Here is a 222,016-nt window from a genome sequence, read left to right as displayed (position 1 = left end):
CAGGCCGGATTCGAACGAGAACTGGCCGTTGACCACCAGCGTCGGGTCGTAGGCGATGCCGGCGGCGCGCAGCGCTTGCCGATAACCGGCATGGCGCCACTGGCAGGCACCGTGCGTGCGCGGGCCCTTGATGTGGCCGATGCGTCGGTGACCCTGGGCCACCAGACGCCCGATCAGCTCCACCACCGCGGTGGTTTCATCCATGCGTACGCCGATGCGGCCGTCCGGGTGCCGCGGCGCGATGCAGGCATATGGAATCTCGTGTTCTTCCAGATAGGACAGCACCACCTCGTCGTCGGTCAGCGGCGGGATCAGCACCACCCCGTCAGGGCGCGAGTTCTCGAACAGAGCAGCCAGGTCGGGCAGGGTACGGCGGCCGGTTCCGACAGGTCCGAGGATCAGGTTGTAGTGCTGTACATGGCAGGCGTCCAGCATGCCGCTCTGGATTTCCATCAGGTAGTTGCGCGAAGGATTGTTGTAGACCAGCGCCAACGCGTACGAGCGCTGGCCAGCCAGGCTGCGCGCCGAAGGGTTGGGCTTGTAGCCCAGCCGTGCCACCGCCGCGAGTACCCGTTCGCGCGTCTGTTCGCGCACGTTGGGCTCGTGGTTGAGCACGCGGGACACGGTCTTGATCGAAACCCCGGCAACGGCGGCGACATCCTCGATTCGACTGCGCATGATGCGATGGATCCTCCTGGAAGGCGGCGTGCACGCGGCGATGGTAGTGCGTGGTGGCCTGGTCGGTGTTGCCGAAGCAGGCGGATGTTGCCACGACGCGAGGGGCGCTGGCACGTCCCGATTCCTTGTCGCGATGCAGCACCCTGGCGCCACTGTAGCGCGCCGTTGGTGCGTCCGGGCCCGTCGTTGCGCGACCCGTGCCGCAACCTGCATGTACACCGATTGACAGCGCCAGGGCAGGCTTATATGACAGCGCTGTCAGGAAGAACGCCACAGCGCCCGCGCCGATGTGCCGGCGCGGTCCCGCACGCCAGGAACTTCATCCACGGAGGTAGAACCCAGTGATCCGCCCCAGCCAGACCCTTCTTGCCAGCTGCCTGCTGGCCGCCCTTGCCTCGCCGGTCGGCGCCGTTCCGGCTGCGGGCGAACGCCTGCAGGACTGGCCGCGCGTACACAGCGCGATCGCCACCGACGCCGCCATCGAACACCGTGTGCAGGCGATCCTCGCGCAGATGACGCTGGCGCAGAAGATCGGGCAGATGACCCAGGCCGAGATCAAGACGATCACCCCCGAGCAGGTACGCCAGTACTACATCGGTTCGGTGCTCAACGGCGGCGGCTCGTGGCCGGGCATGGACAAGCATGCCAGCGTGCAGGACTGGCTGACGCTGGCCGATGCCTACCATGCGGCGTCGCTGGCGACCGATGCGAAGACGCCGGTGCCGGTGATCTGGGGCACCGACGCGGTGCACGGCCACAACAACGTACTGGGCGCCACCCTTTTCCCGCACAACATCGGGCTGGGTGCAGCCGGCGACCCGGAACTGATCGAACGCATCGGCGAAGCGACCGCGCGCTCGGTGCGTGCCACCGGTATCGGCTGGGTGTTCGCGCCCACCCTGGCCGTGGCCCACGACCCACGCTGGGGCCGCACCTATGAAAGCTATTCGTCCGACCCGACGGTGATCCGCCGCTTCGCCCAGGCCTATGTCAAAGGTGCGCAGGGCGCGTTCAAGGAGGACGGCAACGTGGTCACCACCGCCAAGCACTACCTCGGTGACGGCGCTACCGACAACGGCCGTGACCAGGGCGAAGCGCTGGTCGACAAGGCGACGATGATCAACGTTCACGCGCAGGGCTACTACGGCGCACTCGCCGAAGGGGCGCAGACAGTGATGGCCTCGTTCAACAGCTGGAATGACGTGGCCGCAGGCGTTGACTACGGCAAGATGCATGGCAGCAAGGCACTGCTGACCGACGTGCTGAAGCAGAAGATGGGCTTCGATGGCTTCGTCGTCTCCGACTGGAACGGCATCGCCCAGGTGCCCGGCTGCCGCAACGACAGCTGCGCGCAGGCGATCAACGCCGGTATCGACATGGTGATGGTGCCCGACGACTGGAAGGCATTCATCGAGAACACTACGGCGCAGGTGAAGCGCGGCGAGATCCCGATGGCGCGCATCGACGATGCGGTGACGCGCATCCTGCGGGTGAAGCTGCGCGCCGGCCTGTTCGAGCACAAACCGTCGGACAGCCGCTATGCCGGCGATGCCCGCGCCGTGCAGCACCGCGACCTGGCCCGTCGTGCAGTGCGCGAATCGCTGGTGCTGCTGAAGAACGAAGGCCAGGCCCTGCCGCTGCGCCGCGACGCGCGCGTGCTGGTGGTGGGCAAAGGCGCCGACAACATCGGCGACCAGTCCGGTGGCTGGTCGTTGACCTGGCAGGGCACCGAGAACAGGAACGCCGACTTCCCCAACGCCGATTCGCTGCTGGCCGCGTTGCGTGCCGAACTCGGTTCCGACAAGGTCAGTGTCAGTGCCGATGGCCAGGGTATCGACCCGAAGGCCTTCGATGTGGTGCTGGCGGTGATCGGTGAAACGCCCTACGCCGAAACCAACGGTGACATCCTGCCCTCCGATACGGTCAGCCACAGCCGCGCCTACCCGCAGGATCTCGCAACGCTGAAGGCCGCTGCGGCCACCGGCAAGCCGGTGGTGACGGTCTACCTGTCCGGGCGGCCGATGTACACCAACGACCTGCTCAACCTGTCCAGCGCCTTCGTTGCAGCGTGGCTGCCCGGCACCGAAAGCAAGGGCGTGACCGATGTGCTGGTGGCCGGCAAGGATGGCAAGCCCGCGCACGACTTCCGTGGCCGCCTGAGCTTCCCGTGGCCCGGGGTGCCGTGCCCGGCACCGATTGATCGCCCGGATGCGAAGAGGCCTGCGCTGTTCGCGCTTGGCTATGGCCTGAGCTACGCGAAGGGTGGCAAGGTCGCCAGGCTCGATGAAGCTACTCCGGACAGCTGCGGCGAAGTAACCGTGCTGCCGATCTTCAATCGTGCCGACACGCCGCCGTTCGCGCTGCACGTGGCAGCGGGCGGCGCCACCCAGCCGCTGGGCAATGATCTGAATGCCACGCTGCGCTGGCCTGCCACCACGCCGGTGGTGCAGGTGCGTACCGTGCAGGTGAACACCCAGCAGGACGCCAGGGAAGTGACCTGGCTGGCACCGGCGCAGCTGATCGCGCGCAGCACCTCGCGTCGCAATCTGGGCGCGCTGGAACGCAGCAATGGCGCGCTGCAGTTCGACGTGCAGCTGGTGAAGCGCCCGGTCTCGGCGGTGAAGGTGACCATGCAGTGCGGTACCGGCTGCGAGGGTGGCGTGGACATTGCCCCGTTGCTGGGCAAGCTCTCTCCCGGCCAGAAGCAGACGGTGACCGTGCCGTTGGCGTGCTTCGCCAAGCAGGGGGTGGACCTGGGCGCGGTGGAAGCACCGTTCGTGGTGAGCGCGGACAAGCCGTTCGCCGCAGCCTTCACCCAGGTCAAGCTGACCGCCAACACGGCCAATGCCGAGGGCGCGGTGGCCTGCCCGTAAGCCGAAGGTAGCGCCGGGCCATGCCCGGCGTGTCCGTGATCGCGCGCGGGGATGCGCCGCTCCCGAGGCAAAAAAAAGCCCCGCAGTGCGGGGCTTTTCTCTTAGCGCTTCATCGAACCGAAGAACTCGTCGTTGGACTTGGTGTTCTTCATCTTGTCGAGCAGGAACTCCATCGCAGCCATTTCATCCATCGGATGCAGCAGCTTGCGCAGGATCCAGATCTTCTGCAGCAGTTCCGGTTCGATCAGCAGGTCTTCGCGGCGGGTGCCGGAACGGTTGATGTCGATGGCCGGGAACACGCGCTTCTCAGCGATACGGCGGCTCAGGTGCACTTCGCTGTTGCCGGTGCCCTTGAACTCTTCGTAGATCACCTCGTCCATCTTCGAGCCGGTGTCGACCAGCGCGGTGGCGATGATGGTCAGGCTGCCGCCTTCTTCCACGTTGCGCGCGGCACCGAAGAAACGCTTCGGGCGGTGCAGGGCGTTGGCGTCCACGCCACCGGTCAGCACCTTGCCCGAGCTCGGCACCACGTTGTTGTAGGCACGGGCCAGGCGGGTGATCGAGTCGAGCAGGATCACCACGTCCTTCTTGTGCTCGACCAGGCGCTTGGCGCGTTCGATGACCATTTCGGCCACCTGCACGTGGCGCGCGGCCGGCTCGTCGAAGGTCGAGCTGATGACCTCGCCGCGCACGGTGCGCTGCATTTCGGTCACTTCTTCCGGGCGCTCGTCGATCAGCAGCACGATCAGGTGCACGTCCGGGTGGTTGGTGGTGATGGCAGTAGCGACCTGCTGCATCATCATGGTCTTGCCAGCCTTCGGCTGCGACACGATGAGCGAGCGCTGGCCTTTGCCCTGCGGGGCCATCAGGTCGAGGATGCGGCCGGTGATGTCTTCCGACGAACCGTTGCCACGTTCCAGGGTGAAGCGGCGGCGCGGGAACAGGGCGGTCAGGTTCTCGAACAGCACCTTGTTCTTCGACGCTTCGATCGGCTCACCGTTGATGGTGTCGACGATGTTCAGCGCGAAGTAGCGCTCGCCGTCCTTCGGGAAGCGGATGCGGCCGGAGATGTGGTCACCGGTGCGCAGGTTGAAGCGGCGGATCTGGCTGGGCGAGATGTAGGTGTCGTCCGGGCCGGCCAGGTAGCTGGCTTCGGCCGCGCGCAGGAAGCCGAAGCCGTCCGGCAGGATTTCCAGCACGCCATCGGCGGCGACGCCGTCACCGTGGCGGGTCAGCACCTTCAGCAGGGCGAAGATCACATCCTGCTTGCGGGCGCGCGCCACGCCTTCGGAGATCTGCAGCTGCTCGGCGATTTCCAGCAGCTTCTGCGCCGGCATGCGCTTGAGGTCGCTCAGCGAATAGACCGGGAAGCCCTCGGGCACGTTGGCGTGCGGGCGCGGCACGAACGGCTGCTGCTCGCCGCCATCGTTGGGCAGGCCGTCGTCGCGGAAGCGGTTGTTGCGGTCACGGTCGCGGCGGTTGCGGAAGCGGTCGCGGCGGTTGCCCTGACCTTGCCCCTGGCCCTGCTGGCCGTTCTGGTTGTACGGGTTCTGGCCCTGGTTCTGGCCGCCCCCCTGGTGGTTCTGCTGCCGCGGCTGGCCGGATTCGCGACCCTCACCGCTTTCGCCACCGCCACTGCTGGCAGGGGCCTCGGCGGCGGGCGCGCTCGGTGCGGGGGCGGTTGCGGCCGGTGCCGGCGCTTCGGGCGCGGCGGCCAGCGGCAGGGTCGGCTGCGCCGGAGCGGCGCTGGTTTCGGCGGCTGCCGGAGCGGCGGCCTTGCTTACGCGGGGCTTGCGCACGCGCTTTTCGGCGGGCGCATCGGCGCTGCCGGTTTCGGAAGTGTTATCGGACAAGAGCGTTATTCCTCGCTTGAAGGTGCGAGCGCCCGGCTGGGGCGGCGAACGTTGGGAATGGGTCTGGAGGAAACTGCGTCCAGAGGGTGCGGCACGCGAACGCGGCCGGATATGCCGACACTATCATCGGCCTGCGGCGCCGTGCAAGGGCTGCCGGGAACAGCATTCATCATGGGCGCGGGGCGCCCGCCGGCAGCCGTGGTCGGCGGCTGCCGGAGAACAGCAGGATCAGGCCAGGGCCTTGTCCAGCAGGCCGGCCAGCTGGGCCTTGCCCACCGCACCGATCTGCTCGCCAACCTTCTCGCCGTCCTTGAACACGACCAGGTACGGAATCGAACGCACGTGGTACTTGGCAGCCAGCGCACGATTGTGGTCAACGTTGACCTTGGCGATCTTGGCGCGGCCCTGGTAGGCATCGGCCAGCTCGTCCAGCGCCGGGGCGATCATCTTGCACGGGCCACACCACTCGGCCCAGAAATCGACCAGCACCGGTTCCTTGGAATTCAGCACTGCGCTATCAAAGTCGGCGTCGCCGACATGTACAACCTTGTCGCTCATCTTGGTTTCTCGTCTTGGATTGCACCCGGCCATGCCGGAGGTGGGTGAACTGGGCCATGCCCGGTGGCGCGACCCTCGTCGTTGCCTCGCGGCGCACTGCCGCGGTGCGTTCGGCGGGATGCCTGGACGCTCACGGCCGGCAGTGTACCCCTATCGCAGGGCGGGGACAGGCGCCGGCTGGAACCCAGCGTATCGTGATCGCTTCGATGCCTGGTATGTGTCGGATTTCACTGTCTTCCTGTACATGGGGCTGGCAGTGGGCGACACCAGCGGGCCTGGCAGGGCTGTTCAAGTCCGGTGTGGCTGGGTGAAGGGCCCCGTCTCTTGACTTTATGAGACAGGTCATTCCGGTTTGCTGGCCCGAGTGCGTTAAACTGGGGCATTGTGCGGCGCGCGGACCGGGTGGTCCCAGCCTGCCAACCCGCCGCAGGGGCCGCAGTTTGCGACGGTGCCCCTAGACGCTGAAGTGCCAGCCGCCCCACGGGCCGGCGGCCATACCAAGACGGACTCATGAGCGACAAACCGCTGACCGATTTGACCTTTTCCTCCTTTGAGTTGCACCCGGCCCTGCAGGCCGGCCTTGAAGGAGCCGGATTCACCCGTTGCACCCCGATCCAGGCGCTGACCCTGCCCGTCGCGCTGCCCGGTGGTGACGTTGCCGGCCAGGCCCAGACCGGCACCGGCAAGACTCTGGCCTTCCTGGTCGCCGTCGTGAACCGCCTGCTGACGCGTCCGGCCCTGGCCGACCGCAAGCCGGAAGATCCGCGCGCGCTGATCCTCGCCCCGACCCGCGAACTGGCCATCCAGATCCACAAGGATGCAGTGAAGTTCGGTTCCGACCTGGGCCTGCGTTTCGCGCTGGTCTACGGCGGCGTGGATTACGACAAGCAGCGCGAACTGCTGCAGCAGGGCGTGGACGTGATCATCGCCACCCCGGGCCGCCTGATCGACTACGTCAAGCAGCACAAGGTGGTGTCGCTGCACGCCTGCGAGATCTGCGTGCTGGACGAAGCCGACCGCATGTTCGACCTGGGCTTCATCAAGGACATCCGCTTCCTGCTGCGCCGCATGCCGGAGCGCACCACCCGGCAGACGCTGCTGTTCAGTGCCACCCTCAGCCATCGCGTGCTGGAGCTGGCCTACGAGCACATGAACGAGCCGCAGAAGCTGGTGGTCGAAGCCGAGACCATCACTGCCGCGCGCGTGCGCCAGCGCATCTATTTCCCGGCCGACGACGAGAAGATTCCGCTGCTGCTGGGCCTGTTGTCGCGCAGCGAAGGCGCGCGCACCATGGTCTTCGTCAACACCAAGGTGTTCGTCGAACGCGTTGCCCGTTCGCTGGAAAAGGCCGGCTACCGGGTCGGCGTGCTGTCCGGCGACGTGCCGCAGAAGAAGCGCGAGAGCCTGCTCAACCGCTTCCAGAAGGGCCAGCTGGAAATCCTGGTGGCCACCGACGTGGCCGCGCGCGGCCTGCACATCGACGGCATCAAGTACGTCTACAACTACGACCTGCCGTTCGACGCCGAAGACTACGTGCACCGCATCGGCCGTACCGCGCGCCTGGGTGAAGAGGGTGATGCGATCAGCTTCGCCTGCGAGCGCTATGCGATGGGCCTGCCGGACATCGAGGCCTACATCGAGCAGAAGATTCCGTCCGAGCCGGTGACCAAGGAACTGCTGACGCCGCTGCCGCGTCCGGAACGCCCGGCCCCCGCAGCAGGCGAGGAAGGCGAGGATAACGAAAGCGTCGGCCAGATCTTCCGCGAAGCGCGCGAAGCCCGCGCCGCCGAGGAAGAGCGTCGGGGCGGTGGCCGTAGTGGCGGTCGTTCAGGCGGTGGTGGCCGTGGTGGTCGCGACGGTGAGCGCAGCGGCGAGCGCCGTTCGCGTGGCCCGCGCAAGCCGCGCGTCGAAGGCGAACAGGGCGCTGCCGCCCCGGCCGCCGGTGCCGAAGGCGCCGTTGCCCAGGCCCCGCGTCCGCCGCGCCCGCCGCGCGCCGAAGGCGCACCGGAAGGTGCGGTGGACGGCGAGCACAAGCCGCGCAAGCGCCGTCGTCGTCGCCACGGCCGTCCGGTCGAAGGTGCCGAGGGCGTGCAGAGCGCCGCCGGCAATGGCGCCAGCCCGGTCACCCCGGTACAGGTGGTGGCCAAGCCGGTGCGCACGGCTGCTGATACCGGCGATTCGTTCCTGACCCGCATTGGCCGCAAGATCCGCCGGATGCTGTCGGGCAACTGATCGGTACTGCCGATCAGCGGGTAGCACCCGACCGTTGGTCGGGTGGCTTTAAGGGTGTGCCGACCAACGGTCGGCACCCACCAGGCCGGACCGGTGGCACCCACCATCTCCACGCCGTCGCGCCGGTCCTGCATAATCGGGGCATGAGTGTCCTGCGCTTCGACAATGTCAGCAAACAGTACGCCGGTGGCCACGAGGCACTGACCGATGTCAGCTTCGAGGTCGCGCCGGGCGAGATGCTGTTCGTCACCGGCCATTCCGGTGCGGGCAAAAGCACCCTGCTCAAGTTGATCCACCTGGACGAGCGGCCCAGCCGCGGTGCGGTGGTGTTCGACGAGCGTAACCTGCTGAAGGTGCGTGGCGGCGACGTGCCCCGCCACCGTCGCGCGGTGGGTGCGGTCTACCAGGACCATCGCCTGCTGATGGACCGCTCGATCGCCGAGAACGTGGCGTTGCCGCTGATCCTGCGCGGCACCCGCCGTGGCGACATCAACAAGCGCGTGCGCTCGGTGCTGGAGCGGATGGGCCTGGGCCATCGCGAGAAGGCGCTGCCCTCGCAGCTGTCGGCCGGCGAGCAGCAGCGCGTCGGCATCGCCCGCGCCATCGTCGGCGAACCCAAGCTGCTGGTGGCCGATGAGCCGACCGGCAACCTCGACCCGACCCTGGCGGCGGAGATCATGGCCCTGTTCGCCGAGCTGCCCGCGCGCGGCACCAGCGTGCTGGTGGTCAGCCACGACCTGCCGCTGCTGCGCCGCATGCGCAAGCGCGTGCTGATCCTTGACCACGGCCGGCTGGTGGATGACATCTCGCCGCAGGACCTGGCGGAGTAATCGATGGCGAAGAACGAAAACAGCGAAGCCGCCGCCCCCTCGCGCGTGGGCGTCTGGTTCCAGCACCACGTGCACAGCGTGGTGTTCAGCCTGGGCCGCGCCTGCCGCAAGCCGTGGGCGACCCTGCTGACGGTGATGGTCATGGCGCTGGCACTGGCCCTGCCGCTTGGCCTGTCGATCGCGCTGGACAACCTCAAGCAGTTCGCCGGCAGCGTGCAGCAGTCGCGCGACATCAACGTGTTCCTGAAGGGCAACGTCGATGGTCCCGGCGCGCTGCGCCTGGCCGGCCAGCTGCGCGACCGCGACGACGTGGCCGAAGTGAACGTGCGCACGCCCGAGCAGGGCCTGCAGGAACTGCGCGATGCCGGCCTCGGTGAGGCGATCGACGCACTCAACGATAATCCGCTGCCCTCGCTGCTGGTGATCACCCCGGGCCAGGGCAAGGACGACGCACGCCTGGCGCGCGCGCTGGAAAGCCTGCCCGAGGCCGACCTGGTGCAGCACGACGCACTGTGGCGCCAGCGCCTGGATGCCTGGCTGGCGTTCGGCGCACGGCTGGTGCAGGTGCTGTCGGTACTGCTCGGCGTGGGCGCCGCGCTGGTGGTCGGCAACACCGTGCGCCTGGATATCCAGGCGCGTCGCGAAGAGATCGGCGTGCTGCAGCTGCTCGGCGCCAGTGATGGCTTCATTCGCCGCCCGTTCCTGTACCTGGGCGCGTGGTATGGCCTGGGTGCCGGCGCGGTGGCGCTGGCCCTGATTGCTGCGGCCGGCGCCGCCCTGCGCGTGCCGCTGGCCGAACTCTCGCGCAGCTACGGCAGCCCGTTCGTGCTGCATGGCCTGGATCTGCTGCATGGCGGCCTGGTCCTGCTCGGCACGCTGCTGCTGGGCTGGCTGGGGGCATGGCTGGTGACCGGCCACTTCCTCCGCCAGACCCGCCCGACCGACACCTGAGACCGGCATGCAACCGCAAGTGTTGAAGCACCTTGAAGGGCCCGCGACGCGGGTGATGGTGGTCGATGGCTCGAAGCTGGTGCGAAAGCTGATCGCCGACGTCCTGCAGCGTGACCTGCCGGGCGTGGAGGTGATCGGCTGCGACAGCATCGAGGAGGCGCAGCTGGCGCTGGCGCAGGGCCCGGTGGATCTGGTGACCACCTCGCTGACCCTGCGTGATGGTGACGGCCTGGCACTGGCGCGGATGGTGCGCGAAGCCGCTGGCCAGGCCTACGTGCCGGTGATCGTGGTCTCCGGCGATGCCCAGCAGCATCTGGAGCAGCGCCGCTTCACCGAGTACGTCACCGACTATTTCGACAAGGCGCTGGGCCACGAGGCACTGGCCACCTTCGTCCGTGGCTATGTGCAGCCGCAGACCATTCCCGGCGCCACCATCCTCTATATCGAGGACAGCCGCGTGGTGGCCGAGGCCACCAAGCGCATGCTGGAACGCCAGCAGTTGAACGTGCTGCACGTGGTCAGCGCCGAAGAGGCGTTCACCCTGCTTACCGCCGAGTCGCTGGGCCGCAGCCGCCACCGTATCGACCTGGTGCTGACCGATGTCACCCTGAAGGGCGAGCTGAGCGGCCGCGACGTGGTGCAGCGCGTGCGCGTGGACTTCGGTTACGGCAAGCGCCGCCTGCCGGTGCTGGTGATGACCGGCGATGGCAATCCGCACAACCAGACCGGGCTGCTGCAGTCCGGCGCCAACGACCTGGTGCTCAAGCCGATCGAAGAACGGCTGCTGGTCACCAAGGTACTGTTCCAGCTGCGGCTGGCCCGATTGAACGATGGACCCCTGATTCGATGATGGATGAAGTAGCCGGCACCCCGACGATCCAGCTGGAACCGAGTTGGAAGCAGCATGTCGGCGATTACCTGCTGCAGCCGCAGATGCGCGAGCTTTCCAGCTTCCTGCGCCAGCGCAAGGCCGCTGGTGCGGCAGTGTTCCCGCCTGGCCCGCAGATCTTTGCTGCGTTCGACGCCACGCCGTTCGAGCAGGTAAAGGTGGTCATCCTCGGTCAGGACCCGTACCACGGCCGAGGCCAGGCCCATGGCCTGAGCTTCTCGGTGCAGCCGGGCGTACCGGTGCCGCCGTCGCTGCTGAACATCTACAAGGAGATCGAGAGCGATCTCGGCCTCCCGCGCCCTGACCATGGCTGCCTGATTCCGTGGGCGCAGCGTGGCGTGCTGCTGCTCAACGCGGTGCTGACGGTGGAAGAGGGCAAGGCCGGTGCGCACCAGGGCCGTGGCTGGGAAGGCTTCACCGATCACGTGGTGGACGTGCTCAACCGCGAACGCGAAGGCCTGGTGTTCATGCTCTGGGGCGCCTATGCGCAGCAGAAGGGCAAGGTGATCGACACCCGACGCCATCGCGTGCTGAAGTCGCCGCACCCGTCGCCGCTGTCGGCCCACCGAGGCTTCCTCGGCTGCCGGCATTTCTCGATGGCCAACGAGTACCTGCAGCGCCGCGGGCAGGCCCCGATCGACTGGTCGCTTCCACCACGTTCGGCGCTCTGAGCACGGGCGCCCGGCCCGGGCTGAACGTCGGGCAACGTTTCCGGCCCTGAATGGGCCTTCGGGATGGCCTGTTCAGCTCCGCTTGACCCGATTCGGCCGGTTTCCGGTGGGTAATTGCTTGAATTCCAAGGGATTGTGAATCCCGAAAAGCGTGCTCGCCACTGTCATCAAATCGCGCTACGGTAGGGCTCTGTTTGGGACCAGTGTTGCATCAATAGGATGCTGGAACTTTTTCCTCCTTTAGCAGTCCAAATCCCGGACTGCTAAGATGGGTGCCTATGAGCCAGAACACCTCTACTGCCCTTGTGGCAAACAATCTCCCGATTCCCAGTGCGCTCGGTTCGCTGGACGCCTACATCGGTGCCGTGCACCAGATCCCGGTGCTGTCGGTCGATGACGAACAGGACCTGGCCCGTCGCTTCCGCGACGGCAACGATCTGGACGCCGCCCGCGAGCTGGTGCATTCGCACCTGCGCTTCGTGGTGCACGTGGCCCGCGGCTACAACGGCTACGGCCTTGCCCTGGGCGACCTGATCCAGGAAGGCAACATCGGCCTGATGAAGGCGGTCAAGCGCTTCGACCCCGAAATGGGCGTGCGCCTGGTGTCCTTCGCCGTGCACTGGATCCGTGCCGAGATGCACGAGTTCATCCTGAAGAACTGGCGCATCGTCAAGGTCGCTACCACCAAGGCGCAGCGCAAGCTGTTCTTCAACCTGCGCAAGTCGAAGACGCGCCTGGGCTGGATGAACGCGGCTGAAGTCAGCGCAGTGGCCAAGGACCTGAACGTGTCCGAGCGTGAGGTCATGGAAATGGAATCGCGCCTGTCCGGTCGCGATATCGGTTTCGATGCGCCCACCGACGAGGACAACGAACATGCGCCGCCGTCGCCGGCCGCGTTCCTGGTTGCCAACGACGAAGATCCGTCGATGGCCTATGAGCGTGCCGACAGCGAAGACAACCAGATGCAGCTGCTGCGCGAAGGCCTGGCCGAGCTGGATGCCCGTTCGCGCGACATCATCCGCCGCCGCTGGCTGGATGCCGACAGCAAGGTGACGCTGCAGGAGCTGGCCGACGAGTACGGCGTGTCGGCCGAGCGTATCCGCCAGGTGGAAGCGAACGCGCTGAAGAAGATGAAGGCGCTGTTCACCGCGTAAGGCATAGATCTTTGGTTCGGTTCCTGTTTCCGGCCCCCGTTCTGATGAAAAGCCCCGGCGTTGGTCGGGGCTTTTCGTTTGACCGGCATGGCTGTTGGTAATGCGGGCCGCTGATCGGCTGCTTCAGTAGTACCAGCCCATGGCGGGCAGTCATGCGCTTCCGGTAGCCGTTCAATCCCTCGAGAGGTTTATAGCCAAGGGCCTGGTCCAATTCAGAATGGTCCCTCTGGCCTCAGTCCTGGAGTTGGACTCCGATGACTGCCTTCCTGTGCTATGAATGCCAAGCCTTGCTTCAAGGCTCTTTCATGGATTGGAATGATGCGCAGGTTCGGGGGAACTGCAGGCGGTGTGTCGACCCGCCTCGGGGGATTTGAAGATCGAACTCGCAAGCTGGGTGCCATAGGCGTCTGGCTGTGCTGCGTGCTGCTAATGGGCCTTGGCCTGTCACCATCCGCAATCGCCCAGACAACGATCACATACATTCACACTGATGCCCTCGGCTCGGTTGTGGCGGAAAGCGATGCCAACGGCAACGTCATCAAGCGATATGACTACGAGCCCTACGGGGCCGTGGTAGGCGGTCAGGTCACGGATGGACCTGGGTACGCCGGACATGTGAGCGACTCGGCTACAGGGCTGAGCTACATGCAACAGCGCTACATGGATCCACAATTGGGCGTGTTTCTGTCGGTAGACCCAGTCACCGCTCACCAAATGCCAGTTGAGCAGTTCAATCGGTATCGGTACGCGAACGGGAATCCGTACAGGTTCGTCGATGCGGATGGAAGGCAGGCCGCAGAGCGATTCGTTGAGCAGCATCGGAGAGATATTGCTGCCGGAAATGGCGCCGTATACGAGCCGATGAGACCGGCCGCAATCGCCGTTACAGCGGCAATGGCTGCCCCAGTGCTGATCGAAGCTGGCATGGTTGCGATGGCCAATCCAAGTGTCGTATCGGCAGCTACCAGTATCGCTGCTGATATCGCAGGAGTTACAGGTGCCGGTGGAGCAGGTGTTGCGGCATCCAAAGCTCTGAGTGCAGAAGGTCGGGCACTTTTGAATTCCCGGCCTGTTGGAAGTGCACTGAAAGCGGACGCTGGGCACAATTCAGCGACCTTTATGCGAGAGACCGCTGCAGAAGCAGGTGTTCATACTCCATTGACAGGAGGCGACGGCGTGGTTCGCACTCTGACTCAGCTACCCGGTGAACTCAATGGAAAGGCTGGTCGGTTTGAATACATAGTCGACAAGGCTGGCGACTTGACCCATCAAAGATTTGTGGAAGGTGGCAGCATGAACGGAATACCAAACAAGAAGTGAGTGTCTACATGAGAACGTATGACTGTATTCAACCCTATGGGCCCTGGAGTCAGGCCGAGGTGGCGTGGGCACTGGGGCGCCATCTGATTGACTTTGAGGTTGCGAAGCACTGCGCGTCGGAGCAGAAGGGACTGGAAGAGAAGTTCAATCTGAACTCCTTGATTGAAAGACTTGAAGGGGCTTTTCCCGATGAGCGTAATAGCGTAGCTGCGCAGTTGGCGGCATTCGACAAGAACTCAAACGAGGATGAGATTTTCAGAAGATGGCTGGTTGCATTTCTCGCGGACGCTTACGCTAAGCGCGATGAGATTGCTGATCCGCTCGGAGAGGTTGAGAGGATCTACGCTGATTTTGATTACCCGGAGTCTCTGGAGAGCTTTGTCAGGTACATGCCAGCTTCTGATGGGTATGATCCGGCTGCGCACTCACATGAGCAGAATGTTGCGCGGCTCTTCGAGAACTGGAAGCGTTATCTTGACTCGGCGAAGTAGCAGATTCACTCAGCGTAATTTCCTTCGCTTGACGTGCGTCGCTTCTTCCCGAAGCGCACCGTCCCGGCTTCCATGCCGAGGACGGTGAAGACTCCCAGAATCCGTGATCTGGTTCCATGCAGGAAGCTGTGTAGTGGATCTACCAGGTCTCACCCCTCGCGCGCGATCGCGCGCCAACCAATGTCGTTGCGGTGGAACTCGTTGGCCCACGTCACCTTGGCCACGCCGGCATAGGCATTGGCCTGTGCGTCGCGCACGCTGTCGCCCAGTGCGGCCACGCACAGCACGCGGCCACCGGCACTGAGCACTTGGCCCTGCGCGTCCAGCGCGGTGCCGGCATGGAACACCTTGGCGCTGGCCGGCACATCGGCCAGACCGGAAATCACATCACCGGTGATCGGCGATTCCGGGTACGGCTTGGCGGCCAGCACCACGCCCAGCGACGGGCGCGGGTCCCACTGCGCCTCCACCTGGTCCAGACGGCCATCAATAGCCGCTTCCACCAGGTCCACCAGGTCCGACTGCAGGCGCAGCATCACCGGCTGGGTTTCCGGATCGCCGAAGCGCACGTTGAACTCGATCACCTTCGGCGCGCCGCTGGCGTCGATCATCAGGCCAGCATAGAGGAAGCCGGTGAAGGGAATCCCGTCGGCGATCATGCCCTGCACGGTCGGGTTCACCACTTCGCGCATCACGCGGGCATGCACCTCCGGGGTGACCACCGGGGCCGGCGAATAGGCACCCATGCCACCGGTGTTCGGGCCGGTGTCGCCGTCGCCGACGCGCTTGTGGTCCTGCGAGGTGGCCATCGGCAGCGCGTGCACGCCGTCCACCATGGAAATGAAGCTGGCTTCCTCGCCATCGAGGAACTCTTCGATCACCACGCGGGCGCCGGCATCGCCGAACGCGTTGCCCGAGAGCATGTCACGCACGGCGTCCTCGGCTTCGGCCAGGGTCATCGCCACGATCACGCCCTTGCCGGCGGCCAGACCATCGGCCTTGACCACGATCGGTGCGCCCTTCTCGCGGATGTAGGCCAGGGCGGCGTCCACATCGGTGTGCACGGCATAGAACGCGGTGGGGATGTTATGGCGGGCCAGGAAGTCCTTGGCGTAGGCCTTGCTGCCTTCCAGCTGCGCGGCGGCGGCGGTCGGCCCGAAGATGCGCAGGCCGGCGGCACGGAAGCGGTCAACCACGCCGGCCACCAGCGGTACTTCCGGGCCAACCACGGTCAGCGCCACGCCTTCGGCCTGGGCCAGCGCCAGCAGGCCTTCAATGTCAGTCACTTTCACCGCCACGTTGCGGCACTTGTCTTCGCTGGCGGTGCCGGCGTTGCCGGGCGCAACGATCACTTCGGTGACACGGGAGGACTGGGCCAGCTTCCATGCCAGGGCGTGTTCGCGGCCGCCAGAGCCGATGACAAGTACGTTCATCACGAGATTCCAGATTGCGTGGGAAGGGAAGGTCGATGTCCCCGTCGGCGCGCGTTGCTCACTCGCAGCCTTCGCGTCGCAGCGATTCGGGGAAGGAATAGGCCCAGGTCTTCGGGTCCAGGGTAAAGCGGTGTTCCTGCCGGACCTGCTTGCCGCCGCAGGTGGTGCCGGTTTCCTCGATCAGCAGCGGCCAGATGCGCGCGCTGCGATCGCTGTCGTCGAAACGCAGTGCGAAATCGATGCTGAAGCGGCGGGTACGGCAGTCCTCGACGGTCTCCGGGTCGCTGCTGGCCCCCAGGTTGTCGCACTCGTACTGGGCGTCATTGTCGATATGGCTGCGCACACTGCCACTGGCAACCAGGCCCTTGGGGCCTGGCAGGATCAGCGACTGTGAGAGCAGCGAGAAACCCTGCCCGAACCAGCCGTCTTCGACCCGGAAGCCATAGAAGTCACTGCCGGCGCGGATGATGCTGGCGGTGCCGGGCTGGCCACCGCTGCCGAAGCGCTCGCCGGTCAGTTCGCTGGTCACTTCGAAGCCATCGCCCTTCGGGCGCAGCACATAGAAGTCGATCGTGCCCGGGTCGATATGCGCGCCTTCGGACAGTGCGCCGCAGACCGCCAGCAACTGCTGCCAGCTGTCACCGCTCACCACCGGTTGCTCGGCGCAGAGCTGCCAGTCCATCGGACGGGTTTCGCCATCGTCGACCCAGCTGCCGTGCCATTCCCCGGAGAGCCTGGCGTTCTTGCCGTAGCGCTGGATCAGGAAGGCCTGCAGCCGCGCGGTGCGGCTGACCTGCTGTTCTGGCGCGGTGGGTGCCACCGCAGGCGCATCCACCTTCGGCGCCATGCTGGGCTCGGCAGCAGGCTTGCAGCCCGCCAGCATGGCCGCACCCGCGAGGGCGAGCACGGCCAGCGATTTCATTGAAACTGTGGACATCCGTGTCGCTCCAGCATCAGTGGCGGAAGTGGCGCACGCCGGTGAACACCATGGCCAGGCCATGTTCGTCGGCGGCGGCGATCACTTCGGCATCGCGCATCGAACCGCCCGGCTGGATCACCGCCTTGATGCCGGCGGCAGCAGCGGCGTCGATGCCGTCGCGGAACGGGAAGAACGCATCGGAGGCCATCACCGAACCCTCGACCACCAGGTTCGCATCGGCGGCCTTGATGCCGGCGATGCGCGCCGAGTACACGCGGCTCATCTGGCCGGCGCCGACACCGATGGTGCGGTTGTCCTTGGCGTAGACGATCGCGTTGGACTTCACGAACTTGGCCACCTTCCAGGCAAACAGCAGGTCGGTGAACTGCTTGTCGGTCGGCGCCAGCTTGCTGACCACCTTCAGCTCGTCGCGGGTCATGCCGCGGTTGTCCGACGACTGCAGCAGCAGGCCCGAGCCGACGCGCTTGCTGTCGAAGTTGTTCAGGCCATCGCCATGCGGGATGCGCAGCACGCGCACGTTGGCCTTCTTCTGCGCGTATTCCAGCGCGGCCGGCTCGTAGTCCGGGGCGATCAGCACTTCGACGAACTGGCGGTCGAGGATCACCTTGGCGGTGGCGGCGTCCAGCGGCGTGTTGAAGGCGATGATGCCGCCGAAGGCGCTGGTCGGGTCGGTGGCGTAGGCCAGCTCGTAGGCATCGCCGTTGCCGGCACCGACGGCCACGCCGCACGGGTTGGCGTGCTTGACGATCACGCAGGCCGGCGCCTCGAACTGGCGCACGCATTCCCACGCCGCATCGGCGTCGGCCAGGTTGTTGTAGCTCAGTTCCTTGCCCTGCAGCTGCTGGAACGTGGCCAGCGTGCCCGGCACCGGGTACAGGTCGCGGTAGAAGGCGCCGCTCTGGTGCGGGTTCTCGCCGTAGCGCAGGTCCATCACCTTCACGAAGGTGGAGTTCATCTGCGCCGGGTACTCGGCACGGGCCGGCACGGCCGCGTCGGTGGCGGTGACCGCCGACAGATAGTTGCTGATCGCTGCATCGTACTGGGCGACGCGGTTGAACGCGGCCACCGAGAATGCGAAGCGGGTGGCGGCCGTCAGCTGGCCGTCGTGGGCCTCCAGCGAGGCCAGCAGCTCCGCGTACTGCGACGGATCGGTGGCCACTGCCACGCGGGCGAAGTTCTTGGCTGCCGAACGCAGCATGGCCGGGCCGCCGATGTCGATGTTCTCGACCGCATCGGCCAGGGTGCAGTCGGCCTTGGCGGTGACCGACTCGAACGGGTACAGGTTCAGCACCAGCAGGTCGATGGCGCCGATGCCGTGCTCGGCCATCACTGCATCATCCAGGCCGGAACGGCCCAGCAGGCCGCCGTGCACCATCGGGTGCAGGGTCTTGACCCGGCCGTCCATCATTTCCGGGAATCCGGTGACCTCGGCCACGTCCTTCACGGCCAGGCCCGCATCGCGGATCGCCTTGGCGGTGCCGCCGGTGGACAGCAGCTCCACGCCGCGTGCCGCCAGCGCAGTGGCCAGCTCGACCAGACCGGTCTTGTCGGAAACGGAGAGGAGGGCCCGGCGGACGGGCAACAGATCAGCAGTCATGGGACAGAATCGGCAGCGGAGCGGGGCCGATATTGTAGGCGGTGGGGGCCCGTGGCGGGCGCTGGAAGGGGTAATTTGCCGTGGCAATCGGTGTAAGGCCGGGTCGGGCACACCGATCCGGCCCGATCCGGAGTCTGGGCTGCGGACCAGAGCCGGGTTGTCGGAATCTGCCAACGATGGGGTAGGCTGTGCCCGCACTGCCAAGGATCAGCGGGTACGGATCATGTCGATCTATGCATTGAAGGGACGTTTCCAGGACCTGTTGCGTCCAGCCGTACGCGGTCTGTTCCGCATGGGGATCACTGCCAATACGGTGACCGTGGCCGCTGCCGTGGTCTCGCTGCTGGTGGCCGCGGCCGTGTGGTGCTGCGCGCCTGCCCAGCCTCTGCTGTACCTGCTGCTGCCGTTGTGGATGCTGCTGCGCATGGCGCTCAACGCCGTGGACGGCATGCTGGCGCGCGAATTCGGCCAGCAATCGCGGCTGGGCGCCTATCTGAACGAAGTGTGCGATGTGATCGCCGATGCGGCGCTGTACCTGAGCCTGCTCAGCGTACCTGGCGTGCGCCCGGAGGCGCTGTGGCTGCTGGCCTGGACGGCGGCGCTGAGCGAGTACGCCGGCGTGCTGGGGCTGATGGTCGGTGCCAGCCGCCGCTATGACGGCCCGATGGGCAAGAGCGACCGCGCCTTCGTGATCGGCGCGCTGGGCTTGCTGCTGGCCTTCGGCTGGGGCGGTGCACTGACGGTCAGCGGCGTGGCTGCAGCCATGGCAGTGTTGTGCGTGCTGACGATGATCAACCGCGTCCGTCGCGGACTGCGGGAAGCGGCGGTTTCGCCGAATTAATCAAGCAGATACAAAAAGACAATCAGGAGATTGCATGCGTCAGGCGCAGGAACGGGAATTCCACAGCTTCGACCAGGTACCGCTGTTCTACCGGTACTGGGCGGGCACCACCGCAACCCCGGCCACCAAGGCCATCGTGCTGCTGCACCGCGGCCACGAGCACTCCGGCCGGGTCACCCACCTGGTCGATGAGCTGGACCTGCCCGACACCGCCTTCTTCGCCTGGGATGCGCGCGGCAATGGCCGCTCGCCGGGTGCACGTGGCGATGCACCGGGCTTCCCGGCGCTGGTGCGTGATCTGGACAGCTTCATTGCCCACATCGGCGCCGAGCACGGTATCGCGGTGGAAGACATCGTGGTGATCGCGCAGAGCGTGGGGGCGGTGGTTGCCGCGACCTGGGTGCACGATTACGCGCCGCGCCTGCGTGCGCTGGTGATGGCTTCGCCGGCGTTCAAGGTGAAGCTGTACGTGCCGTTCGCACGCCCAGGCCTGGCATTGATGCAGAAGCTGCGCGGCAATTTCTTCGTCAACAGCTACGTCAAGCCGCAGTGGCTGACCCACGACCCGGCACGGGTGGAAAGCTACCGCACCGATCCGCTGATCACCCGCCCGATCTCGGTGCGCGTGTTGCTGGGCCTGTACGAGGCCGCCGACCGCATCGTGGCCGATGCGCAGGCGATCAGCGTGCCGGTGCAGCTGCTGGTGTCCGGCTCCGACTTCGTCGTGCATCGTGGCCCACAGGACCGCTTCTACGAGCGCCTGTCCAGCCCGATCAAGGAGCGCGTGCACCTGCCGGGCTTCTTCCACGACACCCTGGGCGAACGTGATCGCGCGCCGGCACTGGCGCGCATCCGCAGTTTCATCCAGGCGCGCTTCGCCGAACCGCTGCGCGAGTTGTCGCGTCGTGACGCACACCGGCATGGGCCGACCTTCGAGGAATCGGAGATCCTGGCGTGGCCACCGGAACGTAACAGCCTGGCCGACCTGCGCTGGCGCGTGGTGCGTGGCGGCCTGCGTTTCGGCGGCACGTTGTCCGAAGGCATCGCACTGGGCCTGCAGACCGGTTTCGATTCCGGCAGCACGCTGGACTACATCTATCGCGACCAAGCGCGCGGCAAGGGCCCGCTGGGGCGCATGGTCGACCGCAATTACCTGGACGCAATCGGCTGGCGCGGAATCCGCATCCGTGGCCAGCACCTGCAGGAACTGCTGCGCGATGCTGCCCAGCGCCTGCGCGGGCAGGGCACACCGGTGCGCGTGCTGGACGTGGCCGCCGGGCATGGCCGCTATGTGCTGGAAGCGCTGGGCCAGGGCGAACAGCGCGCCGACCGCATCGTGCTGCGTGATTTCAGCGATCTGAACGTGATCCAGGGCCAGGCCTTGATCGAGCGCCTCGGTGCGGCCGACATCGCACGCTTCGAGCAGGGCGATGCGTTCGATCCGGCGCAACTGGCGGCGGTGGACCCGGCGCCGACGCTGGCGGTGGTATCGGGCCTGTACGAACTGTTCCCCGACAACGATGCCGTGCTGCGCTCGCTGAAGGGTATTGCCGCAACGGTGCCGGTGGGCGGCTACCTGGCCTACACAGGCCAGCCCTGGCACCCGCAGCTGGAATTCATCGCGCGCGCGCTGACCAGCCACCGCGGCGGCGCCGCGTGGGTGATGCGCCGCCGTACCCAGCAGGAGATGGATGAGCTGGTGCGCCTGGCCGGGTTCGAGAAGGTGGCGCAGCGCATCGACGACTTCGGCATCTTCACCGTGTCGCTGGCGCGCCGGACCGCGTGATGGCGACGCTTGCTGCAACCCCGCTGGCCGCGGAAGGGCGCCCCTGGCGGCGCGCCCTGCTGTGGCTGGCCCTGCTGGGCCCGTTCTTCTTCGCCAGCTATGGCTTCGCCAACTGGATGGCCGGTCGCCACACCGCGTTGCCGGTGATGGCGTTCGTGTGGGAGGCGCACATTCCGTTCGTGCCGTGGACGATCGTGCCGTACTGGTCGATCGACCTGTTCTATGCGGTCTCGTTCTTTCTGTGCCGACAGCGCCTCGAACTGGACCGGCATGCGCTGCGCCTGCTCAGTGCACAGCTGATCGCGGTGACCTGCTTTCTGCTGTGGCCGCTGCGCTTCAGCTTCGAACGGCCGGAGATCGGCGGCGTGTTCGGTTGGCTGTTCGATGTGCTGCTGGGCTTCGACAAGCCGTTCAACCAGGCGCCATCGCTGCACATCGTGCTGCTGATCGTGCTGTGGGTGAAGTTCGCGCAGTACCTGCACGGCATGTGGCGTTGGGTGCTGCATGTGTGGGCACTGCTGATCGGTGTCTCGGTGCTGACCACGTTCCAGCACCATTTCATCGACATCCCGACCGGGCTGCTGGCCGGCTGGCTGTGCGTGTGGCTGTGGCCGGGGCAGGGCACGCCCCCCTTGCGTGCCTGGCGCACCGCGCGTGATGCCAAACGGTGGCGATTGGCGGCGTTGTACCTGCTGGGGGCAGTGCTGTTGTTGGTGCCGGTGGTGATGCTGCGTGGCGCGGCGTTGTGGCTGCTGTGGCCGGTGGTGTCGCTGCTGCTGGTGGCGCTGGCGTATGCCGGGCTGGGTACGGCGGTGTTCCAGAAGCGCGCCGATGGTCGCCTGACCATGGCGGCGCGCTGGCTGCTGGCGCCGTACCTGGGCGCCGCCTGGATCAACTCGCGGCTGTGGACGCGACGTGCGCCGCAGCCAGTGCCGGTGCTGGATGGCGTGTGGCTGGGCCGGATTCCCTGCACGGCATTGCCGACACCTTTGGTGGGCGTGGTCGATGCCTGCGCCGAGCTGTCCTGCTGCGCGCCGGGTGCGGCGTACGCCGGTGTGCCGATGCTGGACCTGGTGGTGCCGGAACCGGAGCAGCTGCGCGAGGCAGCCGAGGCCATCGCGCGCCTGCGGGCGCAGGGGCCGTTGCTGGTGTGCTGTGCACTGGGCTATTCGCGCAGTGCCGCCAGCGTGGCGACCTGGCTGCTGCGCAGCGGTCGTGCGGCTGATGCCGATGCGGCGGTGGCGATCGTGCGTGCCGCGCGTCCGAGCATCGTGCTGGGCAAGGCGCACCTGCGCGCGATCACCGTTGCCGCCGGAGACCCTGCATGAGCACGACGCCTGACATTGCGACCATGCAGCTGCTGTTGCGGCAGGGGCGTTGGCCGGCAGGCCTGTCGCTGGGGCTGCTGCTGGTCGCATTGCTGCTGCTCGGCACCGAGCCGGGCCTGGCGATGATCGCTGCAGGGTTGCTGCTGGCCAGCATGTTTGCGGGGGTGGCTCAGACATACCACGCGTGGCGGGTGGCGCTGGACGCCAGCCTGCTGCAGCTGCTGCGCGATGAGGGCCTGGACGGCGATGCCGCCGCGCGCCGCACCGATCAGCTGCTGCAGGACAGCGGCCTGCGTCGCGCGTCGCCCGATGCGCCCCTGCGCGGCTGGGACGCGCGCTGGGCCGGCATGCGCCGCCTGCTGTTGCGCCAGTACCTGCTGACCGCGGTGCAGTTCGCACTGCTGGTGCTGGCCGTGTTGTGGCCGCAGACGTGAACGGGAGGGACCAATGTTCGCCGAACTGATTGCCCGCGCCTGCAGTGGTGCGATCCATGTGGTGACTGGCGCCCGCGCGCTGTGGATCGGTTGCGCGCCGTCCAGCGAGCGACGCGTGTATTACGGCAACCATGCCAGCCATGGTGACTTCGTGCTGATCTGGTCGTCGATGCCACCGGCATTGCGGCGGCAGGTGCGCCCGGTTGCTGCTGCCGAGTACTGGCAGCGCGATGGGCTGCGTCGCTACCTGATCGATGCGGTGTTCAACGGCGTGCTGGTCGAGCGCGAGGCCGGTCATCGCCAGCAGGATCCGCTGCAGGCCCTGCGTGACGCGGTGGACGAAGACTGCTCGCTGATCCTGTTTCCGGAAGGCACGCGCAACGTGTGCGATGAGCCGTTGCTGCCGTTCAAGAGCGGCATCTACCATCTGGCCCGGCAACGGCCGGAGCTGGAATTCGTGCCGGTGTGGATCGACAACCTGAAGCGGGTGATGCCGAAGGGCCGGTTCCTGCCGCTGCCCTTGTTGTGCACGGCTACCTTCGGTACGCCGCTGCGACTGCAGGCCGACGAGGACAAGGCCGCCTTCCTGGCCCGCAGCCGGCAGGCGCTGCTGGACCTGGCGCCGAATGGAGGTCGTGCATGAGTTTCGTGTTGGATGTATCTGGCGATCTGGCAACGCAGAGTGTCGGCCAGCAGACCGGCCTGCTGTTCGCCGGTGTCGGCGCGGTGCTGGTGCTGGCCACGCTGGTGGCCGAGACCCTGCGCTGGCGCCAGCGCGGACAGCCCAGTGCGGTCATCGCCAACCTGGTCTCGCGCATCCGCGCCTGGTGGGTGATGGCCATCGTGGTCGGGCTGGCGTTGTTCTTCGGCCGTGCCGGGGTGATCGTGCTGTTCGCGATCATCTCGCTGTTCGCGCTGCGCGAGTTCATCACCCTGGCGCCGACCCGCTCGGGCGACTACTACGCGCTGCTGGCCGCGTTCTACGTCGTCCTGCCGTGGCAGTACTACCTGGTGTGGATCGACTGGTACGGCATGTACACGCTGCTGATTCCGGTCTATGCGTTCCTGTTCCTGCCGATCCTGTCGACCATCGGTGGCGATACCACGCACTACCTGGAGCGGACCGCGAAGGTGCAATGGGGGCTGATGATCTGCGTGTTCTGCATCTCGCATGTGCCGCTGCTGCTGAACCTGCACGTGCCCGGCCATGATCCGTCGCGCAACGTGCTGCTGTTCGCCTTCCTGGTGATCGTGGTGCAGTCCTCGGACGTGCTGCAGTACATCTGGGGCAAGCTGCTGGGCAGGCATCTGATTGCACCGAAGCTGTCGCCGTCGAAAACAGTGGAGGGCTTCGTGGGCGGCGTGCTGAGTGCCAGCGCGCTGGGTGCGGCGCTGTGGTGGGCCACCCCGTTCACGCCGCTGCAGGCGTTCGGCCTGTCGCTGCTGATCAACCTGATGGGGTTCTGGGGCGGCCTGGTGATGTCGGCGATCAAGCGTGATCGTGGCATCAAGGATTGGGGCCACATGATCGAGGGCCATGGTGGCATGCTCGACCGGCTGGATTCGGTGTGTTTCGCCGCGCCCGTGTTCTTCCATGTGGTGCGGTACTACTGGAAGGCGGGCGGGGGTGGCTGATTCCGCCGGGCATCCATCCACGCATGGCGTGGCTCTACTGGAACGGCATTGACCCGCTTCTGTAGCGTCGAGCCATGCTCGACTGCCTTTCACGGGTAGCCCGGCGCAGGAGCAGTCGAGCATGGCTCGACTCTACACATCGGTGCGCTCAGGCGCTGATGCCGTATTCCTTCAGCTTCTTGCGCAGGGTGGCACGGTGGATGCCCAGCATCGCCGCGGCGCGGCTCTGGTTGCCTTCGCAGTGGTTGAGCACTTCCACGAACAGCGGGATCTCCATCTCGCGCAGCACGATCTCGTAGACATCGTCCGCATCGCAGCCATCAAGGTCACGCAGGTAGCGGCGCACGGACTGGGCGACGTGTTCACGCAGCGGTGGCCGGGGAGCGCCACGACTGTTGTCAGGACGAGAAAGGACAGCGTTCAAGGGGGTTCCCGATTCGGTTGGCCCGTGCGCGCGGAGCGCGCGGCCGGACGAGGTGGTGGCGGCCAGTCTAGCGCGAGCGTGCCCGGCCTGCCACGGCTGGTCGCCTCACCCCGGTCAGAGGAAGTCGAAGGTGAATGCGACGGTGGATGCAGCAGGCTCCTGTACCCGGAACGCGACGCGCGCGCTCTGGCTCGGTTCCAGCAGGGCTGTGCCGGGGTTCTCACCCAGGTACTGCGTGGGCGTGAACACGCCGCTGCCGATCACCCGGCCATCGGCATCGGACAGTGACAGGCGCAGGTCTGGCCACGCCTGTGCCCAACGTGCGTCGTTACGGATGCTGGCCTGCACCTGCAGCACGCCGGCCTGCCCGGGCAGCGGCCGGATCTCGCGGCTGGTCATGGTGAAGGCGGTGGGTTCGTGCCAGGCCGGCAGGCTGCAGTGCAGTACGCCGCACAGCGTGCCCAGCCACGCGCGGTTGCCGGCGTCGGCGGCCAGCCGCGCGCGGTCGGCCAGCACGCTCTGCAGTAGCAGCAGCAATGCCAGCCCTCCGACCAGCAGCCAGTGCCAACGGGGTGCTGGCAGCGTGCGTGCGCGCGTGCTGCCCAGGAAGCTGGGGGCATCACTGGCGGCCGCTGCTGCCTGCACCGCGAGCGGCGCCGGTTCGATGGCCGCTGCTTCATCAACGATGACAACGTCATCGTCGTGCCGCATCCCTGTCGCCGAGGGGGGGGCCAGGTCGATGGGCTCGACGGGCATCTGCTCCACAGGTGCTGTGTGCCCGGCTTCGTCGTGCGTGCGCGCATCGGTCGCAGGCGCGGGCTCACCTTCCGGCGCGGTGCGCAGGAAGGTGGCCAGGGGACGGCGCGGTGGGTTCGGCTCGGACATGCTCAGGGCGCGGGCTCGGATCCAGCGGTCATTCAACCACGATCAGGCGCGGCGCACGCCGGTGATGCGCATCCAGTCGCCATCCTGGGTGGCCTGCAGATTGTCGAACCAGGCCGCATAGCGCTGCAGCAGTTCACCTTCCTGGCCATGCAGGATGCCGGACAGGGCGATGCGGCCACCGGCAGCGACGCGCGCGGCCAGCAGTTCGGCCAGCGCATCCAGCGCCGAGGCGAGGATGTTGGCGACCACGATCGGATAGGTCGCGACCGGTTCGTCCTGCGGCAGGTACACGTGCATGCGGGCCTGTTCGCCGTTGCGTTCGGCATTGTCGGCGGTGGCGACCAGGGCCTGCGGATCGTTGTCCACGCCGATGGCTTCAGCGGCGCCCAGCTTCAGCGCGGCCAGTGCGAGGATGCCCGAGCCGCAACCGAAGTCGAGCACGCGCTGGCCCTGCAGCAGGCCATCGACTGCCAACTGGTCCAGCCAGCGCAGGCACAGTGCGGTGGTCGGGTGGGTGCCCGAACCGAACGCCAGGCCCGGGTCCAGCCGCACCACGGCGGCATCGGCGGCCTGTGCGGCATCGGGCAGTTCATGGTTCCACGGCACGATCCAGGTGCGGCTGCCGAAATCCATCGGCTGGAACTGGTCGATCCAGGCGCGTTCCCAGTCTTCATCCTCGACCGCGCGGAAGCTGCCGCTGCTCCAGTCCAGTTCCGGATCGAAGGATTCCAGTGCGGCCAGCAGCAACAGCGCGTTGCTGTCGGCGGGGAACAGCGCGCTCAGCACCAGCGTGTCCCACAGCGGGGTCTCGCCCACGCCCGGTTCGAGAATGGCCTGTTCGTTGCTGGTATCGGCCTCGGCATCGAGCAGGGTCACGGCCAGTGCACCAACGTCCTCCAGCGCGTTTTCATAGCGGGGCTGGGTGGCTTCAGTGCAGCGCAGGGTCAGTTCCAGGAACGGCATGGTGGTGGGGGCAATCGCGGGAAAGGGGGCCATGCTAGACCATCGGGGCGTCTCCGTATTGCCTGAGATGCCGCTCCGAGATGAACGAAGCCCGTTCAGACAGGCCCGTCGGGCCTTGCTAAACTTCGTGCTTTCCTGTCCGCCGCATCGCTACCGCCGCCGATGGCCTTCGCTCCGACCCTGAAAACCTGGTTGCTCGTACTGCCGGCCGTGGCCGTGCTGGGCGTGGCCGGTTATCGGGCCAGCGGCCATGCTGCGACGTCTTCGCTGGCCTCGGCGGATCTGGCGGGCAGGGTGGCGGTCACTGACAGCGCGGCGCCGCTGCCGGTGATGCCGGAGGCGCTTGCGCGCCGCCTGGCGCCCTTCGAGCGTGGCAATGCATTGCCGTCCGGGCTGCCCCTGGATCTACGCGCCGACATTGAAGACGCCACCGACCTGTATGCCTATGCACAGCGGTTGCGTGTGCAGGCGGACGAAGGCAACCACGAGGCGCGCTGGATGCTCAGCCGTGTCTATGACTATTGCGCGCAGTACGCGGTCGATCCGGGTGGCTACCGCCTGGACAACAACGTGCTGGCCGGGCTGGGCCTGACCGCCGCGCCGGCGATGGTGCAGGCGCGCGAACGCGTCGCGCAGCGTTGTGGTGGTTTCGTGCCGGGCGACAAGCTGGGCACGGCCTTGGTGCTGTCCGAACGTCGCAAGGCGGCCGCACAAGGCAATCTGGCTGCAGAGGCTGCGTTGTTCGCCGAGGGAGAGCCGCTGCAGGACAGCCCCGAGTACCGCCGTGACCTGGTTGAACGGGTGCGCACCTCGCGCGATCCGGAGGCCTTCATGGCGATCGCACCGGGCATGGGCGTGCGCGCCTCGGGTGACCGTGCGCTCAACGGGCTGGTGGCGGGCGAGCAGCTCAGTGAACTCGCATGGCGGCTTGCGGCCTGCGAACTCGGTCTACCGTGTGGGGCAGACAGTGTGCTGGTCAACAGTTTTTGTGCGAACGGAGGGATCTGTTCGCAGGATGGTACGCAGGATTTCCGGGATTTCGTGTATGACGCTGCGGTATCGCGGCAGGGCGCTGGGAAGATGAAGGAATGGATCAAGCGATTGGTTGGAAAGAGGAACGAGCAATGAACTACCGCCGATTCCTGCACGGGGCCAAGTTCTGGTTCTGGGTGGCCCTGTTCGTGGCCTACTCGGCCGGCGCGGTTGGCCTGTTGATGATCGATACCTATGAAGATCGCTACCGGCATCTGTCGAAGGTGGAACTGACCACGGTAAAGGCGCAGGAAGACGTGCGCCGTGCCGGTGCCAGCCAGGTGGCCGCGGTCTATCGCGCGCAGAGCGGCATGCCGTTCGCGTCGCTGCCGGCGGGCAGCACCTTCCAGGTGGTGTGGCCGGATGGTTCGACCGAGACCATGGTGATCGTCGACCCGACCTCGCCCAATGGCGTGCGTCCGCTGGCGAACTCGCAGATTCCAGCCGAAGCGGCCGACAAGCGCTGATGCGCCTGCTGTAGAGCCGAGCCCACGCTCGGCTGCTTTTCCAGCAAGCCGAGCGTGGGCTCGGCTCTACAGCAACAGAAAAGGGCGGGGATATCCCCGCCCTTTTCATGTCCAGCACCGGCCGCCGATCAGGTCAGCGCGATCGGCTTGTTCTTGCGTTCGGCCAAGCGCTTTTCCAGGTAGTGGATGTTCTGGCCACCGGCCTGGAACCCCTTGTCGCGCATGATCCGCTGCTGCAGGGCGACGTTGGTCTTGATGCCATCGACCACCATTTCGCTCAGTGCCACGCGCATGCGGGCAATGGCGGTTTCGCGGTCCGGGCCGTGCACGATCAGCTTGCCGATCATCGAGTCGTAGTTCGACGGCACGCGGTAGCCACTGTAGATGTGGGTGTCCACGCGCACGCCGGGGCCGCCCGGCGGATGGAAGCCGGTGATGGTGCCCGGGCTCGGCACGAAGGTTTCTGCATCTTCGGCGTTGATGCGGCATTCGATGGCATGGCCGGTCAGCACCACGTCACTCTGCTTGATCGACAGCTTCTGGCCGGCGGCGATCTTCAGCTGCTCGGCCACCAGGTCGATGCCGGTGACCATTTCGGTGACCGGATGCTCCACCTGGATGCGGGTGTTCATTTCGATGAAGTAGAAGCGGCCGTCCTCGTACAGGAACTCGAACGTGCCGGCGCCACGGTAGCCGATACGCACGCAGGCTTCGGTGCACACCTTGCCGATCTGCTCGCGCTGCTCGGCGGTGATGCCCGGCGCCGGCGCTTCTTCCACCACCTTCTGGTGGCGGCGCTGCATCGAGCAGTCGCGCTCACCCAGGTGGATGGCGTTGCCCTGGCCGTCGGCCAGCACCTGGATCTCCACGTGGCGCGGATTCTCCAGGAACTTCTCCATGTAGACCTCGCCATTGCCGAACGCGGCCTTGGCCTCGCTCTTGGTGGTTTCGATCGAGGTCTTCAGCGAGGCTTCGGCGTGCACCACGCGCATGCCGCGGCCACCGCCGCCACCGGCTGCCTTGATGATGACCGGGTAGCCGATCTCACGGGCGATCTTGGTGTTGGCGACGATGTCCTCGCCCAGCGGGCCGCCCGAGCCGGGCACGCACGGCACGCCGGCGGACTTCATCGCGCGGATGGCTTCGACCTTGTCACCCATCATGCGGATGGTGTCGGCCTTGGGGCCGATGAAAATGAAGCCGGACTCTTCCACGCGTTCGGCGAAGTCGGCGTTCTCCGACAGGAAACCGTAGCCCGGGTGGATGGCCTGGGCGTCGGTGACTTCCGCCGCAGCGATCAGTGCCGGGATGTTGAGGTAGCTCTGCGGCGACGGCGCCGGGCCGATGCAGACCGACTCGTCGGCCATGGCCACGTGCTTGAGGTTGCGGTCGACCGTGGAGTGCACGGCCACCGTGCGGATGCCGAGGGTGTGGCACGCGCGCAGGATGCGCAGCGCGATTTCCCCTCGGTTGGCGATGACGACTTTGTCGAGCATGGCGTGCCCCTCAGCCGATCACGAACAACGGCTGGTCGAATTCCACCGGCTGGCCGTTCTCGCCGAGGATGGCGACGATGGTGCCGGACTTGTCGGCTTCGATCGGGTTGAACATCTTCATCGCTTCGATGATGGCCAGAGTCTCGCCTTCCTTGACCTGCTGGCCAACGCTGACGAAGGCCGGCTTGTCCGGGGCGGACGACGCGTAGAAGGTGCCGACCATCGGCGAGCGCAGCACGTGGCCTTCCGGCAGCGCCGGGCCCGGCTTGGCGGTGCCGCCGGTGGACGCTTCAGTCGGCGACTGCATCGGCATCGCCTGCGGCGCCGGGGCGGCCGGAGCGGCATACACCGGGGCGGCGACCGGGGCGGCATAGCCGGCCACCGGGGCGCGCGACAGGCGCACCGACTCTTCGCCTTCCTTGATTTCGATTTCAGCCAGGTTCGACTCTTCCAGCAGGTCGATCAGCTTCTTGATTTTGCGGAGATCCATGGTGGCCTCTTTGCTCTTGATGTCAGTGTGGTGGGAAGCGCATCGCGCTCGGGTCAAAGCAGTTCGTAGAACTCGCGCAGCTGCCGTGTGCGGTCGCGCGCGAGGGTGATCAGGCAGCGCATCTGTGCGCCGTTGCGCGCCGTGCCATCGGAATTGAGGGCATAGACGGCGTTGCAGTCGTGGTCGCGCAGCTGCATCCAGGCACGCTGGGCCAGGACCAGCTGCTGCTCGGCATCGCCGCAATAGCTGCAGGTGCCGCCGTTGGCGGGTGTGCGCAGCTGGCGCCGGGCTTGTGCATACACCGCATTGAGTTCGACATCAGCGGCTGCGGCTACGTCCGAGGCGCACAGGTCGCTCTCCATCGTGGTGGTCGGACGTGCGCAGTCGATGCCTTCGTCCTTGCGGTCGAACGCCGTGGCCGCGCCGCAGAGACCGGCCCACGCCAGAACGCCGGCAAGCACGCGCGGCAGCACGTTCACGCGCGGGCCGCCTGCACGCGCAGCAGCGCCGCGTCCATCGCGTAGCGGTAGCTGTCGGCGCCGAAGCCGCAGACCACGCCCACGGCCTTGTCACTGAAGTAGCTGTGCTGGCGGAACGGTTCGCGGGTATGCGGATTGGACAGGTGGATCTCGATGAACGGCACCGCCACCGCCGCCAGCGCATCGCGCAGGGCCACCGAGGTATGGGTGAAGGCGGCGGGGTTGATCAGGATGAAAGCGGTTCCGTCGTCGCGCGCGGCCTGCACGCGGTCCACCAGTACGTGCTCGGCATTGGACTGCAGGCTCTCCATCGCGTGCCCGGCGGCCGAGGCCTGGGCCGCCAGCGCCTGGTCGATGTCGGCCAGCGTGGTGTGGCCGTAGACCTCCGGCTCGCGGGTGCCGAGCAGGTTGAGGTTGGGGCCGTGCAGGACCAGCAGCTTCGCCATGGGATCCGGAAGACGGGAAAGGGCGGCAGTCTGGCGGAACCGGCGGATGCTGTCCAGTTCGGCGAAGTTTGCTGTGTTTCAATCGATTGTTTGAAATCTGCCGAAGCGCTTGCGGCCCTATGCGGGGCGGCGGATCAAGGCGCGCTGAACGCCGTGCGGGCGGGGGATGCGTGCACGTAGGGCGACGATGGCGGCAAGAGCCTTGTCGGGGGAGCCGCGCCACGCGTGGAAGAAGGAAGTTCGGTGCGCAGCAAGCTACGCACCCACCGGAGGGGGCTCAAGGTGCGCAGCAAGCTACGCACCCACCGAAGGGCAGCCCAAGGTGCGCAGCAAGCCACGCACCCACCGGAAAGGCGGGTCAGGTCTCCAGCGGCACCGTCGGCACCACGTTCGGGAACACCTCCTCCAGCGGCTCCCGTTCCCCCGGCTTCGGCGCCGGCCAGTTGTAGGCGTTCACCGGCTGCGCGCGGTTCACCCACAACGCGTAATACAGGTGGTCGGCGCGGCCATCGCCGGTGTTGGGGTGGATCAGGATGGTCAGTCCCAGGCTGTTGAGCTGCAGCCAGGGCACCAGTACCGGCAGCAGGTCGTTGGTGAAGCCGAAATAGAACGACGGGGTGACGTGTGGTCCGCGTGGCTCCAGGTTCCAGTTGCCCAGCTCCACCGGGAAGCGCTCGGCCGCCCAGCGCCGCAGCAGCGCAGCCTTCTCGAAGCTGTCCTCGTCGAAGTAGATATGCGCGTGATAGCTCTTGATGTCGGTGTAGGCGCGTGGGGTCGCGGGTAGCGTGGCCTCGCCGGGACGCACGCTGGCCGGGCGCGGGGTCGGTTCGCTGGCCGTGGCCTGGCCCCAGGGGCTGCGCCCTTCCGGCGCTGGCGGCACGATGGCACGGAAGCCGGAGCGGCCAGGCTCGGTGGTGTTCACCGCGTCGTTGCCGCGCGGTGCTGCGGTGCCGGTCGACGCACTGGCCAGGCCGCCGGCGGCCAGACCCGCCGAAGCGATCAGGCGGCGCCGTGCCGGCGAGAGCAGGTCGGCCCAGTGGGCGTCATCATCGCCGGCGTCGATGAGGGGCTGCGGGTCAGGCGGCATGAAGGGCTCCGTGGCGGCACTGGTGTGGACAACCACGTACGCTCGGGCAGGGCCGCCGGTGGCGTCCAATAAGCAGGGGGCATCACTTCATGCATGGCCGGCTTCGATGCCATTGAGCGCGACCGCACCGCGGGCTAGGGTGCAGGTCTGCCGCCCCGGAGCCCTGCCATGACCTCGCCCGATGCCGACACACAGCACAAGCGCGCGTCTTTCCGCCAACTGCACGCGCAGGGGTGTTTCGTGCTGCCCAACCCGTGGGACGTGGGCAGTGCGCGCTACCTGCAGCGGCAAGGCTTCCTGGCGTTGGCCACCACCAGTGCCGGCTGCGCCTGGAGCGAAGGGCGGCCGGATGGCGCGGTTTCGTTGCCGGCCACGCTGGCGCATCTGCGCCTGATGGCGGCGGCGACCCCGTTGCCGTTGAATGCCGACTTCGGTGATGGTTTCGGCGTCACGCCGCAGGCGGTGGAGGAGGCGGTGGCTGCAGCGATCGACACCGGCATCGCGGCTTTGTCGATCGAGGATGCCAGCGGCGTCGCCGATGCACCGCTGCGTTCGATCGACCAGGCGGTCGAGCGCCTGCGCGCTGCCCGTGCAGCCATCGACCGCGCAGGCGGTGACGTGCTGCTGGTCGGGCGTGCGGAGAACTTCTTCGTCGGCGTGCCGGATCTGCAGGACACCCTGCAGCGCCTGCGGGCCTATGCCGAGGCCGGTGCCGATGTGCTGTATGCGCCTGGCATCAGCACGCGCGAGCAGATCAGCGCGGTGGTTGCCGCTGCAGGGTCAAAACCGGTGAACCTGCTGGTTGGTGGACCGACACCGCTGAGCCTGCAGGACATCGCAGCACTTGGCGTTCGCCGGGTCAGCCTGGGCGGTGCGCTTGCGCGTGCGGCATGGGGTGGGCTGATACAGGCCACACAGCCGATCGTGCAGGAGGGGCGTTTCGATGGGCTGCAGCATGCGGCTTCCGGGGCCGCGTTGAACGCGTTGTTCCGCTAACGGACAGCCGGTAGATCCATGCCATGCGTAGATGGATGCGCCGGAGCGTACCGACGCCCAGCAATCGCGCTACAGCGTTTCCACTCCACCCTTGGGCAGCGTCACGCCAGGCTCCAGCGCTGGCAGCAGTTGCCAGAGCAGCTCAGGGTTGTCTAGCAACCCGGCGCCATCCAGATAGCTCCATTGCGCGGCGCCGACGCGGCGCACGGCGACCATGAACGAGGTGCTGCGGATCGGGGATTCACGTACGCGCAGCAACGAGTAGCGCGGGACGAAGCAGACCTCCTCGTCGCCGGCGGCATAGGTACGGGTCGGTACCCCAGCTTCGTCGCTGATGATGGTGACGCCGGCCTCGTGCAGCGCCTTGACCGTGTCGCGGGTTGATCGGGCGTATACCTCATCACCGCCGGCCAGGCGTTTCAGGCTGGGATGCGTGCGGGCGATGATCAGCTCGGCATCGCCGCGCGCGAACGCGGCCAGCATCCCCTGCACGTCCTGGCGCAGGGCGGCCGATTCGGATGGGGTGAGCTCGCCGGCCACGGCCGTCGGCGCCATCGTGGCCAGCAGCAGGAACAGCAGGAACAGCAGGGGAGCAAGCAGGCGTCGGTGCATCGTCGGGGACCTCCACGGGATGCGGCGCACTATACGGTGAACGCAAAAACAGCGTCCCATCGGTGGCGCTGGTGATCCGGGAATCATTACTTACCATTGGTAGGTAATGATTCCTGGAGATTCACCCATGCACAGTCTCATCGTCACCACCCACCCGGAAATCGGATCGCTCACCCATGCCATCGCCCAGCGCATCGGCGACGCCATCCGGGCCACCGCCGGCAACACCGTAACCCACGCAGACCTCGTCGCCGAAGGCTTCGATCCGCGCTTCAGCCGCGAGGACCAAGCTCTGTTCCGCGGGACCGGCCCGGTTCCGTCCGATGTGGCGGCCGAGCATGCGCGGCTGGATGCCATCGATACGCTGGTGCTGGTCTACCCGCTGTACTGGTGGTCGTTCCCTGCCTTGCTGAAGGGATGGATCGATCGCGTGTTCACCCAGGGCTGGGCGTACCAGGACGGCGCCGATGGCAAGGTGCAGAAGAAGCTGCAGCGCCTGCGCGTGCATCTGGTCGGCGTTGGCGGTGCGGGCGCGGAAATGATCGAACGGCGCGGCTATGGCACGGCGATGAAGACCCAGATCGACATGGGCATCTTCGACTACTGTGGCGCGCGCGTGCTGTCGTCCGAACTGCTGCTCGACGCCGACAGCGGTGCCGCGCAGGCGCATCTGCAGACCGCCGTGGAAATCGGCCGTAAAATCGGTACTCCGATGAGTTGATCACCCTGTTCCGCCGATGCCTGCCAACGCCGCTCCCACGCGCCGCCGATTGACCCGCGAGCAACGCGCCCGCCAGTTGCTGGATGTGGCCTGGGCGCTGGTTGGCGAAGAAGGCACCGACGCGTTGACGCTGGGACGGCTGGCCGAGGCGGCGGGCGTGACCAAGCCGGTGGCCTACGATCACTTCGTGACCCGCAACGGCCTGCTGGCCGCGCTCTACGATGACTATGACGGGCGGCAGACGGTGGTCTTCCACGAGCGTATCGGCCGCGCCCGGGCGCAGCTGGCCGACCGTGCGGCAGCCATCGCCTCCGGCTACATCGACTGCATCCTCAGCCAGGGCAGTGAAGTGCAGGGCATCCTCGCCGCGCTGGTGGGCGCGCCTGAACTGCACGAGGTGCGGCGGCGTTACCAGCAGGACTTCATCGACAACTGCGACGCCTGGCTGGGCCCGTTCGCCAGCGACGGCTCGGTGCCGCTGGCGGGACGCTGGGCGATCCTGGGTGCAGCTGAAACCCTGTCCGAGGGTGTGGCCGCGGGCGCGCTGGACAAGACCGACGCCGAGGCCGAGCTGCAGCGGCTGATCGTGGCGACGGTCAAGCGTCGCTGAGCCGCTCAGGCGTCGGCGGTGCTGTCGGCCAGCGCCGCGAACCCGGCGGCCAGCCGCTCGCGCACAAGGGCATCGCGTGCGTCGCGGCTGTCGGAGCCCAGCACCACCGTGATCAGCCGAACCGGATGCGCACGCCCCTGCACCGGCTGGAAGGCGGTAGCGGCCAGGCAGAAGCCTGCGGCCTGGGTGTAGCCGGTCTTCAAACCATCCACGCCGTCATCGCCAAGCAGGGCGTTCTGGTTGTTGCGGCTGAAGCTGCCGTGCGCGAACGCGCGCTGCGCGGTGACCGCCAGGATCTGCGGATGATCGTTCAACAGGCACGCGGCCAGCACCGCCATGTCGCGCGCGCTGGACGCATGGTGCGGCGTGGTGATGCCGGAGACGCTGGCGAACCAGGTGCTGCGCAGGCCGAGCTGGCGTGCGTGCCGGTTCATGCGCTCCAGGAACGCAGGCTGCGATCCGTCCAGGTGGCGCGCGACCGCCAGCGCCGCGTCATTGCCGGAGACGATCATCAAGCCTTCCAGCAGGCGCGCGAGGGTGACCGTTTCGCCGGGTACCAGGCCCATGCGCGTTTCATCGTCGGCGACCGCATGCACGTCGTCGGCGGCGATGGTGACTTCGTCGCCCCACGAGCGCCCGCGCTCCTCGACACATTCGTAAGCCGCGTAGGCGGTCATCAGCTTGGTCAGCGAGGCCGGTTGCCTGGCGATGTCCGCGTTGTGCTGGTGAATCACTGCGAAGGTTGCCGCATCGAGGGTGATGGACGACAGCGGTGCACGCGCAGGAGCAGGAGACGGCATGGAAACGACGATGGCAGTGGGGCTCTGGAGGATAGTGTGCGGCGGCTGCACGAAGCTGAAATATTGCAACGATATAACGTATCGTCAATGTGGGCCGCCGATGGCCCGACGGGACATCCGATGACTGCACGCATTCCACGCCGCTGGCTTCATTCTTCGTTGCTGCTCGCGGCGGCCGCACTTGGCGGCTGCCAGCCCAATCTGCGCACCGAGGCTGTTTCCTCCGCCGAAGCCGGTCCGCTCAATGTGATCGTGATGATCAACGACGGTGCCGGCTGGGGTACCTGGGACGCAGCGGCCTACTGGCAGTACGGCAGCCGCGAAGGCGCACCCTATGCGGATTTCCCGCTGCGCCTGGCGGTAACCACCTTCCCGTTGAACGCCAGCAGCCAGCCGACCCGCGACAACGTACAGACGCTTGGCTACGACCCGGGCAAGGCCTGGGATGACACGCCGGTTCCCGCGCAGGACCTGCCGTTTACCGGCTACCAGTACCTGGCCGCGGTGGCTACCGACAGTGCGGCGGCGGGCACCGCGTTGTCATCGGGCATCAAGACCTACAACAACGCCATCAACTACAGCAACGATGGCCAGCCGGTCGAGTTCAATACCCTGCGCGCCAAGCGCCTGGGCATGGCGACCGGTGTAGTGACTTCGGTACCGTTCGCGCACGCCACACCCGCAGCATTCGCGGCGCAGAACGAATCGCGCAACAGCTATCACGCCATTGCGCACCAGATGCTGGCGCAGGGCCACCTGGATCTGGTCATGGGCACCGGAGGCCCAGGCTACAGCGTCGACGGCCGCGCCTGCAACGAAGGCACGGACGCCGCAAAGGCAGAGGGCTGCGCGAATCCATGGGAGTGGGTGTCGCAGCAGGATTGGCAGCAGCTGGAAGCGGGCAGCACCATTGCCGGCAACCCGGCGGGACCGTGGCGCCTGATCCGCAGCAAAGAAGCGTTCACCGCACTGGCGCAGGGACGGCTGCCGGCCGACCGGCCGCTGATCGGCGTGCCGCGCGTGGCCAACACACTGCAGCAGGCGCGCCGCCTGCAGGTGCTGGGCAAGGATGCAGCCACGCCTTCGGGAGTGAGAAAGATCGACAGCGTGCCCGATCTGGCGATCATGACCCGCGGCGCGCTGCAGTTCCTGCAGCAGCGCTCGTCCAAGGGGCTGTTCCTGATGGTGGAAGGCGGCGCCACCGACTGGGCCGCGCATACCAGCGCCTGCGGCACCGAATGGCATTACGGCCAGTGCAGCGATCAGCCGCAGTACGGCCGGCTGATCGAAGAGACCGTGGAGTTCAATGACGCGGTGACGGCGGTGGTCGACTGGATCGAGCGCAACGGTGGCTGGGAGCGCAACCTGCTGATCGTCACCACCGACCACGACAACAGCATGCCGATGGGCCCGGATGCGCAGAACGTCGCCTTCGCGCCGGTGCGCAACAACGGCCGCGGCCGCATGCCCGGGATCAGTTTCCGTCCCACCGGCAACCATTCCAATGCACTGGTGCCGTTGTGGGCCAAGGGTGCGGGGTCGGAGCTGCTGGGCCAGCGCGTGCGCGGTGTTGATGCCGGCTACCGTCAGCACGTGCGCTGGAACGACGGCAGTTACATCGACAACACCGACGTGGCTGCGGCGGTGCAGGAGGCGCTGCAGCGTCCACGGTAACGCCCGGTTGCACCCGGGCTGTTGTCGAGGCAGCCTGCGCACATGCAGTCGGATATCCGCATCGACGGTCGTGTCTTCGCCTACGTCTTCCCCTGTGCGTGGGAAGACTACGCGAAGATCGGTTTCTCACGTGATCCGCTCGGACGCATCAGCGCATTGCACCGGCGTTGGTTCGAGTTCTTCGACCTCGACGCCGGTGCACTGGTGGAAGCGGAAAGCGAGCGCGATGCGCGAGATCTGGAGCTGCAGCTGCGTTCGCCGTTCAAGGCGCACCGCGCGCCGGCGCCGATGACGGTCCAGGACAAGGCTGGAGGTCGCACCGAATGGGTACGTGGTGCCAACCAGGCCTTGTCGCGTGCAATTATCGCGTTGGGCGAACAAGGCTATCGCTGCTATCCACTGAAGGCGTGGCTGCGGGCCGCCCTGTGCCTGCACATGGACCAGTTGCACGACTGGGCTGCGGTGCAACTTCCGGAGGAGGAAGGCCTGCGGCTGCCCAGTGGCCCCGGCGAGCGCGCGCTGCGTGACGCCCTCGACGGTTGTCGGGCATTGGATATCGATCCGATCCCGTGGCTGCCTGAACACGTCCAACGCTGGTATGCAGGGTGAGGAGCGTTCAACGGGTTCTCGGCGGCTGAACTGGCGCAGCCGGTTGCTGCCCGCACTGCGGGGCAGGTGTGGAAGGGCTGGCCAGCTGGCGTGCCAGCTCGGTGCTGGCCACATGGCCGTGCAGGAACAACAAGCCGCCGAAGATGTTCATGAGCGTGCCTCCACTTGAGTGGATTGCACGATACGGGCAGCATGGACGGGCAAAAAGCGACATTTCCGCGAGCGTGTCTTGAGAGGAATTCAAGCCTGATGTCCCGCCCACCGCTCCATGCCCTGCAAGGCTTCGTGGCCGCCGCCCGGCTCGGCAACCTGTCGCGCGCGGCGGCGTCGATGAACCTGACCGTCAGCGCGCTCAGCCACCAGATGCGGCAGCTGGAAGAACGGCTCGGGCAGCCGTTGCTGATCCGCCAACCGCGTGGCGTCACCCTCACCCTTGAGGGCCAGCGCCTGCTCGATCAGGTGGGTCCGCATCTGGATGCGATCAACGAAGCCTTCCAACCCTATGCCGCGCGCGCCGAGCACGTGCTGACGATCAGCGCGGTGCCGTCGATGGCTTCGGCCTGGTTAGTGCCGCGGTTGGGGCATTTCGTCGCCGCGCACCCGCAGATCGAGATCAACCTGCAGTCGAGTGAACGCCTGATTGATTTCGAGCGGCAGCGCCAGTTCGACGCCGCGCTGCGGCTGGGCAGCGGGCAGTGGCCGGGCCTGGTGGTGGAGCCGCTGTTCGACGAGTGGCTGCTGCCAATGGCCAGCCCGGCGCTGATCGAACGCATGGGAGGCGTCGACCGCGTGCCGTTGACCCAGTGGCCGCTGCTGGGTGATCCGGACGGGGCATGGGGCGCCTGGTTCGCGTTGAGCGGGCAGAGGCCACCGTCGCGCTTCGTGGCGGTGCTGGATGATTCGGAGGCGCACCATCGCGCCGCTCTGGATGGCGTGGGCGTGGCCCTCGGGCGGGTGACGCGGGCGCGGCTGCTGCTGGATTCGGGCCAGCTGGTCGCACTGTCCAGCCAGCGCCTGAAGACCGACTGGCCGCATTGGCTGGTGTACCCGCAGCGCTCGGCCAGCCATCGTGGCTTCCTCGCGTTCCGCGACTGGCTGCATGCGCAGGCCGCCGAGCACGTGCGGCACATGGCAGACGCGCATCTGTAGCGTCGCGCGGTGCTCGATCTCGCATCTGTAGAGTCGAGCCATGCTCGACTGGTCTTTCGAAGAAGCAGTCGAGCATGGCTCGACTCTACAGTCACCGCACCAGCGTGACCGCCTGCCCGGCACGGGCGAACGCTTCGCCCAGCAAGGGGCCGGTCTTGATCGCCTCTACCTCGTCGAACAGCGCCCGCAGCGCGTCGGCGGGGCGTGAGGCCGGCGCCGCCACGGCCTGCTGGATCGCGGTGAAACGGTCGGCCAGCACGCGATGGCCGGGATGCGCCTGTGCCCAGGCCACCAGCGGCTGGCGCACGCCGGCGGCGGCATCCAGACGCTGCTGATCGAACAGGGTGATGGCCGCCGCCGAGGTCTCCGCCCGCTCGATCGTGGCGTTGCGCAGTTCACGGCTCAGGAACAGGTCATAGGCCGCGCCACGCCCCACCGCGATGCGCAGCCCTTCGCGGTCGAGGTCGGCCACCTGCTGCGCAGGGCTGTCCTCTCGAACCAGATAGGTGCCTTCGATCTCCACGTACGGGGCACTGAAGGCGATGCGGTCGGTGCGTGCCGGATCGATGGCCAGGAAAGCCAGGTCCCAGCCGTCTTCGCCCGCTGCGGCGACCACCGAGGCTGCGGCATCGTGGCAGGTGAAGCGTGCCTGCACCCCCATCCGTTGCGCCAATGCGGTAGCCAGTTCCAGCGAGGGGCCGCGCGGTGAGCGCGCATCGCCCTGTGCCAGCACCGGGTTGCCCAGGTTGATCGCCACGCGCAGGAAACCGTGCGGTGCCAGCGTACTTCGATGGTCGGCCAAGGACATGCAGGACTCCACGGGGCAGGGGAGCCCCAGCATGCCAACAACGGTGTCCGCGTGGCGTGGAATCAGCCGCGCGCGGCGAAGGTGCCGTGGAAGCCCAGTGGCACCGCATACGGCAGCCAGGCCTGTGCCAGCGGGCCGTCATCCACATGGCGCGCATCCAGCACCGCCAGGCCACTGCGCTTGTTGACCGGGTCAAGCAGGGTGCCGATCAGCCAGCCATCATCAGCTTCTCGGCTGCCGGGGCGCGGTACGAACACATGCTCTTCGGCCATGATGTCCGGCCCGTAGTTCCACCGCTGGCGGCGCCCGCGATCGATGTCGAACGCAGCCACGGCGTTGAAGTACGGTGCGGTGGCCGGGCCGTCGATGGTCGGCGCATACAGCCGTGCGCCACGTGTGTTCGTCGAGCGCGGGTCGAACAACGGGAACTCCACCGCGCCGATGCCCAACGTCTCCCAGCGGGCCTGTCCACGACGCACGTCCAGATGCAGCTCGACCAGGCTGGCGCCACTGTTGGCCGCATGTGCACCGTCACCGGCCATCGCTTCCTTCATCGGCGAGCGCGCCTCGTTGATGTCGTCATGGCGTACTGCGCGCAGCACGATGCCGCCATCGCGGGTGAACGCGTCGCCGAAGTGATAGATCGCCGCGAACGGCGCCTCGAACCATTGCGCCTTGTCCGGTGCATCCTTGGCGACCACCGCGATACGCACAGGACGCTGCGGTGCGAACTGCATGCGCTCGAAGAAGCTGCCACCTGCGCCGGTGAAATCGAACGGCATCATCACGAACACCAGGTGCTGGTCGGTCATTGCGAAGGCATGCAGGTAGCCATGCTCGGGTGTTTCGATCACATTGGCGCTGCGCAGCTGGCCGTCCGCACCGATGTGCCAGACCAGCAGGCCATGGCCCCCCATCAGGCTGATCGAGCCGAAGTTCCAGAGGCTGCCGTCGCGGTCGGTCAGCGGGTGCGCCGAGAATGGTAGTGCGGCGAGGTCCGGACGCCAGGTGACAGGACCAAGTGTCTGCAGCGAATCGGGGTCCACTTCGAACGCAGAACCGGATTCGCACAGCGCGAACAGGCGGCCATTGATCAACGTCACCGAGGTGTTGGCCACGTTGGCATCATCGTTGTTGCGTACCGCCAGCGCACCGGGAACGCTGGTGCCGGCAGCCGGATACTGGAAGCGGCCGGCCTTCTGTTCACGGGTGAATTTCGGCGTGGCGACCATGCGCCCGTGATGGGTCAGGCTGCCATCACCATTGAAGCGCCAGCCATGCACCATGCCGTCGCCGTCGAACCAGTGGTCGTAGCGGAAGCCATCGCGCTCGGTCCACGCCGGGCCATTGCGGTACAGCGTACCGGCCAGGCCTGACGGCAGCTTTCCGTGCAGCTGCACGGTGGCCGGGCCGAGGCTTTCGCTGCCGACGCTGCGCCAGCCGAGCAGCCATGGGTGTTCCTGCATGCCCTGCGCGAACCGCGCCGGGTCGCCGGCGAAGGCGGGAGCGCTGCGCAGCGCAGTGGCGCCCAGGGCCAGGCAGGCACTGCTGCTGAGCAGGGTACGAAGGAAGCGGCGACGGTCCATGGTGGCCTCGGGTCTGGATGCGGAATCAGCGCAGGGTGATGTCGATGGCGGTGCCAGCGGCCGGCACGTCGACGCGCGCCTCGTCGAAGGTCGGCTTGCGCATCACCTGCGGGTTGTTGCTGAAGCCGTAGCCTTCCACCGGCATGCCGACCAGGTTGGTGTCGAGCTTGCCGTTGTCGTTCTCGTCGTGGGTGAGCAGCACGGCGTAGTTGCCGGCCGGTATACGCTTGAACGTGAAGTGGGCGCTGTCGCCGCTGGGCGCCGCCTGCTGGGCCTGCACGGGCTTGGCCTTGCCGTCCCAGGCGGCAGCGCTGTCGACCAGCGCAACGCGCAGGGTGCCGGTCTGCACGCGGACGTCGTGCACGGTCACGGCCAGGTCGGCGGCGTGGGCACTGGCGGCCAGGGCCAGTGCAGTCAGGGCGGTGCTGAGCAGGGCGGTGCGGATCATGGCAGTGGCTCCGGAAGTGTGTGTGGCGATGTGGCGCCAGTCTGCGTGGGGCGGTGCACGGGGTTCAGGGCCAGTGGTCATCGATTCGACGTGCCAGAAGTCACTTTCTGCGGCGGACCCATTGCCGCCGGCGTGCGCGCCGGTCAGCATCTGGCCATGCCCAGCCTGTTCCGCCATCTGTTGCGTCCCCTCAGCCTTGCCGGCCTGGTCACCGTGCTGGCGGTGGGCCTGTCGTTCGCTGTACAGCGCAACGGTGCCGGGCTGAGCCTGCTGCTGCTTGCCGTGTTCCTGTTGCTGTTCGTGGTGCACGGCTGGGCGTCGATGCCATCCCGCGTGCGCGCCGTCGCTGCGGTGTTGCAGGCGCTGCTGGCGGTTGCGCTGGTTGCGCTGCAGCCGCGTACTGGTACTGCTCCGGTGCTGCTGGTGGTGCTGGTCGCACAGCTGGCCGAGCACTGGCCGCCGCGCTTCGTGCTGGGCGTTGCGCTGCTGGCCAACCTGGCGGTGTATGCCGCGCTGCGCCACAGCGGCTTCAGCCAGCCGCTGCTGGTGGTGCTGCTCTATGGCGGCTTCCAGGCCTTCGCCGCACTGACCGCCCACTATGCCCGCAGCACGGCGCTGGCCCGCGATGACCTGGCCCGGGTCAACGCTGACCTGCTGGCTACCCGCGCGCTGCTGGCCGACAGCGCACGCGATGCCGAGCGCCTGCGCCTGGCGCGCGAGCTGCACGATGTGGCTGGGCACAAGCTCACCGCGATGCGGCTCAACCTGCGCGCCCTGGCCGCTGACCCTGCGCTGGCCGGTCGCGAGGGACTGGTGCTGGCGGAACGGTTGTCTGGCGAGTTGCTGGCCGACATCCGCCAGGTGGTGCAATCGATGCGCGATGATCGCGGCCTCGATCTGGCCACCGCACTGCATGCGCTGGCCGCACCCTTCCCACGACCGAAGCTGCAGCTGCAGATCGGCGACGGGGTGCGCGTGGCTGACCCGTTGATGGCCGAGACCGTGCTGCGGCTGGTGCAGGAAGCCCTGACCAACGCCGCCCGCCACGGCAATGCAGACACCGTGTGGCTGACGATCAGTGAAGAGGATTCCCAGTTGCGTATCGATATCCGCGATGACGGCCAGCGCGCTGAACGCATCCGCGAGGGCAATGGCATCGCCGGCATGCGCGAGCGCCTGGCGGCCGTACAGGGGCGTTTGGAGCTGGCGCGAACCGCGCAGGGCGGCATGCACTTGACCGCATGGTTGCCGGCATGAGTGGCGCCGCGATCCGCGTTGCCCTGGCCGATGACCAGGCGCTGGTGCGTGCGGGTCTGCGTGCGCTGCTGCAGGGCCTGGGGGTAGACGTGGTGCTGGAGGCCGAAGAGGGCCAGACGCTGCTGGACGCGTTGGCCGCCCAGCGCGTGGATGTAGTGCTCAGTGACATCCGCATGCCCGGGATGGACGGCATCGAGGCACTGCGCCAGCTGCGCGCGCGCGGCGATGCCACGCCGTGGCTGCTGCTGACCACCTTCGATGAAAGTGATCTGCTGCTGCGTGCCAGCGAGGCCGGCGCACAAGGCTTCCTGCTCAAGGACGCCGTGCCCGCAGACCTGCGTGAAGCGATCGAGCGCGTCGCCGCGGGTGAAACCCTGCTGTTGCCGGTCAGCACCGAGCCGGTGCGCGCCCGTTACCGCTTCCACGACGAAGCACCGCCCACCGATACCTTCGGGGAACGCGAAGTGGCGATCCTGCGCCTGCTGGCCGGGGGATACAGCAACAAAGAGATCGCGCGCAGCCTGTTCCTGGCCGAAGGCACGGTGAAGAACTACGTGTCGGCCATACTCGACAAGCTGGGCACCCGCGATCGCACCCGTGCAGTACTGAAGGCGATTACCCTGCGCATCATCTGAGTGGACCGAGCAAGGAGTGCCAGTGAACCCGATCCTGCATGTGGAAATCCCGGCCAGTGACCTGGACCGGGCCATCACGTTCTACCAGCGGTGGCTGCAGGTCGCGGTGGACGAACCTATCGTGCTGCACGACTGCCGGATGGCCTACCTGCCGTTCTCCGATGACGCCGCCGGTGCCAGCATTGCGCTGGTGCACGGCGCGGACTACCGGCCCTCCGAGCAGGGCGCGCGCATCTACATCGGCGTCGATGACCTGGATGCGAGCCTCGACCGTGCGCTGCAGGCCGGGGCCGAGCTGCGCTTCGGCCCGGCTGATGCGGGTGGCTGGCGTGTGGCCGAGATCCGCGACAGTGAAGGCAACCGGATCGCGGTGCAGGCGCGCGCGATTCTGTAGAGCCGAGCCCATGCTCGGCTGCTGTTGGCCCAGCCGCTCCAGCTCAGCCGAGCATGGGCTCGGCTCTACAAGAGCGCGGCGCGCGAGCGCTGCAGCCAATCATTGATGGCCGGGTCCAGTCGCGGGTCGTCCGGCAGCTGCATGCCGAAGCGCTGCTGCAGCACGTCACGCACATCACCCACATCATGCAGCGGGCGCTTGTCCGGCGCCTGCCCGGGGCGGTACTCGGTGTAGTTGCCGCTGCCGATGGTACGGCGCCAGTCCGGTCCGGTCAGTGATGCACGCAGCTGTCCGGGAAAACTGGAATCGGGATGGGTGCACACGTACCAGTTGCCCACCACGTTGTCGATCGGTGCCGGCGCCTGCAGGTCGAACCGATACATCGCCCGCCAGCCATCGTTGGACTCGGCCGACAGCACGAAATCACCCTCGTCGGGCAGGCGTTGCAGCAGATAGCGTTCATGTGGCGTGGCCTGCGGCTGCGGATCATGCAGGCGCAGCGGTACGGTCGGGGTCAGGCTGCCGAATCCGGCATCCACCAGCCAGTCGTCCCCATCCACATGCACGCGCAGCAGCAGATGGGTACGCGCGGTCAGCTCGCCGTCCTGGGCTGCTAGCAGCACGCGCGCACTCAGCGGCTGCGCATCAAAGCCCAATGCCTGCAGCAGCGCCAGCAGGCCACCATTGAGTTCGAAGCAGTAACCACCGCGGCGGTCGTCAAGCAGCTTGCGTTGCACGCTGTCCAGGTCGATCGGCACCGCATCGCGCAGCAGGCAGCTGAGGGTCTCGAAGGGCAGCAGTGCGTTGTGGCGCTGCTGCAGCAGGGTCAGGCCGGCCAGGGTCCGCGGTGGCGGCGCATCCAGCTGCAGGCGTTGCAGGTAGCGGGGGACATCGAGCGTCGTCATGGAGGCACCGGGCGGGGAGGAACGTCCACTGTGCTCCCCCAACCGGGGTTGAGGTCAAGCGCGGCGCCCGTGTCATGCCCCCGTCGCTTGCACCCGGTACAAAGGCCGCGTCCACCCGCGACGGGGGGACCCGGACGAAGAAGGCGCTAAAGTTGCCCTGAATCAGGCCGATACAGGTGCGTCTTTCCGCCTGGAGTCTGTCATGTCGGCCGTTGTCCCCCACCTCCGGTCCCTGCGCACGCGCCTTGCCGCGTTGCACTCGGCGTCCCCCGGCCTGCTGCGCTGGCTGCAGCCGCATCGGCTCAGCGTGGCCAACAAGCTCAAGGCGACCCTGTGGGTCTGTGGCCTGGGCCTGGTCGCGATCGCCGCTGTCTACGCCTGGACCGGCCATGCCAACGCACTGGCTGCGCGCAGCCAGGCCAGCTACCAGCGCGGCAGCGATCTGGCCGCCAGCCTGTCTACGCGGGTGGCCGAAGCGCGTCGCCTGCAGACCCAGTATGCACGCAGTTTCGATGATGCCGACCGCGCGCAGCTGCTGGCCACGCAGAAGGCATTGCAGGCCGATCTGCAGGCGCTGCGCGCGACGCCGATGGATGCTGGCCGGCGCAAGGCCCTGCAGGCGCTGACCGAAGCCGCCGACGCGTTCTCGCAGGGTGTGGCTGCCCTGTTCGAACGTGTCGACGAGATGGGTCGTGGTGATGCCGGCCTCGCCGCGCAGCTGCAGCAGGCCGCCGATACCCTGCAGGTACAGGTGGATGCGCTGCAGCGGCCGCCGCTGGCGTTGTCACTGCAGAAGATGCGAAGGCAGGAGGCACTGCTGCTGCTCGACGGTGACTCCACTCACGCCGACCGCGCCAGCGAGGAGAAGCTGCCGTTCGATCTCGCGCTGGCCGGCCTGCCTACCGATGTGCAGGATGCCTTGCGCGGCGGGATGGAGGGCTATCAGGGCGCCCTGCTGGGTTACACCGCCGCCCGCGTCGGCCTGGACGTGGAGGCGCAGTCGCTGCTGGATACCGCCGCGGGCGTCGCACCGGCGTTGGCCGCCTTCCAGCAGGCGCAGGTGGCGGCGCTGGCCAAGGCGCAGGCGCGCCAGCAGGCCGGCGCGCGCACGATGAGCGTGCTGTTCGCACTGACCCTGCTGCTGGTGGCCGGCGTGCTGATCACCAGCCTGGTGCTGGTGCTGCGTGCGGTGCGCCAGCCGATCCAGGACACCCTGCGTTTCGCCAGCGATATCGCTGACGACCGCCTCGACACCACCCTGCGCGTCTACAACGCCAACGATGAGATCGGCCAGCTGGCCCAGCGCCTGGTCGACATGCAGCAGCGCCTGCGCGCGCGCATCGAGACCGAGCGTGCCGTGGCGCGCGGCAATACCCGCGTGCGCCAGGCCTTGGACAGCGCGCAGACCGGCCTGATGGTGATTGATGCGGAAGGGCAGGTTGCCTACGCCAATCCGGCGCTGCTGGAGCAGCTTGACCTCCGGGTTGAAGATCTGGTGGCGAGCGATGCGGTGCGCCTGCATCCGGCACTGGCCAGCCTGGCCGGCGTGCGCCAGCGCGAGGAGCGCGAGATCGGCCATGCAGGGGTGCGCTACCAGCTGATTGCCAACGCCATCATCGACGAAGGTCAGTTCCTTGGTGTGGCGGTGGAGTGGCGCAGCCGTGCGCTGGAAACCCTGTTGGAAACCGAAGTGGCCGCACTGGTCGACGCCGCCGCACATGGCGACCTGCACGGGCGCATCGCGCTGGAGGGAAAGCAGGGCTTTGTGCGTACGTTGTCGACCAGCATCAATCGCCTGTTGACCACCTTCGAGACCAACCTCGGCGATCTGCAGGCGCTTCTGGCCGCGCTGGCCCGCGGCGACCTCAGCGTGCGCATGGAAGGTGAGCTGCAGGGCGTGTTCGCACGCATGCGCGACGATGCCAACGCCACCGTCGCGCAACTGGGCCGCATCGTCACCCGCATCCAGCACGCCACGTCCAGCCTGGATGCCGGCGTTGGCGAGATCGTTGCCGGTCACCATGACCTGTCGCAGCGTACCGAACAGCAGGCGGCCAACCTGGAAGAGACGGCAGCGTCGATGCACGAGCTGACCCACACAGTCGGTCGTAATGCCGATGCCGCGGGCCGTGCCGACGGGCTGGTCAAGGGCGCGGCGGCAGTGGCCCAGCGCGGTGGCGAGGCCGTTGGCCAGGTGGTCGCGACCATGCAGGGCATCAGCGAGGCCTCGCGACGGATCGGCGACATCACCCAGCTGATCGATGGCATCGCTTTCCAGACCAACATTCTCGCGCTGAATGCTGCGGTGGAAGCCGCGCGCGCGGGCGAGCAGGGCCGCAGCTTCGCTGTGGTGGCCGCAGAAGTGCGCCTGCTGGCACAACGCAGCGCGGAGGCGGCCAAGCAGATCAAGGGTCTGATCGAGGATTCGGTGGCGCGTGTGGGCCAGGGCAACCAGCAGGCCGAACAGGCCGGCACCACGATGGGCGAGATTGTCGGCAGCGTGCAGCAACTGGCGGATCTGCTGGCCGGTATCCGCAGCGCGTCGCAGGACCAGCATGCCGGCATCGCCCAGGTGAACCAGACCATCGTGCAGATGGAAGCCAGTACCCAGCGCAATGCCAGCCTGGTGGAAGAGGCCGGTGCCTCGACGGCGCAGATGCAGGCGCAGGTGCATGCGCTGGCGGAAGCCGTTGGCGCGTTCCGGCTGCAGTCGATGCCACAGGCGCGCGCTGCGGCGGCCTAGCCTGCGGTTCCTTGTCGGCTGGCGGGGAATCAGCCGAGCGTAGGCTCGGCTCTACATCAGCTGCAGGAACACTGTAGAGCCGAGCCCATGCTCGGCTCACGCCAGCGTTCGGAGGCAGGAATCAATACACGTCGCGACGGTAGCGCCCGGTTTCCAGCAGCGTTTCCACAACATCATCGCCCAGCGCAGCGCGCAGCACCTGGTCCACGCCTTCGGCCATGCCCTGCAGCGAACCGCACACGTGGATGACTGCACCACGCTGCATCCAGTCGCGCAGGGCATCGGCCGCCGCACGCAGGTGATCCTGCACGTAACCACCTTCGCCATCGCGCGAGAACGCCAGGTCCACCCGCGCGAGATGGCCATCGGCCTGCCACGCTTCGATCTCATCGGCGAACAGGAAGTCATGCGCGCGCTGGCGTTCGCCGAACAGCAGCCAGTGCCCGTGCTCACCTGCATGCGCGGCTTCGCGCAACAGACTGCGCAGGCCCGCGATGCCGGTGCCATTGCCGATCAGCACCATCGGTGCACCGGCGACGCGGTGGAACCCGGGATTGCGGTGCACGCGGGCGACGATGCTGGCACCGACCGGCGCATGCAGCGACAGCCAGCCCGAACCGAGCCCGGCGCGGCCTGTGTCGTCGTGCACCAGTCGCACCACCAGTTCCACCGCGCCATCCTCGGTGCACGAGGCGATGGAATATTCGCGTCCGGGCAGCATCGGCAGCCCTGCCAGCCACAGGCACGGATCCTGTACCGCCAGCGCAGCATCGGCCTCGGGCAGCTCGCGTTCACTGGCCAGCGCCAGCAGGGTGCGTGGGTGGCCGTCCACCAGCAGCGGCTGTAGCGGATCCAGCCCCTGTGCCTTCAACACCGCGCTGGCATGCCGCGCGTTGTGCCGGGGCGCGATATGCAGGATGTCGCCCGCCTGCCACTGCACCTCGGCCGGTGGCGCAAGACAGATGCGCCAGATCGCACCGCCGATGCTGCCCGGGTTGAGCCGGTCGCGGCCGAGCAGCCGCCACTCATGCATCTGCGTGGCCGCCGGCAGCACGCTGTCATCGGTGGCGATGCCGGTCAGCGCGCCCAGCTGCAGCTGCCATTGGCGCAGCGCCGCGACCGAGGCGGCATCGACTTCGATGCGGTCGAACAACGGGCGCGCGCCGTTGCCGAGCAGCCAGCCATCAACCTGGCGGCCGAAGCCGCAGTAGTGCGGGTACTGTCGATCACCCAGCGCCAGCAGTCCAAACTGCAGGCCTGACAGGTCGAGTGTCTGTGCCATCAGCCTTCGTGCAGCACCTCGCGCCGCATCCGGTGGTTCGCCATCGCCGAAGGTGCTCAGTACCAACAGCGCCTGCGCGGTGCGTGCCAGCTGCACGGCATCAATGCGGGCCAGCGGCAGCACCTGCACCGCATGACCGGACGCCTGCAGCTGCGCGGCTGCGCGCCATGCGAGCTGTTCGCCCAGTCCGCTCTGGCTGGCATGCACCACCAGCCACGGCGTGCCACCGCCATCGGCAGGCGTTGCTGGCAGCGACTGGCGCAGGCCACGCGCGGCGCGCTGGCTGCGTCGGCGGTCCAGGTAGAGCATCCAGCCGGTGATGAAGAACAGGCTCATGCCCAAACTGCTGAGCATCACCACGACACGCCCGGGCACGCCGAAGTAGCTGCCCGAGTGCAGCGCGAACACGCTGGTGGCCAGCTGCGCGCCGACACCCTGGCGTGCATAGGGGCGGGCATCGAGTGTGGCACCCGTGCCCGGGTCGAGCTGCAGCAGATCATGCGCGCGGTCATGCTGGCCACCGCGCTGCGACGGATCACCGGCCATCACGCGTACATTCAGTGCCTGCCCGGGCTTTTCCGGCAGGCGCAGGTCGATGTAGCCGGTGCGCACGCCGGGCAGTGCATACAGCGTGGCTTCGATGCGCTCCAGGTTCAGGGCGGCGCCGGTGGCCACCTTGTGCTTGGTGGCCGGTGCGACGCCCAACAGGGTGTTGGCGGCACTGCGATACCAGTCGAAGGACCACCACAAGCCGGTCAGCGCACTCATCAGGTAGATCAGCAGCACCCACGTGCCGACCACCGAGTGCAGGCTCCACAGGAAGCCACGGCCGCTGCGTTTCCATTCCACCGCCAGCCAGCTGCGCCAGTGCCACCAGCGTCGCGGCCAGCGCAGATAGAGCCCGGACAAGGTGAAGAACAGCAGCGCGATGGCGCAGCTGCCGGTGATCCATTTGCCACGCTCGCCGGCGGCGAGGTGGCGATGCAGGTCCTCGACGAAATCGAAGAACGCCTGCCCGCGCAGGGCGCTGAATCGTTCGCCGCTGTACGGATCGAAGTAGACCCAGTGTTCCTTGCCGCCGGCGAAGCGTGCCACCGAGGGCCGTTGCCCGGTGGCATCCACGCGCAGGCGCTGCAGCGGGCGTTCACTGCCGGCCTGCAGCAGCGGCACCAGTTCGCTCAGTGCAAGTGGAAGCTGGCCATCGGCATGGTGCTCGGCAATCTCGGCGAAGCCGGGATTGGCGGCGCGCAACAGCTCGTCCTCGAAGGACAGTACGGCGCCGCTGAGGCCCATTACGGCCAGTACGGCACCGGCGGTGATGCCCAGCAGCCAGTGCAGTTGGAACAGGACGTTCTTGAACATCGAAGGAGGAGGGCCCGGAAGGCTGCCGCCCGCATCCTGCGCAACAGCAAATGAGAATTAGTCGCGGAATTCTCCGTGGCGGACGGGCTACGGTCAAGGAGGGTTTTGTTGCAGGGCTTTGCAGCCCTGCACCCGCTACAAGCCGGAGCAACGTCAACGTCAAAAGCTGGCTTTCCGTGGGTTGGCGGGGTGGGTCCGGTTGAGGGGGACGCTGCAAGTACGTCCATGTAAGCTCGGTCGCCGCATCCATGCGGCTCACGCCCCCTCAACCGGACCCACCCCGCCTTCGACAGTTTTCCGCGATCTGTCGGAACGGCGTTCTGCTTTGGTGGGTGCCGACCGCTGGTCGGCACGGGGTCTGATTCCGTTCTGAATATCGATATCTGACAGATGTGCCGACCAACGGTCGGCACCCACCAACAGCCGCCGCGGGGATCTGTCGGGGGTGGGGCGGTGTGGGTGGTCAGGACCGTTGGCGCCATGGATAGCGCCATCGAGCCCCCATGGGTGAGGGCGCTTTGCTTGCGAAGCATTGCTTCGCAAGCGCCCGAACGCACAGCCGCCAGCGGCTGGGCCCGACCCCGGAGGGGGGGTTACGGCGTGTCCTGACCACCCACAGTGCCCCGCCATCCCACGGAATGCCCGCTTTGGCTTTGGCTGTTGCCGTTGCATTGAGCAGGGTGCAGGGCTGCAAGCCCTGCAAAGAACACCCTCACTCCACCCAGCCTGCAATCTCACCGTGCTCGAACGGCCCCAGCTTCGCTTTCACCATCCGCCCCTGCGCATCGAACAGCACGCTGTAGGGCAACAGGCCCTGTGCGTTGCCCAGCTGCACGCTTGCGTCGCGTGGCCCCGGGGTCTCGATCACGATCGGGTAATCCACCGGGACACGCTGCAGGAAACCGCGCACGTCTTCCGGGGTATCCAGTGCCAGGCCCAGCACCTGCACACCGCTGTCGCCCTGTGCATGGGCGAAGCGGGCAAGCTCCGGCATTTCTTCCACGCACGGGGCGCACCAGCTGGCCCAGACATTGATCAACAGCGGGCGACCGGCAGCGTGCTGGCGCAGGTCCAGCGGCCGGCCTTCAAGATCGGGCAGCGACAATGCGGGCAGGCTGTCGCCAACCTGCAGGACCGGCGCCGCGGCCGCAACGGCAGGCTCCGCCGGCACGGCCTCAGGCGTCACCGGCGCCGGTGCCAATCGATGCCCGGCCCACAGTCCAAGGCCGGCGGCCAGCACCGCTGTCCACAGCAGCGCTGGCCGTTGCCACTTCATCGTGCGGTGCGCAGCAGCGCTTCCTCGACCACCGCCTGGGTCAGCAGGGTCGGCAGCACGGTCGGCGGTGCGCCCGGACCGTACACCACGTACAGCGGCACGCCCACGGCCTTGTGCTCTTCCAGGAACGTGGTGATCTGTGGATCGACGTTGGTGTAGTCCCCGCGCATGTACACCGCGTTGGTGCGCTTGAGCAGTTCCTTGAACTCTGGCCGCGACAGCACGGCGCGTTCGTTGGCCTTGCAGCTCACGCACCAGTCGGCGGTCATGTTGACGAACACCACGCGGTTGTCGGCGCGCAGACGGTCGAGCAACTGCGGCGAGTACTCGACCACGTTGTCGCTGGCGGCCTGTGCGGCGCGTGCCGGCGGTGCCAGCTGGGTCACGCCCCAGGCCGGTATCAATGCACCGATCGCCAGCAGCACGCCGAGCAGGGTCACTGCACGCGAGCCGGTCCAGCGGTTGCGTTCAAACAGCCACAGGCCGAAGGCCAGCAGCAGCAGGCCACCCAGCACCAGCGCCATGCCGTCCACGCCACGCTGCTTGCCGAGCACCCACAGCAGCCACAGCACGGTGGCATACATCGGGAAGGCCAGCACGTGCTTGAGGGTTTCCATCCATGGGCCCGGCTTGGGCAGGCGGCGCGCCAGCGCCGGCACGAAGCCGATCAGCAGGAACGGCAGCGCCAGGCCCAGGCCGAGGAACAGGAACACGGTCATCGCCTTCAGCGGCGGGGCAATGAACGCGTAGGCGATCGCGCCGCCCATGAACGGGCCGACGCAGGCACTGCCGACTACGCAGGCCAGCGCGCCGGTGAAGAAGTCACCGGCCGGGCCGCTGCGGCTGGCCAGCGACTGGCCCAGGTTGCCGATGCCGCCGCCCAGGGTGAACACGCCGGACAGGCTCAGGCCCACCGCGAACATGATGTAGGCCAGCACCGCGACCACGCCCGGATGCTGCAGCTGGAAGCCGATGCCGACGGCGTTGCCGATCGCGCGCAGGCCGACCATCAGCGCACCGATCACCGCGAACGCGACCAGTACGCCCAACGTGTACCAGAGGGCGTGGCTGCGCGCGCGCTGCGGGCTTTCGCCACTCTGCGCCAGGCTCAGGACCTTCAGCGAGAGGATCGGCAGCACGCACGGCATCAGGTTCAGTACCAGGCCACCGGCCAGGGCCAGCAGCAGCACCCATACGAACGAACGGTCCGGATTCGGCGTGGTCGCCGGCGGGCGCGTGCGCAGCGCGTTGTCACCGCGCGCGTCGGCAGCGAACTCATTACCGTTTTCGGCGCCTGCAACGGCCGGGGTGGTGGCATCCGTATTGGGCACCGTCGGCAGCAGGCGCAGGGGGGCACCGTTGGCGCCTTCGCGTGGCGCCGCAACCAACGGACTGATCACCTCGTTGCGCGGCGGCGACTGTTCGGCGCTGGCGTTGATCTTGCCGGCCGGGATCGACAGCTTCACCCGGCGGGTCATCGGCGGGTAGCAGATGCCATCGGTCTGGCAGCCCTGGAAGGTCACCACCAGTGTGCTGTCGACCGCATCGGCGACGGAGCGGCGCAGCGGCAGCGGCACTTCCACCTGGTTGAAGTAGACCGAGACATCGCCGAAATGCTCGTCGCGATGCGATTGTGCAGCCGGCCAGCGCAGCTTGTCGGCCAGCACGCCGGTGCTGCCTTCCAGCTTCAGCGAGGTGCGGTCGCGATACAGGTAGTAGCCCGGCGCCGGGCTGAAGCGCAGCAGCAGGGTGTTGCCGTCACTGGCGATGGCGTCGAAGCCGAACGCCTGCTCCGAAGGAAGCGGCAGCGCCTGGCTGTTGCTGGCGGCACCCGGCAGGCGCAGGCCGCCGCTGTTGCCGGCACCGGCCAGCGGGTTGTTGAACGGGCTGGCGGCGCCGGTACGCGTGGCCGGCGCCGCGGCCTGTGCGCCGCTACCGGGCAGGGTGACCTGCACCACGCGCTTCTGCGGCGGGTAGCACACACCGGCATCGGCGCAGCCCTGGTAACGCACTTCCAGGCTGATGGTGCCGGCGGCGTCGGTCGGCGTGCCAGGCAGGGTGGCCTGCAGGCGCTCGCGATAGGTTTCGACTTCGCCGAAGAAATCGTCGTGGTGCTTGTCGCCCTTGGGCATCTGCAGCGCGCCGGCATTGAAGGCCGGATCGGCCTTGACGCTGGTGCGGTGGCGATACAGGTAGTAGCCGGGTGCGATCTTGAACTGCAGTTGCACCTGGCCGCGCTCGGGGGCGGTGGCGGTCAGCGCGAACGCCTGGTCCACCGGCAGCAGGTCCTTCTCATCCAGCGCGAACGCTGGCAGCGAGAGCCACAACAGGGCGCACAGGGCGGCGCCACGCGCAAACAGAGTCTTCAATCAGTGTCCTCCCGGGTCTGTGCCCGGATCCAGTCCAGATACGCCGGCAGGCCGGCCCGGGTTTCGACCGCGATGCACTCCGGGAGTTCATACGGATGCAGTTCGACGATCCGGGCAATCGCGTCATCGACGCGGCTTGCGGTGGTCTTCACCAGCAGTTGCAGCTCGGCGTCGGTGGTCACCTCGCCCTGCCAGCGGTAGGTCGACTGTGCGCCATCGAGGCGGGTCACGCACGCGGCCAGGCGCTCGCCGACCAGCGCGTGCGCGATGCGCTCGGCACTGGCCCGGTCCGGGCAGGTGGTCAACAGCAGCAGGACGGGATCGACGGTCGACATGACCGTCGAGTATAGGGCCGCCGCCGGGTCAGAGCCCGGCGGCGGCGATGGACCGCTGCGTTGCGCGGTCAGTTGGCCAGCTGGCAGGTGGCCGGCTTGGCCGAGGTGAACAGGGCCGGGGTCGCCCACTCGGGGTGATCGATGAACGGGTTGCGGTTGCCCTGGAAGCTGTAGACCACGTCATTGCGTGCACGTTCGGCATCATCCGGTGGGTCGGACAGGTGCCAGTCGATCAGCGTGGACAGCAGCCCCATGTAGGCCGGCGAACTGCTGGTCTTGACGATCTTGCTGCGGTCGTCGGTCAGTTCCAGGTCCGGTTCGGACTGGCCGGTGGCCGCATCCTTGCCCCCTTCATAGCGGATGGCCATGTACATCACCGCACGTGCCATGTCGCCCTTGCGATGGCCCCACACCTCGAAGGTGCCGGTGTTGCCGTCCGGCGTGCGTACCCAGTTGGAGTTGCCCGGGTAACCGCCGCTGCCGCCGCCCTGGCCGTTGTTGGCCTCGGTGGCGCGCTCGCCGCAGTTGGCGTCGCACTTGGCGAACGGCTTGTTGCCACGGTCGGCGTTCCACTGTGCATCGGTCAGGTACAGCATGTGGGTGTCGGTGTACGGCGCGTACGGCAGGCCCTTGTCACCGGTGGTGCTGGCAAAGCCCAGCGAGTTCGGCCAGGTGTGTTCGCGGTTGTACTTCAGGCCACTGCCGCTGCCGGCGCGATCGGTCACCTTGGCGTAGCTGCGGTTGCGATACGCGTCGAGGATGCGGTTCGGGTTGTTCGGGTCCTCGTCGGCGATCTCCAGGATGGTCCAGGTGCTGGTGCCCGAGCCGCTGTACGGGTAGGCGGTGTGGCCCTTGATGGTGGCGTGCAGCGAGCAGCGCAGCTGGCTCGGGCTGGAGGTGTTCACCTTGGAGTAGTAGCCGGCCGGCACGCCCGGGTTGCCCGGGTCTGGATTGCCGCCGGTGCTGGCCACGGTGAACGCGATGCGGCTGTCGGCCGCCGGATGCGCGCCCTGCAGGTCGGTGATGCGCGCGGCGCGGATATCGAAGCGGCAGGCCTCACCGGCCACCAGCGCGGTGTTGGTGGATAGCTTCACGCTGCGGCCGCTGGCCGGGAACGTGAGCGGCACGCTGCCGGAGGTACCGCAGCTCAGCGCGAAGGCGCCGCTGGCCAGGTTCACCGTCTCGCTGAACACCACTTCCAGATCGGCCGCGGCCGGGAAGGTGCTGCTGCCCTGTGCCGGAGTGGTGGTGGACACCGACGGCGGCGTGTTCGGGCCCGGGGTGCCGCCGCCGCTGAAGGTCTGGCCGTTGTTGCAGCTGCCGAAGGTCTGCCTGGCCGACTCGGCCCAGGTGAAGTGGGCGTACTGGCTGCCGCTGCCGGTCAGCTGCAGCGAGGTGCCCGGCGCTGTGCTGTTGGTCTCGGCCACCGGAATGTTCTGGCTGGTCATGCCGGCGGCAGGGCCACCGGAGGCGGTGATGGCGCCCTCGTAGCTGAGGAACTGGACCACCTTGCCGCTGGCATCGACCAGGGCGATGCCGTCGTTCGGGCCGTTCTGGAGGCCGTTGGTCGGGTAGCTGACCACGGCCAGGGTGGCGCTGCCGCAACCGGCGGCGGTGCCGGCCGGAACCGGGTTGTTGGCGTAAACCGTGGCGGCAGAAGGGTTGCTGCCGTTGTAGAGGTAGAGGCGGTAGCCGGACAGATCCTCACCGGCGGTGGCTACGACCTCGATCGCTTCGCCGACGTCACCGGCGGCGGTGCTGTCGTCGTAGTGCAGTTCGTTGATGAAGACCTCGGCCTGGGCCGGCGCGGCGGCCAGCGCCAGCAGGCAGGCGGCGGCAAGCGGGGACAGCAATCGCATCGACAACTCCTTGTGATTGGGAATGCGCGGCCGAGCCTAAGGCCGATCCAGTGACACTTTGTCGTAAATGAACGTCAGATATCTGACAGTGGGACATTGGTCACCAAATGTCACCCGTTCCCCCCTTGGCTTGCCGCGTTGCATCCCTATACAGGCGTCCACGCAGGGAAGGAGGTTTCCGGGTCCGGAGAAAAATTTCGGGATCGGCCCTTGAAAGGCCTGTGGAGGTCTCCATCTCTGTCGTGCTCCCGACTTGTCGGGCTTTTTCACGCGCGTTGCTGGCACTCGCCTGGTGTGACTGCTAACATCGCCGGACTTTTTCAGACCAATCAATAACTTAAGAGGTCTCTCATGAGCATCAAGCCGCTGCACGACCGCGTTGTGGTCAAGCCGATCGAAGCCGACGAAATCTCCGCCGGTGGCATCGTCATCCCCGACTCGGCCAAGGAAAAGTCCACCAAGGGTGAAGTTGTGGCCGTCGGCCCGGGCAAGCCGCTGGACAACGGCAACGTGCGCGCGCCGTCGCTGAAGGTTGGCGACAAGGTCATCTACGGCCAGTACGCCGGCAGCTCGTACAAGAGCGAAGGCGTCGAGTACAAGGTCCTGCGCGAAGACGACGTGCTCGCCGTCATCGGCTGAGCCTCGGCGCGACCTGCTTCATCCCCTGATTCCAAACACCCAGCCGCCGGGCATGGCCCGGCGCTACCAATGAGGTAACTGCAATGGCTGCCAAGGATATTCGTTTCGGTGAAGACGCCCGTTCGCGCATGGTGCGCGGCGTCAACGTTCTCGCCAATGCCGTCAAGGCCACCCTGGGCCCGAAGGGCCGCAACGTCGTGCTGGAAAAGAGCTTCGGCGCGCCGACCATCACCAAGGACGGCGTCTCCGTCGCCAAGGAAATCGAACTGGCTGACAAGTTCGAGAACATGGGCGCGCAGATGGTGAAGGAAGTCGCTTCCCGCACCAACGACGACGCCGGCGACGGCACCACCACCGCCACCGTGCTGGCCCAGGCCCTGATCCGCGAAGGCGCCAAGGCTGTGGCCGCCGGCATGAACCCGATGGACCTCAAGCGTGGTATCGACAAGGCCGTCGTGGCCGCCGTTGCCGAACTGAAGACCATCTCCAAGCCGACCGCCGACGACAAGGCGATTGCCCAGGTCGGTACCATCTCGGCCAACTCGGACGAGTCGATCGGCCAGATCATCGCCGACGCGATGAAGGAAGTCGGCAAGGAAGGCGTGATCACCGTTGAAGAAGGCTCGGGCCTGGACAACGAGCTGGACGTGGTCAAGGGCATGCAGTTCGACCGCGGCTACCTGTCCCCGTACTTCATCAACAACCAGCAGTCGCAGACCGCTGACCTGGATGACCCGTTCATCCTGCTGCACGACAAGAAGATCTCCAACGTCCGTGACCTGCTGCCGGTGCTGGAAGGCGTCGCGAAGGCCGGCAAGCCGCTGCTGATCGTGGCCGAAGAAGTCGAAGGCGAAGCGCTGGCCACCCTGGTGGTCAACACCATCCGTGGCATCGTCAAGGTCGTGGCCGTCAAGGCTCCGGGCTTCGGCGACCGTCGCAAGGCGATGCTGGAAGACATGGCCGTGCTGACCGGCGGCACCGTGATCTCCGAAGAAGTTGGCCTGTCGCTGGAAAAGGCCACCATCAAGGACCTGGGCCGCGCCAAGAAGGTGCAGGTTTCCAAGGAAAACACCACCATCATCGATGGCGTGGGTGACAAGGCTGCCGTCGATGCACGCGTCGGCCAGATCAAGACCCAGATCCAGGACACCTCCTCCGATTACGATCGCGAGAAGCTGCAGGAACGCGTGGCCAAGCTGGCCGGCGGCGTTGCCGTGATCAAGGTCGGCGCTTCGACCGAAATCGAAATGAAGGAAAAGAAGGATCGCGTCGACGACGCCCTGCACGCGACCCGTGCAGCCGTTGAAGAAGGCGTGGTCCCGGGCGGCGGCGTTGCCCTGGTCCGTGCGGTCACCGCACTGGCCGGCCTGAAGGGTGCCAACGAAGACCAGAACCACGGCATCCAGATCGCCCTGCGCGCGATGGAAGCCCCGCTGCGCGAAATCGTTGCCAACGCCGGTGAAGAACCGTCGGTCATCATCAACAAGGTCAAGGAAGGCACCGGCAGCTTCGGCTACAACGCCGCCACCGGCGAGTTCGGCGACATGCTGCAGTTCGGCATCCTGGACCCGACCAAGGTGACCCGCTCGGCCCTGCAGAACGCTGCCTCGATCGCTGGCCTGATGATCACCACCGAAGCCATGGTTGCCGAAGCTCCGAAGAAGGACGAGCCGGCCATGGGTGGCGCCGGTGGCATGGGCGGCATGGGTGGCATGGGCGGCATGGACTTCTAAGTCCCCGCTTTCACCCCGTAATGAAAAACCCCGCCGGAAGGCGGGGTTTTTTTGTGGCCGGTCGGAATCAAAATGGATCCACGCCACGCGTGGATGCCGCTGCCAGGTGTAAGTCTACCCGCGGCCCTCGCGCCGCTGCAGCCACAGGTGGGCCGCCAGCAGGGACAGCGCGCCGCCAGCAATCATCCCCTGTACCCACGGCAGCCCCGTGATCGGCGCAAGCAGCAGGCCCCCCGCCATCCCGATCAGACTGGCGCCGGCTGCCACCCGCTGACGTCGCTGCCGATGTTCAGCCTGGCGATGGCGTGCAGCGATGCGCAGACGCCGTGCATCCGGCTGCAACACCGCTTCGGCAATGGCATCGATCTCTGGGCGATTCATCCTGCGTCCTGCTTGGGGTATGTGCCTGCATCCTGGGTCATCATCAGTGCCGCGCGCAACCAGGCCGTGAATGCGGGTACTGCCGCGTTGGATTCGCCGTCCGCACGCGTCACCGCGTAATAGGCGAAGGCCTGCGGCCAGGGCCGGTCGATCACCACCTGCAGTCGGCCATTGGCGAGTTCTTCGGCCGCATGGATGTCGCGCACCAGGGCGATGCCTTGCCCGGCCACCGCCGCGCGGATCAGCAACAGATCGTCATCGAAAGCGGGGCCGCGCTCCAGTCGTTCATCGACAGGCAGATCCAGTGCCTGGAACCACAGCCGCCAGTCGCTGCGGTCGGCGTCCTGCAACAGGGGCAACTGCAGGCAATCCTGTACCGAGCTCAGCGTCGGTATGCTGGCCAACAATGCGGGACTGGCTACCGGCAGCAGCACCGGTGCCATCAGGTGCTCAGCGTGCAGCCCCGGGTAGCGGCCCAGGCCGTGGCGGATGGCGATGTCCACTCCCTCGCGGCGCAGGTCGACCAGCGCTGCGCTCGAGTCCAGCTGCACGTCCACCTGTGGATGCAACGCACTGAACGCGCCCAACCGCGGTGCCAACCATTGTGCGGCGAAGCTCGGTGCGGCGCTGATGCGCAGCGTGCGCCGCGTTTCCCAGCGTTCCAGGGTCTGCAGGCTGTGCGAGATCTGCTCGAAGGCCTGCAGCAGTTCCGGGTATACGCGAGCGCCTGCGGCGCTGAGCACCACGCCATGCCGGGTGCGGTCGAACAGGCTCACGCCCAGCCGCTCCTGCAGCTGCCGTAGCTGCTGGCTGATCGCACCAGGTGTCACCCCCATCGCATCGGCGGCGGCGGTCAGGCTGCCATGGCGGCCGGTTTCAACGAAGGCCCGCAGGCCCAGCAGCGGCAGCACCGCACTCATGTCCATTCTCCTGTAGCCACGTCGGCACGCGCCGCGCTGCGACAGCATATCGAGCGTGCCGCAGGCTGTCGCGCGACTGCCGGTCACGTTGAGCTGCGCTCAACTTCCCATGCAGGAGACATCGTTTCCTTCCCGCGCCAGCGCTTCCTAGACTGGTTGCACGGCTGCTGCAGCGCCCGTTTCCGCATCGCCCGGTCAGTTTCGTTGAGGACCGGTGCGTGCCGTCGCTCCCTGCCGTCCAGGAACCCCATGAACGAGCCTTCGCTGCACCTGTATTCCGACAGTTCTCCCAATGGCTTCAAGGCCACCATCGCACTGGAAGAGCTGGGTCTTCCCTATCGCCTGCACCACGTGCGCATCGTAGATGGCGAACATCGCCATCCCGATTTCCTGCAGCTCAATCCGCATGGGCGCATTCCCGTGCTGGAGGATCGCGCGCGCGGCATCGTTGTCTTCGAATCGGCAGCGATCCTGATGTACCTGGCCGAACAGGGCAATGCGTTGCTGCCTTCCGAACCGGCTGCACGCTGGGAGACACTGACCTGGCTGATGTTCCATGCTGCCAGCGTCGGCCCGATCCTCGGCCAGCGCGTGCATTTCGAGCACTTCGCGCAAGCACCGGACGCTGGGGCGATCGAACGCTACCGCCGCCTGAGCGACGACCTGTTCGCCGTACTCGACCAGCGCCTGCAGGGACGTGAGTGGTTGGCGGGTGATCGCTATTCGATCGCCGATATCGCTCACTTCGGATGGCTGCATATCGCCCGCATCATCGACATCGATTCCTCGCGGCATCGCCATCTGGATGCGTGGTACGCGCGGGTTGCCGCACGCCCTGCGGTACAGCGCGGCGTGCTGCTGCCCGAGCCGGCCACCGGTCCGTAAGGAGGCCATGCTGATGAATGATTCCATTGTGATGCCGGGCGCGTCGGCGCCCGCCTTTGCCACGCATCCTGGCTACCAGCGCATGTTCCGTGCCGATGCACTGACGCTGGGCATCTACCTGCCGTTGCGTTTCTACCAGGGCGACATGAGCGTGCTGCAGGGTCAGGCGCGGTGGGTGGAGCAGATCGATCGCCACGGCTTTGCCGCGGTATGGGTACGGGACGTGCCGCTGTTCGATCCGATGTTCGGTGATGCGGGCCAGCTGTTCGATCCATTCACCTACCTGGCGTGGCTGGCGGCGCGCACGCAGCGCATGGCCCTGGCCACCGGCAGCGTGGTGCTGCCCCTGCGCCACCCGATCGATCTGGCCAAAGCGGCGGCGTCGATCGACCAGCTGTCCGGTGGGCGGCTGGTGATGGGTGTGGCGTCCGGCGATCGACCGCTGGAGTTCCCAGCCTATGGACTGGAACACGCGGCGCGCGGAGAACGTTTCGCCTCCGCAATGAATGAGATGCGCCGTTGGCTGCAGCCGGGTACGGATGGGCGGATGACACACGCCGGCGCCGAGCAGGGCGTGCAGTTGCTGCCGCCCCCAGTCAGTGGTCGCGTCCCGCTGATCGTCACCGGCGGTGCGCGCCAGTCGCTGGAGTGGATCGGCCAGCATGCCGATGGCTGGCTGACCTATCCCGAGGCCACCCACGACGCCGCCGGCCCGCAGCGGCTGGCCGCGAAGATCCGTGCCTGGCGCGCGCTGATTCCGGAAGCGGGCTTCCGTCCGCACATGACCAATGAATGGATCGACCTGGTGGATGACCCGGATCATCCCCGCACGCCGCTGCAAGGGGGCTATACCCTGCGCACCGGCCGCAAGGGCCTGATCGAGCTGCTGCAGGCCTGGCAGCACGCCGGCGTGAATCACGCGGCACTGGGTATCCAGTTCGCCGAACGTCCTGCCGGCGACGTGCTGCAGGAGCTGGCCGAAGAGGTGCTGCCGTTGTTCCCGTCACATCCGGGGCCGGCGCCGCAGGTGATGGACTGGTAGCGCAAGGGCAGGCGGCGGCAGATGCTCAACTGGCTGGCCGGCGCAGCAGATCCGGGCCGCGCCGGCACCGATGTCCACCTGGCCGCCGCGCATTGCATCCGCACCAAGGATCAGCGCCGGCCGACCCTCCAGGCCGATCGCCTTGAACACTGGCAGTTCGCTGATGCGGACCTCCATCGACGGGTGCTGCCAGCCGCCGCCGGTCATGCCGGGCAGGGTGTACAGCCAGGTTGCCTGCCTTCCGCCGCCCAGGCCTTCGGTGCCCTTTTCACGCACCCGCACCCGCGCGTCGCTGCCGTCGGTGCGCAGCCCCAGTGCGCGGGCTGCTTCGGCGTTGAGGACGGTCTGCGCGGCACCGGTGTCGACCACGGCGATGGCGTCCACCGCAGGCGCGCCCAGTGCAAGCGTGATGAAGCCGAACTGGCGCAGGCCGTCAGTGCGGCCGGGCAGCGCATTGGGCTGGCAACCCGGTCCTTCCAGGTTCAATCCACCGGGTGTCCACAGCGCCAGTTGATTGCGGCCGAAATCCCAACGGGTGTCCCAGCGTCCGGTGAGATCGTTGCCGATCAAGCCGTCAATGGCCGGATCATCCTCCTTCGGCAACGACGACAGATCGACCTTCATGGCTTGGGCCTGCAGCTGCCAACTGCCCAGCTGCCAGGACGTGCTGCGTATGCGCTGCAGCCGCGCGGACGCTGCACTGGCCCCTTGGGCCTGTGATACCTCTGCATCCGCATCCTCCAGACCATAGCGTCGCACGACGCGGTCATCGACCAGAGTGGCGCCTGCCGCGCTGTCGACCACGAAGCGCAGCGGTTCGGCACGCCCGTCCAGCGACACGGCCACGGCCGGATGACCGCCCTGCATCCACATCGGCAGGATGTGTTCGGGGGAATCGGAGGCCAGCGCAGGCAGCGGGGCAGCAAGCAGGAAGAATGGGATGAGGCGCAAGGCAAGTCTCCGCAGTGATCATGGGTGACCATTGGCGCGCAGCGGCGTATCGCGGGAATATCGGCGTTGATACCGTCCTGATACAGACCTGCCTGATACTGCCCGCATGACGACTCCCGCCCGTGTCATCGTTGTCGACGACGACGCCAGCATCCGTGATGCCATCGCCGATTGCCTGCTGCTGCACGGCTACCAGGTGCGAGTGGCTGCCGACGCAGCGGCGCTGGATGTGCTGCTGCAGGTCGAACGTCCGGACCTGATCGTGCTCGACTGGATGATGCCCGGTGAGGATGGCCTGTCGGTATGCCGCCGGTTGCAGGCGCGGGCCATCCCGATCCTGATGCTGTCGGCGATGGGCAGCGCACCGGACAGGGTGATCGGCCTGGAGATGGGCGCGGACGACTATCTGGCCAAACCGTTCGATCCGCGCGAGCTGCTGGCGCGGGTACGTGCGCTGCTGCGCCGGCAGGACAAGCTGCGCGCGCAGGTCGCCAGTGAACTGCGCTTTTCTGGTTGGCGGTTGCTGCCGGAACAACGTCGCCTGCTGGCCCCGGATGGCAACGAGCTGGTGCTCAGCCGTGGTGAATTCAGCTTGTTGCTGGCGCTGGCCGAACGCCCCGGGCGGGTGCTGGGGCGCGAGCAGCTGCTGCAGCTGAGCCGTGGCGAGCCCAGTGACAGCGTCGACCGCGCGGTCGACCTGGCGATCAGCCGCCTGCGCCGCAAGCTCGGGCAGGCTTCACCCGGTGCGGAATCGCTGGTGCAGACATCGCGTGGCGAAGGCTATCGCTTCGACGCCGAGGTACAGCTGCTGTGAGCAGCCGGTGGCCGACCGCGCGTTGGATCACGATGCTGGCCCTGGCCAGCCTGCTGCTGGCGACACTGGTCAGCGTGGCCGTGGTTGGCTGGATGCCTCGGCCCGCGCCGCCACCGATGCAGTTGGACCAGGCCGTGCAGGTGCTGCGAGGGGAACAGGCCGCGGCACCACTGGGCCTGCATCTGGCGACGCAGGATGCGCCACCACAGGGCAGTGCCAGTGACTGGCTCACCCAGTTGGCGGCGCTGCAGATGGGTTTGCCGGTGGAGGATGTTCGGCTGGTATGGAGCGGACAGGGAAAGGCGCCTGATGTGCAGGTCATCGAAAGCGGCGCCCTGCTCGACGCCACGGCGCGGGCCGGGGTACTGAAGGCGCAGGCTGCCGTGCTGACCGCGATGCAATGGCCGCCATTTGAACTGGGCATGCGCCAGGCCGATGGCCGATGGCAGGTGGTCGGCAGCGATCACAGTGATCTGGCAGCTTGGCGGCGACAGGTGATACTGGCGCTGCTGGGCGGTGCCGTGTTGTTGGCGCCGCTGGCGGCGTGGGCATCGATCCGGCTGGGGCGCCCATTACGACGCTTGGCCGATGCCAGTGCACGTGTGGACCTGCAGGCCGAAACGCCCCTGCCGGATGATGGCCCTCGCGAGGTACAGATGCTGGCCGCCGCGATCGGCACCGGTCGAGAGCGCCTGCGTGCGCAGGCACAGGACATGACCCATATGCTGGCTGCAGTGGCGCATGACCTGCGCACACCATTGACCGGCCTGCGCCTGCGCGCCGAGTTCGCGCCCACACCACAGGCGGCCCGGATGGTGGCGGACATCGAGCGCATGGACACGATGATCGAGCAGGTGCTCGACTACGCACGCGGTGAACTGCAGCCGTTGCAGATGCGCCCGCTGGATCTGGCCGCGCTGCTGGAGGAGTGCGTGCAGGCAGCGTTGCTGCGCGGTGTAGAGATCTCCATCCAGGGGCCGGACAGTCTGCCCTGGCACGGCGACGCGCTGCTGCTTCGGCGTGCGTTCGACAACCTTATCGACAACGCCGATCGCTATGCCGGGGCGGTGGAGCTGCGGGTTGCCGTGGTTGAGCGAGGGGTCCAGCTGGAGGTGATGGATCGCGGCCCAGGTATCGCCGAGGGCGACCGAGTACGCCTGCTGCAGCCCTTCCAGCGCAGCGAGAGCTCGCGCAGCCGCGCCACGGGTGGGACCGGGCTGGGCTTGGCGGTCGCCGCCAATGTGGCGCGGCGGCATGCGGGCGAACTGCAGCTTCTGCACCGGGAGGGAGGTGGACTGATCGCGCGCGTGCTGCTGGGAAGGCTCCCCTGATATCGGCTGTGGTTTACAGGCTTCGGCTATTTTGCCGTATGATTAGGCGCCTAACAATATCGCGTGCGTGAGATGATCGAAGCCAAGCACCATGCCCTGATGGATGAAGCACAGCGACGCGGCCATGCCAGCACCGCGCAGCTGCGCCTGTGCTTCCAGCTGCTCTCGCTGTCCTCGACAATCGATCGCGACTGCGCCGCCCGGCTGGCACCACACGGGCTCAGTGAGGGTCGCTTCATCGTGCTGTTCCTGTTGCATGGGGCCGGCGGCACGTTGCCGCCCCACGTGCTGGCCGAGCGCGCAGGCGTGACCCGCGCCACCATCAGCGGCCTGTTGGATGGCCTGCAGCGCGAAGGACTGCTGCAGCGTCGCTGCGATGCCGAGGATGGCCGCCGCCTGCAGATCGTATTGACCGCACCGGGAATACGCTTGGCCGAGACCTTGTTCGACCAGCACACGCAGTGGATCGGTGGGCTGTTCAACGGCCTGGATGCTGATGAACAGCAGCAGCTGTCGCAGCTGCTGCACAAGATCTGGCAGCACACGGATGCCGGGCGGGAATCCGCAGCATGAGTACGTCCATTCCTGCGGAACGTCGGCAAGCACTCAACACCGGCCGCGTCGCCGCCAGCCATCTGGCTGAATGCCTGGCGGTGGATTTCGCCGCGCTGCTACAGGTGGTAGCGCCTGCGCTTGCACCGGAAGCGCTGCAACGCATGCAGGATGCTTCAGGCAAGGGCATCACACTGCGCATGGCCTTGGCTGCGCAACTGCTGCGTGAGGCGGGGCAGGGCGATCCCGTGCAATGGCAGGACCATGCGTCCGATACCGTGCGCGGCTGGGCCTGCTACCTGATCGGCAGCGATGCCCGTGCAACGTTGGCAGAGAAGCTGCAGCACATGCGCACGCTAGCCGATGATCCACACTTCGGTGTGCGCGAATGGGCGTGGCTGGCGCTACGCACGGACATCGTTGCCGTGCCAATGCAGGCGCTTGAGAACCTGCAACCGTGGACACAGGAAACATCGCCGTACCTGCGCCGCTTCGCCTGCGAAGCACTGCGTCCGCGCGGTGTCTGGGCCGCGCATATCGCGCTGTTCAAGCAGCACCCTGAACATGCATTGCCGATGCTGGAAGCACTGGCTGACGACCCGGAACGCTACGTGCAGGATTCGGTCGGCAACTGGCTCAATGATGCCGGCAAGACTCAGCCGAAGTGGCTGCGCGAGCTGTGCACGCGTTGGCAGCACGAGCGCCACAGCGACGCCAACGCCTACGTCCGCAAACGCGCACTGCGCTCGCTCCGGTAGTGCCGGCCGCTGGCCGACAACCCCGCAACCTCGTAATCCTCAAGGAAGAACCACCATGTCGCACACCTTCATCGAGCTCTATACCGCCACGCCGGCCTGGACCACACTGCCGCCCGAGCAGCGGAATGCCTTCTTCGCCCGTATTGGCGCCGGCATGCAGCAGTTCGATCCAGCCCGCATCACGCCGCTGGCGATGGGCCGCATTGCCAGGGACGTACCGCACAGCAGCGATGAACAGTTCTATGCGGTCTGGCGCTGCGCGAGCCGCGAGGAGGTCGATGCGCTGGTGGCTGGCATTGCCGCTACCGGCTGGCATGAGTACTTCACCACCACCCATGCGGTAGGCGCGATGGACAGCATGGCCCAGCACCTGGCCGACCTGGCCGCCTTGTAGCGGGGCGGCAGACGCCGGCAGTTCCCGGCCCTCGGCATGGGTGGCACATGCGCCTGTCACCCGGACGCGGTAAACAGGACATTGCCCATGTCCATCCGCAGGGAAGTCGATCATGCAGAGCACGCTCCAGGTCACGCTGTTCGGCCCTCTTGGCGACAGCCCGGCGTTGCAGTTGCCGGGGCTGGAGGGGCCGTCGGTGGCCATCCAGGAATCGGCCCTGCGGCGGTTGGTTTCCGACCTCTACACCGCGCGTTCCCTGCTCAACCCCGAGCAGCTGGACGAGGCCCGGCAGGAACTGGATCGCGTGCTGGAACGCTGGGCCGACATCCATGAGGGTCTGCTGCTGGACGTGGAAGTGCATGGGAAATGAGCGACGTTGCGTGGTTGCCGCCGCGTAGGCCGGGCCGGCGCGCACCTCGCTGAACCGCGTCCCCAGTTGCGGATGAAACAGTTTGCACTGCGCAAAAGCTGTGCTATCAATAGATCCCATGAACGCAGCCCCCACCAGCTTTTACTGGTATTACTTTCCGAAGCCACTGGCGGAGGAAGGACTGCGCTCACCCTGAAGAAAGCTTCAGACGCATTCCCGAAAGCCGCCAGCGAACCTGGCGGCTTTTTTCATGCCGCCACGCTGGGGACCCCCAACGTTCCGGAGATCTCCCGCAATGCCCCCGCACACCGACGACCTGCGTATCCGCACCATCGAACCGCTGACACCGCCTGCCCAGCTGCTGGCGATGCTGCCCTGTGACGATGAAGCCTCCGACACCGTCAGCGCCTCGCGCGCGGCCCTGCACCAGATCCTGCATGGCCGCGACGACCGCCTGGCAGTGGTGGTCGGCCCGTGCTCGATCCACGACCCGAAGGCCGCCATCGAGTACGCCCAGCGCCTGAAGCCGCTGCGTGACGCGCTGGCCGGCGAACTGGAAATCGTCATGCGCGTGTACTTCGAGAAGCCGCGCACCACGGTGGGCTGGAAAGGCCTGATCAACGATCCGGACCTGGATGGCAGCTTCAAGATCGACAAGGGCCTGCGCATCGCACGCGGCCTGCTGCGCGACATCAACAAGCTGGGCCTGCCGGCCGGTGTCGAGTTCCTCGACGTGATTTCGCCGCAGTACATCGCCGACCTGGTGGCATGGGGCGCGATCGGCGCACGCACCACTGAAAGCCAGGTGCATCGCGAGCTGGCCTCGGGGCTGTCGTGCCCGGTCGGTTTCAAGAACGGCACCGATGGCAACGTGAAGATCGCCGCTGACGCAGTGGGTGCGGCGTCCAATCCGCATCACTTCCTGTCGGTCACCAAGCAGGGCGGCACCGCCATCGTGTCGACCACCGGCAACCCGGATTGCCATGTGATCCTGCGCGGTGGCAAGCAGCCGAACTACGACGCAGGCAGTGTTGCCGAGGCCTGCCAGGTGCTGGCCAAGGCCAAGCTGCCGGCGCGCCTGATGATCGACGCCAGCCATGCCAACAGCCTGAAGAACCCGGAGAACCAGCCGAAGGTGATCGACGACATCGCCGTTCAGCTGGAAGACGGCGAACAGCGCATCGTTGGCGTGATGATCGAGAGCCATCTGGTCGGTGGCCGCCAGGAACTGGTGGAAGGCCAGCCGCTGGTCTACGGGCAGAGCATCACCGATGGCTGCATCGACTGGGACACCACCGTGACGGTGCTGGAGCGACTGGCCGCGGCCGTGCGTGCCCGTCGCGACGTAAAGGTGTCCGAAGCCGCTTGAGTGCGGCACGTGTGTGGATGGCGGCCAGCGCCTGCGGGGGGGCGGCCGCGATCAGGGCCGGTCGGAGTTGGAGACCGGCCCATCTGCACCGGCGATGCGCCTGGCGCTGCGCATGAGCGACAGCGCCAGGTACATCGCCGGGGTGGTGAGACCGATGGATGGGGCCTTCATGCAGCGTCGAGCCCGCGAAGCGCGGGGCTTTGTAGAAGATCCGCTCCACGTACGCTCCAGGTCACGTCACAATGCCACTTCCTGTTTGGTGGCCGCAGCCATGAAAGAACTGATCATTCCAGAAGCCGCACAGCGCGATGAGGATTCCATCGAGATGATCCGCGTGTGGATTGCCGAACGGGGATTGCATGCTTCGCTGAACGTTGGCCTGTATGGCGATCGTCCTGGTGTTCGAGAGGAGCATGCGTGGGGACGTATCCTGGCAGACGTTGCCCAGCATGTCGCAGATGCTCTGGTCGTGGATGGCGGGATGGACCGCGGCGCGGCGATCAACGCGATCAAGGATGCATTCGATGAAGAGCTGCGGGCGCCGTCCAGTGGGCGCTCCGGGGGATTCGTGGTCCGCCACTGAGGGACCAGATGGGCGCCGCGGCGCTGGAGACAGCGTCCCAACGCAACACGGCAACAAGCGCTGGGCCACGTCGAGAACGCGAACCTCAATGCACTTCGTCGTGATAGACGAATTTCGGCATTTCCCAGCGGTAGTGGATCGCCAGCAGGCGCAGCGCGAAGCCGCCGCCCAGGCAGCACAGGATCGCGGTGGCGTCGGCCACGCCCCAGTGCAGCAGCAACAGGTAGGCCGCGCCGGTCAGCAGCGCGATGATCGCGTACAGCTCCTTCTGGAAGATCAGCGGCACCTCGTTGCAGAGGATGTCGCGCAGCACGCCGCCGAACGCGCCGGTCAGCATGCCGGCGATCAGCACGATCGGCATCGCATGGCCGGCTTCGCGCGCGATCGAGCAGCCGATCAGGGTGAAGGCGATCAGGCCCAGACCATCGAGTACCAGGAAGGTGCGACGGAAGTGGTGCATCCAGCGCGCCACCCAGGTGGCGATCAGCGCCGCGCATACGGTGAAGCCCAGGTACTCGGGATGCTTCACCCAGCCCAGCGGGTAGTGGCCGAGCAGGATGTCGCGCAGCGAACCGCCACCGAGTGCGGTGACGCAGGCGATCATGACCACGCCGAACAGGTCCATGCGGCGGCGGCCGGCGGACAGCGCGCCGGTCATGGCTTCGGCGGAAATGGCGATCAGGTAGATGATGGACAGCAGCATGGGACAGGCTCCGGGCGCGGTGGGGCCGGCCATGCGCGACTACCGCCACTGCCTGCGCAATGACGGGATGACGATGACCGGTGCCGCTCCCGCTGTCCTTTTGCCTGAGAGTTCAGCGGCATGGGCCGCGTGCCCCTTCGGCGGATCGTCCCGGGCGTGCCCGGTGACCTCTCTCCAGCTCGGCGAGTCGAATGCATGGTTGGTGGGATTCCAGCCCACCGGCCTGAGCGATCATGGGAGCCTGCGCCTTCGGCGGGCGCCAGCGCGGCGCCTCTCTCCTGCATTCGGCCGCCAGTATATCCGCTGCAGTGCAGCACGGCATAATCCGGGCATGGCCCCGTCCCTCCGCCCGTGGTTCCTGTACCTGCTCGAATGCCGGGATGGCAGCTATTACGCCGGCATCAGCACTGATGTGGAGGCGCGTTTCGCCGCCCACCAGGCGGGCAAGGGCGCGCGCTACACCCGGGCCCGGCCGCCGCTGCGCGTGCTGGCCGTGCGCGAATACCCGGACCGGGCCGCCGCCTCGCGGGCCGAGTGGCAACTCAAGCAGCAGTCGCGCGAACGCAAGCTGGCCTGGCTGCAGGCGCCGGATCCTGCGCTTCTGTAGAGCCGAGCCCACGCTCGGCTGTCGTTGCTGCTGCCTGATGGTGAAGCCGAGCATGGGCTCGGCTCTACAGTAGATCCACGCCCTGCGTGGATGGGCGCTTCCAGCCATGCCATGATCGCCCCGCGCCCAGAGCTGGAGACCCGGATGTCCACGATCGCCCTGCTGTTTGCTCTCTCCGCAGCAACGAGCCCTGCCGCCGATCCGGCCACCCTCGCGGCCATCGAAGCCACCTGCCACGACTACGTCGACGGCCAGCTGGAGGCCGACCCGCAGCGCGTCGCCCGCTCCCTGCATCCGGACCTGGCCAAGCGCGCGGTTCTCGGCGATACACCCGACGAACGACTGGGCCTGCGCCGGATGTCGAAGGAAGAACTGGTCTCGTTGACGAAGCAGGGCGCGTTGAAGAACCCGAAGGATCAATGGGACCGCCGCTGCACGGTGCTGGATGTGACCGGCAACGCGGCGTCGGTGCGGCTGGAAACGCCGTGGTTTGTCGACTACTTCCACATGGGACGCTTCGACCAGCGCTGGGTCATCGTCAACGCGTTGTGGTACCCGAAACCGAAGGCGCCGTAGAGCCGAGCCCATGCTCGGCTTCTGCAATCCGCGCGAAGTGCAGCCGAGCATGGCTCGGCGCTACAGGAGCATGCGTGCGCTCCTAGCGCTTCGGTCGCCGGTCGTCCTGGTCATCACCGAAGATGATGCGCGCGCTGCGCTGGTAGCTCCAGTACGCCACGGCCCAGTTCAGCAGCACCACGATGCGGTTGCGGAAGCCGATCAGGAAGAACACGTGCGCGGCCAGCCAGAACCACCACGCCAGCACACCGGACAGCTGCAGCCGGCCCAGATGCACGATCGCAGCCATGCGGCCGATCGTGGCCAGGTTGCCGAAGTCTGCGTACTTGAACGGGCCGGGTTCGGGCTTGCCGTGCAGGCGCGCGCGGATCACCTCGGCCACGTACTTGCCCATCTGCTTGGCCGCGGGCGCCACGCCAGGCACCGGCTTGCCGTTGGCCTGGTTCAATACGGCCAGATCGCCAGCCACGAACAGTTCCGGGTGGCCAGACAGGGTGAGGTCGGGTTGCACCTGCACGCGCCCGGCGCGGTCCAGCGGCACCTCCAGCGTGCGCGCCAGCGGTGAAGCGGCCACACCGGCGGCCCACACCACCGTGCGTGCCGGCACGAACTGATCGCCGAGCCTGAAGCCCTGGCTGTCGATGTCGCTCACCGGAGTGCCGGTCAGCACTTCCACGCCCAGCTTTTCCAGCTGCCGGCGCGCCTTCAGCGAAAGTACTTCCGGGAACGAGGACAGTACGCGCGGACCGGCCTCGACCAGCCTCACCTTTGCGCTGGCCGGGTCGATGTGGCGGAACTCGTTGCGCAGGGTATGGCGCGCGATCTCGGCCAGCGTGCCGGCCAGTTCGACGCCGGTAGGTCCACCGCCAACCACGGCGAAGCTCAACCATGCGGCCTTCTTCGCCGGGTCCGGTTCTGCCTCGGCGCGCTCGAACGCCAGCAGCAGCTTGCGGCGCAGCGCGATGGCATCGTCCAGCGTCTTCAGCCCGGGCACATCATCGGCCCATTGGTCGTTGCCGAAGTAGGCGTGGGTGGCGCCGGTGGCCAGCAGCAGGCTGTCGTAGTCCAGCGTGCTGCCATCGGCCATGCGGATCTGCCGGGCCTGCTTGTCGATGGCCACCACTTCGCCGAGGCGGACTTCCACATTGCGCTGGTGTCCGAGGATGTGGCGCAGCGGTGCGGCGATATCCGGGGCGGACAGGCCGGCGGTGGCCACTTGGTACAGCAGCGGCTGGAAGAGGTGATGGTTGCGGCGGTCGACCAGGGTGATGCGTATGCGCTCGCGGGCCAGGGCACGGGTGGCCCAGAGACCGGCAAAACCGCCGCCGACAACAACCAGGTGGGGAACGCGCTCGCGACTCATCGACTCACTCCAGTGGGGGCATTGGGGGAAGCGCCTGGCATCTTCGCATGATGGCCCCCTGTCACGTCAGCGCCCGCGTGGATCGGCGATACTCGGGTTCAGGCAACGGCCCGTGAGGAGCCCATGAGCGAACCGGAAAAGCGCATCGCCCTGTTGATCGACGCCGACAACGCGCCGGCCTCGAAGATCGACGAGGTCCTGGCCGAAGTCGCCCGCTACGGTGTGGCCAACGTACGCCGCGCCTATGGCAACTGGAAGAGTCCGCGGTTGAAGGGCTGGGAGGCGGTGCTGCACGAGTACGCGATCCGTCCGATCCAGCAGTTTGCCTACAGCAAGGGCAAGAATGCCTCGGACATGGCGATGGTGATCGACGCCATGGATCTGCTGTACGCGCGCAATCTGGATGGTTTCGCCATCGTCTCCAGTGATGCCGATTTCACTCCGATGGTGATGCGCCTGCTGACCGACGGCGTGAAGGTGTATGGCTTCGGCGAGAAGAAGACGCCCGAGCCATTCGTCAACGCGTGCTCGAAGTTCACCTATCTGGAAGCGCTGGGCCAGACCCATGCCAGCGTGCCGGATACCGAACAGGCCTCCAGCGAACAGGCCTCGAACGAGCCGGTGGCCAACGACGATGCCCGCCCGCGCAAGAGCGGTGCGGAAATGCGCAGCGATACGCGGCTGGTGAAGATGCTGCGTCGCGCGGTTTCGGCGGCCGAAGGTGAGGACGGCTGGTCGCACCTGGGCCCGGTTGGCAGCCAGATCGGCAACCAGGCTTCGTTCGATCCGCGCAACTACGGTTACGGCAAGCTCAGTGATCTGCTGGCAGCGATCGGGTTGTTCGAGCTGAAGAAGGACGGCAAGTCGTCCTACGTGCGCGCGTTGCCGAAGAAGAACAGGTAGTGCCGGCCGCTGGCCGGCAACGCCCGGATGCCAGATCCGGCATCCGGCGCGCACACACCCCACCCGATCAGGCGTATCGTTGCCGCTCGCATTGCCAGCAAGGAAAAAACCCGCATGTTGAAGATCTGGGGCCGCCGCAATTCCAGTAACGTCCGCAAGGTGCTGTGGTGCGCCGAGGAGATCGGCCTGCCGTATGAATCCATCGAAGTCGGTGGCAGCCACGGCGGCACGCAGACGCCGGAGTACCAGGCGATGAATCCCAACAGCCTGGTGCCGGTGATCGAAGACCACGGCCTGCCGCTGTGGGAATCGAACGCCATCGTGCGCTACCTGAGCGCCCGCTACGCGCTGGGCACCCTGTACGCCGAAGACCCGATGGAGCGTGCCCAGGCCGAGAAGTGGATGGACTGGAGCACCTCGCGGATGGCGCCGCTGTACACCGATCTGATCTGGGGCATCATGCGCACCGCCCCGGCCGACCGTGACGAATCGCGCATCAATGCCGCCATCGTGCGTGCCGGTGACTACCTGGCGATGGCCGATGCCACGCTGGCCAAACAGCCGTGGCTGTCGGGTGAGAAATTCGCGATGGGTGACATCCCGCTGGGCTCGCTGATCTATGCCTGGTTCGAACTGCCGATCCAGCGCCCGGAACTGCCGCACCTGGCCGACTGGTATGCCCGCCTGCGCGAGCGGCCGGCCTACCAGCGCGGCGTGATGTCGCCGCTGACGTAAGCGGGGCCGGGTCTTTTCCTGGAAAGAGAAGCAGCCGAGCATGGCTCGGCTCTACCGTAGTGCCGAGCCATGCTCGGCAGCACCGACCGGATCAATACAGGTCCGTCGGATCCACATCCAGCGACCAGCGCACCTTGCGTGCTTCCGGCAGCGCATACAGCTGCGGAACCAGCTGCGAAAGCACCCCATGCAACGGCGGCCGCTGCAGTGCCGAAAGCAGCAGCTGCGTGCGCTGGTAGCCGGCACGCCGTGGCATCGGTGCCGGCATCGGCCCGTAGGCCTCCACCACGTTCTGCTCGCCCAGCAGTTGCCGGGCCGCCAGCAGGAACGCATTGGCGTGCTCCACCTGCTGCGCTTCGGCACGCATCAGCGCCAGATGCGCGAACGGGGGGAATCCGGCCGCCTGGCGCTGGTTCAACTCGGCCTGCGCGAACGGGTGGTAGCCACCGCTTACCAGGGTTTCCAGCAGCGGGTGTCCGGGGTGATGGGTCTGCAGCCAGACTTCGCCGGGGTCACGTGCACGTCCGGCGCGGCCGGCTACCTGGATCAGCTGCTGTGCCAGTTTCTCGCTGGCGCGGAAATCGGCCGAGAACAGGCCCTCGTCGATGCCGACCACCACTACCAGGGTCAGCTTCGGCAGGTCGTGGCCCTTGGCCAGGATCTGCGTGCCGACCAGGATGCCGGGCTGGTCGCCCAGTTTCGCCAGCTGTTGTTCCAGGGCATCGCGGCGTGAGGTGGTGCCGCGGTCGATGCGCACCACCGGGAAATCGGCGAAGGCGGCGGTGAGATGTTCTTCCAGGCGCTCGGTGCCGATGCCCTGCGGTTGCAGCGCCAGGCTGCCGCACGCGGGGCATGCCAGCGGTGCCGGTTGCCGCGCGCCACAGTGATGGCACTGCAGGCGACGGCCGCCGCCATGCACGGTCATCGGTGCATCGCAGCGGTTGCACGGTGCGGTCCAGCCGCAGTCGTGGCACAGCAGCACCGGCGCGTAGCCACGGCGGTTCTTGAACACCAGCACCTGCTGGCCGCGCTGCAGGTGCTCGCCGATGCCGGCCAGCACATCAGCCGAGAGGCCATCGTGCAGCGGCCGCTTGCGCACATCGAGGATGCGCACGCGCGGTGGCCGCGCATCACCGGCACGCTGCTTCAGGCGCAGGTGGGTGTAGCGCCCGGCATAGGCGTTGTGCAGGGTTTCCAGCGAAGGGGTGGCACTGCCGAGCAGCACCGGAATGCCCAGTGCCTTGGCGCGCACCAGAGCGAAATCGCGCGCGTGATAGCGGATGCCGTCCTGCTGCTTGTAGCTGCCGTCGTGTTCCTCGTCGATGATCAGCAGCCCGGCCTGCGGCAATGGCGTGAACACCGCCGAGCGGGTGCCGACGATGACCCGTGCCTCGCCACGCGAAGCCGCAGCCCAGACGCGCGCGCGCTCGTTGTCGTTCAACCCCGAATGCAGTGCATGCACGGCGATGCCGAGGCGGCCGCGGAAGCGTGCCAGGGTCTGCGGGGTCAGGCCGATTTCCGGCACCAGCACCAGCGCCTGCCTGCCCTGTGCCAGGCAGTGGATGATGGCCTGCAGGTAGACCTCGGTCTTGCCGCTGCCGGTCACGCCATCCAGCAGGAAGGGTTGGAAGCCTTCGGCAGCGTTGATCGCGGCCACGGCCTCGGCCTGGTCCGGGTTGAGCGTGGGGCCGGGCAGCGGCTGCGCATGCTGCGGTGCCACCGTCATCGCCACGCGCTCGGCCAGCGCACGCTTGGCCAGGCTGCGCGCGGCGGTCCGCCAGTCCTCCATGCGTTCGCCCAGCACGTCCTCGTCCACGACGGCTTCGGCCAGCAGTTCTGCCAACTGTCGCGGGCGGCTGCCGGCGCGCAGCTTCCCGCGCTGGGCATGGCCTTCGGGGGTCAGCTGCCAGCCCCAGTGATGGGTGTCAGGCAGGGTGTCGCCATGGCGCAGTGGGCCGGGCAGGGCGGTGCTGAGTACTTCGCCCAGCGGTGCGTGGGTGTAACGCGCCAGCCATTGCAGGCTCTGCCACAGCTCCCCCTGCAGCAGCGGCTGCGGGTCGCACCAGGCCAACGCCTGGCGCAGTCCCTGGCCGTCGTCGATCTGGCCGTGCCCCACCACCACCCCGACCAGCTCGCGGTTGCCGAACGGCACCTTCAGGCGGCAGCCGACCGCAACCGTAGGGCCATCGCCCTGCGGCGACAGGTAGTCGAACAGGCGGGGCAGGGGGACGGGCAGGGCAACCTGCAGGGTCGGAATCGGTGAAAGCATCGGGCCAGTGTACCGGGCCATGCGCACGCGAATGGCGGGGTGGGAGACGGCGGAGCGGCGCCCGTTGAATCATAAATGTCACCTAAATATCGGTGTCCATTGGAGATTCAGGCTTATCCACATGTTCTGTGGATAACGTTGTGCGTTACCGGTCGACGGGAACGCAGGAGGCCGATGGCGACGAGCTCACGCTTGGGTTGGTCAAAAAATCGCCATACTTAAAAGGAATTCAAAATCAAGGGCTTAAGTGTGAAACATTGCTGAAACAGAGTGAATTCAGCTGCATGCCGCAGTTTCCCGCGCCGGGAGCGTGGTGCTGTGCACAACCTGCAGCACGAAGTATCCGTGGGCGCAAGTCCTACGGGCGTCGATTGCCTGCCGCTATCATTCCCCCAGACCTTTGGAGTGACCGATGACGGCTGTGCCCGCCCCTGTTTCCTCGACCGCGGCCGGCGCGCTGTCGGCGTTCCTGCGTGGCGTCGAGCGCCGCGCCCTGGTGGTGGCTGAGCTGCAGTGCGGCGATGCCGCGCGTGCCGAGCAGACCCTGGTGGCGGTGATGCGTGCCTTTGCCGCGGTCGCCAGTGACCTGCCGATGGCGCAGTGGCCGACCCGCTTCTGGACCCTGCTGGGCCAGCGCCAGGCGCTGCGCGAGCCGGTGGGCGGCCAGTGGGAACCGCCGCTGGCCGCGCTGGGCGAGATGGGACCGTTGCCGCGCATGGCGCTGTTGCTGCGGGTGGGCGGCAGCCTGGATGAAGGTATCGCCATGCGCGTGCTCGACCAGGATGAAGCCGGCTACCAGCACCTGCTGGCCGAGGCCTGCCCGCGTGACGCGCACGGCCAGCCCGATGCCTCGGCCTGGCGCCAGCTGGCCGAACAGGTGCAGTTGCGCATCCGAGACCTGCCCGCCAAACGCCTGCAGCAGCTGCAGCAGCCGGCCGCGCCGGCGGCCAACAATGAAGCCCCGACCTCCGGCTGGCGTGCGCCGCAGCGTGAAGATCGCACGGCTGCCAATGGTAAGCGCCGCCGTTCGAACGCAAAGCCGCGCTGGCGCGGTCCATTGATCCTGCTGGTGACCGTGGTGGTGCTGTTGGCAGCCGCGCTGGGCTGGCGCTATTGGCAGGGCCATTCGTCTGGCAGCGACGCACCGCTGCCGGACGGCGTGGTCGGTGAGGCGGGCCCCGTCACGGTGGAAGCACTGCCGCCAAGCGAGGTCAACGCCACGCCGGACGCGACCCCTGCGCAGGCTACGGACGACGCCACCATGCTGGCCGACCGCGACTATCCGCTGGTGGCCGATGCTGATCTGTATGCGTGGACCGCTGCTGGCGGCCCGCTGCCGGTGGACGAATCACAATCCAAGCCGAGCCGGCCCGAGCCGGCCAGTGCCACGCTGGAAACCGCTGCCGCCGATGAATAAGACCCTGCTCGCCAGCCTGCTGCTGGCCCTGCCGTTGTCGCTGTCCGCCGCGCCGCAGACCTTGAACGTGCCGCTGCCGCCGCCAGTGCCGGGCAGTTCACCGGCGGCTACGGCCCCGGCCACCACAAGCACGACACCCGCCGCGTTCGCCCAGCTTGACGCCCCGCAGCAGCGCCAGCGTCGCGCCGATTACGCGGCCTGGCGCGCCCTGCCGGAGGGCGAGCGCGAGCGGATCCGTCAGGCCGCTGCGCGATTCAATGCACTGCCAGCCGACCAGCAGCAGCGCCTGCGCCAGCAGTTCCAGGCGCAGGACCAGGCGTTCCGCGAAGGCTGGCGGTTGGGCCCGCAGCTGGGGCTGGAGTTCCCCAAGCTGCACGGCCTGTTCGGGTTTGTGCCGCCGCAACAGCGCGAGGCCGCGCTGGCCGTGCTGCGCCAGCTCAGCCCGGCGCAGCTGGCCCAGCTCACCCTGGTCGCGCAGCGCACGCCGCCGCAGGAGCGCGACACGGTTCGCAGCGCGTTCCTCGCGGTGCCGGCCGCCGAGCGCGACACCTGGCTCAAGCGCCAGGCGGGTCAGTAAACAAAGGGGACGGAGGGGATTAAGTCGTATTCGGCACAGTCGGGCTTGAAACGACTTAATCCCCTCCGTCCCCTTTTTCTGTTCGTAACGCGATCGCAACGCGTGATGCCGGGGCCTGCCGGAACCCAGCATTCACGCCATGTCATGGGAATGCGCGCGCGGCGCGCGTAAGATGACCGGCCGCAACCCGGTGCCTGTGCCCTTCGCGCGCAACCGTAGTTCGCGTCAAGCACCTTATGTCTACTGCAACCTCCACGCCGCGCTTCAGCAAGGAAGTCGGCGCCACCGGTCTGCTCGCCCTGCCGCTTGTGCTCGGGCATGTGTCCACCGGTCTGATCTCCTTCGTCGACAATGTGATTGCCGGCCACCACGCCACCGCGACCCTGGCCGCGGTGACCATCGGCACTGCGCTGCTGTGGCTGCCGATGCTGATCCCGATCGGCACCCTGATCTCGCTTACCGCCTCGGTGTCGCAGCTGCATGGCGCCGGCCGCGAGCGCGAGATCGGCCCGCTGTTCCGCCAGGCACTGTGGCTGGCATTGGCCCTGGGCCTGATCATGTTCACCTTCCTCACCGTGGTGCCGCCGCTGCTGCCGGCCTTCGGCATCGCGCCGGACATCGTGCCGGGCGCCACCGCGTTCCTGCATGCGGTGCGCTGGGGTGGCCCGGCGCTGACCCTGTACTTCTGCATGCGCTACCTCAGCGAGGGCATGCACTGGACGCTGCCGACCATGCTGCTCGGTTTCGGCGGCCTGCTGGTGCTGGCGCCGATGGGCTACGTGCTGGCCAACGGCAAGCTGGGTTTCCCGGAAATGGGGGCCGAGGGCCTGGGCATCGCCTCGGCGGTGATGATGTGGCTGCAGGCGATCGCCTTCGCCACCTACCTGTGGTTCACCAAGCGCTTCGCCCACCTGCAGCTGTTCTCGCATTTCGAGGGGCCGCGCTGGAAGGCGATCTGGGATCTGCTGCGCACCGGCCTGCCGATCGGCATCACCGTGCTGATGGAGGGCGGCCTGTTCATCGTCACCGCGCTGCTGATCGGCCGCCTCGGTGCCAATGAAGCAGCCGCGCACCAGATCGCGATCAACGTCGCCCAGCTGTGCTTCATGATCCCGATGGGCGTGGCCGAGGCCACCACCGTGCGGGTCGGCCATGCGGTCGGCCGTGGCGATGGCTTCGGCGTGCGCCGTGCGGCGTGGGCTGGCTACGCGATCATCATGGGCACGCAGACGTTGTCGGCGGCGGTACTGCTGTTCGGCCACGATGCCATCGTCGGTGTCTACACCAACGACCTGGCGGTGGCCGGCCTGGCCTCCACCCTGCTGCTGTACGCGGCCACCTTCCAGTTCCCGGATGGCATCCAGGTACTGTCCGCCGGCGCACTGCGCGGCCTGAAGGACACCCGCGTGCCGATGTTCATCGCCATGTTCGCGTACTGGGGCCTGGGCATGCCGCTCGGCGCCGGGCTCGGCCTGGGGCTGGGCATGGGCCCGCAGGGCATGTGGATCGGCCTGATCGTCGGCCTGACCGCCGCCGCCATCCTGATGGGCTGGCGCCTGCGCCGCAGCAGCCTGCGCATCGGCCAGTCCGTACTGTCCTGATTTGCCCCGCCCGCCGCGATGACCCGTGGCGGGCGATCCCCTGACTTGTGTCCGATGCCGCATCACGCGGCACCGGCTATGCTGGCACCACGGCAAGAAGCCATCCGGAGCGTTCCATGAATCAACCCGTGCCCCCGCTGCCCCCGGCGCGTCGCAACCCCGTCGCCAGTTTCTTCATCGGGCTGTGGGACGTCATGAACTTCACCCGCCGGTTGATCCTCAACCTGGTGTTCTTCGGCCTGCTGTTCCTGCTGCTGGTGATGTTCGTCATCGCCGCCGGCATGGGCGCCGGTGCCAGCAAATCGCTGCAGGACCGCACCACCCTGGTGATCGCGCCGGAAGGCCGCCTGGTCGAGCAGTTCAGCGCTGATCCGGTCAGCCGTGCGCTGGCCAAGGCGGTGGGCGACAACGGTGCCGAAGAGATCCAGCTGCGCGACCTGCTGCGGGTGATCGAGTCGGCCAAGGAAGACAAGAAGATCGAGCGCGTGGTGCTGGAGCTGGACAAGCTGCAGCCGTCGGGCTTCGCCTCGCTGCGTGAAGTGGCCGCCGCACTGCAGGACCTGCGTGCATCCGGCAAGCAGCTGGTGGCTTACAGCGAAAGCATGGGCCAGTCGCAGTACCTGCTGGCCGCACAGGCCGACGAGGTCTACCTGGACCCGATGGGGTCGGTGGTGCTCGAGGGCCTGGGCCGCTACCGCCAGTATTTCCGCACCGGCCTGCAGGACAAGCTGGGTGTGGACGTGCACCTGTTCAAGGTGGGCGAGTACAAGTCCGCGGCCGAGCCGTACGTGCTCGACGCCGCCTCGCCGGCCTCCAAGGAAGCCGACCTGTTCTGGATGAACGACGTGTGGCAGCGCTACCTGGGCGACATCGCCAAGGCGCGTCGCCTGGACCCGGCACAGCTGGCCGCCGGCATCGACACGCTGCCGGAAGGCATCGCCGCTGCCGGTGGTGACCTGGCCAAGTTCGCCCTGCAGCAGAAGCTGGTGACCTCACTGAAGACCCGCGAGGAATTCGAGGATCTGATGATCGAGCGTGGCGTGGCCGACGAAGATGCCGACGGTGGTTTCCGCAACGTCGACTTCGGCACCTACCTGGGCCAGCTCGATGCGCGCCGCAACCCGGTCGACAACCGTCCGCAGGTGGCGGTGGTGGTGGCCGCCGGTGAAATCAGCGGCGGCGATCTCCCGGCCGGCCGCATCGGTGGCGAATCGACCTCGGCGCTGCTGCGTGCCGCGCGTGACGATGAGAACGTGAAGTCCGTGGTGCTGCGTGTCAATTCGCCGGGTGGTGAAGTGTTCGCCTCCGAGCAGATCCGCCGTGAAGTGGTGGCCCTGCAGGCCGCCGGCAAGCCGGTGGTGGTGTCGATGGGCGACCTGGCCGCCTCCGGTGGCTACTGGATCAGCATGAACGCCGATCGCATCTATGCCGATCCGTCGACCATCACCGGTTCGATCGGCATCTTCGGCATGGTGCCGAACTTCAGCCGCGCGCTGGACAAGATCGGCGTGCACACCGATGGTGTCGGCACCACCCGTTTCGCCGGTGCGTTCGATGTCACCCGCCCGATGGAGCCGGCTGTGGGCCAGGTCATCCAGTCGGTGATCAACAAGGGTTACGCCGACTTCACCGGTCGCGTCGCCGACGCCCGCAAGAAGCCGGTCGAGGCCGTCGACGAAGTGGCGCGTGGCCGCGTGTGGAGCGGTGCGCAGGCAAAGGAACGTGGTCTGGTCGATGCCTTCGGTGGCCTGAAGGATGCCGTGGCCGATGCCGCCAGCCGCGCCAAGCTGGGCAAGGCCGATGCCTATCGCGTGCGCTACATCGAGAAGGCGGCAACGCCGTTCGCGCAGTTCGTCAGCGGTTTCGCCGGCAGCCGTGCCGGTGCCTGGATGCTGTCCGACTCGGGCATGGCGCGGATGGTGCTGGCGCGCACGATGCCGGAAGTGGATACGCAGCTGCGCTTTGTCGAGAACGCGGCCCGCGAGAAGGGCAACGGCACGCCGGTGAAGGCGCTGGCGTACTGCTTCTGCGGGTTCTGACCGGAAGCCATCCACGCATGGCGTGGATCTACTGGAAACGCCCGGCCTTGGCCGGGCGTTTCCGTTTGCGGGGTTACTGCGTGGCGTCAGCCTCGGCCTTGCGCTCGCTCGCAGCGGCGTCATCGACGGTTTTCTGCACGCGCTTGGCGCGGTCCAGTGGTTGCTGGATCGCGCGGGCCATGGCCTGCGGTTCCGGCGGCTTCTCCGGGTTTGGTGTGGGCGGGCGCTGGCAGGCGGTCAGCAGCACGGTGGCCAGCAGGGACGTGGACAGGATCAGGATGCGCATGGCGGCACTCCGTGATGGACGTGCGGGCAGTGTCGCATCCTCGGCAGGGGGCGGCCGTGAGCGCGTATCCTTGCCGCATCGAAACACAGCGGGCGCGGCCCCGGAGAGCACATGACCCAGCAACGGTGGCGCCTGGACGGCCAGACCGCCTTGATCACCGGCGCCAGCGCCGGCATCGGCCTTGCCATCGCGCATGAACTGGCTGGCTTCGGCGCCGATCTGATGATCGTCGGCCGTGATATCGACATGCTGGAGACCGCGCGCGACGAACTGCTGGACGTGTATCCGCAGATGCAGGTGCATGCACTGGCTGCCGATGTCTCCGACGACGAGGACCGCCGCCAGATCCTGGACTGGGTGGAGGACCACAGCGATGGCCTGCACATCCTGGTCAACAACGCCGGCGGCAACGTCACCAAGGCGGCCACGGAGTATTCCGAGGATGAATGGCGGAAGATCTTCGAGACCAACCTGTTCTCGGCATTCGAGCTGTCGCGCTACGCGCATCCGTTGCTGGCCCGCCACGCGTCGTCGTCCATCGTCAACGTCGGCAGCGTGTCCGGCCTGACCCATGTGCGCAGCGGCGTGGTCTACGGCATGACCAAGGCGGCGATGCACCAGATGACCCGCAACCTGGCCGTCGAGTGGGCCGAGGATGGCATCCGGGTCAACGCGGTGGCACCGTGGTACATCCGCACACGGCGCACGTCCGGGCCGTTGGCGGACCCGGACTACTACGAGGAAGTGATCAACCGCACGCCGATGCGCCGCATCGGCGAGCCGGAGGAAGTGGCTGCAGCCGTGGGCTTCCTGTGCCTGCCGGCGGCCAGCTATGTCACCGGCGAGTGCATTGCGGTGGATGGTGGGTTCCTGCGCTACGGGTTCTGATCGCTTTGCTGTAGAGCCGAGCCCATGCTCGGCTGCATTCCGCCAACGGCAGCCGAGCATGGCTCGGCTCTACAACGGATCCACCTCATGGGCAGGTGCGGCCATGCCGCCGCTGTCACCCCGGTACCGGGCAGTTGCTGGCTTCCAGCACGTCCTGCAGCCGTTTGCGTTCTCCGCGCGCGGTATCGCGGTTTTCCGGCGCGGCAAAGCGCTCACGGCCGCGGGCATCGCGGAAGCGCTGCTGCCAACCACCGCAGCGCTGCGCTTCGGGAAGCGCTTCGCAGTGGTCGCGCACTACTTCACAGCTGGCGGCATTCACCGGCGTCACTCCGCCAAGGCCCTGTACCGTCATCAGCTCGCAGCGGCCGGGCGCGGCCTCGTACTCGTACAGGTAGCCGCCGCCCTGGCTGTCGGTGCACTGGAAGATCGGAGGAAGCGGCGGCTTCGGTGGACCATCACCTGCGGCGGCGCGGGCCTCGGCATCGCGCCGCAGCGTCGCGCTGTCGAGGATCTGGTCGTCTCCTTCGTGTTCGACCATGCCTGCTTCCATGATCGTGCGTCCTTCATCCGCGCGTCCTGGTTTCGCTGGGGCCGCAGGGGCAACGGCCGCTCCGGCCGGCACCGGCGCGGGTGTTTCGACAGGGGCGGGTGCAGGTTCGGCCGCCACAGGTGCAGCGGCGGCCGGCTGCGAGTTGGCCGGGTCGGGTATGCGCAGCACCTGCTGCTTGCTGCCGGTGGGGCACGGCGTGCGCTGCAGGGTAGGGACGTCACTGCTGCTGGAGGTACAGCGGTAGATCACGCCCTCTTCGGCCAACGCGCTTTCAGGCAGCAGCACCAGAAGCAGCCAGATCACTCGGTTCATGCGCACAGCGTACAGGCTGCGACGGCCTGCTGCGCTCAGCGTTCGCAATCGCGTGACAGGCGCGCATCGATGCCGCGCTGTTCGTTGCTGATGGCGGTGCGTTCACTCTGCAGCGCGCTGTTGTAACGGCGATCCAGCTCCCAGCGGCGGTCACTCAGTCGCGCGCAGACTTCCTGCGGCGGCAACGCATGGCAGCTGTCGCGAACCAGCACGCTGCCGGCCGGAACCTGCACGCCCATGCCGATCGAGGGAGGGCGATAACCCGCGCCTTCGCCGATCGGCGTGCCGATGGCCGGGCGCGGACCCGGGTAGGCCGGGCCCCGATGCCCGTGTGGCAGCCAGACACTGGTCCACAGCGGCACCCAGCGCGGATTGCCTTCGTTGTTGTCGCTGGTATAGCGGCGGCCATCCTCGCTCACGCATTCGTACATCGGCTGCGGCGGCTGGATGTAGACGTGGCGGACTTCGCGCTCGCGGATGACCGGGGTTTCGCTGGGCGGCGGAGGCGTGGCATCACTGCGCACCACCCGTGGAGCGGGATCGCGCGGGCGCTGCAGGTCGCGCACCTGCTGGCGGCCGCTGTTGCAGGGCGTGTCCTGCAGGGCAACGGCGCCGTTGCTGGCAACGCAGCGGTACACCCGCACGTCGGCGGCGGCGGGCGCCGTCCACGGCAGCAGCAGGCACAGGCTGAGGGTGGCGCGCAGCAGGGTCATGGCGGCAGGGTGCGTGATTGTCTGCAGCAGCGCAATCGCCGGCTCAGGAGCGCAGCACGTTGCCGCTGAGCGCGTCGCGGATCGGGGTGGGCTGGGCCAGGCCACCGGTCTGTCCATCGAGGATGCCGTCGAGCAGGCGCAGCAGGCGTGGGTCCAGTTCTTCGCGGCTGCGGGCCGGCGGTTCGCCGGCCAGGTTGGCGCTGGTGGAGACCAGCGGGCCGCCCCAGGCGCGGCAGAGTTCGGCCACCAGCGGGTGCGCGCTGATGCGCACCGCGATGCCGCTGTGCTCGCCGGTGACCCAGGGCTGCGCGCGCGGGCCGGCGGGCAGGATCCAGGTGTTGGCGCCGGGCCAGCTGGCCAGTACCGCGCGCTGGCGGGCGTCGGGCAGCGCCTGCAGGCGCACCCAGCCTTCCAGCTGCGCCAGCTCGGCCGCGACCAGGATCATGCCTTTTTCGATCGGGCGCTGCTTCAGCCGCAGCACCATGTGCACCGCAGCTTCGTGCGAGGGATCACAGCCCAGGCCCCAGACCGCTTCGGTCGGGTAGGCGATCACGCCGCCCGCGCGGAGCGTGGCGACAGCAGAGTCCAGGGTGAGTTCTTTCATGGCGGCGACCGGCCCGGCGTGGGCCTCCATTATCCCCCTGCTGCGTGCAGAAGGGGTGGTCGGCGCGGACGGTAGGTGCGGACCGTTGGTCCGCACACCTTGCCCCTCATCCACGCACGGCGTGGATCTACTTCTTTGCAGCGGCCTTCTTCGCCGGGGCCTTCTTGGCGGCGGCCTTCTTTACTGCTTTCTTGGCCGGGGCCTTCTTGGCAGGCGCTTTCTTTGCAGCGGCCTTCTTCGGCGCGGCTTCCTTCTTCACCGCTGCTTTCTTGGCCGGGGCCTTCTTCGCGGCGGCCTTCTTGGCGCCAAAGCCCTTGCGCACCGGCTTGCCGGTTTCTTCCATCAGCTGCTGCACTTCGGCCAGGGTCAGCGATGCCGGCTCGCGATCCTTGGGGATCTTGCCGTTCATCTTGCCGTCGCTGATGTACGGGCCGAAGCGGCCGTTCAGCACCTGGATGTCGCTGCCTTCGAATTCCTTGATGATCCGGTTGCGCGCGATCTCTTCCTTCTCTTCGATCAGGAACACGGCGCGGGCCAGGTCGATGGTGTACGGGTCGTCTTCCTTCTTCAGCGAGGCATAGGTGCTGCCGCGCTTGGCAAACGGGCCGAAGCGGCCGATGCCGACGCTGACCGGCTCGCCCTTGTCCTCACCCAGCGCGCGCGGCATCAGGAACAGTTCCAGCGCGTCTTCCAGGGAGATGGTGTGCATCGACTGGCCGGGGCGCAGCGAGGCGAACTTGGGCTTCTCCTCGGCATCCTCGGCGGTGCTGCCGATGGCGGCGTACGGCCCGAAGCGACCCAGGCGCACGCTGACCGGCTTGCCGGTCTTCGGGTCGGTGCCGAGCTCGCGCGCGCCACTGGCCTCGGCACGGTCGACCGATTCCTTCTTGTCTTCCACCAGCTCCTTGAACGGCTCCCAGAAACGGGCCATCAGCGGGATCCACTCTTCTTCGCCACGCGAGACGGCATCGAGCTCATCTTCGAGCTTGGCGGTGAAGTCGTAGTCCACGTACCGGGTGAAGTGGCTGGACAGGAACTTGGACACTGCGCGGCCGACGTCGGACGGGCGGAAGCTGCGGCCTTCCATTTCCACGTACTTGCGGAACAGCAGGGTCTGGATGATCGAAGCGTAGGTCGAGGGACGGCCGATGCCGTACTCTTCCAGCGCCTTCACCAGCGCCGCTTCGGTGTAGCGCGGCGGCGGCTGGGTGAAATGCTGTTCGGCCTGGATGCGTTCCAGCGGCACGCGGTCGCCGGGCTTCATCGCCGGCAGCTTGCGGCCTTCGTCCTCGTCCTCGGCGCTCTTGTTGTCCTTGCCTTCCTCGTACACGGCCAGGAAGCCGGGCACCACCACGGTGGTGCCGCTGGCACGGAACACGTGCTCGCTGCCGGCCGACAGGTCGACGCTGACGGTGTTGAGCGTGGCCGGGATCATCTGGCAGGCCACCGCACGCTTCCAGATCAGCTCGTACAGCTTGCGCTCGTCATCGGTCAGGTAGCGCGCGACCTGCGCAGGCGTGCGCAGCGCCGAGGTCGGGCGCACCGCTTCGTGCGCCTCCTGGGCGTTCTTGGACTTGGTCTGGTAGGTGTTCGGCTGGTCCGGCAGCGAGGCGATGCCGTAGTCGCGGGCGATCACATCGCGGATCTCGGCCAGCGCGTCCTGCGACAGGTTCACCGAGTCGGTACGCATGTACGAGATCAGGCCGACGGTGCCTTCGTCGCCAATCGCCACGCCTTCATACAGCTTCTGCGCCACCTGCATGGTCTTGCGGGTGGTGAAGCCGAGCTTGCGTGAGGCTTCCTGCTGCAGGGTGGAGGTGGTGAACGGCGGCGCCGGGCGGCGCTTGCGCTCCTTGCTGGCCACATCGGTGACATGCAGCGAGCCCTGCGCGGCCTGCTGGATGCGCATGCGCGCCGCTTCAGCGGTGTCGCCGTCGGTGATGGTGAACTGCTCGAACTTCTGCCCGTCCAGCTTGATCAGCTTGGCGTTGAAGTGCTGCGACGGGTGTGCGCACTCGGCGGCGATCGACCAGTATTCGCGGGCGATGAAGGCTTCGATCTCTTCCTCGCGCTCGACGATCATGCGCAGCGCCGGGCTCTGCACGCGGCCGGCTGACAGGCCGCGCTGGACCTTGCGCCACAGCACCGGCGACAGGTTGAAGCCGACCAGGTAGTCCAGCGCGCGGCGCGCCTGCTGGGCATCGACCAGGTCGCTGGCGATCGCGCGCGGCTGGCTGATCGCTTCCTTGATGGCGCGCGGGGTGATCTCGGTGAACACCACGCGCTGCATCGGCTTGTCCTTGACCAGCCCGCGTTCCTTCAGGATCTCGGCGATGTGCCAGCTGATCGCCTCACCCTCGCGATCCGGGTCGGTCGCCAGCAGGATGTCGTCGGCGCTCTTGGCGGCCTTGGCAATCGCATCGACATGCTTTTCGTTCTTGTCGATCACGTCGTAGTGCATGGCGAACCCGTTGTCCGGGTCGACCGCGCCTTCCTTCGGGATCAGGTCGCGCACGTGCCCATACGAGGCCAGGACCGTGTAGTCCTTGCCGAGGTATTTGTTGATCGTCTTGGCCTTGGCCGGCGATTCGACGATGAGCAGGTGCTTGGGCATGTCAGGAAAGGTCTGTGGGCGGACCGGGGGAGAGGGGCCGCTAGGGTGGAGCAAACGGCCGCATTAGTGAAGCGGCCACGGGCAAATCCATAAACTGAACGCCCGGTAATGTGCCGGGCGTTCAGGTTTCACCTTATTAGAGGAATCACGCCCGGCCAGCCCATGTCAAGCAGCCAGGCGTGAGGATGGCCGTTCATGAGGCCATCTTGGCGATGAAGCCGACCGCGAACACCAGCAGGACCAGGCCCGCCAGCGACAGCAGGCCGGTCAGCACGAGCACCAGCACGGTCACCGTGCCCAGCTCGCGGCGCTGCAGCTGCGGCTGGTCGGTGTAGGCCCAGCGGTCGACCACCAGGGTGTCGCAGATCATGTCGTGCAGGCCCTGCTTGCGCTCGGTGAAGGCCGCCATCAGGAAACCGATGCCGAGGGTGAAGCTGCTCAGCAGCATGGCCCAGTAGCGGCCAAATGCGCGCGCCTTGGTCAGGCGCTCGCCGTTGCCGCGCACGACCTTGATGCCGACCGCCATCTTGCCCAGCGTGGCGCCGCCCTGCGAGGCGTGGAACCAGGTGTAGTAGGCCATGCCGATGCAGAGGTTGATCAGGGCACTGGCCAGCTGCGCCACGATCTCGATGGCCGATTCGCCACTGCCTACCGCGCCCATGCTGGCGCCGAGGATCGCACCGAGGATGGCACCGATGATGCTGCCGGGGATGACCAGCACGAAGTAGTCGATCATGTAGGCCGCCACACGCTTCCAGAAGCCTGCGTAGACCACTTCACCGCCAACCACCGGCTGTGCGTGGCCACCGCTGCCGGCGGCGGCTGGAGCGCTGTAGGGCGAGCTGCTGAGTGCGCCGGTGCCGGGCAGGGGGGCGCTGCCGTTGTCGATGGCGGCATAGTCGCCACGCAGGTCGAAGCCGCCGCTGCTGGTGGCCGTGCTGGCATCGGCCAGCGTCTGCAGGCCGAGCTCGTCGACCACCTGGCGCAGTGCAGCCCACTGGGCCATGCCCTCGCGCCAGACCAGGGTGTCCAGGTTGAGCTGGCCACGCTGGAAGCGCTGGCGGATCTCCTGGACCGGCAGCGGGCCCTGGCGTTGCTGTCCTTCGGCGTAGTACCACTCAGTCATTGCATGTTCCCTGTTGAATCATCCTTGGAGGTGCTGGCGTGCGCGTGGCTCAGCCGCGGCACGACGGCGGCAGGTACTTGTCGTTGCTTTCGCCACTGCATTCCCAGCGGCCGCTGTCGCGATCGTATTCCAGCCACAGCAGGTCGCCATCGAGGCTCTTGCCGGGCAGCGCCAGGGTGGCTTCGATGCCACAGTGGCCATTGTTGAAGCGACCGATGTTCACCGCCGACAGCCCTGCATGGGCGAAGTCACCCGGGGCCGGGAAGCCGGCGTCGTTGGCACCGGGGCAACGGCCTTCGTCATCGGCGAAATGCTGCACCTGGTCCTTCAACGGCTGCAGTGCGGTCACTGCGCCGGCGACCTTGGCGCGCACGGTGTAGTCGTTGTAGGCAGGCAGCGCGATGGCGGCCAGGATGGCCACGATCGGTACCAGCACCAGCAGCAGGCCGCCGCCGATGATGGCGGTCAGGGCGCAACCGGACAGCTTCTTCTTCGGCGCCGGCAGGGCGGTGGCCGATGCACTGGTGGTGTAGGGGGTGGACGGCGGCAGTACCGGCGGCTGCGGCGGAGGCGGTGCCACCGGTTCCGGTTCGGGCTCGGGTTCCACGGGTGGCGTGGCAGCGTCCAGCGCCGGCACGATCAGGCCGAGTTCGTCGACCACGGTGCGCAACGGCTGCCATTGCGGCAGGCCGTCGCGCCAGACCAGGGTGTCCAGGGAGATCTGGTTGTTGCGGAACAACTCGACCAACTGTTCCGCCGGCAGCGGACCCTGCTGCCGGTTGCCTTCTGCATGGAACCACTCGCTCACGGGGACGCTCCTGAATGCGCTATGCCCCCAAGTGTACGGTCAGTGCAGGGGTTCTGGCTCGTCCATGAACATCTGCGTCTCCATCCAGGCATACGCCGCCTCGGAGCCGGGCTGGTTGAACAGCACCATCAGTACGACCCATTTCAGGTCGTCCAGGTCCAGTTCGTCCTGGTCCAGGGCCATCGCCCGGTCCAGCACCAGCTCGCGCTGGTCGGCGTCGAGGATGCCGTGCTGTTCCAGGTACAGCAGGAAACCACGGCATTCCACGTCCAGCTTGTCCAGCTCGGGGCCGTGGTAGACGCGCACGGGGCCATCGACCCGCGCCTGGGCCACGCTCGGCCGCTGCGCGGCCAGGGCATCGAGCCAGTCGAATGCCTTGTTGATCTCGGTTGGGCTGAAACCGGCCTGGATCAGGCCGTTCTGGAGCGAATCGCGGTCACGGATCAGGTCCGCATCTTCGCTGAAATAGTGTTCAAACAGGTACAGCAGTACATCCAGGATGCTCTCTTTCATTGCCCCTCGGCCTGCGTCGCGCGACGCTGTGGAGGTGAAGAAACTAGGGAGTTCGACAGTAGCGGCCGTGTACGCACACCACGATTCCCGCCAGTTCCATGGCCAGCAGCATGGAGGACACCTGGGGCGCCGTCAATCCACAGCGCGTGATCAGTGAATCCATACTGCTTGGGTTGTGGTCCAGGGCCCGCCACAAGCACTGGTAGTCAGGGTCGTCGGCCCAGCGCGCCGGCAGGAGTACCGGCGGTGCCTGTTCAGTGGGGGTGGCCAACCGTGATTGCAAGCCCGGCAGCTGCTGGCGGAGGGCGGGGGCCAGCAGTTCCAGGACCTCCTCCGGGCGCTCGACCAGTGCAGCACCCTCACGGATCAGCCGATGGCAGCCCGCCGCGCGTGGATTGAGCACCGAGCCGGGCAGGGCGCAGACCTCGCGACCGGCCTCGGCAGCCAGGCGTGCGGTGATCAGGGCGCCGGAGCGCTGGGCGGCCTCGACCACCACCGTCGCCAGTGCCAGCCCGGCCACCAGCCGGTTGCGGGCGGGAAAGTGGCCGGGGCGTGCCGGCGTTCCCGGCACGTACTCGCTGAGCACCGCGCCTTCGGTGGCGATCCGGGCCTGCAGGCGGGCGTGGCTGTCCGGGTAGGCCCGGTCCGGGCCGGTGCCGATGACCGCCACGGTGCAACCACCGGCGTCGAGTGTCGCCTGGTGGGCGGCGGCGTCGATGCCCGCCGCCAGGCCGCTGGTCACCGTCAGTCCGGCTTCGACGAAACAGCCGGCAAAGCGGGCTGCCAGCGCGCGTCCGCCCGGCGTTGGCGAGCGGCTGCCGACCAGCGCCACCGACGGGCGCCAGGCCAGGCTGGGGTCACCGGCGATGAACAGCGCAAGGGGTGGGTTGGGGACATCCAGCAGGGCCGGGGGGAATGCTGGATCGGTGAAGGCCAGCAGGTGCTGGTTGTCGTCTTCCAGCCAGCGCCGTGCCACGGCCGAGGCCCGGGCGTCCGGGCGTTCCAGTGTGGCGCACTGCTCTGGCGTGCAGCCGTGCGCGCGCCAGTTCGCGGCGCCCTGCGCGATCGCGATTTCCGCATTGCCTGCGGCCTCCAGCAGGGCCCGCCGTGGTGCCAGCGCGCCGCCTGCCATCAACAGGCGCAGCAGCGCCTCGTCAGTTGGGTTGGTCATCCCCCCACTATCGAGCGCATACAACAAAGGCGCCCTAGGGCGCCTTCGCATGTGGCTGTCAGACTTTGCCGGAGGTGCCTGCCCGCCAGAGGCCGGCACTACACGCAGTGGCCGGGCCGCCTGGCGATGGTTACTTCGCGTCCGGGTGCAGTGCGTTGAACCCCACGCGTACCGGCTTCACGCCCTGCATCACCAGCGCGTAGCTGACGTTGTCGAAGGTACGGAACACCATGGCGTGCGCGGCGTATTCGTCCGGCAGCGAGACCCGGCCTGCGCCGGTGCTGAGCGAATCGTCCATGCGCGACGAGGTCGGGTACTTCATGCGGTGCGCCACGTGGCGGCCTTGGCGCCACAGCGAGAACACGGTGCCGTTGTCCACGCCCTGCGCGCGGCCTGCCGAGATCGCGATCACATCGCGCGGGCCGGCGGCGGTGAACATGTCGGTGACGGCCAGCACGCGCACGTCGACACCCTCCACACCGGCGGCCGGGACATGGGGGATGAACTGCAGGTCGTACGGCTTGGCCTCGACCGGGACCAGGCGGTCGCCGGCACGCACCTCGCGGCCGCCCTCGTTCTTGTCCAGCACCAGGGTGGACGCCTCGACCTTGCCGCCGGCGACATGGGTGATGGTGCCGGTGGCGACCTGGGCCAGCTCATAGCCAAGCACGCCGCGGCGGTGGTTGGGGGCGTTGTAGGCCCGCCACAGGTTGCCGCTGCCCGGGGTGACGTCGCCGTTGGCGGTCAGGTCCTCGGTCGGCTTGGGCTGGGCGTAGCGCACGGTCGGGCGGACCACGGCCCAGCGCTGCCCCAGCTGGGCGTCGGCCAGGCGCACGTACACCGCGCTGCCGCTGGTGACGCGCAGGCGTTCTTCCTCCAGGCCGGCCACGTAGGGTAGCTGCTCGATGCTGTCGACCACGCTCAGCTGCTTCAGGAACGGCTCGACCTGGGCCAGCGGAATGGCATCGATCGGGGCTTCCTGGCGCGGGCCGGGCTTGGCAGCGACGGTCACCCGGTCCAGATAGGCCAGGCTGAGCACGTCACCGGGATAGATCAGGTGCGGATTGGCGATCTGCGGATTGGCCTGCCAGATCTCCGGCCAGAGCCACGGCTTCTGCAGGAAACGTGCGGCGATATCCCACAACGTATCCCCTTTTCGGACCACATAGGTGTCCGGGTGCCCGCCATTCACTTCCACGGCGGTAGCATAGGCAGCCACGGTCAGCATCGCCGCGGCGACGACCGTACGAAAACGAAGCAACATAGGTGTGAAGCCCTGATTCCCCAACAGGTTCGCGCACTATAGTCCAGAAACCGGGGCGCAAGGCAAGCGTTGGAGCTAGAATCTGCGACGTATGCCGGCGTGCCGGCCCCCTATCCGGAAACAGCCATGGCCCTTCTCCCCATTCTCGAGTTCCCCGATCCGCGCCTGCGTACCAAGGCTGCGTTGATCGAAGCCGCCGAAGTCACCACGCCGGCCTTCCAGGAACTGATCGACAACATGTTCCTGACCATGTACGACGCCCCGGGCATCGGCCTGGCCGCCACCCAGGTGGACGTGCACAAGCGCTTCATGGTCATCGACGTCAGCGAAGAAAAGAATGAACCGCATGTGTTCATCAACCCGGAAATCATCGCCAAGGACGGGGGCCGGGTGTACCAGGAAGGCTGCCTGTCGGTTCCGGGCATCTTCGCCGACGTCACCCGTGCCGACACCATCACCGTGAAGTACCTGGACCGCAACGGCCAGGAACAGCAGCTGGAGGCCGGTGAAGTGCTGGCCACCTGCATCCAGCACGAGATGGACCACCTGGACGGCAAGCTGTTCATCGACTATCTGTCGCCGCTCAAGCGCGAGATGGTGCGCAAGAAGCTGGCCAAGCAGCGCAAGCACGTGGCGTGATCGCCAATCCGGGCCACCCTTCGGGTGGCCCGCGCCTGCGCGGCACGCGCGGGCTGTACGGCGCCGGCCGACGGCGCCGTTTTCTTTCCTGCACGAATCCATCCTGCAAGTGGGGTAGCCATGAGGATTGTCTTTGCCGGTACGCCGGAATTCGCGGTGTCATCGCTGCGCGCGGCTGCGCGCCATCATGAGGTCGTGGCCGTCTACACCCAGCCTGATCGTCCGGCCGGCCGTGGCCGTGGCCTGGCGCCGTCGCCGGTCAAGCTGGAAGCCGTGGCCCGTGGCATCCCGGTCTACCAGCCCGAGTCGTTGAAGGACGAGGCGGCCCAGCAGCAGCTGCGCAACCTGCAGCCGGATCTGATGGTGGTGGTGGCCTATGGCCTGATCCTGCCCAAGGCGGTGCTGGCCATTCCGACCCACGGCTGCTGGAACGTGCATGCCTCGCTGCTGCCGCGCTGGCGCGGTGCCGCGCCGATCCAGCGCGCGATCCAGGCCGGCGACGCGAAGACCGGCGTCTGCCTGATGCAGATGGAGGCCGGCCTGGATACCGGCCCGGTGCTGCTGCATCAGGAACTGCCGATCGCGGCCACCGATACCGGTGGCCAGCTGCATGACAAGCTGGCCGAGCTTGGCGCACAGGTGCTGTCCGACGGCCTGGGCCTGCTGCGTGCCGGCATCAAGCCGATCGCGCGGCCGCAGCCGGAACAGGGCGTGACCTACGCGCACAAGCTGGACAAGGCCGAAGCGAAGCTGGATTGGGCGCAGGACGCCGGCGCGCTGGCGCGTACCGTGCGCGCGTTCAATCCGTGGCCGATCGCCGAGGCGACGCTGGCCGGTGAACGCGTGCGCATCCATGGTGCGGTGGCGCTGGAGGCGGACCACGGCCAGGCACCGGGCACCGTACTGGCGGCCAGCCGCGATGGCATCGACATCGCCTGTGGCCAGGGCGCACTGCGCCTGCGTGTGCTGCAGCGGGAAGGTGGCAAGGCGATTACTGCGGCCGACTACCTCAACGCCCGCCGCGATCTGCGCGTGGGGGCATAAGCGGTGTCCAAGCAGAACGATTTCTCCGTCGCCAAGGCGGCGCCGGGCGCGGCCACGCGCATGCTGGCCGCACGTGTGCTGGCACAGGTGTTCACCCGTGGCCGTTCGCTGAAGGCCGAGCTGGCCTGGGCGCTGCCGAAGCTGGCCGACAGCCGCGACCGCGCGCTGCTGGAAGCCCTGTGTTTCGCCGTCCTGCGTCGCCGCAGCACCTATGACGCGGCGCTGCAATCGTGGATGCAGAAGCCGTTGTCGGCGCGTGATGCCGACCTGCGCACGCTGTTGATGGTCGGGTTCGCCCAGCTGGACGTGCTCGAGCTGCCGGCGCACGCGGCGCTGTCGGCCACGGTCGATGCAGCGCGTGCACTGGGCCGTGAGCGCCAGGCAGGCCTGGTCAATGCGATCCTGCGCCGTGCGCAGCGCGAAGGTTTCCCGGAACAGCCCGCGCGCGATGCCTTCCCGGAATGGCTGGCCGATGCGGTGGAACGCGATTGGCCGGCGCAAGCCGACGCGATCTTCAGCGCCAGCCTGCAACCGGCGCCACTGTGGTTGCGCGCCAACCGCCAGCAGGGCGGCCGTGACAAGGCACTGGCAGCGCTGGCCGAAGCCGGCATTGCCGCGGAAGCCAGTCCGCTCAGCGCCGACGCGTTGCGGCTGGCCTCTCCGGTTGCCGTGAATCAGCTGCCCGGCTTCGCCGAGGGCGCGATCTCGGTGCAGGACCTGTCGGCGCAGTGTGCGGCCGATGCGCTGGCCCCGGCGGCCGGTGCCCGCGTGCTGGACGCCTGCGCGGCACCCGGCGGCAAGTCGGCGCACCTGCTGGAGCGCGACCCCAGCCTGCGCCTGCTGGCGCTGGATATCGACGCGCGCCGTCTGGCCCGCGCACGCGATACCTACACCCGCACCGGCGTGGGCGAACATGCGCAGACCCTGGCTGCCGATGCCAGCGATCCCGGTGCCTGGTGGGATGGCGTGCCGTTCGACGCGATCCTGCTGGATGCGCCGTGTTCGGCGACTGGCGTGATCCGCCGCCAGCCGGATGTGATGTTCCACCGTCGCGCTGAAGACATTGATGCACTGGTCGGCGTGCAGGCGCGCCTGCTGGAAGCCTGCTGGTCGATGCTGCGCCCGGGCGGCGTGCTGCTGTATGCCACCTGTTCGATCCTGCGCGCCGAGAACATCGATCAGGTGCGCGCGTTCCTGAAGTGGCATCCGGATGCCGTGGCGCAGCCACTGGGCGACGCGTTCGGCGTGGATTGCGAAGGGGTGGCACGCCAGCGGCTGCCGGGTGAAAACGATGCTGACGGTTTCTTCTACGCGCGTCTGTTAAAAGCAGCCTGACCCCCGCTGCCGTTTCGAGTCCCATGCTGAAAACCCACGCGTCGCGCCAGACGTGGTTGTTGGTGGTGATGGCCCTGCTGGTGCTGGGGGCCGGCCTGGGCCTCCGTGATCCGTGGCCATCGGATGAGCCACGTTTCGCGCTGGTGGCCAAGCAGATGGTCGACAGCGGTTACTGGTTGTTCCCGCATCGCGGCCCCGAACTGTATTCGGACAAGCCGCCGATGCTGATGTGGTGGCAGGCCGCGCTGTACAGCCTGGTCGGCCACTGGCGGTTTGCGTTCCTGTTGCCCTCGCTGCTGGCCGCGCTGGGTACGCTGTGGTGCGTGGTCGATCTCGGCCGCCGCCTGTGGACGCGGCAGGTGGGGCTGTACGCCGGCTGGGCACTGCTGTTCGCGCTGCACTTCACCTTCCAGGCGAAGAAGGCGCAGATCGATCCGCTGGTGGTGCTGTTCATCACCCTGGCCAACTACGGACTGCTGCGCCATCTGCTGCTGGGCCCGGCCTGGCGATGGTGGTGGATGGGCTGGTTCTTCGCCGGCATCGGGGTGATCACCAAGGGCGTAGGCGTGCTGGCGCTGATGATGATCGTGCCGGCCGCAGTCGCATCCATGCTGCATTGGCCGCGGGTGAGCCTGCACGTGCGTGACCTGCGCTTCTGGCTGGCACCGCTGGCCTTCCTGCTGGCGGTGTCGTTGTGGCTGGCGCCGATGCTGCTGGCCGGCCTGGCCACCGGCTCGGAGCCGTACCGCGCCTACATGGACGACATCCTGTTCCGGCAGACCGCACGGCGCTATACGCAGTCCTGGGACCATCACCAGCCGTGGTGGTACTTCCTGGCGATCATGCCGTCGATGTGGATCCCCGCGTTCCTGCTGCTGCCGTGGGCGCTTCCGGCCTGGTTCCGGCGGCTGCGCCGGCGCGATGCGCGCTACCTGCTGCCGTTGGCCTGGTGGCTGCTGGTCGTGCTGTTCTTCTCGATCCCGCACGGCAAGCGCGACGTCTACATCCTGCCGGCATTGCCGATGTTCTGCCTGGCGTTGGCGCCGTTGCTGCCGGGGCTGCTGAGGCGGTGCGATGTGCAGCGTGTGCTGGGCGCATTCACCGCGTTGCTGGCACTGGCGCTGGGCCTGGTCGGTGCGCTGGCGCTGCTGGGTGATCCGGATTTCGAAGTGCGTCTTACCCATGGCCGCGGGTTGCTTCCCGGTGCCACCGATGCGCTGGCCTGGACGGCGCTGGCGATGGCGGTCTGGTCGGCCTTGAGCCTGTGGGTGTGCGGGCGCCGGCGTCGGCACGTTGCCCTGGTCGCTACCCTTGCCGGGGTCTGGGTGCTGTACAGCCTGGTCGGTTATCCGGTGTTGAACGATTCCAGCTCGGCCCGTGGCCTGATGCGCGAGGTCAGCGCACGCATCGGCCCGCAGGCCGAGCTGGGACTGGTGGCATGGAAAGAGCAGAACCTGCTGATGGCCGATCGTCCTGCGGCCACCTTTGGATTCGAAGCGCGTTGGCATCAACAGCTGCAGGCAGCCGTGCGCTGGCAGCGGCTGGTTCCGCAGCACCGCTGGCTGCTGGTGAACGAGGATGCGATGCAGGCCTGCATTGATCGTGCGCAGGCCGAAATGGCGGGCATTTCCAATCGTCGCCGCTGGTGGCTGGTACCTGCCGACGCGGTCGCCGGCACCTGCCGGCCGTCGGCGGCGGAACTCGAGCACGAGCGCCGCCTGCAGGGGCCCGGCATCACCGATTGAGCGTTCGGGCAACGTGGCTCAGGGGCTGGCCAGGGCGGCGTGATAGCTGGCCAGCGTGGCGTCGGCGAATGTCTGCAGGCCGAACTCCCGCTGTGCATGGCGGCGTGCTGCCCGGCCATGCTCCGGCAGCGCATCGCGCTGTGCGTACAGCGCCTGCACCTGTGCGGCGATGGCGTCGATGTCGCGGGTGGCAACCACCCAGCCATCGACGCCTTGTTCGATGTTTTCCGGCAGGCCCGCGTAATCGCTGACCAGCATCGGCTTGGCGCTGGCCATCATCTCGCGGCAGGCGAAGGAGATCGTCTCGACGTCATGGGACAGCACGAAGCCAGCATCGCCGGCCGCGATCAGTACGCGGGTATCGGCCAGCAGGCCGGTGAAGTGCACCTGCGCGGCCACCTCGCCCAGCGCCTGCACCTGTTCGCGCTGCTGTGCGCTGGGCAGGTGGCCGGCCACGGCCATGTGCACGTGCGGGCGTACCGCATCGGGCAGCCGCGCGATGGCCTGGGCCAGGTCGATCCAGCCCTTGTAATCGTCGGTGCCGGCATTGCTGACCAGCACCAGCGCCTGTGGATCCTGCGTCCATTGCTGGCGCAGCGCGCTGCCGGTGCCGGCCGGCTGTGGCGAGTAGCGCTCCAGGTCCACGCCGTTGCGGACCACGTCGATCGGGCAGCGACGGTATGGGCCCTGTTCCAGCAGGCGCTTGGTGTCGGCCGAGACCGCGATCAGCCGATCGGTGGCCCAGCGTGCGCGCAGCGCATTGCCGAAGGTGTCGGTGGGTTTGCTGTTGTGCTTGGTCAGCACGATCGGCGGGCGGCGCATGCCAAGCAGCCCCTGCATCACGAAGCGGTGGTCGCGCGCACCGTTGACGTGGATCAGGTCGATGCCTTCATCGCGCACCAGCCTGCGCAGCGCACGCTGTTCGGCCAGCTGCCGGGGCAGCGTTGGCAGGCCGCTGCCGAACGCAATCGGCAGTGTGCGGGCAATGCCCTCATCGGCCATGGTCCGCAGCAGGCGGCTGTCGGCCGGCGCGGCGACATGGAGCGTGTGCTGGCCGTGCAACGCACGCGCCAACGAGACGATGTACGTGGTGTGGCCGCCACCGTCGCCGTAGTGGAAGTTGGTGTACAGGATTTTCATGGGGGGTCTTCAGGCAACGCCCGCGCAGTGTGACACAGCGTGGTCACGGCCGGTCCGCGGAAGGCGCCGGGTCGGCCACCGCCTGTCCATTGCCCAGCATCCACAGCATGATGGTCTTCTGCCGCACGTAGTTGGCGCGTACGTAGGCATACACCAGGCCATGCCAGCCATCGCGGAAGCCGCCACGGAACAGGAAGCCGCGCCAGAACCGCCAGGCCGGCGCCAGTACCAGCTTGCCCAGGGTGGCCCGCTTGCCGCGTGCGAACTCGTGCTCGGCCATCATCCGCGCGTATTTCTCGGTCTTGGCCAGCTGCTGCTGCAGGGAGCGGTAGGGGTAGTGGATGAGGTCGCCGCGCAGGGTGCCGACGTTGCCATCGACGCTGGCCGCTTCGTGGATCTCGCGCTTGCCGCGCCAGCCGCCCTGGCGGCGGTCGAACAGCCGCAGCACCCGGTCCGGGTAGGCATTGCCGTGGCGCAGGAACTTCCCGAAATATTCCGAGAGGCGGGCGAAACGGTAGCCGGCGTGGCCGCTGAAACCGCCGTCGCGGGCCTGCTCGATGGCCGTACGCAACTCGGGGCTGATGCGTTCGTCGGCGTCCAGGCACAGCACCCAGTCGTGGCTGGCCTGCTCGACGCAGAACGCCTTCTGGCTGCGGAAACCCTCGAACCGGCGCTGCAGCACGCGGGCACCGGCAGCCTCGGCGATGGCCACGGTGGCATCGGTGGACTGCGAGTCGACCACCACGATCTCATCGCAGAAGGCCAGCGAGGCCAGGCAGTCGCCGATGCGCCCGGCCTCGTTGAACGCGATAATGCACGCCGAGATGCGAGGCCGTTCGATGGGAGCGGTCGTGGAGGACATGATGGCCGGGTACCTGTTGTTTGCGACGGAGCGCTATGCGCTGCCTATTCTCGCCCCGTTGGCGCAGGCCTTGCACGCGTCCGGGCAGGAGGTGGCCGCCTGGTTCGAGGGCGGAGCGGCCGGCAGCAGCCTGCCGGGGGTGCCCAACATTGGCCTGAAGCAGGCCCTGGCGATGCGCCCGCGTGCGGTGTTCAGCGCCGCCAACTGGGTGCCGACCTTCCTTTCCGGGGCCAAGGTGCAGCTGTTTCATGGCTTCAACGTGGAGAAGCGTGACAGTGCCCGCGGCCACTTCAGGGTGCGCGGCATGTTCGACCTGTACTGCACGCAGGGGCCGGCCACCACTGCGCCGTTCCGCGAGATCGCTGCCCTGCAGGGCCATTTCGCGGTGGCAGAGACCGGCTGGCCGAAGCTGGACCCGCTGTTCCGCGATGACGGTGGCGAGAGCGCCGCGTTGCGTGCTCCGGCCGGCGAGCGCCCGGTGATCCTGTTCGGCTCGACCTTCACTGAACGGTTGAGCGCGGCCCCGCACCTGCACGCGCAGATCGCCGCCGATATCGCTGCTGGTGATCACTACTGGCTGCTGACCCTGCACCCGAAGTGCCCGCCGGAACTGTTCGAACGCTACCGCGCGCTGGCCGGTGCCAATGCCCGCTTCATCGAGCCCGAGCAGGTGATGGCCGCGCAGCGCGCCGCCGATGTGCTGGTATCGGATACCTCGTCGATCGTTTCGGAGTTCATTGTCCAGCACAAGCCAGTGGTGACTTTCCGCAACCGCGTGCCCAAGCCGCACATGATCGACTTCGATGATCCTGCGCAGCTGCAGGCGATGCTGCAGCGCGCGCTGCACCCGGACGAGGCGCTGCAGGCGGAAATCGTGCGCTACGCCGATGCCATCCACCCGTACCGCGATGGCCTGTCCAGCGAGCGCGTGATCGCGGCCACCGAGGATTTCCTGTCCGGCGAAATGGGCGCGCTGCGGCGCAAGCCGTTCGGCAGCTGGATGCGCGACCTGCAGATCCGCAAGGACCTGGGCTATTGGGGCCCCTCGCAGCGGTAACCGGGGGGGGATGTAGCGCCGGGCCCATGCTCGGCTGCGGCAAGCCGAGCGTGGGCTCGGCTCTACAGTAGATCCACGCCATGCGTGGATGCGCGGCCGGGATCCGGCCCCGCCGTCACCAGCGCAGCTTGCGCCGCGCGAGTGCTGCGGCCAGCTGCTCCATCACCTGCTGCGCCTGTGCCTGCGGCAGATGGTGCAGGGTCAGCGCCACATCGCCATGCGCGCCGGCGGTATCCAGCTGCAGGCTGCTGGTGCCCAGCAGCCTGTCCAGCGGCGAGCGCTGCAGGCGCAGGCCCTGCACCTTGTCCAGCTCGGCCCAGCGCCACCAGCGCTTCCACCAGCCGCCGCGCACCGCCACATAGTGCTCGTCCAGGTACCAGCCCATGCGCGCCATCTGCCGGTGCGCGACCAGCAGCGCCACCGGCAGCCACGCCAGCACCAGCAGGCCCCATGGGCCCCAGCGCCAGTACGCGGCCGCAGCCAGCAGCGGCACCAGCAGCAGCGCGCCCAGGCACAGCCGCCACCAGCCGCGCTGCGGAATGGACTGCCACTGCGCCGGTGGCCACTGCAACTGTGGCAGCAGGTGCTGCACCAGCTGCTCGCAACGCGTACTTGACGCCAGCGGTGCAAGTTCGCGCAGGGCGCGGTCCTCATCGCGCGCAGGGCCACCGGCGGCGCTGTCGATGCGCAGCTGGCGCAGCCCGAACCAGCGCTGCACCGTACCTTCGCGCAGCGTCCAGGCCTGGATGCGCCGGCGCGCCACGCTGCTGCGGGTGCGGCTGAGCAGGCCAGCCGAAACGGTCAGGCGGCGATCCTGCTCGCTGAGGGTGAAGCCGTGGTAGCGCAGCAGCGTCAGCACCACCGACAACACGCGCAGCGCCAGCCAGCCCAGCAACAGAGCCGCAGCCAGCAGCAGGAACGCGCCGGCCACGCCGGGGTGCAGGTGGCTGGCGTAGCCGAAGGCCTCGCGGCCACCGCGCTGGAGGGCATCGTCCATCACCGGCCGCGGCACGGTCTGGAACAGAACACCGAACGCGGCGATCGCCAGCGCCCAGCCACGGTTGGAGAGCAGGCCCATGCGCACCACGTCCCAGCTCGACAGGCGCAGCAGTACCTGTTCGGTGTCGGCCTCGGTGATCGAGGGGGCGGCGACAACGTCGGCGGCCTGCGGTGCCTGCCCACGCTGGCGCACCAGTCGTTCCAGTGCCAGCGCCTGGTCCAGCTTCAGTACCCGCATTTCGGCTTCCGGACGCACGCCGCCGGCCGATTCCAGGCGCAGCTCGGCCACGCCGAACAGCCGGTGCAACGGATTCTGCCGCACTTCCACGTTGTGGATGCGGGCGAACGGGATCTCGCGGCGGTTGCGCGCCAGCAGACCGCTGCGCACGGTAATCGCATCACTGCCGATACGGTAGCGGTAGCTGAGGTACTGCAGCACAGACACCAGTACCAGTGCGGCAATTGCCGTCAGCGGAATCAGCTGCGCCCACATCGGGTCGCGGTCACCCCGCTGGCCGAACACCAGCAGCGCGACCAGCGGCAGGAAGTAATGGCGCAGCTGCATCAACAGTACGAACAACCATGACCACGGATGCAGGCGGTGGTCCTCGCCACCGGTGGGCAGCGCTGCAGGCAGAGGGGGTGGCAGGCTCACAGGGCGTCGGCGTCCTGGTCGAGCTGATGGGACAGGGTGTCGCGCAGGCGCTCGGCATCCGCCTCGTCCAGGCCGCTGACGGTCACCGCGCTCATGCGGGTGCCGGCCGTGTGCACGATCAACGTGGCCAGCCCGGCGCGGCGTTCCAGTGGCCCGCGGCGCAGGTCCAGGTGCTGCACGCGCGACAGGGGAATGCGCGTTTCCAGCTGCCACATCAGGTCTCGCCGCAGGCCCAGGCCCTGTGCGTCCAGCCGCCAACGGGTGCGGACCAGGCGGCGGTGGCCGAGCCACGCACCACATGCAGCTCCCACCAGCAGCCCAAGGGCTGCGACCCACACGCCACCGGGCAGATCGAAGAACCACCATGCAGCGGCCAGTGGGAGGCCCGGCACAAACAGGCCACCGAAGGCACCTTCCAGTGCGGCCAGCCGCGAGGCGCGGCGCGGCAGCGACTGCCAGGCATCGGTGGGCGGAGCAGTAAGGGGAACGTCGGTCACGCGGGCTCCGTCAGGTGGCAGGGCGGGCGGTGGCGGCCGTGGCCGCACCGCGCAGACGGTAGCAGGTCGGCTGCGTTACTGGGCAGCCTGGATCAGCGCGTCCACATCCAGCAGGTGGCCGGCACGATCGGCCTTGGTGCGCAGGTAGTGTTCGTTCTCGGCGGTGATCTCGCCGGTGACCGGAATGCAGTCCAGCACTTCGATGCCGGCATTGCGCAGGCGCTGCGCCTTGGTCGGGTTGTTGCTGAGCAGGGCCACGCGCGAAATGCCCAGGCCACGCAGCATGGCCACCGCGCTGCCGTAGCGGCGCTCGTCGGCACCGAAGCCCAGCTGTGCGTCGGCGTCGATGGTGTCCAGGCCGTCGTGCTGGTAGCCGTAGGCGCGCATCTTGGCGGCGATGCCGGTGCCACGGCCTTCCTGGTCCAGGTACAGCAGCACGCCGCCGCCCAGTTCCTTCAGCTTGCGCAGGCCGCGCCGCAGCTGGTCGCCGCAGTCGCACTTGAGCGAGCCGAACAGGTCACCGGTCAGGCACGAGGAGTGCACGCGCACCGGTACCACCGCCGACAGGTCCGGTTCGCCGACGATGATCGCGACCTGGTCACGCTGGGCGACGCCGCCACGGAACACCGCGAACGTGGTCATGCCGACATCGCGCAACGGCACCGGTGAACGCGCCACCAGTTCGTAATCATGCGCGGCATGTGCTGCGCCTTCGGCGAGGTCGCACAGGGCCACCTCGGCCGCGCCATCGAAGGTGCGGTCTTCGGCGTCCAGGCGCACCGCCACCATGGCCGGCAGCAACAGGCCAAGGCGGGCCAGTTCCACGGCGCCTGCGTCGAAGGCGTCACCGGCACTCCAGCCGTCCGGCATCGGGCCCGGTTCGCGCAGATAGCCCAGCGAGGGCAGGGCGTCGAAGGCAACACCGGCCAGCGGCAGGCGCGCACCCTGCGGGGCCTCCACGCCAAGCACGCGGGCGCGGGTGGCGGTCAGGAACAGGTAATGCCGCTCGTGGGCGGCATTGGCGAAGGCAGCGAAGCTGCTGGCCGTGGCGCTGTCCAGCGCGATCACCGCCAGGCGCTGGCCCTGGCCATCGTGGAGCAGCACCGGGCGACCGGCACGCAGTTCGGAAACCGCGCGCTCGCAGCGGATCGCGGCCGGATCGCCGAACAGGGAAGAAGCAGCAGGCATGGCAGGACCGGGGGAGGCGGACATCGCAGTCTCTATGGGGGCGCCGGCGTCGTATTCAACGTGGTGCGGCCGCCGGTCGCAGGGGCCGGTGGCCTGAGTGGAGCGGCCGTCAGTGCGGGTGTTCCTCGGTCGCGTAGGGGTCTTCCTCGCCACTGCCCGATGGCCGCAGCGTATAGCGCTTGTAGGTCCACTGGTACTGCGCAGGGTCGCGGCGGGCGATGCGCTCGATGCCTGCATTGAGCGCGGTGGCGGCCACCTGCGGGTCCGGGTCGGCCACGGCGGGGTCGGTCGGTTCGATGTGCAGGGCGAACTCCATGTCCGGCCCGATGCGCTCGCACCAGCCATACAGCACGGTGGCGCCGGTACGCTCGGCCAGCCGGTTGACCAGGGTCATGGTCAGCGCCTGCACGCCGAAGAACGGCACGAACACGCCATCGCCGGCCTTGGGCTGCTGGTCGGGCAGGATGCCGGTGGCACCGCCGTCCTTGAGCACCTTGAACAGCTGGCGCACGGCCGGGCCTTCGGCACGCACCTGCTGTACGTTCTGGCCGCCCCGCACCAGCTGCAGGAAGGCATCGCTGGCCTCGTCCTCCGGTGGCTTGTAGACGATGGCGATCTGCCCGCGCGAGGCCAGCCACTGGTTCAGCAGCTCCCAGTTGCCGAAGTGCGGCGCCGCCACGATTACGCCCTTGCCGCTGGCCAGCGCCGCGTCGTACAGGGCCTCGCCGTGGCGATGCTTCAAGTGCAGGCGCAGGTTGTCGGCCGGCGCTTGGCTCCACAGGCGCAGGGTTTCGATGGCCTGCAGGGCGGTGGAGCGCAGCAGCTCCCGGTGCAGGCGGTCGCGCGCGGCGCCCTCCAGGTCCGGGTAGGCCAGCTCCAGGTTGCGCCGGGTGACGCGGCTCTCACGGGCGTTGAGACTGATCCAGGTCCAGGACAGGGCACGGGCGATTCCCCGCAGCAGCGGCCAGGGCAGGCGGGCGAACAGGGTGGTGGCGCGGTAGACCAGCCGGGCTTTGCGTTGCGGATTCATCGGCGCCAGTTTAGCCAAGGGCGCTGCTATCGTGGCCGGCCGTGTTCATTGGAAGCCCCCGCATGCTCGTCCTGATCCAGCGCGTCAGCCAGGCCGCCGTCCACGTCGAGGGCGAAGCGGTGGGGCAGATCGGCCCCGGCCTGCTGGCGCTGGTCGGCATGGAGCCGGGCGACAGCGAGGCCCAGCTGCAGCGAATGGCCGAGCGCCTGCTGGGCTACCGGGTGTTCGCCGACGAGGCCGGGAAGATGAACCGTTCGCTGCGCGACACCGGCGGCGGCCTGCTGCTGGTCAGCCAGTTCACCCTGGCCGCCGACACCCGGTCGGGCATGCGGCCCAGCTTCACCAGCGCCGCGCCGCCGGCCGAGGCTGAACGCGGGTTCAATCGATTTGTCGAGATCTGTCGTGAAAATCACGCGCCAGGGGTGGAAACGGGCCGATTTGGTGCCCATATGGTCGTCAGCCTGGTCAATGACGGTCCCGTGACCTTCCTTCTCAGGCCCTAAGCCGCCGGGACCACCGCCCGGCAGGCCGGGCCCCGGGCTGGTATAATGCTACGTTCCCTATTTCTCCCTAGCCGGTGGCGCGAGCACTACATGGCCAACGAACGTCCTGCCCAATCCGAAATCAAGCAACTGATCAGCAAGGGCCTGGAACAGGGCTACCTGACCTACGCCGAAGTCAATGACCATCTGCCGGACGACATGGTCGACCCGGAACAGATCGAAGACATCATCGGCATGATCAACGGCATGGGCATCGATGTCCATGAAGTTGCGCCGGATGTGGAAACCCTGCTTCTCAACGACGGCAACACCGGTAACCGCGAAGTCGATGACACCGCGGCCGAAGAAGCCGCCGCCGCACTGAGCGCGCTCGACACCGAAGGTGGCCGTACCACCGACCCGGTGCGCATGTACATGCGCGAAATGGGCACCGTCGAGCTGCTGACCCGCGAAGGCGAAATCGCCATCGCCAAGCGCATCGAGGAAGGCCTTTCGCAGGTCCAGGCGGCCCTGGGCCAGTTCCCGGTCTCGGTCGAGTCGCTGCTGACCGACTACGAAGCCCACAAGGAAGGCAAGAAGCGCCTGGCCGAAGTGATCGTCGGCTTCAACGATCTGACCGATGAAGAGCCGGCACCGCCGGCGGCCGCTGCCGATGACAGCGCCGATGCCGACGCCGAAGGCGACGAGGACGAGGACGACGATGTCGACGGTGGCGATGAAGAAGCCGCACCGACCGGTCCGGATCCGGAGGAAGTCGCCGCGCGCATGCAGGCGCTGAGCGATGCCTTCAACGCCTTCAAGAAGGCCGCGACCAAGGGCGACAAGAAGAACCTGCCGCGCCTGCGCGAAGAGATGTCGGCGGTGTTCGTCACCCTGAAGCTGCCGCTGCCGCTGACCGACGTGCTGACCAAGCAGCTGCGCGACACCATGGCGTCGATCAAGGCCCATGAGCGCCGCGTGCTGAACCTGGCCACCGTCACTGCACGCATGCCGCGCAAGGACTTCATCCGTTCCTGGGAAGGCAACCAGACCAACCTGGAGTGGGTGGAAGACGCACTGAAGCGCAAGCAGAAGTGGTCGTCGGCCCTGCGCGAAGTGAAGGACCAGATCATCGCCGAACAGCAGGCGACGATCGACATCGAGAAGCTGACCCAGCTGGACCTGGAAGAGCTGAAGGAAATCAGCCGTGCCATGGCCTACGGTGAAGCCAAGGCGCGCAAGGCCAAGAAGGAAATGGTCGAGGCCAACCTGCGCCTGGTGATCTCGATCGCCAAGAAGTACACCAACCGCGGCCTGCAGTTCCTGGACCTGATCCAGGAAGGCAACATCGGCCTGATGAAGGCCGTGGACAAGTTCGAGTACCGCCGCGGTTACAAGTTCTCGACCTACGCCACCTGGTGGATCCGCCAGGCGATCACCCGCTCGATTGCCGACCAGGCGCGCACCATCCGTATTCCGGTGCACATGATCGAGACGATCAACAAGTTGAACCGCATTTCCCGCCAGATGCTCCAGCAGTACGGCCGCGAGGCTACGCCGGAGGAGCTGGCCAAGGAAATGGACATGCCGGAAGACAAGATCCGCAAGGTGATGAAGATCGCCAAGGAGCCGATCTCGATGGAAACCCCGATCGGCGACGACGAGGATTCCCATCTGGGCGACTTCATCGAGGACACCAACGTGGAGTCCCCGATCGAGAACACCACCAACATCAACTTGTCTGAAACCGTGCGCGACGTGCTGGCCGGCCTCACCCCGAGGGAAGCCAAGGTGCTGCGCATGCGCTTCGGCATCGACATGAACACCGACCACACGCTGGAAGAAGTCGGCAAGCAGTTCGACGTGACCCGCGAACGCATCCGCCAGATCGAAGCGAAGGCCCTGCGCAAGCTGCGTCACCCGAGCCGCTCGGAGCAGCTGCGCAGCTTCCTGGATATCGATTGACCGGTATCCGCTACATATGAAGCACCCGACAGACCCCGCGCAAGCGGGGTCTGTTTTTTTGCCTGTGGACGTCCGCGTTGCGTACGACGGGATAGGATGCGTGTCCTGTTTTTGTACTGGTCAATGGAATGCCGATGAAACTGCCGATCCTGCTGCTCTCGCTGTCACCGCTGGTTGCCTGGGCGGATACTCCACAACCACCGGCATGCAATGCCGAGAGTTTCTTCAGCAGCCAGTTCGACTATGCCGTGGGTCGCGTGGTCGACGCCGGGCAGGTGCTGCTGCTGGGCGAGGCAGAAGGCTGCCTGGACGAGGAACGGGAGGGGTGCCGCAGTGGCGAGGAGATGGAACCGGGCACCGGCCTGGTGATCGGTGACCGCTGGAACAGCTACTACTGCGTGAAAGCACGTCCGCCGAGCAAGGAAGTGGTGGGCTGGGCGCCGGAGTCGCGCGTGATGAAAACGAGCAACTACTACGAGACCAACCTGACCAGCTGGGTCGCTCATTGGGAACGCAGTGACGGAAATGCCATCGACATCGCAGCCAAGGGGGACGCATTCGAGCTGAGCACGCAGGAGGGCGGCGAGGGGGCGGCACCGCGGTTCCTGGGGCGCGCTGCACCGGAGGAGGACGAAGACGTGCTGCATCTGCGCCAGGGTGACTGCACGACACGTGTACTGCTGCGCGGCGCCGACCTGGTGGTGGCTGACAACGGACAGTGTGGCGAGCGCGAGCGCCGCCTGCGCGGTGAGTACCACAACCGCGCGCCGTTGGATCGGTTGATGCAGCGCCTGGGGCAGTAGTGGCGCGCAGTGGAAACCATTTGCCGGCCTCACTACACTGTGAGGCTGCGCCGGGCCTATAGCTCAACGGTTAGAGCAGGGGACTCATAATCCATCCTCACCCCGTTTCAGGGTGTCGCCGGATCTCTCCATTTCCCTCGGAAATAAGCCTTTTTCCGGCGCATGCCGTGCATCGCTATTTCAGCAGATTGCACCGGGTACCCCGGAATTTCCGTCACGGTTACACAGGAATTACACGTATGGATAGCCAAGAGAGGCAACGGATCGCAGCCGAATGGGAAGTGCTCATAGGCCGCTTCTCCTTGGCGATGGGAGAGGTCGAGTTGAACGTGTCCCAGATGTTGATGCTGATCGGGAGAAGCACGCGGGGACTTCTCAACGAACGGTTGAAGCGGCTTTCCGACAATCTCCAGGATATGGAGCCGTCTCTTGTCGAACCATGCCGGGATTGCATCGAGGAAGTGAAGCGGCTCAAGAAGCACCGCAACGAGATCCTACATTCGGCGCTCAGCATCTACGTGTTTTTCGACGGGATACCGTTGGAAGCAACGGTGAATGCGGAGGAGATCGGCGACAAGGAGCCGTTGCTGGGCTCCAAGATCATCAGTTTTGACGAGCGCCGGTCAGAAATAGATCCGGAGGCGATGAGGACGTTCATCTCCGACGTCCGCACCCTCAATCGCGAAATGACCCACCTGCTCCTGCGTCAGCTTGAATTCAATCCCGGCCCTACTACAGGTCCCGTGGCTAGCGAGCATTAAGCGACGTGCGCGAAGCGCTGCTGCTGGTAGCCGCCGTCTTGCTGCTGGCCGCCTCGATCCGGTCCAACCCATCTACCACTTGGGCGAGTGGGGTATTGCTCTGTTGCACCGCCGCCGTGGTCGCGGCCTGGCCATCCTTGTCCACCACCAGGTCGAACACTGCGCGCGCGAAGTTGTCCGGCAGTGCCTCGATGGTGTCGGCCAGCTCGCCCATGCCGACGCCACCCTTGTCCAGGTCGCCCACCTACATCTGGTCCATCAGGCTCGTCACCTGACGATCGCGTTGACGTAGTCTCGGGCTTGCTCCTATGGCGCCTCGCCACGGGAAAGATATCCACAGGCTTGTCCATGGCCGGCCTGGCTCCGGGAGTACTATGATCCGGCCAACCTCAGTTTGGGTCTGGCAATGCTAGCTGTGTACGTGGACGAAAGCTGCGCGGACGGTAGAAACCGTTACCTGATCCATGGAGCGCTGTTTCTTTGTGGAGAGCAGATTGGTGATCTGCGCGCTGCGATCGAAGCTACGGTCGCAGCTAGCGGCTTGTCAGACGAAGTGAAGTGGAGCGGCATCTCCAGAGCCAAGCGAGCGCGCGAGCTCGCGATCGCTGATCGATATTTTGATGGAACCAATGATCAGGAACTTGCGGCTGGCCGTTGGTTTCAGTCGATGGTGATCGATCAGCATCAGTTGGACGTCCGGGGGTATCACGACGGTGACAGAGACGTTTGCTTCTACAAGTGCTTGTACAACCTTCTTGTAAAGCGCATCGCTCAGTACGCGTTGCCTGATGAAGACGTGCACGTCGTTCTAGATCAGCGCACGACGCTCAGATACGACCTGGAAGATCTCCGGGCAGTGTTGAACAACGCGCTAAAGCGAGACCTCGCTAATCGATCCCCTCACGTTCGCACCGTGATTTACAGAGACTCGCGCACCTGCCGACTACTTCAGCTGTCCGACCTTCTGACTGGTGCTGTTGGCTTCCATCAGAACCGTATGCATTTGGTGCCAACTGCATCTCCGCACAAGCGTGCTGTGGCAGAGCATATTGCCAGGCGGGCCAACATGGAGTCGTTGCAGATCGCCAACAGTTGGTCGCCGCATATGGGCATATGGACGCTTCGGATGGGTGAGCGCCGCAAATAAAAAAAGGCCGAGCGATCTAACGGTTTCCCGTATCCACGTCCGTGGCACTCGGATCTCCGAGGGGTTCGATCGGCTGGGCCTCAGGGGCGAGTGTGGCATGTCCTGGCCCTAATGCAAACGGGCCTCGTTCAGCATTTCTGGGGGCGTTCTCTGCCGGGCATAGCCGCCGCCCACTTGGCTCGTCGGGCTAGGCGACCGTTATCACTGCTGATCCTCCGCATAGATGCCGCCGCTGATCATCGCCGAGCCGACCAGCATGCCCTTCGTGTCGTGGCCGCCGAACGCATACGGCACAGGATTGCCCTGCGCCTGGCAGTTGACGACACCGCTCAAGCCGTAGCTCGGAGCGTTTCCTGCGCTGTCCTTTGGCCTCCAGCTCTTTAGGCTGTGCTGACAGCATGTGATCTACTCCGCCCACCGCCATACCGATGCCCAAGTCACCAGAGGCGCTCCAAGTTGGGTAATAGATCGGTTTATTCCACATGTGTACTACATCGGCCGATTTAGTACTATTCCAGAACCTGACGATGACCCCAACTAGGCGTCTTCGCCGCTCGGACTAAATCCAACTCTGGAATGGGAGCATCCTGTGGAAGCTAAGGCAAAATACAAAGTGGGCGACAAAGTAAAGCTCAATGTTGGCGGACCCGACATGGCTGTGAACGAGGTGCACAGTGGGCTGGACCGTACAAGCTACCGGTGCAAATGGTTCGCCGGAAAGAAGCTTGAAGTGGGCTCCTTTGCGGAAGAGATGCTTGATGCAGTCCCCGGGAATGAGGAGTGAGGATCGATGAGGTGGTTGAGTGGATGCAGTCCGCTCTTGAAGCAGAGGGCTGCCTCTACCAGGACGACGTAGTCGATCATTTGGTCAAAGCAAATTGCGAAGAATTCCTTAAAGAAAACGCCGACGGCAACGTTGTTCTATCAACTTCGTTGCTCACTGGCTTCCGGAGGCGCAATGCGGATTCTGTGGTGTGGGTAAAGCCTGACCGGTACTGGCGGTTGCGAGTTCCAGAGGATGAAGTGGGCCGAGAGGCTAGGGGGTGATCATCTTCTGAGAACTGCTGCCCGGTCACCAGCGTGAGGCATGCGGATACGCAGAACTCTGGTCCATCCAGGAAGGGAGGGAATGAGTTGGCTCTCATGAACTGCAGGGAATGTGGCAAATCAATAAGCGATCAGGCAGCGGTCTGTCCGCACTGCGGGGCACCGGCCTTGGGGCGCAAAGAGCGAAACACCAGGAAGGCGATGTGGACCTTCATCGCGGTGGTGGGGCTGCCGATCGTTTTGTTCTTTGGCTCAGCAGTCATCGCTGGCATCGCGGAGAGCGTCAGCGGTGCAGGCTCTTCTCCGAAGCTACAGCGGTCCTATACCGGTCGGATCCGTGGTGAGGGGATCGAGTATGAGCTGAGCCATGCAGCTTCATCGGCCGGCGGAGAGTGTGAGGGCTGGAGCACCGTCTCCGTGCAGAAGCCTGGCGATCCCTCATCCGGGATGCTGGATCTGATGTGCTGGCGCCAGGTGGGGGACCAGATCGAGGTCAATACGGCCACCGGTCAAGGTCGAAGGAAAGACCCGCAGTCGACCTACGTGGATTGACGATGCCGCCCCTGGATCAGGGGCGGTACCGGTCGCCTCTCGCCGGCATGAGAACGGCTCCGCGACTGCCGGTGTTGTTACGGACACTCTCCGGCTGGTCCGGCGCAGCCCACACACCGCGCAGCGAATTCAGTGATGCCTGCGCCTACCGGCCGACAGCATCGGGGTCGGCGGTGCCTCTCGCTTCTCCAGAACGCAGATGGCGAAGAGCCCAGACACATACTCATCGCATCTGCCGTCCGTCCAGTCAGACCCCATGACTGCGGTCACGGCGCGCTGGCGGATGCTCTCGTTCGTCTCGTCATCCTGAATGTCCACGCCCGGCGCCATGCGGGCGGCATCGATTATCAGGCGGGCCCGGCTCATGCCTGCCACTCCGCGCGAGCGACGTCGTTCACTTCATCACGGCTGATGCCAAGATTATCGACGTGCACGTCCGGGCGCCACCTCGTCGTGGATGCCGCTGGCCAACGGCTGCTGGTAGACGGCTCCATGCGCGCGGCCAGGACGCCGACCTGGCGGTAGCAGCAGGCAGTCTGCGGCGTCGAGTCAGGGCATGTTGGTGGCGCGTTCGTCCAGACGCACCTGAGCCGCAATGAAGAGAGGAGGGGCGGCGATAGTCGCCGCCCCTCCGCTGCCGGCTCACCCCGTGATCAGGGCGCCGGCTGCCAGTGTTGTTACAGACACCGCTGGCTGGTCTGACTCCACTGTTCCGCACATGGGATACGTCGGATCAGCTAGTTCAGCGGTACTCGCACCGCGCCACGCCAATCCAGCCATCGTGCGCCGAAAACGTGCCGTACCTTGTATTTGCGGGAGTCGTTGTTGAATCCCTCCTCCTCGGTGATGCGAGGGCCGTTGTCCTCTTCCAGGTGAGCACGTTCCAAGGTGTCCACCGAATCAGGCGAGGTGAGCAGCCAGAACGCGTCATCAGTCAATCTGGCCTCGACTACCAGTTCCAGCTTAGCTAGCCAAGCTGGGATGAGTGCATTCTCTTCCCCCTGGGAAAGACTACGGGCAGCGGCTGCCAGAAGAACTTCCGCAGCCTGTTCGTGCTCGGGCGCAACAAGGAGGAATCGCGGCGGGAGGTTGAGAGCGCCGCCGCCGATCGCAGTCTGTCTACGGAGCAGCACCCGCGCAGCGCCAAGCGCGTCAGCGCTAATGACAGTAGCTGGCGTGGCTAGGTTCTTGTGATCGGAGTGGAAAAGAGGCTTCCCATCCTGCATCAGCACGCCTGCTCCATCGCTCTCAGAGAACGTGCGATACACCGCATCACCTTCGGCACGCGCTGCAGCCTGACCCATGGCCTGGGTGATCCGGAGAAAGGCGCTCAGGTCGTCGTTGACCAGCGCTTCCCAAGTCAGCTGCACAATGCGTCCGAACTTGCTGACCTTATAGGGAACGGACTTGTCCTCATCCATGCTGCCGAGGGTGTAGTCCGCCCCTTCCGGCACCAGCAGTAGCTCTGGCGCACTGCCGAGTAGAACGCGAGATTGTTCCTTGAAGTCAGGGACCAAGACCCGACGCGTCCACGCCTGGTAGGTCGCAGGCTCCGACTCGTAGCCACCCCTCAGAGCTTTTCCGAGCGTGTTCTCCAGAATCGCGGGGAAGTCAGAGGTGCTCATTGCAGCACGAACGAGTGCTGAGCGGCCACCAGTGGATGCATCGGCCCAGCGGCCACCGCGGCTAACGCAGGCACGCATGATGTCGCTCAGCGACATGCCGCCGATGTCCCTGGCTCCGGCATGAGGATTCTCAATCCGAATACCCGCACGAATCACCAGGGCGTCACTCGCCGCGCCAACAAAATCAGAGCCTGTACCACCAGAGTGCCCCCCAAATGCAACCCGGATTCCATTGCCGTGCCCGCCACCGAGCGGTTCAGATCCGCGTCCCAGCGCAGCGAGCATATCGGCCCGGAACCTATCAATCGACATCCCAGGATCCGCGAGAGCGACTCGGGCTAAGCTCTGGACCTCAGGGTTCAGCGGGAAGCTCCGAGACAAGCCGGCTATCTCGTCATTGCGTGCGCGCTGAGCGGCGAGGAAGTCCGCGTGAGATGCTGGGTTGGGGGCGGCACCTTGTGGTGCGGACTCGGCGGAAGGCTGCTGCGGAGCAGCGGCCGCGCAACCTTCCGGACGCTGGGGCGAGTGAGTTACGGAAGTGCTTCGGGTCATGGTGATGAGTTCCTGTGGCGTTCGCCGATAGGCCAAGTAGTTGGATTCAGAGTGAGCTGCGTAGGAGATTGCCTCGGCGATTTCATCTATGAAGCCGAGGCGCAGTGCCTCGCTAGCATTCATCCACGTCTCTTCCGCGAGCATCTGGATCAATTCCTTTCTACTGATCCCGGATCGGTCGTATGCAGTGAGCATCGCGTCGCGATGCAGGTCTAGCGTCTCGGCCTCCCTTCGCAACTCAGCGGCGTTCCCTGAAGTGCTGGGAATCCAGGGATCGTGGATCATGAAAATCGCATTCTCAGCCGCGACGACCCGCTGGCCGGCCATCGCAATAACACTGGCTGCGGATGCAGCAACGCCGTCGATGTAGACGGTTGGCTTTCTCGGGCGCAGGGCGTTGAAGATTGCCAATGCCGCGTGCACGCTACCGCCCGGTGAGTTGATGCGAACCTCGACCGCATCGCGCGGATCGGAGCGGCGTTGATTCAGCACCAACTGAGCATCTTCGGGTGCAATTTCGCTGTAGAAGGTGAGGTTGATCATCGTGGAAGTAGATTCCCTCGCCGACCACTGACAAAACAATATGAGGGTGTGTCAGTGACCTTGAGCGGTGAGGACTCGATAGAACTGTCGTTGCGATCCAGGCAGCCGGGCGAGCAAGGAAGCGGCATAGAGGCATTCTCGTGGCGTGGCCGGTTCACCTACCGTGGCTGTAGTGCTGCCCCGTGTCCGCATGCGACAGAGAGTCTTTGCCTCCCTGGACAACACACCAGCACGCTCAAATTCGCTTCCGGTAGGAAGTAGGAGCGCCGCTCGCCGTATAAAAGCATCGCGACGCCTACGCAGTGCTGCTCCGCCGACTGTTGCCTCCAGGCATTCGAGTATTTCGTCCTGCAGCTCGGCGGAGGGCGCCACCCCGGCGGCTCGACAAACCCGCAGCCGTGATAGCGCCTCATCAATCCTGTTAACCATGCGATCGGTCTCCGCAACTCAGGCGGGTAGGCTCAGGTTCGTAGCGTCGTGTTTCACGGGAATCAAAGCCATGGGAGGCATAGTCACACGCTCCCCCGCCCCCCATCGTGGGATGCAGTCGGCGGATTTTTTGAACTCCGCAGGTCGATTCAAGTAACAGCTCCGGAAGAGCGGTAGCGCGAACGGAACGGGCCAGGACAGTTCTGCTCTCCCTCAACTCTTTCTTCAAGAAGAAGGTTAGGTAGTAGGAGCGCGCGAACGCACGGGTAGGTGCGGGCAGTGCGGGCGGATGTGCGGCCGCGCTACGCCCGCGATGCGTTGGCGCAGTGGGTGTGTGCGGCGTGTGCGGGCTGTGCGGGCATGTATACGTGTGTGCGCGCCTGCATGTGCGTGTGCGCAGGCACGCGCCCGCATGCGCATGTACGGGGAGTGTCCCGCACAGCCCGCACGCGCCGCACATGCCCGCTGCCGCAAGGGTTCTCTGCATGCGCCGTGCCCGCACACATCCCCGCACAGCCCGCACATGCATGAACGTACAGGGGCGACCGATTAAGTCCGGCTGCGGATACCAAAGGGGGTATCGCCTGGCAAGTGCGTTGTGATGCTCGAAGCATATGGACAGGATAGCTGATCTCCTGGGAGGCTTGTCGGTCAAGCAGCAGGAAAGCAACGTTCTTGCATCAATTAAGTAAGGCGGCAGATCACTATCTACCGAGGAATTGCGCGTCCGATTACCCGCGATGGGTGCCGCCAGGGAGGACCCAACACCGGATTGAGAGCGGCGCCACAGCGCCTGATTGGCTCTCAGGTACTCGGCAGACAGTGGCGCGCTTCTAGCCCTCACGGGGGGGATGGGGGCTGTCATGGGGCGTTTCCTGCGTCCTTAGCGGCCGTTTGGAAGGCTGATATGCAATCCCCTAGCCAATCGGTGAGTGAGCTTGGTCGCTTGGCGTCCACCTTGGGAACTAGCAACATGGAGGGGCCATTGAGGCGCCCTCCATGCCGCCACCGCTTGCGGGCAGTGCTCACACGCCCGCATTTGATTAAGGCAGGCACAAACTGAGCGATGTAGGCAGGGCACTGTCCCTCGGCGGTGGCCCATGTTTGGTAGAAGGCGTACACGTCGACAGACAGTGCCGGCGACCACGGCAAGCCGAGCGAGCCACTCTCCCATGCATCGAGAAATTCCTCGACTGCTGGCGAACCCAAAGGCCTGCCTCTATCTTCGGGCAAGGCTTCCACCTCCTTCCCCAAATCAACGCCCGTCATGCGCCTCGTGTGCTCTAGCGCGAAGCGTAGTCCCCGCTTCTTCCCTAGGCTCATCCGGTCCGCGATTTGCATTGCGCCGGCAAACGCACGAGCTGCCGCCTCCGTACGTTCGACTCGTCGCTCCAGATCCAACGGTAGCGAGAGCGACAATTCGGTTAATCGCAACGACTCTTCCAGGCGGTGCTGGACTTCGCAGGCCAGCGTGTGATTCTTTTGGGATGCTGAGTGGACGAGTCGTTTTGCCAAGCGTGTCGGCAATTCCACGGAAACGCTCATTGCTCCCCCAACCTGGCGCGGAGGCTGTCTATTGAATTCTCTGCAGAGTATGCGAGCGCCCTTGCCGCCCTCGAAAGGCGATCATGCGCCACGGAACCGAGAGCCGACTTGAACTCATCACAGGCCATCTGCCCGGCATGCATTACTTCGAGGACTCCAATCAAGCCGGACAAGCACTGATCGATGTTTGCAAGGTCGATGCTGTCACGGCTGAAGCCGTGCACCCCCCGGGACCAGGCGCTGCCGTCGCTGCCGTCGTATATGTATCCATCGCGGATGCCTGCTAACAGGCGAACCGCTGTGTCTGTGCTCTCTTCCTCATTGCTGGGCGCCAATCTGGACGCCGCGATACTGGCGTTCTTGAGTGCGCTTTCAGCGGCCATTGAGGCCAGGGGCTGGGTGGGCTTGTTTACAGCGGCGCGTGCTGTAGCATTGCTGGCCATAGTCGTGTCGTTCCTGTAAGAGGGTTCGGTATCGATTGCAACGGTCCGGGAGTTCGCGCTCCCGGGCCGTTTTTATTTCTTTTGCCCACGACTGTCGGTCGTCTCAACTACGGCCCCGCCGATGTAGGCATCAAGATCCGTGCGGCGATAGAAGCACTGTCGACCAAGTCTTACGTAGCGAGGGCCGCGTCCATTTGCGCGCATTTTTTCCAATGTGCTTTTGCTGATTCCTAGGTATGCAGCGGCCTCCACACCTTTGAACCGTTCGGGCGGGATTGCAGTAGCGCTTTTCATCTAATCCTCCAGATGGCCCACAATGGGCCATTCGTTGCAATGTCCCACAGTGGGTCATTGCAGTCAAGGCCCATTCTGGGTCACTCTTTGCAAATGGCCGCAACAGACCCCCATTTCAAAATCAGGCTGCCTGAATGGCTTAAGGCGCGATTGGACGAGGCCGCTAAGGAGGCCGGGCGCTCTCTGACCTCAGAAATCGTGCTCCGGCTAAGGCAGAGCGTGGATACGCTCGATGACTTGATGCTGGCGAACCGAACTGCAGAACTGACCCAAGCTGGCCGGGACCTCAGGGATGCTCGAATGCGTCTGGAAGACGCTGAGGACAATCCGGGCGCACCGGACCATCTCAAGGCCGTTCTGCGCTTAGCTGTCGAGGTCGAGGAGGCTAGGTACTTGGCATGCAAAGCGCGCCTTGATGATCTGGCTTCGAGTATCGAAAGGCACTTGGTCGGCAAAGGAAAGATCTCCGCCGATAGCGCCGAGAAGTAGCTGCTATGGCGACCTTCCTCAAACTCACGCGGCCAGCTACGCGGGCCTTGAAGCCCAATCAATCGATCAGTGAGCAAGGGATCACCTTCACCCGCACCGCGAACGGCGACGGGCGGTGGTCGGTCAACGTGATGGTGGCCAGGCGCCGGCATCACCAGGTGGTGGGCCTGGAGTCGGAGGGATACACCCGCACGCAGGCGGAGGACGTGGTGGCCGCGCTCAAGGCCGCCAAGCGCAGTGCGTCCCACGGGGTACAGGGGAGCAAGGGCAACGCCTCGCAGACGGTAGCGCAGGCTGCTGACGACTACCTGGACTATCTGCGCCGGCATGACGGCAAGGACATTGACACCAAGCAGCGGCGGTTCCGCGATCACATTAAGCCCCACCTCGGGCGCCGACCCGTGGCTAGGCTGACCGATGATGATTGGCTCGCCTACGTGGCGACCCGAAAAGGCGAGGGTGCCAGCCCGGGCACGATCAACCGCGAGCGTTCCGCCCTGCTGCACATGCTCAACACCATGCGTCGGCGCAAGCTTCTCGCTGCAGCGCCGCTGCTGGCCCGACAGCGCGAACCCCAAGGAAAGCTGGTCTACCTGACCCCGGAGGAGTCGCAGCGGCTGCTGCTGGCCGCACAGGAGGATCTGTCGCCATTGGCGCACCGGTTCGTGATGGTGACGCTCTACACCGGGCTGCGGCACAGCGCTGCGCTCAACCTGTGCGCCGGCGATGTCGACGTGCAGCGGCGCATCCTGTGGATCGGCAAGGACAAGGCTGGCCGGCGCGAGCAGCCGATGCCGCAAGTGCTGGCCGAATACCTGGCCAAGGTCATCGAAGGTCTCCAGGCCGATGACTTCCTCTTCCCCTCGGCACGCGCGGGCAGCGGCCGGGCGTACCAGATGAATGCCGTGTTCGCGCGATGCGTACGAGCCGCGGGCATCACCAAGCACGTCACCCCGCATACCATGCGGCATACCGCAGCTACCAACGCTGCGCACGCCGGGCTTGATGCGGCCACCATCCAGGCAATGGGCGGCTGGAAGACAAGAGCCATGGCCGAACGGTACACTCACGCGGCTTCGATGCAGGACGCAATGGCGGCCCTACAGCAGCATCTTTCAGGCGACGCGGTTACACCGGAATTACCACGGCCCCCGCGCAAAAGCGCCTGAAACCCTTAAAGGGCCTATAGCTCAACGGTTAGAGCAGGGGACTCATAATCCCTTGGTTCCAGGTTCGAATCCTGGTGGGCCCACCACATTGACGTCCAGCGAAGTCCAGAGACGTCCGCAAAACTCTTGATTTGCTTGATTTAAGCCCTGCGAGGCATCCAGCGCCGTCCAGCGGCATCCACGCGCGCTTGCGCGCGCTGTCCGAAGAACGCCAAAAGGAAGAACCAATGGTGACTGCTGCATCTGCGTACTTGGCGGCGCTCACCGGGCAGGTGGCTTGGAGTGCAGCCGAGCGAGCCGAGACGCCGCTAGTGCAGGTGCTGGAGACCAGCTCGCGGAAGGTTCGGGTGGAGGACCTCAAAGGAGGGTGCCGCGTCTACTGGCTGTTTGTCTCCTAGCGCGGCCTACGCCGTATAGGTGGTCGGACGGGCATGGCGAAACAAGTACGCGTTGCTGCAACCCTTTAGGAACCGTTCTCCAGCCGTTCGCCGCTGCGCTGTCGTCGCGTTTCCCGTGCCGCCCGTAGGAAGCCTCACAACTCGAGGCGGGCATTCGCGAAGCATGCGCCCCGCAAGCAGATGGAGCGGGCCACACGCAGCCTTGTTCGCTTGATCTGGTCACCCTAAGATCGGACCCTGTCCAAGGGGCGGCCCGCGAACCAGTGCACGGTAAATTAGTGGCATGCCCAGATTCGACTGAGGGCTTGTGACGTGGTTAGGCAGGCTTCAAAATTTGTTGATCGCTGAGGAGTTTTTATGGAAAAGAACTTCCCCCCCCCCGAATTTCTGGTCAATGAGATGGGGGAGCTTGTTGAGCAGTTCACTGTCGCCATCATCTCAATTCCCCCTGGAGACAGCCGGAAGCCGCCTGGCGACCACCACGGCACCGGGTGGCTCATCGATATGGATGGTCAGCCTCATATTTGCACATGCGAGCATGTGGCAAACTTTCAGTCCAAAGGTAAGCTTGCCTATAGCTGTTACGGCTCGGAAGGTGGCGTTTCTGTAGAGAGGGATTTTTTACTTAAGCCGCTACCTATGGACTTCGCTATCGCCTCATTGGCTAGCTCGTGGGACGTTGTTGAGCATAAGGGTGTGTGCATTCCGGAAAGCATGATCGCCACCCAGCATTGCCCTGTAGAAGGCGAGTATCTTTACTTCTACGGATTCCCTGGAAGCGACGCTAAGGCCTGCTTTGAACAACATTACATCCAAGGAACTGGAGTGTTCCTACATGAGGTCGAGTTTGTCCAAGATGTCCTTGACGAGGAGTCTAGAGCTGATCCGGCGATGCATATCTGCATGTCACTCAGCCCGACAGAAGCAGTACCACTGACTGCTCAAACGGGGGAACTGCCACTCCCCCATGGAATGAGCGGCTCAGCACTTTGGAATACGCGATACCTCGAAGTCACAAACGCCGGGAATACTTGGAGTCCGGAAGATGCGAGGCTGACGGGCATAGTTTGGGGTGCATCTCAGAAGGCGGGAGTTGTAGTCGCGACGCCAATTGAGCGCTTTAGGAATCTGCTTTTCTGATGAAGCCTGCGCCTGGCCGGAAACCACCAGCGCTGCTGTAGGTGAAGCCTTACTGCGCGATGCGAGAACAGTCGCGCGGGCCAGTCTGAGCGGTTAAGGCTGATAGTTGATCGAATCGCAGCGGTTGAGACGTCCAGTCGTATCCTTCCGGCCATGCTTCCCTCGCACGGCTACCAAGGCTTCCGAACCGCCCCGATTCCCTCTGGCTGGGTCCAGACCGGTGAGCGCTGGGCTCTTTGGTACAACGGCCGGGAGACGGCCAGCGTCACGCCCGATGGCGGGCCTGGTGTCCGGCTTTGGATGGAAGGCCAGAAGATGTGGCAGGTGAAGGAAGTGCGCGCCGCCAACGTTCGACAGTCGAAGCGGTACGCCGAGCGCTGGTGTGCAGTCCGGCTGTATCCCGACCTGCCTCTGCGTGAGGCGGTCGCCCGACTGACCGACAGCACGCCGATCCAGCCGGAGCCGCCGCTGCCCGGCCTGCTGCCAACCCGTGAGCAGCAGCAACAGGCACGGCGCTTGGAAGCAGCGAGCATCGCCGCTGCTGCGCGATTCAATGATGCGCTGGAATCAAGCGGCCGTTGGCGCGCTTGAAGTTAGCTGAGTTAGCCAACCTCCTCATCCCTGTTCAAAGACCTGCTCAGGCGAATCACAGACTCGATATAGGCAGAGGAATCAAAGCCTCGTAACTGATTGCACCTGGCCAATGAGGTGGCTGCTGCGAGCACGCTAAGGTTTGCGCCTGCGCTGGATTCTCTGACCTTCTTTCCCACTGTATGGAGTGCATTTCTCTGATTGGCTCGGTTTCCAACAAACATATCCAGGACTTCGTTATAGTTTTGAGCAATCAGGCAGTTGAGATCATTTTTAGGGCCGCTGGAAATGGAATGGGCGCTAGGGATAGAAATTACACCTGTCGACGACAGTTGGATGTAATTTTGCGGTGATCCGAATCTAAGGCATGCGATAAAGCAATCAAGGAGCGGGATTGTGACGAACGACTTCGGACGCGTTATATAGAACGCATATATCAAAGTGAATGCTCTAATCTGATCGCGAGGGGAGAGTTGAAAGGCTGAAGACATCGCGGTGAAGAAGGAGCCATACTCAATTCTATCGAGCTCTTCGACCTGTTCTTCATTGAGTTGCTTGATGTCAAAGGCCGAAGGGTGTCCAACGATTTCTTCTAAGGTGCTCTTACTCTCTAAGCCAAGTCCGGCACTGCTGAGTAAGTATTTCGTTACCGCATCACGTGATGCGGGGGAAAGGTGGTATTCAAAGTCAAAGAACTTTCGAAGGTACTCCTCCCCATTTACGTGAGCTCCGTAAACAGTTTGCACGGCAGCAGGGAGATTTCCGTGGTCCGTTGCAACTATGAATATTATTCCTGGCACATCAAAGTGGTGTTTGATTCGCTCAAGCGTTTGAATCGCGTAGTCGGGTCGGCAGCGGTCTAGTTCGTCAATGATGAAGAGGATCGGCCGGATCGGACCTGTCGGCTTGCGAGCGGAGACCGCATCTCTAGCCGCCTCAAGGGCAGATCTGAAGGCTGGCTCAGCGTTCATCAATTCTCTTTGCCTCTCCAAGAGGCTTGCCGCAATCTTTTCGGCGCCTTCCACCAACGAGGCATAGCCGGGTACTGTTACCTTGGCTGTAGCACTTAGCGCGGGCAGGATGTACTTGGCGCCCGTAGCCGCTAATTGGGAGCCAACCTTTTCTAATTTATTTCGGAGCGCGCTTTGGGGGTGTTGTTTTTCTGCTCGTTCCTCAATTACGTCAAGAAGCTGCGCAAGAATTGGGGCAAGAGGATCACCGTGATGATCATATTTCCATGTGTCGACTGAAATGGCCTTAATTTTGAACTCATTCTGGATGTGCGCCTTTAGGCGTTGGAGAAAAACCGTCTTGCCACTGCCCCAAGGTGCCTGAAGAGAAATGGTGAGTGCCTGGTCAGCACTCTTCGCAATTAGGTTGGACAGAACTCTGCCGTCATGTGCCCGGTCGAAAATGTCTCCCTTCCAGGGTGAAGCCGGGTCTACAACAGGGGGGGCTTCCTTTCTAATCATTGGAATGTCCTTGCCTCAGATTGACCAGAGTCTATCCATCATCTGCCTTTTCAGACATCGTTCCGATCTAAGTGGACCCGCAACTGGGCGTAGATGCGCGTGCGCAGCGGCTGGATCCCGAGACTGTCCAGTTCTCTTATGTCCAGCGGGAGAGTTTGGCGAGGAATCCTTCCGGCTCGGAAGTCAGGCCATCTTTCTGATGGCATCTGACAGGTGTTCCGGCGACAGGTGAGCATAGCGCCGGGTCATCGCCATAGAGCTGTGTCCAAGCACCTCCGACACCGTATGCAGGGGCACATCCGGCTAATCTGCCGCAGGATTCGCCCCTTGTGGTTGACTGTGGCCGGAGCTTTGCCGATTTCTGCAGCCTTCACTTCCGCCCACACCTGGGCAATCTCCCCCAGTTTCCGACCTGCGATATAGGGTAGAAGCGCCCGAACGTGGGCCTTCGTCTTGGTAGCCGAGCGCAGGCGCGGCACGTGGTCGATCAGCCAGCGCTCGACTGCATCGGCGATCACTCGTTCCGGTTCTCTACCGGCCGCAATGTCCTTGAGCGCAGAGATGTACCTGCGTTCGTACTCTTTCGCGTCTTTGTACGACCAGAGTCGAGAAGTCTTGCGATGCGTTCTTCCGCCGTATCCGACGGTAACTTGATAGTGGCCATTGGCGCGCTTGGTGATAGGCATAGCGTCTTGGCCCTGCACTTATCCAGCCATGCGGCCAGATCTACGGGGTGAATCCTGTCTGACTTCGGGCCTTGGCCCAATCGGCAGGCTGCCAACTCGCCATTGTCGATGGCGCGGCGAAGGGTTCGGGGGTGGCAAGCGCAGTGTTCTGCCGCCTGCGCCAACGTCATCAGCTTGCCGTCCGGATCCATCAGCGCTTCCCTCTGCGCTGGTCAAAGCGCCGTAGACGGGCAAGAGCTTCCTCCATCTGAGGGGACGTCGCCACCAGGGGGGGGCAGCAGTCGATGATGGGCGCGCCCAAGCCTTGGCGCCGTAGATTGCCTGATAGAGGGCAGACTTCTCGTAGAGCTTCTTGCCCATGAATTTGCGTGGATGGAGGTCGTATTCATGCGCCCTCGCATTGAACTGGCTAACTGACACGCCGCAGTAGTGGGCGGCCTCATCCACGGTCAGCCAGTCTTTGCCTGAGAGATCGACACGCATGATCGATAGCTGAGATCTCAGGCCCTCAATTTCTGTGGACAGATTCTGGAGAGTTGGTTGAATCCAGCTGATGTCAATGTCAGCCATGAGTATGCCTATTAGATTCTGGATGTCGGGAGCGCCGCGTCTCAGCCTATGAGTATCGCGCGACCTAAGCTGGCAGAGCCCACTAGGGGTGAAGCTTGGGAGTCTAAGATGACGAATGTGACCTTCTACGTTGGACCGCATCAGGATGACTGGCAGCTGTTCCGTGGGGAGCAGGCCTATCTCGATATTCAATCAGGCGCCAGAGTGGTCTTTGTCTACCTCACGGCTGGCGATGCAGGAGGCGGACCGGTTCCTGGATGGTGGAGTGCACGAGAGCAGGGAGCATTGGAGTCTTGTCGCTTGGCTACTGGACCAAATCCACTGATTTGGGGGGTGAACTGGTTCAATGGCCGACCCATTACTGGATGCGACTGTGGGAATACGACAAGCTACTTCTTGCGGCTACCAGATGGCTCGCTGGATGGGCTGAGAACCAACAGCGCACCAATCAGCGCTATTGATGGCTCGACCAGCTACCTTGGCTGGGAGGATGTCTGCCAAACACTCAAAGCTATATTGGACGAGCACAAGGCGGCTTCAACGAGTGTGAGGCCGTACGTGAACGCTCCGGACTATGACGTTGCATTGAATCCTGAACCCAACACGGATCACACCGCCACCGGCTTCGCGGTGCTGGCTGCCACGCCGACGGGATACAACCGTGCCTGGTGGGTGGGTTATGACATTGGAGAAAGGCCAGAGAATCTTGACTCGCTGGCGGCCGGGCGAAAAAGGGAGCTGCAGCAAGCGTACACAGGCCGAATTCTCAAAGAGACAACCGACGCGGGGTCACCCTATGACGATTGGGCAGGGGCCGGCAGCATCTATGAGGCTTGGATAAAGCGAAGCTACTCCCGCTCTGATTCTGGTGGCTGAGGACGGCTATCCGAGGTCAATGGATTTGGGGGCCTGCGTGTCTCCAGATCCGTTCACAGCCAACCAGATGCCGGAGGCAGGGGGGTGATTAGTGAGTCGATTAGTGAGTCGATTAGTGAGTCTAAAGTAGATAGAAGTAGATTGAATATTAATAAAAGCAATCACTTGTGACTTCTTTTTGGTTGCTGGTGGGCCATCGCGGTCGACAATCCTGTTCGCAGGCACTCATAGCCGGTGCCTGGCCATGTCACCGATTGTCCTGACGGCGGCAGCCGCCATGCGGCTGCCGCGCATGTGGACGTCCTGCTACATGCAACTACTTCGGCATCAACACGGTGTCGATCACGTGGATCACGCCATTGGACTGGCCGACATCGGCAATGCTGATTCCCGCCTTGCCGCCCTTGGTATCGATGACCCACAGCTTGCCATCGTGCAGAGCGACGGTGAGGGGTTCACCTTCAACGGTCTTCAGCATGGCCTTGCCGCCGTGCTTCCTGGCATCGGCCATCAGCTGCGCGGAACTGTAGTTGCCCGGTACCACGTGATAGGTCAGGATTTTGGTCAGTTGTGCCTTGTTTTCAGGCTTCACCAGCGTATCGACGGTACCTGCGGGCAGCTTGCTGAAAGCTGCATTGGTGGGCGCGAAAACGGTGAAGGGGCCGGCTCCATTGAGAGTATCGACCAGGCCCGCCGCCTTGACCGCAGCGACCAAGGTCGTGTGGTCCTTGGAGTTGATGGCGTTCTGGACGATGGTCCTGGTGGGATACATCTCCGCTCCGCCGACCATCACGGTACTGGCGGCGAAGCTCATTGAAGTGGCTGAGACGAGTACGGCGAAGCTTACTGTGGCGGCTATCCGCTGAAGAGCTTTCACGGCGCGTTCCTCTGTGGGATGCCCGCAAGGCGCGGGCATCTCACATACGCGCTGGCGCGGCAGTTGGATGCAGGTGGATGCGCCCGGGGGCTTCCTGGCCTGGAGCGGCGATGCGTTGTAAAAGCCGAGTGAACGTTTGCTTCTGCCGGTTCGCTACGCAGTACGAGCCCGGTGCCCTTCAGCGGCGCGGATGGCGGATGTCTGATGGGCAGATCGAAAGGCGCGCGTTGCTGATGGCCTGGCGGACACCACAGGTGCGGCATGAGAGGACGGTTCCACCGGCAACGTGTTCCATCTCATGCTCGCGCCAGATGCTCGTGGATCCGCACGCGGTGCAGGTGGCGACGATCTGCAGTGCGCGGGCCAGCGTGCCCTGCTCTCCAGCCGTGTAGGTGAGATCGGTGATCTGAAAAATGCCGGTATGACTCATGGGAATGCCGGGATGGTGCCTGTTGACGAACGATAGAGCCAACCAGGTATCAGTCGTGTCGGTGCCGCGTTGATGGATGGTTGAAGTGCAGGCTATTCGTCGTTGCGTCGATTGAGCTCTTCAAGCCGTGCGCGACTGACTGACTGGTGATTGCCGCAGGTTGGGCAGCTGAGCGCCGCCGCACCGTCGAGATCAACAAGGCCATGGTTGGGAATGGCCCTGAACTGCCAGGAGCACTTGATGCAGGAGCAATCGATTCGGGTGACCTGCAGCAGGGTGCCGTCTGCCCGCGTCACTCCCTCGACGCTGATTACGTAGAACTGTCCGATGTCACGCATGAAGATGAACGAGAACCCTGACTTTCCTGGGGCCGCCCATCATGCTGCTTTGCCGGTCGCATGGCACGAAGGGCGCTCGATCGAATTCTGAAGAGTTAAGAATGCACGTCCCGACCTGCACGTGGCGCCGGTGCTAGAGTGCCGGCAGGTGCCTACCCGGCACATATTTCAAGGCAGAATCCATGCCCCTTCGGGCTGTTGTCTACGCAAGTCAGGTTGCCGCGGATCTTTCCGCGGAGCGTTTGGAGTCGCTCGCTGCGGACGCCGCCAGGTTCAACAGGATGGCCGGGGTTACAGGTGTCCTGCTGCACGACGGTGATCGCTTCGTCCAGTACTTCGAAGGACCTGAAGACGGCGTTGCGAGTGTCTACGAGCGTGTGATGCAGTCGACGAGTCACACCGACATTGTTGAGCTGGCGCGAGGTCGCGTGTCTTCGCGGCAGTTTCCCTGTTGGGCGATGCATCGCCTGCCGGCAGATCAACTGCTGGTGGGGAAACTGGCGAGGGCGGATTGGTCGCGCTTCAAGAAGAGCGGGCCAGACGACATCGCCGGGTCGATGTGGGGGATCGACGTGCTGGCCGTTGCATTAGCACCCTATGTTGAAGCTGCGTAGGGGCTGACCTGGTTCCAGAGATGGGAGGGCTGGTGTGTGTGTGGCAGCCGCTCTTGCCATCCCCGTCCGGGAAGTGCCGGAAGCACTTCCCGGATCCTTCACGATCAGCTTTCCAGGAACGCCAGCAGGTCGGCGTTGATCCGGTCGGCATGCGTGGTCGGAATGCCGTGCGGCGCACCTTCGTAGGTGATCAGCGTGCCGTTCTTTACCAGCTTCGCGGAGAGAACACCGGAGTCGGCATACGGCACCACCTGGTCGTCATCGCCATGGATCACCAGCACAGGGATGGAGATGCCCTTCAGGTCTTCGGTGAAGTCGGTCTGGGAGAACGCAACGATGCCATCGTAGTGCGCCTTGGCCGAACCCTGCATGCCCTGCCGCCACCAGTTCCAGATGACCGCATCTGAAGGCTGCGCGCCGGGCCGGTTGTAGCCGTAGAAGGGACCTGCGGGCACGTCGTGGTAGAACTGCGCGCGGTTGGCCGACAGCTGCGCCTGGAAATCGTCGAAGACCTCCTTGGGCGTGCCCTGCGGGTTTGCCGCGGTCTTGACCATCAGCGGCGGCACCGAGCTGATCAGCACCGCTTTGGACACGTTCTTCTCGCCGTGGCGAGCGATGTAGCGGACCACCTGTCCACCGCCGGTGGAATGGCCCACGTGCATCGCGCCGTGGGTACCCAGGTGCTCGACCACCGCCGCAACATCGTCCGCGTAGTGGTCCATGTCGTGGCCGTCCCACACCTGGCTGGAGCGACCATGCCCGCGGCGGTCGTGGGCAACCACGCGATATCCCTTGTTGACGAAGAACAGCATCTGCGCGTCCCAGTCGTCGGCGCTGAGGGGCCAGCCATGATGAAAATGAATGACCTTGGCGTCGCGCGGGCCCCAATCCTTGTAGAAGATTTCGACGCCGTCTTTCGTAGTAACCGTAGCCATTTCCGGGTTCCTCGCAGTTGGGGTTGGGGGCGTCCTGCCTACCGGCAACCTTGCATCGGTGCAGGAGGAAGGACGCTGTCAGTGTGTGTTGCAGAAGTGGCCCCAGGGCGGCATTTCCTTCTATCCTGAGGCGGCCATCACTCCGTCCGAATCCATTCTAGGAAGCGCTGCATCAATTGAAATTGGCGGAGGTGACATTCATGGGTATCGAAACTGACAAGCGGGTCGAAGTGGCCCTGCTGATCTATCCGGATTGCCAGATGGCAGCGATCCATGGCCTGACGGATCTGTTCCGGATTGCAAATGAGTGGGCGGCGTATCCCCACGAAGATGACCGGCGGTGTTCCCTGCGGGTAACGCATTGGCAGCTGGACCCGGTGTCGGCGCAAATGGAATGTTGCTGGGACAGCGATCCAGGCGAGGTGAACGCCCCCGCGTTCGTGATCTCGCCGCCCAGCGTCGCGATGCCCGAGCGGATGTCGGCGATGCCGCGTGAGGCGCAGTGGCTCAAGGAACTCCATGCCGGTGGCGCAATCATGTGCTCGGTCTGCGCAGGGGCGTTCGTGCTCGCCCAGACCGGCCTGCTTGCGCGACGGCGGGTTACCACCCACTGGGCCTTTGCAGGGCTGCTCGCCAGCGCGTATCCGGATGTCCAGGTGACGACCGAGAATGTCGTCATCGATGACGGTGACGTCATTACCTCCGGGGCGATTCTCGCGTGGAATGATCTCGGCCTGCTGATCGTCGATCGCGTCATGGGCCCCAGTGTCATGCTGGCCACGGCCCGCTTCATGCTCAGTGACGGCATCCGGCAGGACCAGCGTCCCTTGCAGGGATTCCTGCCCCGGCTCGATCACGATGATGCCGCCATCCTGGCGACCCAGCATCTGATCCTTGCAGAACCTGGGCTGCGCCACACCGTGGCCGGGCTTGCCCAACGTGCCCATTTGACCGAACGAACATTCATCCGGCGCTTCCAGAAGGCCACGGAACGCAATCCCGCCGACTACATCCGTCAGGCCAGGATGGCCAAGGCCAAGGATGCGCTGCAGCTCGGCGATCTTCCCATCGCACAGGTGGCCTCGCGCCTGGGTTATGACGACGCGGCTTCATTCCGCAAGGCATTCCAGAGCATTGTCGGCATGTCGCCGTCCGCGTATCGCGATCACTTCCGGATCAGGCGGGGCGGGCAACGCTGAGCCACGCCAGTGTTGATGCAATGTGTCCCTTGTCAGTTCCCGGCACTTTCAGGAGGTGGCGCTTGGCATTTCAACTGCCACTACACGTTTCGCACTTGGAAAGTGTCTGGAAAAAGATATTGCGAGCTGGATTGATGAAGCCAAGCGTGCGAACAAGGCTGCTCGCGACGAGATGGAGGCATTTTCAGAGTTCTTTCGGGAACATGGGCCAGAGGGTGTGCTGATAGCGCGAATCTGGATGAAGGCATCTCACACGTACGACGAGAAAATCGGGCAGGCGCGCGAGACCATCCTGTTGTGGAATGAACAGGATGGCGCGTTTTCGGAAGAACTCCTACAGGAGGATCTCAGGATTCCCATAGTGGATCTTCCAAAGCACCTGATTGAGTTGCGCAACAAACTGCTCGATGACGTTGCGTCTGCAACGCACTGGTCAAAACACATGAATCAGCTGCTGAAGGACCTGACACGATAATGGCGGCTCGCCACCCACGCGCTCATTGCTCTTGACAGATCACCCTGCCGGAGTGGACCTTTCCCGCCATGACTATCGATATCGAATCGCTCAGCCTGCGGGAGCTGGGTGCCTTGGTGGTTGCCGCTGAACAGCGCAGGCAGCTCATTTCCAGCCGTCGTCCGGCCAGTGCGGTGCGCCGCATGCTGAAGGCGGCGGCCGCCGAAGCGGGCTATACGCTCGAAGAACTCTTTGGCGATGCGTCCGTCGAAGAACCCGCAACGCCGCGGAAATCCAGCCGCCGCAAAGCCGGCAAGGTCGCTGCCAAATACCGCGACCCGGAATACAAGCGCCTGACCTGGTCCGGCCGCGGGCGCATGCCGCGCTGGCTGGCCGCCAAGGTCCAGAAGGGCCAAAAGGTGACGGATTTCCTGATTCCCGGCCTGGCCCGTCCAACCGCCCGCAAGGGAAGCCCGATCGGCCAGCGCACCGTGTTCAAGAAGGACTGAGGCTCGCAAGGCGACGCCTGCCGCGCCCGTGTCCGCTTCACGCTACCCTGCACATGGGTCCGCACTGGAGGGAGGCACGCAATGGCACATAACGGCAGCACGGCGATGGCGCCGAGGGTCCTGTACGTCGCGGGGGCGGCAGCGGTGCTGATCAGCCTGTTGGCCTGGTCGGTGGAATGGAGTGGGCTGGCCTATGTCTGCCCTTACTGCCGCGTGCAGCGCACCGTCATCGGCGTGCTGGGTCTACTGATGATGTTTGCACGGCCGGGTGGCATCGTCGTGCCGTGGCTTTCGAACGCAATGGGTGGTTTCGCGTTCGTGGTCGCGGCGATGCAGCACTTCAACGGCTGGAAGCGTATCTCCGCCGGTGAATTCAGCTTCAATGCCCAGTGGTACATCGACCCATGGCTGCTGTCCGGCTGCGCGATGCTGATCCTGGTGGCACAGCTGATGCTGGTGCAGGCCGCCTGCCGGCGCCCGGTGCACGCCGCTCTGGAGGCCGCATGATGCGCCCTGTCTGCACGCTGGTCCTGCTCATTGCATTCCACAGCATTCCGGCGCGTGCGGCCGAAGATGCCGGAGCGCCCAAGCGGCCTTCGGTGGAAACCCTGCAGCGCCTGATCGTGGACAAGGCTCCGCAGACGCGGATCGCGACGCCCGACAGCGAGCGCATCACCGCGCGTCGCATCGATATCGTCGATGACCAGGGCGTGATCCGCATGACGTTGTCCGGGAAGACGCCGGCGCCGATCATCGATGGCATCCAGTACAAACGCGCCTTCAACGTGGCCGGCATGGTGCTGTACGACGACAAGGGCAGCGAGCGCGGTGGTTTCGGCACCGCTGATGTCGACGGCGGCATGGCGGTGCTGGCGCTGGATCATCCGGCGATGGATGCGATCGGATGGCGGGTGTCTCCCGATGGCCAGGTGAGCTTCTCGATCAACCAGGCACCGAAGCTGATACGCGAACCCACGCTCGGGAATGCGCTGATTCCCGGTGTGCAGGCACCGACCCGCATCGGCCTGGTGGTCGGCGCCGATGGAACGCCGGCCATTGCATTGAACGACAAGGCGGATCGGCCGCGGCTGCGGCTGACCGTCACGCCGGAAGGCTACGGGGCGATCGAGTTCCTCGATGCGCAGGGCAAGGTGGTCCACACGCTGGCGCCGGAGGCGGAGCTCCGTCGCTAGCGTGGCGAGCCTGCTGGCCGGTACCTATGCGCGGCGTCCCCGGCCGTCGATGCTGTAGCGCCCGGCTCCGGTGCAGGCCAGCAACAGGAACCCACCGGCCAGGCCCAGATTCTTCAGGAACATGATCTGCTGGGTCTGGTCGCCGAAGTTGTGGTGGAAGATGAAGGCGGTGACCAGGCTGAAGCCCACCAGGACGATCGATACCAGCCGGGTCTGGAAGCCGAGCAGGATGCACAGGCCGCTGCCGATCTCGAAGGCGATGGTCGGCCACAGCAGGATGCCGGGCACTCCCATTGCTTCCATGTAGCCCTGGGTACCACTGAGGTCGCCGAGCTTGCCCAGGCCGGAGACCAGGAACAGTGCCATCAACAGGATGCGCGCAAGCAGGAAAGCGAGCGAGTGCGAGGAAGTGCTCACAGTGAAGTCCTTGAGGGTGTCCGACCCCCGCGATCGGAGCCCACAGGCAGTGAAGCCCGTGTATACACGACACGGCTGCCTTCCGGTTTCCCGCGCGGCCGGGGACCTTCGAGTGCCGAAGGAGGCTGCCTCAGTCATCCTTTGGTGATGGCGCGTCTGCGCTTTGCCGGAACACCTGCAGCTGCGCGGCAAACGCACGCTGGTAGGCGGGGCGTTGCGTTGCACGGCCCACATAGGCGACAACCTGCGGGTACTCGTCGAGGAGGCCGCTGCTCTTCAGGCGCAGCAGCACCGAGACCATCATCAGGTCCCCCACGCTGAAGTCGCCATCCAGCCACGCCGCCGTGCCCAACCAGGCCGACAGCTGTGACAGCCGCGTACGCACGCGCTCTTCAAGCATCGGAAGACGCTGTGCATACCAGGGTTGTTCGCGCTCCAGCACCCAGACCATCGAGCGCTCGACGATGGGCGGTTCCACCGTATTCAACGCAGCGAACACCCACATGATCGCGCGCATGCGTGCGTCCGGATCAGCGGGGAGCAGGCCGGCATGCTGTTCGGCCAGGTGCAGGACGATTGCGCCGGATTCGAACAGGACCTGGTCGCCGTCCTGCCAGGTGGGGATCTGCCCGAAGGGGTTGCGCGCCAGGTGGACGGGCTGCTTCAGCTCGGCAAAGCTGAGCAGCTGCACGTCATAGGGCACGGCCAGTTCCTCCAGCGCCCAGCGTACGCGCATGTCACGGGCCAGGCCCTGGCCGCGGTCGGGAGAGGTGGCAAAGGCGGTGAGGATCGGGCACATCGGGGCACTCCTGGAGGCTGAAAGACCCGCCTTTCCTTCTCCGACGAACGACGGGGCGGGAAATCGACAACCTTCCCGGGGCGCCGGGCGATACACTGCCCGCCACCCATCAATCCTGTGCCTCCTCATGTGGCAGCGCCGCACCTCCCTGGCCGAACTGCAGCGGCAACGCGATGTGCTGCAGGCTGAGATGGATGCGGACGCCCTGCGACGGGTCTCACGGCTTCCGCCGGATGATCTCGTGGCAGCGCTGATGCCGCAGGCGCGCCGGCTCCAGGAGCTCAATCAGCTGATCCTGCGGGCTACACCGCCGCGTGAACTGATGAAGCGCCTGAAGGCGCTTGAGCGACAGCTGCTCGAACCCGGTGCACAGAGCGCAGGCGTGCGGAAGGAGCTGGAAGACGAACTGCGCGATCTGCACCTGTACTTCAGCAATCCGCGCCGTCGCCCCTTGACGGCGAAGGTCCTGCTGATCCTGTTGGCCAGCGTTCTGGCCGCCTTGTTCCTGCCGAGGCTGCTTGTGGACCTGCTGGTCGCTCTCTAGGCCGCGCTCACCCCGCCCGATGCAGCTTCCTGTACTGATCCGGCGTGCACTGCGCGTGCCGCTTGAACATCTCGGCGAAGGCGCTGACGCCGGAATAGCCCAGCTCTTCGGCGATCCGGCTGATCGGCCGGCGTGTACACAGCGCCTCGGTGGCGCGCACGAACTTCACCCGCCCACGCCAGTCGCCCAGCGACATGCCCAGTTCGCTGCGTGCCAGGCGCTCCAGCTTGCGCACGCTCATGTGGTGCCGCCGCGCGATCTCGGCAACCGATTCGGCCGCCGACAGGTGTTTCTCCATGTACGCCATCACCTGCTTCAAGGCATCGCTGCTGGCGATCGGCAGGAAACTGGGCAGCACAGCGGCATTGACGATCTGGTCGATCACCACGGCGGCCATGCGCCGCTGGACCGGTGTCTGCGGATCGGTCACGCCCTGTCGTGCCAGTTCATGCAGCAGTTCGCGCAGCAGCGGGCTGACTTCCAGCGCACTGCAACGCGTGGGCAGCCGGCGTGAAAGCGCCGCCGACAGATAGGCCGAGCGGTAGGCCAGCTGCGAGCGGTTGCGCGAATAGTGCGCCATTCCTGGTGGAATCCAGATCGCGTAGTGCGGCGGCGACACCATCCACTCGCCGTCGATCTTCATCTCCATCACCCCCTGCGCGACGAAGTTGAACTGACCCCACGGATGGCTGTGCGTGCCCCAGTCCGTGGGCTCCATCGCGCCCTGCCGGAAGTAGATCGGGCCAGGCAGCTGGCGGAAGGTGGGGATCGGCTCCATCGATTGCCGCAAGCCGGGGTCGGGGTGGCGCATTTTCGGGATGTCCTCAATATACGCCAAGCGTACGCTGGCCATTCCCCCACGTACACCTGCACGCGTGAACTATCTCTTCCCGATCCTCGCCTGCCTTCTGTGGGGCGCGAACACCATCGTGACCAAGCTTGCTTCGGGCTCGGTCGGTCCCATCGATATCGGCTTCTTCCGTTGGCTGGTCGCGGCGGTGGTCCTGCTGCCATTCGCGCTGCCGCGGCTGCGCGGCAATCTGCCGACCGTGCGCGCCAACCTCGGGCGCTTCCTGGTGCTGGGCTGCCTGGGTGGGGTGATGTACCAGTGCCTGGCCTACTATGCGGCGCACTTCACCTCGGCCACCAACATGGGGGTGATCCAGGCGCTGATTCCGTTGATCGCGCTGGCGTTGTCACGCGTGTTCATGGGCCATCCGGTGCGTGGTGCTTCCATTCTTGGCGCGGTGATCTCCACCGCCGGCGTGGTGGCGGTGGTATCGCAGGGCGACCTGGCACGGTTGGCGGCGCAGGGCCTGAACCGCGGAGACGCGATCATGCTGATCGGCGCATTGGCCTTCGCCGCCTACAACGTGCTGATGCAGCGCTGGAAGATTCCGCTGTCGGTGCTGGAGTCGCTGTTCCTGCAGGCCACGGCGGCCTCGCTGATCCTGCTGCCACTGCAGTTGCTGGTCGGTACCGGGGTGAGCAATCTGACCGCCGTCGGTTGCATCGGCTTCGCGGCGGTCTGTGCCTCGATCCTGGCGCCGCTGACCTGGATGACTGGACTTTCACGCCTGGGCGCTGCGCGCGTCTCTGGCTTCTTCAATCTGGTGCCGATCGTGACCGCCGCGCTGGCCGTGCTGCTGCTGGGCGAATCACTCAGTGGCTGGGTCCTGGGCGGTGGCCTGCTGGCGGTGTCCGGCGTGGTGTTCGCCGAGTACGGTGCCAGGCGCGCCGCTGCAGTGCCGGGCGAGCAGCCCGCATAGGGCTTCGGTCATGCGGGGTATGTGTCCCCGCTCAGCGCCTGTTCCACCCGCTGTTCCAGCGCGTCTGCATCATGGCCGCGTTTGCCCTGCAGGCTGAGATACAGCGAAAGCGGGTCAACCACATCGCCGATGCTGGTGAATGCCGGCGGATAGGCCCAGATCTGCAGCCGTGCGCTCTGGGCGCAGTCCGGGCCGGGCATGGGAAGTGCACCCAGCAACCGCCACGCATCGATGTGCAGCGCGCGGGTGCCGCCGATCGCGGGCGGTGACGTGTCAGCAAGCGCATCGAGGCCCGCCGTCGGCGCCGGGTGCCCGGCATCGCGGAGCGCCTCGGCGGTCGGGCCCCAGCAGACATCCACTTCCTTCAGGATGGGGGAACGCAGGAACGGCTGCGCCCTGGCCCAGACCTCGTCGCGGTTGCCGGCCAGCTTCAGGAAGCGCTCGCGGCCACCGGTGGAGCGTTCAACCAGGCCGCGACCAACCAGTTCGGCAGACAGGCGCGACGCAGTCATCGAGGTGTAGCCGGCGGCAGCACTGATCTCGCGCGGCGACCACCAGCGCGACTGGCCGCTCAGCAGCACGTGGATCAGCACGGCCTGCGCCGAAGGCAGCAGCGAGATGGCCTTCTTCTCATGATCAGGGTCGTCGCGGAACTCAATGGCCAGGCTGGGCGCGAACAACTGGGTGTGCGGGACCACGAAGTCGATGTGGTTCTCGACCAGGAAGCGACGCTGGGTCGGCGTGAGATAGGGCGAGACGTACAGCACCAGTGCATTCGCAGCAGAACGCAGGCAGCGTACATCCTGGATCACACGGGTGCTGGATTCGCCGGGCTCGCGGGCCACGGCGAGCATGGCGGGGGTTTCCCCGTACAGCATCAGTCCGGCGAGGTGGTAGCGCGATGCCGTTGCGTGGGGAATGGCATGCAATGAAGCAAGTGGATGCACCGCCGAGGCGAGCCCGGGGAGAATCCTGCGCAGGTACCGCTGCGCGTCAGCGACCAGGTCGGTCAGGCCGGTGCGAACTGCCGTCGTCATCTCGTACTTCCCTTGCGGCGTCACGTCCGGAGGGTCGGAACCCGGCCACATCGCCACATTCAGTGGTGAACCTGGAGACGGGTGTGCAGTGTCGGGGCGCGTGGCGATCCATGCGGTCCTGCTCCTTAGCCGTCATGACATCAAGTGTTGCCGGGAACCTTGGAGATTCCGTCGAAAAACGATGGAGATTGGGTGGAGGTGGTGTGCATCGTGGCCGGCGGACTCCCCTTCCGCCGGCCACGAGCACGGACATGCCCGTCAGAAGCGCTGCGAGTACTTCACGTACACGGTGCGGCCGATATCGAAGCCGCCGTAGTAGGGGAAGGAGCTGGACGGCTTGGAGAACATGATCGGGCCCTGGTGGTTGAACACGTTGTTCGAACCCAGCGCCACGGTACCGTCCCACGGCAGCCTGTAGCTGACCTGGATGTCATGGAAGGCATTGGAGCCCACCTTGCGCAGAGCATCCGGTTCTCCGTAGGCGTAGCGATCGGGCAGCGAGCACGGACGGTTCGGCACGCAGCTTTCGGCCATGCCGGAGTAGTAGCGCACCGTGTACTGCGTGCTGAAGTTGCCAAGCTGCCAGTTCACACCCAGGTTCGAGCGCAGGCGGAAGATGCCCGGCCGACCGATCCGGCCCATCATGATGGTGTCGCCGGCCGAGTTCTGGTTCTCCTCGTCGTACTTGGAGACATAGCTGTTCTGCAGGTCGATGGTGAAGCGGCCGAACGAGAACTCGGGCAGGCGGTAGTGGATGCCCAGATCCCAGCCTTCGGTTTCCATCGAGCCCAGGTTGGCCAGGCCGTAGAACATGCTGGTGATGTGGCCATCGCCAGCGCGCCTGATGCTGCCACAGCGCGAGGAATTGCCCAGCACGTAGCAGTCACGCAGGATGCGGTCGACGCTGTCCTCGATGATCATGTTGGTGATCTTGTAGCTGTACCAGTCGAGGTTGATGTCCAGGCCATCGACCCAGCGCGGGCTCCAGACCACGCCCACGGTCTTGCTCTTGGACTCCTCCGGTCGCAGCTTCGCGTTGGAGCCGGTGGTGAATTCGTCGGGCGTGGCACACGGATAGCTGGCACAGGGCTTCAGGCTCTGGTTCAGCTGCTGGTAGCCCAGCGGGACGCCGGCAGCGTTGCAGGCAGCGTTGCCGTTGACGCTGTTGGTGGCGCCGGTGCCGCAGGGATCGACATAGGTTTCGAAGCTGGTCCCCATTCCACCATACAGGTCGGAGATGCTCGGGGCGCGGAAGCCTTCGGCGAAAGTGCCGCGGATCATCAATTCCTCGATCGGGCGCCAGGCGAAGCTGGCCTTGGAATTGGTGGTGTTGCCGAAATTGCTGTAGTCGGAATAGCGCGTGGCCAGGTTCACGGTCAGTTCCTTGGCGAACGGCAGGTCACGCAGCACCGGCACGTTCACTTCGGCGAAGAACTCATTGAGACTGTACTCACCCGAGGTGGTGGATGCGCCCAGTGCCGTGCTCTGGCGCGACTGGGCAAAGGCGTCGGGCACGAAGCGGCCTTCTTCCTTGCGATACTGGTAACCCAGAGCGACGGACAGGTCACCGGCAGGCAGTTCGATCACTGGCCCGGAGATATTGGCGAAATAGCTGCGGGTCTTGGTGATGCCGGTATCGTTGAACGTCGGGAACAAGAAGCGCTGCAGTTCGGGATCGGAGAGAGAGCCAGCCCCCGCGACACCGTATGGCAGCAAAGGATTCCAGGCCAGGCAGCCCGTGACCGGCGATGCCGCCGTGCCACACCGGGCCACACCGTTGGCATCGAGGTAGGAGGGCCCCAATGCCTGCCGGGAAGCGATCAGGCTCATGTCGCCACGGCCTGTTTTTGTGACTTCATTGCGGTTGAACAGCGCACCGACTTCCCAGTCGTACGTCTTGGCGCCCAGTTCGAAGTAGCCGGACAGGCTTGGTGCAATGCGCAGCGACTTCAGCTTGCTTTCGGTCGTGCGCGGCACTTCCCACAGGCGGCGATTGAACGCGATGCTGTGGTCGAGCGGGTTGAAAACGCTGCCTGCGTCCAGGGGCGTGCCGAACTTGGTCGACTGATACGGGTAGCCCGCGATCTGCTGGTCGGTGGTGCGCTCGTTGTAGCCGATGTCGGCGGCGAACTTGATCTGGTCGGTCAGCGCGTAGTCCGTGCTGAGGAACAGCGAGCGACGCTCGATGCCGGTCTGCAGGTGCATCTGGTCGTTGCCGTTGGCGAACTCGGCCGGCGTGATCGGGTGGTAGTCGTTCGGATTCTTCGGGTCGCCGCCACGGTTGAGCGTCTTGAACACCGCGTCACCGGTGTTGCACTTGTAGAGCGCCGGGTCGCACCACGAACCGTTCTGGCTGATGTTGCTCCAGTCCGCGCCCGGGTAATTGGGGCCGGCGCCGCCGTACCGGGAGAACTCGCGGTCGCGGGCAAATACCGGGTCCGACTTCTGGTATTCCAGTGCGAGGGTGTATCCGCCACGTTCTCCACGGGCGCCGGTCACCAGCGAGAACGTGCTGTCCTTGCCATCGCCCTGGCTGAACTGCCCGTGCTGCATGGACACTTCCAGCCCTTCGTAGTTCTTGCGGGTGATGATGTTGACCACGCCAGCGATCGCATCCGAACCGTACAGTGAGGAGGCGCCGTCCTTCAGGACATCGATGCGTTCCACCGCGCTCATCGGAATCTGGCTGAGATCCTGCAGGCCACTGGTGGTCGCGCCCAGGCGCTTGCCATTGACCAGCACCAGCGTGCGCGTGGCGCCCAGATTGCGGATGTCGACGTAGTAGCCGCCGACATTTTCACCGGACGACAATGCGCGTGCACGGGAGATCGCCGGCGCGCCCGTAGACGTCAGGTTCTGCAACAGGTCGGCGATCGTGGTGAAGCCCTGCTGCTCGATCATCGTGCGGGTGATGGCGATGATCGGCTGCTGCGTTTCGATATCCACGCTGCGGATGGCAGAGCCGGTAACCTGGATGCGATCGAGGTTCTTCGGCGTCTTGTCGCCGTCATCCTGCGCATGCGCGGCCGGTGACCAGGCGGCGGCCAGGGCCGTTCCCACTGCCAGGGAAAGCAGGGTGTACTTGTAATGCATTTGGCTCTCTCCAAATCCAGTTGAATGGGTTTCCGCATTGCTGCGTGGAAACCGATCTGAAACTCCGCCGTGCGGAATCGGAAGGAACCTAACATTCCGTTTACAACTCGATTACGTTATGGACGCGTTATCGTCGCGCGCCGGCTACAGCGTTCATGCACAAGCCATGCACGAAACCGCGACGCGCACCGGGGGTGCTCTGCTTCAGTCTGGCTGCGGGCCGATGACAGACTCCAGGAGACATCCGATGAATACCCCCGGCAAACCAAAACCCACGTGGAAGCAGTGGCATGTGCTGTTGCTGGTGCTTGCCATCGCACTGCTGGTGATGCTGATCATCGTCATAGCGCCCTGGTGAATCGTGGGCATTCTGCTCAGGTGCCGTGAACGTGGAAATGCGATGGGATGAAGGAGTCAGGACGCGTTGAGGGTGGTGATGCACGCATCAATTCGTACTCACCCAGCCGGCACATTCAAACCTCCACAGTGGTCCCGAAGGCAACGCACTCGCGCTGTCATTCTCCATAGACCATCGAGCACACAGGAGCGATTCCATGAGCACCCAGTCCACCATCGAACATCGCCTCAACGACCTGATCGAGATTGCCCGGGACGGAAAGTCGTTCTACGAAGAAGCTGCGACCAAGGTGAAGGATGCCGAACTGTCGGCCCTGTTCACCCGCATTGCCGGCGTCAAGGGCCGCATCGTCGCCGCGTTGAGCAGTTCGGTCGCCGCCAGCGGCGGCAAGCCCGCCGAGCACGGCACCATGGTCGGGTCGATGCAGCAGTTCTACGGCAAGGTGCGCGCTGCATTCGGCGACACCAACTACGGTTACGTGGCCGAGCTGGAAGAGTCCGAAGACCGGCTGCTTGGCGCGTTCAAGGACGTGCTGAAGGACAACGAACTGCCGCCGGCCGTGCGCCAGGAAGTTACCCAGATGCTGCCTGAAGTGCAGGAATGCCACAACGTGATGCGTGCGCGCAAGCACGCGATGAAGGCGGCCTGACGATCATCGGCGGCCTTCTCCCCGGGGCCGCCACGGCCGGGGCAGCGTGGCTGCCCCGGCCAACTTCGAGGTGGCGTGCAGGACTCAGCGTGGCGCATCGGGCGCGATGTCCTGCGGGTGCAGCACCCGCCCCATCAGCTCGCTGAAGATGGGGGCGGCGACTGCTCCGCCACCGTAGCCTCCGCGGCGTGTATCGGGATCGTCCACCACCACGGCGACCGCATAGCGTGGATGTTGCGCCGGTACGACCCCGGCAAACAGGGACATGTAGTGGCGCGCATACCCGCCGGCAGCCGCCTTGCGCGCGGTACCGGTTTTTCCGGCGATGGCATAGCCGTTGATGCGGGCCCGCGTCGCGGTGCCACCCGGCTCGCTGGTAGTGGCAATCATGTCCAGCACCTGGTCGGCCACGTCTGCGGGCATGGCACGGCTCACCACTGTTACGCGGCCATGCTCGAAGGTCGGTTGTACGCGCAGGCCATGGTTGGCCAGCGTCGCGTAGGCATTGGCCAGCTGCAGCGTGGTCATCGATAGCCCGTATCCATAGGCCAGGGTCTGCTTGCCGGTGCCACTCCATGCAGCAGGCGCGGCCAGTACGCCGTTGCGCTCGCCGGGAAATCCGCTCCCCGAGACATGCCCGGCGCCCAGCGCGGCAAACATGGCGTGCAGCTGTTCCCGGCTCAGGCGGTGCGAAATCAACGAGATGCCCACGTTGGAGCTTTTCTTCAGGACCCCGGTGGTATCCAGTACGCCCAGATTCCGATAGTCACGGGTGGTGAAGCGCCCATTGCGGATCCAGCCGGGGTGGGTGTCGAACGTGCTGGCAGACGTGGTCACGCCGGCCTCGAGCGCGGCGGCGACGGTGAAGGGTTTCACCGTGCTGCCGGGCTCGAACACATCGGTCACCGCACGGTTGCGGCGTGCATCCGCGGCGCCGGTGCCGGGCGCATTGCTGTTGTAGGTGGGCCAGTTGACCATCGCCAGGATCTGGCCGGTGCCGACTTCCAGCACCACGATGCTGGCGGCAACCGCGCCGTGGCGTTGTACTGCCGGTCCGAGTCCAGCATGGAGGATGTGCTGCATGCGGCTGTCCAGCGACAGCACGATGTCCTCGCCGGGACGCGCCGGACGGCCGCGGTCGCGCAGCTCGACCGGGCGACCCTTGCGATCGATGATGACGTCACGGTAGCCGGCCTGTCCGCTCAGGCGCGCATCGAACAGGTGCTCAAGGCCTTCAAGGCCACGGCCCTCGATATCAGTGACGCCGACGGTCTGCGCGAATAGTTCCGACTGTGGGTAGAAGCGTTTGAACTCCTGCTGCAGGTGGACCCCGATCGGCGCCTTGGCCTGCAGTGCTTCAAGGCGGGCGGGATCGCCGCGACGGAAGCCAGGCAGGTAGACGAAGCGTCGCTGCCGGCTGCGCGCCAGCACTCTGGTCAACGCCTTCGCGTCAGTATCCAGAACCGTGGCCAGCTGCTCGACTGAACCTGATGCGTCGAAGAAGGCGCGCGGGTCGATCCACAGCGATGCCACGGGAGCCGATCCGGCAATGACGATGCCGTGGCGGTCGTACAGCGTGCCGCGATGCGCGCGCAGTGGATGGTGGCGGAGTATCCGTGCTTCGGCCTGGTGCCGGTAGAAGTGATGATGAACGATCTGGACGTCGGCGGCCCGCGCCAGCAGCAGGCCCGCCAGTATGGCCAGTGCGGCGCAGGTCAGGCGGTAGCGGCGGCGGAAGTCATGGGCACGCGTGCGGCGTGGCGCCATGGTGGGTGTGCGCATGCGATGGAGCATCGAGACAATGGTTACAGCGGTTGCCCGGCGATGTAGGCCAGCAGCGCGGAAGCACGGTCGATGACATTTGCGTGGCTGCGGCCATCGGCAACAGCCATGCAGGCGATTTCCGCATCGCGCAGCGTGGCCAGCCGGTCCTGCAGGGCCGGATAGGGTTCGGCCGTGCGATAGGTCGCGGTGTAGCCTGCATCCAGCAGCGGTTGTACCTGCACGGGGTGGCTGTGGTGCTGGTTGCGCAGGGTGTGGTCGATCCGTGCGACATCGCAGGAGGCGATGGCATTGAACGCGTACTCCCAGGCCACGGCATTCGCCATGCCCTGGTCGATCTGGCTGAGCAGCGCTGCACGTGGCGGCTCGACGGGGAGATTGGGCGATGCCGCCTCTGTGGTGGCTGCCAGCATGGCGAACAGCAACAGGATCAGGGGTAGGTTCAGTCGCATGCGCGCGATTCCGGGTGTTGCGGGAGGGACGGTGCTTCCGCCGCAGACCGGCTGCGGCCCAGCAGCAACACCGCAAGGCTGGCCAGCAGTGCGGCAATGGCCGACGTCCACAGTGCACTGGCAAATCCGTAGCTGTAGATCGCCTGTGCGAAGGCCACGGTGCGCGCATCGGCGAAGGTGCCGGTAGCGATCGCATCGGCCATCGGCAGTACATCGCGCGCGGGAACCACAGCCGACAGTGCGTTGCGGATGCCCAGGCTTAAGGCACTGGACAGCACGGTGAATCCGAGCAGGATGCCGACAAAGCGCGTGGTCGCGCTGATGCCGGAGGCCATGCCGGCCCGCTCGCGCGGTGCCGCGCCGATGATGGCTTTGGAGGTCTCGCCATTGAGGATGCCGCCGCCGGCACCGATCACCACCATTGCGACGAATGCCAGCCACGGCAGGTGCTGCCACGCGGCCAGTCCGGCCACGGCATTGCCCGCGGCCGTGATCGACAGCCCGATCGCCAGCATCGCCGGACTGTTCAGATGGCGACCGAGCCGCCGGCCCACGCTGGGAAACAGCAGCATCGCCGCAGCGAACGGGAGCATGCCGGCACCCGCAGCCAGTACGCCCAGGCCGATGCCGTTCTGCAGGTACTGCGGCAGCATCGACGCCATCACCTGTGCGCTGACCGAATAGCCGACCATGGCAATGAGTGCGCCGACGAAGCGCGGACTGGCCAGCAGCCCGAGATCGACCATGGGATGTGACCGTGCCCGTTCAACGATGACGAAGGCGGCGGCCATGATGATGGCCAGGCCGAGCCCGCTCAGCGCTGGCGCCGATGACCATCCTTTTGCCAGTCCTTCCACCAGGAAGAACACGATGCCGAAGATGGCAACGCTGAAGGTGATGATGCCGGGCGGATCGAGCGGGCGGACCACGCTGTCGGACGACTCGGGTATCCAGCGCAGCGTGCCGTAGCCGAGCAGGCCCAGGAACGGCAGGATCGCGACGAACACCGCGCGCCAGCCCCAGAGCGCGGACAGCAGGCCGCCGATCAGTGGCGAGAGCACCATCATCACGCCCATGGCTGTGCCCCAGAACGCCCATGCAGTGTCTTTGGCGGCCCCCTGGTGGTAGGTGTGGCCGATGATCGACAGCGAGGGCGCCAGCAGGAAAGCAGCACCGATGCCCTGCAGTGCCCGCGCCAGGTAGAGCAGGGTGGCACCGGGCGCCAGTGCACAGAGCAGAGAGGTGATGGCGAACAGGCTGATGCCGATCAGCAGCACCCGGCGGCGGCCGTAGCGGTCGGCGACGGCACCGGCGGGCAGCAGCAGTGAGGTGAAGGACAGGATGTAGGCACTGATCACCCACTCGATATCGGCGAATCCGGCGTGCAGGTCGCGCGCGATGCTGGGCAGTGCGACCGCTACGGCATTGGTCTCCAGCACGGTCATCGTGCAGCCCAGCGAGGCCACCAGCAGGATCGCGTCAGGCAGCGTGTGCCGTGCAGGCGAAGAGGGAGGGGAGGGCGGCACCGGTCACTCGCAGGAAGGGAGGACGGCCATTCCAGCAACGATCGGTGTTTGTTTCATTCTCGGTGTTTTCTGGTTACGTTAGCTTGAACCTAACGAAATGCCGCCCATGGAACGCCGTCACCTGGAGTACTTCGTCACCCTGGCCGAGGAACTGCACTTCGGTCGCGCGGCCCTGCGGCTGGGGATCGCCACTCCCACGCTGAGCGTGCAGATCCAGGACATCGAGCGTCGCCTCGGCACGCGCCTGTTCGACCGCGGCCGGCGCGAAGTGTTGCTGACCTCCGCAGGCGAGGTGTTCCTGGCGGAAGCCCGCGATGTGCTGCGCCGGTTCGAACAGGCCGAAACCCTGGGCCGGCGCGCCGGGCGGGGTGAGATCGGCAAGATCGAGATCGGCTACGTCGGCTCCGCGCTGTATGCCGGTGCGTTGCAGGATCAGCTCAGCCGGTTCCGCAGCCGCTACCCGGGCGTGGACCTGCAGGTGAGCGAATGGCCGATGGGCGAGCTCCCGCAGCTGCTGCAGGAAGGCCGGGTGGATGTGGTGTTCTGCCGGCCTCCGATGGATGTACCCGACAGTTTCGGCGAACACACCCTGGTCGAAGACCAGTTCTGCGTGGCCCTGCCGGAAACCCATCCGCTGGCGCAGGCCCGCGCGCCGGTACAGCCGGCGTCATTGGCCCGGGAAAGCTTCGTCATGCCGGAGCAGCCGGTGGGCGCAATGGAAGTCGGGCGCCGCGGCGGGTTCATTCCACGTATCCGTTCCCAGCCCGGGCATCTGGCGGCGGTGTTGGCCGAGGTGTCGGTCGGCGTTGGTTCGGTGGCGATCGTGCCATCGGTACTGCAACGCACGCTGGTGCTGCCCGGAATGATCTATCTGCCACTGGCCGGCCCCACCATCGTCTCGACCATCGCTGTGCAGTACCGGCGGGCGGAGACCTCGCCTGTGGTGCGACGGCTGATCGAGCAGGTGAAGGAGACGCCGTGCAGGCGCATCGACATGTTGCCCCTGGCCTGAGCGCCGCGCGGCAGGTGGACGATTGCTACACTTGCGCCACCTGCATACGCATTCGATGGACATCATGAACAACGGGAACGGTCCGCAGACAGTTCGCTGAGCCGCAACAACGATGCAGACGTTGTTGCGGTGATCATCCCTGCGATGCACGCGAAGTGGATGGATCACCGCCGGATTCACTCTGGGCGGAGACTCCCCATGTTCAATCGACAGGCCCCGCGTTGGGCCCACCCGCTGCCATCGGCCATTGTGCTGATGGCGCCGTTTGACCTCCTGGCCTCGCTGGCCATGGATATCTATCTTCCTGTGGTGCCGGTGATGCCGCGGGCACTGCAGACATCACCGACGCTGGTGCAGCTGACGTTGAGCATCTACCTGCTGGTGCTCGGCCTGGGCCAGTTGCTGTTCGGCCCGTTGTCCGACCGCATCGGGCGGCGGCCGGTCCTGTTGCTGGGGGCGTTGCTGTTCGCGCTTTCGTCGTTTGCGCTGGCCATGTCCAGCAGCGGCGCAGCATTCCTGGCCTGGCGAACCGTACAGGCGGTGGGGGCGTCGGCGGCATTGGTGGCGACCTTTGCCACCGTCCGTGACGTGTATGCCGATACGCCCGAAGGTGCGTCGCTGTATGGGCTGTTCGCCTCGATGCTGGCCTTCGTGCCGGCGCTGGGACCGATCTTCGGCGCACTGCTGGCAGGCGCGGTTGGCTGGCGCGCGATCTTCGTTCTGCTCGGCGCACTGGGCATGATCGCCGGCATGCGCGCGGTACGGCATTGGCAGGAAACCCGCCCGCGGTGCCATGACACGTCGCGACCGTCGGTACGACGCATCCTCGGCAGCGGGGCGTTCTGGGTCTACACGCTGGGCTTCAGCGCGGGCATGGGCACGTTCTTCGTGTTCTTCTCGGTCGCGCCCCGGCTGCTGGTCGGGCGCATGCAGTACTCGCCGCTGTCGTTCAGCCTTGCCTTCGCCACGGTGGCGCTGGTGATGATCGTCACGGCGCGGATGGCGCACGTGTGCATTGCCCGCTGGAACGTGCGCGGTACCTTCCTGCGCGGCCTGTGGGTGATGGTGGCCGGGGTGCTGCTGATGGCGTTGGCCGCAGCGTGGCCTCCCTCGTTCATCGCGGTGGTGCTGCCCATGTGGGGCATCGCGGTGGGGCTGGTGATGGTGGTTTCGGTGGCCGCAAGCGGCGCGCTGCGTGATTTCGCCGATGCGTCGGGTACGGCGGTGGCTCTGTACTACGCGGTGCAGAGCCTGATTGTGGCAGGCATCGGCACGCTGGTTACCGTGGTGCTGCCCGGCGATACCGTGTGGCCGCTGGTGGCCTATGGCTTGCTGCTGCCACTTGCCAGCCTGGCAGGTACCGCCGTGCTGCGGCATCGCACATAGCGCTGGATGGCGGGCAAAAAAAGGGGCGGCCGCGAGGCCGCCCCAACCCGTCAAGAGAACACGTGTTTAGAAGCGGACGGACCAGCGTGCAGTGGCGCCATGGTCGCGGCTTTCACTGCCGAACTGACCGCTGTAGCCCAGCTCCAGCTGCTGCCGCGGGGTCAGCCACGCCGCCAGGCCCAGCTCGGCCACGACGGCGTTGTCGGCAATCGGAGCACCCTCGACCGCGAACGTGGTGCTGCTGTTGGCGAAGGCGAGGTTGGCCACCTGGCTGCGGTCGCCGGAGGCACGGCGGTAGCCGACACCGCCACGCAGGTGCAACCAGCTGTCCTGCTGGAATGATGCCTTCAGACCCTTGTCGAAACGGAGACCGGCGGTGGCGATGGTGGTGCCGGTGTCGTCCACCTTGCCGTGCAGTGCCGCCGCGCCGCCACGCTCGTTGATCTGCTTCAGGTCCACTTCCACGCGGGCGACCTGAAGGTACGGCTCCAGCCCACCTTCCGCATTGCCGAAACGGTAGCCCGCTTCGATGAAGGCCTGGCGTGTATGTGCGTTGTAGCGCGCGCTCAGGCTGTCGCTGAAGCCTGCGAAGGCAACATCACGCGTGCTCTTCACTTCATTGCGGCTCCATGCCACGCCACCGCGCAGGCCGAACCCGCCCCAGGTGTGGCTGGCGTAGGCGCCGAAGTGCGTGTTGTCGATCTTCGACTTGGCACGACGCTCCTGCTGCTTCACGTCGGTGCGGCCGGTGCCGGCCAGCACGCCGATCTGCCAGCCACCGAACTCGCGGTCGATGCCGACCAGCAGGCCATTGCTGTTGGCTTCCGTGCGGGCGGTGTTGGCGTTGCCATCCAGCTTGCTGTTTCCGCCCAGGGCCTGCACCCAGGCGCCGGTGGCATCACCCGTATCGGATCCCGGTGCGGCCGCACCGGCACGGCGTGACAGTGCGGCGTCGCGCACATGGCGGCTGCCCTCGACCAGGGCCAGCGACGTGGCCGCGTGCAGTTCACCGCTGAGGCCATCAAGCACGCCGCCGACCTGTTGCGGGAACAGTTGGGTCAGCGGCTTGGGCAGGCCCTGGTTGATTGCCAGTCCATCGGCCGCCGCCGCGGCCGCACGCTGGTTCGGCGTGGCGGCGGCACTGGCGAGCGACGCACCACGGGCCACGTCGATGCGGGTGCCATTGGCACCGTAAGCCAGGCTGAACTGCAGGAACGGCGAGAACGCGCTGAAGTCGGTTTTCGCGAACTGGCCGCTGACACCGCCGTCGGCGCGGATGAAATTGAACTGCTCGCCGAGGTAGTAGGTACCCGGCTCCGGCAGTGCGATCAGGGTGCCGCCGAGGGTGGCGGTGCCGGTCACGTGCAGCTGGTCACTGCGCCCGCCCGGAGCAAGTTCGGCAGCATAGACGCCGGTTGCACCCTGTACGTAGTTGCCGTTGATGGTCAGCGTGCCGATCGAATTGCCGGGCGCGATGATGCCGTCGACGTGGGTGCTGCCGAGCGTACCGACACCCTTCAGCAGGCCGTTGGCACCGACCGTGGTGGTGCCGCCGGTCTGCGTGCCGTTGAAGGACACCACGCCACCGTTGACGGTCAGGTTGCTGTCCTTCAGCAGGCCGCTGCTGCTGACCGTGCTCACGCCCCCGGTGGTGTTCAGCGCGGTGGAGACCAGGCTGCCATTGAGCAGGAACTGGCCACCCTGGACCTCGACCGCAGACGTGAGCGTGTTGGCGCCATTCAATTCCAGCGTACCGTCCTGCAGTACCGCGCCGTTGAAAGTGTTGTCACCGCTCAGGCGCAGCCAGCCGATGCCGGACTTGGTCAGCTTGCCGGGGCCACCGATGTCGTTGGTCCAGTCGTCCCAGGCATCGCCTTCCCAGACCTTCAGGCCACCGGCCTTCTGGTTCATCACCACGTTGGTATCCACGCGCAGCGAGCCGTAGCCTTCGATGGCCTTGCGCAGGTCGACCATGCCCCAGCCGTAGATCTCGTCGACGCCCGGTGCGCCAAGATCGCGCGCGGTGGTCAGCAGCACGTCGCGGACCTGGGCGTTGTCCAGATAGGGGAAGCGCTCCATCAGCAGGCCGAGCGCGCCGGTGATGTGTGGCGCCGCCATCGACGTGCCCGTCTTGGTGCCATAGACGTACTGGGTGTTCTCGCTGTCGATGATCAGGCGGACATAGGCGGAAGTGTTCTCGACGCGCCCCTGGATATCACCGGACACGATGGTGCTCAGGATGTCGGTGCCGGGTGCCGAGATGCACCAGTTGGCGGCGACGCCGCAGATGCTGGAACTGCCATCGATCACGTAGTCGGTTTCGCCCGCAGCAGCGTTGGGCCGGCGGACGTTGGCCACGGCCAGCCAGTACGGTTCCAGTTCCGGCTTCCAGCGCGGCATGGCGGCCGTGATTCCGGCGACGGCGCCGCTGCCGTTACCAGCCGACCACACCTGGATGAGGGTGGAGCCGGGAGCATCGCCATCGCTGGCGTAGATGCTGCCATACACGCCGTAGCCGTCACCGATCGCTGCATACTGCGCATCCAGCGCGGCAGCAGTCATGTTGCGGGTAGAGATACCCCAGCTGTGGTTGATGGCGCGCACGCCCTGCGCCTGGATCTGCGCATACATGTCCAAGGTAGCGGCGTCATCGGGATCGGTGCGATATAGCGCGCGCGGACGATAGAAGTTGTCCGGATCCAGGCGCCACTCATAGTAGGTATCACCAAACACACGGGCTGCGGTCAGGTTCGAACCGAATGCTACGCCATGCATGCCTTTGCCATCGCGGTTGGCACCGATGGTACCCAGCACGTGGGTGCCGTGGTCGGCGTAGCTGAAGCCATAGGGCTGGCCTGCCGCGATCAGGCGTGAGGCCAGTGCGGCGGGAACGCCGGGGCCAAGGCCATAGTAGTTGTAGCCTGGCTGCTCGCCACGGGTTTGTTCGCAGGCACCGGTACCGGCCACCACGCCTGGCGTGGCGCAGTCCGCGCCGATGGTGATGCTGGACGTATTGCGCCCCGCAAATTCCTGATGGGCCAGTGCCGAGCCCGAATCGAACAGGGCAAGACGTACGCCCTGGCCGGTCAGTCCACGTGCATAGGCGTAATCGGCCCCCATCGCACCCAGCCCCCAGTCAGCGTTGAATTCATCGCTGCGCCAACTGGCCGCATCCCCGGGGTTGCCGAGAACGGACGAGTTGGCCGCCGCTGGCGTGGTGGCCGTCGGTGCTGCGGACGCGCCGCCGCCTGGTTGCGCCCAGGCCGCCTGCAACTGGCGCTGCTGCTGCCAGGTGTCGAGTGATTCGCTGGCGATGGCGGGCGTGGCAGCCACCAGCAACAGGGAACTGGCCACAGCCAGCGCGAGGCGGCTGTGCAGGAGAGAACGGGAGCGGGACGAACGGCCGTGCAGCGGGTGATTCATCAGACAACTTCCTTGATTGACGGACAACAAGGCCGTTAACCCCGCAGCGCGCCGATCACCCCCAGTGGTGTGAAGGAAATTTAATGAACAGGTTAATGTTCCGTGACGCGCGTGTTCACTCCATCTCCCGGAGACCCCGCTACCGTGGCCCGGCCTGGGGTCACCAGGCCTATCAAGGAGTGATGTCGATGCGTACTTTCAGGAAAATGATCGTGGGTGCCGTGTTCGCCTTGGCCTGCAGCGGTTCGGTTGCTGTGGCCGGGCCGATTCCGCCATGCGATCTTCCCTGTTGGAAGGCTTACCAGGCCTGCTTGTCCGGTGGCGGTGATGCGATGGAATGCCAGTACGAATACGATCGTTGCGTCATGGATCGCTGCGGCGCTGTGTAAGCAGTGGCAATGCAGGACTGATGACGAGCCCCGTCACCGACGGGGCTCTTCTGTTTCAGCGCAGCCCGATTGCAGGCCATGCACGCAGCGGCGAGGATGGGGAATCGCATCGGAGCCGCTGCACATGGCCGTCAAACGTGTCGTCGCCAACATCGCCACGCCTGATCCTGCGCGTGCCGCAGTGTTCTATGGCGAGCTGCTGGGCATGCCGGTGGTGATGGACCACGGCTGGATCGTCACCCACGGCGGCGAGGGCAGCGCGCTGGCGCAGGTCAGCTTTGCCAGTGAAGGGGGTTCCGGCACCGCAGTGCCGGATCTGTCGATCGAAGTGGACAATCTGCAGCAGGTACTGGAGCGCATGCGCGCGGCCGGCATCCCGCTGGAATATGGCCCGGCCGATGAGCCCTGGGGAGTGCGTCGCTTCTTCGTCCGTGACCCGTTCGGGCGGTTGTTGAACATCCTCGCCCATACCTGAGCGACAGACGGTTCGTCAGCGCCGCTTTGCACCGGCCGGTGGCACGCCGAGCATGCGCAGGCAATCGGCCTGCACGGCTTCGATGAACGCATCGGCATCCTGTGCCGGTGTGGCGATCAGGTCGTCGGTAGCGCCGTGCACACCGGCGTAGATCAACGAGGCGGTAACCTGCGGCGCCGGAAGCTGCCACAGACCGGCGGCGTTGCCCGCTTCGAGGATGCCCAGCAGCTGCTGCTGGATTGCATTGCGTTCGGCGTTGCCGCGCTGGTGGTGATGATGGTTGGCGTACACCACGTCGTGCAGTGCATGGGTGCGCACGTAAAGTTCGATGTTGGCGCGGATCCAGGCGCGCAGGCGTGCTACGCCATCGCCGTCGGGGTGCTGCTGCACGGCCTGGTCGACCGCTTCCATGAACTGCCGCGTGTAGCGCTGCGCCAGCGCCTGCAGGATCTCGGTGCGCGAGGCGAAGTAGGTATAGAAGGTGCCCTTGGCCACATCAGCCGCGGCGACGATGTCGCTGATGGTGGTGGCGTCCACTCCCTTTGACAGGAACAGTGCCTGCGCGGCGTCCATCAGTTCTTCCTGGCGGGTTTCCGCAGGCTTGGTGCGAGGCCTGGCGACAGCTGGGGTCTGCATGGTGGGCAAGGTCCGGGTGCGACGGTGGCCATTCTAGCTGTCCCTTGGCATTGACTGACCGTCGGTCATTGACCGACGGTCAGTCAGTGGCTACGATGCGCGCACGTCCTCCCCCGGGATCCACCCATGCAGCGTTTCCAACGTCCGGCCCTGGTGTTGGCCGCCTACCTCGGCACATTCCTCGCCTCGCTGGACATCAGCATCGTCAACGTCGCCCTGCCGACCCTGCAGCAGGCGTTGCACACCGACATGGCCGGCCTGCAATGGGTGATCAATGCCTACGCGATCGCGTTGTCGGCGCTGATGCTGTCGGCGGGGCCGCTTGGGGATCGTTACGGTCATCGGCGGATGTGGCTGCTCAGCGTCGCCACCTTCACGCTGGGGTCCCTGCTGTGCGCTTGTGCCGGCAATCTTGGAACCCTGGTGGCCGGGCGCGCAGTGCAGGGCATCGCGGGCGCATTGTTGATTCCCGCCGCAATGCCGATCCTCAGCCACGCGTTTCCCGACCCGCGCCAGCGTGCACGTGCGATCGGCGGCTGGTCGGCGTTCAGTGCGCTGGCCCTGGTGCTTGGCCCGCTGCTGGGCGGCGTGCTGGTGCAGCGCGCCGGATGGCCCAGCATCTTCCTGATCAACCTGCCGATGGGCCTGCTCGCGCTGGCGCTGGGCGCATGGGGAATTCCCGAGCGGCGGCATCCGCAACACGCCGCACTGGACCCCGCCGGGCAGCTGCTCAGCATCGTCGCGCTGGGTGCGCTGAGTTATGGCCTGATCGCGATCGGCGAGCATGGCCTGCTGTCCCCGGTGACCCTGCTGGCGCTGGGCGTCGCAGCCGCCGGACTGATCCTGTTCGGCATCGTTGAACGCCGGGTGGTACGCCCATTGCTGCCGCTGGACCTGTTTGCCGACCGCCGCTTCGGCATGTTCAACCTGGCATCGTTCGTGCTGGGCTTCACTGCCTATGCCAGCCTGTTCTTCCTGTCGCTGTTCTTCCAGCAGGCGCAGGGCCACAGCGCTGCGCAGGCCGGCTCCCAGCTGGCTCCGCAGTTCCTGTTGATGGGTGTCATCTCGCTGTTGTTCGGTCGTCTGGTCGCCCACCTCGGGCTGCACGCTGCGCTGGTGCTGGGCTACGCCCTGGCCGGGATAGCGCTGTGCTCGATGGCCACGTTCGAACCGGCTACGTCGCGCGCTTTTGCCAGCGCTGTGCTGGTGCTGCTTGGCATTGGCATGGGGCTGGCAGTGCCGGCGACCGGCATGGCGGTCATGGCCAGCGCGCCGGTCGAGCGCGCGGGTATCGCCTCAGCCACGATGAACGCATTACGCCAGGCAGGCATGAGCCTGGGCATCGCGCTGCTGGGCAGCTTGATGGGCCAGCGCGCCGTGCAGCACTTCGCCGTTTCCGCGCAGGCGGCCGGGCAGCGGGGGCTGGTGGCACAGGCGCGCGAACTGATCCTGCAACCGAGCTCGATGCACGCCACGCCGCAGATGCTTGCGTGGTATCGCAGTGCGATGGCCAGTGGTTTCGGCTGGGCGATGGCCGTGGCCGGTGCGCTGGCCCTGCTTGCTGCGCTGGGTCTGTATCGCCAGCGCGCACCGGCCTGACGCGCAGCATTCAGCCCTGCTGGCGTTGCGAGCCCTCTGCCGTGCGTTCGATCTCCTGTGGCTGCTGTTGCTGCTGGCGCGCATTGGCGTGGCGAGCGTGCCCACCCTCACGACCGATCGCGGCCATGTGCTGGCGGTTGCGGCTGATCGCCTCGCCGCCCTTGCGGCCTGCGACACGTGCTTCGGCCGGACTGAATTCATGCGCGTTGCCGGAGGCATGTGCGGCACGCCCGCCCTTGGCAGCGATCGCGCGCTGCTTGTCCTGGTCCATTGATGCAAAGCCCCGGTTGGAGCTGCGGGGGTTCTGCTCAGTCATGTGAAATCTCCTGCAGTGTGGACGCCGCCTTCGTAGACGACGGCCTCCATGCTTGGCCATCGCACGCTAAGTCCAGGTCGCCATCCTCGCGGCCGTCTTCACGCGGCCTGCGCACACGGTTGATGGTGTGGCTGTTCAGGCGGGCGCCGCCTTCGCTGCGGCCAGCGCCATGCCACTGACCACCGCCGCGATCATCTCCACGTCTGCGGTGGGCGCTTCCTGCTTCAACCGTGCCTGCAGCGCTCCATGGGACACGGCGAAGACGATGGCCTGGCCGAGCAGGGCGTGAGTACGCAGCAGTGTTTCGATGTCGGATGGCCCGCTGCCGCGCAGGCACGCAACACAGCCGGCCAGTGCCGCGTGCAACGGCTCGAACAACGTACGGTGTGCACTGGCGAACGCGGCCGTCGGCTGGATCTGTTCGCGTGCCAGCAGCAGCGTGCGCGTGCCGGCATCCGGTGCCGACAGCAACGCGTGGACGAAGGCCCGCATCAACTGCTGCAGCTGCTGCGCCGCCTGGCGCGTGCCGGTGGGTGGCGTGGCTGGCAGTGGCAGGTGTTCGACGATGGCCTGCGCGCAGCGCGCCAGTACGGCGGCATACAGTTCCTGCTTGCCGCCGAAGTGATACGGAATGGCTGACTGGCTGCAGCCGGCCATGTCCACCAACTGGCGGGTGCGCACACCGTCCACGCCGAGTGTGCTGAACAGCTGCAGCCCGGCCTGCAACAGGCGGGCCCGGGTCTGTCCGCTGCGCGTCTCGGCCGCGCGCCGCCGTGCCGGCGTCTGCAGGTGGGCGGTGAACTCAGGCATCGGCCCGCATCAGCCAGGTCGAGTTTTCGTTGAGCGCCGCACCCGCATGCTCGCCGACGATGACCGTCCCGCCGATGTTGGCCATGTGCCGGCCGAACGCACAGTTCGGCTCGAAGGCAAAACACATGCCGGCCTGCAGGGGCAGCTCGCGCCCGACCGTCGGCAGTGGCGTGATGCGTGCATAGCGTGCCGCCTCGGGCAGCACTTCGATGCCCGGTGCGCGACCGAAGCCGACCGGCCCGTAGGGGTTGAGGCTGTGGACCAGCGGGTGCACGTGCCAGCCGCCTGCCTCGAGCAGGGGCGCCTCCATTGCGTCGACGACATCGCCGAAGGTATTGCCCACGCGCAGTGCGGATAGGCCCGCCTCGTAGCTGGCCCGGGCCACGACGGCGGCACGGTGGATGTCCTCGTGCACCTCGCCGATGGCAACGGCGGCCTGGTGCTGGGTTTCCATCAGCCCATACAGCGCGAAGATCTCGGACAGCACCAGGTCGCCGTCGCGCAGGATGCGCGGCGGCTGCGCACGGTACTGCCATGCGGGTGGTCCCCAGCCGACGTACTCGGGGCCCGAGCCGAGCAGTACCTCGGCGGTATAGCCTCCCAGCGAGAAACAGGTAGCGGTCACCGCGGCCACCAGCTCGGCTTCGGAAACGCCCGGGCGGGCCGTGGCGCGCAGTGCCTCGCTCATCGATTCACCGATCCAGGCGGCATGCGCGATCAGTGCCAGTTCCTCCTGGCTCTTCACCGAGGCGCGCTGGAAGAAGGCGCGGTAGACCGGTACGAATTCCGCGGCGGGCACCGCGGCCTGCATGCCCTGCAGAGTGCGTGCGGGCATCGCGCCGTCGAAGTAGAACGGCGGGTACGGTTCCAGGCCCAGCACGCCGATACGTGCCGAATGCAGGCCACACTGCTGCAGCCAGCGGCCAACCTCCTGGCCGGATTTGCCCACCCACAGCTGCTCGGGTGCGATCCACTGCAGGTCGCCTCGCAGGCCGGCCTGCAGGTGGTCGGCGATCATCAGCGAGGCGAAGGTGAACACACGCGGGACCGCGTCACCCAGGAACACCACGATCGAGCCAGGCCGGTCATTGGTGAAGTAGCAATCGGGTGAGAAGCCGGCGGGTGCTGCGGCTTCCCGATCGCCATGCACGACCAGTGCATCCAGCCGTTCGCTGGCCATGATGTCACGGGCAAGGGCCCAGCGGCGGTCACGTTCCGCCAGGGTGAGCGGTGCGGGCGGTGTACGCATGAGGGGTGCTCCAGGGGGAAGGAGCGCGCAGGCTCGATCACGCAGATGAATGAATCAACCGCTTGAATCGACTTTGCATGGGCATTGCTGCGGGAGCAGTGGAAGTCGGCGCCTGCGCAGCGCTGCAGGTGATCGTGGCGTGCTGGCCGCTGTTGATAGGATGAGTGACAACGCCACTCGCCTGGCCACGACAGGGACGTAGAAGATGAACAGGATTGGATTGATCGCCTTGCTGGCGTGTGCCGGCTCCGTCCATGCAGCCAGCCCCCTGTTGTCCGGCAGCTTCGTCCACGTCGGCTATTCGGCCAGCGATGAACAACTGCCGGCCGCGCAGCTGCCGCTGTTCCTGGATGAGCTGCAGGACCTGGGCAACGACACGATCATCCTCGGCCAGACCCGTGCCACCCGGGCCGGCGTGGGTTGTGCCAGCGGCGAGCAGGATTTCGAATGGATTGCCGGCTTCCCCGGCAAGCTTGGCACGGTGCTCGATGCAGCGGCGGCGCGCGGCATGAAGGTCGTGGTCGGCACCACCTACAGCTCGGGGCAGTGCGCCACCTTCTGGCAGGGCCGCAACGCAACGGCAGTCGCGCAGGATGCCGCGCAGTCGCTGGCCCAGCTGGGCCAGCAGTACGGATCGCATCCGGCGTTCGCAGGCTGGTACATCACCGACGAGCCGGCCCAGGTGCCGGCTGAGCGCGCGTCCTTCTACCGCGCGGTCGTGGCTGCGCTCAAGAGCAGCACGCCTTCCCGGCCGGTGATGGTGGCACCTTACCTGGCGTCATCCAGCGTGGATCCGGCCAGCGTGGGCCGGGCTGCTGCACAGTTCCGTACGGCCACCGGCGTGGACGTGCAGATCTGGCAGGACGGTATCGGTGCGGCCTCGCATGCTCGATTGTTCCAGTGGGATCGCGCGGGTCATTCCACCGAGGCGTACTACGAGGCGCTGTCGGCGGCGCTGGGTGCCAGCGGCCTGTGGGCCGACATAGAACTGTTCAACCATGGCAGCCCCTTGTTCCTGGACACCGGCAACGGGCTGTCCGGTGCCTATCGCCCGGCCTCGGTACAGCGCATCAACCAGCAGTTGTGGAGTGCGCGCTCGGCCGGCAAGCGCGTTGCCTGGCTCAACCAGTACCACATGTCCGAGGTCGTCGGTCCCGGCCAGGGCTATGGCGAATCGCCGCGGCTGATGAACACCTATCGCGGGTTGTATGGCCTCGGTGCGTCCTACAGTGTCGATCCGGTGCAGACCACCTACAGCTACAGCGTGGCGCCGGATGCGAACTATCCGGACAGCAGCGGTCACGAGCTGTTCGATCGCCGCGTGGGAGATCCGCGCAATCCGATGGATGCCGGCTGGGTGGGCGTGCACGGCAACGTCAGCATCACCATCGACCTGGGCCAGCGCCGGCGGGTGGACTGGATCGGCCTGCATACGATGACCCGCCCGGCGTGGGGCATCGTCACGCCGACGTCGGTGGAGGTGATGTGCGCTGAGCCGGGAACTGCCGCAACCAGCATCGGCGTGCTGTCGGCACCATTCACCCAGGCCGGGCTGAGCGGTTCGACCGAAGAGGAGTACGTGGTGGGCAATGGAGCGCCGCTGGCCGCGCAGTGCCGCACGCTGGAGCTGCGGTTGGCCAATGGCAGCTGGACCTTCCTCAGCGAGATCGAGATCGCGGCCGAGCAGTAACGACCTCAGTGTTGACGTGCGTCGTGCAGTCGCTGTGCGAACGGCCGCTGCTCAAGCGCCTGCAGTGCGTCGCGCAGCACCTGCTCCAACGGTTGTCCAAGATCGGCATCGAGGCTGCGCGCCGCGCGTGCCGTGGCCTGCCACTGCGCCTGCAGCGCCGGCAGCGCCTGCAGTGCGCGCGGGCTCAATTGCAGGATGCGCTCACGGCTGTCTTCACCGACCGCAGCGTGCAGCCAGCCGTCGCGCACCATTGCTGAAACCGTCTGGCTGAGTGCCGAATGGCTGAGCCCGCAGGCCAGTGCGAGGTCCTTGATGCGGCAGGGGCCTTGCGCCATCAGCGTGCGCAGCACCGGGGTGTAGCGCGGGCGGTAGTCCAGTTTCAGGTCGCGGTAGGCCTGTTCGACCGCCGGGTCGAGCTGGTCGAGCAGGGCCCGCAGCAGCGTTCCCAGGGTGGCGTGTTGGAGATCCATGCTGGCGATGATATATAAGCACTTACATATCATCAACATGGGGTGCGGTCATGGCGGTTTCGTGGATGCTGGGCGCGCTGCTGGCGGCGTCCTGCCCGGTCCAGGACGCGGTGCTGCAGGCGGCGGCCACGGCGATACAGGCGCAGTACCTGGACGTGGCCGAAGGCGCGCGCATTGCCGAGGCAGTGCGCGGCTGGTCCGCCCAGCAGCGCTATGCGGACAGCTGCGCGGACCCGAAGGCGTTCAGCGCACGCCTGAACCAGGATCTGGACGTGTTCGATGGCCACTTCCATGTCGAGCGCGTGGATGCCAGCGCCGGCCAGGACGACTGGCTGATGGCCTGGCGCGCGGATGCACGCAGCAATGGCGCGGGCGTGCGCGAGGTGCGGGTGCTGGAAGGCAACATCGGCTACCTGCGCCTGAGCACCTTCTATCCGCTCGATCTGGCCCGGCCGAAGCTGGCCGCGGCCTTCACCCTGCTGGCCGACACCGATGGGCTGGTGCTCGATCTGCGCCAGAACGGTGGTGGTGATGACGGCAGTGCGGACCTGCTGGTGCGGACCCTGCTGGCGGCGGAGATCACCCAGGTGCAGTCACTGCAACAACGTGGCCAACGCAGTCCGGTACCGTTGCCACCGGCGAGCCTGGGGCTGTACCTGAAGCCGCTGGTGGTGCTGATCGACCGCCGCACCGGCTCGGCCGCCGAATTCGTCGCGTACTCGCTGCAGGCGCAGGGGCGGGCACGTGTCGTTGGGAGTCGAAGTGGCGGCGCGGCACATATGTTCGATGATCCTGTGCTGCTGCCGGAGGGCTATCAGATCAGCATTCCCGACCGGCAGCCGATCAACCTTCGTACCGGAACCAACTGGGAACGTACCGGGGTCACGCCTGATGCGGCAGGCGGTGACGATCCGCTGTTCGTCGCCCGGAAGCTGCTGGCCCGATCGGCATCGCCAAAATGAACGCACAATTGCAACCGCACCCTATCGCAGACGACATGCAGCGTGCCTAGAATCGAAGCATCCCGGTAGTTCCCGGGCGCTTCGAGTGAATGGACTCAATGAAGATTCTGTTGACCGGCAGTTCCGGGCGGATCGGGCGTGCGATCTTCGGCGCGCTGGCGGCGGCCCACGAAGTGGTGGGGCTGGATCGCAGCCCATTTGCCACCACCCGCATCATTGCCGATGTCACCGATCGTCAGGCCGTGACGCGGGCGGTGCAGGGGGTCGATGCGGTGATCCATACCGCCGCCCTGCACGCACCTCATGTCGGCCTGGTGCCGGATGCGGTATTCCAGCAGATCAATGTGGAGGCGACCGCACACCTGTTGCAGGCTGCCCGCGAGGCCGGTGCACGTCGCTTCGTGCTGACCAGCACCACGGCGCTGTATGGCCATGCGGTAGTGGCGGGCGGATGCCGCTGGATCGATGAAGATACCGAGCCGTTGCCGCGCACGATCTACCATCGCAGCAAGCTGCAGGCAGAGGCGTTGGCCGAAGCCGCCGTGGCACCGGGCTTCAGCGTGCGCGTGCTGCGCATGGCCCGCTGCTTCCCCGAGCCACCGGAGCGGATGGCGATGTTCCGCCTGCACCGCGGCATCGACGCGCGCGACGTGGCCAGTGCACATGCCGCGCTGCTGCACGATGAGGGCGCTGCCTTCGCACGCTACATCGCCTGCGCACCGACACCGTTCCTGCGCGAGGATTGCCTGGAACTGGCGACCCAGCCCCGCCGGGTACTGGCCCGCCGCGCCCCGCAGCTGCTGGCCGAGTTCGAGCGCCGCGGCTGGCCGCTGCCGTTGAGCATCGACCGCGTCTACGACAGTGCACTGATGCGCAGCACACTGGGCTGGCAGCCGCGCTTCGGCCCGGACGACGTGCTGCAGCAGTACGCGGCTGGCAGCATCGAGGTGCTGCCTCGGGCGCAGTGGATCAAGGATCGGGTTGCCGAATAGGACGGAACGGGGCGGGTTCCTGACCCGACCCTGAGCAGGTTCAGGAATGTGCAGGCGGAGCGCCTCAACCTCGTTCGCAGGCGGCCGCTAACCCGGTGCGCTTCCAGCGCCGGGCGGGTCCCGGCGGCCGGTGGCCTGCGCGACGGATCGCGCACCTGCGCGGTGCCCTCGCGGTGCCGGTCGTCCTGAACTGCCTTGCGGACCCTTCCATGCCTTCTCCCCGTTCCGCCGCTGCCCGCCGCCCGGGCAGCATCGCCCACAAGCTGATGCTGGGCACCGCTGTGATCGCGCTGCTGTGCTTCGGCCTGACCGCGCTCCTGATCTACCGCCAGGCCAGCGCCAGCCTGATCGATGCCTCGCGCCAGACCATGGCCAGCGAGGCCACCGCCGAAGCCCGCCAGGTCGCGGCCGATCTGGGCACCGCCTTTGCAAGCAACGACGCCATGGTCGAGGCCGTGCTCGCCCAGCGTGCGCGGGGTGACGCGCCTGATCGCGCCAGCCTGGCGGCCGTGCTGGGCGAGCAGCTGCGCAGCCATCCCGAATGGCTGGGCAAGAGCACCATGTGGGAAGCCAACGCCTTCGACGGCAAGGATGCCGAGTTCGCCAATACCGAGATGCACGATGCCAGCGGCCGCTACATGAGCTACTGGGCCTGGCATGACGGCAAGCCGCAGCAGTCGACCATGACCGACTACACCGAAGCCGCTGACGGCTCGGCCGACTGGTACGTGGTGCCCAGCCGCGACAAGCTGCCCAAGGTCAGTGAACCTTATGCCTACGACATCGCCGGCCAGCAGGTGCTGATGAGTACGCTGAGCACTCCGATCATCGAGAACGGCACGTTCCTCGGTGTATTCACCGTCGATTTCTCGCTGGCGGCGCTGCAGAAGCACCTGGCCACGCTGAAGCCGATGGGCGCCGGGCGCGTCGAACTGCTCTCGCCGAACGGCGTGGTGCTGGCCTCGGCGAACGCCGCCGAGATCGGCAAGCCGCGCAACGACGCATTGACCCGCAGCATGCTGGCCGACATCGCCGCCGACCGCCGGTTCGAAGCCTTCACTCCGGATGCGGCAGGCAACGTGCGCGTGTACGTGCCGCTGCGCGTGGGCGATGCGCCGCAGCGCTTCGCGCTGGGCGTGGTGATGCCACACGCGGTGATCGTGGCCGAGGCGCGCCAGCTGCTGTGGTTGACCCTGCTGGTTGGCGTGGTGGCCGCGCTGACACTGAGTGCCGGTGTCTATGTGCTGCTGCGCCGGTTGGCGATCCGCCCACTGGCCGAAGCCGTGCGCGTGGCCGGCGACGTCGCCGCAGGCAAGCTGGACAGCACCCTGCCGGCACGCAGCAACGACGAAGTGGGCCGCCTGCTGGATGCGATGCAGGGCATGCGGGGTCAGCTGCAGTCGGTGATGGCGGCGCAGGCGGAGATGGCGCGTCGCCATGACGCCGGCGAAATCAGCTACCGCATGGACGCCGCGGCGTTCCCGGGCGAATACGGCCGGATGGTGGCCGACAGCAACCAGCTGGTGGCCTCCAGCAACGCCGTCACCCAGCGCCTGGTCGACGTGATGCAGCGTTATGCGGTGGGTGACCTGAGCGTGGACATGGAAGCGCTGCCGGGCGAGAAGGCGGTGTTCACCGCTGCGATGGCCACCACCAAGAGCAACCTGGCGGCGATCAACGATCAGATCCAGCAGCTGGCCGCCGCCGCCGCCGCCGGCGATTTCGCGGTGCGCGGCGACACGCTGCGCTTCGACCACGACTTCCGCCGCATGGTGGAAACCCTCAATACCATGATGCAGGTCAGCGACCACAACCTGGCCGAGCTGTCGACGCTGCTGCGCGCGATCGCCGCAGGCGATCTCAGCGCGCGCATGCAGGGCGACTTCCACGGTGTGTTCGCGGTGATGCGCGACGATGCCAACAGCACCGTGCAGCAGCTGACCCAGATCGTCGGCCAGATCCAGCAGTCGGCGGCCAGCATCCGCCTGGCGGCGGGTGAGATTGCCGCGGGCAACAGTGACCTGTCGCGCCGTACCGAGCAGCAGGCAGCGAACCTGGAAGAGACCGCGGCCTCGATGGAGGAGCTGACCTCCACGGTGCGCCAGAATGCCGATCACGCGCTGCAGGCCAACACCCTGGCCGGCTCCGCAGCGGGTGTGGCCAGCGAAGGCGGGCAGGTGGTCAGCCAGGTGGTGCAGACCATGGAGCAGATCGAGGCCTCGTCGCAGCGCATTGCGGAGATCATTTCGGTGATCGACGGCATCGCGTTCCAGACCAATATCCTGGCGTTGAACGCGGCGGTGGAAGCGGCGCGTGCCGGCGAACAGGGCCGTGGATTCGCCGTGGTCGCCAGCGAAGTGCGCGCGCTGGCCCAGCGCTCGGCGGGCGCGGCGAAGGAGATCAAGGAACTGATCGACGCCTCGGTTGCGCAGGTCGGTGCCGGTGCGCAGCTGGTGCACGGCGCGGGCCGCACCATGCAGGAAATCGTCGGCCAGGTCGGTCGAGTGAACGAGATCATGGCCGAGATCTCGGCGGCCTCCCGCGAGCAGTCGGCGGGTATCGAGCAGGTCAACCAGACCGTGGTGCAGATGGACGAGACCACCCAGCAGAACGCCGCGCTGGTGGAGGAAGCCAGTGCCGCCGCGCGTGCGATGGAAGAACAGGCCGAGCAGCTGGCGGTGGCGGTCTCGCGCTTCCGTCTGCACGCCGAACCGGCAGCCGTGGCACGCCGCGCGGCCTGACCCCGCAAACGAAGACGCCCGGCGGGGGCCGGGCGTCGATTGCATCCTTGCCGCGCATCCGTGCGCAGTTCTGAGGGCTCAGAACATGCCTTCAAACGGGTTCCAGCTGGCGCGTCCTTCCACCTTCTCCAGGTAATAGCTGTAGTTGGTGCTGGAGGCGACCAGCAGGTTCATGGCGATGAACAGCATCCGCCCCACGACGTCCGGAAGGAACATGGAGACGATGGCCAGCACGATGTTGATGCCGATCAGCACCAGTGCCTTGCGCCACATGCCCAGGATCAACAGGTAGATGGCGCCGAAGAACAGCGCAAAGAAGTTCAGGTTGATCTTCAGGCGGTCACCGAAGGACAGCGCCTTCCAGGCCTGCTTGAAGCCGGGATTCTTGGGGGCGCCGTGCTGGCGGAAGAAGTTGAAGCGGAACTGCCACTTCGGGCTGAACTGGGACAGGTCAGTGGTATTCATGGGAAACATCCCTGTTGGAAAACGTTTTCATGATAGGACAAGTCCTATTCAGGATCCAAGCTCCGGCGTCAAAAATGTGACGCCTGCCGTGTTCCACGTGGTGTGGCGGGGCGCCGCTCCGTCACCCATCCGCCTTGTTTTTAGGATAGGGTGCGCAGTTCCGCTGCCGCCCCTGCTGGATCTGGGTGGCAGCGGGATGTCCATGGAGGTTGCATGACCACACCTGCTACACCGGAAAACGCACCGGGACCGGTGCTCCTGCCGACACCTGAAGTGGTGCAGGCACAACAACTGCTCGCACGCCAGCAACTGGCGGTAGCGATGGACCGTGCACGCACGGCCGCTACGCAGAACGCGGCCGCGCTGGAAAGCGAGTAATCCGCAACACCGCCGATCGCGCTGGCGTGCTGCCAGCGCGATCGCGGCGCGCGCCGCCGGTCAGAACCGCGCTGTCATGCTCATGAAGTAGCTGCGCCCGGCCACGAAGTAGTCGGTGGAGCCTTCGGCATACAGCTTCTTGTCGGCGAGGTTGCTGACGCCGCCACGCAGGGTCAGTACCTCGTTGACGTTCCAGGCCGCAGTCAGGTCGTACAACGTGTAGGCCTTGAGGAAGGTCGTCGCCGTGCCGGTCTGCTTGCCGGTGTACTGCGCCGACAGACTGCTGGAAAACACCGTACTGGGCGTCCAGTCCAGCGACGAATAGCCAGAGAATTCCGGGGTATCGATCAGGTTGCGGCCGGTGGTCAGGTTCTTGGCTTCCTTCATCCAGGTCGCCGAGGTGCGCCAGCGCCAGTGCTCGCCGAAGCGGAAATTGAGGTTGCCTTCCATGCCGCTGGTGCGTGCGCGCTGCACGTTGCTCATGCGCGTCCACCAGATGCCGTTGAACTTGCCCAGGGGCGCGTACTCGATCTTGTTCCTGAAGTCGGTATGGAAGTAGGTCAGGCCCGCATCGACCAGGTCGTTGTCGAAGCTGATGCCGATCTCGCGGTTGGTGCTGGTTTCCGGATCCAGGTCCGGGTTGCCGGCCATGTAGCAGCCACCGCGGGTATAACCCAACGGGATCAGCGAGGTGCAGCCTCGGCCGCCGGACTGGGTGGCGGCGGTCGCCGAATTCTCGGTCAGGCTGGGTGCGCGGAAGCCTTTGGAAACGCCACCGCGGATGGTCCATTGCTCGGCCGGGTGCCAGACCAGGTAGGCACGCGGGCTGACGTGGCCGCCGAACTTCTCATGGTGGTCCAGGCGTGCGCCCAGAGTCAGCGCCAGGGTGCGGTGCAGCTTCAGCTCGTCTTCGACGAACAGGGCCCAGGTATCCACTTCCAGATCGGAGCCGCTGACGGCATTGCCGGCATAGTCGATCGGCGCGCGGCCGATGGTGTCGGTGTTGGTCAGCTCCTGACGCTTCCATTGGCCGCCCACGGCGAACTGGTGTTCAACCCCCAGGGTGAAGGGCGTGGTCAGGCTGCCCTCGATGATCGTATCGGTGGCTTCGGAGCGGCCTGTGGCACCGATGTCGTTCTTGTACTCGGTCCAGTACGCACTGATCTTCGAGTTGCCGAAGCTCCACTTGCCGTCGTGGTTGAGCGCCAGCGAACTGCGCTTGAGTTCGCTGGCACCCCAGGCGCCTTCGTCCTGCTTCTCCAGAGAGGCATCGATGAAGGCCTGCTGCACGCCATGGCCGGCTTCCAGCGACAGTTCCTGCGCATCGCTGAGCTTCCACTGCAGCAGCGCGTCGACGTTGCGGTCCTTCTCGCCGGCGTAGGCGTTGCCGTAGACACCGCCGTTGGAGCGGTCCGAGTCGCGGCGCATGCTGTTGGCACCGATGCGCAGGCCGAAGCGCTCGCCGAGCGGGCCGGAGAAGGTCGCACCGATCTGCTGGGTATCACCGCGCTTGCCATCGCCCGGGCGGGTATAGCTGTGCGTGGCGCTGCCGTTCCAGTCATCACCGATGCGCTTGGTGATGATGTTGATCACGCCGCCCATGGCATCGGAGCCGTAAAGCGATGACATCGGTCCGCGCACCACCTCGATGCGTTCGATCTGGTCGGGCGAGATCCAGTTCAGATCCTGGCGGCCGAGGTCGGGGCGGTAGTTGGTCGAGGCCGAGCTGCCCATGCGCTTGCCGTCCACCAGCACCAGCGTGTAATTGGACGGCATGCCGCGCAGCTTGATCTTGGACTGCTCGCCGACCGCACTGAGGCCACCGGTCACGCCCGGCACGCGGCTGAGCAGGGTGGCCAGGTCGTGCACCGGCTGGCGCTCGATGTCCTCGCGGCTGATCACGCTGATACTGGCCGGCGCATCCTTGATCCATTGCTGGTTGCCCGGGGCGGTGACCACCACGGTATCCAGATCCTTGGTGGAGGCATCGGCGCTGGCCTCTGCAGCGGCCAGGCCGGGCAGGGCAAGTAGGCAGGCGGTGGCCAGAGCGCGGGACAGGCGGGTGCGCGGCAGGCGCGCGGAACGGGTACGGAACGGCAGGGACATGACGGCTTCCATCGGAGGAGGGGGACCCGGTGGAAGCAGCAGGCGCGCACGCAGACAGCAGGCAGCCCCCTTCCATGGGTCGTTGGGCGCTGGGTTGGAACCGGCGCAGCTGGGTGGGTCTCGGCCGTGCGGAAGACGGTGACCTGCCTGGTTAATGAAATGATAACCGTTCGCGTTTGTTACGATCCAGTACCTGGGGCGACCAAGTGACATCCGTACCCATGCCCCGGCACTCGCCTGCTGTTTGCTGAATGGGGGTAAATCCCGGCGTAGACCTTCGCACTCGGCTTACATCCGGCGCCCTAGACTGAGCCGCATTTTCGATTCCGCCCCGTTGGAGATCGTGTGGGTTCCGGTAGTGACAGACAGCGACTGCGTGGCGTGAGGCCGACGCAGCCAGGACAAGTGCGGGCGCCGGGAAAGCGCGCCGGGAACCTTGGTGCATGCAGCCCGGCCGGGATGGCCGGCCGTGCCGACTGCGCGGAGTAGGCGGCAATGGGGGTGCAGACCATCCATGCGGAAGCAGATACGTCCCGGCGTGATGCCGGCTGGACGCTGCTGCCGGCCGAATCGCCGTTGCAGATGCCCGAGCAGACCCTGCGCGAAGGCCAACTGAAGGTTCGCCGCCACCGCACCTCGCCGCGTCTGATCGGCCTGCGCCGGTTCTACATCTTCGGCGGCACGCTGGCGATGACCGCCATCGCCACCCGGATGATGTGGCGGGTGCTGTCGGCCAATGGCATCAGCGTGCTCGAAGCCTGCCTGCTGGTCCTGTTTGTCGGCCTGTTTGCCTGGATCGCGCTGTCTTTCGCCAGTGCAGTGGCCGGCTTCCTGACTGCCGTGTTCGACCGGGGTTACCGCCTCGGCATCGACCCGGACAAGCCGCTGCCGGCGGTGCACAGCCGCACCGCGCTGCTGATGCCGACCTACAACGAAGACCCGCGCCGGCTGCTGGCCGGCCTGCAGGCGATCTACGAGTCGGTGGCCGCCACCGGCCAGCTCGACCGGTTCGACTTCTTCGTGCTCAGTGATACCCGCCGCGAAGACATCGCACGGGCCGAGGAGCAGGTGTTCGCCGAACTGCGCGAGCGCGTGACCGATGGCCAGGCGCGGCTGTTCTACCGCCGCCGTGGCGACAACAGCGGGCGCAAGGCCGGCAACATCGCCGACTGGGTCCGTCGCTTCGGCGGCGCCTACCCGCAGATGCTGATCCTCGACGCCGACAGCCTGATGACCGGCGACAGCATCGTGCGCCTGGTCGCGGGCATGGAACACAACGCCGATGTCGGCCTGATCCAGACCCTGCCGTCGGTGATCGGTGGGCGCACCCTGTTCGCGCGCATGCAGCAGTTCGGCGGCCGCGTGTACGGTCCGGTGATCGCCCGCGGCGTGGCCTGGTGGCACGGTGCCGAGAGCAATTACTGGGGGCACAACGCCATCATCCGCACCCGCGCCTTTGCCGATCAGGCCGGGCTGCCGGCGCTGCCGGGGCGCAAGCCGTTCGGTGGCCACGTCCTCAGCCATGACTTCGTCGAAGCGGCGCTGATGCGTCGGGGCGGCTGGGCCGCGCACATGGTGCCGTACCTGGGGGGCAGCTATGAAGAAGGTCCGCCGACGCTGACCGATCTGCTGGTGCGCGACCGCCGCTGGTGCCAGGGCAACCTGCAGCACGGCAAGGTGGTCGGCAGCCGCGGCCTGCACTGGATCAGCCGCATGCACATGCTGATCGGCATCGGTCATTACTTCACCGCGCCGATGTGGGCGATGCTGATGCTGATCGGCATCGCCATCCCGCTGTTCCAGGAAGGCATCGATTTCAACGCCCTGCTGCACCTGTCGCCGAGCGTGTACTGGCGGGCCCAGGACGAGCAGCAGGTGGTGCGCCTGTTCGCGGCGACCATGGCGGTGCTGCTGCTGCCCAAGGTGCTGGGTTACCTGGCGATGCTGCTGGACCCGGTTGACCGCCGCGGGTGCGGTGGCGCCGTGCGCGCGTTCGTCTCGATGCTGGTGGAAACCGTACTGGCGGCGCTGATGGCACCGGTGGTGATGTACGTGCAGTCGCGCGGCGTGGCCGAAGTGCTGTCCGGTCGCGATTCCGGCTGGGATGCACAGCAGCGCGACGATGGCGGCATCTCGTGGTTGGCGCTGATCCGTGGCTACGGTGGCCTGGGGGTGTTCGGTGCCTTCATGGGCTTGCTGGCCTGGGCGGTATCGCCCTCGCTGGCGGCGTGGATGGCGCCGGTGGTGATCGGCATGGTGCTGGCGGTGCCGGTAGTCGCCCTGACGTCTTCGCGCGGCCCGGGCGCCTTCCTGCATCGTCTCGGCCTGCTCGACATTCCCGAGGAGAACATTCCGCCGCCGGTGCTGGTACGTGCTGCGCAGCTGCGCCGGGAAGCCGCCGAACAACCGCCGCTGTACTGATCGTCCCGCGGCAGCGGCATAATGCGGCTCGAACTTGAAGGAGCCGCATCATGCTGCAAACGGTGGAACAGGAAACCGGCGTCTCGCCGCAGTGGTCGGTGATCTGGCTGCACGGCCTCGGCGCCGACGGCCACGACTTCGCACCGATCGTGCCGGAGCTGGTGCGTCCGCATTGGCCGGCGCTGCGCTTCGTGTTCCCGCATGCACCGGTGCGGCCGATCACGATCAACAACGGCGTACCAATGCGTGGCTGGTACGACATCGTCGGCATGGATTTCCGTTCGCGCGCCGACATGGCCGGCGTGCAGGAATCGGTGGTGCAGCTGGATGCGCTGATCGCGCGCGAGATCGAGCGCGGCATCGCACCGGAGAAGATCTTCCTGGCCGGCTTCTCGCAGGGGGGCGCGATCATCCTGACCGCCGCGCTGTCGCGCACCGCGCCACTGGCTGGCCTGATCGCACTGTCCACCTACCTGCCGGAAGCCGAGAGCGCCAAGCGCGTTGACGGAGCGGTGCAGGTGCCGGTGTTCATGGCCCATGGCAGCAGCGACCCGGTGATTCCGCAGGCGGTGGCCGTACACAGCACGCAGGCCCTGCAGGCGATGGGCCTGGAGGTGGAATGGCACAGCTACCCGATGGCCCACCAGGTCTGCGCCGAAGAGATCCAGGCGCTGGGTGACTGGTTGCAGGAACGCCTGGGCGCCGCCTGAGCCATGTCAGCGGCCAGCGCCCCGCCCTGGATGCCGGAACTGTGCCGCCTGCCGCGGCTGGCGGCGATGCTCGGCCTGGCCGAACTGGTGGTGGTGGTGCTGGCCCTGGCCCCGGATGGCAGCCGCCACTGGACCGTGGGCGAACTGCTGTCGGCCAGTGGTTTCGCGCTGTGGCTGGCGCTGGCCGTGACGGCCAGCCTGTGCCTGCTGCGGAACGCGTTGTCGCGGTTGCCACAGGTCCTGGGGGCGGTCTCGGCCATCGCACTGGCAACGCTGATCGCGGTGGTCTGCGCGGGCATCGTGCATGCCCTGTACGCGGTGCTTGGCGACAACTTCGCCCGCGGCATCAGCTTCTGGCGCTTCACGCTGGGCAGCGCCGCGACGACGGCGCTGATCACGGCGTTGGCACTGCGCTACTTCTATGTGAGTGATCGCTGGGCCGCGCAGGTACAGGCCAACGCACGCGCACAGGCCGACGCGCTGCAGGCGCGGATCCGCCCGCATTTCCTGTTCAACAGCATGAACCTGATCGCCAGCCTGCTGCATCGCGACCCGGTGGTGGCCGAGCGGGCGGTGCTGGACCTGTCCGATCTGTTCCGTGCCGCGCTGGGGGCGGGCGAGGGCGATTCCACCCTGCGTGACGAATGCGAGCTGGCCGAGCGCTATCTGTCGATCGAATCACTTCGACTGGGTGAGCGCCTGCAGGTGCGCTGGCAGCGCGACGAGCCACTGCCCTGGGATCTTCCCCTGCCTCGCCTGGTACTGCAGCCGCTGGTGGAGAACGCCGTGCTGCATGGCATCTCGCGGCTGCCCGAGGGTGGCACCATCGAGCTGCAGCTGGCGCGCGAGGGCAATGAGCTGCAGATCCGCGTGCGTAATCCGGCGCCCGATCCGCAGGCCCCCGGGCTGGCCCTGGCGCGCGGTGCCGGCCATGCCCAGCACAGCATCGGCCATCGGCTGGCCTGGCGCTTCGGCAGCGCCGCGCGGATGACGGCTGGCTGGAGCGAGGGCTACTATGCCTGCCAGGTGACAGTGCCGATCCAGTGAGGGAGCGATCGTGAGGGTAGTCATCGCCGATGACGAACCGCTGGCGCGCGAGCGCCTGCGCAGCCTGTTGGCCGCGCAGGACGGCGTGGATGTGGTGGCCGAGGCCGGCAACGGCGAGCAGGCCCTGCACGCGTGCGCGGAGCTGCAGCCGGACCTGGTTCTGCTGGATATCGCCATGCCCGGGCTGGATGGCCTGGAAGCGGCCCGCCACCTGGCCAGCTTCGAGCCACGCCCGGCGGTGGTGTTCTGCACTGCCTACGACGCGCATGCACTGTCGGCCTTCGAAGCGGCAGCGATCGATTACCTGATGAAGCCGGTGCGTGCCGAGCGCCTGGCTGCAGCGATCGCACGCGCACGCACGTTCCTGGCCGGCCGCGACGGCCAGCCGCAGGACCACCGCGGGCAGCAGGCCCGCAGCATGCTGTGCGCGCGCCTGCGCGGCAGCCTGCGCCTGATTCCGCTGGACGACATCCACTACCTGCAGGCCGAAGAGAAGTACGTGGTGGTGCACCACGCACGCGGCGAAGACCTGATCGAGGAGTCGCTGAAGTCGCTGGAAGAAGAGTTCGCCAGTCGCTTCATCCGCATCCATCGCAATTGCCTGGTGGCACGCCACGAACTGGTGGAGCTGCGTCGTGGCACGGGCGGCCAGGTGCAGGCGATGCTGCGGCATGGCAAGCAGCCGCTGGAAGTGAGCCGCCGCTGCGTGGCGACGCTGAAGCAGGAACTGCGGCATCTGTGAGGGTTCCGCGCGGCCTGCGGCCGCGACTGCTTCGAGATCAACAGCAACAGCAACGGCAACAGCAACAGCGGGTCATGGCTCGGTGTTTCTACGTGCGGGGTCGGGCCGGGGTGGGGTGGCGGGACACGCTGCAAGTACATCCCTGTAAGCTCGATGGCGCCATCCATGGCGCCAACGGTCCCGCCACCCCACCCCGGCCCAACCCTCTCGCTTTTCCCGTGTCGGACGGCAAAGGCATTGTTGTTATCGGGTGGGGGGAAGAGGGGTCAGATCCCTTTTCCTGCGGAAAAGGGATCTGACCCCGGAAGCCGACGGCTTCTGCTTCTGCTTCTGCTTTTTTCTTTTTTCTTTTGATCTTCCGTGGCTGACGCACACGGAAGCTGTCAGAGGCCGGTCGGGGTGGGCTGCGCAGGGGCGTGAGCCGCATGGATGCGGCGACCGAGCTTACATGGACGTACTTGCAGCGACCCCTGCGCAGCCCACCCCGACCGGCCAAGCCCAGCTGCTGCTTCAAGCCACGAGGGGCTCCGCCGTTGGCCGTATCCCGCCGATAGGCGCGATAATGACCGGATGGAAACCGTCCGCATCGCCACCCGCAAGAGCCCGCTCGCCCTCTGGCAGAGCGAACACGTCGCCGACCGCCTGCGCCAGGCCCACCCCGGCCTGCATGTGGAACTGGTGCCGATGAGCACCCGCGGCGACGAGGTGCTCGACCGTTCGCTGGCCGCGATCGGTGGCAAGGGCCTGTTCCTGAAGGAACTGGAGCTGGCCATGCTGCGTGGCGAGGCCGACTGCGCCGTGCATTCGCTGAAGGATGTGCCGATGGAACTGGACGCGCCGTTCGCGTTGCCGGCAATGCTGACCCGCCACGATCCCGCCGATGGCTTCGTCTCCAATCTGTACGCCTCGCTGGACGCGCTGCCGATCGGCGCGCGGGTCGGTACCTCGTCGCTGCGTCGTCAGGCCCAACTGCGCGCGCTGCGCCCGGACCTGGAGCTGCTGGACCTGCGCGGCAACGTCAACACCCGCCTGGCCAAGCTCGACAACGGCGGCTACGACGCCATCGTGCTGGCCGTGGCCGGCCTGGAGCGTCTGGGCCTGGGCGGGCGCATCGTCGCGCGCCTGCAGCCGCCGCAGTGGCTGCCGGCCCCGGCGCAGGGCGCGGTGGCAGTGGAGTGCGATGGCGGCAATGCGCGCCTGATGGCGTTGTTTGCCCCGCTTGATGACGCGGCCACGCGTGCCTGCGTGGAGGCGGAGCGGGCGATGAACCGTGCGTTGCATGGCAGCTGCCACGTGCCGGTTGCGGCCATCGCGCAGTGGCAGGGCGACGACCTGCACCTGCAGGGGCTGGTTGGCAGCGCCAGCGATGGCCGTGCGGTGCGTGCCGAGGCGGTGGGCCCGGCCAGTGACCCGGAAGCGCTGGGCCAGCGCGTGGCGAAGATGCTGCTGGATGATGGCGCCGGCGAGCTGCTGAACGTCTGAGCCATCGCAGGTAGTGCCGGCCGTTGGCCGGCAACCTCGTGGCCCAGTTGAATGCAGTTGCCGGCCAGCGGCCGGCACTACCGGAAGAAGAACGGGCGCCCTCGGCGCCCGTTCTGCTTATTTGAACTTGTAGACCACGTTCATCGTGGTCAGCGTATCGGTCTTGCGCTTGTCCTCGGCCACGTCACTGTTGTAACGCGCCTGCCAGCCGGCCTTCAGCGCCAGATGTTCGTTCATGCTCACCGAAACACCGAAGTCGTTCTGGCCGAAGGTGTTGTAGGAACCCGATTCGACCAGCAGGGTGTTGACCAGGTCGGTGTTGTCGGTCAGCGAGTACTTCATGTCGAACAGGCCGCGGCCGATCATGCCGGTGCGGGTGCGGTCGTCCTCGGTGCTGTGGGTGCGGCGCACACCGGGGCCGATCTGCGCGTCGAACGAGAAACGCTCGGTGTTCCACAGGCGAGTGCCGTAACCCAGACCGAACGAGCTCTGGCGGTCGTAGGTGGCGAAGTCATCGCGCTCGGTACGCACCGTGGCCGTCAGCTGGCGGTGCTCGCCCAGTTGCAGCGCGCTGCCGGCACTGCCGGTGTAGCGGTTGGCGGTGGTGTTGTTGCGGCGGCTGGTGGAGCCGTCGTCGCGGGTCTCGATCACCTTGGAGCTGGAACGCAGGCCGGCCAGGTCCATGCTGTGCACCCAGTCGCCATCGGTGTAGCGCAGGCGCAGGCGGCCGTTGAAGCTCTCGGTGCTGCTGTTGCCGCGTGCCGAAGCGAAGCCGAGCTCGCCGCCACTGCCGCTCCACGGCGAGGACATCGCCGCCAGTTCGGAGGCATCCTGCGCATACGCGAGCGGTGCGCACAGCAGCAGGGGGATCAGCAGGGACACGCGCAGGGACATCGGGGCTTCTCCGAAGCGGTTGACAGCCGGTGATGATACTGGAAGCGTGATGGCGGTCCGAATCGATCCAAACGGTTTCTTCAGCAGACGTTGCCGCGATCGCCTATTCAGGGCAGATCGACGCGCAATGCCGGGTCGTTGAAGCGCGAATAGCGCAGGCGCAGCTGGAAGCTGCGGCCATTGCTGCTGCCGCTGCGGACGATCTGCCGCGGCAGGCCCTGCGCGTCCACCCAGTACTCCAGGCGTTCGCCGGGCTGCGCGCCACGCAGGCGGTAGTGACGTGTCTCGACCCCGTCCAGCGACTGGCTGCCCAGGTCTTCGGCCTGCAGATCGGCGGGCAGGGCATCGGCCGGCAGCGGGTTGCGCCATTGCTCGAGCAGGCCCGGTGGGGTCGGCACCTGCCGGATCGCGTCGTCGGCCTGCAGGAACATGGTGTCGCCGATGATCGTCTGCGGACCGGCCGGGGTCTGCACCCGGAAGCGGTCGGGGGCGACGAAGTCCATGGCGCTGCGCACCGGCTGCGGCGCACCCAGCACCTCCAGTTCGGCGTGGAAGCTGCGCAGGGCCGAGAAGCGCTGGCTGGCCTCCAGCACCGCCTGCGCCGGATCCGCTGCCGGCACGGGCGCTTCGGTGCTGGCCGGCGCGGGCGCGCGATCACAGGCGGCCAGCAGCAGGCAGGCCAGCAGGGACAGGGCAGGCAACCGGCGCATCGGGTGTTCCAGAGGGGTGGGGGCGACCACGATAGCCCAAACGTCCCACACAAGACCCGCGACTCGGACATAATCGGGGGTATGGACCGATACGAACGCATCACCGCCCTGCATCGTCTGCTCAAGTCCGCACGCTATCCGGTGACGGTGGCGACCCTGCAGGACAAGCTCGGTTGCTCCCGTGCCACCGTCTACCGCGATCTGGCCTTCCTGCGCGACGCGCTGATGGCACCGATCGAGGGCGACGGCGAGGCCGGCTTCCGTTACCAGGCCGACGAGAGCGACCGCTTCGAGCTGCCCGGCCTGTGGCTGAGCTCGGAGGAACTGCATGCCCTGCTGGCCTCGCAGCACCTGCTGGCGCGGACCGGCGGCGGCGTGCTGTCCTCGGTGCTGGCGCCGCTGCAGCAGCGCATCGAGAGCCTGCTGGCGGCCCAGGCTGGCGTTTCCAGCTGGCCGGTGGACCGCGTGCGGGTGATTCCGCACCGTGGCCGCAAGTTCGATGAAGGCAGCTTCCGCAGCGTGGCTTCAGCGGTGCTGGAGCGCCGCCAGCTGGCGTTCGAGTACCGCGCCCGCTCCACCGACGAGCCGACCAAGCGCACCGTTTCGCCGCAGCGCCTGACCCACTACCGCGACAACTGGTACCTGGATGCCTGGGACCATGACCGCGAGGCGCTGCGCAGCTTTGCCGTGGACCGTATCCACAGGGCGCGGGTGATCGACAGCACCGCCCGTGACGTGGCCGACAGCGAACTGGACGAGCAGCTGGGGGCCAGCTACGGCATCTTCTCCGGCGCGCCGAAGGGCTGGGCGACCATCCTGTTCAGCGCCAAGGCCGCGCGCTGGGTGGCCGACGAGCACTGGCATTCCAAGCAGCAGGGCCGCTTCCTGGCCGACGGCCGCTATGAACTGAAGGTGCCGTACAGTGTCTCGCGCGAGCTGCTGATGGACGTGCTGCACTACGGCTCGGATGCCGAGATCGTCGAACCGGTGATGCTGCGCGAGCAGGCCAAGGCGCTGCTTGAGCTCGCCCTGAGCAACTACGACAACTCCTGACACTCCCCCCGAGAACCCTCCCGCCCATGAAGAAGACCCTGTTGCTGCCCCTGCTCGCCGCTGCGCTGGCCCTGACCGCCTGCGGCACGTCCGGCGAGCCCTCGCAGAAGCTGGTGGTGGCCGCCACGGCCGTGCCGCATGCCGAGATCCTTGAAGTGGTCAAGCCGATCCTCAAGCAGGAAGGCGTGGACCTGGACGTGCGCGTGTTCAACGACTACGTGCAGCCCAACGACCAGCTGGTGCAGAAGCAGGTGGACGCCAACTACTTCCAGACCGAGCCTTACCTGGACGCCTACAACCGCGACCGCAAGACCGATCTGGTGAAGGTGATCGGCGTGCACATCGAGCCGTTTGGTGCGTACTCGCGCAAGATCAAGTCGCTGGCCGAGCTGCGCGAAGGCGCCGACGTGGTGATCCCGAACGATCCGAGCAACAACAGCCGTGCGCTGATCCTGCTGCACAAGGCCGGCGTGATCGAGCTGAAGGATCCGACCAACGCGCTGTCGACCCTGCGTGACATCACCGCCAATCCGAAGAACCTGAAGTTCCGCGAGCTGGACTCGGCGATGCTGCCGCGCGTGCTGGACCAGGTCGACCTGGCCCTGATCAACACCAACTACGCGCTGGACGCCGGTCTCAACCCGACCAAGGATGCACTGGCGATCGAGAGCAAGGACTCGCCGTACGTGAACTTCCTGGTCGCGCGCCCGGACAACAAGGACGACGCCCGCGTGCAGAAGCTGGCCAAGGCCCTGACCAGCCCGCAGGTGAAGGCCTTCATCGAGACCAAGTACAAGGGCGCGGTGCTGCCGGCGTTCTGATTCCCGGCGCCAATGTCCCTGTAGAGCCGAGCCCATGCTCGGCTCTGCTTTTTTGCGGCGCCCCACCAACGGCAGCCGAGCATGGCTCGGCTCTACAAAGTCAGTCGACGTGGAAGGCGAGGGTGGCGGCAACGGCCTGCTGCCATCCTGCATACAGTTTCTCACGCCGGGCCACGTCCATCTGTGGCTCGAAGCGCCGGTCCAGGCCCCATTGCGCGGCGATCTGTTCGCGGCTGGACCAGAACCCCACCGCCAGCCCGGCCAGGTAGGCCGCGCCCAGCGCAGTGGTCTCGGTCAACCGCGGCCGCAGCAGTGGCACCCCAAGGATGTCGGCTTGGAAGCCGGCAAGGAAGTCGTTGCCGATCGCGCCGCCATCGGCGCGCAGTTCGGTCAGCGCGATACCGGCATCGGACTGCATCGCATCGAGCACGTCGCGGGTCTGGTAGGCCATCGCTTCCAGTGCCGCGCGCACGAAGTGCGCCTTGCCGGTGCCACGGGTCAATCCGAACATCGCACCGCGCACATCACTGCGCCAGTAAGGCGCACCCAGGCCGACGAAGGCGGGAACCAGATAGACGCCGCCGCTGTCGGGCACCTGCGCGGCCAGCGCCTGGCTGTCACTGGCGCGCTCGATCATCCGCAGGCCGTCGCGCAGCCACTGCACCACCGAGCCGGCGATGAAGATCGAACCTTCGAGTGCATATTCCACGCGCCCGTCCAGGCCCCAGGCGATGGTGGTCAGCAGGCCGTTGCGCGAACGCACCGCCTGCGTGCCGGTGTGCATCAGCATGAAGCAGCCGGTGCCATAAGTGTTCTTGACCATGCCTGGCTGGAAGCAGGCCTGGCCGAACAGCGCCGCCTGTTGGTCACCAGCGATGCCGGCGATCGGGATCGGGTGGTCGAAGAAGAACTGTGGCCGGGTGTGCGCATACACCGAACTGGAATCGCGCACCTGCGGCAGCATCGCGCGCGGGATGTCGAGCAGGGCCAGCAGGTCGTCATCCCAGTCCAGCGTGTGGATGTTGAACAGCAGCGTGCGCGCCGCGTTGCTGTAGTCAGTCACATGCGCCTGGCCACCGCTGAGGTTCCACACCAGCCAGCTGTCGATGGTACCGAATAGCAGTTCGCCACGCTCGGCGCGCTGCTGCGCACCTTCCACGTGGTCGAGGATCCAGCGCACCTTGGTCGCAGAGAAATAGGCATCGATCAGCAGGCCGGTCCGCTCGCGGATCAGCGCTTCATGCCCGTCGGACTTCAGCCGCTCGCAGATGGCGTGGCTCTGCCGCGACTGCCAGACGATGGCATTGTGGATCGGCTGGCCGGTGGCACGGTCCCAGACCACGGTGGTTTCGCGCTGGTTGGTGATGCCCAGTGCGGCGATGTGGCGCGGGTCGATCTGACCACGGCTGAGCAGTTCGGTCAGCGTGGCATAGACGCTGGTGAGGATCTCGCGTGGGTCATGCTCAACCCAGCCCGGTTGCGGAAAGATCTGCGCGAACTCGCGCTGCGCACTGCCGACGATGTCGCCAGCGCGGTCGAACAGGATCGCGCGCGAACTGGTGGTGCCCTGGTCGATGGCCAGCACGTAGCGGGGCGTCATGCAGCGTCTCCGGTAGAACGGTCAGGGTAACTTACCTTTCTCTCTGTAGAGCCGAGCCATGCTCGGCTGCATTTGCACAGCGCAGCCGAGCATGGCTTGGCTCTACAGGGTGGGTTGCTCCATCCACGCCTGCAGCCGCGCCACCTGCGCCGCATCCAGCCGCAACCCCAGCTTGCTCCGCCGCCACAGCACGTCCTCGGCATCCAGGGCCCATTCGTGCTCACGCAGGAAAGCCACTTCCCGCGCATGCAGGCCCCCGCCAAAGTCCTCACCAAGATCGTTCACACCCTGCAGGCCATGCAGCAGCTCCGCGCTGCGGCTGCCGTAGGCGCCGGCCCAGCGGCGTGCGATTTCCTCGGGCAACCACGGTGCCAGCGCCTGCAGGCGGGAGCGCGCCTGTGCGGCGTCACCCCAGTCGCTGCCCGGCAGCGGGTCTCCACCTGCCGTCCAGGCCGGTCCCATCTGTGGCAGGGCAGGGCGCAGCAGGTTCAGCGCTTCTTCGGCCAGCACCCGGTAGGTGGTCAGCTTGCCGCCCAGCACATGCAGCGCCGGTGCCGGGTAGGACTGCAGCTGAAGTCGGTAGTCGCGGCTCAGCTTCGCCGCACGCGGGTCCGGGTCGGCCAGCAACGGGCGCACGCCGGCGAACTGCCAGGCCACGTCTTGCGCAGTGATCGGCTCGCGCAGATAACGGTTGGCGGCCGCGCACAGGTAGCTCACCTCGGAAGGCAGCACGCTGCAGCGTGCCGGATCGCCGCGGTAGTCGGTGTCGGTAGTGCCGACCAGCAGATGATCGTGGGCGAAGGGCAGCAGGAACACCACGCGGCCATCGGGCTGCTGCAGCAGGCACGCACTGTCGTCGGGCCAGGGACGGCGCAGCACGATGTGGCTGCCTTGTACCAGCCGCAGTGAGGGGCCGCCGCTGCGTGCCTCCATCTGCTCCAGCAGGCCGCCGGCCCATGGACCGGCCGCATTGGCGACGGCGCGCGCGGTCACATGATGCTGTCCATCGGCAGATTCCAGCACGGCCTGCCAATGGCCCTGTACAGGGCGCAGCTCGATGCAGCGGCTGCGCACATGTACCTGCGCGCCACGCTGGGCAGCGTCCAGGGCGTTGAGCAGCACCAGGCGCGCGTCATCGACTTGCGCGTCGGCGTAGCTGAAGGCCTGCCGCAGGTCCGGAGAGAGCCAAGGGCCGAGCGGATCACGCTGAAGGTCCAGGGAGTGCGAGGCGGGAAATGCCGGGCTGCGCCGGCCCAGGTGGTCGTACAACCACAGTCCCGCGCGCAGCATCCAGCGCGGACGCAGGTGGGGTTCCCACGGCAGTACGAAGCGCAATGGGTGGACCAGATGGGGCGCCTGCCGGCGAACCACCTCGCGTTCGCCCAGCGCCTTGCGCACCAGGCCCAGCTCGCCCTGTTCCAGGTAGCGCAGGCCGCCGTGGACCAGTTTGCTGCTGGCACTGGAGGTATGCGCGGCCAGGTCGTGCTGTTCGCACAGCTGCACGCGCAGGCCGCGGCCGCTGGCATCACGGGCGATGCCGGCGCCGTTGATGCCGCCACCGATCACCAGCAGGTCGACGTCGTGCATCGTGCCTCCGCATCCTGTTTATGTAGAGCCGAGCCGCGCCACCATTGACCGTGGGCGCCATTGAACGTAACGCATCGCAATGCGCGCGGAGCCCGCCGCTTGACTCGGGATAGGGGCTTGGCTCGACTCTACATAAAAGCCGCCGAGCATGGGCTCGGCTCTACAGGTGGAACGCGGGTGACAGAAACGACGACGGGCCCCGAAGGGCCCGTCGCGCTACATCAGTGAAGCAGGTGCAGCCTGGATCAGAAGCGGGCGCCGATGCCGAAGCCGACGGTCCACGGATCCATCTTGGCTTCGCCGATCTTCTCGCCGCCCACCTTCACGTCCGGGCGCGAACGCATGTAGCGGGCGTCAGCACGGGCGAACCAGGTGGAGTTGATGTTCATGTCCACACCGACGGTGCCGATCACGCCCTTGGCATCCTTGAAGCGGATGTCGGTGTCAGCGCCGTTGCCCAGCTTCTCGTTGCTGAAGCTCGACTGGTAGTAGCCCACGCCCACGAACGGACGGAACACGTTGTCAGCCTGGCCGAAGTGGTACTGGCCGCTCAGCGCGATCGGCTGCTGCTCGACCGAGCCCAGGCGGGCGTTGTCCGGGCCCTTGAACTTGTTGTCGAACTTGTCGGCAGCGCCCCACAGTTCAACAGCCCAGTTGTCGTTGATGTAGTAGCTGAAGCTGACGGTCGGCGCCGGGCCACCATCGGTCTTCTTCACGCCGGTGATCGGGTCGTTCTTCGGTTCCAGCAGCGAGATGCCGCCAACAACGGCAAAATGCTTGCCCGAAGCGGTGTCGGTGCTGCTGCTGTCCTGGGCGAAAGCGGCCGGCGCGAAGGCGGCGGAGGTCAGCAAGGCGAGACTCAGGATACGGATGGAGCGCATGGGGGTATCTCCTAATGTTTCTTGTTTTGGGCCCCCGGTTGCGGGGCGAGCACACCGTAGTCGCCCCAACATGAATCGAATCCGACGCACGTTAAAAAATAGTTTTCCTTGTTCAGCGACCGGAGCGAAAAGCCTGTTTTCATGGGCTTTTCGGCCTTCGGCGACATTCATGCAGTTGGAGAAGATGTGAGCGAAGCAACGGTGTGCATCGGCCTGCAAGCGCAGGTGAACACGAAGTGCAGGGTGTTGCTGCTGGGTTCGATGCCCGGCGTTGCGTCATTGCAGGAGCAGCGCTACTACGCGCATCCGCGCAATCGCTTCTGGCCTGTGCTGGCCGATATCTGCGGCTTCGACGCGGGTCTGCCCTATGCGCAGCGACTGCAGGCACTACAGGCGGCAGGTATCGGCCTGTGGGATGTGATCGGCCAGTGCGAGCGGCGTGGCAGCCTGGATGCCGACATCGTGCGTGGCACGGAAGTGCCCAATGCGCTGCCGGCATTGATCGCTTCGCTTCCTGAGCTGGAGCTGATCGGCTGCAACGGTGCCGCTTCGCTGAAGGCATTCCAGCGTTGGGTGCTGCCCTGCCTGGAGACTCCGCCAAGGCTGCTGGCACTGCCGTCCACCAGCCCGGCCAACGCGGCCTGGTCGCTGCCGCGGCTGCGCCAGGCCTGGCAGCCGGTAGCCGACGCACTGGCGACATGAAGCGGACATCGTCCGGACAATACGCTACCGACTGGTCGCGGCCGCAACCCATGAGCAACAGCGTGTCCCGGCTGCGTGAGTACTGAAAACACCTGTAACGGTTGGCGCTGGCCCCCGCTGGCCGCACAATAGACGTTTCCCTACACCAGATTGCCGGAGTTATCCCCATGGCCGAAATCAAGGAAGCACTTGTCCCCGATATCGGTGACTACAGCGATATCCCGGTAATCGAGGTGCTTGTCGCCGTCGGCGACACGGTCAAGAAGGACCAGGGCCTGGTGACGCTGGAAAGCGACAAGGCGACCATGGAAGTGCCGTCGTCGGTGGCTGGCGTGGTCAAGGAACTGAAGGTCAAGGTCGGCGACAGCCTGTCCGAAGGCAAGGTCGTGGCGCTGATCGAAGTGGCCGAAGGCGAAGCCGCCAAGCCGGCCGCTGCTGCTCCGGCACCGGCCAAGGCCGCTGCCCCGGCTGCCGCTACCCAGAGCGCGCCGGCTCCGGCCGCTGCTGCACCGGCTGCCCCGGCCGCCAGCGGTGGCGCGGTGGAGGCGCTGGTGCCGGATATCGGCGATTACTCCGGTATCCCGGTCATCGAAGTGCTGGTCGCCGTCGGCGACACGGTCAAGAAGGACCAGGGCCTGGTCACGCTGGAAAGCGACAAGGCCACCATGGAAGTGCCGTCGTCGGTGGCCGGTGTGGTCAAGGAGATCAAGGTCAAGGTTGGCGACAATCTGTCGCAGGGCAATGTGGTCGCCATCATCGAAGCCGAGGGCGCTGCCGCACCGGCGCCGACCAAGGCGGCCGCTGCGGCCGCTCCGGCTGCCGCCGAGACCGCCACCAAGGTCGAGCCGGTCGCTGTGCCGGCGCAGCCGGACAAGCTGGCGGCCCGTGAGATCGCCTCGGCCGGTACCCCGTCCAGCCCGCCGGTGCAGTTCAACGCCGATGGCGTGCTGCCGGCCAAGGTGCCGTATGCCACCCCGGCGGTGCGTGTGTTCGCCCGCGAACTGGGCGTGGACCTGCTGCAGATCAACGGCACCGAGAAGGGGGGCCGCATCACCAAGGGTGACGTGCAGAAGTTCGTCAAGGCCGCACTCAGCGGTGGCGTGCCGGCTGCCGGCGGTGCTGCTGTCGCTGCCGGTGGTGGCCTGAACCTGCTGCCGTGGCCGAAGGTCGACTTCAGCAAGTTCGGCGAGACCGAAGTCCAGCCGCTGTCGCGCATCAAGAAGATCTCGGGTGCGAACCTGGCCCGCAACTGGGCCATGATCCCGCACGTCACCCAGTTCGAGCAGGCTGACATCACCGATCTGGAAGGCCTGCGCGTGGCGCTGAACAAGGAAAACGAGAAGGCCGGCATCAAGCTGACCATGCTCGCCTTCCTGATCAAGGCCAGCGCCGCGGCGCTGAAGAAGTTCCCGGAATTCAACGCCTCGCTCGATGCCAGCGGTGAAAACCTGACCCTGAAGAAGTACTTCCACATCGGCTTTGCCGCCGATACGCCGAACGGCCTGGTGGTGCCGGTCATCCGCGACGTGGACAAGAAGGGCGTGGTGCAGATCGCCCAGGAAACCGGCGAACTGGCCAAGAAGGCGCGCGACGGCAAGCTGGGCCCGGCCGACATGAGCGGCGGCTGCTTCTCGATCAGCTCGCTGGGCGGCATCGGCGGCACCGCATTCACCCCGATCGTCAATGCACCGGAAGTGGCCATCCTCGGCGTGTCCAAGTCGTCCATCCAGCCGGTCTGGAACGGCAAGGAATTCGCACCGAAGCTGATGCTGCCGCTGTCGCTGAGCTACGACCACCGCGTCATCGACGGCGCTCTGGCCGCACGCTTCACCACGTACCTGTCGCAGGTACTGGCCGACATGCGCCGCGTGCTGCTGTAAGGCACCGCTTCGCCCCCACCGTGTGGCCGCAGCCCCTGGCGCGGCCGCGTGAACAGATGCAGTGACAGCCCGCCGGCCATGCCGGGCGGGCACGAGGAAAACCCACCATGGCCACGATTGAAGTCAAGGTTCCCGACATCGGCGATTACAGCGATGTGCCGGTGATTGAAGTGTTGGTCGCCGTTGGCGACACGGTGAAGAAGGATCAGGGTCTGGTGACCCTGGAATCGGACAAGGCCACCCTGGAAGTGCCGTCCTCGGCCGCCGGCGTGGTCAAGGAAATCAAGGTCAAGCTGGGCGACACCCTGTCCGAGGGTGCCGTGGTCGTGGTGCTGGACGCTGAAGGCGCCGCCGAAGCCCCGGCCAAGGCCGCTGCGCCGGCTCCGGCAGCAGCTGCTCCGGCCAGCAAGCCGCCGGTGACCCCGTCGCACCGCGCCCCGGCCGAACCGGCCGCACCGAAGCCGGCGCTGTCCAGCGGCAAGCCGGCCGACATCGAATGCGAGATGGTTGTGCTGGGCTCCGGTCCGGGCGGCTACACGGCGGCGTTCCGCGCCGCAGACGTGGGCCTGGATACGGTGCTGGTCGAGCGCTACGCCAGCCTCGGCGGCGTCTGCCTCAACGTGGGCTGCATTCCGTCCAAGGCACTGCTGCATGCTGCTGCGGTGATCGACGAGGTCGCCCACGCCGGTGATTTCGGCGTCGAGTTCGGCAAGCCGACCATCACCCTGGACAAGCTGCGCCAGTACAAGGAAAAGGTCGTCAACCAGCTGACCAAGGGCTTGGCCGGCATGGCCAAGCAGCGCAAGGTCCGCAACGTGCAGGGCGTCGGCAAGTTCGTTTCCGCCAACGAACTGGAAATCACCGCAGCTGACGGCAGCACCCAGCTGCTGCGCTTCCAGAAGTGCATCATCGCCGCCGGTTCGCAGGCGGTGAAGCTGCCGAACTTCCCGTGGGACGACAAGCGCGTGATGGATTCCACCGACGCGCTGGAGCTGGCCGAAGTGCCGGGCTCGCTGCTGGTCGTCGGTGGCGGCATCATCGGCCTGGAAATGGCCACCGTGTACGGTGCGCTGGGCAGCAAGGTCACCGTGGTCGAGTTCATGGACCAGCTGATGCCGGGCGCCGACAAGGACCTGGTCAAGCCGCTGGCCGACCGCCTGAAGAAGCAGGGCATCGAAGTGCACCTGAAGACCAAGGCCTCGGGCGTCACCGCCGATGCCAAGGGCATCACCGTCACCTTCGAAGCTGCCGAGGAAGGCCAGGCGCCTGCGCTGGCGCAGGGCACCTTCGACCGCGTGCTGGTGGCCGTGGGCCGCTCGCCGAACGGCAGGAAGATCGATGCGGAAAAGGCCGGCGTGCAGGTCACCGACCGCGGCTTCATTCCGGTCGACCGCCAGATGCGCACCAACGTGCCGCACATCTTTGCCATCGGCGACATCGTCGGCAACCCGATGCTGGCCCACAAGGCCACGCACGAAGGCAAGCTGGCCGCCGAAGTGGCTGCCGGCCACAAGAAGGAGTGGGTGGCCCGTGTGATTCCGTCGGTGGCCTACACCAACCCGGAAATCGCCTGGGTCGGCGTGACCGAGACCGAAGCCAAGGCCAAGGGCCTGAAGGTCGGCGTGGCCAAGTTCCCGTGGGCCGCCAGTGGCCGCGCGATCGGCATCGGCCGTACCGAGGGCTTCACCAAGCTGATCTTCGACGAAGAGACCCACCGCATCATCGGTGGTGCCATCGTCGGCGTGCATGCCGGTGACCTGCTGGCCGAGATCGGCCTGGCCATCGAGATGGGTGCGGAAGCCGAAGATATCGGCCACACCATCCACGCGCACCCGACGCTGAGCGAGTCGGTGGCGATGGCCTCGGAAATCTACGACGGCACGATCACCGATCTGTACATGCCGAAGAAGAAGTAAGGCGCCTGCGCCTTCGCGAACGAAAAGCCCTGGCATCTGCCGGGGCTTTTTGTTTCTTCGTTCGACGCCGTTGCGAGCGTTCGGGCCGCTGCGCGGGTGGCAGGCATTTGGACAAATGTCCCCCGTCGCCCGCCTGCGGCGGTCGCCTCCTTCTTTACTTTGTCCAAACGCCTGCCACCCGCGCAGCGGCTCGGCTTGCGGACAGTCGAGAGCCACTGCCTGGGCCGCCTGGACGCCTGATACGCGGAGGGAGAGGGGGCTGGGTGCGAAGTAAAGGAGGAGGTGACGGCCGCAGGCCGGCGCCGGGGGACATTCGCACCCAGCCCCCTCTCCCTCAAGCGCTCGACCCAGCTGCTCTTGCTTCTGCACGCAGGGAAAAACAGCACAAAAAAGCGCGGCCCCGATGTTCCGGAGGCCGCGCCAGGAGAGAGAGCGTGTGGAAGGAGCGGGGGATCAGAACACGAAGCTGACGCCGGCCACCGGGCCCTTGAATTCCTGCTTCAGGCCGATGGTGCCGTCGCTGCCCTTCTTGTCCGCGTCCAGCTTGAACCAGTCATAGCCGGCGAACACGCCGAAGTTCTTCGTGAAGCGGTAATCGACGATGGCGTTGGCGCGGCTCAGGTCGCCCTTGTAGTCGTCGAAGCTGCCCCAGCGCGTGTTGAGGTACTGGCCCTGCAGCGTGATCATCCACTTCTCGGACGGGGTGAAACTCAGCCGCGCACCGACCACCGGCGCCACGCCGTCGGTCTTCTCGTTGAGGAACTGGCCTTCATAGACGGTGCCCAGATCGGCGTAGGCCTTGGTGCTCACCTTGGCGTACTCGGCACCCAGCTGCAGGCCGAGGTCGAAGGTGTCGGTGTCCACCACCGAGTAGTCATAGACCAGGCTGGCGACCTGGTACTTCAGCTCGCCCTTTACGAAGCTGCCCGACGGCACGTTGACGTCACCGAAGGAAATGTCCTGGCCGAGGGTCTCGCGGCGGTCCTTGTCGTACTTGAAGTAGTTGAACAGCAGGCGCTGGCGGTTGCTGATGCGGAACATGCCGTCGATGCGCGGCTCCCACTCCTTGCCACCCAGCTTGAAGTCCTCGGAGAAGCCGATGTCCTGGCCGGCGACGTTGGTCTTGCCGCGGAGGGTATTGTCCGAGTCGATGTTCATCGCACCCAGGCGCAGGGCGAAGCGGTCGTCGCCTTCAGCGGCGTGGGCGGCAGTGGCGAACGAGGCGCCGACGGCGAGCAGGGAGAGGGCGAGCAGGGTGGGTACAGGGCGCATCGAAGAGTCCTTGCAGTGGTTCATCAGAATGAAGACCACTGTGCCGGACGCGCCCGTCCACCATCCGTGAACGTATGGTCCATGGCATGTGTACGGTTCAGCGCTGTCGCGACGATGCAAAAAGATGGCCCCGGAGCCGGGCTTCGGGGCCATCGTGGGACCTGCGGGGCGAAGCGTCGACGAGGTTGCTGCAGGCAGGTCGAAAGATCGGACCGGTGCGTTGGGCGAAAGTTCCGCCGGATGCGACCAAAGTTCAATATTGCGCCGCAGCATCATGCGGACGTCATTGTCCCCCGGGTGGCGCGCAAAAATGTAACCGTTACCGCAACTTGCGGCTTCCAGGGATGAACAGGGAGCGGTTGTCTCGCAAATTGTCCCATTGCTATAATTTGGCGGCTCGATGAGGCCCCCCTGCTGTAGCCGCCTCAGCCCTCCACTTGCAACCACGCGGGACGTCCTGTGCTGAACTCCGTTGATGCGGGTCGGCGACTGATGCTGCGCGCCGCGGTCTACCCGCTGGCCGCGGTGGCTGTCCTGGCCCTGGCCTTCCTGCTGGTAGGTCCGAAGTATGCCCTCGGCGCGCTGGCGTCCGGTGTGGCCATTTCGGCCGGTGGCTGGGTGGCGGCACGGATGGCACTGGGCGGCGGGGCACTGGCCGCAGGATCGGCGATGGCTCGCCTGATCATTGCGATCGTGGCCAAGTGGGTCGTGGTTTTCGGCGTCCTGCTGGTGGGGTTCCTGGTCTTCAAGCTGCCTGCGTTGGCGCTGTTGGCCGGTATCGCCGTCGGCTTGATGTTCCAGGTCCTGGCCATGGCCAGGCGTTGACAGAATTCAATTAACTAAGGTTCCGGACACATGGCGGGCGAGGCTCTAACCCCTACCAGCTACATCCAGCATCACTTGCAGAACCTGACCGCTCCGGTCGGCAAGGGCGAGGGTATGTTCTGGCATATCCACGTCGATACCTTCCTCACCGCGGTCCTGATGGGCCTGGTGATCGTGGTCGCCTTCTGGCTGGGCACCCGCAAGGCCACCGCCGGCGTGCCGGGCAAGTGGCAGGCCTTCGTGGAAATCTGCCTGGAGTTCGTTGACCGCCAGGCCAAGGACACCTACCACGGCAAGAGCAAGCTGGTCACGCCGATCGCCATCACCATCTTCTTCTGGATTCTGCTGATGAATCTGCTGAAGATGATCCCGGCCGATTTCATCGCCAAGCCGCTGGAATGGGTGGGCGTGCACTACTGGAAGCCGGTCCCGACCGCTGACGTCAACGCCACCCTGGGCATGGCCATCAGCGTGTTCTTCCTGATGCTGTTCTTCGCGCTCAAGTCCAAGGGCCTGGGCGGCTTCATCAAGGAATTCCTGACGGCGCCCTTCGGCAAGTGGATGATGCCGTTCAACCTGATTCTCAACATCGTCGAGTGGCTGAGCAAGCCGATCTCGCTGGCGATGCGACTGTTCGGCAACATGTTCGGCGGCGAAATCGTGTTCCTGCTGATCTGGGTGCTGGGTGGTGCCGGTTTCTTCGGTGCCATTGCCGGTGGTGTGTTCGGCCTCGGCTGGATGCTGTTCCACCTGCTGGTGATCCCGCTGCAGGCCTTCATCTTCATGATGCTGTCGATCGTGTACCTGAGCCTGTCGGAAGACGCTCACTGAGTTTCAAGCTTCAACGCGTTTCAACCTTCATCCGTTTCATCACCCTTAGCAACTTAAGTTCCTGGAGATAACCATGTACTTCGCCGTCCTGACCAACTTCGCGCAGATTCAGAGCTCCACCGCCCTTGCCGTCGGCATCATGATCGGCCTGGCCGCGCTGGGCGCCGGTCTGGGTCTGGCCATCATGGCTGGTAAGTTCCTGGAGTCGGCCGCCCGCCAGCCGGAACTGATCCCGGTCCTGCAGGTCCGCATGTTCATCACCGCCGGCCTGATCGACGCCGCGTTCATCATCTCGGTCGCCGTCGGCCTGCTGCTGGCCTTCGCCAACCCGCTGTCGGCTGCCTTCGCTGGCGCCGTCACCAAGGCTCTGGCCGGCTGATACAGCGGTTTGAGACGACCGGGTGCTGATGCACCCGGTTTCGGATGAAGGCCGGATGTGCCGCTTCGGCGGCACGTCCACCCCGAAACCAGCGATCGAGCTAACCATGAATATCAATTTCACCCTTCTTGCGCAGGCGCTCGCCTTCGCTGGTCTGATCTGGATCATCGCGACCAAGATCTGGCCGCCGCTGATGAACGCGATCGAAGAGCGCCAGCAGAAGATTGCTGAAGGCCTCGCTGCTGCCGACCGCAGCCAGAAAGACCTGGCCCAGGCGCAGGAGAAGGTCAACGAAGCGCTGAAGGAAGCACGCACCAAGGCCAACGAGATCATCGATCAGGCCCACGCACGTGCCAATCAGATCGTTGATGCTGCCCGTAACGAAGCGATCACCGAAGCCACCCGTCAGAAGGAACTGGCCCAGGCTGAAATCGACGCCGCCGCCAACCGTGCCCGTGAAGATCTGCGCAAGCAGGTGTCCGCGCTGGCCGTGACCGGTGCCGAAAAGCTGCTCAAGCGCGAAATCGACGCCAACGCCCACAAGGCGCTGCTCGACGAGCTGGCCTCGGAGATCTAAGGATGAGCCAGGCCCTCACGCTTGCCCGCCCGTACGCCCGCGCCGCGTTCGCGACCGCGCGCGACGAAGGTGCGTTCGCGCCGTGGTCGGACGCCCTGGCGTTCTCCGCCCACGTCGCCGCCGATCCGCGCGTGGCGGCCCTGCTCGCCAACCCGGAGCTGGGCCGTGACGACGCCGTCGCCCTGCTGGCGCCGGTGTCCCACGGCGAGACCTACTCGCGCTTCCTGGCCATCCTGGCCGAATCGCATCGTCTGCCGCTGCTGCCGGAAATCTCCGGCATGTTCGACGCCCTGCGCGCCGAAGCCGAGCACGTGGTCAAGGCCACGGTGACCTCGGCTTCCGAGCTGTCGGCCGGAGAGCTGGACGCGATCAAGGTTGCGCTGCGCAAGCGCTTCAACCGCGAGGTCGACGTGACCACCGCGGTCGATGCTTCGCTGATCGGCGGCGCCGTGATCGACGCCGGCGACGTGGTCATCGATGGTTCGCTGAAGGGCAAGCTGGCCCGTCTGCAGACCGCGCTCGCTAACTGAATTCATTTAACGTCCGGCCCCGCTGCCGGCACTAGGACTTGACGATGGCAACCACGCTCAACCCCTCCGAAATCAGCGAACTGATCAAGAACCGCATCGAGAAGGTCAAGCTGGCCGCGGAATCGCGCAACGAAGGCACCGTGACCAGCGTGTCCGACGGCATCGTGCGCATCTTCGGTCTGGCCGACGTGATGCAGGGCGAAATGATCGAACTGCCGAACAACACCTTCGCCCTGGCCCTGAACCTGGAGCGCGACTCGGTCGGCGCCGTGGTCCTGGGTGACTACGAAAACCTGCGCGAAGGCGACGTCGCCAAGACCACCGGCCGCATCCTGGAAGTGCCGGTCGGTCCGGAACTGCTGGGCCGCGTTGTCAACGCGCTCGGCGAGCCGATCGACGGCAAGGGCCCGCTGGGCACCGACCTGACCGCTCCGGTGGAGCGCGTTGCTCCGGGCGTGATCTGGCGCAAGTCGGTCGACCAGCCGGTGCAGACCGGTTACAAGTCGGTCGACTCGATGATCCCGATCGGCCGTGGCCAGCGCGAGCTGATCATCGGTGACCGCCAGACCGGCAAGACCGCGATGGCGATCGATGCGGTGATCAACCAGAAGGGCACCGGCATCAAGTGCGTGTACGTTGCGATCGGCCAGAAGGCTTCGACCATCGCCAACATCGTGCGCAAGCTGGAAGAGAACGGCGCGCTGGCCCACACCATCGTGGTGGCCGCGACCGCTTCCGAATCGGCTGCCATGCAGTACATCAGCGCCTACTCGGGCTGCACCATGGGTGAGTACTTCATGGACCGCGGCGAAGACGCGCTGATCGTGTACGACGATCTGTCCAAGCAGGCCGTTGCCTACCGCCAGATCTCGCTGCTGCTGAAGCGCCCGCCGGGCCGTGAAGCCTACCCGGGTGACGTGTTCTACCTGCACTCCCGCCTGCTCGAGCGCGCTGCCCGCGTGTCCGAGGAATACGTCGAGAAGTTCACCGAAGGCAAGGTCACCGGCAAGACCGGTTCGCTGACCGCGCTGCCGATCATCGAAACCCAGGCCGGCGACGTGTCCGCCTTCGTTCCGACCAACGTGATCTCGATCACCGACGGCCAGATCTTCCTGGAAACCGACCTGTTCAACGCCGGCATCCGCCCGGCCGTGAACGCCGGTATCTCGGTGTCGCGCGTCGGTGGCTCGGCCCAGACCAAGATCATCAAGAAGCTGTCGGGCGGCATCCGTATCTCGCTGGCCCAGTACCGTGAGCTGGCTGCGTTCGCGCAGTTCGCCTCGGACCTGGACGAAGCGACCCGCAAGCAGCTGGAGCGTGGCCAGCGCGTCACCGAGCTGATGAAGCAGAAGCAGTACGCGCCGATGTCGATCGCCAACCAGGCGCTGTCGATCTACGCCGTCAACGAGGGTTACCTCGACGACGTGCCGGTCAACAAGCTGCTGGCGTTCGAAGAAGGCCTGCACGCCCACTTCGCCAACACCCAGGGCGAACTGGTCAGCAAGGTCAACGCCACCGGCGGTTGGGACAACGACATCGAAGGTGCCTTCAAGAAGGGCATCGCCGAGTTCAAGACCACCGGCAGCTGGTAATCCAGCGCTCGTAGAGCGGGGCTCGCCCCGCTCAAACGGTTGAACAACGCGGGGCAACAGCCCCGCGCCACGGGAAACAAGAGATGGCAAGCGGACGCGAAATCAAAACCAAGATCAAGAGCGTGCAGAACACCCGCAAGGTGACGCGCGCCCTGGAAATGGTCTCGGCCTCCAAGATCCGCAAGGCGCAGGATCGGATGAAGACCTCGCGTCCGTACGCGCAGGCGATGAAGCAGGTGATCGGTCACCTGGCCCAGGCCAGCACCGACTACCAGCATCCGTTCCTGGTCGAGCGCGAGCAGGTCAAGCGGGTCGGTTTCATCGTGATCTCCTCCGATCGCGGCCTGGCCGGCGGCCTGAACAACAACCTGTTCCGCAAGATGCTGGGCGAAGCCAAGGCATGGCAGGACAAGGGTGCGGAAGTGGACCTGGTGACCATCGGCCAGAAGGCATCGACCTTCTTCCGCCGCGTGAAGGTCAACATGGTCGGTAGCGTGACCCACATCGGCGATGTGCCGAAGCTGGAATCGCTGATCGGTGTGATCAAGGTCATGCTCGACGCCTTCACCGAAGGCAAGGTCGACCGCGTGTACCTGGTCTACAACCGCTTCGTGAACACCATGACGCAGAAGGCCAGCTTCGATCAGCTGCTGCCGCTGCCGCCGGCTGAGAAGCAGGTCGCTCACCACGACTGGGATTACTTGTACGAACCCGATGCCGCGACCGTGCTGGAGCACGTGATGACGCGTTACATCGAGTCGCTGGTGTACCAGGCGCTGCTGGAAAACGTTGCCTCCGAACATGCTGCACGCATGGTCGCGATGAAGGCGGCGAGCGACAACGCCAACAAGCTGATCGGTGAGCTGCAGCTGGTCTACAACAAGGCACGCCAGGCAGCGATCACCCAGGAAATCTCCGAAATCGTCGGCGGCGCGGCAGCAGTCTGACCGCGTTCGTTCAAAGCACACATTTAGAGGATGCAGCAATGAGTCAGGGCAAGATCGTTCAGATCATCGGCGCGGTCGTCGACGTCGAATTCCCGCGTGAGTCGGTGCCGAAGGTGTACGACGCACTGAAGGTCGACAACACCGAAATCACCCTCGAAGTCCAGCAGCAGCTGGGCGACGGCGTGGTGCGTACCATCGCCCTCGGTTCCACCGACGGCCTGAAGCGCAACCTGGTTGCCACCAACACCGACCGCGGCATCTCCGTGCCGGTCGGCGCTGGCACCCTGGGCCGCATCATGGACGTGCTCGGCCGTCCGATCGACGAAGCCGGCCCGGTGGCCGCCAGCGACAGCTGGGAAATCCACCGTGCGGCCCCGTCGTACGAAGACCAGTCCCCGGCCACCGAACTGCTGGAAACCGGCATCAAGGTCATCGACCTGATGTGCCCGTTCGCCAAGGGCGGCAAGGTCGGCCTGTTCGGCGGCGCCGGCGTCGGCAAGACCGTCAACATGATGGAACTGATCAACAACATCGCCAAGGCGCACAGCGGTCTGTCCGTGTTCGCCGGCGTGGGTGAGCGTACCCGTGAGGGCAACGACTTCTACCACGAAATGAAGGACTCCAACGTCCTGGACAAGGTGGCGATGGTGTACGGCCAGATGAACGAGCCGCCGGGCAATCGTCTGCGCGTCGCCCTGACCGGCCTGACCATGGCCGAGTACTTCCGCGACGAGAAGGACGAAAACGGCAAGGGCAAGGACGTTCTGCTGTTCGTCGACAACATCTACCGCTACACCCTGGCCGGTACCGAAGTGTCGGCACTGCTGGGCCGTATGCCGTCCGCCGTGGGTTACCAGCCGACCCTGGCCGAGGAAATGGGCGTCCTGCAGGAGCGCATCACCTCGACCAAGAACGGTTCGATCACCTCGATCCAGGCCGTCTACGTTCCCGCGGACGACCTGACCGACCCGTCGCCGGCGACCACCTTCGCCCACCTGGACTCGACCGTCACCCTGTCGCGTTCGATCGCCTCGCTGGGTATCTACCCGGCCGTCGATCCGCTGGACTCCACCAGCCGCCAGATGGACCCGCTGGTCATCGGCCACGAGCACTACGACACCGCCCAGCGCGTCCAGCAGACCCTGCAGAAGTACAAGGAACTGAAGGACATCATCGCGATCCTGGGCATGGACGAACTGTCCGAAGAGGACAAGCAGGCCGTGTCGCGCGCCCGTAAGATCGAGCGCTTCTTCAGCCAGCCGTTCCACGTGGCTGAAGTGTTCACCGGTTCGCCGGGCAAGTACGTGCCGCTGAAGGACACCATCCGTGGCTTCAAGGCCATCGTCGATGGCGAGTACGACCACCTGCCGGAGCAGGCGTTCTACATGGTCGGCGGCATCGAAGAAGCGGTCGAAAAGGCCAAGAAGATGGCCGAGAAGGCCTGATCCGGGACGGGCGGGAGCGATCCTGCCCGACCTGACGCCGGCGCCGGGCAACCGCCCGCGCCGGTGGACTCCCACGGTGGCATTGCGCCGCCGCGAACAGCGAAGAGATTTGCATGAGCACGATCCGTTGCGACATCGTCAGCGCCGAGCAGGAAATCTTCCGTGGCGAAGCGACCCTGGTCGTGGCCACCGGTGAGCTGGGCGAACTGGGCATCGCGCCCAAGCACGCGCCGCTGATCACCCGCCTGAAGCCGGGCAAGGTGGTGGTGACCACGCCGAACGGCGAGCAGCTGGATTTCGCCATTTCCGGCGGCATCCTGGAAGTGCAGCCGCAGGTGGTGACCGTGCTGGCCGACACCGCGATCCGCGCGCAGGACATCGACGAAGCCTCGGTCCGCAAGGCCAAGGAAGAAGCCGAGCGCATCCTGGCCAACCGCGGCGAGGCGATGGAAGTGGCTGAAGCCCAGCAGAAGCTGGCCGAAGCCGTCGTCCAGTTGCAGGCCCTGGAACGCCTGCGCAAGAACCTCAAGCACTGAACTGTGCCGAGGTGACACCTCTGCCTGCAAGGCATGGGGGAGTGCAGGAACGCCGGCTGCCATGCCGGCGTTTTTGTTTGTTTTCCGCTGCCGCATGCCCGGAGCAGGCAGCCATCAGACGCTGTCGCGCTACAGCCCGCTGAGTTGTGGCGCGTGGGATTGAGCATGCATCTGGCCGGTGACGATGGTCGTCAATGAATCCGGTCAGCGGTACACGACGTGCCGCAGCAGCACGAATGTCACCAGGGCCAGGCCGCCTTCCACCAGCGGCTTGGCGAGCCACGCGTACTGCAGCCCCAACCCAAGGTCGACCACCGTCACCAGCAGGGTGCTGGTCGCTGTGAGCAGAATCCAAAGCAGGAAGAAGCGCGCGAAGCGCTTCCAGCCCAGGCGCTGTTGGCCGGCGTCAGCAAAGGTATAGCGGCCGTTGAGCCAGAAGCCGAGCAGCATGCCGGCCAAACGGCCGACGATGTTGGCAGGAGCGACCGACAGCCCGAGTGTGGTGCTTCCCACGAACACCAGCCAGTCCAGCAGCAGCTGCACCAGGCCGATGACGATGTATGCGCTACCCTGGCGCAGGAGGGTCATTGCCGAGGTTTCCTGATCACGCTGCGCAAGTCCTGTTCGACGCCAAGCAGACGATGCACGGGTTGCAGCGGTTCGCTGGCTTCATCGAAATTGAGCCAGGACAACAGCATCTGCATGCCCATGATGATGGGCAGGCCGGCGATCATCACGGTACCCGCAGTGGCCGGTACACCACTGTCGGCGGAGAGGCACCACCGCCACCACAGGCCAAATATGCCGCCGCCAGCCAGTAGAACGCTGCCAAGCAGCAGTTCTACGCGGGCCTGCGAGAAGCTGCGTATGCCGTAGCTGTAAAACCGGCGACGCAGTGCAATACGCAGATGCCCCAGCAGGAAAGGGCCAAGGATGCGTAACGGGCTCAGGCTGCTGGTCTCGTTTTCATAGCCGGCGCGCATCGGCACATCGATCACCACAGCACGCACTTGGTTGAGGTGATACAGCAGGTCCGATTCGAAGAAATAGCGCTTTGCGATCCCCTCGAGCTCCAGCCCGTACAGTACTTCACTGCGGATCGCCGTATAGCCGTTGGTCGGATCAGAGATCCGCCAGTATCCGCTGGACAGCTTGGTCATGAACGAAAGCGCCGCATTGCCTGCCAGGCGCACCCAAGGCATGCCGCGCACGAAGCCGACGCGATGGAAACGGTTGCCCTTGGCGTAGTCCGCGTGACCGGACAGAAGTGGGTTGGCAAAGCGGGGAAGCAGACCGGCATCCACCTGCCCGTCGCCATCGAGTTTGACCACCACATGGGCAGATGCCTGCAGCGCGTGGTGGTAGCCGGTCAGCGTGGCACCGCCCACTCCCTGGTTCTGCTCGTGCTGGACCACGATGACGCGCGGATCGGTGCAGTGTGCGCGAATCCAGGCGCCGCTCGCCTCGGGACAAGCATCATCGACGGCGATGATCCGGCCGACTTCCGGTCCGATGCCAGCGATGAACTGCAGGGTATGCGTGCGGACGCGATAGCACGGGATCACCACTGCGATGTGCTGCGAGTCGTCGGGCCGGACCTCTCTGGTGGGGGGGGCGAACAGGTGATGCTCATCGCGATGGCATTCCTGGGGGCGCCGGGAGGCTCAACCATTGGCGGCCACCGGCTTCTTCGCGCAGCTGGGCACCTGCCAGCTCAAGTGCGAGTTTCTGTGAAGGTGTGAGCGTTTCAATGCGGAGGATGACGTGCCTGACCTGCTGTTGCTGCAGCATCGCAAGCCAACGCTTGCCGCTGGGATCCAGCTCGGCGCTGGCCGCGGCCGCCTGCAGGCTGGCCGAGTACCAGCTGACCGTGCGCCCACGGGTACCGAATTCGGCGGAGAACGCGTCACGCGGATCCAGCAGCAGCACGCTGCCCTCATCCTCGCCCGATGCACGGATGGCCGCGGCCAGTGTGCGCTCGGGTGCAAAACGCTGGAACAACGGAGCATCGCGGCCAGCTGCCTTTAGCGTGTCCTTCAACGCCCCGCTACGCAGCATCCAGTATCCGGTGGATTGGAAGCCGACATTGAGCACGCACAGCGCCACCAGCAGTCCAATGAGAGACCGGCGCAAGGGGCCGGCGCCGAGCGACGCCACGGCGACTACGCACAGCAATGCCATGCCAGGATAGGCGTAGCGCAGGTACTGGATCGGCAACAGCGGCAGTGCCAGTGCGGCCAGTGCCACCAGTGCCGCCGCGCGAGTTGGCGGACGCAGCACGGCCAGCAGCCACAGTCCGGCCAAGCCGATCAGGACCACGCCCGCCGCACCATCGTCCGATTCGAAGTAGCGCGATGAATGGAAGGTCAGTGCCCATGGCAGGTCAGGACCGAAGCCGATCCTGTACTTCAGGTCGATGAAGTTCATTGGAGGGAAATAGGGAGACTGGAAGATGCCGTTGAACAGCGGCAGCACCGGATTGCCAGCAATCCACTGCGCGAACACGTAGTTCGCACCACCGACCAGCAGTCCTGCCAGCAGCACCAGGCCGATGCGCGGCAACGACGGCCACGGATGGCGGATCAGGGCCCAGGCCAGGACAGGTAGCGCCATCACCGCACTCATCAACTTCATCGCCAGCAGTCCACCGGCCAGCACCGCCAGCAGCATCCAGTTGGACAAGCGGCCATCACGGGGCGCGGCAGCCAGCGCACTCATCCAGAGCAGCACTGCAGCGGTTGGCAGCTCGGTCTGCATGCCCCCCGCCAGGCCGGCGGTCAGCGGCAGGCTGGCTACCATGGCAACCGCCAGCCAGCGCAGCAGCGCGCTCGCGCCGAGCTGCGCCGCAAGCTGCCAGGCGCCCGTGGCCAGCAGCAACAGCCAGATCGCGTTGACCGGGCCGCGTGCTTCAGCTCCTGCGATTACCTGCGGTACTGCCTGGATGATATCCGTTGCCCAGGGCGCCAGCGCCCAGATCTGGTGCTGGGGAGCCGGTTGATAGACGCCTTGTTCCAGCAACTGCCATGGCAAGCGCAGGTGGTAGGTGAGGTCGTCGTACTGCAGGGTCGGCAACCAGCAGGTGGTACTGGCCAGGCCCACCACCAGCACAGCGAAAGCAGCGCTGCGCGGCGCGTTCGCCACGGACTGTCGCCACTGTGCCACGCCCGCCCGCAACGATGTCCACAGCAGCGAACGGCGCCATATCACCACGGCAAGGCCCACCGGCAGATAGACCCAGCGGAAATGGATCGGGACCAGCAGGGCCCAGCCCAGCACTGCCGAAAGTCCCAACAGGCCAGCCATCGTCTGCAGGGCCAACGAGCGCTGCGCGAACAGCGCCTGACCGATCACGATCGCAACCAGCAGCAGCAAGGCCGTTGCCAGCAGCGGAAATACACTGGTGAACAGGGGGAGCAGAAGTATCCAGAGCATCGCCAGGCAGCTGGCCATGGACCAGCCACGCAGGCGCCGCATCAGCCATGCCAAGGCGCAGGTCAGCAGACCCAGTACGACCAGTTCACGGAAGCGACCTGATGGCAAGCCCCTGAGCAGTGGCGTGATGGCCAGGCCGATGAGCAGCAGGAGTGGGCCCATCCAGGGCAAAAGATCGAGGAATCGCTTCTTCAAGGAATTCTCGGTTCACGTCAGGCAGGGAAGGAGCTCGGCTATCCTATCAGCCAGTCCTCAGATTGCCGCCGCTGCGTGGCCCCTCTCCATGACCCAAGCCTTGCACATCATCATCCTCGCCGCCGGTGCAGGAAAGCGCATGAAGTCGGTGCTGCCGAAGGTACTGCAGCCGATCGCTGGCCAGCCGATGCTGGCGCATGTGATCGACGCCGCCCGCGAGCTGCAGCCGGCCGCGATCCACGTGGTCTACGGCCATGGCGGTGAAGCGGTACGCCAGCACTTCGCCGACCAGCCCGACCTGCAATGGGCTGAACAGGCGCAGCAGCTGGGCACCGGCCATGCGGTGGCCCAGGCGATGCCACAGGTGCCCGACGCCGCACAGGTGCTGGTGTTGTACGGCGACGTGCCACTGATCCGCGCGCAGACCCTGCGCGACCTGCTGGCGCAGCCGGGTCGACTGGCGGTGCTGGTCGCCGATGTCGATGACCCGACCGGTTACGGCCGCGTGCTGCGCGATGCCGAAGGCAAGGTCGGCTCGATTGTCGAACAGAAGGACGCTACCGACGACCAGCTGCGTGTGCGCACGATCAACACCGGCATCATCGCCGCCGAGTCGACCGCGCTGCGGCGCTGGCTGTCGCAGCTGTCCAACAGCAACGCGCAGGGCGAGTACTACCTGACCGACGTGTTCGCCTTTGCCGCGCACGAGTACACTCCGGCCGAGATGGCGCCGGTGGCCGACGCGCAGGAGGCCGAAGGGGCAAACGATCCCTGGCAGCTGTCGCAGCTGGAGCGTGCCTGGCAGCGTCGCGCGATACGGGCCCTGTGCGCGCAGGGTGCGCGCGTGCGCGACCCGGCACGCCTGGATATCCGTGGCACCGTCACCGTGGGCAGCGACGTGCTGATCGATGTCGATGTCGTTCTGGAAGGCAACATCGTGCTCGGTGACGGCGTCACCGTGGGCCCGTTCAACCGGCTGAAGGACGTCAATCTTGGCCCGGGCACCGAAGTGCGCGCGCATTGCGACCTGGAAGGTGTGGTCACCGAAGGTGCTGCGTTGGTGGGGCCGTTCGCACGGCTGCGCCCGGGTACCGTGCTCGCCGATGGCGTGCATGTCGGCAACTTCGTCGAGACCAAGAAGGTCACCCTCGGTGTTGGCAGCAAGGCCAATCACCTGACCTACCTGGGCGACGCGGTGATCGGTAGCAAGGTGAATATCGGTGCCGGCACCATCACCTGCAACTACGATGGCGTGAACAAGTCGACCACCACCATCGGCGACAACGCCTTCATCGGTTCCAACAGCGCATTGGTGGCACCGGTGCTGATCGGTGAGGGCGCCACCATCGCTGCCGGTTCGGTCATCACCCGCAACGCCCCGGATGGCAAGCTGACGCTGGCACGTGCACGACAGGAAACCATCGATGGCTGGAAGCGCCCGCTCAAGAAGTCCTGAGCCACGCATCCCGCACGCCGACGAACTCGGCATGCTGCCGGCAATTGAACAACGTGCCGGTGAGCTGCTGAAGGGACACCAGGCCTACCCGGTATTTGCCGGGCATGGCCTCGACCTGCCGACGCTGCAGGATGGCCTTCAACGTGGCCAGTTGTGGGTGCTGGATGCGGCTGACGGTGGCATCGCGGGCTACCTGCTGGCCGGCGAGCTGTGCGGTGACTTCCATGTGCTGCAGATGGACGTGGATCCCGCGCACGCGCGCCGCGGTCATGGTCGCGTGTTGTTGCGCCATGCGTTGGCACAGGCCAGGGCCGGCGGCTACGCGGCAGCGGTGCTGACCACGTTGTCCGACGTGCCGTGGAATGCGGCCTTCTATGCCAGCGAAGGGTTCGAGGTAGTGCCCGAGGCGCAGTGGAACGATGGTCTGCGCGCGGTGATGGCCGAAGAAGCCGCGCTGGGGTTCCCGATGCACCTGCGGGTGGCGATGCGGCAGGCCTGGTAGGTGCCGACCTTGGTCGGCACATCCACGCATGGCGTGGATCTGCCCGCTCAGCCCACCGGCAACAGAATCGACACGCACAGCCCGCCATCGCCGCGGTTCTGCAACGACACCCGACCACCGTGTGCCTCCACGATTTCGCGGGTCAGCGCCAGCCCCAGCCCGGTGCCATTGCGCTTGGTCGAATAGAACGGCATCAGCGCATTCTGCAGCACCTGCTCGTTCATGCCCTTGCCGCGGTCAAGCACATCCAGGCGCAGCCACTGCGGCAACCGGGTCAGCTGCACCTGTACATCATCGTTCGGCGGCTCTGCTTCGGCGCAGGCTTCGTGCGCGTTCTTCAACAGGTTCAGCAGCGCCTGCCCGAACTGCGCGATGTCGATGCGGCTGCTCAGTTCTTCGTCCGGCTCGCGCTCCATGGTGAACGGGATCTGCTGGCGCAGGCTGGACAGGAAGGGGGCCCAGTGCACGGTCTGCAACTGCGGCTGCGGCAGCTTGGCAAAGCGTGCGTAGCCACGGATGAAGCCTTCCAGGTGACGCGCCCGGTCCTCGATGGTGGTGAAGATCTCGGGCAGCCGGTCAAAGCGCTCACGCTGCACCAGCACGCCGCCGGAATGGGCGAGCGAAGCGATCGGCGCCAGCGAGTTGTTCAGTTCGTGGCTGATCACCCGGATCACCTTCTTCCAGGTCTGTACTTCCTGGCGGCGCAGCTCGGCTGTCAGCAGACGCACCAGCAGCAGGTCGTGCGGGCGCCCGTTGAGCTGGAAGGCGCGGCGCGAGAGGTGGTAGACCTGCTCGTCATCCTCATCGCCGTCTTCGCCTTCCGCATGCACCGCGAACAGGCTGTCACCGCCACGGGCGATGGCATCGCGCAGCTCCACCGGCACCTGCTCCAGCACATCTTCCAGACGCTGGCCTTCCAGCTTCCAGCCGCCATGCAGCAGCTTGCGCGCGGCCAGGTTGGAGAACACCACGCGGGCGATGCCGTCGCCGCCGGATGCGATCAGCAGCATCGCCACCGGCGTGTTCTGCACCATGGTGTCCAGCAGCAGCTCGCGCTGCACCAAGCCCTGCCGCTGCGCACGCAGCACGTCACCCAGTTCGCGGTGCGCCTGCACCAGGTCGCCGAGCTCGTCATTGCCGGGCCAGTGCACACCGAAGTTGTATTCGCCGTCGCGATAGCTGCTGGTGGTGCCCGCCAGGGCCCGCATCAGTGACCGCACCGGGGCGGTCGCCCGGCGCAGGGTCCACCACATCAACGACAGCAGGATCAACGCCGAAACCGTGGTCACCACCCAGCCATGGTCCATCCAGTAGGCCAGCAGCCACGGCAGTGCCGCCGCCAGTGCCAATACCGGCAGCAGGCGCAGGAACAGGCGGAAAGTGAACGAGCGCCGTTTCATTCGCGCGGAATACCGTGGCGGTCCATGCGCCGGTACAGCGCCTGGCGGCTCAGGCCGAGTTCGGCGGCGGCCTGGGCGATGACGCCATGGTTGCGCGCCAGTACATCCTCGATGCGTGCGCGGTCGGGATCATTGCCCGCACTGGGGGCCGGGCGCGGTGTGGCGGGTGCGCGCGGCAGGTTGAGATCGGCCACTTCGATGCGGTTTCCGGTGGCCAGCAGTTCGGCGCGCTGGATCACGTTGCGCAGCTCGCGCACGTTGCCTGGCCACGGGTGCCGCTGCAGGGCCGCGGTGGCAGCACTGGACAGCGCCTTGCCGGCGGTCAGGAAGCGCTCGGCCAGCGGCACGATGTCGCCCGGTCGTTCGGCCAGTGGCGGCAGCACCAGTTCCACCGTATTGAGGCGGTAATAGAGGTCTTCGCGGAAGGTACCGTCGCGGATCATCGCCGGAAGGTCGGCATTGGTCGCGCTGACCACGCGGACCTTGACCTGGCGCTCGCGGTTGGAGCCCAGGCGCTCGAAGCGGCCGGTTTCCAGCACGCGCAGCAGCTTCATCTGCCCGCCCAACGACAGGTTGCCGATCTCATCCAGGAACAGGGTGCCACCATCGGCGGCCTCGAACTTGCCTTCGCGCGCCTTGTTGGCGCCGGTATACGCACCGGCCTCGGCACCGAACAGTTCGGCTTCGATCAGTTCCGAGGGCAGCGCGCCACAGTTGACCGCCACGAACGGACCCTTGGCCACAAGTGAGTTGGCCTGGATGATCTGCGCGATTTTTTCCTTGCCGGCACCGTTCGCGCCGGTGATCAATATCGGCAGTTCCGAGCGTGCGACCTGGCAGGCCAGCGCGATCACGCGCTCGCTGGCGGGGTCGGCGAAGACCGCGCCGCACAGGTCGTACTTCTCTTCCAGCGCGTTGCGCTGGCGCAGTTCACGGCTGCGGCGCCGGTCCAGTTCGCGGCGCGCCTCGGACAGTTCCAGCAGGTTGTTGACCGTGGTCATCAGCTTGCGGTCGTCCCAGGGCTTGGCCAGGTAGTCGGCGGCACCGGCCTTGACCAGGTCCACGGCGCTGCTCAGATGGGTCCACGCCGTGAGCAGGATCACCGGCAGGTCCGGATGGCGCGCGCGGATCTGCGCGAACAGGGCCTCGCCTTCCTCGCCGGAGGTGGTGTCCTCGCTGAAATTCATGTCCTGGATGACCAGGTCGACCGGCTGAGATTCGAGCAGCGCCAGCCCGTCGGCGGGCGACTGCGCCTGCAGGGTGTCGATGTCGTGCAGGGAGAACAGTACGTCCAGCGCGGTACCCACGCTGGCGTTGTCGTCGATGATCAGGATCGCAGGCATCAAACGGTTCTGCAGAAAGGGATGGGCGGCGCCGTTGGAGCCGTTCGTGTCCACGCACCGGGAGAGCCCGGCGCCACCCATCAAGCATAGCCAAACCCGTGGCTGTGCAGGAGCGGCCCCCGCTCAGTGCCGGGGAGGCGCCGGGGGCGCTGGCGGCGCAGGTGGCAGCGGCACTTCCAGTGCCTGGCGCCAGGCTGCGGCGTCGACCGCCACCGTTAGTTCGCGTCTGTCGCGGCGCAGCAACAGATAGGCGGTGGCGGCGTGGGAATGGCGCAGGGCCTCGGCAAGGTGTTCGACCCGACGCACCGCCGTGTCGTCCACGCGGAGGATGCGATCACCGCTGCGCACGCCGAAGCGTGCTTCCGGGCTGGCAGCCTCCACGCGCACCTGGCCCTCGGTCGAGCGCAGTGACAGCCGCGCGGCATCCTGGCGCCATTCCAGTGTCTGCGCGTTGCCACCGCCGGCCAGCGCCGGCAGTGGCAGGAGCAGCATCAGGCACATCGCGCAGGCACGCATCTCAGGCGCCCCGCGTGGCGACCGCAGGCGGTACCGCCGCCGCACGCCGTGCCGGACCGAACACCGCGATCTGGCCCAGCACCCACAGCAGCAGTGCACCCAGCGGCAGGTAGTACAGCGGCATGCGCGGCAGCTCGTACAGGTTCATCAGGGCCAGGTTGATCGCATACGCCGCCAGCATTCCCAGCACGATGCCCAGCGAGGCGAGCAGGAAGTTCTCGGTCTGGAAGTAGCGCAGGATCTGCCCACGGGTCGCGCCCAGCGCACGGCGGATGCCGATCTGCTTGCTGCGCTGCTGCACCCAGAAGCTGGCCAGGCCGATGATGCCCAGCGCCGTGACCACCAGCAGCGAGATGCTGACGGTGATCAGCAGGCCGACCATCGCGCGGTCGTTCTTGAAGAAGTCCTTGCGCTGGTCTTCATAGGTCAGCTTGTCGCGCATCAGGCGGTTGGGGTCGTTGCGTTCCAGCGCGGCGGCACCGGCATCGAGGACCTCCTGGCGGCGTTCCGGCGAAGTGCGCAGCACATAGGTGCCACCTTCGTCGAAGGTGCGCCGCATGGGCAGCAGCATCGAGTTGGTCCAGTTGTCATTCCAGCCATTGGGCGTGCTGAGCGTGTCGACGATGCCGACCACATGCAGCGGCTGCTTGCCCATGTAGTAGGTCTTGCCCAGCGCACTGCCGTTGGGTTCCATCTTGGCGGCGGTGGCCTGGGTGAAGATGACCGGAATCGCCTTTTCCTTGGCGCCGCCCTTGCTGGCGTCTTCGAAGTTCTGGTACTCGTCGGGCAGGAAATCGCGGCCTGCGATCAGGTTGATGCCCATCGTGGCCAGCCCGTTCTCGGACAGGGTGTACATCGAGGCGTTGGTGGTCGGCCGTTCCTGGTCGACCTCGCGCGAGATGCTGCTGCTGGAGGAGCCGTTGCGGAAGGGAACCTGGTTGATGATGGTGACGTTGCTGACGCCGGGGATCGCGCGCAGCGAAGCGAGGTCTTCGCGGGTGCGCGCCAGGGCATCGGTCTGCTTGCCGATGCCACTGACACGCAGCATCACCAGTTCATTCTCGGCGATGCCGCTGGGCATGCTGATCTTCTCCACGCGCTGGCTGACCAGGAACAGCGCGTTGCAGACGATGGCGCAGGTCAGTGCGACTTCCAGCACGATCAATGCAGCAGCGGTCTTGTGCCGGCGCAGCGTGCTGAGGATGGGGCGGATGTCCATGATGGGAGTCCTCGTTCGAGTGCTTACTGCGATTTGAGCTGGATGGCCGGGGTGACCTGCATGGCGCGCCAGGCGGGCAGGAAACCGGCGGCGAGGCTGGCGAACAGGGTCAGGCCCAGTGCGAGCAGCAGCATGTTGCCGTCCAGGTGGGCCAGCTTGGCGTACTCCACCGGTTGCTGGCGCACCGCGAACAGGCCGAGCAGGGCCAGGCCGATGCCCAGCACGCCACCGACCACGCCCACCGCGCCGGCTTCCACCAGACACTGCAGGAAGATCTGGCCGCGGCTGGCACCGAGGGCGCGGCGCACGCCGATCTCACCGCTGCGACGCAGGAACTTGGCCAGCAGCAGGCCCACCGTGTTGACCAGGCAGACACCCAGGAAGCCCAGCGCCAGCCACAGCTGCAGGCGCACGTCGCTGGGCACCGCACCGTTGAAGTCCAACCATTCCATCACGGTGCGTAGGCGCACGTTCGGCGGGTGCTTGAAGCGGCCGGCCTCGCGCTGCTGGGTCGAGTAGTTCTCCAGGTAACGACGGTAGTCGCCGGCCTTGGCCGGGTCCATCTCCACCCAGTACTGCAGCCACGCGCACGGTGCATTGAGCGAGTAGCTGTTGCCGTCGGGATTCTCGCCGAAGCAGTTCATGTTGCCGTTGTTGCCCAGCTTCAGGTCGAACGAGGTGGAGATCGGCAGCAGCAGGTCTTCGTTCTTGCCGTAGCTGCCGGTGGTCAGGTCGTAGAAGTGCGGCTCCGGGCTCCATTCCTTCATCACGCCGACGATGCGGTAGCTCTGGCCCTCCATGCGCAGGTCGCGGCCCACGCTGTTGGCGCCCTGGTACAGCTTGTCATTGAGCGCCTTGGAGATGACCACCACGCGCGCACGGCCTTCATCGTCCTCGCGCGTCCAGGGGCGGCCGTACTGCATGGGCACCTCGAACATCGGGAAGAAGTCGGCCGAGGTCCAGCGGGTGTCGATGCTGAAGGGCTTGAGGGTGCTGTTGTCCGGTTCGATGGTGCCGCCGCCGCCGCTCATCAGCGCCTGGCGCTCGCCCTTGGCTTCGCGCAGCAGGGCTTCACCGTCGAAGCGGGTCAGCTGGGTTTCCGGTTCCTCGCCGGCGACGTAGGCGCCGGTCGCGGCATCGAGCTGGACGTAGAACAGACGGTCGCTCTTGCCGGGAATCGGGTCACCGGACAGCACATGGAACACGGTCAGGGTGGTCATCGAGGCGCCGATGCCGAGCGCGATGGCAACCACCATCAGCGCGGTCAGGACCTTGTTGCGGCGGAAGCTGCGCACCGCCAGTCGGGCGTAGTAGGCGAACATGGTGGGGCCCCTCACTCGTTGACGGCGACGATGTGGCGCGGCGGCGTGGCCAGCACCGGCTCGCGCACCAGGTCGGTCACCTGGCCATCAACGATGTGCACGTTGCGCTGCGCGCGCGCGGCCAGTTCCGGGTCGTGGGTGACCATCACGATGGTGGTGCCGGCGGCGTTGATTTCCTCCAGCAGTTCCATCACGCCGCGGGCCATCTGCGTGTCCAGGTTGCCGGTCGGTTCGTCAGCCAGCAGCAGGCGCGGGCTGCCGGCCAGCGCGCGCGCGATGGCCGCGCGCTGCTGCTGGCCGCCGGACAGTTCATTGGGGTAGTGCTTCATGCGCGAGCCGAGGCCGACCTGGGTCAGCGCCTTCTCGATGCGTTCGCGGCGCTCGTTGGCGCTCATCTTGCGATAGCGCAGCGGCACGTCGACGTTGTCGAACAGGTTCAGGTCGGGAATCAGGTTGAAGCCCTGGAAGATGAAGCCGATCTTCTGGTTGCGCAGGCGGCTGCGCGCATCATCGCCCAGCGTGCTCACGTCCTGGCCATCCAGCATGTAGGTGCCGCTGGTGAAGGTTTCCAGCAGGCCGGCGATGTTGAGGAAGGTGGTCTTGCCGGAGCCTGACGGGCCGGTGACGGCGACGAACTCACCTTCCTTGACCTGCAGTTCCAGCGAGCGCAGTGCGTGGGTTTCCACCTGTTCGGTGCGGAAGACCTTGGCGACCGAGCGCATTTCGAGCATGTACATGGGGTGTCCTCTCTCCAGGATTCAGGTATCAGTTGACGGAGACGCGTTCGGCGTCCTTGAACAGGTCGCTGCCGGAGACCACGATGCGGTCGCCCGGCTGCACACCCGACTTGATTTCCACTTCGCCCAGGCTGCTGACGCCCAGTTCCACCGGACGGCGCACGGCGGTGCGGCCATCCATCACGTAGGCCATGCCGTTGCCCTGTTCGACGAACGGACCGCGCTCGACCTTCAGCACGTTCTTGCGGGTATCGAGCAGCACGCGCACCGACATCCGCTGGCTCTGGCGCAGGCCTTCCGGCTGCGCGCTGGCAAAGCGCACGCGGGCGTTGACCTCGCCGTTTACCACTTCCGGCGACACCGCGCTGATCTCACCCGGGAACGGCTGGCCATTGCCGCCGGTCAGCTGTGCCGGCATGCCGATCGCCAGGTCGCGGGCGAAGCTCTCCGGCACCTTGATCTCGACTTCGAACTTGGACAGGTCGACCACGCCCAGCACCGGGGCGTTGGCGGCCAGGTTGGTGGACTGCACCGCCTGCACCTGGCCGACCTGGCCATCGAACGGGGCGCGCAGCGTCAGCGCATCGACCTGGCGCTGCACTTCGGCCACCACGGCCTTCTGGCGGTCGGCCAGAAGGCGCTTGTTGCGGGCATCGAGGTCGGCGCCCTGGCTCTGCAGGCGCGCATCGGTGGTGGCGTTGGCCAGGGTGATGTCGGCCTTCTTCAGCGAGTCCTTGGCCTTGGCCAGGTCGATCTGCGGCACCGCACCGCCGTCGTAGCCGCGCTGGTAGCGTTGCAGGTCGCGGTCGGCGGCCTGCCGTTCGATGGTGGCCTGGTCGGTCTCCTTGCGCGACTTGGCGCGGGCCAGGGTGGCGTCCAGCGCGGCGCGGCTGGCCTCGGCTTCCAGGCCGGCCAGAGTGGCCTGTTCCTGGGCCAGCTTGCTGCGCAGTTCCGGGCTGTCGATGACCGCCAGCTCCTGGTCCTTCTTGACCACGTCGCCGGCGACCACCTTCAGGTCCACGGTACCGGCCGAGATGGCGTACAGGATCGGGCTGTTGGCGGCGATCACGCGACCGTCGGCGGCGATGTCGCGGACCAGGTCGCCGCGCTTCACTTCGGCGATGCGCACGCGGCTGCTGTCGAAGGAGCGGCTGGCGTTGGACCAGGCGTGCACGGCCCAGCCGATGCCGGCGAGCAGCACGATGGCGCCCAGTGCCGGCCAGCGGTAGCGCTGCCAGTTGGCGCGGGTGGTGCCGGCCGGGGCGGAGGAAACGATCTGGTCCTGTGCGGAAGTGTCGCGGATCATCGGGTGCGTGCCTGACGGTGGTAGCCAGTACCAAGCACGTAGCGTGCCAAGTTTATTTCCTTTCAGGTCAATGAGTTGGGAGGCGTGCTGAAGTGTCCGGGTGTCCGCGGACACCTTTCCGGACACTTTCATTAAGCGGACAGGAGGGGGAGCGCGGGCCCGCAGGCTAGAATGCGCCGATCGTCTTCAAGGAAACGCGTGACATGTGTGGAATCGTGGGTGCGATCGCTGATCGCGACGTAGTGCCGGTGCTGATCGAGGGTCTGAAGCGCCTTGAGTACCGTGGTTACGATTCCTCGGGTATCGCGGTGATCGACCACGCCGAGCGGTCCGAGGTGCGTCGCGTGCGTCGTACCGGGCGTGTGTCGGAAATGGCGACTGCGGCCGAGGCCGAGGGCTTCAATGCGGTGCTGGGCATCGGCCACACCCGCTGGGCCACCCATGGCGGTGTCACCGAGGCCAATGCGCATCCGCACATCAGCCACGGCGTGGCGCTGGTGCACAACGGCATCATCGAGAACCACGAAGAGCAGCGCGAGAAACTGCGCGCGCTGGGCTATACCTTCGAGTCGCAGACCGACACCGAAGTCATCGCGCACCTGATCCACCATCACCTGAAGGACGGCGACGACCTGCTGGTGGCGTTGCAGCACACGGTGAAGGAACTGACCGGTGCCTACGCGCTGGCCGTGGTCAGCCGTGCCGAGCCGGAGCGCTTCGTCTGTGCGCGCATGGGCTGCCCGCTGCTGGTCGGCCTGGGCGAGGGTGAGAACTTCGTCGCCTCCGACGTCTCGGCGGTGATCTCGGCCACGCGCAAGGTGATCTTCCTGGAGGAAGGCGACACCGCCGAAATCCGCCGTGACGGCGTGCGCATCTTCGATGAGCATGACCAGCCCATCGAGCGCGACGTGCATCTGTCCGATGTGTCGCTGGCTTCGCTGGAGCTGGGCCCGTACCGCCACTTCATGCAGAAGGAAATTCACGAGCAGCCGCGCGCGCTGGGCGACACCATCGAGGCGGCGATCGACGCCGGTGGTTTCCCGGCCGAGCTGTTCGGCAAGAATGCCGAAGCCGTGCTGTCGGGCATTGAAGGCGTGCAGATCATCGCCTGCGGTACCAGTTATTACTCCGGCCTGACCGCGCGCTACTGGATCGAGGCCATCGCCGGCCTGCCGTGCAGCGTGGAAATCGCCAGCGAGTACCGCTATCGCGCGGCCTATGCGAACCCCAAGCATCTGATCGTGACCATCTCGCAGTCCGGTGAAACGCTGGATACGATGGAAGCGCTGAAGTACGCCAAGTCGCTGGGCCATAAGCACACGCTGTCGATCTGCAACGTGCCGGAAAGCGCGATTCCGCGCGCCAGCGAACTTGTCTGCTACACCCGCGCCGGCGCCGAGATCGGCGTGGCCTCGACCAAGGCCTTCACCACCCAGCTGGCCGCGCTGTTCCAGCTGACCGTGGTGCTGGGCAAGCTGCATGGCCGCATCGACGCCGCGCAGGAAGCGGACTACCTGGAGCAGCTGCGCTTCCTGCCGGGCAGCGTGCAGCACGCGCTGAACATGGAGCCGCAGATCGCTGCCTGGGCCGAGCGTTTCGCGCGCAAGAGCAGCGCATTGTTCCTGGGCCGCGGCCTGCACTACCCGATCGCGCTGGAAGGCGCGCTCAAGCTCAAGGAAATCTCCTACATCCACGCCGAGGCCTACCCGGCCGGTGAGCTGAAGCATGGCCCGCTGGCGCTGGTGGACGAGGACATGCCGGTGGTGGTGATCGCGCCCAACGACAGCCTGCTGGAAAAGGTGAAGTCGAACATGCAGGAAGTGCGTGCGCGTGGCGGCGAGCTGTTCGTGTTCGCCGACCAGGACAGCAACTTCAACGAGTCCGAAGGCGTGCACGTGATTCGTACGCCGCGCCATGCCGGCGTGCTCAGTCCGATCGTGCACACCATTCCGGTGCAGCTGCTGGCGTACCACACCGCGCTGGCACGTGGCACCGACGTGGACAAGCCGCGCAACCTGGCCAAGAGCGTGACGGTGGAGTAAAGCACTCCCGGCTCTGTTGGATGCTGTATGCGAAAGGGGCCTGCGCGGCCCCTTTCGTTTGCGTCGGTCGCCGTGGAAAGTGGGACAGCCGCCGCGTGCTTTGTCCGCCTTCGGCAGGGCGCAATCAATCTTTAACGCGTGGCACCGCCAGTATTCAGCGGCGGTTTCAGCCGCGGTGCCATTCTCTGGATCGTCAGTTGGTTCCCACGACGAACTGTCCTATCGATGCCGGTAGTGACCGATGGTCGCAGTCGTAGAATCGATTCGACCGAGGTCCGGGTTGAGCGGTTGAGCCCACCTCGTTCGCGTTGCAGCACGTCGTCTGCCGATCCATTCCAAGCGGCAGCCGGGTGCGCCAGACGTGCGCTGAAAGGTCTGTTCCCGGGGAGGGGGCGTATCGGAAGAGCACACTTTTTGACTTAGTGACCTGCACCAGGAAACAAGAATGAACGTCCGCGAACTCCTGCAATCCAAGAAAGAAGCTGTCATCACCATCGACGCCGAAGACACCATCGGTGCCGCCGCCCACAAGATGAGCGCGAACAAGATCGCTGCGCTGGTGGTGATGAAGGACGATGCCCCGGTCGGCATCATTTCCGAAAAGGACATCGTGCGCACCCTGGCCGACGACGGCCCGCAGGCCGGCCGCCGGGTGATTGCCAGCGTGCCGTCCACCGGCCTGGAAGGTATCGCCCCGGAGGCCACCCTGAAGCAGGCCATGTCGTTGATGACGTACTCGCGGCGCCGTCATCTGATGGTCACCGAAGGCACCCGCCTGGTCGGTATCCTCAGCCTGGGCGATATCGTGAAGAACCTGCTGGGCGAGCTGGAGCTGGAAAAGGCCGTGCTGCAGGACATCTACATGGCGGCCCACTGAGGGCTGGACCCTTGGACGCAGAGAAGCCGGGCATTGCCCGGCTTCTTCGTTCACGGCTTCGGTGATATCAGAAAGTGACCTTCACCGAGTCGGCGCTGTAGCTGGCCGGGCCGTGGTAGACCACTTCGATGTTGTTGCCATCGGGATCGAGCACGAACGCGCCGTAGTAGCCCGGATGGTAGGGGCGTTCGCCCGGTGCACCGTTGTCGGTGCCGCCAGCGGCGATGGCTGCAGTGTGGAAGGTATCAACGGTGGCGCTGTCGCGCGCTTGGAACGCCAGGTGGTGGCGGCCGGTCAGCTGGCCGGCGGCAGCCTCGCTGCTGGCGCTGGAAATGAACAGCTCATCGGCCCAGAAGTAATCATCGCCTTCGCCGGCAATCGGAATGCCGATCGTATCGAACACCGCCTGGTAGAAGCGGCGGCTGGCGGCCAGGTCACGTACCACCAGCTGGATGTGGTCGATCAGGCGGCCACGGTGCAGTTCCATCGTTTCCATACGAACCTCAAAAAGGGGACGGAGGGGATTAAGTCGCTTCCAGCCCAATAGTGCCAGAAACGGCTTAATCCCCTCCGTCCCCTTTTCGGGTCAGTTGGCGATGATCTCGACCCAGTAGCCGTCCGGGTCCTTGATGAAGGCCAGGTTCTTCATGCGGCCGTCGGTCAGGCGCTTCTGGAAGGTCACTCCAAGGTCTTCGAAGCGCTGGCAGGCCGCCTCGATGTCCGGTACCGACACGCAGATGTGGCCGAAGCCGCGCGGGTCGCTGTTGCCGTCGTGGTAGACCGCGCCGTCCTGGGTCTCGGTGCCGTGGTTGTGGGTCAGCTCCAGCACGCCCGGCAGGCCGGCCATCCACAGGCGGCGCTGGTTGTCGTCCTCCGGCACCGTGACGTTGGCCGGCACGTAGGCCAGGAAGTACAGGCTGAACTGGGCGTCCGGGAAGTCGCGCTTGTCGATCAGCTGGTAGCCGAGCACGCGGGTGTAGAAGTCCAGCGAGGCGGTGATGTCCTTGACCCGCAGCATGGTGTGGTTGAACACGAAGCCGGTGGTTTCGGCCGGGGCCTGGGCGGCGACGCCGGGGACCTGTTGGAGGGAATGGAAGCTCATGGATCGCATCCTTGTCAGGTGGAAGGGAAAACAACCCGCGGAAGGCGTGCCTGGAAGTTGCATCTGAAACCGGTAGTTGCCGGAGCGAGCGCTGCCATTGCATCCTCCCAGCCGTTCACGGATCGGCGGGTCATGCTGCAACGCAGGATAATCGTTGTGTACCCGCAATGGGATCCGCGCAGCTGCAACGCTGGGAGAAATGCCTGCAACGATGGCATTGGAAGGTGGGAAAGCGGTGTTGGGGAGTTCGGCACGGACGGCGATGCGCAGGTACTTCGTCAATGACGGTTGACAGCGTCTCACTGGCCACGCTATTGCTTGTATGTATATACAAATAACCGAGGGTCTCCAGAGCTCCCATGCCGTACCGCCGATGGCTGCCGCTGCTGCTGATGGCCGTGCTCCTCTCCGAAGGCATCTTCGGAGCCTGGGCGGGGACGCGCATGGCCCTGCACGGCGCAGGCGGCCAGAATTCATCTGCTCGCGTGCAAGTGGGATGCCAGGTTACGCCTCGCACGACAGTGGGGGCACCTGCGGCGGCACATGCCTCCCATGAGCAGGCCCCAGCTGCCGCCGGCTCCGGGCATGAAGATCACTGCACCTGCGTTGAAGCTAGCGGTTGTGACTGTCGTTGCCTGCTGAGCCTGTATCCGCCGATGCCACCCTTGCTGTTGGCGACGGCCCATCCGCGCATCACGTTGGATCTGGCGTTGCCATCGCTGATTCTGCCTGCCAGCAAACTCTCACGGGTATTCCGACCTCCCATCGCCTGAGCGGCTGTCCCTGCGTCCACAGGACGCCATCGTGTCCCTTGCCCTCAGCGTAGCGAGGGGCACCCAGAGACAGTACCCCTGCGGGAGAGAGAGCATGTACCTCAAGTCCAATGCCCTGGCTGCGGCCATCGGCAGCCTGTTGTGTTTCTCCGTCATTCACTCCGCCGCCGCGCAGGACGCGCAACCTACCGATGGAAGCGCACGCACGCTCGATACCGTGCAGGTTACCGGCAGCCACATCAAGCGTGCTCAGCTGTCAGGTGTCGGCCCGGTGAGCGTGGTCGATGCCGAGGCCATCGAGCGCTCCGGCGCCACCTCGGTGGAGACCCTGCTGCAGCGCCTGCCGGCATCGGCCGGGTTCGCCGGCAGCCAGAGCAATGCCTACTGGGCCGAGAACGGTTACGGCACCACCCAGGTCAATCTGCGCGGCCTGGGTATCAACCGGACCCTGGTCCTGCTCAATGGCCGGCGCATGGTCAACGGTGGTACCGGCGCCAACAGCTCGGTCGATCTCAACGTCATCCCGGTGTCGTTGATCGAGCGGGTGGAAGTACTCAAGGATGGAGCCTCGGCAATCTATGGCGCCGATGCGGTGGCCGGTGTGGTCAACATCATCACCAAGCAGGGCTTCGACGGTGCCGAAGCGGCGGTGCGTTATGGTCAGACCAGCCAGGGCGACGGCGAGGAAACCTCGGTCGACATCAGTTGGGGCATCCGCGGAGAGCGCGGCTCCCTGATGGCTGCGGTCAGCTATTTCGACAGTGGTGCCGTCAACATGGCCTCGCGCGCACCCTGCGGCCTCATCGAATCCGATGGCCGGTTGGTCTGTTCCGGCAGCTCGACCACGATCGGCGGCCGTGCATTGCTGGCCGATGGGCAGCGCGTCAACTTCAACCAGGTTGCTGGCGGCGATGGCGATTTCTACGAGCCTTACTCGGCAGCCAAGCACAACTACAACGGCAATCCCACGCTCAATGCGGTCAATCCCATCGAGCGGCTCAGCCTGAGCGTGTTGGGCGACAGCCAGCTCAATGACAGCACGCGCGTTTTCATCGAGGCGATGTACACCAATCGCCAATCCAGGCAGCTGGCTACTTCGGGCGGGCTGGGCGTGTACCGGCCGATCAACATCGCCGCCGATCATCCAACCAATCCCACCGGGCAGGATCTGCTGCTGCAGCGCCGGCGTCTGGAAGAAGCCGGCCCACGGCACTTCTTCCAGGAGACCGATACCTACCGCGTGGTGGCAGGCCTGAAAGGCCAGTTCGGCACCAGCTGGGACTGGTCGGTGGCCCTCAACTGGGGACGCAACACGGGCGTGGATGGCTCGGACAACGTTGCCAATCTTGATCGCGTCGACCAGACCCTGGACCGCGCGCTGTGCAGCACTGCGCTCGGTGCCGCCATTCCCTGCGGCGACTATCTGGGCTATGGCGACCTGAGCCGCGAGGTGCTCGACTACATCCTGTACACCTCACGCGATACCGGCGGCAACGAGCAGAAGAGCTTCACTGCCAACCTCAGTGGGCAGATCTTCGAGTTGCCTGCGGGCTGGGTGGGTTTCGCCGCTGGCGTCGAGGTGCGCAGGGAGCGCGGTTGGCGCGACCCTGACCCGCTGACCGTGCTCGGAATCGGCAACACGAACCAGCAGGATCCGATCGCCGGGCGATACACGGCCAAGGAGGCCTACGTGGAGCTGGCAGTGCCGCTGCTGCAGGACGTGGCCATCGCCGATTCCCTGTACCTGAACCTGGCCGGCCGCGTGTCCGACTATGATCTGTTCGGCCGCGACTTCAACTACAAGGTCGGCCTGGACTGGCAGGTCACCCCTTCATTGAAGCTGCGCAGTACCTATGCCACCGCATTCCGCATCCCCAACATTCCCGAACTGTTCGGTGGCGTGGCCGAAGGCAATCTCACCACCACCGATCCCTGCAGTGGCTGGAGCAGCCTTCCGGCCGACTCGGTGGTGCGTGCGAACTGCCAGGCGCATGGCGTACCGGCGGGCTATGTGCAGCCTGGCAACACTATCCTCACCACCTCTGGTGGCAACGCGGATCTCGAACCCGAGGACGCTACCTCCTTTACCGCAGGCGTGGTGTGGACGCCCACGTTCGCGTCAGGGCTGACCCTGACCCTGGACTACTACCGCATCCGCATCGAGAACGCGATCCAGCGCATCGCCGGATCCACCAAGCTGGCCATCTGCTACAACACGCCGGCATTGGCACACCCGTTCTGCAATGCCAGCAACTTCACCCGCAATGCGCGTACCGGTGAAGTGGACTACCTGTCGTCGCAGCCGGTGAACACGGCCGATGAGGAAGTCAGTGGCATCGACCTGGGAGCCCTGTACGAATTCAAGCCGTGGGGCATGGATGCCAGCGTCAGCGCTGACGTCTCCTACCTCCAGCGCTATGACGTGCGTCCATACGCAGGGGCGGAAGTGATCACCTATGCGGGCCGGATCACCGGCGGTCGTGGCAGCTATGCCCGGTGGCGCGGTCTGCTGTCGCTGAACGCCGCACGCGGGCAATGGTCAGGCACCTGGACCACCCAATACATCGGCCGGGCCGACGACATCAATGCTGCACGCGGTGACATTGGTGATCATGCGCCTTCGGTGTTCTATCACAACCTCCAGCTCAGGTATGCGGTCAGTAAGGCACTGGATGTGGCGATCGGCGTGGACAATGTACTTGATCGTTCCGCGCCTTTCATCCAGAGCTACACCGACGCCAACACCGACACCATGACGTACGACCTGCTGGGTCGTCGCTGGTACGCACGCATTGGCTATCGCTGGTGAACGCACCGCCCCGCCGTCTGCGGCGGGGCGCCCTGCAAGGGAGAATAAGTAGATGAAACCCGCATTCTGGGCGCGTCGCGCCCACAAGTGGATCGGCCTGGTGATCGGTGTGCAGGCATTGCTGTGGATGCTCAGTGGTGTCTACATGACCGTGGTGCCGCTGGAGGTGATCCATGGCGATCACCTCGCTCATGTGCGTGGCGAATCGTTGGCACCTCAGCGTGAGCGTGTCGGCGCCGATGTGCTGGTCACGCGCTATCAGGGGCTGCAGTCGTTCCGCCTCAAAAAGGTACTGGAGCGTGAGGTCTATGACGTCAGGCGCGGAAAGGAGCGCTTCCTGGTCGATGCCGTCAGTGGAGAGCGCCTGCCGCGGCTGGACCGCGCGGCGGCCGTCGCGCTGGCGCAATCGCTGTATCAGGGCACGGGCAAGGTCGCGGGGGCCGATTGGCTGACCGATGCACCTTCCGAGGTGAAGACCCGGCCAGTACCAATGTGGGCGATCCATTTCGCTGATCGTGGAAGCACCACGCTTTACCTGTCGCCGGACAGTGGCGAACTGCTGGCGCGCCGGCACAGCCTGTGGCGCTGGTTCGATTTCCTGTGGATGTTCCACATCATGGACTACGAGCATCGCACCGACGTCAACATCACGCTGCTGCGTGCCGCATCAGTGATCGGGCTCGGGTTCGGGCTCAGTGGCGTGTGGCTGCTGTTCTACAGCTTCGGCCAGAGGAGGCGCGCATGACGCCCTGGTTGCGCCGATTGCACAAATGGATCGGAGTGCTGGTCGGGCTGCAGTTCCTGGTCTGGCTTGGCAGCGGGCTGGGCATGAGCCTGCTCGACCCGGATCGGATCGCTGGCACGTCGCAACGGGCGGGACCGTTGGAACCACCGGCCTGGCCGACGGCCACCGTGTCGCCGGTCGATGCGCTTCGTGCTGCAGGGCGGTCGACGGCGACCCTGGACAGTGGTTGGTTGCTGCAGCAGCCGGTGTATCGCTTGCAGTCGCCGCAGGGAACCGAAGTGATCGACGCGCGTGATGGCCGGCGCATCATCATCGATCCGGCAATCGCCCTGCGTGTGGCGCAGGCCGCCTATCGCGGCGAAGGAGCAGCGGCTGCGCCGGTACATCTGCCGCACAGCCTGGAAACCCGGGCCCACCCCGATCCGGTCTGGCGGGTGGACTTCGGCGATGCACAGGACACCACCATCTACGTCTCCGCCGACAGTGGCCAGGTTCTGGAGCACCGTACTGCAACGTGGCGGTTGTTCGACGTGTTCTGGATGCTGCACATCATGGACTATGCCGCACGGGTGAACTTCAACAACCCGTTGGTGGTCGGCATGGGAGTGGGGGGGCTATGGATGGCCTTGAGCGGGGTCTGGCTCCTGCTGGCGAGCTTCCGCCTGCACGAGTTCGTTCCGCGGCGGTGGCGCGGTCATCGTCAGTTGAGGGTATTTGCGCAGGGCGGTGTCCATCTGCGCACTGTCGCTGCGGCCCGTGGTGACAGTGTCTATCTGGCGCTGGCACGCGAGGGCGTGAACCTGCCTTCCAACTGTGGCGGCGGCCAGAGCTGTGGCTTGTGCGAAGTGCGGGTTCGAGGGGATGCGGGTGTACCTACTGCTGCGGATCGTGCACATCTGGCCGGATCGCGCTTGAAGGTGGGATGCCGGTTGGCCTGCAATCTGCCGGTGGACTCGGATCTGGAGATCGAAGTCGCCGGCGGTCCGAGCCTTTGGACCGAACTCTGGGCAACCGTGGAAAGGGTCGAGGCGGTGACGCCGTTCCTGCGCGAGGTCCACCTGCGCCCTGATAATGCAGCCGACACGCTTTACCAACCGGGTTGCTATCTGCAGGTGCATGTACCCGAATATGACGTGCCACGCAGCGCACTCTGGCACCCGGACGAGCATCGCCTGGATTGGGGACCGCTGCCGTTGCCGGCGACCCTGCACAACAAGGCCGCCGTTCGACGCTCGTACTCGCTGGCGATGCCGGTTGCCGCTGCGGATGGGCAGTTGGTGCTGCTGGCCCGGTTCAGTCCAGGTTGGCAGGATGCAAAGCGGCACCCTCCGGGCAAGGGCTCCACGTATCTATACACCCTGCGGCCTGGAGACCGCGTCCGCTACAGCGGACCATTCGGCGATTTCGCGCTCAGCGGTGTGGCCCGGGAGAAGATCTTCATCGGCGCGGGTGCTGGCATGGCACCGCTGCGGGCGATGATCGAACAGCGCCTGGCCGAGGGCGGTGATGAACGCATTCATTACTGGTACGGCGCCCGCAGTCCTCGCGACTGTCCCTATGGGGCACGGATGCAGGCCCTGGCGGCAGCGCACGCGAACTTCAGCTGGCACCCGGTGTGCTCGCAGGAAGGGGAGGGTCGGCGGGTGCATGACGCCATCCACGAGGACCTGCTGCGGCAGCACCCGGACCTGTCCGCGTGCGAGTTCTATCTGTGTGGTCCACCGCCGATGCTGGCGGCGACCCGGCAGCTGCTGCGCCGGCTGGGTGTGACGGAGGAGCGGATCGCGTACGACGACTTCAAGATCTGACGCGGAGGGCATCGTGGTTGCGGGGTGGCCACGGTGCCCGCCTGGGGCGTGCAGGCGGAGTAGAATGCGCGGCTGTACTCACCGAAGTGGCGTTCCATGTCCCAGCGCGCTTGGGTGGCTGCCGCCATCCGCAAGATCGAAGCCGATTTCAACCGTTCCGCCGATACCCACCTGATCCCGCTGGCGCTGCCCGGGTTCGAGGGCATCGACCTGTACCTGAAGGATGAATCGAGCCATCCCACCGGCAGCCTCAAGCACCGGTTGGCGCGCTCGCTGTTCCTGTATGCGTTGACCAACGGCTGGCTGCGCGAAGGGCGGCCGGTGATCGAAGCATCCAGCGGTTCGACGGCGGTGTCCGAGGCCTATTTCGCGCGTCTGCTGGGGGTGCCGTTCATCGCGGTGATCCCGGCCACGACCTCGCCGGAGAAGATTGCCGCCATCGAGTTCCACGGGGGCCGCTGCCACTTGGTCGAGCGCGCCTGCGAACTCAACAGTGAATCGGAGAAGCTGGCCCGCGAAACCGGTGGCCACTTCATGGACCAGTTCACCTACGCCGAACGCGCGACCGACTGGCGCGCCAACAACAACATTGCCGAGTCCATCTTCAAGCAGATGGCGGAAGAGCCGAGCCCGGTTCCGGAATGGATCGTGTGCAGCCCCGGTACCGGCGGTACTGCAGCGACGCTGGGCCGCTATGTCAGCTACCGCCGGCATGACACCCGCATCCTCTGTGCAGACCCGGAAGTGTCGGTGTTCTTCGACGGTTACCAGGCCGCCGTGGCTGGTGAGCCCGACTGGCGTGGCCTGACCTGCAGCGGCGGTTCGCGCGTGGAAGGCATTGGCCGGCCGCGGGTGGAGCCGAGCTTCATCCCGACCAGTGTGGATGCGATGGTGAAGGTGCCCGACGCGCTGAGCCTGGCCGCGATGCGCCATGTCAGCCGCCAGCTCGGCCGCCGCGTCGGTGGCTCCACCGGCACCAACTTCATTGGTGTGCTGCAGGCCGCGCAGTGGATGCGCGAGGCGGGCCATCAGGGCAGCATCGTCAGCATTCTGTGCGACAGCGGCGAGCGTTACGCGCAGAGTTACTACGACCCGTCGTGGTACGCGCGCCAGGGCATCGACGTGGACGGTGCCGACGCACAGCTGGCGGCGGCAGTGGCCGGGCAGGGGTTGCCGGAACTGCCGTGGTGCAGCCTGGAAGTGCTTTAGGACGATCGACGTTGTCGCCGGGCCACGCCCGGCGATCACGATGGCGTCTCAATACCCCGCTGCGGTGAACGCATCCAGCACCGCATCGCGCAGCGCATCGGGCAAGGCCTCGATGTCCATCGCGCGATCATCCAGGTGCAGGCTCGGGTCCAGCATGCTGGCGCGTCCCTGGGCCAGCGCCTGCAGCCACAGCAGCACGCAGATCACGAACTCGCGCTCATGGCCCAGCCGCAGCTGGCTGGCGCCGCGTTCGATCACTTCGAACGGGTACCACTCCTGGGCATCGCTGAACGTGCCGCCCTGCTGCAGCACAGCCTGCAATTGATGCAGGTGACGCGGGGCGTCGTCGCCGGCATCGCACAATGCGGCGATCCAGGTCAGTTCGGCCGGGCTGGCGGACAATGCCAGTGACCGGGCCGGTGAGGCGGATGCAACTGCAGCCAGACCTTCCATGTAGGGCCTCGTTCGGTGCGTACCGCTGCGGACTCCCCCGCAGGCAGAGCTTCGAGCCGCGACCGTAAGGCCGACGTGAATGCCGGGCCGTGCCCCCTTGTCAGCCCCGCCTGCCAGCGCCATATCCTGCATGCTGCCCGCCTGCCGGGCCCGTACCCTGGAGATCTGCCGTGACCGTTGCCAACCCCCTGCTCGATTTTTCCGGCCTGCCGCGCTTCGAGGCCATCCGCCCCGAGCACGTGGCGCCGGCGCTGGACGTGCTGCTGGCCGAGGCCGAGGCCGCCGTCAGCGCGGCCGAGCAGGTGCAGCCGGTCACCTGGCAGACCTTCGTTGCCCCGCTGGACGATGCCACCGAGCGGCTGTGGCGCGCCTGGGGCCTGGTCGGCCACCTGCAGGGCGTAGTCAACACCCCGGAACTGCGTGAGGCCTACAACAGCAACCTGCCACGGGTGACCCGCTTCGCCAGCGCGCTGGGCCAGAACCTGGCGTTGTACCGGCAGTACCAGACGCTGGCCGACAGCCCGGAAGCCGCAGGCTTTGACGAATCCCAGCGCAAGGTGCTGGACAACACCCTGCGCGATTTCCGCCTCGGTGGCGCCGAACTGGCGCCGGAGGCGCAGCAGCGCTTCGCGGCAATCAAGGAAGAACTGTCGGCATTGTCGGCGAAGTTCTCGCAGAACGTGCTGGACGCTACCGATGCGTGGTCGCTGATCATCGAGGACGAAGCGCGACTGAAGGGCCTGCCGGAAGATGTGAAGGCCGCCGCGCATGCCGCAGCACAGAAGGATGGCAAGGCCGGCTGGAAACTGACCCTGCAGATGCCGTGCTACCTGCCGGTGCAGACCTGGGGCGAGGACCGCGACCTGCGCGAGATCCTGTACCGCGCCAGTGCGCAGCGCGCATCCGAATTCGGCGACGACGCGCTGGACAACGGCGGCAACATCGACCGCATCCTGGCCCTGCGCGCGGAACTGGCCGCGCTGCTCGGCTTCGGTTCGTATGGTGATTATTCGGTGGCGACCAAGATGGCGCAGGACCCGGCCGAAGTGCTCGGTTTCCTGCGTGACCTGGCTTCGCGCGCCAAACCGTTCGCGGCCAAGGACCGCGCCGAGCTGGAGCAGTTCGCACGCGAGCAACTGGGCATCGACAGCCTGCAGGCCTGGGATCTGGCATTCGCCGCCGACCGCCTGAAGCAAGCGCGCTACAGCTATTCCGAGCAGGAAGTGAAGCAGTACTTCACCGAGCCCAAGGTGCTGGGCGGCCTGTTCTCGGTGATCGAGCAGCTGTACGGCCTGCGCGTGCAGGAAGACAGCGCGCCGGTGTGGCACGAGGATGTGCGCTTCTTCCGTCTGGTCGATGCGCAGGGCGCGCTGGTGGGCCAGTTCTACCTGGACCTGTACGCACGCGAAGGCAAGCGTGGTGGCGCGTGGATGGACGATTGCCGCAACCGCCGCGTGCGCGCGGACGGCAGCGTGCAGACGCCGCTGGTCTACCTGGTGTGCAACTTCGGCCGCGGTGCCAATGGCAAGCCGGCTACCTTCAGCCACAATGAAGTGACCACGCTGTTCCATGAGATGGGCCATGGCCTGCACCAGCTGCTGACCCGCATCGGCGAACTGGGCGTGGCCGGTATCAATGGCGTGGAATGGGATGCAGTGGAGCTGCCCAGCCAGTTCATGGAGAACTTCTGCTGGGAATGGGACCACCTGCAGGCGATGACCGCGCACGTGGACAGTGGCGAGCCGCTGCCACGCGCGCTGTACGAACGCATGCTGGCTGCACGCAACTTCCATAGCGGCATGGCGACCGTGCGCCAGCTGGAGTTCGGCCTGTTCGACATGCTGCTGCACAGCCAGTTCGAACCAGCGCAGGACAGCGTGCTGGCATTGCTGGATCGCGTGCGCGCGGAAGTGGCGGTGAACCACCCGCCGGCCTGGAACCGCTTCCCGCACCAGTTCAGCCACATCTTCGCGGGGGGCTATGCGGCCGGCTACTACAGCTACAAGTGGGCCGAGGTGCTGAGCGCCGATGCCTACGCCGCGTTCGAAGAAGCGCCGCAGGCGCTGGCGGAAACCGGTGCACGCTTCCGCGATGAGATCCTGTCGCGAGGTGGCAGCCGCCCGGCGGCGGAGAACTTCAAGGCCTTCCGTGGGCGCGCGCCGCAGATCGATGCGCTGCTGCGCCATTCGGGCATGGCGTAAACGCAAAAAAAAAAGGGGACGGAGGGGATTAAGTCGTTTGTGCACAAACGACTTAATCCCCTCCGTCCCCTTTTTCTATTCGGCGTAGATCATCTTCCGGGTCATGCCGCCATCCACGATGAAATCCTGGCCGGTGCTGAAACCGGACAGCGACGACAGCAGGTACACCGCCAGTGCACCGATGTCTTCGGGGCGGCCGACCCGGCCGACCGGATGTTGCGCATGGTCGATGGCCGAGTACTCAGGCTCATGGCGCCGTGAGGGTGCCTGCCACGCCGTGGTGCCGATCCAGCCGGGGCTGATGCTGTTCACCCGCACCGCCGGGCCGCTGCTGATCGCCAGCGCATGGGTAAAGGCCACCAGTCCGCCCTTGGCCGCGGCATAGGCTTCGCTATGTGCTTCGGATTGCCAGGCGCGGGTGGAGGCGATGTTGATGATCGCACCGGCAGCGCTGGCGGTCAGCGCGGACAATGCATGCTTGCTGCACAGGAACGCGCCGTGCAGCGAGGACAGCCGGCGCTGCCACTCGTCCCAGTCCATGTCCTGCAGCAGCGTGCCGTGCGGGCCCGCGATCCCCGCGTTGTTGACCAGGCCATCAATGCGGCCGAAACGCTGCAGCGCCACGGCGATGAAGTCGCGCACGCTGGCTTCGTCGGTGATGTCCAGGCGCTGGAACGCGGCGTCATCACCGCGCTGCCATTCCGCCAGGCACGCTTCGCCGGCCTCCACGTCCAGGTCGCCGATCAGCACGCGGCCACCGGCACCGAGCACGGCCTGGGCGATGCCGCGACCGATGCCGTTGGCACCCCCGGTGACAATCACCACCTTGCCCGACAGCGGCGCAGCCGGCCATGCGGCAATCGGCGGCACGCCGCTCATGACAGGTCGTCGCCACGCAGGCGGCGATGCCAACCGTCCACGCCGATGCGGTCCAGGGTCTGGATGTTGCGCTCGACGATCACGTCCGGGTCCGGATAGACGTCCACCGCGCGCGCCACGCTGTCCTCGCGCAGCAGGTGCAGGGTGGGGAAGGGGGCGCGGTTGGTGTAGTTGCTGGCGTCGTCGGCAGCCACGCCCTCGAACTGGTAATCCGGATGGAAGCTGGCCACCTGCAGGATGCCCTGCAGGTCCAGTGCCTCGATCGCCGCGTCGGCGTTGTCGAGGAAGTCGTTGTAATCGAGGAAATCGGTCAGCACCTGCGGATGCACGATCAGCGTGGTATCGATCTGCTCGGCCGGCGTATCGCGCAGCAGCACCAGCTCCTCGGCCAGCTGTTCGACCAGCGCTTCCGGCGTGGTCGCATCGCTGAGCACAATGCGGACCTGGTCCTTCACGTACACCGCCTTGGCGAACGGGCACAGGTTCAGGCCGATGACGATGCGCTCCAGCCACAGGCGGGTGGCGGCGATCGGGTCATCGGTGGGCAGGTGGGAATCGGTCATGGCGGGCACGTCGGCTGGCGGGGCCGCCATTGTAGGCAGTGTGCCGGTGCTGCGCTGTCCACTGTGCAGGAACTGGACAGTGGCGAAGCGGGAAATCCCTGACGATTCAAATCGTTGCGCGCTATCGATGGATGGCCGATTGCCAGCCCGGGGCGACGGGCGTGGAATGGATGCACGACACAGGAGGACACCCATGACTGCATCTTCCCCGTGGCTGCCGGACGCCCTCTGGGCCGGCGCCTTCTTTGATGGCCACTGGCAGGCTGCCCCACAACGGCACCCGGTGATTGAACCGGCCACCGGCCAGCAGCTCGGCGAGATCGGCTTGGCCGACCCGGCGCAGGTCGCGCGTTCGGCCGCCGCCGCGGCGCAGGCCCAGCAGGCGTGGGCGGCGGCGCCCTACGAGCAGCGTGCCGACGTGCTGCGCAAGGCTGCGCGTCTGGCCGAAGAAAACATCGACACCCTGGTCGAGTGGCTGGTGCGCGAAAGCGGCTCGACCCGCCTGAAGGCTGGCTTCGAAGCCAAGGTGACCATCAAGGCACTGCATGAAGCTGCGGCGCTGCCGTCGCGCAGCACGGGTGAGATTCTGCCATCCGAACCGGGCAAGCTGAACCTGGCGCGCCGACGCCCGCTGGGCGTGGTCGGGGTCATCTCGCCGTTCAATTTCCCACTCTACCTGGCGATGCGCGCGGTGGCCCCGGCAATTGCGCTGGGCAACGCCGTGGTCCTCAAGCCGGACCCGCGTACGGCGGTATGTGGCGGCGCGGTGATCGCACGCTTGTTCGAGCAGGCGGGCCTGCCGGCAGGCGTGCTGCACATGCTGCCCGGTGATGGCGCGGCCGGTGCCGC

Annotated in this window: 211 protein-coding genes, 1 tRNA gene, 1 pseudogene and 2 riboswitches (2 of these 215 cut by a window edge); of the genes and pseudogenes, 117 read left to right on the top strand and 96 right to left on the bottom strand. The window is 66.1% G+C overall.

Annotated elements, in window-relative coordinates:
• Window positions 1-678: the 5' portion of a LacI family DNA-binding transcriptional regulator gene (locus ACW5IY_RS19880; protein WP_049436836.1), read on the bottom strand. 330 nt of this gene lie to the left of the window's left edge; 678 of the gene's 1,008 nt are visible here — the first part of the coding sequence; it begins with the start codon at window positions 676-678; the stop codon falls past the left edge of the window.
• A gap of 341 nt (window positions 679-1,019) precedes the next feature.
• Between ACW5IY_RS19880 and ACW5IY_RS19875 the strand changes: the two genes are divergently transcribed.
• Window positions 1,020-3,551 (top strand): glycoside hydrolase family 3 protein, encoded by a 2,532-nt coding sequence (locus ACW5IY_RS19875; RefSeq protein WP_049436837.1) that lies wholly within the window; start codon window positions 1,020-1,022, stop codon window positions 3,549-3,551.
• Between the two features lie 101 nt (window positions 3,552-3,652).
• On the opposite strand, the gene rho is transcribed toward ACW5IY_RS19875, so the two are convergent.
• Window positions 3,653-5,404: a transcription termination factor Rho gene (rho, locus tag ACW5IY_RS19870; protein ID WP_049436838.1), complete on the bottom strand. Its 1,752-nt coding sequence runs from the start codon at window positions 5,402-5,404 to the stop codon at window positions 3,653-3,655.
• A 228-nt stretch (window positions 5,405-5,632) separates the two neighbouring features.
• Window positions 5,633-5,962 carry a thioredoxin gene (gene trxA / locus ACW5IY_RS19865; protein WP_005411275.1) on the bottom strand — a complete coding sequence of 110 codons (330 nt, stop codon included), beginning with the start codon at window positions 5,960-5,962 and terminating at the stop codon, window positions 5,633-5,635.
• Between the two features lie 510 nt (window positions 5,963-6,472).
• Between trxA and rhlB the strand changes: the two genes are divergently transcribed.
• The 8 genes from rhlB (at window position 6,473) to ACW5IY_RS19825 (ending at window position 14,500) form a co-directional block, all read left to right on the top strand.
• A complete protein-coding gene (gene rhlB, locus ACW5IY_RS19860) occupies window positions 6,473-8,194 on the top strand; it encodes an ATP-dependent RNA helicase RhlB (RefSeq protein ID WP_010481045.1) in 1,722 nt (573 codons plus the stop codon).
• Between the two features lie 143 nt (window positions 8,195-8,337).
• Window positions 8,338-9,024, top strand: a complete 687-nt coding sequence (ftsE, locus tag ACW5IY_RS19855) for a cell division ATP-binding protein FtsE (protein ID WP_019338976.1) — start codon at window positions 8,338-8,340, stop codon at window positions 9,022-9,024.
• A 3-nt stretch (window positions 9,025-9,027) separates the two neighbouring features.
• On the top strand, window positions 9,028-9,975 hold the full coding sequence (ftsX, locus tag ACW5IY_RS19850) for a permease-like cell division protein FtsX (protein WP_049436839.1): 948 nt from the start codon (window positions 9,028-9,030) through the stop codon (window positions 9,973-9,975).
• Window positions 9,976-9,982: 7 nt separating this feature from the next.
• Window positions 9,983-10,825 carry a response regulator gene (locus tag ACW5IY_RS19845; protein WP_049436840.1) on the top strand — a complete coding sequence of 281 codons (843 nt, stop codon included), beginning with the start codon at window positions 9,983-9,985 and terminating at the stop codon, window positions 10,823-10,825.
• A complete protein-coding gene (ung, locus tag ACW5IY_RS19840; protein WP_049436841.1) occupies window positions 10,822-11,535 on the top strand; it encodes a uracil-DNA glycosylase in 714 nt (237 codons plus the stop codon). Before ACW5IY_RS19845 ends, ung begins: the two co-directional genes overlap by 4 nt.
• Before the next feature lie 278 nt (window positions 11,536-11,813).
• A complete protein-coding gene (gene rpoH, locus ACW5IY_RS19835; protein WP_049428989.1) occupies window positions 11,814-12,689 on the top strand; it encodes an RNA polymerase sigma factor RpoH in 876 nt (291 codons plus the stop codon).
• A 348-nt stretch (window positions 12,690-13,037) separates the two neighbouring features.
• A complete protein-coding gene (locus tag ACW5IY_RS19830) occupies window positions 13,038-14,009 on the top strand; it encodes an RHS repeat domain-containing protein (RefSeq protein WP_239519187.1) in 972 nt (323 codons plus the stop codon).
• Window positions 14,010-14,068: 59 nt separating this feature from the next.
• The gene (locus ACW5IY_RS19825; RefSeq protein ID WP_158003716.1) at window positions 14,069-14,500 is read left to right on the top strand and encodes a DUF2247 family protein; all 432 of its coding nucleotides are present in this window, start codon (window positions 14,069-14,071) and stop codon (window positions 14,498-14,500) included.
• Window positions 14,501-14,649: 149 nt separating this feature from the next.
• On the opposite strand, the gene purD is transcribed toward ACW5IY_RS19825, so the two are convergent.
• The 3 genes from purD to purH are packed head-to-tail and all read right to left on the bottom strand — an operon-like array spanning window position 14,650 to window position 18,470.
• Window positions 14,650-15,933, bottom strand: a complete 1,284-nt coding sequence (purD, locus tag ACW5IY_RS19820) for a phosphoribosylamine--glycine ligase (protein ID WP_049436842.1) — start codon at window positions 15,931-15,933, stop codon at window positions 14,650-14,652.
• Window positions 15,934-15,991: 58 nt separating this feature from the next.
• Window positions 15,992-16,870 (bottom strand): hypothetical protein, encoded by an 879-nt coding sequence (locus ACW5IY_RS19815; protein ID WP_049436843.1) that lies wholly within the window; start codon window positions 16,868-16,870, stop codon window positions 15,992-15,994.
• A gap of 16 nt (window positions 16,871-16,886) precedes the next feature.
• Window positions 16,887-18,470 (bottom strand): bifunctional phosphoribosylaminoimidazolecarboxamide formyltransferase/IMP cyclohydrolase, encoded by a 1,584-nt coding sequence (purH, locus tag ACW5IY_RS19810; protein ID WP_049436844.1) that lies wholly within the window; start codon window positions 18,468-18,470, stop codon window positions 16,887-16,889.
• A 223-nt stretch (window positions 18,471-18,693) separates the two neighbouring features.
• Here purH and ACW5IY_RS19805 point away from each other — a divergent pair, with 223 nt between their 5' ends.
• The 6 genes from ACW5IY_RS19805 to ACW5IY_RS19780 are packed head-to-tail and all read left to right on the top strand — an operon-like array spanning window position 18,694 to window position 24,494.
• Window positions 18,694-19,311, top strand: coding sequence for a CDP-alcohol phosphatidyltransferase family protein (locus ACW5IY_RS19805; protein ID WP_019338967.1), 618 nt, complete (start codon window positions 18,694-18,696; stop codon window positions 19,309-19,311).
• 34 nt (window positions 19,312-19,345) lie between these two features.
• Window positions 19,346-21,097, top strand: coding sequence for a bifunctional alpha/beta hydrolase/class I SAM-dependent methyltransferase (locus ACW5IY_RS19800; RefSeq protein ID WP_049436845.1), 1,752 nt, complete (start codon window positions 19,346-19,348; stop codon window positions 21,095-21,097).
• 23 nt (window positions 21,098-21,120) lie between these two features.
• The gene (locus ACW5IY_RS19795; protein WP_192840223.1) at window positions 21,121-22,425 is read left to right on the top strand and encodes a phosphatase PAP2/dual specificity phosphatase family protein; all 1,305 of its coding nucleotides are present in this window, start codon (window positions 21,121-21,123) and stop codon (window positions 22,423-22,425) included.
• Entirely contained in the window at window positions 22,422-22,859 is a 438-nt protein-coding gene (locus tag ACW5IY_RS19790; RefSeq protein WP_049436847.1) for a hypothetical protein, read from the top strand. Before ACW5IY_RS19795 ends, ACW5IY_RS19790 begins: the two co-directional genes overlap by 4 nt.
• A 13-nt stretch (window positions 22,860-22,872) precedes the next feature.
• A complete protein-coding gene (locus ACW5IY_RS19785; RefSeq protein WP_049436848.1) occupies window positions 22,873-23,502 on the top strand; it encodes a lysophospholipid acyltransferase family protein in 630 nt (209 codons plus the stop codon).
• Entirely contained in the window at window positions 23,499-24,494 is a 996-nt protein-coding gene (locus ACW5IY_RS19780) for a phosphatidate cytidylyltransferase (RefSeq protein WP_049436849.1), read from the top strand. The genes ACW5IY_RS19785 and ACW5IY_RS19780 overlap by 4 nt, the downstream gene beginning before the upstream one ends.
• Window positions 24,495-24,642: 148 nt before the next feature.
• Here the strand turns inward: ACW5IY_RS19780 and fis are convergent, their stop codons facing one another.
• The 3 genes from fis to prmA form a co-directional block, all read right to left on the bottom strand.
• On the bottom strand, window positions 24,643-24,918 hold the full coding sequence (fis, locus tag ACW5IY_RS19775; RefSeq protein WP_005419706.1) for a DNA-binding transcriptional regulator Fis: 276 nt from the start codon (window positions 24,916-24,918) through the stop codon (window positions 24,643-24,645).
• 114 nt (window positions 24,919-25,032) lie between these two features.
• Window positions 25,033-25,803, bottom strand: coding sequence for a DUF3426 domain-containing protein (locus ACW5IY_RS19770; RefSeq protein WP_049436850.1), 771 nt, complete (start codon window positions 25,801-25,803; stop codon window positions 25,033-25,035).
• A 42-nt stretch (window positions 25,804-25,845) separates the two neighbouring features.
• The gene (gene prmA, locus ACW5IY_RS19765) at window positions 25,846-26,766 is read right to left on the bottom strand and encodes a 50S ribosomal protein L11 methyltransferase (protein ID WP_049436950.1); all 921 of its coding nucleotides are present in this window, start codon (window positions 26,764-26,766) and stop codon (window positions 25,846-25,848) included.
• A gap of 162 nt (window positions 26,767-26,928) precedes the next feature.
• Here prmA and ACW5IY_RS19760 point away from each other — a divergent pair, with 162 nt between their 5' ends.
• Both ACW5IY_RS19760 and ACW5IY_RS19755 read left to right on the top strand, forming a co-directional pair.
• A complete protein-coding gene (locus ACW5IY_RS19760; RefSeq protein ID WP_043397415.1) occupies window positions 26,929-27,894 on the top strand; it encodes a hypothetical protein in 966 nt (321 codons plus the stop codon).
• Window positions 27,891-28,265, top strand: coding sequence for a hypothetical protein (locus ACW5IY_RS19755; RefSeq protein WP_010481078.1), 375 nt, complete (start codon window positions 27,891-27,893; stop codon window positions 28,263-28,265). The genes ACW5IY_RS19760 and ACW5IY_RS19755 overlap by 4 nt, the downstream gene beginning before the upstream one ends.
• Before the next feature lie 128 nt (window positions 28,266-28,393).
• On the opposite strand, the gene accC is transcribed toward ACW5IY_RS19755, so the two are convergent.
• The 5 genes from accC to ACW5IY_RS19730 all read right to left on the bottom strand — a co-directional run bounded on the left by accC (window position 28,394) and on the right by ACW5IY_RS19730 (window position 32,263).
• Entirely contained in the window at window positions 28,394-29,761 is a 1,368-nt protein-coding gene (accC, locus tag ACW5IY_RS19750; RefSeq protein ID WP_032129559.1) for an acetyl-CoA carboxylase biotin carboxylase subunit, read from the bottom strand.
• 10 nt (window positions 29,762-29,771) lie between these two features.
• A complete protein-coding gene (gene accB / locus ACW5IY_RS19745; protein ID WP_032129560.1) occupies window positions 29,772-30,251 on the bottom strand; it encodes an acetyl-CoA carboxylase biotin carboxyl carrier protein in 480 nt (159 codons plus the stop codon).
• Between the two features lie 53 nt (window positions 30,252-30,304).
• On the bottom strand, window positions 30,305-30,730 hold the full coding sequence (locus ACW5IY_RS19740) for a lysozyme inhibitor LprI family protein (protein WP_043397420.1): 426 nt from the start codon (window positions 30,728-30,730) through the stop codon (window positions 30,305-30,307).
• Window positions 30,727-31,176, bottom strand: coding sequence for a type II 3-dehydroquinate dehydratase (gene aroQ / locus ACW5IY_RS19735; protein WP_010481082.1), 450 nt, complete (start codon window positions 31,174-31,176; stop codon window positions 30,727-30,729). The genes ACW5IY_RS19740 and aroQ overlap by 4 nt, the downstream gene beginning before the upstream one ends.
• A 358-nt stretch (window positions 31,177-31,534) precedes the next feature.
• A complete protein-coding gene (locus ACW5IY_RS19730) occupies window positions 31,535-32,263 on the bottom strand; it encodes a DOPA 4,5-dioxygenase family protein (protein WP_049436851.1) in 729 nt (242 codons plus the stop codon).
• 168 nt (window positions 32,264-32,431) lie between these two features.
• On the opposite strand from ACW5IY_RS19730, the gene ACW5IY_RS19725 reads away from it, so the two are divergent.
• On the top strand, window positions 32,432-33,259 hold the full coding sequence (locus ACW5IY_RS19725) for an isocitrate lyase/PEP mutase family protein (RefSeq protein ID WP_049436852.1): 828 nt from the start codon (window positions 32,432-32,434) through the stop codon (window positions 33,257-33,259).
• A 69-nt stretch (window positions 33,260-33,328) separates the two neighbouring features.
• On the opposite strand, the gene ACW5IY_RS19720 is transcribed toward ACW5IY_RS19725, so the two are convergent.
• Window positions 33,329-33,871, bottom strand: coding sequence for a hypothetical protein (locus ACW5IY_RS19720; protein ID WP_043397429.1), 543 nt, complete (start codon window positions 33,869-33,871; stop codon window positions 33,329-33,331).
• A 127-nt stretch (window positions 33,872-33,998) separates the two neighbouring features.
• Here ACW5IY_RS19720 and ACW5IY_RS19715 point away from each other — a divergent pair, with 127 nt between their 5' ends.
• Entirely contained in the window at window positions 33,999-34,592 is a 594-nt protein-coding gene (locus tag ACW5IY_RS19715) for an NAD(P)H-dependent oxidoreductase (protein WP_043397432.1), read from the top strand.
• Window positions 34,593-34,608: 16 nt separating this feature from the next.
• Window positions 34,609-35,202 (top strand): TetR/AcrR family transcriptional regulator, encoded by a 594-nt coding sequence (locus ACW5IY_RS19710; RefSeq protein ID WP_029379726.1) that lies wholly within the window; start codon window positions 34,609-34,611, stop codon window positions 35,200-35,202.
• 5 nt (window positions 35,203-35,207) lie between these two features.
• Here the strand turns inward: ACW5IY_RS19710 and ACW5IY_RS19705 are convergent, their stop codons facing one another.
• The gene (locus ACW5IY_RS19705; protein ID WP_049436853.1) at window positions 35,208-36,002 is read right to left on the bottom strand and encodes a serine hydrolase; all 795 of its coding nucleotides are present in this window, start codon (window positions 36,000-36,002) and stop codon (window positions 35,208-35,210) included.
• Between the two features lie 120 nt (window positions 36,003-36,122).
• Between ACW5IY_RS19705 and ACW5IY_RS19700 the strand changes: the two genes are divergently transcribed.
• Together ACW5IY_RS19700 and ACW5IY_RS19695 are read left to right on the top strand one after the other, a co-directional pair.
• Window positions 36,123-37,676: an alkaline phosphatase gene (locus ACW5IY_RS19700; protein ID WP_457326851.1), complete on the top strand. Its 1,554-nt coding sequence runs from the start codon at window positions 36,123-36,125 to the stop codon at window positions 37,674-37,676.
• A 42-nt stretch (window positions 37,677-37,718) separates the two neighbouring features.
• Window positions 37,719-38,285, top strand: coding sequence for a GIY-YIG nuclease family protein (locus ACW5IY_RS19695; RefSeq protein WP_049436854.1), 567 nt, complete (start codon window positions 37,719-37,721; stop codon window positions 38,283-38,285).
• Between the two features lie 7 nt (window positions 38,286-38,292).
• On the opposite strand, the gene ACW5IY_RS19690 is transcribed toward ACW5IY_RS19695, so the two are convergent.
• Window positions 38,293-38,436, bottom strand: a complete 144-nt coding sequence (locus ACW5IY_RS19690; protein ID WP_197638516.1) for a hypothetical protein — start codon at window positions 38,434-38,436, stop codon at window positions 38,293-38,295.
• 98 nt (window positions 38,437-38,534) lie between these two features.
• Between ACW5IY_RS19690 and ACW5IY_RS19685 the strand changes: the two genes are divergently transcribed.
• Window positions 38,535-39,434 carry a LysR substrate-binding domain-containing protein gene (locus ACW5IY_RS19685; protein ID WP_043397447.1) on the top strand — a complete coding sequence of 300 codons (900 nt, stop codon included), beginning with the start codon at window positions 38,535-38,537 and terminating at the stop codon, window positions 39,432-39,434.
• Between the two features lie 91 nt (window positions 39,435-39,525).
• Here ACW5IY_RS19685 and ACW5IY_RS19680 read toward each other — a convergent pair whose 3' ends face one another.
• The 3 genes from ACW5IY_RS19680 to ACW5IY_RS19670 all read right to left on the bottom strand — a co-directional run bounded on the left by ACW5IY_RS19680 (window position 39,526) and on the right by ACW5IY_RS19670 (window position 42,276).
• Window positions 39,526-40,242 carry an ABC transporter substrate-binding protein gene (locus ACW5IY_RS19680; RefSeq protein WP_049436855.1) on the bottom strand — a complete coding sequence of 239 codons (717 nt, stop codon included), beginning with the start codon at window positions 40,240-40,242 and terminating at the stop codon, window positions 39,526-39,528.
• A 62-nt stretch (window positions 40,243-40,304) separates the two neighbouring features.
• A complete protein-coding gene (locus ACW5IY_RS19675) occupies window positions 40,305-41,828 on the bottom strand; it encodes a carotenoid oxygenase family protein (protein ID WP_049436856.1) in 1,524 nt (507 codons plus the stop codon).
• Between the two features lie 25 nt (window positions 41,829-41,853).
• Window positions 41,854-42,276 (bottom strand): DUF2141 domain-containing protein, encoded by a 423-nt coding sequence (locus tag ACW5IY_RS19670; RefSeq protein ID WP_049436952.1) that lies wholly within the window; start codon window positions 42,274-42,276, stop codon window positions 41,854-41,856.
• Between the two features lie 156 nt (window positions 42,277-42,432).
• Between ACW5IY_RS19670 and ACW5IY_RS19665 the strand changes: the two genes are divergently transcribed.
• Genes ACW5IY_RS19665 through ACW5IY_RS19655 form a run of 3 tightly spaced genes read left to right on the top strand, consistent with a single transcriptional unit; the run spans window position 42,433 to window position 44,562 of the window.
• Window positions 42,433-43,533, top strand: a complete 1,101-nt coding sequence (locus ACW5IY_RS19665) for a sensor histidine kinase (RefSeq protein WP_049436857.1) — start codon at window positions 42,433-42,435, stop codon at window positions 43,531-43,533.
• Window positions 43,530-44,168 (top strand): response regulator transcription factor, encoded by a 639-nt coding sequence (locus ACW5IY_RS19660; RefSeq protein ID WP_152906247.1) that lies wholly within the window; start codon window positions 43,530-43,532, stop codon window positions 44,166-44,168. Before ACW5IY_RS19665 ends, ACW5IY_RS19660 begins: the two co-directional genes overlap by 4 nt.
• Window positions 44,169-44,190: 22 nt before the next feature.
• Window positions 44,191-44,562 (top strand): VOC family protein, encoded by a 372-nt coding sequence (locus ACW5IY_RS19655; RefSeq protein ID WP_049436859.1) that lies wholly within the window; start codon window positions 44,191-44,193, stop codon window positions 44,560-44,562.
• Between the two features lie 65 nt (window positions 44,563-44,627).
• On the opposite strand, the gene ACW5IY_RS19650 is transcribed toward ACW5IY_RS19655, so the two are convergent.
• Window positions 44,628-45,467, bottom strand: a complete 840-nt coding sequence (locus ACW5IY_RS19650) for an arylamine N-acetyltransferase family protein (protein ID WP_049436860.1) — start codon at window positions 45,465-45,467, stop codon at window positions 44,628-44,630.
• 202 nt (window positions 45,468-45,669) lie between these two features.
• On the opposite strand from ACW5IY_RS19650, the gene ACW5IY_RS19645 reads away from it, so the two are divergent.
• Window positions 45,670-48,210, top strand: a complete 2,541-nt coding sequence (locus ACW5IY_RS19645; protein WP_049436861.1) for a methyl-accepting chemotaxis protein — start codon at window positions 45,670-45,672, stop codon at window positions 48,208-48,210.
• A 121-nt stretch (window positions 48,211-48,331) separates the two neighbouring features.
• Here ACW5IY_RS19645 and ACW5IY_RS19640 read toward each other — a convergent pair whose 3' ends face one another.
• The 5 genes from ACW5IY_RS19640 to ACW5IY_RS19620 form a co-directional block, all read right to left on the bottom strand.
• Window positions 48,332-50,854: a PepSY domain-containing protein gene (locus ACW5IY_RS19640; protein ID WP_049436862.1), complete on the bottom strand. Its 2,523-nt coding sequence runs from the start codon at window positions 50,852-50,854 to the stop codon at window positions 48,332-48,334.
• A gap of 712 nt (window positions 50,855-51,566) precedes the next feature.
• Complete coding sequence (locus ACW5IY_RS19635) at window positions 51,567-52,130, bottom strand: TlpA family protein disulfide reductase (protein WP_049436863.1); 564 nt, start codon at window positions 52,128-52,130, stop codon at window positions 51,567-51,569.
• Window positions 52,127-54,499, bottom strand: a complete 2,373-nt coding sequence (locus ACW5IY_RS19630; RefSeq protein ID WP_049436864.1) for a protein-disulfide reductase DsbD domain-containing protein — start codon at window positions 54,497-54,499, stop codon at window positions 52,127-52,129. The genes ACW5IY_RS19635 and ACW5IY_RS19630 overlap by 4 nt, the downstream gene beginning before the upstream one ends.
• Window positions 54,496-54,834 carry a divalent-cation tolerance protein CutA gene (gene cutA, locus ACW5IY_RS19625; protein WP_010481118.1) on the bottom strand — a complete coding sequence of 113 codons (339 nt, stop codon included), beginning with the start codon at window positions 54,832-54,834 and terminating at the stop codon, window positions 54,496-54,498. Before cutA ends, ACW5IY_RS19630 begins: the two co-directional genes overlap by 4 nt.
• Before the next feature lie 68 nt (window positions 54,835-54,902).
• Window positions 54,903-56,693 (bottom strand): endonuclease, encoded by a 1,791-nt coding sequence (locus tag ACW5IY_RS19620; RefSeq protein WP_049436865.1) that lies wholly within the window; start codon window positions 56,691-56,693, stop codon window positions 54,903-54,905.
• 351 nt (window positions 56,694-57,044) lie between these two features.
• On the opposite strand from ACW5IY_RS19620, the gene ACW5IY_RS19615 reads away from it, so the two are divergent.
• Together ACW5IY_RS19615 and groL are read left to right on the top strand one after the other, a co-directional pair.
• Window positions 57,045-57,332 carry a co-chaperone GroES gene (locus tag ACW5IY_RS19615; RefSeq protein WP_005411227.1) on the top strand — a complete coding sequence of 96 codons (288 nt, stop codon included), beginning with the start codon at window positions 57,045-57,047 and terminating at the stop codon, window positions 57,330-57,332.
• 83 nt (window positions 57,333-57,415) lie between these two features.
• Complete coding sequence (gene groL, locus ACW5IY_RS19610) at window positions 57,416-59,065, top strand: chaperonin GroEL (RefSeq protein ID WP_014038666.1); 1,650 nt, start codon at window positions 57,416-57,418, stop codon at window positions 59,063-59,065.
• A 114-nt stretch (window positions 59,066-59,179) separates the two neighbouring features.
• Here groL and ACW5IY_RS19605 read toward each other — a convergent pair whose 3' ends face one another.
• Together ACW5IY_RS19605 and ACW5IY_RS19600 are read right to left on the bottom strand one after the other, a co-directional pair.
• Window positions 59,180-59,446, bottom strand: coding sequence for a hypothetical protein (locus tag ACW5IY_RS19605; RefSeq protein WP_043397487.1), 267 nt, complete (start codon window positions 59,444-59,446; stop codon window positions 59,180-59,182).
• Entirely contained in the window at window positions 59,443-60,366 is a 924-nt protein-coding gene (locus tag ACW5IY_RS19600) for a LysR substrate-binding domain-containing protein (protein WP_049436866.1), read from the bottom strand. The genes ACW5IY_RS19605 and ACW5IY_RS19600 overlap by 4 nt, the downstream gene beginning before the upstream one ends.
• Window positions 60,367-60,615: 249 nt before the next feature.
• Here ACW5IY_RS19600 and ACW5IY_RS19595 point away from each other — a divergent pair, with 249 nt between their 5' ends.
• Window positions 60,616-61,251, top strand: coding sequence for a glutathione S-transferase family protein (locus tag ACW5IY_RS19595; protein WP_049436867.1), 636 nt, complete (start codon window positions 60,616-60,618; stop codon window positions 61,249-61,251).
• A 13-nt stretch (window positions 61,252-61,264) separates the two neighbouring features.
• A complete protein-coding gene (locus tag ACW5IY_RS19590) occupies window positions 61,265-62,293 on the top strand; it encodes an LLM class oxidoreductase (protein WP_049436955.1) in 1,029 nt (342 codons plus the stop codon).
• Here the strand turns inward: ACW5IY_RS19590 and ACW5IY_RS19585 are convergent.
• Window positions 62,255-63,244 (bottom strand): retropepsin-like aspartic protease, encoded by a 990-nt coding sequence (locus ACW5IY_RS19585; RefSeq protein WP_239682897.1) that lies wholly within the window; start codon window positions 63,242-63,244, stop codon window positions 62,255-62,257. The two genes, ACW5IY_RS19590 and ACW5IY_RS19585, sit on opposite strands and share 39 nt — an antisense overlap.
• Before the next feature lie 106 nt (window positions 63,245-63,350).
• On the opposite strand from ACW5IY_RS19585, the gene ACW5IY_RS19580 reads away from it, so the two are divergent.
• The 8 genes from ACW5IY_RS19580 (at window position 63,351) to ACW5IY_RS19545 (ending at window position 69,415) form a co-directional block, all read left to right on the top strand.
• Complete coding sequence (locus ACW5IY_RS19580) at window positions 63,351-64,058, top strand: response regulator transcription factor (RefSeq protein WP_010481131.1); 708 nt, start codon at window positions 63,351-63,353, stop codon at window positions 64,056-64,058.
• Window positions 64,059-64,090: 32 nt separating this feature from the next.
• Window positions 64,091-65,389, top strand: a complete 1,299-nt coding sequence (locus ACW5IY_RS19575) for a sensor histidine kinase (protein WP_049436959.1) — start codon at window positions 64,091-64,093, stop codon at window positions 65,387-65,389.
• A gap of 72 nt (window positions 65,390-65,461) precedes the next feature.
• Entirely contained in the window at window positions 65,462-65,962 is a 501-nt protein-coding gene (locus tag ACW5IY_RS19570; protein ID WP_049436868.1) for a MarR family winged helix-turn-helix transcriptional regulator, read from the top strand.
• Window positions 65,959-66,699 carry a DNA alkylation repair protein gene (locus ACW5IY_RS19565; protein WP_049436869.1) on the top strand — a complete coding sequence of 247 codons (741 nt, stop codon included), beginning with the start codon at window positions 65,959-65,961 and terminating at the stop codon, window positions 66,697-66,699. Before ACW5IY_RS19570 ends, ACW5IY_RS19565 begins: the two co-directional genes overlap by 4 nt.
• A gap of 55 nt (window positions 66,700-66,754) precedes the next feature.
• Window positions 66,755-67,093, top strand: a complete 339-nt coding sequence (locus ACW5IY_RS19560; RefSeq protein WP_010481139.1) for a DUF6616 family protein — start codon at window positions 66,755-66,757, stop codon at window positions 67,091-67,093.
• Between the two features lie 112 nt (window positions 67,094-67,205).
• Window positions 67,206-67,463 carry a hypothetical protein gene (locus ACW5IY_RS19555; RefSeq protein WP_005411217.1) on the top strand — a complete coding sequence of 86 codons (258 nt, stop codon included), beginning with the start codon at window positions 67,206-67,208 and terminating at the stop codon, window positions 67,461-67,463.
• A gap of 295 nt (window positions 67,464-67,758) precedes the next feature.
• Window positions 67,759-68,832, top strand: a complete 1,074-nt coding sequence (locus tag ACW5IY_RS19550; RefSeq protein WP_049436870.1) for a 3-deoxy-7-phosphoheptulonate synthase — start codon at window positions 67,759-67,761, stop codon at window positions 68,830-68,832.
• Window positions 68,833-69,103: 271 nt separating this feature from the next.
• A complete protein-coding gene (locus ACW5IY_RS19545) occupies window positions 69,104-69,415 on the top strand; it encodes a DUF5076 domain-containing protein (RefSeq protein WP_049436871.1) in 312 nt (103 codons plus the stop codon).
• Window positions 69,416-69,500: 85 nt separating this feature from the next.
• On the opposite strand, the gene ACW5IY_RS19540 is transcribed toward ACW5IY_RS19545, so the two are convergent.
• Window positions 69,501-70,118, bottom strand: coding sequence for a trimeric intracellular cation channel family protein (locus ACW5IY_RS19540; protein WP_005411215.1), 618 nt, complete (start codon window positions 70,116-70,118; stop codon window positions 69,501-69,503).
• 84 nt (window positions 70,119-70,202) lie between these two features.
• A riboswitch (glycine riboswitch) is annotated at window positions 70,203-70,306 on the bottom strand.
• 13 nt (window positions 70,307-70,319) lie between these two features.
• A riboswitch (glycine riboswitch) is annotated at window positions 70,320-70,409 on the bottom strand.
• A 40-nt stretch (window positions 70,410-70,449) separates the two neighbouring features.
• Here ACW5IY_RS19540 and ACW5IY_RS19535 point away from each other — a divergent pair.
• Both ACW5IY_RS19535 and ACW5IY_RS19530 read left to right on the top strand, forming a co-directional pair.
• Entirely contained in the window at window positions 70,450-70,725 is a 276-nt protein-coding gene (locus ACW5IY_RS19535; protein WP_049436872.1) for a GIY-YIG nuclease family protein, read from the top strand.
• A 144-nt stretch (window positions 70,726-70,869) separates the two neighbouring features.
• Window positions 70,870-71,301 (top strand): nuclear transport factor 2 family protein, encoded by a 432-nt coding sequence (locus ACW5IY_RS19530; protein WP_049436873.1) that lies wholly within the window; start codon window positions 70,870-70,872, stop codon window positions 71,299-71,301.
• An 82-nt stretch (window positions 71,302-71,383) separates the two neighbouring features.
• On the opposite strand, the gene ACW5IY_RS19525 is transcribed toward ACW5IY_RS19530, so the two are convergent.
• Complete coding sequence (locus ACW5IY_RS19525) at window positions 71,384-72,664, bottom strand: NAD(P)/FAD-dependent oxidoreductase (RefSeq protein ID WP_049436874.1); 1,281 nt, start codon at window positions 72,662-72,664, stop codon at window positions 71,384-71,386.
• 123 nt (window positions 72,665-72,787) lie between these two features.
• On the opposite strand from ACW5IY_RS19525, the gene ACW5IY_RS19520 reads away from it, so the two are divergent.
• Together ACW5IY_RS19520 and ACW5IY_RS19515 are read left to right on the top strand one after the other, a co-directional pair.
• Window positions 72,788-73,567, top strand: a complete 780-nt coding sequence (locus tag ACW5IY_RS19520) for an NYN domain-containing protein (protein WP_005411210.1) — start codon at window positions 72,788-72,790, stop codon at window positions 73,565-73,567.
• Between the two features lie 114 nt (window positions 73,568-73,681).
• A complete protein-coding gene (locus ACW5IY_RS19515; RefSeq protein WP_010481150.1) occupies window positions 73,682-74,302 on the top strand; it encodes a glutathione S-transferase family protein in 621 nt (206 codons plus the stop codon).
• A 91-nt stretch (window positions 74,303-74,393) separates the two neighbouring features.
• On the opposite strand, the gene ACW5IY_RS19510 is transcribed toward ACW5IY_RS19515, so the two are convergent.
• Window positions 74,394-76,571: a primosomal protein N' gene (locus tag ACW5IY_RS19510; RefSeq protein WP_049436875.1), complete on the bottom strand. Its 2,178-nt coding sequence runs from the start codon at window positions 76,569-76,571 to the stop codon at window positions 74,394-74,396.
• A gap of 412 nt (window positions 76,572-76,983) precedes the next feature.
• Here ACW5IY_RS19510 and ACW5IY_RS19505 point away from each other — a divergent pair, with 412 nt between their 5' ends.
• The 4 genes from ACW5IY_RS19505 (at window position 76,984) to sppA (ending at window position 82,205) form a co-directional block, all read left to right on the top strand.
• Window positions 76,984-77,988: a hypothetical protein gene (locus ACW5IY_RS19505; protein ID WP_049436876.1), complete on the top strand. Its 1,005-nt coding sequence runs from the start codon at window positions 76,984-76,986 to the stop codon at window positions 77,986-77,988.
• A complete protein-coding gene (locus ACW5IY_RS19500; protein ID WP_010481155.1) occupies window positions 77,981-78,565 on the top strand; it encodes a DUF3106 domain-containing protein in 585 nt (194 codons plus the stop codon). The genes ACW5IY_RS19505 and ACW5IY_RS19500 overlap by 8 nt, the downstream gene beginning before the upstream one ends.
• A 236-nt stretch (window positions 78,566-78,801) precedes the next feature.
• Window positions 78,802-80,166 (top strand): MATE family efflux transporter, encoded by a 1,365-nt coding sequence (locus ACW5IY_RS19495; protein WP_049436877.1) that lies wholly within the window; start codon window positions 78,802-78,804, stop codon window positions 80,164-80,166.
• 116 nt (window positions 80,167-80,282) lie between these two features.
• Window positions 80,283-82,205: a signal peptide peptidase SppA gene (gene sppA, locus ACW5IY_RS19490; protein ID WP_049436878.1), complete on the top strand. Its 1,923-nt coding sequence runs from the start codon at window positions 80,283-80,285 to the stop codon at window positions 82,203-82,205.
• A gap of 73 nt (window positions 82,206-82,278) precedes the next feature.
• Here sppA and ACW5IY_RS19485 read toward each other — a convergent pair whose 3' ends face one another.
• A complete protein-coding gene (locus ACW5IY_RS19485; protein WP_049436879.1) occupies window positions 82,279-82,491 on the bottom strand; it encodes a hypothetical protein in 213 nt (70 codons plus the stop codon).
• 111 nt (window positions 82,492-82,602) lie between these two features.
• On the opposite strand from ACW5IY_RS19485, the gene ACW5IY_RS19480 reads away from it, so the two are divergent.
• Window positions 82,603-83,379 (top strand): SDR family oxidoreductase, encoded by a 777-nt coding sequence (locus ACW5IY_RS19480; protein ID WP_010481164.1) that lies wholly within the window; start codon window positions 82,603-82,605, stop codon window positions 83,377-83,379.
• A gap of 115 nt (window positions 83,380-83,494) precedes the next feature.
• On the opposite strand, the gene ACW5IY_RS19475 is transcribed toward ACW5IY_RS19480, so the two are convergent.
• The 9 genes from ACW5IY_RS19475 to ACW5IY_RS19435 all read right to left on the bottom strand — a co-directional run bounded on the left by ACW5IY_RS19475 (window position 83,495) and on the right by ACW5IY_RS19435 (window position 93,054).
• The gene (locus tag ACW5IY_RS19475; protein WP_049436880.1) at window positions 83,495-84,241 is read right to left on the bottom strand and encodes a hypothetical protein; all 747 of its coding nucleotides are present in this window, start codon (window positions 84,239-84,241) and stop codon (window positions 83,495-83,497) included.
• A gap of 35 nt (window positions 84,242-84,276) precedes the next feature.
• The gene (locus tag ACW5IY_RS19470) at window positions 84,277-84,954 is read right to left on the bottom strand and encodes a DUF4124 domain-containing protein (RefSeq protein WP_049436881.1); all 678 of its coding nucleotides are present in this window, start codon (window positions 84,952-84,954) and stop codon (window positions 84,277-84,279) included.
• A 43-nt stretch (window positions 84,955-84,997) separates the two neighbouring features.
• On the bottom strand, window positions 84,998-85,588 hold the full coding sequence (locus ACW5IY_RS19465; RefSeq protein ID WP_080354943.1) for a Sua5/YciO/YrdC/YwlC family protein: 591 nt from the start codon (window positions 85,586-85,588) through the stop codon (window positions 84,998-85,000).
• Window positions 85,589-85,685: 97 nt separating this feature from the next.
• Window positions 85,686-88,172 (bottom strand): DNA topoisomerase I, encoded by a 2,487-nt coding sequence (locus ACW5IY_RS19460; protein WP_049436882.1) that lies wholly within the window; start codon window positions 88,170-88,172, stop codon window positions 85,686-85,688.
• Between the two features lie 193 nt (window positions 88,173-88,365).
• Window positions 88,366-89,298, bottom strand: a complete 933-nt coding sequence (locus tag ACW5IY_RS19455) for an RDD family protein (protein ID WP_049436883.1) — start codon at window positions 89,296-89,298, stop codon at window positions 88,366-88,368.
• 49 nt (window positions 89,299-89,347) lie between these two features.
• The gene (locus ACW5IY_RS19450; RefSeq protein ID WP_019338922.1) at window positions 89,348-90,106 is read right to left on the bottom strand and encodes a pilin; all 759 of its coding nucleotides are present in this window, start codon (window positions 90,104-90,106) and stop codon (window positions 89,348-89,350) included.
• Between the two features lie 39 nt (window positions 90,107-90,145).
• Window positions 90,146-90,619 (bottom strand): DUF494 family protein, encoded by a 474-nt coding sequence (locus ACW5IY_RS19445; RefSeq protein ID WP_005411195.1) that lies wholly within the window; start codon window positions 90,617-90,619, stop codon window positions 90,146-90,148.
• A 43-nt stretch (window positions 90,620-90,662) separates the two neighbouring features.
• Window positions 90,663-91,790 (bottom strand): DNA-processing protein DprA, encoded by a 1,128-nt coding sequence (dprA, locus tag ACW5IY_RS19440; protein WP_049436884.1) that lies wholly within the window; start codon window positions 91,788-91,790, stop codon window positions 90,663-90,665.
• A gap of 130 nt (window positions 91,791-91,920) precedes the next feature.
• A complete protein-coding gene (locus ACW5IY_RS19435; RefSeq protein WP_049436885.1) occupies window positions 91,921-93,054 on the bottom strand; it encodes a LysM peptidoglycan-binding domain-containing protein in 1,134 nt (377 codons plus the stop codon).
• 126 nt (window positions 93,055-93,180) lie between these two features.
• Here ACW5IY_RS19435 and def point away from each other — a divergent pair, with 126 nt between their 5' ends.
• The 4 genes from def (at window position 93,181) to ACW5IY_RS19415 (ending at window position 97,817) form a co-directional block, all read left to right on the top strand.
• Window positions 93,181-93,693 carry a peptide deformylase gene (gene def / locus ACW5IY_RS19430; RefSeq protein WP_049436886.1) on the top strand — a complete coding sequence of 171 codons (513 nt, stop codon included), beginning with the start codon at window positions 93,181-93,183 and terminating at the stop codon, window positions 93,691-93,693.
• Window positions 93,694-93,813: 120 nt separating this feature from the next.
• On the top strand, window positions 93,814-94,737 hold the full coding sequence (fmt, locus tag ACW5IY_RS19425; RefSeq protein WP_049436887.1) for a methionyl-tRNA formyltransferase: 924 nt from the start codon (window positions 93,814-93,816) through the stop codon (window positions 94,735-94,737).
• 3 nt (window positions 94,738-94,740) lie between these two features.
• On the top strand, window positions 94,741-96,072 hold the full coding sequence (rsmB, locus tag ACW5IY_RS19420) for a 16S rRNA (cytosine(967)-C(5))-methyltransferase RsmB (RefSeq protein WP_049436888.1): 1,332 nt from the start codon (window positions 94,741-94,743) through the stop codon (window positions 96,070-96,072).
• 23 nt (window positions 96,073-96,095) lie between these two features.
• Window positions 96,096-97,817 (top strand): ArnT family glycosyltransferase, encoded by a 1,722-nt coding sequence (locus ACW5IY_RS19415; RefSeq protein WP_049436889.1) that lies wholly within the window; start codon window positions 96,096-96,098, stop codon window positions 97,815-97,817.
• 18 nt (window positions 97,818-97,835) lie between these two features.
• Here the strand turns inward: ACW5IY_RS19415 and ACW5IY_RS19410 are convergent, their stop codons facing one another.
• Both ACW5IY_RS19410 and ACW5IY_RS19405 read right to left on the bottom strand, forming a co-directional pair.
• Complete coding sequence (locus tag ACW5IY_RS19410; protein WP_049436890.1) at window positions 97,836-98,957, bottom strand: glycosyltransferase family 4 protein; 1,122 nt, start codon at window positions 98,955-98,957, stop codon at window positions 97,836-97,838.
• Window positions 98,958-99,000: 43 nt separating this feature from the next.
• Window positions 99,001-99,819 carry a glycosyltransferase family 2 protein gene (locus tag ACW5IY_RS19405; RefSeq protein WP_049436891.1) on the bottom strand — a complete coding sequence of 273 codons (819 nt, stop codon included), beginning with the start codon at window positions 99,817-99,819 and terminating at the stop codon, window positions 99,001-99,003.
• On the opposite strand from ACW5IY_RS19405, the gene ACW5IY_RS19400 reads away from it, so the two are divergent.
• Window positions 99,818-100,876 carry a CDP-glycerol glycerophosphotransferase family protein gene (locus ACW5IY_RS19400; RefSeq protein WP_049436892.1) on the top strand — a complete coding sequence of 353 codons (1,059 nt, stop codon included), beginning with the start codon at window positions 99,818-99,820 and terminating at the stop codon, window positions 100,874-100,876. The genes ACW5IY_RS19405 and ACW5IY_RS19400 overlap by 2 nt on opposite strands.
• A 115-nt stretch (window positions 100,877-100,991) precedes the next feature.
• On the opposite strand, the gene ACW5IY_RS19395 is transcribed toward ACW5IY_RS19400, so the two are convergent.
• The 4 genes from ACW5IY_RS19395 to ACW5IY_RS19380 all read right to left on the bottom strand — a co-directional run bounded on the left by ACW5IY_RS19395 (window position 100,992) and on the right by ACW5IY_RS19380 (window position 105,245).
• Window positions 100,992-102,530: a PH domain-containing protein gene (locus ACW5IY_RS19395; RefSeq protein ID WP_049436893.1), complete on the bottom strand. Its 1,539-nt coding sequence runs from the start codon at window positions 102,528-102,530 to the stop codon at window positions 100,992-100,994.
• Window positions 102,527-103,027 carry a PH domain-containing protein gene (locus ACW5IY_RS19390; protein ID WP_043397520.1) on the bottom strand — a complete coding sequence of 167 codons (501 nt, stop codon included), beginning with the start codon at window positions 103,025-103,027 and terminating at the stop codon, window positions 102,527-102,529. The genes ACW5IY_RS19395 and ACW5IY_RS19390 overlap by 4 nt, the downstream gene beginning before the upstream one ends.
• 75 nt (window positions 103,028-103,102) lie before the next feature.
• Complete coding sequence (gene ribA, locus ACW5IY_RS19385) at window positions 103,103-104,239, bottom strand: GTP cyclohydrolase II RibA (RefSeq protein WP_049436894.1); 1,137 nt, start codon at window positions 104,237-104,239, stop codon at window positions 103,103-103,105.
• A gap of 85 nt (window positions 104,240-104,324) precedes the next feature.
• The gene (locus tag ACW5IY_RS19380) at window positions 104,325-105,245 is read right to left on the bottom strand and encodes a lauroyl acyltransferase (RefSeq protein WP_049436895.1); all 921 of its coding nucleotides are present in this window, start codon (window positions 105,243-105,245) and stop codon (window positions 104,325-104,327) included.
• A 62-nt stretch (window positions 105,246-105,307) separates the two neighbouring features.
• Between ACW5IY_RS19380 and dtd the strand changes: the two genes are divergently transcribed.
• The 4 genes from dtd (at window position 105,308) to ACW5IY_RS19360 (ending at window position 109,256) form a co-directional block, all read left to right on the top strand.
• On the top strand, window positions 105,308-105,748 hold the full coding sequence (gene dtd, locus ACW5IY_RS19375) for a D-aminoacyl-tRNA deacylase (protein WP_049436896.1): 441 nt from the start codon (window positions 105,308-105,310) through the stop codon (window positions 105,746-105,748).
• 90 nt (window positions 105,749-105,838) lie between these two features.
• On the top strand, window positions 105,839-107,692 hold the full coding sequence (rpoD, locus tag ACW5IY_RS19370; RefSeq protein WP_010481200.1) for an RNA polymerase sigma factor RpoD: 1,854 nt from the start codon (window positions 105,839-105,841) through the stop codon (window positions 107,690-107,692).
• Between the two features lie 134 nt (window positions 107,693-107,826).
• On the top strand, window positions 107,827-108,495 hold the full coding sequence (locus tag ACW5IY_RS19365) for a hypothetical protein (RefSeq protein WP_049436897.1): 669 nt from the start codon (window positions 107,827-107,829) through the stop codon (window positions 108,493-108,495).
• A gap of 239 nt (window positions 108,496-108,734) precedes the next feature.
• Window positions 108,735-109,256, top strand: a complete 522-nt coding sequence (locus ACW5IY_RS19360; RefSeq protein WP_049436898.1) for a hypothetical protein — start codon at window positions 108,735-108,737, stop codon at window positions 109,254-109,256.
• Here the strand turns inward: ACW5IY_RS19360 and ACW5IY_RS19355 are convergent.
• Entirely contained in the window at window positions 109,243-109,500 is a 258-nt protein-coding gene (locus ACW5IY_RS19355) for a hypothetical protein (RefSeq protein ID WP_049436899.1), read from the bottom strand. The two genes, ACW5IY_RS19360 and ACW5IY_RS19355, sit on opposite strands and share 14 nt — an antisense overlap.
• Window positions 109,501-109,662: 162 nt before the next feature.
• On the opposite strand from ACW5IY_RS19355, the gene ACW5IY_RS19350 reads away from it, so the two are divergent.
• Window positions 109,663-110,403 carry a DUF3800 domain-containing protein gene (locus tag ACW5IY_RS19350; RefSeq protein WP_049436900.1) on the top strand — a complete coding sequence of 247 codons (741 nt, stop codon included), beginning with the start codon at window positions 109,663-109,665 and terminating at the stop codon, window positions 110,401-110,403.
• Window positions 110,404-110,604: 201 nt separating this feature from the next.
• Here the strand turns inward: ACW5IY_RS19350 and ACW5IY_RS19345 are convergent, their stop codons facing one another.
• The gene (locus tag ACW5IY_RS19345) at window positions 110,605-110,736 is read right to left on the bottom strand and encodes a hypothetical protein (RefSeq protein WP_275043851.1); all 132 of its coding nucleotides are present in this window, start codon (window positions 110,734-110,736) and stop codon (window positions 110,605-110,607) included.
• A 319-nt stretch (window positions 110,737-111,055) separates the two neighbouring features.
• Between ACW5IY_RS19345 and ACW5IY_RS19340 the strand changes: the two genes are divergently transcribed.
• The 3 genes from ACW5IY_RS19340 to ACW5IY_RS19330 all read left to right on the top strand — a co-directional run bounded on the left by ACW5IY_RS19340 (window position 111,056) and on the right by ACW5IY_RS19330 (window position 112,002).
• Complete coding sequence (locus tag ACW5IY_RS19340) at window positions 111,056-111,187, top strand: DUF2158 domain-containing protein (RefSeq protein ID WP_457327244.1); 132 nt, start codon at window positions 111,056-111,058, stop codon at window positions 111,185-111,187.
• Between the two features lie 23 nt (window positions 111,188-111,210).
• Window positions 111,211-111,450, top strand: a complete 240-nt coding sequence (locus ACW5IY_RS19335; protein ID WP_457327243.1) for a DUF6953 family protein — start codon at window positions 111,211-111,213, stop codon at window positions 111,448-111,450.
• Between the two features lie 201 nt (window positions 111,451-111,651).
• The gene (locus tag ACW5IY_RS19330) at window positions 111,652-112,002 is read left to right on the top strand and encodes a hypothetical protein (protein WP_049436902.1); all 351 of its coding nucleotides are present in this window, start codon (window positions 111,652-111,654) and stop codon (window positions 112,000-112,002) included.
• A 737-nt stretch (window positions 112,003-112,739) separates the two neighbouring features.
• On the opposite strand, the gene ACW5IY_RS19325 is transcribed toward ACW5IY_RS19330, so the two are convergent.
• The 3 genes from ACW5IY_RS19325 to ACW5IY_RS19315 form a co-directional block, all read right to left on the bottom strand.
• Window positions 112,740-114,722 carry a head maturation protease, ClpP-related gene (locus ACW5IY_RS19325; RefSeq protein ID WP_457326848.1) on the bottom strand — a complete coding sequence of 661 codons (1,983 nt, stop codon included), beginning with the start codon at window positions 114,720-114,722 and terminating at the stop codon, window positions 112,740-112,742.
• Between the two features lie 1,970 nt (window positions 114,723-116,692).
• Window positions 116,693-117,139: a hypothetical protein gene (locus ACW5IY_RS19320; RefSeq protein ID WP_049436906.1), complete on the bottom strand. Its 447-nt coding sequence runs from the start codon at window positions 117,137-117,139 to the stop codon at window positions 116,693-116,695.
• Between the two features lie 72 nt (window positions 117,140-117,211).
• The gene (locus ACW5IY_RS19315) at window positions 117,212-117,433 is read right to left on the bottom strand and encodes a helix-turn-helix transcriptional regulator (RefSeq protein WP_100049961.1); all 222 of its coding nucleotides are present in this window, start codon (window positions 117,431-117,433) and stop codon (window positions 117,212-117,214) included.
• A 12-nt stretch (window positions 117,434-117,445) separates the two neighbouring features.
• Here ACW5IY_RS19315 and ACW5IY_RS19310 point away from each other — a divergent pair.
• The 6 genes and pseudogenes from ACW5IY_RS19310 to ACW5IY_RS19285 form a co-directional block, all read left to right on the top strand.
• Window positions 117,446-117,625 (top strand): annotated as a pseudogene (locus tag ACW5IY_RS19310) (Arc family DNA-binding protein); the annotation flags it as partial.
• A 27-nt stretch (window positions 117,626-117,652) separates the two neighbouring features.
• Entirely contained in the window at window positions 117,653-117,922 is a 270-nt protein-coding gene (locus ACW5IY_RS19305; protein WP_239682898.1) for a hypothetical protein, read from the top strand.
• A gap of 5 nt (window positions 117,923-117,927) precedes the next feature.
• Window positions 117,928-119,091, top strand: coding sequence for a tyrosine-type recombinase/integrase (locus ACW5IY_RS19300; RefSeq protein ID WP_049436907.1), 1,164 nt, complete (start codon window positions 117,928-117,930; stop codon window positions 119,089-119,091).
• Between the two features lie 10 nt (window positions 119,092-119,101).
• Window positions 119,102-119,177: transfer RNA gene (locus ACW5IY_RS19295), tRNA-Ile, on the top strand.
• Between the two features lie 669 nt (window positions 119,178-119,846).
• Complete coding sequence (locus ACW5IY_RS19290) at window positions 119,847-120,629, top strand: hypothetical protein (protein WP_457326847.1); 783 nt, start codon at window positions 119,847-119,849, stop codon at window positions 120,627-120,629.
• 153 nt (window positions 120,630-120,782) lie between these two features.
• Complete coding sequence (locus tag ACW5IY_RS19285) at window positions 120,783-121,220, top strand: hypothetical protein (RefSeq protein WP_049436909.1); 438 nt, start codon at window positions 120,783-120,785, stop codon at window positions 121,218-121,220.
• Window positions 121,221-121,231: 11 nt separating this feature from the next.
• On the opposite strand, the gene ACW5IY_RS19280 is transcribed toward ACW5IY_RS19285, so the two are convergent.
• Window positions 121,232-122,692 carry a KAP family P-loop NTPase fold protein gene (locus ACW5IY_RS19280; RefSeq protein WP_100049963.1) on the bottom strand — a complete coding sequence of 487 codons (1,461 nt, stop codon included), beginning with the start codon at window positions 122,690-122,692 and terminating at the stop codon, window positions 121,232-121,234.
• Between the two features lie 514 nt (window positions 122,693-123,206).
• The gene (locus ACW5IY_RS19275; protein WP_425602567.1) at window positions 123,207-123,548 is read right to left on the bottom strand and encodes a helix-turn-helix domain-containing protein; all 342 of its coding nucleotides are present in this window, start codon (window positions 123,546-123,548) and stop codon (window positions 123,207-123,209) included.
• A gap of 508 nt (window positions 123,549-124,056) precedes the next feature.
• On the opposite strand from ACW5IY_RS19275, the gene ACW5IY_RS19270 reads away from it, so the two are divergent.
• Window positions 124,057-124,824 carry a PIG-L family deacetylase gene (locus ACW5IY_RS19270; protein WP_160314078.1) on the top strand — a complete coding sequence of 256 codons (768 nt, stop codon included), beginning with the start codon at window positions 124,057-124,059 and terminating at the stop codon, window positions 124,822-124,824.
• A 316-nt stretch (window positions 124,825-125,140) separates the two neighbouring features.
• Here ACW5IY_RS19270 and ACW5IY_RS19265 read toward each other — a convergent pair whose 3' ends face one another.
• The 3 genes from ACW5IY_RS19265 to ACW5IY_RS19255 all read right to left on the bottom strand — a co-directional run bounded on the left by ACW5IY_RS19265 (window position 125,141) and on the right by ACW5IY_RS19255 (window position 126,469).
• Complete coding sequence (locus ACW5IY_RS19265) at window positions 125,141-125,701, bottom strand: fasciclin domain-containing protein (RefSeq protein WP_049436910.1); 561 nt, start codon at window positions 125,699-125,701, stop codon at window positions 125,141-125,143.
• Between the two features lie 178 nt (window positions 125,702-125,879).
• On the bottom strand, window positions 125,880-126,131 hold the full coding sequence (locus ACW5IY_RS19260) for a hypothetical protein (RefSeq protein ID WP_049436911.1): 252 nt from the start codon (window positions 126,129-126,131) through the stop codon (window positions 125,880-125,882).
• A 92-nt stretch (window positions 126,132-126,223) separates the two neighbouring features.
• Window positions 126,224-126,469, bottom strand: coding sequence for a hypothetical protein (locus ACW5IY_RS19255; protein WP_030002866.1), 246 nt, complete (start codon window positions 126,467-126,469; stop codon window positions 126,224-126,226).
• A gap of 182 nt (window positions 126,470-126,651) precedes the next feature.
• On the opposite strand from ACW5IY_RS19255, the gene ACW5IY_RS19250 reads away from it, so the two are divergent.
• Window positions 126,652-127,083 (top strand): BLUF domain-containing protein, encoded by a 432-nt coding sequence (locus ACW5IY_RS19250; protein ID WP_049436912.1) that lies wholly within the window; start codon window positions 126,652-126,654, stop codon window positions 127,081-127,083.
• Between the two features lie 104 nt (window positions 127,084-127,187).
• Here ACW5IY_RS19250 and ACW5IY_RS19245 read toward each other — a convergent pair whose 3' ends face one another.
• Window positions 127,188-128,018: an alpha/beta fold hydrolase gene (locus ACW5IY_RS19245; protein ID WP_049436913.1), complete on the bottom strand. Its 831-nt coding sequence runs from the start codon at window positions 128,016-128,018 to the stop codon at window positions 127,188-127,190.
• A 200-nt stretch (window positions 128,019-128,218) separates the two neighbouring features.
• Between ACW5IY_RS19245 and ACW5IY_RS19240 the strand changes: the two genes are divergently transcribed.
• The 5 genes from ACW5IY_RS19240 (at window position 128,219) to ACW5IY_RS19220 (ending at window position 131,373) form a co-directional block, all read left to right on the top strand.
• Entirely contained in the window at window positions 128,219-129,217 is a 999-nt protein-coding gene (locus ACW5IY_RS19240) for a GlxA family transcriptional regulator (protein ID WP_197638417.1), read from the top strand.
• A gap of 22 nt (window positions 129,218-129,239) precedes the next feature.
• The gene (locus ACW5IY_RS19235; protein ID WP_152906250.1) at window positions 129,240-129,692 is read left to right on the top strand and encodes a hypothetical protein; all 453 of its coding nucleotides are present in this window, start codon (window positions 129,240-129,242) and stop codon (window positions 129,690-129,692) included.
• Window positions 129,693-129,760: 68 nt separating this feature from the next.
• Window positions 129,761-130,180 carry an H-NS family nucleoid-associated regulatory protein gene (locus tag ACW5IY_RS19230; protein ID WP_049436916.1) on the top strand — a complete coding sequence of 140 codons (420 nt, stop codon included), beginning with the start codon at window positions 129,761-129,763 and terminating at the stop codon, window positions 130,178-130,180.
• A gap of 81 nt (window positions 130,181-130,261) precedes the next feature.
• Window positions 130,262-130,687 (top strand): hypothetical protein, encoded by a 426-nt coding sequence (locus tag ACW5IY_RS19225; RefSeq protein WP_049436917.1) that lies wholly within the window; start codon window positions 130,262-130,264, stop codon window positions 130,685-130,687.
• Window positions 130,687-131,373 (top strand): hypothetical protein, encoded by a 687-nt coding sequence (locus ACW5IY_RS19220; RefSeq protein ID WP_049436964.1) that lies wholly within the window; start codon window positions 130,687-130,689, stop codon window positions 131,371-131,373. Before ACW5IY_RS19225 ends, ACW5IY_RS19220 begins: the two co-directional genes overlap by 1 nt.
• Window positions 131,374-131,397: 24 nt before the next feature.
• On the opposite strand, the gene ACW5IY_RS19215 is transcribed toward ACW5IY_RS19220, so the two are convergent.
• Window positions 131,398-131,790, bottom strand: coding sequence for a DoxX family protein (locus ACW5IY_RS19215; RefSeq protein ID WP_049436918.1), 393 nt, complete (start codon window positions 131,788-131,790; stop codon window positions 131,398-131,400).
• Window positions 131,791-131,920: 130 nt separating this feature from the next.
• Window positions 131,921-132,589, bottom strand: a complete 669-nt coding sequence (locus ACW5IY_RS19210; protein ID WP_049436919.1) for a glutathione S-transferase family protein — start codon at window positions 132,587-132,589, stop codon at window positions 131,921-131,923.
• A gap of 127 nt (window positions 132,590-132,716) precedes the next feature.
• Here ACW5IY_RS19210 and ACW5IY_RS19205 point away from each other — a divergent pair, with 127 nt between their 5' ends.
• The gene (locus ACW5IY_RS19205; RefSeq protein WP_049436920.1) at window positions 132,717-133,133 is read left to right on the top strand and encodes a hypothetical protein; all 417 of its coding nucleotides are present in this window, start codon (window positions 132,717-132,719) and stop codon (window positions 133,131-133,133) included.
• Between the two features lie 7 nt (window positions 133,134-133,140).
• On the opposite strand, the gene ACW5IY_RS19200 is transcribed toward ACW5IY_RS19205, so the two are convergent.
• Window positions 133,141-133,944 carry an AraC family transcriptional regulator gene (locus tag ACW5IY_RS19200; protein ID WP_049436921.1) on the bottom strand — a complete coding sequence of 268 codons (804 nt, stop codon included), beginning with the start codon at window positions 133,942-133,944 and terminating at the stop codon, window positions 133,141-133,143.
• 7 nt (window positions 133,945-133,951) lie between these two features.
• On the opposite strand from ACW5IY_RS19200, the gene ACW5IY_RS19195 reads away from it, so the two are divergent.
• Complete coding sequence (locus ACW5IY_RS19195) at window positions 133,952-134,902, top strand: DMT family transporter (protein ID WP_192840222.1); 951 nt, start codon at window positions 133,952-133,954, stop codon at window positions 134,900-134,902.
• An 8-nt stretch (window positions 134,903-134,910) separates the two neighbouring features.
• Here ACW5IY_RS19195 and ACW5IY_RS19190 read toward each other — a convergent pair whose 3' ends face one another.
• Window positions 134,911-135,939, bottom strand: coding sequence for a hypothetical protein (locus ACW5IY_RS19190; RefSeq protein ID WP_049436966.1), 1,029 nt, complete (start codon window positions 135,937-135,939; stop codon window positions 134,911-134,913).
• Between the two features lie 258 nt (window positions 135,940-136,197).
• A complete protein-coding gene (locus ACW5IY_RS19185) occupies window positions 136,198-139,032 on the bottom strand; it encodes a TonB-dependent receptor domain-containing protein (protein WP_049436923.1) in 2,835 nt (944 codons plus the stop codon).
• Window positions 139,033-139,586: 554 nt separating this feature from the next.
• Here ACW5IY_RS19185 and ACW5IY_RS19180 point away from each other — a divergent pair.
• Window positions 139,587-140,039: a PA2169 family four-helix-bundle protein gene (locus ACW5IY_RS19180; protein WP_049436924.1), complete on the top strand. Its 453-nt coding sequence runs from the start codon at window positions 139,587-139,589 to the stop codon at window positions 140,037-140,039.
• Between the two features lie 84 nt (window positions 140,040-140,123).
• Here ACW5IY_RS19180 and ACW5IY_RS19175 read toward each other — a convergent pair whose 3' ends face one another.
• Genes ACW5IY_RS19175 through ACW5IY_RS19165 form a run of 3 tightly spaced genes read right to left on the bottom strand, consistent with a single transcriptional unit; the run spans window position 140,124 to window position 143,799 of the window.
• Window positions 140,124-141,821 (bottom strand): peptidoglycan D,D-transpeptidase FtsI family protein, encoded by a 1,698-nt coding sequence (locus ACW5IY_RS19175; protein ID WP_239682900.1) that lies wholly within the window; start codon window positions 141,819-141,821, stop codon window positions 140,124-140,126.
• 23 nt (window positions 141,822-141,844) lie between these two features.
• On the bottom strand, window positions 141,845-142,273 hold the full coding sequence (locus tag ACW5IY_RS19170; RefSeq protein ID WP_049436926.1) for a hypothetical protein: 429 nt from the start codon (window positions 142,271-142,273) through the stop codon (window positions 141,845-141,847).
• Entirely contained in the window at window positions 142,264-143,799 is a 1,536-nt protein-coding gene (locus tag ACW5IY_RS19165) for an MFS transporter (RefSeq protein ID WP_049436927.1), read from the bottom strand. The genes ACW5IY_RS19170 and ACW5IY_RS19165 overlap by 10 nt, the downstream gene beginning before the upstream one ends.
• Before the next feature lie 106 nt (window positions 143,800-143,905).
• On the opposite strand from ACW5IY_RS19165, the gene ACW5IY_RS19160 reads away from it, so the two are divergent.
• The gene (locus ACW5IY_RS19160; protein WP_049436968.1) at window positions 143,906-144,811 is read left to right on the top strand and encodes a LysR family transcriptional regulator; all 906 of its coding nucleotides are present in this window, start codon (window positions 143,906-143,908) and stop codon (window positions 144,809-144,811) included.
• Between the two features lie 198 nt (window positions 144,812-145,009).
• Window positions 145,010-146,197, top strand: coding sequence for a CmlA/FloR family chloramphenicol efflux MFS transporter (gene cml, locus ACW5IY_RS19155; protein WP_049436928.1), 1,188 nt, complete (start codon window positions 145,010-145,012; stop codon window positions 146,195-146,197).
• Window positions 146,198-146,263: 66 nt separating this feature from the next.
• On the opposite strand, the gene ACW5IY_RS19150 is transcribed toward cml, so the two are convergent.
• Window positions 146,264-149,620: an autotransporter domain-containing protein gene (locus tag ACW5IY_RS19150; RefSeq protein ID WP_049436929.1), complete on the bottom strand. Its 3,357-nt coding sequence runs from the start codon at window positions 149,618-149,620 to the stop codon at window positions 146,264-146,266.
• A gap of 188 nt (window positions 149,621-149,808) precedes the next feature.
• On the opposite strand from ACW5IY_RS19150, the gene ACW5IY_RS19145 reads away from it, so the two are divergent.
• Window positions 149,809-150,009 (top strand): hypothetical protein, encoded by a 201-nt coding sequence (locus ACW5IY_RS19145; protein ID WP_029550896.1) that lies wholly within the window; start codon window positions 149,809-149,811, stop codon window positions 150,007-150,009.
• Between the two features lie 124 nt (window positions 150,010-150,133).
• Complete coding sequence (locus tag ACW5IY_RS19140; protein ID WP_010481265.1) at window positions 150,134-150,484, top strand: VOC family protein; 351 nt, start codon at window positions 150,134-150,136, stop codon at window positions 150,482-150,484.
• Window positions 150,485-150,499: 15 nt separating this feature from the next.
• Here the strand turns inward: ACW5IY_RS19140 and ACW5IY_RS19135 are convergent, their stop codons facing one another.
• On the bottom strand, window positions 150,500-151,120 hold the full coding sequence (locus tag ACW5IY_RS19135) for a TetR/AcrR family transcriptional regulator (protein ID WP_049436930.1): 621 nt from the start codon (window positions 151,118-151,120) through the stop codon (window positions 150,500-150,502).
• A 126-nt stretch (window positions 151,121-151,246) separates the two neighbouring features.
• On the opposite strand from ACW5IY_RS19135, the gene ACW5IY_RS19130 reads away from it, so the two are divergent.
• Complete coding sequence (locus tag ACW5IY_RS19130; protein ID WP_049436931.1) at window positions 151,247-152,719, top strand: MFS transporter; 1,473 nt, start codon at window positions 151,247-151,249, stop codon at window positions 152,717-152,719.
• A 10-nt stretch (window positions 152,720-152,729) separates the two neighbouring features.
• Here ACW5IY_RS19130 and ACW5IY_RS19125 read toward each other — a convergent pair whose 3' ends face one another.
• The 3 genes from ACW5IY_RS19125 to ACW5IY_RS19115 all read right to left on the bottom strand — a co-directional run bounded on the left by ACW5IY_RS19125 (window position 152,730) and on the right by ACW5IY_RS19115 (window position 155,094).
• Entirely contained in the window at window positions 152,730-153,035 is a 306-nt protein-coding gene (locus tag ACW5IY_RS19125; RefSeq protein WP_049436932.1) for a KGG domain-containing protein, read from the bottom strand.
• A 135-nt stretch (window positions 153,036-153,170) separates the two neighbouring features.
• Window positions 153,171-153,845 carry a CerR family C-terminal domain-containing protein gene (locus tag ACW5IY_RS19120; RefSeq protein ID WP_049436933.1) on the bottom strand — a complete coding sequence of 225 codons (675 nt, stop codon included), beginning with the start codon at window positions 153,843-153,845 and terminating at the stop codon, window positions 153,171-153,173.
• A complete protein-coding gene (locus ACW5IY_RS19115) occupies window positions 153,838-155,094 on the bottom strand; it encodes a M24 family metallopeptidase (protein WP_049436934.1) in 1,257 nt (418 codons plus the stop codon). The genes ACW5IY_RS19120 and ACW5IY_RS19115 overlap by 8 nt, the downstream gene beginning before the upstream one ends.
• Before the next feature lie 205 nt (window positions 155,095-155,299).
• Between ACW5IY_RS19115 and ACW5IY_RS19110 the strand changes: the two genes are divergently transcribed.
• Window positions 155,300-156,784 (top strand): DUF4434 domain-containing protein, encoded by a 1,485-nt coding sequence (locus tag ACW5IY_RS19110; RefSeq protein WP_049436935.1) that lies wholly within the window; start codon window positions 155,300-155,302, stop codon window positions 156,782-156,784.
• Between the two features lie 5 nt (window positions 156,785-156,789).
• On the opposite strand, the gene ACW5IY_RS19105 is transcribed toward ACW5IY_RS19110, so the two are convergent.
• On the bottom strand, window positions 156,790-157,254 hold the full coding sequence (locus ACW5IY_RS19105; RefSeq protein ID WP_049436936.1) for a MarR family winged helix-turn-helix transcriptional regulator: 465 nt from the start codon (window positions 157,252-157,254) through the stop codon (window positions 156,790-156,792).
• 50 nt (window positions 157,255-157,304) lie between these two features.
• On the opposite strand from ACW5IY_RS19105, the gene ACW5IY_RS19100 reads away from it, so the two are divergent.
• From ACW5IY_RS19100 to ACW5IY_RS19090, 3 genes are all read left to right on the top strand, one after another.
• Window positions 157,305-158,216 carry a S41 family peptidase gene (locus tag ACW5IY_RS19100; protein ID WP_049436937.1) on the top strand — a complete coding sequence of 304 codons (912 nt, stop codon included), beginning with the start codon at window positions 157,305-157,307 and terminating at the stop codon, window positions 158,214-158,216.
• Window positions 158,217-158,314: 98 nt separating this feature from the next.
• Window positions 158,315-159,208 (top strand): NAD-dependent epimerase/dehydratase family protein, encoded by an 894-nt coding sequence (locus tag ACW5IY_RS19095; protein WP_049436938.1) that lies wholly within the window; start codon window positions 158,315-158,317, stop codon window positions 159,206-159,208.
• A gap of 209 nt (window positions 159,209-159,417) precedes the next feature.
• On the top strand, window positions 159,418-161,949 hold the full coding sequence (locus tag ACW5IY_RS19090) for a methyl-accepting chemotaxis protein (protein ID WP_049436939.1): 2,532 nt from the start codon (window positions 159,418-159,420) through the stop codon (window positions 161,947-161,949).
• A gap of 78 nt (window positions 161,950-162,027) precedes the next feature.
• Here the strand turns inward: ACW5IY_RS19090 and ACW5IY_RS19085 are convergent, their stop codons facing one another.
• The gene (locus tag ACW5IY_RS19085; RefSeq protein ID WP_049436940.1) at window positions 162,028-162,414 is read right to left on the bottom strand and encodes a DUF2628 domain-containing protein; all 387 of its coding nucleotides are present in this window, start codon (window positions 162,412-162,414) and stop codon (window positions 162,028-162,030) included.
• A 213-nt stretch (window positions 162,415-162,627) separates the two neighbouring features.
• Between ACW5IY_RS19085 and ACW5IY_RS19080 the strand changes: the two genes are divergently transcribed.
• Window positions 162,628-162,792, top strand: a complete 165-nt coding sequence (locus ACW5IY_RS19080) for a hypothetical protein (protein WP_162838412.1) — start codon at window positions 162,628-162,630, stop codon at window positions 162,790-162,792.
• Between the two features lie 60 nt (window positions 162,793-162,852).
• Here ACW5IY_RS19080 and ACW5IY_RS19075 read toward each other — a convergent pair whose 3' ends face one another.
• The gene (locus ACW5IY_RS19075; RefSeq protein ID WP_457326846.1) at window positions 162,853-164,898 is read right to left on the bottom strand and encodes a TonB-dependent receptor domain-containing protein; all 2,046 of its coding nucleotides are present in this window, start codon (window positions 164,896-164,898) and stop codon (window positions 162,853-162,855) included.
• A 495-nt stretch (window positions 164,899-165,393) separates the two neighbouring features.
• On the opposite strand from ACW5IY_RS19075, the gene mdoH reads away from it, so the two are divergent.
• The 5 genes from mdoH (at window position 165,394) to hemC (ending at window position 171,300) form a co-directional block, all read left to right on the top strand.
• On the top strand, window positions 165,394-167,319 hold the full coding sequence (gene mdoH / locus ACW5IY_RS19070) for a glucans biosynthesis glucosyltransferase MdoH (RefSeq protein WP_049436942.1): 1,926 nt from the start codon (window positions 165,394-165,396) through the stop codon (window positions 167,317-167,319).
• A gap of 50 nt (window positions 167,320-167,369) precedes the next feature.
• Window positions 167,370-168,029 (top strand): alpha/beta hydrolase, encoded by a 660-nt coding sequence (locus tag ACW5IY_RS19065; protein WP_100049967.1) that lies wholly within the window; start codon window positions 167,370-167,372, stop codon window positions 168,027-168,029.
• Window positions 168,030-168,032: 3 nt separating this feature from the next.
• The gene (locus tag ACW5IY_RS19060) at window positions 168,033-169,076 is read left to right on the top strand and encodes a sensor histidine kinase (RefSeq protein WP_049436946.1); all 1,044 of its coding nucleotides are present in this window, start codon (window positions 168,033-168,035) and stop codon (window positions 169,074-169,076) included.
• A gap of 10 nt (window positions 169,077-169,086) precedes the next feature.
• Window positions 169,087-169,818 carry a LytR/AlgR family response regulator transcription factor gene (locus ACW5IY_RS19055; protein ID WP_010481294.1) on the top strand — a complete coding sequence of 244 codons (732 nt, stop codon included), beginning with the start codon at window positions 169,087-169,089 and terminating at the stop codon, window positions 169,816-169,818.
• A gap of 570 nt (window positions 169,819-170,388) precedes the next feature.
• Window positions 170,389-171,300 (top strand): hydroxymethylbilane synthase, encoded by a 912-nt coding sequence (gene hemC, locus ACW5IY_RS19050; protein WP_049435842.1) that lies wholly within the window; start codon window positions 170,389-170,391, stop codon window positions 171,298-171,300.
• Window positions 171,301-171,417: 117 nt separating this feature from the next.
• Here the strand turns inward: hemC and ACW5IY_RS19045 are convergent, their stop codons facing one another.
• Together ACW5IY_RS19045 and ACW5IY_RS19040 are read right to left on the bottom strand one after the other, a co-directional pair.
• Window positions 171,418-172,194, bottom strand: coding sequence for a DUF481 domain-containing protein (locus tag ACW5IY_RS19045; RefSeq protein ID WP_010481298.1), 777 nt, complete (start codon window positions 172,192-172,194; stop codon window positions 171,418-171,420).
• Between the two features lie 107 nt (window positions 172,195-172,301).
• Window positions 172,302-172,904: a LolA family protein gene (locus ACW5IY_RS19040; RefSeq protein ID WP_049435843.1), complete on the bottom strand. Its 603-nt coding sequence runs from the start codon at window positions 172,902-172,904 to the stop codon at window positions 172,302-172,304.
• An 81-nt stretch (window positions 172,905-172,985) separates the two neighbouring features.
• Here ACW5IY_RS19040 and ACW5IY_RS19035 point away from each other — a divergent pair, with 81 nt between their 5' ends.
• The gene (locus tag ACW5IY_RS19035; RefSeq protein ID WP_049435845.1) at window positions 172,986-173,957 is read left to right on the top strand and encodes a helix-turn-helix transcriptional regulator; all 972 of its coding nucleotides are present in this window, start codon (window positions 172,986-172,988) and stop codon (window positions 173,955-173,957) included.
• A gap of 26 nt (window positions 173,958-173,983) precedes the next feature.
• Window positions 173,984-174,778 carry a MetQ/NlpA family ABC transporter substrate-binding protein gene (locus tag ACW5IY_RS19030; protein WP_010481303.1) on the top strand — a complete coding sequence of 265 codons (795 nt, stop codon included), beginning with the start codon at window positions 173,984-173,986 and terminating at the stop codon, window positions 174,776-174,778.
• Window positions 174,779-174,878: 100 nt separating this feature from the next.
• On the opposite strand, the gene glpK is transcribed toward ACW5IY_RS19030, so the two are convergent.
• The 3 genes from glpK to ACW5IY_RS19015 all read right to left on the bottom strand — a co-directional run bounded on the left by glpK (window position 174,879) and on the right by ACW5IY_RS19015 (window position 178,846).
• Window positions 174,879-176,378, bottom strand: coding sequence for a glycerol kinase GlpK (gene glpK / locus ACW5IY_RS19025; RefSeq protein ID WP_049435846.1), 1,500 nt, complete (start codon window positions 176,376-176,378; stop codon window positions 174,879-174,881).
• Between the two features lie 102 nt (window positions 176,379-176,480).
• Window positions 176,481-177,965, bottom strand: coding sequence for a glycerol-3-phosphate dehydrogenase (gene glpD, locus ACW5IY_RS19020; RefSeq protein WP_049435848.1), 1,485 nt, complete (start codon window positions 177,963-177,965; stop codon window positions 176,481-176,483).
• A gap of 245 nt (window positions 177,966-178,210) precedes the next feature.
• A complete protein-coding gene (locus ACW5IY_RS19015; protein WP_010481310.1) occupies window positions 178,211-178,846 on the bottom strand; it encodes an OmpW/AlkL family protein in 636 nt (211 codons plus the stop codon).
• Between the two features lie 186 nt (window positions 178,847-179,032).
• On the opposite strand from ACW5IY_RS19015, the gene ACW5IY_RS19010 reads away from it, so the two are divergent.
• The 3 genes from ACW5IY_RS19010 to lpdA all read left to right on the top strand — a co-directional run bounded on the left by ACW5IY_RS19010 (window position 179,033) and on the right by lpdA (window position 183,344).
• Entirely contained in the window at window positions 179,033-179,548 is a 516-nt protein-coding gene (locus ACW5IY_RS19010) for a DNA-deoxyinosine glycosylase (RefSeq protein WP_049435935.1), read from the top strand.
• A 167-nt stretch (window positions 179,549-179,715) separates the two neighbouring features.
• Window positions 179,716-181,428 (top strand): dihydrolipoyllysine-residue acetyltransferase, encoded by a 1,713-nt coding sequence (gene aceF / locus ACW5IY_RS19005; protein WP_049435852.1) that lies wholly within the window; start codon window positions 179,716-179,718, stop codon window positions 181,426-181,428.
• Between the two features lie 107 nt (window positions 181,429-181,535).
• On the top strand, window positions 181,536-183,344 hold the full coding sequence (lpdA, locus tag ACW5IY_RS19000; RefSeq protein WP_049435854.1) for a dihydrolipoyl dehydrogenase: 1,809 nt from the start codon (window positions 181,536-181,538) through the stop codon (window positions 183,342-183,344).
• Between the two features lie 453 nt (window positions 183,345-183,797).
• On the opposite strand, the gene ACW5IY_RS18995 is transcribed toward lpdA, so the two are convergent.
• The gene (locus ACW5IY_RS18995; RefSeq protein ID WP_049435856.1) at window positions 183,798-184,616 is read right to left on the bottom strand and encodes a hypothetical protein; all 819 of its coding nucleotides are present in this window, start codon (window positions 184,614-184,616) and stop codon (window positions 183,798-183,800) included.
• A 459-nt stretch (window positions 184,617-185,075) separates the two neighbouring features.
• Here ACW5IY_RS18995 and ACW5IY_RS18990 point away from each other — a divergent pair, with 459 nt between their 5' ends.
• The 9 genes from ACW5IY_RS18990 (at window position 185,076) to ACW5IY_RS18950 (ending at window position 192,278) form a co-directional block, all read left to right on the top strand.
• Complete coding sequence (locus tag ACW5IY_RS18990) at window positions 185,076-185,441, top strand: hypothetical protein (RefSeq protein ID WP_006394654.1); 366 nt, start codon at window positions 185,076-185,078, stop codon at window positions 185,439-185,441.
• Window positions 185,442-185,471: 30 nt separating this feature from the next.
• Window positions 185,472-186,272, top strand: a complete 801-nt coding sequence (atpB, locus tag ACW5IY_RS18985) for a F0F1 ATP synthase subunit A (protein WP_019338861.1) — start codon at window positions 185,472-185,474, stop codon at window positions 186,270-186,272.
• Window positions 186,273-186,345: 73 nt separating this feature from the next.
• Window positions 186,346-186,651: a F0F1 ATP synthase subunit C gene (gene atpE / locus ACW5IY_RS18980; RefSeq protein ID WP_005411133.1), complete on the top strand. Its 306-nt coding sequence runs from the start codon at window positions 186,346-186,348 to the stop codon at window positions 186,649-186,651.
• Window positions 186,652-186,757: 106 nt separating this feature from the next.
• Window positions 186,758-187,228: a F0F1 ATP synthase subunit B gene (locus ACW5IY_RS18975; protein ID WP_005419512.1), complete on the top strand. Its 471-nt coding sequence runs from the start codon at window positions 186,758-186,760 to the stop codon at window positions 187,226-187,228.
• 2 nt (window positions 187,229-187,230) lie between these two features.
• Window positions 187,231-187,758 (top strand): F0F1 ATP synthase subunit delta, encoded by a 528-nt coding sequence (locus tag ACW5IY_RS18970; RefSeq protein WP_032129048.1) that lies wholly within the window; start codon window positions 187,231-187,233, stop codon window positions 187,756-187,758.
• Between the two features lie 44 nt (window positions 187,759-187,802).
• Entirely contained in the window at window positions 187,803-189,350 is a 1,548-nt protein-coding gene (gene atpA, locus ACW5IY_RS18965; protein WP_032129047.1) for a F0F1 ATP synthase subunit alpha, read from the top strand.
• A gap of 83 nt (window positions 189,351-189,433) precedes the next feature.
• Window positions 189,434-190,297, top strand: coding sequence for a F0F1 ATP synthase subunit gamma (gene atpG / locus ACW5IY_RS18960; protein WP_049435859.1), 864 nt, complete (start codon window positions 189,434-189,436; stop codon window positions 190,295-190,297).
• Window positions 190,298-190,335: 38 nt separating this feature from the next.
• On the top strand, window positions 190,336-191,742 hold the full coding sequence (gene atpD / locus ACW5IY_RS18955) for a F0F1 ATP synthase subunit beta (RefSeq protein ID WP_032129045.1): 1,407 nt from the start codon (window positions 190,336-190,338) through the stop codon (window positions 191,740-191,742).
• A 113-nt stretch (window positions 191,743-191,855) separates the two neighbouring features.
• The gene (locus tag ACW5IY_RS18950) at window positions 191,856-192,278 is read left to right on the top strand and encodes a F0F1 ATP synthase subunit epsilon (protein WP_005419509.1); all 423 of its coding nucleotides are present in this window, start codon (window positions 191,856-191,858) and stop codon (window positions 192,276-192,278) included.
• Window positions 192,279-192,482: 204 nt separating this feature from the next.
• On the opposite strand, the gene ACW5IY_RS18945 is transcribed toward ACW5IY_RS18950, so the two are convergent.
• The 3 genes from ACW5IY_RS18945 to ACW5IY_RS18935 form a co-directional block, all read right to left on the bottom strand.
• Entirely contained in the window at window positions 192,483-192,866 is a 384-nt protein-coding gene (locus tag ACW5IY_RS18945; protein WP_049435860.1) for a GtrA family protein, read from the bottom strand.
• A complete protein-coding gene (locus ACW5IY_RS18940; RefSeq protein ID WP_457326844.1) occupies window positions 192,863-193,843 on the bottom strand; it encodes a glycosyltransferase in 981 nt (326 codons plus the stop codon). The genes ACW5IY_RS18945 and ACW5IY_RS18940 overlap by 4 nt, the downstream gene beginning before the upstream one ends.
• Before the next feature lie 64 nt (window positions 193,844-193,907).
• Complete coding sequence (locus ACW5IY_RS18935) at window positions 193,908-195,872, bottom strand: hypothetical protein (RefSeq protein WP_049435865.1); 1,965 nt, start codon at window positions 195,870-195,872, stop codon at window positions 193,908-193,910.
• A 121-nt stretch (window positions 195,873-195,993) separates the two neighbouring features.
• Between ACW5IY_RS18935 and glmU the strand changes: the two genes are divergently transcribed.
• Both glmU and ACW5IY_RS18925 read left to right on the top strand, forming a co-directional pair.
• Entirely contained in the window at window positions 195,994-197,361 is a 1,368-nt protein-coding gene (gene glmU, locus ACW5IY_RS18930; RefSeq protein ID WP_049435867.1) for a bifunctional UDP-N-acetylglucosamine diphosphorylase/glucosamine-1-phosphate N-acetyltransferase GlmU, read from the top strand.
• A complete protein-coding gene (locus tag ACW5IY_RS18925; RefSeq protein WP_049435870.1) occupies window positions 197,330-197,863 on the top strand; it encodes a GNAT family N-acetyltransferase in 534 nt (177 codons plus the stop codon). Before glmU ends, ACW5IY_RS18925 begins: the two co-directional genes overlap by 32 nt.
• A gap of 47 nt (window positions 197,864-197,910) precedes the next feature.
• Here ACW5IY_RS18925 and ACW5IY_RS18920 read toward each other — a convergent pair whose 3' ends face one another.
• The 7 genes from ACW5IY_RS18920 to ACW5IY_RS18890 form a co-directional block, all read right to left on the bottom strand.
• On the bottom strand, window positions 197,911-199,263 hold the full coding sequence (locus ACW5IY_RS18920) for a sensor histidine kinase (RefSeq protein ID WP_049435871.1): 1,353 nt from the start codon (window positions 199,261-199,263) through the stop codon (window positions 197,911-197,913).
• Window positions 199,260-200,606, bottom strand: a complete 1,347-nt coding sequence (locus tag ACW5IY_RS18915; protein WP_049435936.1) for a sigma-54-dependent transcriptional regulator — start codon at window positions 200,604-200,606, stop codon at window positions 199,260-199,262. Before ACW5IY_RS18915 ends, ACW5IY_RS18920 begins: the two co-directional genes overlap by 4 nt.
• Window positions 200,607-200,729: 123 nt before the next feature.
• Window positions 200,730-201,107, bottom strand: a complete 378-nt coding sequence (locus tag ACW5IY_RS18910) for a PDZ domain-containing protein (RefSeq protein ID WP_192840212.1) — start codon at window positions 201,105-201,107, stop codon at window positions 200,730-200,732.
• A gap of 16 nt (window positions 201,108-201,123) precedes the next feature.
• Window positions 201,124-202,341, bottom strand: coding sequence for an ABC transporter permease (locus tag ACW5IY_RS18905; RefSeq protein WP_049435874.1), 1,218 nt, complete (start codon window positions 202,339-202,341; stop codon window positions 201,124-201,126).
• 23 nt (window positions 202,342-202,364) lie between these two features.
• The gene (locus ACW5IY_RS18900) at window positions 202,365-203,663 is read right to left on the bottom strand and encodes an ABC transporter permease (protein WP_049435876.1); all 1,299 of its coding nucleotides are present in this window, start codon (window positions 203,661-203,663) and stop codon (window positions 202,365-202,367) included.
• Window positions 203,664-203,674: 11 nt separating this feature from the next.
• Complete coding sequence (locus ACW5IY_RS18895) at window positions 203,675-204,400, bottom strand: ABC transporter ATP-binding protein (protein ID WP_014038558.1); 726 nt, start codon at window positions 204,398-204,400, stop codon at window positions 203,675-203,677.
• Between the two features lie 28 nt (window positions 204,401-204,428).
• A complete protein-coding gene (locus tag ACW5IY_RS18890) occupies window positions 204,429-205,706 on the bottom strand; it encodes an efflux RND transporter periplasmic adaptor subunit (protein WP_049435878.1) in 1,278 nt (425 codons plus the stop codon).
• Window positions 205,707-205,909: 203 nt separating this feature from the next.
• Between ACW5IY_RS18890 and glmS the strand changes: the two genes are divergently transcribed.
• On the top strand, window positions 205,910-207,748 hold the full coding sequence (glmS, locus tag ACW5IY_RS18885; RefSeq protein WP_049435880.1) for a glutamine--fructose-6-phosphate transaminase (isomerizing): 1,839 nt from the start codon (window positions 205,910-205,912) through the stop codon (window positions 207,746-207,748).
• A 445-nt stretch (window positions 207,749-208,193) separates the two neighbouring features.
• Entirely contained in the window at window positions 208,194-208,625 is a 432-nt protein-coding gene (locus tag ACW5IY_RS18880) for a CBS domain-containing protein (protein WP_049435882.1), read from the top strand.
• 67 nt (window positions 208,626-208,692) lie between these two features.
• Here ACW5IY_RS18880 and ACW5IY_RS18875 read toward each other — a convergent pair whose 3' ends face one another.
• Window positions 208,693-209,121: a VOC family protein gene (locus ACW5IY_RS18875; RefSeq protein ID WP_457326843.1), complete on the bottom strand. Its 429-nt coding sequence runs from the start codon at window positions 209,119-209,121 to the stop codon at window positions 208,693-208,695.
• 90 nt (window positions 209,122-209,211) lie between these two features.
• On the bottom strand, window positions 209,212-209,727 hold the full coding sequence (gene gloA, locus ACW5IY_RS18870) for a lactoylglutathione lyase (RefSeq protein WP_049435885.1): 516 nt from the start codon (window positions 209,725-209,727) through the stop codon (window positions 209,212-209,214).
• A gap of 359 nt (window positions 209,728-210,086) precedes the next feature.
• Between gloA and ACW5IY_RS18865 the strand changes: the two genes are divergently transcribed.
• From ACW5IY_RS18865 to ACW5IY_RS18845, 5 genes are all read left to right on the top strand, one after another.
• A complete protein-coding gene (locus ACW5IY_RS18865; protein WP_152906197.1) occupies window positions 210,087-210,500 on the top strand; it encodes a CopL family metal-binding regulatory protein in 414 nt (137 codons plus the stop codon).
• Window positions 210,501-210,594: 94 nt separating this feature from the next.
• Window positions 210,595-213,309, top strand: a complete 2,715-nt coding sequence (locus ACW5IY_RS18860; protein WP_049435886.1) for a TonB-dependent receptor plug domain-containing protein — start codon at window positions 210,595-210,597, stop codon at window positions 213,307-213,309.
• A 52-nt stretch (window positions 213,310-213,361) separates the two neighbouring features.
• Complete coding sequence (locus ACW5IY_RS18855) at window positions 213,362-214,054, top strand: hypothetical protein (RefSeq protein ID WP_457326842.1); 693 nt, start codon at window positions 213,362-213,364, stop codon at window positions 214,052-214,054.
• Window positions 214,051-215,862, top strand: a complete 1,812-nt coding sequence (locus ACW5IY_RS18850) for a 2Fe-2S iron-sulfur cluster-binding protein (protein WP_100049874.1) — start codon at window positions 214,051-214,053, stop codon at window positions 215,860-215,862. Before ACW5IY_RS18855 ends, ACW5IY_RS18850 begins: the two co-directional genes overlap by 4 nt.
• A 96-nt stretch (window positions 215,863-215,958) precedes the next feature.
• The gene (locus ACW5IY_RS18845) at window positions 215,959-217,071 is read left to right on the top strand and encodes a PLP-dependent cysteine synthase family protein (RefSeq protein WP_049435892.1); all 1,113 of its coding nucleotides are present in this window, start codon (window positions 215,959-215,961) and stop codon (window positions 217,069-217,071) included.
• A gap of 48 nt (window positions 217,072-217,119) precedes the next feature.
• On the opposite strand, the gene ACW5IY_RS18840 is transcribed toward ACW5IY_RS18845, so the two are convergent.
• Window positions 217,120-217,524, bottom strand: a complete 405-nt coding sequence (locus tag ACW5IY_RS18840) for a hypothetical protein (RefSeq protein WP_049435893.1) — start codon at window positions 217,522-217,524, stop codon at window positions 217,120-217,122.
• A 170-nt stretch (window positions 217,525-217,694) separates the two neighbouring features.
• On the opposite strand from ACW5IY_RS18840, the gene ACW5IY_RS18835 reads away from it, so the two are divergent.
• Window positions 217,695-219,725 (top strand): M3 family metallopeptidase, encoded by a 2,031-nt coding sequence (locus ACW5IY_RS18835; protein ID WP_049435894.1) that lies wholly within the window; start codon window positions 217,695-217,697, stop codon window positions 219,723-219,725.
• A 75-nt stretch (window positions 219,726-219,800) separates the two neighbouring features.
• Here ACW5IY_RS18835 and ACW5IY_RS18830 read toward each other — a convergent pair whose 3' ends face one another.
• Window positions 219,801-220,604: an SDR family oxidoreductase gene (locus ACW5IY_RS18830; RefSeq protein ID WP_049435895.1), complete on the bottom strand. Its 804-nt coding sequence runs from the start codon at window positions 220,602-220,604 to the stop codon at window positions 219,801-219,803.
• On the bottom strand, window positions 220,601-221,167 hold the full coding sequence (locus ACW5IY_RS18825; RefSeq protein WP_049435937.1) for a DUF1415 domain-containing protein: 567 nt from the start codon (window positions 221,165-221,167) through the stop codon (window positions 220,601-220,603). Before ACW5IY_RS18825 ends, ACW5IY_RS18830 begins: the two co-directional genes overlap by 4 nt.
• Before the next feature lie 193 nt (window positions 221,168-221,360).
• Here ACW5IY_RS18825 and ACW5IY_RS18820 point away from each other — a divergent pair, with 193 nt between their 5' ends.
• Window positions 221,361-222,016 carry the start of a benzaldehyde dehydrogenase gene (locus ACW5IY_RS18820; RefSeq protein WP_049435897.1) on the top strand. The gene runs 811 nt beyond the window's last position, so 656 of the gene's 1,467 nt are visible here — the first part of the coding sequence; it begins with the start codon at window positions 221,361-221,363; its stop codon lies beyond the right edge, outside the window.

Source organism: Stenotrophomonas sp. C-A (assembly GCF_054030835.1).
This window is presented reverse-complemented; position numbering and strand designations above follow the sequence as displayed.

What these genes read in the sequence shown, in the direction of transcription:
- glmS (WP_049435880.1), top strand. Translation starts at nt 205,910, where the DNA reads ATGTGTGGAATCGTGGGTGCGATCGCTGATCGCGACGTAGTGCCGGTG.
- ACW5IY_RS19580 (WP_010481131.1), top strand. Translation starts at nt 63,351, where the DNA reads ATGACGACTCCCGCCCGTGTCATCGTTGTCGACGACGACGCCAGCATC.
- ACW5IY_RS19130 (WP_049436931.1), top strand. Translation starts at nt 151,247, where the DNA reads ATGCAGCGTTTCCAACGTCCGGCCCTGGTGTTGGCCGCCTACCTCGGC.
- ACW5IY_RS19510 (WP_049436875.1), bottom strand. Translation starts at nt 76,571, where the DNA reads ATGCTTTCACCGATTCCGACCCTGCAGGTTGCCCTGCCCGTCCCCCTG.
- ACW5IY_RS19785 (WP_049436848.1), top strand. Translation starts at nt 22,873, where the DNA reads ATGTTCGCCGAACTGATTGCCCGCGCCTGCAGTGGTGCGATCCATGTG.
- ACW5IY_RS19125 (WP_049436932.1), bottom strand. Translation starts at nt 153,035, where the DNA reads ATGACTGAGCAGAACCCCCGCAGCTCCAACCGGGGCTTTGCATCAATG.
- ACW5IY_RS19365 (WP_049436897.1), top strand. Translation starts at nt 107,827, where the DNA reads ATGAAACTGCCGATCCTGCTGCTCTCGCTGTCACCGCTGGTTGCCTGG.
- ung (WP_049436841.1), top strand. Translation starts at nt 10,822, where the DNA reads ATGATGGATGAAGTAGCCGGCACCCCGACGATCCAGCTGGAACCGAGT.
- glmU (WP_049435867.1), top strand. Translation starts at nt 195,994, where the DNA reads ATGACCCAAGCCTTGCACATCATCATCCTCGCCGCCGGTGCAGGAAAG.
- ACW5IY_RS19405 (WP_049436891.1), bottom strand. Translation starts at nt 99,819, where the DNA reads ATGTCCTCCACGACCGCTCCCATCGAACGGCCTCGCATCTCGGCGTGC.
- ACW5IY_RS19680 (WP_049436855.1), bottom strand. Translation starts at nt 40,242, where the DNA reads ATGTCCTTGGCCGACCATCGAAGTACGCTGGCACCGCACGGTTTCCTG.
- ACW5IY_RS18850 (WP_100049874.1), top strand. Translation starts at nt 214,051, where the DNA reads ATGACGCCCTGGTTGCGCCGATTGCACAAATGGATCGGAGTGCTGGTC.
- gloA (WP_049435885.1), bottom strand. Translation starts at nt 209,727, where the DNA reads ATGAGCTTCCATTCCCTCCAACAGGTCCCCGGCGTCGCCGCCCAGGCC.
- ACW5IY_RS19495 (WP_049436877.1), top strand. Translation starts at nt 78,802, where the DNA reads ATGTCTACTGCAACCTCCACGCCGCGCTTCAGCAAGGAAGTCGGCGCC.
- ACW5IY_RS19160 (WP_049436968.1), top strand. Translation starts at nt 143,906, where the DNA reads ATGGAACGCCGTCACCTGGAGTACTTCGTCACCCTGGCCGAGGAACTG.
- def (WP_049436886.1), top strand. Translation starts at nt 93,181, where the DNA reads ATGGCCCTTCTCCCCATTCTCGAGTTCCCCGATCCGCGCCTGCGTACC.
- ACW5IY_RS19815 (WP_049436843.1), bottom strand. Translation starts at nt 16,870, where the DNA reads ATGTCCACAGTTTCAATGAAATCGCTGGCCGTGCTCGCCCTCGCGGGT.
- ACW5IY_RS19275 (WP_425602567.1), bottom strand. Translation starts at nt 123,548, where the DNA reads ATGACGTTGGCGCAGGCGGCAGAACACTGCGCTTGCCACCCCCGAACC.
- ACW5IY_RS19195 (WP_192840222.1), top strand. Translation starts at nt 133,952, where the DNA reads ATGTCCTCAATATACGCCAAGCGTACGCTGGCCATTCCCCCACGTACA.
- ACW5IY_RS19565 (WP_049436869.1), top strand. Translation starts at nt 65,959, where the DNA reads ATGAGTACGTCCATTCCTGCGGAACGTCGGCAAGCACTCAACACCGGC.
- ACW5IY_RS19730 (WP_049436851.1), bottom strand. Translation starts at nt 32,263, where the DNA reads ATGCCGCCTGACCCGCAGCCCCTCATCGACGCCGGCGATGATGACGCC.
- ACW5IY_RS18880 (WP_049435882.1), top strand. Translation starts at nt 208,194, where the DNA reads ATGAACGTCCGCGAACTCCTGCAATCCAAGAAAGAAGCTGTCATCACC.
- ACW5IY_RS19535 (WP_049436872.1), top strand. Translation starts at nt 70,450, where the DNA reads ATGGCCCCGTCCCTCCGCCCGTGGTTCCTGTACCTGCTCGAATGCCGG.
- rhlB (WP_010481045.1), top strand. Translation starts at nt 6,473, where the DNA reads ATGAGCGACAAACCGCTGACCGATTTGACCTTTTCCTCCTTTGAGTTG.
- groL (WP_014038666.1), top strand. Translation starts at nt 57,416, where the DNA reads ATGGCTGCCAAGGATATTCGTTTCGGTGAAGACGCCCGTTCGCGCATG.
- ACW5IY_RS19665 (WP_049436857.1), top strand. Translation starts at nt 42,433, where the DNA reads ATGCCCAGCCTGTTCCGCCATCTGTTGCGTCCCCTCAGCCTTGCCGGC.
- ACW5IY_RS19330 (WP_049436902.1), top strand. Translation starts at nt 111,652, where the DNA reads ATGTGGACCTTCATCGCGGTGGTGGGGCTGCCGATCGTTTTGTTCTTT.
- purD (WP_049436842.1), bottom strand. Translation starts at nt 15,933, where the DNA reads ATGAACGTACTTGTCATCGGCTCTGGCGGCCGCGAACACGCCCTGGCA.
- cml (WP_049436928.1), top strand. Translation starts at nt 145,010, where the DNA reads ATGTTCAATCGACAGGCCCCGCGTTGGGCCCACCCGCTGCCATCGGCC.
- hemC (WP_049435842.1), top strand. Translation starts at nt 170,389, where the DNA reads ATGGAAACCGTCCGCATCGCCACCCGCAAGAGCCCGCTCGCCCTCTGG.
- dprA (WP_049436884.1), bottom strand. Translation starts at nt 91,790, where the DNA reads ATGACCAACCCAACTGACGAGGCGCTGCTGCGCCTGTTGATGGCAGGC.
- lpdA (WP_049435854.1), top strand. Translation starts at nt 181,536, where the DNA reads ATGGCCACGATTGAAGTCAAGGTTCCCGACATCGGCGATTACAGCGAT.
- ACW5IY_RS19760 (WP_043397415.1), top strand. Translation starts at nt 26,929, where the DNA reads ATGGCCTTCGCTCCGACCCTGAAAACCTGGTTGCTCGTACTGCCGGCC.
- ACW5IY_RS19635 (WP_049436863.1), bottom strand. Translation starts at nt 52,130, where the DNA reads ATGAAGTGGCAACGGCCAGCGCTGCTGTGGACAGCGGTGCTGGCCGCC.
- ACW5IY_RS19615 (WP_005411227.1), top strand. Translation starts at nt 57,045, where the DNA reads ATGAGCATCAAGCCGCTGCACGACCGCGTTGTGGTCAAGCCGATCGAA.
- fmt (WP_049436887.1), top strand. Translation starts at nt 93,814, where the DNA reads ATGAGGATTGTCTTTGCCGGTACGCCGGAATTCGCGGTGTCATCGCTG.
- ACW5IY_RS19715 (WP_043397432.1), top strand. Translation starts at nt 33,999, where the DNA reads ATGCACAGTCTCATCGTCACCACCCACCCGGAAATCGGATCGCTCACC.
- ACW5IY_RS19285 (WP_049436909.1), top strand. Translation starts at nt 120,783, where the DNA reads ATGCTTCCCTCGCACGGCTACCAAGGCTTCCGAACCGCCCCGATTCCC.
- sppA (WP_049436878.1), top strand. Translation starts at nt 80,283, where the DNA reads ATGAATCAACCCGTGCCCCCGCTGCCCCCGGCGCGTCGCAACCCCGTC.
- ACW5IY_RS19100 (WP_049436937.1), top strand. Translation starts at nt 157,305, where the DNA reads ATGGCGGTTTCGTGGATGCTGGGCGCGCTGCTGGCGGCGTCCTGCCCG.
- ACW5IY_RS19455 (WP_049436883.1), bottom strand. Translation starts at nt 89,298, where the DNA reads ATGACTGAGTGGTACTACGCCGAAGGACAGCAACGCCAGGGCCCGCTG.
- mdoH (WP_049436942.1), top strand. Translation starts at nt 165,394, where the DNA reads ATGGGGGTGCAGACCATCCATGCGGAAGCAGATACGTCCCGGCGTGAT.
- ACW5IY_RS19140 (WP_010481265.1), top strand. Translation starts at nt 150,134, where the DNA reads ATGGCCGTCAAACGTGTCGTCGCCAACATCGCCACGCCTGATCCTGCG.
- ACW5IY_RS19150 (WP_049436929.1), bottom strand. Translation starts at nt 149,620, where the DNA reads ATGAATCACCCGCTGCACGGCCGTTCGTCCCGCTCCCGTTCTCTCCTG.
- ACW5IY_RS18925 (WP_049435870.1), top strand. Translation starts at nt 197,330, where the DNA reads ATGGCTGGAAGCGCCCGCTCAAGAAGTCCTGAGCCACGCATCCCGCAC.
- ACW5IY_RS19475 (WP_049436880.1), bottom strand. Translation starts at nt 84,241, where the DNA reads ATGAACCGAGTGATCTGGCTGCTTCTGGTGCTGCTGCCTGAAAGCGCG.
- ACW5IY_RS19525 (WP_049436874.1), bottom strand. Translation starts at nt 72,664, where the DNA reads ATGAGTCGCGAGCGCGTTCCCCACCTGGTTGTTGTCGGCGGCGGTTTT.
- ACW5IY_RS19505 (WP_049436876.1), top strand. Translation starts at nt 76,984, where the DNA reads ATGACGGCTGTGCCCGCCCCTGTTTCCTCGACCGCGGCCGGCGCGCTG.
- glpK (WP_049435846.1), bottom strand. Translation starts at nt 176,378, where the DNA reads ATGACGCCCCGCTACGTGCTGGCCATCGACCAGGGCACCACCAGTTCG.
- ACW5IY_RS18825 (WP_049435937.1), bottom strand. Translation starts at nt 221,167, where the DNA reads ATGACCGATTCCCACCTGCCCACCGATGACCCGATCGCCGCCACCCGC.
- ACW5IY_RS19485 (WP_049436879.1), bottom strand. Translation starts at nt 82,491, where the DNA reads ATGCGCATCCTGATCCTGTCCACGTCCCTGCTGGCCACCGTGCTGCTG.
- ACW5IY_RS19520 (WP_005411210.1), top strand. Translation starts at nt 72,788, where the DNA reads ATGAGCGAACCGGAAAAGCGCATCGCCCTGTTGATCGACGCCGACAAC.
- ACW5IY_RS19620 (WP_049436865.1), bottom strand. Translation starts at nt 56,693, where the DNA reads ATGCGATTGCTGTCCCCGCTTGCCGCCGCCTGCCTGCTGGCGCTGGCC.
- ftsE (WP_019338976.1), top strand. Translation starts at nt 8,338, where the DNA reads ATGAGTGTCCTGCGCTTCGACAATGTCAGCAAACAGTACGCCGGTGGC.
- ACW5IY_RS19200 (WP_049436921.1), bottom strand. Translation starts at nt 133,944, where the DNA reads ATGCGCCACCCCGACCCCGGCTTGCGGCAATCGATGGAGCCGATCCCC.
- cutA (WP_010481118.1), bottom strand. Translation starts at nt 54,834, where the DNA reads ATGTCGACCGTCGATCCCGTCCTGCTGCTGTTGACCACCTGCCCGGAC.
- ACW5IY_RS19145 (WP_029550896.1), top strand. Translation starts at nt 149,809, where the DNA reads ATGCGTACTTTCAGGAAAATGATCGTGGGTGCCGTGTTCGCCTTGGCC.
- ACW5IY_RS19035 (WP_049435845.1), top strand. Translation starts at nt 172,986, where the DNA reads ATGGACCGATACGAACGCATCACCGCCCTGCATCGTCTGCTCAAGTCC.
- ACW5IY_RS19410 (WP_049436890.1), bottom strand. Translation starts at nt 98,957, where the DNA reads ATGAAAATCCTGTACACCAACTTCCACTACGGCGACGGTGGCGGCCAC.
- ACW5IY_RS19085 (WP_049436940.1), bottom strand. Translation starts at nt 162,414, where the DNA reads ATGAATACCACTGACCTGTCCCAGTTCAGCCCGAAGTGGCAGTTCCGC.
- ACW5IY_RS19135 (WP_049436930.1), bottom strand. Translation starts at nt 151,120, where the DNA reads ATGCAGACCCCAGCTGTCGCCAGGCCTCGCACCAAGCCTGCGGAAACC.
- prmA (WP_049436950.1), bottom strand. Translation starts at nt 26,766, where the DNA reads ATGCCGTTCCTGGAACTGACCCTGCGCTGCACTGAAGCCACCCAGCCC.
- ACW5IY_RS19800 (WP_049436845.1), top strand. Translation starts at nt 19,346, where the DNA reads ATGCGTCAGGCGCAGGAACGGGAATTCCACAGCTTCGACCAGGTACCG.
- ACW5IY_RS19060 (WP_049436946.1), top strand. Translation starts at nt 168,033, where the DNA reads ATGTCAGCGGCCAGCGCCCCGCCCTGGATGCCGGAACTGTGCCGCCTG.
- ACW5IY_RS19720 (WP_043397429.1), bottom strand. Translation starts at nt 33,871, where the DNA reads ATGCACCGACGCCTGCTTGCTCCCCTGCTGTTCCTGCTGTTCCTGCTG.
- ACW5IY_RS18840 (WP_049435893.1), bottom strand. Translation starts at nt 217,524, where the DNA reads ATGGAAGGTCTGGCTGCAGTTGCATCCGCCTCACCGGCCCGGTCACTG.
- ACW5IY_RS18865 (WP_152906197.1), top strand. Translation starts at nt 210,087, where the DNA reads ATGCCGTACCGCCGATGGCTGCCGCTGCTGCTGATGGCCGTGCTCCTC.
- ACW5IY_RS19695 (WP_049436854.1), top strand. Translation starts at nt 37,719, where the DNA reads ATGCAGTCGGATATCCGCATCGACGGTCGTGTCTTCGCCTACGTCTTC.
- trxA (WP_005411275.1), bottom strand. Translation starts at nt 5,962, where the DNA reads ATGAGCGACAAGGTTGTACATGTCGGCGACGCCGACTTTGATAGCGCA.
- ACW5IY_RS19230 (WP_049436916.1), top strand. Translation starts at nt 129,761, where the DNA reads ATGACTATCGATATCGAATCGCTCAGCCTGCGGGAGCTGGGTGCCTTG.
- ACW5IY_RS19170 (WP_049436926.1), bottom strand. Translation starts at nt 142,273, where the DNA reads ATGCGACTGAACCTACCCCTGATCCTGTTGCTGTTCGCCATGCTGGCA.
- ACW5IY_RS19290 (WP_457326847.1), top strand. Translation starts at nt 119,847, where the DNA reads ATGGAAAAGAACTTCCCCCCCCCCGAATTTCTGGTCAATGAGATGGGG.
- ACW5IY_RS19360 (WP_049436898.1), top strand. Translation starts at nt 108,735, where the DNA reads ATGGATAGCCAAGAGAGGCAACGGATCGCAGCCGAATGGGAAGTGCTC.
- ACW5IY_RS19675 (WP_049436856.1), bottom strand. Translation starts at nt 41,828, where the DNA reads ATGGACCGTCGCCGCTTCCTTCGTACCCTGCTCAGCAGCAGTGCCTGC.
- ACW5IY_RS19545 (WP_049436871.1), top strand. Translation starts at nt 69,104, where the DNA reads ATGAAAGAACTGATCATTCCAGAAGCCGCACAGCGCGATGAGGATTCC.
- ACW5IY_RS19280 (WP_100049963.1), bottom strand. Translation starts at nt 122,692, where the DNA reads ATGATTAGAAAGGAAGCCCCCCCTGTTGTAGACCCGGCTTCACCCTGG.
- atpA (WP_032129047.1), top strand. Translation starts at nt 187,803, where the DNA reads ATGGCAACCACGCTCAACCCCTCCGAAATCAGCGAACTGATCAAGAAC.
- ACW5IY_RS19045 (WP_010481298.1), bottom strand. Translation starts at nt 172,194, where the DNA reads ATGTCCCTGCGCGTGTCCCTGCTGATCCCCCTGCTGCTGTGCGCACCG.
- ACW5IY_RS18915 (WP_049435936.1), bottom strand. Translation starts at nt 200,606, where the DNA reads ATGCCTGCGATCCTGATCATCGACGACAACGCCAGCGTGGGTACCGCG.
- ACW5IY_RS19260 (WP_049436911.1), bottom strand. Translation starts at nt 126,131, where the DNA reads ATGAGTCATACCGGCATTTTTCAGATCACCGATCTCACCTACACGGCT.
- ACW5IY_RS19095 (WP_049436938.1), top strand. Translation starts at nt 158,315, where the DNA reads ATGAAGATTCTGTTGACCGGCAGTTCCGGGCGGATCGGGCGTGCGATC.
- ACW5IY_RS18920 (WP_049435871.1), bottom strand. Translation starts at nt 199,263, where the DNA reads ATGAAACGGCGCTCGTTCACTTTCCGCCTGTTCCTGCGCCTGCTGCCG.
- purH (WP_049436844.1), bottom strand. Translation starts at nt 18,470, where the DNA reads ATGACTGCTGATCTGTTGCCCGTCCGCCGGGCCCTCCTCTCCGTTTCC.
- ACW5IY_RS19190 (WP_049436966.1), bottom strand. Translation starts at nt 135,939, where the DNA reads ATGACGACGGCAGTTCGCACCGGCCTGACCGACCTGGTCGCTGACGCG.
- dtd (WP_049436896.1), top strand. Translation starts at nt 105,308, where the DNA reads ATGCTCGTCCTGATCCAGCGCGTCAGCCAGGCCGCCGTCCACGTCGAG.
- ACW5IY_RS19460 (WP_049436882.1), bottom strand. Translation starts at nt 88,172, where the DNA reads ATGCCCAAGCACCTGCTCATCGTCGAATCGCCGGCCAAGGCCAAGACG.
- ACW5IY_RS19180 (WP_049436924.1), top strand. Translation starts at nt 139,587, where the DNA reads ATGAGCACCCAGTCCACCATCGAACATCGCCTCAACGACCTGATCGAG.
- ACW5IY_RS19335 (WP_457327243.1), top strand. Translation starts at nt 111,211, where the DNA reads ATGCAGTCCGCTCTTGAAGCAGAGGGCTGCCTCTACCAGGACGACGTA.
- ACW5IY_RS18860 (WP_049435886.1), top strand. Translation starts at nt 210,595, where the DNA reads ATGTACCTCAAGTCCAATGCCCTGGCTGCGGCCATCGGCAGCCTGTTG.
- ACW5IY_RS19340 (WP_457327244.1), top strand. Translation starts at nt 111,056, where the DNA reads ATGGCTGTGAACGAGGTGCACAGTGGGCTGGACCGTACAAGCTACCGG.
- ACW5IY_RS19175 (WP_239682900.1), bottom strand. Translation starts at nt 141,821, where the DNA reads ATGCGCACACCCACCATGGCGCCACGCCGCACGCGTGCCCATGACTTC.
- atpE (WP_005411133.1), top strand. Translation starts at nt 186,346, where the DNA reads ATGTACTTCGCCGTCCTGACCAACTTCGCGCAGATTCAGAGCTCCACC.
- ACW5IY_RS19040 (WP_049435843.1), bottom strand. Translation starts at nt 172,904, where the DNA reads ATGCGCCGGTTGCCTGCCCTGTCCCTGCTGGCCTGCCTGCTGCTGGCC.
- aceF (WP_049435852.1), top strand. Translation starts at nt 179,716, where the DNA reads ATGGCCGAAATCAAGGAAGCACTTGTCCCCGATATCGGTGACTACAGC.
- ACW5IY_RS19380 (WP_049436895.1), bottom strand. Translation starts at nt 105,245, where the DNA reads ATGAATCCGCAACGCAAAGCCCGGCTGGTCTACCGCGCCACCACCCTG.
- ACW5IY_RS18910 (WP_192840212.1), bottom strand. Translation starts at nt 201,107, where the DNA reads ATGTGCCTGATGCTGCTCCTGCCACTGCCGGCGCTGGCCGGCGGTGGC.
- ACW5IY_RS19400 (WP_049436892.1), top strand. Translation starts at nt 99,818, where the DNA reads ATGATGGCCGGGTACCTGTTGTTTGCGACGGAGCGCTATGCGCTGCCT.
- ACW5IY_RS19030 (WP_010481303.1), top strand. Translation starts at nt 173,984, where the DNA reads ATGAAGAAGACCCTGTTGCTGCCCCTGCTCGCCGCTGCGCTGGCCCTG.
- atpG (WP_049435859.1), top strand. Translation starts at nt 189,434, where the DNA reads ATGGCAAGCGGACGCGAAATCAAAACCAAGATCAAGAGCGTGCAGAAC.
- ACW5IY_RS19605 (WP_043397487.1), bottom strand. Translation starts at nt 59,446, where the DNA reads ATGAATCGCCCAGAGATCGATGCCATTGCCGAAGCGGTGTTGCAGCCG.
- ACW5IY_RS19255 (WP_030002866.1), bottom strand. Translation starts at nt 126,469, where the DNA reads ATGCGTGACATCGGACAGTTCTACGTAATCAGCGTCGAGGGAGTGACG.
- ACW5IY_RS19105 (WP_049436936.1), bottom strand. Translation starts at nt 157,254, where the DNA reads ATGGATCTCCAACACGCCACCCTGGGAACGCTGCTGCGGGCCCTGCTC.
- ACW5IY_RS19115 (WP_049436934.1), bottom strand. Translation starts at nt 155,094, where the DNA reads ATGCGTACACCGCCCGCACCGCTCACCCTGGCGGAACGTGACCGCCGC.
- ACW5IY_RS19245 (WP_049436913.1), bottom strand. Translation starts at nt 128,018, where the DNA reads ATGGCTACGGTTACTACGAAAGACGGCGTCGAAATCTTCTACAAGGAT.
- ACW5IY_RS19220 (WP_049436964.1), top strand. Translation starts at nt 130,687, where the DNA reads ATGCGCCCTGTCTGCACGCTGGTCCTGCTCATTGCATTCCACAGCATT.
- ACW5IY_RS19205 (WP_049436920.1), top strand. Translation starts at nt 132,717, where the DNA reads ATGTGGCAGCGCCGCACCTCCCTGGCCGAACTGCAGCGGCAACGCGAT.
- ACW5IY_RS19690 (WP_197638516.1), bottom strand. Translation starts at nt 38,436, where the DNA reads ATGAACATCTTCGGCGGCTTGTTGTTCCTGCACGGCCATGTGGCCAGC.
- ftsX (WP_049436839.1), top strand. Translation starts at nt 9,028, where the DNA reads ATGGCGAAGAACGAAAACAGCGAAGCCGCCGCCCCCTCGCGCGTGGGC.
- ACW5IY_RS19225 (WP_049436917.1), top strand. Translation starts at nt 130,262, where the DNA reads ATGGCACATAACGGCAGCACGGCGATGGCGCCGAGGGTCCTGTACGTC.
- ACW5IY_RS19320 (WP_049436906.1), bottom strand. Translation starts at nt 117,139, where the DNA reads ATGGCCAGCAATGCTACAGCACGCGCCGCTGTAAACAAGCCCACCCAG.
- ACW5IY_RS19595 (WP_049436867.1), top strand. Translation starts at nt 60,616, where the DNA reads ATGAACGAGCCTTCGCTGCACCTGTATTCCGACAGTTCTCCCAATGGC.
- ACW5IY_RS19065 (WP_100049967.1), top strand. Translation starts at nt 167,370, where the DNA reads ATGCTGCAAACGGTGGAACAGGAAACCGGCGTCTCGCCGCAGTGGTCG.
- ACW5IY_RS19705 (WP_049436853.1), bottom strand. Translation starts at nt 36,002, where the DNA reads ATGCCGTCTCCTGCTCCTGCGCGTGCACCGCTGTCGTCCATCACCCTC.
- ACW5IY_RS19590 (WP_049436955.1), top strand. Translation starts at nt 61,265, where the DNA reads ATGAATGATTCCATTGTGATGCCGGGCGCGTCGGCGCCCGCCTTTGCC.
- ACW5IY_RS18995 (WP_049435856.1), bottom strand. Translation starts at nt 184,616, where the DNA reads ATGCGCCCTGTACCCACCCTGCTCGCCCTCTCCCTGCTCGCCGTCGGC.
- ACW5IY_RS18900 (WP_049435876.1), bottom strand. Translation starts at nt 203,663, where the DNA reads ATGTTCGCCTACTACGCCCGACTGGCGGTGCGCAGCTTCCGCCGCAAC.
- ACW5IY_RS19550 (WP_049436870.1), top strand. Translation starts at nt 67,759, where the DNA reads ATGCCCCCGCACACCGACGACCTGCGTATCCGCACCATCGAACCGCTG.
- ACW5IY_RS19645 (WP_049436861.1), top strand. Translation starts at nt 45,670, where the DNA reads ATGTCGGCCGTTGTCCCCCACCTCCGGTCCCTGCGCACGCGCCTTGCC.
- ACW5IY_RS19700 (WP_457326851.1), top strand. Translation starts at nt 36,123, where the DNA reads ATGACTGCACGCATTCCACGCCGCTGGCTTCATTCTTCGTTGCTGCTC.
- ACW5IY_RS19350 (WP_049436900.1), top strand. Translation starts at nt 109,663, where the DNA reads ATGCTAGCTGTGTACGTGGACGAAAGCTGCGCGGACGGTAGAAACCGT.
- ACW5IY_RS19805 (WP_019338967.1), top strand. Translation starts at nt 18,694, where the DNA reads ATGTCGATCTATGCATTGAAGGGACGTTTCCAGGACCTGTTGCGTCCA.
- ACW5IY_RS19670 (WP_049436952.1), bottom strand. Translation starts at nt 42,276, where the DNA reads ATGATCCGCACCGCCCTGCTCAGCACCGCCCTGACTGCACTGGCCCTG.
- aroQ (WP_010481082.1), bottom strand. Translation starts at nt 31,176, where the DNA reads ATGGCGAAGCTGCTGGTCCTGCACGGCCCCAACCTCAACCTGCTCGGC.
- ACW5IY_RS19315 (WP_100049961.1), bottom strand. Translation starts at nt 117,433, where the DNA reads ATGAAAAGCGCTACTGCAATCCCGCCCGAACGGTTCAAAGGTGTGGAG.
- glpD (WP_049435848.1), bottom strand. Translation starts at nt 177,965, where the DNA reads ATGCACGACGTCGACCTGCTGGTGATCGGTGGCGGCATCAACGGCGCC.
- ACW5IY_RS19640 (WP_049436862.1), bottom strand. Translation starts at nt 50,854, where the DNA reads ATGTTCAAGAACGTCCTGTTCCAACTGCACTGGCTGCTGGGCATCACC.
- ACW5IY_RS19725 (WP_049436852.1), top strand. Translation starts at nt 32,432, where the DNA reads ATGACCTCGCCCGATGCCGACACACAGCACAAGCGCGCGTCTTTCCGC.
- ACW5IY_RS19755 (WP_010481078.1), top strand. Translation starts at nt 27,891, where the DNA reads ATGAACTACCGCCGATTCCTGCACGGGGCCAAGTTCTGGTTCTGGGTG.
- ACW5IY_RS18890 (WP_049435878.1), bottom strand. Translation starts at nt 205,706, where the DNA reads ATGATCCGCGACACTTCCGCACAGGACCAGATCGTTTCCTCCGCCCCG.
- ACW5IY_RS18935 (WP_049435865.1), bottom strand. Translation starts at nt 195,872, where the DNA reads ATGGGCCCACTCCTGCTGCTCATCGGCCTGGCCATCACGCCACTGCTC.
- rpoD (WP_010481200.1), top strand. Translation starts at nt 105,839, where the DNA reads ATGGCCAACGAACGTCCTGCCCAATCCGAAATCAAGCAACTGATCAGC.
- ACW5IY_RS19325 (WP_457326848.1), bottom strand. Translation starts at nt 114,722, where the DNA reads ATGATCAACCTCACCTTCTACAGCGAAATTGCACCCGAAGATGCTCAG.
- ACW5IY_RS18905 (WP_049435874.1), bottom strand. Translation starts at nt 202,341, where the DNA reads ATGGACATCCGCCCCATCCTCAGCACGCTGCGCCGGCACAAGACCGCT.
- ACW5IY_RS19685 (WP_043397447.1), top strand. Translation starts at nt 38,535, where the DNA reads ATGTCCCGCCCACCGCTCCATGCCCTGCAAGGCTTCGTGGCCGCCGCC.
- ACW5IY_RS19570 (WP_049436868.1), top strand. Translation starts at nt 65,462, where the DNA reads ATGATCGAAGCCAAGCACCATGCCCTGATGGATGAAGCACAGCGACGC.
- ACW5IY_RS18855 (WP_457326842.1), top strand. Translation starts at nt 213,362, where the DNA reads ATGAAACCCGCATTCTGGGCGCGTCGCGCCCACAAGTGGATCGGCCTG.
- ACW5IY_RS19465 (WP_080354943.1), bottom strand. Translation starts at nt 85,588, where the DNA reads ATGGAGGCCCACGCCGGGCCGGTCGCCGCCATGAAAGAACTCACCCTG.
- ribA (WP_049436894.1), bottom strand. Translation starts at nt 104,239, where the DNA reads ATGTCCGCCTCCCCCGGTCCTGCCATGCCTGCTGCTTCTTCCCTGTTC.
- accC (WP_032129559.1), bottom strand. Translation starts at nt 29,761, where the DNA reads ATGCTCGACAAAGTCGTCATCGCCAACCGAGGGGAAATCGCGCTGCGC.
- ACW5IY_RS19415 (WP_049436889.1), top strand. Translation starts at nt 96,096, where the DNA reads ATGCTGAAAACCCACGCGTCGCGCCAGACGTGGTTGTTGGTGGTGATG.
- ACW5IY_RS18895 (WP_014038558.1), bottom strand. Translation starts at nt 204,400, where the DNA reads ATGTACATGCTCGAAATGCGCTCGGTCGCCAAGGTCTTCCGCACCGAA.
- ACW5IY_RS18970 (WP_032129048.1), top strand. Translation starts at nt 187,231, where the DNA reads ATGAGCCAGGCCCTCACGCTTGCCCGCCCGTACGCCCGCGCCGCGTTC.
- ACW5IY_RS19185 (WP_049436923.1), bottom strand. Translation starts at nt 139,032, where the DNA reads ATGCATTACAAGTACACCCTGCTTTCCCTGGCAGTGGGAACGGCCCTG.
- ACW5IY_RS19530 (WP_049436873.1), top strand. Translation starts at nt 70,870, where the DNA reads ATGTCCACGATCGCCCTGCTGTTTGCTCTCTCCGCAGCAACGAGCCCT.
- ACW5IY_RS19120 (WP_049436933.1), bottom strand. Translation starts at nt 153,845, where the DNA reads ATGCCTGAGTTCACCGCCCACCTGCAGACGCCGGCACGGCGGCGCGCG.
- ACW5IY_RS19270 (WP_160314078.1), top strand. Translation starts at nt 124,057, where the DNA reads ATGACGAATGTGACCTTCTACGTTGGACCGCATCAGGATGACTGGCAG.
- ACW5IY_RS18950 (WP_005419509.1), top strand. Translation starts at nt 191,856, where the DNA reads ATGAGCACGATCCGTTGCGACATCGTCAGCGCCGAGCAGGAAATCTTC.
- atpD (WP_032129045.1), top strand. Translation starts at nt 190,336, where the DNA reads ATGAGTCAGGGCAAGATCGTTCAGATCATCGGCGCGGTCGTCGACGTC.
- ACW5IY_RS19470 (WP_049436881.1), bottom strand. Translation starts at nt 84,954, where the DNA reads ATGACCCTGCTGCGCGCCACCCTCAGCCTGTGCCTGCTGCTGCCGTGG.
- ACW5IY_RS19480 (WP_010481164.1), top strand. Translation starts at nt 82,603, where the DNA reads ATGACCCAGCAACGGTGGCGCCTGGACGGCCAGACCGCCTTGATCACC.
- ACW5IY_RS19080 (WP_162838412.1), top strand. Translation starts at nt 162,628, where the DNA reads ATGACCACACCTGCTACACCGGAAAACGCACCGGGACCGGTGCTCCTG.
- ACW5IY_RS19435 (WP_049436885.1), bottom strand. Translation starts at nt 93,054, where the DNA reads ATGTTGCTTCGTTTTCGTACGGTCGTCGCCGCGGCGATGCTGACCGTG.
- ACW5IY_RS19540 (WP_005411215.1), bottom strand. Translation starts at nt 70,118, where the DNA reads ATGCTGCTGTCCATCATCTACCTGATCGCCATTTCCGCCGAAGCCATG.
- ACW5IY_RS18975 (WP_005419512.1), top strand. Translation starts at nt 186,758, where the DNA reads ATGAATATCAATTTCACCCTTCTTGCGCAGGCGCTCGCCTTCGCTGGT.
- ACW5IY_RS19090 (WP_049436939.1), top strand. Translation starts at nt 159,418, where the DNA reads ATGCCTTCTCCCCGTTCCGCCGCTGCCCGCCGCCCGGGCAGCATCGCC.
- ACW5IY_RS18875 (WP_457326843.1), bottom strand. Translation starts at nt 209,121, where the DNA reads ATGGAAACGATGGAACTGCACCGTGGCCGCCTGATCGACCACATCCAG.
- ACW5IY_RS19210 (WP_049436919.1), bottom strand. Translation starts at nt 132,589, where the DNA reads ATGTGCCCGATCCTCACCGCCTTTGCCACCTCTCCCGACCGCGGCCAG.
- ACW5IY_RS19845 (WP_049436840.1), top strand. Translation starts at nt 9,983, where the DNA reads ATGCAACCGCAAGTGTTGAAGCACCTTGAAGGGCCCGCGACGCGGGTG.
- ACW5IY_RS18845 (WP_049435892.1), top strand. Translation starts at nt 215,959, where the DNA reads ATGTCCCAGCGCGCTTGGGTGGCTGCCGCCATCCGCAAGATCGAAGCC.
- ACW5IY_RS19110 (WP_049436935.1), top strand. Translation starts at nt 155,300, where the DNA reads ATGAACAGGATTGGATTGATCGCCTTGCTGGCGTGTGCCGGCTCCGTC.
- ACW5IY_RS18830 (WP_049435895.1), bottom strand. Translation starts at nt 220,604, where the DNA reads ATGAGCGGCGTGCCGCCGATTGCCGCATGGCCGGCTGCGCCGCTGTCG.
- ACW5IY_RS19500 (WP_010481155.1), top strand. Translation starts at nt 77,981, where the DNA reads ATGAATAAGACCCTGCTCGCCAGCCTGCTGCTGGCCCTGCCGTTGTCG.
- ACW5IY_RS19600 (WP_049436866.1), bottom strand. Translation starts at nt 60,366, where the DNA reads ATGAGTGCGGTGCTGCCGCTGCTGGGCCTGCGGGCCTTCGTTGAAACC.
- ACW5IY_RS19560 (WP_010481139.1), top strand. Translation starts at nt 66,755, where the DNA reads ATGTCGCACACCTTCATCGAGCTCTATACCGCCACGCCGGCCTGGACC.
- ACW5IY_RS19575 (WP_049436959.1), top strand. Translation starts at nt 64,091, where the DNA reads ATGCTGGCCCTGGCCAGCCTGCTGCTGGCGACACTGGTCAGCGTGGCC.
- ACW5IY_RS19660 (WP_152906247.1), top strand. Translation starts at nt 43,530, where the DNA reads ATGAGTGGCGCCGCGATCCGCGTTGCCCTGGCCGATGACCAGGCGCTG.
- ACW5IY_RS19710 (WP_029379726.1), top strand. Translation starts at nt 34,609, where the DNA reads ATGCCTGCCAACGCCGCTCCCACGCGCCGCCGATTGACCCGCGAGCAA.
- ACW5IY_RS19780 (WP_049436849.1), top strand. Translation starts at nt 23,499, where the DNA reads ATGAGTTTCGTGTTGGATGTATCTGGCGATCTGGCAACGCAGAGTGTC.
- atpB (WP_019338861.1), top strand. Translation starts at nt 185,472, where the DNA reads ATGGCGGGCGAGGCTCTAACCCCTACCAGCTACATCCAGCATCACTTG.
- ACW5IY_RS19555 (WP_005411217.1), top strand. Translation starts at nt 67,206, where the DNA reads ATGCAGAGCACGCTCCAGGTCACGCTGTTCGGCCCTCTTGGCGACAGC.
- ACW5IY_RS19015 (WP_010481310.1), bottom strand. Translation starts at nt 178,846, where the DNA reads ATGCGCTCCATCCGTATCCTGAGTCTCGCCTTGCTGACCTCCGCCGCC.
- ACW5IY_RS19300 (WP_049436907.1), top strand. Translation starts at nt 117,928, where the DNA reads ATGGCGACCTTCCTCAAACTCACGCGGCCAGCTACGCGGGCCTTGAAG.
- ACW5IY_RS19770 (WP_049436850.1), bottom strand. Translation starts at nt 25,803, where the DNA reads ATGTCCGAGCCGAACCCACCGCGCCGTCCCCTGGCCACCTTCCTGCGC.
- ACW5IY_RS19240 (WP_197638417.1), top strand. Translation starts at nt 128,219, where the DNA reads ATGGGTATCGAAACTGACAAGCGGGTCGAAGTGGCCCTGCTGATCTAT.
- ACW5IY_RS19650 (WP_049436860.1), bottom strand. Translation starts at nt 45,467, where the DNA reads ATGACGACGCTCGATGTCCCCCGCTACCTGCAACGCCTGCAGCTGGAT.
- ACW5IY_RS18945 (WP_049435860.1), bottom strand. Translation starts at nt 192,866, where the DNA reads ATGACCCTCCTGCGCCAGGGTAGCGCATACATCGTCATCGGCCTGGTG.
- ACW5IY_RS19790 (WP_049436847.1), top strand. Translation starts at nt 22,422, where the DNA reads ATGAGCACGACGCCTGACATTGCGACCATGCAGCTGCTGTTGCGGCAG.
- ACW5IY_RS19075 (WP_457326846.1), bottom strand. Translation starts at nt 164,898, where the DNA reads ATGTCCCTGCCGTTCCGTACCCGTTCCGCGCGCCTGCCGCGCACCCGC.
- accB (WP_032129560.1), bottom strand. Translation starts at nt 30,251, where the DNA reads ATGGATCTCCGCAAAATCAAGAAGCTGATCGACCTGCTGGAAGAGTCG.
- ACW5IY_RS19250 (WP_049436912.1), top strand. Translation starts at nt 126,652, where the DNA reads ATGCCCCTTCGGGCTGTTGTCTACGCAAGTCAGGTTGCCGCGGATCTT.
- rpoH (WP_049428989.1), top strand. Translation starts at nt 11,814, where the DNA reads ATGAGCCAGAACACCTCTACTGCCCTTGTGGCAAACAATCTCCCGATT.
- ACW5IY_RS19445 (WP_005411195.1), bottom strand. Translation starts at nt 90,619, where the DNA reads ATGAAAGAGAGCATCCTGGATGTACTGCTGTACCTGTTTGAACACTAT.
- ACW5IY_RS19515 (WP_010481150.1), top strand. Translation starts at nt 73,682, where the DNA reads ATGTTGAAGATCTGGGGCCGCCGCAATTCCAGTAACGTCCGCAAGGTG.